At 72.8% G+C, this 230,686-nt stretch carries 133 protein-coding genes and 12 pseudogenes; 66 read left to right on the forward strand and 79 right to left on the reverse strand.

The genetic code is table 11. The features are described from left to right. The 6 genes from ACIQ6R_RS14470 to ACIQ6R_RS14495 all read right to left on the reverse strand — a co-directional run. Positions 1 to 4,075, reverse strand: a 4,075-nt coding sequence (locus ACIQ6R_RS14470) for a type I polyketide synthase (RefSeq protein ID WP_404222160.1), incomplete at its 3' end; no start/stop codon positions are given. A gap of 56 nt (positions 4,076 to 4,131) precedes the next feature. After that, positions 4,132 to 20,988: a type I polyketide synthase gene (locus tag ACIQ6R_RS14475; protein ID WP_404221386.1), complete on the reverse strand. Its 16,857-nt coding sequence runs from the start codon at positions 20,986 to 20,988 to the stop codon at positions 4,132 to 4,134. A 271-nt stretch (positions 20,989 to 21,259) separates the two neighbouring features. Next, positions 21,260 to 27,466, reverse strand: a complete 6,207-nt coding sequence (locus tag ACIQ6R_RS14480; protein WP_404221388.1) for a type I polyketide synthase — start codon at positions 27,464 to 27,466, stop codon at positions 21,260 to 21,262. 38 nt (positions 27,467 to 27,504) lie between these two features. Beyond that, a complete protein-coding gene (locus ACIQ6R_RS14485; RefSeq protein ID WP_404221390.1) occupies positions 27,505 to 33,951 on the reverse strand; it encodes an SDR family NAD(P)-dependent oxidoreductase in 6,447 nt (2,148 codons plus the stop codon). Positions 33,952 to 33,961: 10 nt separating this feature from the next. Beyond that, the gene (locus ACIQ6R_RS14490) at positions 33,962 to 62,893 is read right to left on the reverse strand and encodes a type I polyketide synthase (protein ID WP_404221392.1); all 28,932 of its coding nucleotides are present in this window, start codon (positions 62,891 to 62,893) and stop codon (positions 33,962 to 33,964) included. 431 nt (positions 62,894 to 63,324) lie between these two features. Next, positions 63,325 to 64,386, reverse strand: coding sequence for a GDP-mannose 4,6-dehydratase (locus ACIQ6R_RS14495; RefSeq protein WP_404179052.1), 1,062 nt, complete (start codon positions 64,384 to 64,386; stop codon positions 63,325 to 63,327). 519 nt (positions 64,387 to 64,905) lie between these two features. Between ACIQ6R_RS14495 and ACIQ6R_RS14500 the strand changes: the two genes are divergently transcribed. Together ACIQ6R_RS14500 and ACIQ6R_RS14505 are read left to right on the forward strand one after the other, a co-directional pair. Then, positions 64,906 to 65,139 carry a DUF5133 domain-containing protein gene (locus ACIQ6R_RS14500; RefSeq protein WP_404221394.1) on the forward strand — a complete coding sequence of 78 codons (234 nt, stop codon included), beginning with the start codon at positions 64,906 to 64,908 and terminating at the stop codon, positions 65,137 to 65,139. A gap of 51 nt (positions 65,140 to 65,190) precedes the next feature. Then, entirely contained in the window at positions 65,191 to 65,364 is a 174-nt protein-coding gene (locus ACIQ6R_RS14505) for a hypothetical protein (protein WP_404179047.1), read from the forward strand. 425 nt (positions 65,365 to 65,789) lie between these two features. Here ACIQ6R_RS14505 and ACIQ6R_RS14510 read toward each other — a convergent pair whose 3' ends face one another. Further along, the gene (locus ACIQ6R_RS14510) at positions 65,790 to 66,518 is read right to left on the reverse strand and encodes an SDR family oxidoreductase (protein WP_404221396.1); all 729 of its coding nucleotides are present in this window, start codon (positions 66,516 to 66,518) and stop codon (positions 65,790 to 65,792) included. A 76-nt stretch (positions 66,519 to 66,594) separates the two neighbouring features. Between ACIQ6R_RS14510 and ACIQ6R_RS14515 the strand changes: the two genes are divergently transcribed. After that, entirely contained in the window at positions 66,595 to 66,972 is a 378-nt protein-coding gene (locus tag ACIQ6R_RS14515; protein ID WP_404221398.1) for a MerR family transcriptional regulator, read from the forward strand. Positions 66,973 to 67,041: 69 nt separating this feature from the next. Here ACIQ6R_RS14515 and ACIQ6R_RS14520 read toward each other — a convergent pair. Both ACIQ6R_RS14520 and ACIQ6R_RS14525 read right to left on the reverse strand, forming a co-directional pair. Further along, a pseudogene (locus tag ACIQ6R_RS14520) lies at positions 67,042 to 67,206 on the reverse strand (DUF6924 domain-containing protein); the annotation flags it as partial. A 94-nt stretch (positions 67,207 to 67,300) separates the two neighbouring features. Next, entirely contained in the window at positions 67,301 to 68,047 is a 747-nt protein-coding gene (locus ACIQ6R_RS14525) for an SAM-dependent methyltransferase (RefSeq protein ID WP_404221400.1), read from the reverse strand. 167 nt (positions 68,048 to 68,214) lie between these two features. Here ACIQ6R_RS14525 and ACIQ6R_RS14530 point away from each other — a divergent pair. Beyond that, positions 68,215 to 68,471 (forward strand): annotated as a pseudogene (locus ACIQ6R_RS14530) (transposase family protein); the annotation flags it as partial. A 159-nt stretch (positions 68,472 to 68,630) separates the two neighbouring features. Here the strand turns inward: ACIQ6R_RS14530 and ACIQ6R_RS14535 are convergent. Next, positions 68,631 to 69,254: a hypothetical protein gene (locus ACIQ6R_RS14535; RefSeq protein ID WP_404221402.1), complete on the reverse strand. Its 624-nt coding sequence runs from the start codon at positions 69,252 to 69,254 to the stop codon at positions 68,631 to 68,633. A gap of 581 nt (positions 69,255 to 69,835) precedes the next feature. On the opposite strand from ACIQ6R_RS14535, the gene lanA reads away from it, so the two are divergent. From lanA to ACIQ6R_RS14550, 3 genes and pseudogenes are all read left to right on the forward strand, one after another. Next, positions 69,836 to 69,997, forward strand: coding sequence for an SCO0268 family class II lanthipeptide (lanA, locus tag ACIQ6R_RS14540; RefSeq protein WP_404179030.1), 162 nt, complete (start codon positions 69,836 to 69,838; stop codon positions 69,995 to 69,997). 150 nt (positions 69,998 to 70,147) lie between these two features. Beyond that, positions 70,148 to 73,243, forward strand: coding sequence for a lantibiotic dehydratase (locus ACIQ6R_RS14545; protein WP_404222162.1), 3,096 nt, complete (start codon positions 70,148 to 70,150; stop codon positions 73,241 to 73,243). Positions 73,244 to 73,278: 35 nt separating this feature from the next. Next, positions 73,279 to 74,678: pseudogene (locus ACIQ6R_RS14550) on the forward strand (lanthionine synthetase C family protein). 108 nt (positions 74,679 to 74,786) lie between these two features. On the opposite strand, the pseudogene ACIQ6R_RS14555 reads toward ACIQ6R_RS14550, so the two are convergent. From ACIQ6R_RS14555 to ACIQ6R_RS14575, 5 genes and pseudogenes are all read right to left on the reverse strand, one after another. Continuing rightward, positions 74,787 to 75,020: pseudogene (locus ACIQ6R_RS14555) on the reverse strand (NAD(P)/FAD-dependent oxidoreductase); the annotation flags it as partial. A 120-nt stretch (positions 75,021 to 75,140) separates the two neighbouring features. After that, the gene (locus ACIQ6R_RS14560) at positions 75,141 to 76,526 is read right to left on the reverse strand and encodes a cellulase family glycosylhydrolase (RefSeq protein WP_404221404.1); all 1,386 of its coding nucleotides are present in this window, start codon (positions 76,524 to 76,526) and stop codon (positions 75,141 to 75,143) included. Between the two features lie 394 nt (positions 76,527 to 76,920). After that, entirely contained in the window at positions 76,921 to 77,526 is a 606-nt protein-coding gene (locus tag ACIQ6R_RS14565) for a class I SAM-dependent methyltransferase (RefSeq protein WP_404221406.1), read from the reverse strand. 125 nt (positions 77,527 to 77,651) lie between these two features. Beyond that, complete coding sequence (locus ACIQ6R_RS14570; protein WP_404221409.1) at positions 77,652 to 78,056, reverse strand: STAS domain-containing protein; 405 nt, start codon at positions 78,054 to 78,056, stop codon at positions 77,652 to 77,654. Positions 78,057 to 78,141: 85 nt separating this feature from the next. Continuing rightward, positions 78,142 to 78,900: an IclR family transcriptional regulator gene (locus ACIQ6R_RS14575; RefSeq protein WP_404221411.1), complete on the reverse strand. Its 759-nt coding sequence runs from the start codon at positions 78,898 to 78,900 to the stop codon at positions 78,142 to 78,144. A gap of 531 nt (positions 78,901 to 79,431) precedes the next feature. Here ACIQ6R_RS14575 and ACIQ6R_RS14580 point away from each other — a divergent pair. Further along, positions 79,432 to 81,831 (forward strand): RICIN domain-containing protein, encoded by a 2,400-nt coding sequence (locus ACIQ6R_RS14580; protein WP_404221413.1) that lies wholly within the window; start codon positions 79,432 to 79,434, stop codon positions 81,829 to 81,831. A gap of 154 nt (positions 81,832 to 81,985) precedes the next feature. Next, a complete protein-coding gene (locus tag ACIQ6R_RS14585; RefSeq protein WP_404221415.1) occupies positions 81,986 to 85,273 on the forward strand; it encodes a LamG-like jellyroll fold domain-containing protein in 3,288 nt (1,095 codons plus the stop codon). Positions 85,274 to 85,333: 60 nt separating this feature from the next. Here ACIQ6R_RS14585 and ACIQ6R_RS14590 read toward each other — a convergent pair whose 3' ends face one another. The 6 genes and pseudogenes from ACIQ6R_RS14590 to ACIQ6R_RS14615 all read right to left on the reverse strand — a co-directional run bounded on the left by ACIQ6R_RS14590 (position 85,334) and on the right by ACIQ6R_RS14615 (position 90,624). Continuing rightward, a complete protein-coding gene (locus ACIQ6R_RS14590; RefSeq protein WP_404221417.1) occupies positions 85,334 to 86,839 on the reverse strand; it encodes a family 43 glycosylhydrolase in 1,506 nt (501 codons plus the stop codon). A gap of 126 nt (positions 86,840 to 86,965) precedes the next feature. Further along, positions 86,966 to 87,532, reverse strand: a pseudogene (locus ACIQ6R_RS14595) (ABC transporter permease); the annotation flags it as partial. Positions 87,533 to 87,945: 413 nt separating this feature from the next. Then, positions 87,946 to 88,965 (reverse strand): LacI family DNA-binding transcriptional regulator, encoded by a 1,020-nt coding sequence (locus ACIQ6R_RS14600; protein WP_404221421.1) that lies wholly within the window; start codon positions 88,963 to 88,965, stop codon positions 87,946 to 87,948. 443 nt (positions 88,966 to 89,408) lie between these two features. Further along, positions 89,409 to 89,573 carry a hypothetical protein gene (locus ACIQ6R_RS14605; RefSeq protein ID WP_404222197.1) on the reverse strand — a complete coding sequence of 55 codons (165 nt, stop codon included), beginning with the start codon at positions 89,571 to 89,573 and terminating at the stop codon, positions 89,409 to 89,411. A gap of 156 nt (positions 89,574 to 89,729) precedes the next feature. Beyond that, a pseudogene (locus ACIQ6R_RS14610) lies at positions 89,730 to 89,846 on the reverse strand (XRE family transcriptional regulator); the annotation flags it as partial. 43 nt (positions 89,847 to 89,889) lie between these two features. Beyond that, on the reverse strand, positions 89,890 to 90,624 hold the full coding sequence (locus ACIQ6R_RS14615) for a dienelactone hydrolase family protein (protein WP_404221423.1): 735 nt from the start codon (positions 90,622 to 90,624) through the stop codon (positions 89,890 to 89,892). Between the two features lie 449 nt (positions 90,625 to 91,073). On the opposite strand from ACIQ6R_RS14615, the gene ACIQ6R_RS14620 reads away from it, so the two are divergent. The 3 genes and pseudogenes from ACIQ6R_RS14620 to ACIQ6R_RS14630 all read left to right on the forward strand — a co-directional run. Continuing rightward, entirely contained in the window at positions 91,074 to 91,877 is an 804-nt protein-coding gene (locus ACIQ6R_RS14620) for an SAM-dependent methyltransferase (RefSeq protein ID WP_404221425.1), read from the forward strand. Between the two features lie 619 nt (positions 91,878 to 92,496). Further along, entirely contained in the window at positions 92,497 to 93,639 is a 1,143-nt protein-coding gene (locus ACIQ6R_RS14625) for a polyprenyl synthetase family protein (protein WP_404178991.1), read from the forward strand. After that, positions 93,638 to 94,000: pseudogene (locus ACIQ6R_RS14630) on the forward strand (DUF5914 domain-containing protein); the annotation flags it as partial. The gene ACIQ6R_RS14625 and the pseudogene ACIQ6R_RS14630, both read left to right, overlap by 2 nt. Before the next feature lie 53 nt (positions 94,001 to 94,053). On the opposite strand, the gene ACIQ6R_RS14635 reads toward ACIQ6R_RS14630, so the two are convergent. The 5 genes from ACIQ6R_RS14635 to ACIQ6R_RS14655 all read right to left on the reverse strand — a co-directional run bounded on the left by ACIQ6R_RS14635 (position 94,054) and on the right by ACIQ6R_RS14655 (position 99,613). After that, entirely contained in the window at positions 94,054 to 95,622 is a 1,569-nt protein-coding gene (locus tag ACIQ6R_RS14635) for an FAD-dependent oxidoreductase (protein WP_404221427.1), read from the reverse strand. Next, a complete protein-coding gene (locus tag ACIQ6R_RS14640) occupies positions 95,619 to 96,353 on the reverse strand; it encodes a methyltransferase domain-containing protein (RefSeq protein WP_404221429.1) in 735 nt (244 codons plus the stop codon). The genes ACIQ6R_RS14635 and ACIQ6R_RS14640 overlap by 4 nt, the downstream gene beginning before the upstream one ends. After that, positions 96,350 to 97,567 (reverse strand): lycopene cyclase family protein, encoded by a 1,218-nt coding sequence (locus ACIQ6R_RS14645; RefSeq protein WP_404178982.1) that lies wholly within the window; start codon positions 97,565 to 97,567, stop codon positions 96,350 to 96,352. Before ACIQ6R_RS14645 ends, ACIQ6R_RS14640 begins: the two co-directional genes overlap by 4 nt. Beyond that, positions 97,564 to 98,274 (reverse strand): SDR family NAD(P)-dependent oxidoreductase, encoded by a 711-nt coding sequence (locus ACIQ6R_RS14650; RefSeq protein WP_404221431.1) that lies wholly within the window; start codon positions 98,272 to 98,274, stop codon positions 97,564 to 97,566. The genes ACIQ6R_RS14645 and ACIQ6R_RS14650 overlap by 4 nt, the downstream gene beginning before the upstream one ends. Positions 98,275 to 98,605: 331 nt before the next feature. Beyond that, a complete protein-coding gene (locus tag ACIQ6R_RS14655; protein ID WP_404221433.1) occupies positions 98,606 to 99,613 on the reverse strand; it encodes a MerR family transcriptional regulator in 1,008 nt (335 codons plus the stop codon). Positions 99,614 to 99,773: 160 nt separating this feature from the next. Between ACIQ6R_RS14655 and ACIQ6R_RS14660 the strand changes: the two genes are divergently transcribed. The 3 genes from ACIQ6R_RS14660 to ACIQ6R_RS14670 all read left to right on the forward strand — a co-directional run bounded on the left by ACIQ6R_RS14660 (position 99,774) and on the right by ACIQ6R_RS14670 (position 101,960). After that, positions 99,774 to 100,382, forward strand: coding sequence for a sigma-70 family RNA polymerase sigma factor (locus ACIQ6R_RS14660; RefSeq protein ID WP_404221435.1), 609 nt, complete (start codon positions 99,774 to 99,776; stop codon positions 100,380 to 100,382). A gap of 107 nt (positions 100,383 to 100,489) precedes the next feature. Then, positions 100,490 to 101,326, forward strand: a complete 837-nt coding sequence (locus tag ACIQ6R_RS14665; RefSeq protein ID WP_404221437.1) for a DUF4397 domain-containing protein — start codon at positions 100,490 to 100,492, stop codon at positions 101,324 to 101,326. A 217-nt stretch (positions 101,327 to 101,543) separates the two neighbouring features. Continuing rightward, entirely contained in the window at positions 101,544 to 101,960 is a 417-nt protein-coding gene (locus tag ACIQ6R_RS14670) for a class F sortase (protein WP_404222165.1), read from the forward strand. Between the two features lie 852 nt (positions 101,961 to 102,812). Here ACIQ6R_RS14670 and ACIQ6R_RS14675 read toward each other — a convergent pair. Beyond that, positions 102,813 to 105,587 carry a glycosyl hydrolase gene (locus ACIQ6R_RS14675; RefSeq protein WP_404221439.1) on the reverse strand — a complete coding sequence of 925 codons (2,775 nt, stop codon included), beginning with the start codon at positions 105,585 to 105,587 and terminating at the stop codon, positions 102,813 to 102,815. 505 nt (positions 105,588 to 106,092) lie between these two features. Between ACIQ6R_RS14675 and ACIQ6R_RS14680 the strand changes: the two are divergent. Then, positions 106,093 to 106,173, forward strand: a pseudogene (locus ACIQ6R_RS14680) (deaminase); the annotation flags it as partial. A 628-nt stretch (positions 106,174 to 106,801) separates the two neighbouring features. Here the strand turns inward: ACIQ6R_RS14680 and ACIQ6R_RS14685 are convergent. Beyond that, complete coding sequence (locus ACIQ6R_RS14685; protein ID WP_404222168.1) at positions 106,802 to 108,094, reverse strand: PP2C family protein-serine/threonine phosphatase; 1,293 nt, start codon at positions 108,092 to 108,094, stop codon at positions 106,802 to 106,804. 297 nt (positions 108,095 to 108,391) lie between these two features. Then, on the reverse strand, positions 108,392 to 108,946 hold the full coding sequence (locus ACIQ6R_RS14690; protein ID WP_404221441.1) for a pyridoxamine 5'-phosphate oxidase family protein: 555 nt from the start codon (positions 108,944 to 108,946) through the stop codon (positions 108,392 to 108,394). A gap of 176 nt (positions 108,947 to 109,122) precedes the next feature. Between ACIQ6R_RS14690 and ACIQ6R_RS14695 the strand changes: the two genes are divergently transcribed. After that, a complete protein-coding gene (locus ACIQ6R_RS14695) occupies positions 109,123 to 110,856 on the forward strand; it encodes an RICIN domain-containing protein (RefSeq protein WP_404221444.1) in 1,734 nt (577 codons plus the stop codon). Between the two features lie 344 nt (positions 110,857 to 111,200). Further along, complete coding sequence (locus tag ACIQ6R_RS14700) at positions 111,201 to 112,361, forward strand: FAD-dependent oxidoreductase (protein WP_404221446.1); 1,161 nt, start codon at positions 111,201 to 111,203, stop codon at positions 112,359 to 112,361. A gap of 222 nt (positions 112,362 to 112,583) precedes the next feature. Here ACIQ6R_RS14700 and ACIQ6R_RS14705 read toward each other — a convergent pair whose 3' ends face one another. The 10 genes from ACIQ6R_RS14705 to ACIQ6R_RS14750 all read right to left on the reverse strand — a co-directional run bounded on the left by ACIQ6R_RS14705 (position 112,584) and on the right by ACIQ6R_RS14750 (position 126,442). Further along, entirely contained in the window at positions 112,584 to 113,855 is a 1,272-nt protein-coding gene (locus tag ACIQ6R_RS14705; protein ID WP_404222170.1) for a serine hydrolase domain-containing protein, read from the reverse strand. A gap of 534 nt (positions 113,856 to 114,389) precedes the next feature. Continuing rightward, entirely contained in the window at positions 114,390 to 115,589 is a 1,200-nt protein-coding gene (locus ACIQ6R_RS14710; RefSeq protein WP_404221448.1) for an FAD-dependent monooxygenase, read from the reverse strand. 100 nt (positions 115,590 to 115,689) lie between these two features. Further along, complete coding sequence (locus tag ACIQ6R_RS14715; RefSeq protein ID WP_404221451.1) at positions 115,690 to 117,153, reverse strand: MFS transporter; 1,464 nt, start codon at positions 117,151 to 117,153, stop codon at positions 115,690 to 115,692. Between the two features lie 44 nt (positions 117,154 to 117,197). Next, entirely contained in the window at positions 117,198 to 119,711 is a 2,514-nt protein-coding gene (locus ACIQ6R_RS14720) for an FtsX-like permease family protein (RefSeq protein WP_404221454.1), read from the reverse strand. Further along, positions 119,708 to 120,532 carry an ABC transporter ATP-binding protein gene (locus ACIQ6R_RS14725; RefSeq protein ID WP_404221456.1) on the reverse strand — a complete coding sequence of 275 codons (825 nt, stop codon included), beginning with the start codon at positions 120,530 to 120,532 and terminating at the stop codon, positions 119,708 to 119,710. Before ACIQ6R_RS14725 ends, ACIQ6R_RS14720 begins: the two co-directional genes overlap by 4 nt. Before the next feature lie 569 nt (positions 120,533 to 121,101). Continuing rightward, a complete protein-coding gene (locus ACIQ6R_RS14730) occupies positions 121,102 to 121,776 on the reverse strand; it encodes a response regulator (RefSeq protein WP_404221458.1) in 675 nt (224 codons plus the stop codon). Then, the gene (locus ACIQ6R_RS14735) at positions 121,773 to 123,011 is read right to left on the reverse strand and encodes a sensor histidine kinase (protein WP_404221461.1); all 1,239 of its coding nucleotides are present in this window, start codon (positions 123,009 to 123,011) and stop codon (positions 121,773 to 121,775) included. The genes ACIQ6R_RS14730 and ACIQ6R_RS14735 overlap by 4 nt, the downstream gene beginning before the upstream one ends. A gap of 73 nt (positions 123,012 to 123,084) precedes the next feature. Beyond that, positions 123,085 to 124,179, reverse strand: a complete 1,095-nt coding sequence (locus ACIQ6R_RS14740; RefSeq protein ID WP_404221463.1) for a fatty acid desaturase family protein — start codon at positions 124,177 to 124,179, stop codon at positions 123,085 to 123,087. A 77-nt stretch (positions 124,180 to 124,256) separates the two neighbouring features. After that, positions 124,257 to 125,468 (reverse strand): acyltransferase, encoded by a 1,212-nt coding sequence (locus tag ACIQ6R_RS14745; protein ID WP_404221465.1) that lies wholly within the window; start codon positions 125,466 to 125,468, stop codon positions 124,257 to 124,259. Then, a complete protein-coding gene (locus tag ACIQ6R_RS14750; protein WP_404221467.1) occupies positions 125,468 to 126,442 on the reverse strand; it encodes an alpha/beta hydrolase in 975 nt (324 codons plus the stop codon). Before ACIQ6R_RS14750 ends, ACIQ6R_RS14745 begins: the two co-directional genes overlap by 1 nt. 349 nt (positions 126,443 to 126,791) lie before the next feature. Between ACIQ6R_RS14750 and ACIQ6R_RS14755 the strand changes: the two genes are divergently transcribed. Continuing rightward, positions 126,792 to 127,337 (forward strand): GNAT family N-acetyltransferase, encoded by a 546-nt coding sequence (locus tag ACIQ6R_RS14755; protein WP_404221469.1) that lies wholly within the window; start codon positions 126,792 to 126,794, stop codon positions 127,335 to 127,337. Between the two features lie 6 nt (positions 127,338 to 127,343). Here ACIQ6R_RS14755 and ACIQ6R_RS14760 read toward each other — a convergent pair whose 3' ends face one another. After that, the gene (locus ACIQ6R_RS14760; RefSeq protein WP_404221471.1) at positions 127,344 to 127,970 is read right to left on the reverse strand and encodes a TetR/AcrR family transcriptional regulator; all 627 of its coding nucleotides are present in this window, start codon (positions 127,968 to 127,970) and stop codon (positions 127,344 to 127,346) included. 130 nt (positions 127,971 to 128,100) lie between these two features. On the opposite strand from ACIQ6R_RS14760, the gene ACIQ6R_RS14765 reads away from it, so the two are divergent. The 5 genes and pseudogenes from ACIQ6R_RS14765 to ACIQ6R_RS14785 form a co-directional block, all read left to right on the forward strand. Continuing rightward, positions 128,101 to 129,552, forward strand: a complete 1,452-nt coding sequence (locus ACIQ6R_RS14765; RefSeq protein ID WP_404221473.1) for an amidase — start codon at positions 128,101 to 128,103, stop codon at positions 129,550 to 129,552. A 309-nt stretch (positions 129,553 to 129,861) separates the two neighbouring features. Then, complete coding sequence (malX, locus tag ACIQ6R_RS14770; protein WP_404221475.1) at positions 129,862 to 131,493, forward strand: maltose/glucose-specific PTS transporter subunit IIBC; 1,632 nt, start codon at positions 129,862 to 129,864, stop codon at positions 131,491 to 131,493. Between the two features lie 2 nt (positions 131,494 to 131,495). Next, the gene (locus tag ACIQ6R_RS14775) at positions 131,496 to 132,734 is read left to right on the forward strand and encodes a MalY/PatB family protein (RefSeq protein ID WP_404221477.1); all 1,239 of its coding nucleotides are present in this window, start codon (positions 131,496 to 131,498) and stop codon (positions 132,732 to 132,734) included. Between the two features lie 11 nt (positions 132,735 to 132,745). Beyond that, positions 132,746 to 133,819 carry a P1 family peptidase gene (locus ACIQ6R_RS14780; protein WP_404221479.1) on the forward strand — a complete coding sequence of 358 codons (1,074 nt, stop codon included), beginning with the start codon at positions 132,746 to 132,748 and terminating at the stop codon, positions 133,817 to 133,819. Further along, positions 133,816 to 134,121: pseudogene (locus tag ACIQ6R_RS14785) on the forward strand (cytidine deaminase); the annotation flags it as partial. The gene ACIQ6R_RS14780 and the pseudogene ACIQ6R_RS14785, both read left to right, overlap by 4 nt. 144 nt (positions 134,122 to 134,265) lie before the next feature. On the opposite strand, the gene ACIQ6R_RS14790 reads toward ACIQ6R_RS14785, so the two are convergent. Next, positions 134,266 to 135,834 (reverse strand): amidohydrolase, encoded by a 1,569-nt coding sequence (locus ACIQ6R_RS14790; protein ID WP_404221481.1) that lies wholly within the window; start codon positions 135,832 to 135,834, stop codon positions 134,266 to 134,268. A gap of 6 nt (positions 135,835 to 135,840) precedes the next feature. After that, positions 135,841 to 136,053: an MbtH family protein gene (locus ACIQ6R_RS14795; protein ID WP_404178888.1), complete on the reverse strand. Its 213-nt coding sequence runs from the start codon at positions 136,051 to 136,053 to the stop codon at positions 135,841 to 135,843. Positions 136,054 to 136,141: 88 nt separating this feature from the next. Here ACIQ6R_RS14795 and ACIQ6R_RS14800 point away from each other — a divergent pair, with 88 nt between their 5' ends. Further along, positions 136,142 to 137,233, forward strand: a complete 1,092-nt coding sequence (locus tag ACIQ6R_RS14800; RefSeq protein ID WP_404221483.1) for an alpha/beta fold hydrolase — start codon at positions 136,142 to 136,144, stop codon at positions 137,231 to 137,233. A gap of 118 nt (positions 137,234 to 137,351) precedes the next feature. Here ACIQ6R_RS14800 and ACIQ6R_RS14805 read toward each other — a convergent pair whose 3' ends face one another. The 8 genes from ACIQ6R_RS14805 to ACIQ6R_RS14840 all read right to left on the reverse strand — a co-directional run bounded on the left by ACIQ6R_RS14805 (position 137,352) and on the right by ACIQ6R_RS14840 (position 157,487). Next, the gene (locus ACIQ6R_RS14805) at positions 137,352 to 139,052 is read right to left on the reverse strand and encodes an ABC transporter ATP-binding protein (RefSeq protein ID WP_404221485.1); all 1,701 of its coding nucleotides are present in this window, start codon (positions 139,050 to 139,052) and stop codon (positions 137,352 to 137,354) included. Beyond that, positions 139,039 to 150,072: an amino acid adenylation domain-containing protein gene (locus ACIQ6R_RS14810; RefSeq protein ID WP_404221487.1), complete on the reverse strand. Its 11,034-nt coding sequence runs from the start codon at positions 150,070 to 150,072 to the stop codon at positions 139,039 to 139,041. Before ACIQ6R_RS14810 ends, ACIQ6R_RS14805 begins: the two co-directional genes overlap by 14 nt. Before the next feature lie 57 nt (positions 150,073 to 150,129). Then, on the reverse strand, positions 150,130 to 151,917 hold the full coding sequence (locus tag ACIQ6R_RS14815) for an ABC transporter ATP-binding protein (protein ID WP_404221489.1): 1,788 nt from the start codon (positions 151,915 to 151,917) through the stop codon (positions 150,130 to 150,132). Between the two features lie 2 nt (positions 151,918 to 151,919). Further along, on the reverse strand, positions 151,920 to 152,978 hold the full coding sequence (locus tag ACIQ6R_RS14820) for an iron-siderophore ABC transporter substrate-binding protein (protein WP_404221491.1): 1,059 nt from the start codon (positions 152,976 to 152,978) through the stop codon (positions 151,920 to 151,922). A gap of 93 nt (positions 152,979 to 153,071) precedes the next feature. Continuing rightward, positions 153,072 to 153,929 carry an ABC transporter ATP-binding protein gene (locus ACIQ6R_RS14825; protein WP_404221493.1) on the reverse strand — a complete coding sequence of 286 codons (858 nt, stop codon included), beginning with the start codon at positions 153,927 to 153,929 and terminating at the stop codon, positions 153,072 to 153,074. Between the two features lie 53 nt (positions 153,930 to 153,982). Then, the gene (locus ACIQ6R_RS14830; RefSeq protein ID WP_404221495.1) at positions 153,983 to 155,065 is read right to left on the reverse strand and encodes a FecCD family ABC transporter permease; all 1,083 of its coding nucleotides are present in this window, start codon (positions 155,063 to 155,065) and stop codon (positions 153,983 to 153,985) included. Then, on the reverse strand, positions 155,062 to 156,120 hold the full coding sequence (locus ACIQ6R_RS14835; protein ID WP_404221497.1) for a FecCD family ABC transporter permease: 1,059 nt from the start codon (positions 156,118 to 156,120) through the stop codon (positions 155,062 to 155,064). Before ACIQ6R_RS14835 ends, ACIQ6R_RS14830 begins: the two co-directional genes overlap by 4 nt. Positions 156,121 to 156,131: 11 nt before the next feature. Then, entirely contained in the window at positions 156,132 to 157,487 is a 1,356-nt protein-coding gene (locus ACIQ6R_RS14840; protein WP_404178861.1) for a lysine N(6)-hydroxylase/L-ornithine N(5)-oxygenase family protein, read from the reverse strand. A 235-nt stretch (positions 157,488 to 157,722) separates the two neighbouring features. Between ACIQ6R_RS14840 and ACIQ6R_RS14845 the strand changes: the two genes are divergently transcribed. Next, a complete protein-coding gene (locus ACIQ6R_RS14845; RefSeq protein WP_404178858.1) occupies positions 157,723 to 158,670 on the forward strand; it encodes a methionyl-tRNA formyltransferase in 948 nt (315 codons plus the stop codon). Between the two features lie 25 nt (positions 158,671 to 158,695). Next, positions 158,696 to 159,214: pseudogene (locus ACIQ6R_RS14850) on the forward strand (ABC transporter permease); the annotation flags it as partial. A gap of 114 nt (positions 159,215 to 159,328) precedes the next feature. On the opposite strand, the gene ACIQ6R_RS14855 reads toward ACIQ6R_RS14850, so the two are convergent. The 3 genes from ACIQ6R_RS14855 to ACIQ6R_RS14865 all read right to left on the reverse strand — a co-directional run bounded on the left by ACIQ6R_RS14855 (position 159,329) and on the right by ACIQ6R_RS14865 (position 160,697). Beyond that, positions 159,329 to 159,571 carry a DUF5302 domain-containing protein gene (locus ACIQ6R_RS14855; protein ID WP_404222172.1) on the reverse strand — a complete coding sequence of 81 codons (243 nt, stop codon included), beginning with the start codon at positions 159,569 to 159,571 and terminating at the stop codon, positions 159,329 to 159,331. Positions 159,572 to 159,657: 86 nt separating this feature from the next. Continuing rightward, entirely contained in the window at positions 159,658 to 160,359 is a 702-nt protein-coding gene (locus ACIQ6R_RS14860; RefSeq protein WP_404221499.1) for a bleomycin resistance protein, read from the reverse strand. Between the two features lie 80 nt (positions 160,360 to 160,439). After that, positions 160,440 to 160,697, reverse strand: a complete 258-nt coding sequence (locus ACIQ6R_RS14865) for a hypothetical protein (RefSeq protein WP_404221501.1) — start codon at positions 160,695 to 160,697, stop codon at positions 160,440 to 160,442. A gap of 264 nt (positions 160,698 to 160,961) precedes the next feature. Here ACIQ6R_RS14865 and ACIQ6R_RS14870 point away from each other — a divergent pair, with 264 nt between their 5' ends. From ACIQ6R_RS14870 to nadE, 3 genes are all read left to right on the forward strand, one after another. Continuing rightward, positions 160,962 to 161,387, forward strand: coding sequence for a PGPGW domain-containing protein (locus ACIQ6R_RS14870; RefSeq protein WP_404178846.1), 426 nt, complete (start codon positions 160,962 to 160,964; stop codon positions 161,385 to 161,387). A 281-nt stretch (positions 161,388 to 161,668) separates the two neighbouring features. After that, a complete protein-coding gene (locus tag ACIQ6R_RS14875; protein WP_404221503.1) occupies positions 161,669 to 163,066 on the forward strand; it encodes a DEAD/DEAH box helicase in 1,398 nt (465 codons plus the stop codon). A gap of 83 nt (positions 163,067 to 163,149) precedes the next feature. After that, positions 163,150 to 163,989 carry an ammonia-dependent NAD(+) synthetase gene (nadE, locus tag ACIQ6R_RS14880; protein WP_404178843.1) on the forward strand — a complete coding sequence of 280 codons (840 nt, stop codon included), beginning with the start codon at positions 163,150 to 163,152 and terminating at the stop codon, positions 163,987 to 163,989. An 18-nt stretch (positions 163,990 to 164,007) separates the two neighbouring features. On the opposite strand, the pseudogene ACIQ6R_RS14885 reads toward nadE, so the two are convergent. After that, positions 164,008 to 164,244 (reverse strand): annotated as a pseudogene (locus ACIQ6R_RS14885) (short-chain dehydrogenase); the annotation flags it as partial. Between ACIQ6R_RS14885 and ACIQ6R_RS14890 the strand changes: the two are divergent. From ACIQ6R_RS14890 to ACIQ6R_RS14910, 5 genes are all read left to right on the forward strand, one after another. After that, positions 164,159 to 164,428, forward strand: coding sequence for a TetR/AcrR family transcriptional regulator (locus ACIQ6R_RS14890; RefSeq protein ID WP_404221505.1), 270 nt, complete (start codon positions 164,159 to 164,161; stop codon positions 164,426 to 164,428). The pseudogene ACIQ6R_RS14885 and the gene ACIQ6R_RS14890 overlap by 86 nt on opposite strands. Continuing rightward, a complete protein-coding gene (locus ACIQ6R_RS14895) occupies positions 164,374 to 164,526 on the forward strand; it encodes a hypothetical protein (RefSeq protein ID WP_404222199.1) in 153 nt (50 codons plus the stop codon). The genes ACIQ6R_RS14890 and ACIQ6R_RS14895 overlap by 55 nt, the downstream gene beginning before the upstream one ends. Positions 164,527 to 164,695: 169 nt before the next feature. Next, entirely contained in the window at positions 164,696 to 165,541 is an 846-nt protein-coding gene (locus tag ACIQ6R_RS14900; RefSeq protein WP_404221507.1) for an MIP/aquaporin family protein, read from the forward strand. A 24-nt stretch (positions 165,542 to 165,565) separates the two neighbouring features. Then, positions 165,566 to 167,083 (forward strand): glycerol kinase GlpK, encoded by a 1,518-nt coding sequence (glpK, locus tag ACIQ6R_RS14905; RefSeq protein WP_404221510.1) that lies wholly within the window; start codon positions 165,566 to 165,568, stop codon positions 167,081 to 167,083. A 68-nt stretch (positions 167,084 to 167,151) separates the two neighbouring features. Beyond that, positions 167,152 to 168,243, forward strand: coding sequence for an AI-2E family transporter (locus ACIQ6R_RS14910; RefSeq protein ID WP_404221512.1), 1,092 nt, complete (start codon positions 167,152 to 167,154; stop codon positions 168,241 to 168,243). Between the two features lie 318 nt (positions 168,244 to 168,561). On the opposite strand, the gene ACIQ6R_RS14915 is transcribed toward ACIQ6R_RS14910, so the two are convergent. Next, entirely contained in the window at positions 168,562 to 169,008 is a 447-nt protein-coding gene (locus tag ACIQ6R_RS14915) for an Lrp/AsnC family transcriptional regulator (protein ID WP_121745305.1), read from the reverse strand. A 75-nt stretch (positions 169,009 to 169,083) separates the two neighbouring features. Between ACIQ6R_RS14915 and ACIQ6R_RS14920 the strand changes: the two genes are divergently transcribed. Then, entirely contained in the window at positions 169,084 to 169,992 is a 909-nt protein-coding gene (locus tag ACIQ6R_RS14920) for an SMP-30/gluconolactonase/LRE family protein (protein ID WP_404221514.1), read from the forward strand. Here the strand turns inward: ACIQ6R_RS14920 and ACIQ6R_RS14925 are convergent. Next, a complete protein-coding gene (locus ACIQ6R_RS14925) occupies positions 169,989 to 170,624 on the reverse strand; it encodes a DinB family protein (RefSeq protein ID WP_404221516.1) in 636 nt (211 codons plus the stop codon). The two genes, ACIQ6R_RS14920 and ACIQ6R_RS14925, sit on opposite strands and share 4 nt — an antisense overlap. Positions 170,625 to 170,887: 263 nt before the next feature. Here ACIQ6R_RS14925 and ACIQ6R_RS14930 point away from each other — a divergent pair, with 263 nt between their 5' ends. Beyond that, positions 170,888 to 171,703 (forward strand): SAM-dependent methyltransferase, encoded by an 816-nt coding sequence (locus tag ACIQ6R_RS14930; protein WP_404221518.1) that lies wholly within the window; start codon positions 170,888 to 170,890, stop codon positions 171,701 to 171,703. A gap of 89 nt (positions 171,704 to 171,792) precedes the next feature. Next, a complete protein-coding gene (locus ACIQ6R_RS14935) occupies positions 171,793 to 172,626 on the forward strand; it encodes an alpha/beta fold hydrolase (RefSeq protein ID WP_404221520.1) in 834 nt (277 codons plus the stop codon). Between the two features lie 97 nt (positions 172,627 to 172,723). Here the strand turns inward: ACIQ6R_RS14935 and ACIQ6R_RS14940 are convergent, their stop codons facing one another. After that, entirely contained in the window at positions 172,724 to 172,927 is a 204-nt protein-coding gene (locus ACIQ6R_RS14940; RefSeq protein WP_003978336.1) for a cold-shock protein, read from the reverse strand. Between the two features lie 449 nt (positions 172,928 to 173,376). Between ACIQ6R_RS14940 and ACIQ6R_RS14945 the strand changes: the two genes are divergently transcribed. Then, on the forward strand, positions 173,377 to 174,141 hold the full coding sequence (locus tag ACIQ6R_RS14945; RefSeq protein WP_404221522.1) for a L,D-transpeptidase family protein: 765 nt from the start codon (positions 173,377 to 173,379) through the stop codon (positions 174,139 to 174,141). A 747-nt stretch (positions 174,142 to 174,888) separates the two neighbouring features. Continuing rightward, the gene (locus ACIQ6R_RS14950) at positions 174,889 to 175,974 is read left to right on the forward strand and encodes a GNAT family N-acetyltransferase (protein ID WP_404221524.1); all 1,086 of its coding nucleotides are present in this window, start codon (positions 174,889 to 174,891) and stop codon (positions 175,972 to 175,974) included. Positions 175,975 to 176,057: 83 nt separating this feature from the next. Here ACIQ6R_RS14950 and ACIQ6R_RS14955 read toward each other — a convergent pair whose 3' ends face one another. Together ACIQ6R_RS14955 and ACIQ6R_RS14960 are read right to left on the reverse strand one after the other, a co-directional pair. Then, positions 176,058 to 177,482, reverse strand: coding sequence for a Gfo/Idh/MocA family protein (locus ACIQ6R_RS14955; protein WP_404178810.1), 1,425 nt, complete (start codon positions 177,480 to 177,482; stop codon positions 176,058 to 176,060). 255 nt (positions 177,483 to 177,737) lie between these two features. After that, the gene (locus ACIQ6R_RS14960) at positions 177,738 to 178,583 is read right to left on the reverse strand and encodes a GntR family transcriptional regulator (protein WP_404178808.1); all 846 of its coding nucleotides are present in this window, start codon (positions 178,581 to 178,583) and stop codon (positions 177,738 to 177,740) included. Positions 178,584 to 178,808: 225 nt separating this feature from the next. Here ACIQ6R_RS14960 and ACIQ6R_RS14965 point away from each other — a divergent pair, with 225 nt between their 5' ends. The 5 genes from ACIQ6R_RS14965 to ACIQ6R_RS14985 all read left to right on the forward strand — a co-directional run bounded on the left by ACIQ6R_RS14965 (position 178,809) and on the right by ACIQ6R_RS14985 (position 185,113). Continuing rightward, complete coding sequence (locus ACIQ6R_RS14965; RefSeq protein WP_404221526.1) at positions 178,809 to 180,077, forward strand: extracellular solute-binding protein; 1,269 nt, start codon at positions 178,809 to 178,811, stop codon at positions 180,075 to 180,077. A 39-nt stretch (positions 180,078 to 180,116) separates the two neighbouring features. Next, on the forward strand, positions 180,117 to 181,097 hold the full coding sequence (locus ACIQ6R_RS14970) for a carbohydrate ABC transporter permease (RefSeq protein WP_404221529.1): 981 nt from the start codon (positions 180,117 to 180,119) through the stop codon (positions 181,095 to 181,097). Further along, positions 181,094 to 181,945: a carbohydrate ABC transporter permease gene (locus ACIQ6R_RS14975; protein ID WP_404178800.1), complete on the forward strand. Its 852-nt coding sequence runs from the start codon at positions 181,094 to 181,096 to the stop codon at positions 181,943 to 181,945. The genes ACIQ6R_RS14970 and ACIQ6R_RS14975 overlap by 4 nt, the downstream gene beginning before the upstream one ends. Positions 181,946 to 182,009: 64 nt before the next feature. After that, the gene (locus tag ACIQ6R_RS14980) at positions 182,010 to 183,587 is read left to right on the forward strand and encodes a beta-N-acetylhexosaminidase (RefSeq protein WP_404221531.1); all 1,578 of its coding nucleotides are present in this window, start codon (positions 182,010 to 182,012) and stop codon (positions 183,585 to 183,587) included. A gap of 98 nt (positions 183,588 to 183,685) precedes the next feature. Beyond that, positions 183,686 to 185,113 (forward strand): cellulose binding domain-containing protein, encoded by a 1,428-nt coding sequence (locus ACIQ6R_RS14985; protein WP_404178794.1) that lies wholly within the window; start codon positions 183,686 to 183,688, stop codon positions 185,111 to 185,113. 22 nt (positions 185,114 to 185,135) lie between these two features. On the opposite strand, the gene ACIQ6R_RS14990 is transcribed toward ACIQ6R_RS14985, so the two are convergent. Continuing rightward, entirely contained in the window at positions 185,136 to 185,357 is a 222-nt protein-coding gene (locus ACIQ6R_RS14990) for a hypothetical protein (protein ID WP_404178792.1), read from the reverse strand. Between the two features lie 662 nt (positions 185,358 to 186,019). On the opposite strand from ACIQ6R_RS14990, the gene ACIQ6R_RS14995 reads away from it, so the two are divergent. From ACIQ6R_RS14995 to ACIQ6R_RS15010, 4 genes are all read left to right on the forward strand, one after another. Beyond that, positions 186,020 to 187,168 carry a peptidoglycan DD-metalloendopeptidase family protein gene (locus tag ACIQ6R_RS14995; RefSeq protein WP_404221533.1) on the forward strand — a complete coding sequence of 383 codons (1,149 nt, stop codon included), beginning with the start codon at positions 186,020 to 186,022 and terminating at the stop codon, positions 187,166 to 187,168. Positions 187,169 to 187,314: 146 nt separating this feature from the next. Continuing rightward, the gene (locus ACIQ6R_RS15000) at positions 187,315 to 187,869 is read left to right on the forward strand and encodes a diguanylate cyclase (protein WP_404221535.1); all 555 of its coding nucleotides are present in this window, start codon (positions 187,315 to 187,317) and stop codon (positions 187,867 to 187,869) included. Between the two features lie 32 nt (positions 187,870 to 187,901). Then, positions 187,902 to 188,864 (forward strand): GlxA family transcriptional regulator, encoded by a 963-nt coding sequence (locus ACIQ6R_RS15005; protein WP_404221537.1) that lies wholly within the window; start codon positions 187,902 to 187,904, stop codon positions 188,862 to 188,864. 77 nt (positions 188,865 to 188,941) lie between these two features. Further along, positions 188,942 to 190,480, forward strand: a complete 1,539-nt coding sequence (locus tag ACIQ6R_RS15010; RefSeq protein ID WP_404178780.1) for a CHAD domain-containing protein — start codon at positions 188,942 to 188,944, stop codon at positions 190,478 to 190,480. Positions 190,481 to 190,558: 78 nt separating this feature from the next. On the opposite strand, the gene ppk2 is transcribed toward ACIQ6R_RS15010, so the two are convergent. From ppk2 to ACIQ6R_RS15025, 3 genes are all read right to left on the reverse strand, one after another. Next, positions 190,559 to 191,539: a polyphosphate kinase 2 gene (ppk2, locus tag ACIQ6R_RS15015; protein WP_404221539.1), complete on the reverse strand. Its 981-nt coding sequence runs from the start codon at positions 191,537 to 191,539 to the stop codon at positions 190,559 to 190,561. Positions 191,540 to 191,588: 49 nt separating this feature from the next. Beyond that, positions 191,589 to 191,837, reverse strand: coding sequence for a hypothetical protein (locus ACIQ6R_RS15020; RefSeq protein ID WP_404178774.1), 249 nt, complete (start codon positions 191,835 to 191,837; stop codon positions 191,589 to 191,591). Between the two features lie 261 nt (positions 191,838 to 192,098). After that, the gene (locus tag ACIQ6R_RS15025) at positions 192,099 to 193,157 is read right to left on the reverse strand and encodes an aldo/keto reductase (RefSeq protein ID WP_404221541.1); all 1,059 of its coding nucleotides are present in this window, start codon (positions 193,155 to 193,157) and stop codon (positions 192,099 to 192,101) included. A 144-nt stretch (positions 193,158 to 193,301) separates the two neighbouring features. Between ACIQ6R_RS15025 and ACIQ6R_RS15030 the strand changes: the two genes are divergently transcribed. From ACIQ6R_RS15030 to ACIQ6R_RS15080, 11 genes are all read left to right on the forward strand, one after another. Beyond that, a complete protein-coding gene (locus ACIQ6R_RS15030) occupies positions 193,302 to 193,913 on the forward strand; it encodes a TetR/AcrR family transcriptional regulator (protein ID WP_404178768.1) in 612 nt (203 codons plus the stop codon). Between the two features lie 284 nt (positions 193,914 to 194,197). Next, entirely contained in the window at positions 194,198 to 194,725 is a 528-nt protein-coding gene (locus ACIQ6R_RS15035; protein ID WP_404178765.1) for a hypothetical protein, read from the forward strand. Positions 194,726 to 195,180: 455 nt separating this feature from the next. Beyond that, a complete protein-coding gene (locus ACIQ6R_RS15040) occupies positions 195,181 to 197,313 on the forward strand; it encodes a hypothetical protein (RefSeq protein ID WP_404221543.1) in 2,133 nt (710 codons plus the stop codon). 70 nt (positions 197,314 to 197,383) lie between these two features. Then, complete coding sequence (gene pelF / locus ACIQ6R_RS15045) at positions 197,384 to 198,910, forward strand: GT4 family glycosyltransferase PelF (RefSeq protein WP_404178759.1); 1,527 nt, start codon at positions 197,384 to 197,386, stop codon at positions 198,908 to 198,910. Continuing rightward, positions 198,907 to 200,316 carry a hypothetical protein gene (locus ACIQ6R_RS15050; RefSeq protein WP_404221545.1) on the forward strand — a complete coding sequence of 470 codons (1,410 nt, stop codon included), beginning with the start codon at positions 198,907 to 198,909 and terminating at the stop codon, positions 200,314 to 200,316. The genes pelF and ACIQ6R_RS15050 overlap by 4 nt, the downstream gene beginning before the upstream one ends. A gap of 87 nt (positions 200,317 to 200,403) precedes the next feature. Next, entirely contained in the window at positions 200,404 to 201,405 is a 1,002-nt protein-coding gene (locus ACIQ6R_RS15055; RefSeq protein ID WP_404178753.1) for an SDR family NAD(P)-dependent oxidoreductase, read from the forward strand. A 34-nt stretch (positions 201,406 to 201,439) separates the two neighbouring features. Continuing rightward, complete coding sequence (locus tag ACIQ6R_RS15060) at positions 201,440 to 202,153, forward strand: NDP-sugar synthase (RefSeq protein WP_404178750.1); 714 nt, start codon at positions 201,440 to 201,442, stop codon at positions 202,151 to 202,153. Between the two features lie 7 nt (positions 202,154 to 202,160). Further along, positions 202,161 to 203,087, forward strand: coding sequence for an NAD-dependent epimerase/dehydratase family protein (locus tag ACIQ6R_RS15065; protein WP_404221547.1), 927 nt, complete (start codon positions 202,161 to 202,163; stop codon positions 203,085 to 203,087). Beyond that, positions 203,084 to 203,746 (forward strand): spherulation-specific family 4 protein, encoded by a 663-nt coding sequence (locus ACIQ6R_RS15070; RefSeq protein WP_404178744.1) that lies wholly within the window; start codon positions 203,084 to 203,086, stop codon positions 203,744 to 203,746. Before ACIQ6R_RS15065 ends, ACIQ6R_RS15070 begins: the two co-directional genes overlap by 4 nt. Beyond that, entirely contained in the window at positions 203,743 to 204,549 is an 807-nt protein-coding gene (locus ACIQ6R_RS15075) for an endo alpha-1,4 polygalactosaminidase (protein ID WP_404178741.1), read from the forward strand. The genes ACIQ6R_RS15070 and ACIQ6R_RS15075 overlap by 4 nt, the downstream gene beginning before the upstream one ends. A 25-nt stretch (positions 204,550 to 204,574) precedes the next feature. After that, the gene (locus tag ACIQ6R_RS15080) at positions 204,575 to 204,904 is read left to right on the forward strand and encodes an antibiotic biosynthesis monooxygenase family protein (RefSeq protein WP_404178738.1); all 330 of its coding nucleotides are present in this window, start codon (positions 204,575 to 204,577) and stop codon (positions 204,902 to 204,904) included. A gap of 48 nt (positions 204,905 to 204,952) precedes the next feature. Here ACIQ6R_RS15080 and ACIQ6R_RS15085 read toward each other — a convergent pair whose 3' ends face one another. From ACIQ6R_RS15085 to ACIQ6R_RS15105, 5 genes are all read right to left on the reverse strand, one after another. Continuing rightward, complete coding sequence (locus ACIQ6R_RS15085) at positions 204,953 to 208,327, reverse strand: pyruvate carboxylase (RefSeq protein WP_404221549.1); 3,375 nt, start codon at positions 208,325 to 208,327, stop codon at positions 204,953 to 204,955. A 115-nt stretch (positions 208,328 to 208,442) separates the two neighbouring features. After that, positions 208,443 to 208,760: a hypothetical protein gene (locus ACIQ6R_RS15090; RefSeq protein WP_404178732.1), complete on the reverse strand. Its 318-nt coding sequence runs from the start codon at positions 208,758 to 208,760 to the stop codon at positions 208,443 to 208,445. 69 nt (positions 208,761 to 208,829) lie between these two features. Continuing rightward, positions 208,830 to 209,831 carry an ACP S-malonyltransferase gene (locus ACIQ6R_RS15095; protein ID WP_404221551.1) on the reverse strand — a complete coding sequence of 334 codons (1,002 nt, stop codon included), beginning with the start codon at positions 209,829 to 209,831 and terminating at the stop codon, positions 208,830 to 208,832. Further along, a complete protein-coding gene (locus ACIQ6R_RS15100) occupies positions 209,828 to 211,114 on the reverse strand; it encodes a beta-ketoacyl-[acyl-carrier-protein] synthase family protein (protein ID WP_404221553.1) in 1,287 nt (428 codons plus the stop codon). The genes ACIQ6R_RS15095 and ACIQ6R_RS15100 overlap by 4 nt, the downstream gene beginning before the upstream one ends. Further along, positions 211,111 to 211,389 carry an acyl carrier protein gene (locus tag ACIQ6R_RS15105; protein WP_404178723.1) on the reverse strand — a complete coding sequence of 93 codons (279 nt, stop codon included), beginning with the start codon at positions 211,387 to 211,389 and terminating at the stop codon, positions 211,111 to 211,113. Before ACIQ6R_RS15105 ends, ACIQ6R_RS15100 begins: the two co-directional genes overlap by 4 nt. A gap of 463 nt (positions 211,390 to 211,852) precedes the next feature. Here ACIQ6R_RS15105 and ACIQ6R_RS15110 point away from each other — a divergent pair, with 463 nt between their 5' ends. Next, a complete protein-coding gene (locus ACIQ6R_RS15110; RefSeq protein ID WP_404221555.1) occupies positions 211,853 to 212,725 on the forward strand; it encodes a CAP domain-containing protein in 873 nt (290 codons plus the stop codon). A 6-nt stretch (positions 212,726 to 212,731) separates the two neighbouring features. Here the strand turns inward: ACIQ6R_RS15110 and ACIQ6R_RS15115 are convergent, their stop codons facing one another. The 3 genes from ACIQ6R_RS15115 to ACIQ6R_RS15125 are packed head-to-tail and all read right to left on the reverse strand — an operon-like array spanning position 212,732 to position 215,072. Next, positions 212,732 to 214,060, reverse strand: a complete 1,329-nt coding sequence (locus ACIQ6R_RS15115; RefSeq protein WP_404221558.1) for an ATP-binding protein — start codon at positions 214,058 to 214,060, stop codon at positions 212,732 to 212,734. Then, the gene (locus ACIQ6R_RS15120; RefSeq protein WP_404178715.1) at positions 214,057 to 214,746 is read right to left on the reverse strand and encodes a response regulator transcription factor; all 690 of its coding nucleotides are present in this window, start codon (positions 214,744 to 214,746) and stop codon (positions 214,057 to 214,059) included. Before ACIQ6R_RS15120 ends, ACIQ6R_RS15115 begins: the two co-directional genes overlap by 4 nt. Positions 214,747 to 214,799: 53 nt before the next feature. Then, positions 214,800 to 215,072 carry a hypothetical protein gene (locus ACIQ6R_RS15125; protein WP_404178712.1) on the reverse strand — a complete coding sequence of 91 codons (273 nt, stop codon included), beginning with the start codon at positions 215,070 to 215,072 and terminating at the stop codon, positions 214,800 to 214,802. A 58-nt stretch (positions 215,073 to 215,130) separates the two neighbouring features. Between ACIQ6R_RS15125 and ACIQ6R_RS15130 the strand changes: the two genes are divergently transcribed. Beyond that, the gene (locus ACIQ6R_RS15130) at positions 215,131 to 215,352 is read left to right on the forward strand and encodes a hypothetical protein (protein WP_404178709.1); all 222 of its coding nucleotides are present in this window, start codon (positions 215,131 to 215,133) and stop codon (positions 215,350 to 215,352) included. Positions 215,353 to 215,368: 16 nt separating this feature from the next. On the opposite strand, the gene ACIQ6R_RS15135 is transcribed toward ACIQ6R_RS15130, so the two are convergent. The 6 genes and pseudogenes from ACIQ6R_RS15135 to ACIQ6R_RS15160 all read right to left on the reverse strand — a co-directional run bounded on the left by ACIQ6R_RS15135 (position 215,369) and on the right by ACIQ6R_RS15160 (position 222,802). Further along, on the reverse strand, positions 215,369 to 217,045 hold the full coding sequence (locus tag ACIQ6R_RS15135) for a cellulase family glycosylhydrolase (RefSeq protein ID WP_404221561.1): 1,677 nt from the start codon (positions 217,043 to 217,045) through the stop codon (positions 215,369 to 215,371). Positions 217,046 to 217,215: 170 nt separating this feature from the next. Further along, positions 217,216 to 218,994, reverse strand: a complete 1,779-nt coding sequence (locus ACIQ6R_RS15140; protein ID WP_404221563.1) for a ThuA domain-containing protein — start codon at positions 218,992 to 218,994, stop codon at positions 217,216 to 217,218. 17 nt (positions 218,995 to 219,011) lie between these two features. Continuing rightward, a complete protein-coding gene (locus tag ACIQ6R_RS15145) occupies positions 219,012 to 221,888 on the reverse strand; it encodes a carbohydrate-binding protein (protein WP_404221565.1) in 2,877 nt (958 codons plus the stop codon). A 313-nt stretch (positions 221,889 to 222,201) separates the two neighbouring features. Next, positions 222,202 to 222,384: pseudogene (locus tag ACIQ6R_RS15150) on the reverse strand (2,3-diaminopropionate biosynthesis protein SbnB); the annotation flags it as partial. Then, positions 222,300 to 222,560, reverse strand: coding sequence for a hypothetical protein (locus tag ACIQ6R_RS15155; protein WP_404179112.1), 261 nt, complete (start codon positions 222,558 to 222,560; stop codon positions 222,300 to 222,302). The pseudogene ACIQ6R_RS15150 and the gene ACIQ6R_RS15155, both read right to left, overlap by 85 nt. Further along, positions 222,476 to 222,802: an acyl carrier protein gene (locus ACIQ6R_RS15160; RefSeq protein WP_404222175.1), complete on the reverse strand. Its 327-nt coding sequence runs from the start codon at positions 222,800 to 222,802 to the stop codon at positions 222,476 to 222,478. The genes ACIQ6R_RS15155 and ACIQ6R_RS15160 overlap by 85 nt, the downstream gene beginning before the upstream one ends. A 344-nt stretch (positions 222,803 to 223,146) precedes the next feature. Between ACIQ6R_RS15160 and ACIQ6R_RS15165 the strand changes: the two genes are divergently transcribed. Then, positions 223,147 to 223,716, forward strand: coding sequence for a resolvase (locus ACIQ6R_RS15165; protein ID WP_404221567.1), 570 nt, complete (start codon positions 223,147 to 223,149; stop codon positions 223,714 to 223,716). 188 nt (positions 223,717 to 223,904) lie between these two features. Here the strand turns inward: ACIQ6R_RS15165 and ACIQ6R_RS15170 are convergent, their stop codons facing one another. Further along, positions 223,905 to 225,086 (reverse strand): helix-turn-helix domain-containing protein, encoded by a 1,182-nt coding sequence (locus tag ACIQ6R_RS15170; protein WP_404221569.1) that lies wholly within the window; start codon positions 225,084 to 225,086, stop codon positions 223,905 to 223,907. Between the two features lie 81 nt (positions 225,087 to 225,167). Continuing rightward, on the reverse strand, positions 225,168 to 226,235 hold the full coding sequence (locus ACIQ6R_RS15175) for a helix-turn-helix domain-containing protein (RefSeq protein WP_404178691.1): 1,068 nt from the start codon (positions 226,233 to 226,235) through the stop codon (positions 225,168 to 225,170). A 283-nt stretch (positions 226,236 to 226,518) separates the two neighbouring features. On the opposite strand from ACIQ6R_RS15175, the gene ACIQ6R_RS15180 reads away from it, so the two are divergent. The 3 genes from ACIQ6R_RS15180 (at position 226,519) to ACIQ6R_RS15190 (ending at position 230,384) form a co-directional block, all read left to right on the forward strand. After that, a complete protein-coding gene (locus ACIQ6R_RS15180; protein WP_404221571.1) occupies positions 226,519 to 226,974 on the forward strand; it encodes a peptidoglycan-binding protein in 456 nt (151 codons plus the stop codon). 276 nt (positions 226,975 to 227,250) lie between these two features. Continuing rightward, positions 227,251 to 229,680, forward strand: a complete 2,430-nt coding sequence (locus tag ACIQ6R_RS15185) for a glycoside hydrolase domain-containing protein (RefSeq protein WP_404178685.1) — start codon at positions 227,251 to 227,253, stop codon at positions 229,678 to 229,680. Next, complete coding sequence (locus tag ACIQ6R_RS15190; RefSeq protein ID WP_404221573.1) at positions 229,677 to 230,384, forward strand: hypothetical protein; 708 nt, start codon at positions 229,677 to 229,679, stop codon at positions 230,382 to 230,384. Before ACIQ6R_RS15185 ends, ACIQ6R_RS15190 begins: the two co-directional genes overlap by 4 nt. Positions 230,385 to 230,686: the final 302 nt, after the last annotated feature.

Here is a 230,686-nt window from a genome sequence, read left to right on the forward strand (position 1 = left end):
CCCCGGCCAGATCCGAACCGTCCACGGCACCCGACGTCACGAACACCAGCCGCGAAGCGGCGAACCGCTCCTCCACCAGCCACGAACGGATCAACTCCAGCGCCCGCACCGCGGCAGCGTGGACAGCATCGGCCACACCGATATCACCGGCAGATGCACCGGCACCGGCACCGACCAGCACCGTCCCCGGCACCTCACCGCTGCCGGCCAACTCTCCCAGGCTGTCGAAGGCTCGGTACTCCTCGCCCGGCAGATGCGCGACCTCGCCCAGCACGCCGACCGGGCCGATTCCGGACCCGTCCTCCACGGCCGGGGCGGTGACCCACTCCACGTGGAAGAGCGCGTCACGGCTCGAGGTACCGGCAGCGGCCGTCCCTGCGGTGACCGCGCGCAGCACCAGGTTCTCCACGCTGGCGACGGGGGCACCGGCGGAATCGACCACGGCGACAGCCGCGGATTCGTCGCCGGTGCGGGTCATGCGGACCCGCACCGCCTGGGCGCCGGAGGCGTGCAGGCACACTCCTTCCCAGGAGAACGGAACCACGCCCCTGGCGAGGCCGCCCAGGGCGGAGATGTGCAGGGAAGCATCGAGCAGCGCCGGGTGCAGCCCGTAACCGGCAGCCTCGCGCTCGGCGCCTTCGGGCAGCGCCACCTCGGCGAAGACTTCGTCGCCGCGTCGCCAGGCGGCGCGGAGTCCCTGGAAGAGCGGGCCGTAGCGGTAACCGCCCTCGGCCATGCGCTCGTAGAGCCCTGTGAGGTCAAGGGGTTCGGCGTCGGCCGGCGGCCAGACCGTCGTGTCGAAGTCGGCGGTGTGCTCCCCCGGCGCGAGGACGCCGGTGGCGTGCTCCGTCCAGGGCATGCCCTCGGCGCCCTCGGGGCGGGATCGGGCGGTGAGCGTACGACGGCCCGCGGCGTCGGCCGGGCCGACGTGAAGGTGGAGCTGCACTCCGCCCTGCTGGGGCACGACGAGGGGGGCGGCGAGGGTGAGTTCCTCGACGCGATCGCAGTCGACCTCGTCGCCGGCCCTGACCGCCAGTTCGACGAAGGCGGTGCCGGGCAGCAGGGCGTTGCCCATGACGACGTGTTCCGCGAGCCAGGGGTGGGTGCGCAGCGACAGCCGGGTGGTGAGCAGCAGGCCGCCGGAGTCCGAAAGTTCGACGGCGGCGCTGAGCAGGGGGTGGCCGGCGGACCGCAGACCCGCCGACTCGACGTCCTCGGCGACAGGAGGAGTGGGTACGGGCCAGTAGCGCTGGTGCTGGAAGGCGTAGGTCGGCAGGTCGACGGCACGGGCGCCGGTGCCGTCGAGGACGGCGGCCCAGTCGACGCCCAGACCGGTGACGTGGAGCCGGCCGAGGGCGGTCAGTGCGGTGCTCTCCTCGTCACGGTCCTTGCGCAGCAGCGGGACCAGGACCGCGTCCTCACCCGCACGCTCCCGCGCCATCCCGCAGAGCACACCGTCCGGACCCAGTTCCACGAACCGCGAGACACCCTGCTCCACCAGAGCCCGCACACCGTCGTCGAAGCGGACCGCCTCACGCACATGACGCACCCAGTAGTCCGGACCCGCCAGCTCACCGGCCTCCGCCACCCGACCGGTCACATTGGACACCACCGGCACCCGCGGCTCACCGAACGACAGCCCCGCAACCACCTCACGGAACGCACCGAGCATCGGCTCCATCAGCGGCGAATGGAACGCGTGCGAAACCCGCAGCCGGGACGTACGCCGTCGCAGTCCGCGGAAGATCTCCGCCACCGCCTCCACCGCGTCCTCCACGCCGGAGACCACCACGGAGGCCCGCCCGTTCACCGCAGCGATCGACACACCAGCGAAATCTTCCAGGTGCTCAAGTACCTCCGCCTCGGTGGCCTCCACCGCCACCATGGAGCCACCCGCGGGAAGCGCCTGCATCAGCCGGCCGCGCGCGGCGACCAGAGCACAGGCATCCTCCAGCGAGAACACCCCGGCCACATGCGCCGCCGCCACCTCACCGATCGAATGCCCCGCCACGAACTCCGGCCGCACACCCCACGACTCCACCAGCCGGAACAACGCCACCTCGACGGCGAACAACCCGGCCTGGGCGAACTCCGTCCCGTTCAGCGACTCGGCGTCTTCGCCCCACACCACCTCACGCAGCGGACACCCCAAGTGCCCGTCCAAAACCGCACACACGGCGTCGAACGCCTCCGCGAACACCGGGAAACGCGCATACAGCTCACGTCCCATACCCAGCCGCTGCGAACCCTGCCCCGAGAACAGGAAGGCGGTGAGACCGCCGCGGACGCTGTCCTCCAGGACGGCGGGGTGGGGGTTGGCGGAGACGAGGGCGGTGAGGGCCTCCTCTGTGGCCGTGGGGCCGGCGGCCAGGACGACCGCGCGGTGCGGGAGGGCGGCGCGACTGGTGGCCAGCGAGAGCGCGATGTCGGCGGGGCGCGCGTCGGGAGTGGCGCGGAGGTGCGCCAGGAGACGGGCTGCCTGGGCGCGCAGCGCTGTCTCCGAGCGGGCGGAGAGCACCCAGGGAGTGAGGGTGGGGTCCGTGCCGGTCGGTGTCCCTGCGGTGCGGGTGCCGGCGGTCGTGCTCTCCGTCCCGTCGACACCGTCGCTCTCGGCGGGCTCGGCGGACTCGGCGGGCCCGGCGGACTCGTGGTCGGCCTGTTCGAGAACGACGTGGGCGTTGGTTCCGCTGATGCCGAAGGCGGACACGCCGGCCCGGCGGGGGTGATCGGCCTCGGGCCAGTCGAGGGCCTCGGTGAGGAGTTCGACGGTGCCGGACGACCAGTCGACGTGCGTGGTGGGGGTGTCCACGTGGAGGGTGGCGGGCAGCAGGCCGTGCCGTATCGCCATGACCATCTTGATGACGCCCGCCACGCCGGCGGCGGCCTGGGCGTGTCCGATGTTGGACTTGATGCCGCCCAGGAGCAGCGGGCGCCCGTCGGGGCGGCTGCGCCCGTACGTGGCGAGGAGGGCCTGGGCCTCGATGGGGTCGCCCAGGGTGGTGCCGGTGCCGTGGGCCTCGACGGCGTCGACCTGGTCGGCGGTGAGGCGGGCGTCGGCGAGGGCCGCTTCGATGACGCGTCGCTGGGAGGGACCGTTGGGGGCCGTGAGGCGGCTGCTGGCGCCGTCCTGGTTGACGGCGGAGCCGCGGACCACGGCGAGCACCGGGTGGCCGTTGCGGCGGGCGTCGGAGAGGCGCTCGACGAGGAGGACGCCGACGCCCTCGCCCCAGGAGGTGCCGTCGGCGGCCTCGGCGAAGGGCTTGCAGCGGCCGTCGGCGGCGAGTCCGCGCTGACGGGAGAACTCGGTGAACAGTTCGGTGGTCGGCATCATGGCGACGCCGCCGGTGAGGGCCAGGGAGCATTCACCGGCGCGCAGGGCGCGGACCGCCAGGTGGAGGGCGACGAGGGAGGAGGAGCAGGCCGTGTCGACGGTGACGGCCGGGCCCTCCAGGCCGAGGGTGTAGGAGATGCGGCCGGACAGGACGCTCATGGCGCCGCCGGTGAGATTGTGGCCCTCGGTCTCCTCGGCGGAGCGGGCGAGCGAGCCGTAGTTGGTGTCGGCGCCGCCGACGAAGACGCCGGTGTCGGTGTTGCGGAGGGCGGTGGGGCTGATGCGGGCGCGCTCGACGGCCTCCCAGGCGGTCTCCAGCAGGAGCCGCTGCTGGGGGTCCATGGCGAGGGCCTCGCGGGGGGCGATCCCGAACAGCTCGGCGTCGAAGGCGGCGGCGTCCTCCAGGAAGCCGCCTTCGCGGACGTAGCTCTTGCCGGGGGTGCCCGGGTCGGGGTCGTAGAGGGAGTCCAGGTCCCAGCCGCGGTCTTCCGGCAGGGGGCCGACGGCGTCGGTGCCGTCGGCGACCAGGCGCCACAGGTCCTCCGGGGAGCGGACGCCGCCGGGGAAGCGGCAGGCCATGCCGATGACGGCGATGGGCTCGTTGTCCCGGGCCTCGACAGACTCCAGCCGTTGCCGGGTGCGGCGCAGGTCTGCGGTGACCTTCTTGAGGTAGTCGCGGAGCTTGTCTTCGGAGCTTGCCATGGGGTGGATCCTCTGGGTTCGAGAAGGACGCGGTGACCGGATCGGGGTGCGGGGGCGCGTCCGGCGGCGTGCTCGTGGCGCGCCGGCGGACGGGGCGGCTAGGCGAGCCCCAGTTCGTTGTCGATCAGGTCGAACATCTCGTCGTCCGTGGAGGTGTCGAGGTCGGAGTCGTCGTCGCGCTCGGCGCCGTCCGGGGTGGAGTCGAGCTTCCACTGGAGGGCCTTCAGGCGCTGGGCCAGGTGGGCGCGTTCCTGGTCGTCGAGTTCTGCGCCGCCGACGGCGGCTTCGAGGTCGGCCAGTTCGGCGAAGACGGGTTGTTGCGTCTCGCCGGTGTCGGTGCCCAGTTCGGTACGCAGGTGACGTACGAGGGCTGCCGGGTCCGGGTGGTCGAAGATCAGGGTGGTGGGCAGGGAGAGGCCGGTCTCGGCGTTGAGCCGGTTGCGGAGTTCGACCGCGGTCAGCGAGGACATGCCGAGGTCGAGGAAGCCGCGGCCCGCGTCGAGGGACTCGGCGGAGGTGTGGCCGAGGACGGCGGCGACGTGGCCGATGACGATGCGGTGCAGCAGTGCCTGCTGCTGGGGGCCGGGGAGTCCGGCCAGTCGTCGGCGGAGGTCCGCCGGTCCTTCGCCGTCGGAGGTTCCGGTGCCGGTGGGGGGCGTGGTGCCGGTGGTGGCGGTGCGCCGTGGGGCCGGGCGGGCGAGGACACGCAGCAGTGGGGGCACCTCGTCGCCGCGCAGGGCGCGGGCGTCGAGGCTGATCGGGACGAGCTGGGCGGTGTCGAGGCCGGTGGCCGCGGAGAGGAGGCCGAGGCCCTGCTCCGCGGTCAGGGGGCGGATGCCGGAGCGGGCCAGGCGGGCCAGGTCGGCGCCGTCGAGGGCTCCGGTGAGTTCGCTGCGGTCCGCCCAGAAGCCCCAGGCCAGGGAGTGCGCCGTGAGGCCGCGGGCGCGCCGGTACTGGGCGAGGGCGTCCAGGAAGGCGTTGGCGGCGGCGTAGTTGGCCTGGCCGGGGCCGCCGGCGACTCCGGCGTAGGAGGAGAACATGACGAACGCGGTGAGTTCGCTGTCGCGGGTGAGTTCGTGCAGGTGCCAGGCGGCGTCGGCCTTGGGTCGCAGGACCCGGTCGACGCGGTCGGGGGTGAGGCCGTCCAGGAGGCCGTCGTCGAGGACGCCGGCCGCGTGGACCACCGCGGTCAGGGGGTGTTCGGCGGGGATGCCGGCGAGGACGCGGGCCAGGTCGTCGCGGTCGGCGGCGTCGCAGGCGACGATCTCGGTCTCGGCGCCGAGGGCGGCGAGTTCCTCGCGCAGGGCGTTCGCGCCCGGGGCGTCGGGCCCGCGCCGGCCGGTGAGCAGCAGGTGCCGTACGCCGTGGCGGGTGACCAGGTGGCGGGCGACGTGGGCGCCCAGGACGCCGGTGCCGCCGGTGATCAGGACGGTGCCGGCGCTGGTGCCGTCGCCCCACGCGCCGGTGGTGGCGGGCCGGAGGGCGCCGTCGGGGTGGACTGCGCGCACCAGGCGGGGCACGGTGACGGTGCCCGCCCGGACGGCGAACTGGGTCTCGCCGGTGCGGGCCGCCGCGGTCACGGCGCTGATCAGGGCGTCGGCCGAGGCGTCCGGGGCCTGGGGTTCCGTGTCGGTGTCAGTGGGTGAGTCGGGTCCGCCCGGGGTGGACTCGTCGCGCGCCGCCGGGTCGAGGTCGGCGAGCAGGAAACGGCCGGGGTGTTCGGTCTGCGCGGAGCGCAGCAGGCCCCAGACGGTGGCGTCGGCGAGGCCGGGGACGGTGTCGTCCGGTCCGGTGGCGACGGCTCCTTCGGTGACCACGAGCAGCCGGGTGCCGGCGTGGCGGGGGTCGCGCAGCCATTCGGTGGCCAGGGTGAGGGCCTGTCGCGCGGAGTCGTGCGCGCCGGCCGCGGCGTCGTCGCCCGCCGTGGGGCCGTGTACGGCCACGACCACGGCGGGGGGTTCGGCCGAGCCGTTGTCGAGGGCCGCGGTGAGGGCGGCGAGGTCGGTGTGGACCTGGACGGTGGCGCCGGACCGCTCGAGGGCGGCGGTCAGCCGTCCCGGGGTACCGAGGACCGCCCAGGGGCCGTCGTGGTCCGGGGTGGCGCTCCGGGGGCCGTCGGTCAGCGGGGTCCAGGCGACACGGTGCAGGGCGTCGGGGCCGGGGGGCGCCGGGAGCCGCTCCGGGCCGGCCCGCCGGGTGGTGACGGTGCCGGTCAGGACGGGGGCGCCGGTGGTGTCGTGGGCGTCGACCGTCCAGGTGTCCTCGCCGACGGGCGTCAGGGCGATCCGGAGCCGCGCGGCGCCGGTCGCGTGCACGGTGACGTTCCGCCAGGCGGCGGGGAGCACCGGGGCGGTGGCGTCGTCGGGGGTCGCAGTCAGGGTGACGGCGGTCTGCAGGAGCGCCGGGTGGAGGCGGAAGCGGGTGGCGTCCGCGTGGGCGCTCTCGGCCAGTTCGACGTCGGCGAGGAGTGTGTCGCCGGAGCGTCGCAGGGATCGTACGGTGCGGAAAGGGGCGTCCAGGTCGAGGCCGCTGCGGTGGACGAGGTCATGGGCCTGGTCGATGTCGACGGTGACGGCCGCGTCGGTGGACGGCCGGGGGCCGGGTTTCGCCGGGGCGGGGTCGGTGTGCGGGGTGAGGCTGAGGACTCCGGTCGCGTTGCGGGTCCAGGGGGTATGGCCGGCCGTGTCGTCGTCGGGGCCGAGGAGGCGTGAGTGGACGGTGAAGGTGCGGCCGCCGGCGCCTTCGGGGCAGGTTTCCGTGCCTTCGGGGCGGATGTCCGTACCTTCAGAGCCGGTGCCCGTGTCCTCGGGACCGGTGCCAGGGCCTTCAGGGCCGGTGCCCGTGCCCTCAGAGCCGGTACCCCTGCCCTCAGAGCCGGTGCCAGGGTCTTCGTGCGCGGACACGGTGAGCTGGATCTCGACGCGGCCCTCGTCGGGGACGGTGACCGGGGTGTGCTCGTCGAGTTCCACTACGTGGGGCAGGCCGGTCTCGTCACCGGCGCGCACCGCCCAGTCGAGGAGGGCGGTGGCGGGGACGACGGTGGTGCCGTGCGTGCGGTGGGCGTCCAGCCAGGGCTGAGTGGTGAGGGAGAGGGAGCCGCTGAGGAGCGCTCCGCCGTCGGCGAGCCGTACGACGGTGTCGAGGCCCGCCGGGTCGGCCTGTTCGCCGCCCGCCTCCAGCCAGTACCGCTCGCGCTGGAAGGCGTAGGTCGGCAGATCGGTGGGGTGGCCGTGGGCGACGGCGGGCCGCCAGTCGACGGGCACGCCCGCCACGTGGGCGGCGGCGAGGGCGGTCAGGAAGCGGGGGACGCCACCGTCGTCGCGGCGCAGGGAGCCCAGGGCGACGGCGTCGGCCCCGGCGGAGGCCACGGTGTCCTCGATGCCGACAGTGAGCACGGGGTGGGGGCTGCACTCCACGAACACGTCGTGGCCCTGGTCGACGAGGGCCCGCAGCGAGTCCTCCAGACGCACGGTGCTCCGCAGGTTGCGGTGCCAGTACGCCGCGTCGAGCCCGGTTCCCGGGTGCCAGTCGGCGGTGACGGTGGAGAAGAACGGGATGTCACCCTCGCGGGGTTCGACATCGGCGAGGGCGGCGGGCAGGCTCTCGGCGAGCCGGTCGACGTGCGCCGAATGGGAGGCGTAGTCGACGGGGACGCGGCGGGCGCGCATGCGCTGCTCCCGGCACCGGGCGAGGAGGGTGTCGAGTCCTTCGGGGTCTCCGGAGACGACCACGGAGGCGGGGCCGTTGACGGCGGCGACGGAGACGCCGGGCAGGTCGGCGACGAGGGCGTTCGCCTGTTCGTGGGAGACGGCGACGGCCACCATGCCGCCGTGCCCGGACAGTTCGTGGGCGATGGCGAGGCTGCGGACGGCGACGACCGCGGCGGCGTCGGCGAGGGACAGGGCGCCGCTGACGGCGGCCGCGGCGATCTCGCCCTGGGAGTGGCCGAGGACGGCGGCGGGTTCGAGGCCGTGGGCGCGCCACAGCTCGGCGAGGGAGACCATCACGGCCCACAGAGCGGGCTGGGCGACGTCGACCCGGTCGAGGGTGGGGGCGCCGTCGGCCTGGCGCAGTACCTCGGTGAGCGACCAGTCGACGTGCGGGGCGAGGGCGGCCTCGCAGGCCGCCATGGACCGGGCGAAGGCCGGTGAGGCGTCGAGGAGTTCGGCGCCCATGCCCTCCCACTGGGTGCCCTGGCCGGGGAAGACCAGGACGGTCCTGCGGTCGCGGCCGGCGCCCCGGCCGCCGCTGACGACGGAGGCGGCGGGGCTGCCCTCGGCGAGGGAGGCGAGTCCGGCGCGGAAGTCGCCCGGGGTAGTGCCGATGACGACCGCCCGCTTCTCCAGGAGGGCCCGGCGGGTCACCAGGGAGTGGGCGATGTCGGCCGGGGCGGTTCCGGGGTGTGCGTCCAGGTGGGCGAGGAGGGCCTTGGCCTGGCCGCGCAGGGCGGCCTCGCTGCGGGCGGACAGCGTCCAGGGCAGGGGCGCCGTCCCGCAGGTCGTACCGGCGTCCGCGGTGGCGTCGGCCTGCGCGGGTCCTGCCGTCGGGGCGGCCCACACGGGGACGGACGTGCCGTCGGTTCCGAGGGCGTCGGAGGCGTCCGGAACGTCGGCCGGGGCGTCGGCCGGGGCCTCCTCCAGGATGAGGTGGGCGTTGGTGCCGCTGATGCCGAAGGAGGAGACGGCGGCACGGCGCGGCCGGGGCACGGCGGGCGCGGGCCACTCGGTGGCCTCGGTCAGCAGCCGGACGCCGTCGCCCTGCCAGTCCACGTGCTCGGTGGGCGCGTCGATGTGGAGGCTCTTGGGGAGCGTGCCGTGCCGCAGCGCCAGCACCGTCTTGATGACGCCCGCCACACCGGCGGCGGCCTGGGTGTGGCCCAGGTTGGACTTGACGGAGCCGAGCAGCAGGGGGTGGGCGCCGTCCCGGTCGCGGCCGTAGGTGGCGAGCAGCGCCTGGGCCTCGATGGGGTCGCCGAGCCGGGTGCCGGTGCCGTGCGCCTCGACGGCGTCGACGTCGGCGGCGCGGACGCCCGCGTCGGCGAGCGCCTGGCGGATGACGCGCTGCTGGGCGGGGCCGTTGGGGGCGCTGAGGCCGTTGCTCGCGCCGTCCTGGTTGACGGCGGAGCCGCGGACGAGGGCCAGGACCTGGTGACCGTTGCGGCGGGCGTCGGAGAGCCGTTCGACGAGCACCAGGCCGACGCCCTCGGAGAAGCCGGTGCCGTCGGCGGCGGCGGCGAACGGCTTGCAGCGGCCGTCGGCGGCCAGGCCGCGCTGGCGGGAGAAGTCCACGATGATCTCGGGCGAGCACATCACGGTGACGCCGCCGGCCAGTGCCATGGTGCACTCGCCGCCGCGCAGCGCCTGGAGCGCCATGTGCAGGGCGACCAGGGAGGACGAGCAGGCGGTGTCGACGGTGACGGCGGGACCTTCCAGGCCGAGCGTGTAGGCGACCCGGCCGGAGACGATGCTGTTGGCGTTGCCGTTGTTGACGTATCCGGCGATCTCGTCGGGGACATGGGTGACACGCTTGAGGTAGTCGCTGGAGGACAGGCCGGCGAAGACGCCGGTGCGGCTGCCGCGTACGGAACGGGGGTCGATCCCGGCCCGTTCGAAGACCTCCCAGGAGGTCTCCAGGAGGAGGCGCTGCTGCGGGTCCATGGCCAGGGCCTCGCGCGGGGAGATGCCGAAGAAGTCGGCGTCGAAGTCGGCGGCGTCGTGCAGGAAGCCGCCCTCGCGGGTGCGGGAGCCGCCCTCATGTTCGGGTACGGCGTCGTAGAGGCCGTCGAGGTCCCAGCCCCGGTCGGCGGGGAAGGGCGCAATGGCGTCGGTGCCGTCGGTGAGCAGCCGCCAGAGGTCCTCGGGCGACCGGACGTCGCCGGGCAGCCGGCAGGCCATGCCGACGATGGCGAAGACGTCGTCGTCGCCGTGCGTGGCGGAGGCCGGGGCGGGGGCGGCGGGCAGCGTGGCGGGGGACGTGCCGGAGAGTTCGCCGTCCAGGAAGGCGGCGAGTGCGGTGACGGTCGGGTGGTCGAAGACGAGGGTGGCGGGCAGCCGCAGTCCGGTGGCGCCGTTGAGCCGGTTGCGGAGCTCGACGGCGGTCAGCGAGTCGAAGCCGAGGTCGCGGAAGGCGCGGCCCGCGTGCAGCTGGGCGGGGTCGGCGTGGCCGAGGACGGCCGCCGCACAGGTGCCGACCAGGTCGCGCAGGGTGGCGAGCCGGTCCTCGGCGGACAGGCCCGCCAGACGTGTCCGCATTCCGTCGGTGCCGGTAGGGGCGCCCGCTTCGGCGGTGCGCCGGGCGGGGGTCCGGTACAGGGAGCGCAGCAGGTGCGGCACGTCACCGCCACAGGCGCGCAGCTGTCCGGTGTCGAGGCGTACGGGCACGAGGTGGGGGCGCTGCTCGGCGAGGGCGGCGTCGAAGAGGGCGGTGCCGTCGGCGGCGGACAGCGGCAGGACGCCGGAGCGGCGCACCCGGGCGAGGTCGGTGTCGTCGAGGTGGCCGGTCAGGGAGCTGGCGTCGGCCCACAGGCCCCAGGACAGCGAGGTGGTGGGCAGGCCCTCGGCGCGGCGCCGGTGGGCGAGGGCGTCGAGGTAGGTGTTGGCGGCGGCGTAGTTGGCCTGTCCGGCGTTGCCGAAGACGCCGGCGCCCGCGGAGAACAGCACGAGATCCGCGAGGTCGAGGCCGCGGGTGAGGCGGTCCAGGTGGCGGGCGGCGTCGGCCTTCGGCGCCAGGACGGTGCGCAGCCGGTCGGGGGTGAGGTGTTCCAGGACGCCGTCGTCGAGGACGCCTGCCGCGTGCACGACCGCGGTGAGCGGGTGTTCGGCGGGTACGGCGGCGATGACCCGGGCGAGCGCGTCGGCGTCGGCGGCGTCGCAGGTGGCGAGGGTGACGTGGGCGCCCAGTTCCTCCAGTTCGGTCCGGAGTTCGGCGGCGCCCGGGGTGTCGGGGCCGCGGCGCCCGGTCAGGAGCAGGTGCCGCATGCCGTGCCGGGTGACGAGGTGGCGGGCGAGGATGCCGCCGAGGACGCCTGCGCCGCCGGTGATCAGGACGGTGCCCTCGGGGTTCCAGGCGCGCGGCAGGGTGAGGACGATCTTGCCGTAGTGCTTGGCCTGCGCCATGTGGCGGAAGGCCTCGCGGGAGTGGCGCACGTCCCAGGTGACGGTGGGCAGCGGGCGCAGGGCGCCGGAGGCGAACAGTCCGGTCAGGTCGCGGAACATCTCCCGGATACGGTCCTCGCCCGCCTCGCGCAGTTCGTACGCCTGGTAGAGGGCGACGTCCGGGTGGTCGCGGACGACCTGCTCGGGGTCGCGGACGTCGGTCTTGCCCATCTCGACCAGGCGCCCGCCGGGAGCGAGGAGCCGCAGCGAGGCGTCGACGAAGTCGCCCGCCAGGGAGTTGAGGACGACGTCGATGCCGCGCCCGTCGCCGGCGGCCCGGAATCGGGCCTCGAAGCCGAGGTTCCGCGAGGAGGCGAGGCGGGTGTCGTCCCAGCCGTCGGCGCGCAGCAGGGCGCGCTTGTGCTCGCCGGCCGTGCCGTACACCTCGGCGCCCCAGTGGCGGGCGAGCTGGACGGCGGCCATGCCGACGCCGCCGGCCGCGGCGTGCACCAGTACGGACTCCCCCGCCTCCAGGCGGGCGAGGTCGCGCAGCCCGTAGTAGGCGGTGAGGAAGGCGACGGGCACGGAGGCCGCCTGCGCCCAGGTCCAGCCGTCGGGTACGGGGGCGACCATGCGGGCGTCGGCCACGGCGTGGGTGGCGAAGCCGCCCGTGACCAGGCCCATGACGCGGTCGCCGGGGGCGAAGTCGGTGACGCCGTCGCCGACGGCGGTGACCACACCGGCGGCCTCGGCGCCCAGGAGTACGGCCGGGCCGGGGTACATGTCCAGGGTGTTGAGCACGTCGCGGAAGTTGAGTCCGGCGGCGCGTACCTCGATCAGCAGGTGTCCGGCGGCGGGGGCCTCGGTGACCTCGGGGCAGGCGACGAGGTCCAGTTTGTCGACGGAGCCCTTCCGCGGGATGTCCAGCCGCCAGGCGCCGGCACCGGGCGGCACGGTGAGCGCGTCGCCGGTGCGGGGCCGGGTCAGGCGGGGGGCGTAGAGCTCGCCCTGACGGATCGCCAGCTGCGGTTCACCGGTGGCGAGCGCGGCGGGCAGGGCCCGCCAGGAGTCGTCGTGGACGTCGAGGTCGACGAGGACGAGGCGGCCGGGGTGCTGGGTCTGGGCGGAGCGCACCAGGCCCCACACGGCGGCGCCGGGCAGGTCGTGGGCGGGGTCGCCGGGTCCGGTGGCGGCGGCGCCGCGTGTGAGGACGACCAGCGGGGTGCCGTCGGTGCGGTCGTCGGCGAGCCAGTCCTGGACGGTGGCGAGCGTTTCGTCGAGGACGGCGTCGGGGACGTCCGGGTCGTCCGCTGCCACCCGCTCACGGACGAACAGCAGGACGGCGCCGGGCGGTCGCCCGGTGGCGGCGTGGTGTTCGGTCAGCTCGGCGAGGGTGCCGAAGGCGGGCAGCGGGGTTCCGCTGCCGTCGGGCGCGTCGGCCAGGGTACCGAGGACGGCGAGGCCGGGTATGGCGGGTACGGCGGCGGGCGGGGTGACAGGGGTCCAGTCGAGCCGGAACAGCCAGTCGCGGGCGGCGCGCGCGGACGGGGCGAGGGTCTCGGCGGCGACCTCGCGGACGGCCAGCGACTCGATGACGGCGACCGGTGCGCCCGTCGGGTCGGTCATGTGGACGGTGATCGTGTCCGGTCCTGCCGGGGAGACCCGCACGCGCAGCGCGGTGGCGCCGGTCGCGTGCAGCGACACCCCGGACCAGGCGAACGGCACGACGGTGCGCTCGCCGTCGGTCGTGAGGTTGGCCGCGTGCAGGGCGGCGTCGAGAAGGGCGGGGTGGATGCCGAAGCGCGCGGCGTCGCCGCGGACCTGCTCGGGCAGGACGACCTCGGCGAACACGTCGTCGCCGCGGCTCCAGGCGGCACGCACTCCCTGGAAGACGGGGCCGAACTCGTAACCGCGGCCCGCGAGGAGGTCGTAGAAGCCCTCGGCGGCGACGGTCGCGGCCCCCCGGGGCGGCCAGACGGTGAAGTCCTCGGGCCGTTCGACGCCCGGTACGCCGGGCTCGGTGAGGGTTCCCTGGGCGCGGAGCGTCCACAGCTCCTCCGTTCCGCCGTCGGGTCCGGTGGTGCGGGTGTGGACGCTGACGGGGCGGCGCCCGGAAGGGTCGGGCTCGCCGACCGCGATCTGCACCTGGACCTCTCCGCGTTCCCGCAGGACGACGGGTGCCTGCAAGGTGAGTTCGTCGACCTGGCCGCAGCCCAGTGCGTCACCGGCGCGGATCACGGACTCCACGAGCGCGGTGCCGGGCACGATCACGGTGCCGGACACGGCGTGGTCGGAGAGCCAGGGGTGGGTGCGCAGCGACCAGCGGGCGGTGGCCACGAGGCCGCCCCCGCCCGCCAGTTCGACGGAGGCGCCGAGCAGCGGGTGGTCGGGTGAGTCGAGGCCGGCGGAGGTCACGTCACCGCCGAGGTCGGCGAAGCGCGGCCAGTAGTGCTGCCGTTGGAAGGGGTAGGTGGGGAGGTCGACGCGGTGCGGCCGGGTGCCTTCGTAGTACGTGTCCCAGTCGACGTCGGCGCCCAGCGCCCACGCCTGGCCCAGGGAGAGGGTGAACCGCTCCAGACCGCCCTCGTCACGGCGGAGCGTGCCGACCACGCCGGCGCTCGCGCCCGCGTCCTCGATGGTCTCCTGCACCCCGGTCGCGACGACCGGGTGCGCGCTCACCTCGACGAAGACGTGGAACCCGTCGGCCAGCAGCGCACGCGTCGCCGCCTCGAACTCCACCGTCCCGCGCAGATTGCGGTACCAGTAGCCGCCGTCCAGCTCGGCGGTGTCGAGCACCGACCCGGAGACGGTGGAGTAGAACGGCACCCCGCAGGACCGTCCGACGACGGGGGCCAGCAGTTCCGCGAGCTCCTCCTCGATCCGCTCGACGTGTGCCGAGTGCGAGGCGTAGTCCACGGCCACCCTGCGCGCCCGGACGCCGGTCCGCTCGCACCGGTCCAGGAACTCGTCCAGAGCGTCGGCGTCACCGGAGACGATGACCGACGACGGCCCGTTGACGGCGGCGACGCCGATGCGTCCGTCGAAGCCGGTCAGCAGCTCGCGCACCTCCCGCACGCCCCGCGCGACCGACACCATGCCGCCCAGTCCGGACAGTGCGCGCAGCGCACGCGACCGCAGCGCCACCACCCGCGCGCCGTCCTGCAAGGACAGCCCGCCGGCCACCACCGCGGCGGCGATCTCACCCTGCGAGTGCCCCAGCACCGCGGCGGGCTCCACGCCCCGGGACCGCCACACCTCGGCGAGGGACACCATCACCGCCCACAGCGCGGGCTGGACGACGTCCACGCGCTCCAGCGAGGCCGCACCCTCCGCGCCCCTCAGGACATCCGGCAGCGACCAGTCCACGAACGGCTCCAGCGCCGCCGCGCACTCAGCGACGCGCGACGCGAACACCGGTGAGGACGCCAGGAGTTCGGTCGCCATGCCGGTCCACTGCGAACCCTGGCCCGGGAAGACGAACACCACACCGCCCGAGCCCTCCCCCGCGACGCCCTCCACGACGCCGGCGGCGGCTTCGCCCGCGGCCAGCGCGTCGAGGCCCGCGAGCAGTGTCTCCGTGTCCCGGCCGACGACCACGGCACGGTGGTCCATGGCCACGCGGGTGGTCACCAGCGAGTGCGCCACGTCCAGTACCGGCGCGTCCGACGAGCGCACGACGGCGGCCAGTCGCGCTGCCTGCTCGCCCACGGCCCCGCGGGACCTGGCCGACAGCATCCACGGCCACCAGCCGTCCTCGGCGACCGGCGACGCCTCCTCGGCCGGCTTCGGATCGGGTGCCGGAGCCTCCTCCAGGATGAGGTGGCCGTTGGTGCCGCTGATGCCGAAGGAGGAGACGCCGGCTCGACGGGGACGGTCGGTCTCCGGCCAGGGCACGGCCTCGGTGACGAGGCGGACGGCGCCGCTCGACCAGTCGACGACGGGGGTCGGGTTGGTGATGTGCAGGCTCTTGGGCAGGGTGCCGTGCCGCATCGCCAGGATCATCTTCATCATGCCGGCGACGCCGGCGGCGGCCTGGGTGTGACCGATGTTCGACTTCAACGAGCCGAGGAGCAGGGGCCGCTGGGGGTCGCGGTCCTGGCCGTAGGTGGCGAGGATGGCCTGCGCTTCGATCGGGTCGCCGAGCGGGGTGCCGGTGCCGTGCGCCTCGACGGCGTCGACCTCACCGGGCGTGAGGCCCGCGTTGGCGAGGGCCTGGCGGATGACGCGCTGCTGGGAGGGGCCGTTGGGGGCGGTCAGGCCGTTGGAGGCACCGTCCTGGTTGAGGGCCGAGCCGCGGACCACCGCGAGCACGGGGTGGCCGTTGCGGCGTGCGTCGGAGAGCCGTTCGAGGAGCACCAGGCCGACGCCCTCGGCGAAGCCCATGCCGTCGGCGCCCTCGGCGAAGGCCTTGCAGCGGCCGTCGGCGGCCAGGCCGCGCTGCCGGGAGAACTCCACGTACGGCTCGGGCGTGGACATGACGGTGACGCCGCCGGCCAGTGCCATGGTGCACTCGCCGGTGCGCAGTGACTGGAGCGCCAGGTGCAGGGCCACCATCGAGGAGGAGCAGCCGGTGTCCATGGTGACGGCGGGGCCCTCGAAGCCGTACGTGTAGGAGAGACGGCCCGAGGCGATGCTGGAGGCGTTGCCGGTCATCAGGTGGCCGGCCAGCTGCTCCTGGGCGGCGGCACCGCCGAGCCGGACCTGGTAGTCGGTGGTGATGCTGCCGACGAAGACGCCGGTGGCGCTGTTGCGCAGGGTCCGCGGGTCGATGCCGGCGCGCTCGAAGGTCTCCCAGGAGGTCTCCAGGAGCAGCCGCTGCTGCGGGTCCATCGCCAATGCCTCGCGCGGCGAGATCCCGAAGAACGCCGGGTCGAATCCGGCGACGTCCCGGATGAAGCCGCCCTCGCGGCTGTACGTGGTGCCCTGCCGGTCGGGGTCCGGGTCGTAGAGGGAGTCCAGGTCCCAGCCGCGGTCCTCGGGCGGGGTGGACACGACGTCCAGCTCGGCCGCCATCAGGTCCCACAGTTCCTCGGGTGTGGTGACGCCGCCGGGGAAGCGGCAGGCCATCGCGACGACGGCCATCGGCTCGTCGGTGACGCCCGCGGACACCACCACGGGCGTGGCGGTGGTGCGGTCCTCGCCGAGGAGCAGGGTGCGCAGGTGCGCGACGACCGCCGCGGTGTTCGGGTAGTCGAAGAGGAGGGTGGTGGGGAGCTTGACGTCGGTGGCGGTGGTGATCCGGTTGCGGACCTCCACGGCGGTCAGCGAGTCGAAGCCGAGGTCCTTGAAGGCGCGATCGACGTCGACCGCTTCCGGTGAGGAGTACCGCAGGGCGGTGGCGACCTCGGCCCGGACCAGGTCGGTGAGCAGACGGTCCTGCTCGGCGGGCGCGAGGGCGCGCAGCCGGTCGCGCAGGGCGTGGGTGTCGGGCGCCGCGGCGGCGGCCGCCTCCAGGGCGCGGCGGACCTGCGGCAGGTCCCCGACGAGTGGGCTGGGCCGGGCCGCCGTCATCACGGAGGCGTACGAGCACCAGTCCACGTCGACGACGGTGGTGTGGGAGGCGCCCTCGGCGACGGCGGCGCGCAACGCGGCGACGGCGGTCTCGGGGGCCATGGGGGCGAGGCCATCGTGGCTCATCCGGTCGGCGAGCACGTCCGCGGTGGCCATGCCGGCGTCCGCCCACGGGCCCCAGGCCACGGAGGTGACGGGCAGGCCCTCGGCGCGCCGCTGTTCGGCGACGGCGTCCAGGTAGGCGTTGGCGGCGGCGTAGTTGGCCTGTCCGGCGTTGCCGAGGACGCCGACGATGGACGAGAACAGCACGAACAGGGTGACCGGGTGGTCGCGGGTCAGTTCGTGCAGGTGCGCGGTGCCGACCGTCTTCGGGCGGAGGACCGCCTCGAAACGGTCCAGGGTGAGGGAGGCGAGGACGCCGTCGTCGAGGACGCCGGCGGCGTGCACGACACCGGTGAGGGGCAGCTCGGCGGGGAGGCCGGCCAGGAGGCGGGCGAGCTGGTCGCGGTCGGCCACGTCGCAGTCGGCGACGGTGACCCGTGCTCCGAGGCCGGTCAGTTCCGCCACCAGTTCGGACACGCCGGGCGCGTCGGGACCGCGGCGGCTGGTGAGGAGGAGGTGGCGTGCGCCGTGGGCGGCCAGCGAGCGGGCGACATGGGCGCCGAGCGCGCCGGTGCCGCCGGTGATCAGGACGGTGTGGTGGTCGCCCCAGCCGCCGATCCCGTCGTCGTCGGTGGTCGCGGTCACGGCCGGCGCGTCCTCGGTGGCCGCCGTCGGTTCCGGGAGGGGCATGCGGGCCAGGCGGCGGGCGTACGCACCGGAAGTCCGTACGGCGATCTGGTCCTCGTCGCCTCCGAGGAGAGCGGCGAGCCGTGCGAGGCACCGGGCGTCGGGCTCCGCGGGGACGTCGGCGAGGCCACCCCAGGCGTCGGGCAGTTCCAGGGCGACGGCACGCCCGAATCCCCAGGTCTCGGCCTGGACCGGCGAGGTCAGCGGGTCGTGGCCGCCGACCGAGACGGCACCGCGGGTCAGGGCCCACACCCGGGCCCCGGTCCCGGACAGGGCGTGCACCAGGTCCTTGGCGGCGGCGAGGCCGCGCGGTACGGCGGGGTGGTCGGGGTGGGGGCGTTCGTCGAGGGCGAGCAGCGAGAGCACTCCGGTGGGCGCGTCGCCGCCGGTGTCGGGGTCGTCGTCCGTGCCCGTGGTGAGGAGGGCGGTGAGGGCGGCGGTGTCCTCGTCGCCGGTGAGGTCGTGGCGTTCGATGCGCAGGCCGCGGGCGGTGAGGGCTCCGAGCACGTCGGCCACCCAGGGGTCGTCGGCGTGCCCGGAGGGGACGAGCACCGGCCAGCGGCCGCCGGGCACGGTGCCGTCCGCGCCGGTCAGCGCGGTCCAGGTGACGCGGTAGCGCCAGTCGTCCAGGGTCGAACGCAGGGTACGGCGGCGGCGCCAGGACGCCAGCGCGGGCAGCAGGGTACCGAAGGCCTCGACGTCGTCCCCGGTGACTTCCAGGACGGAGGAGAGCCGGGTCACGTCGCCGCTCTCGACGGCCGACCAGAACGCGCCGTCCGCGGTGTCACCACCGGACGCGGCGGCGGCCGACTCCGCGGGTGTCAGCCAGTACCACTCGCGCCGGAAGGGGTAGGTGGGGAGGTCCACGCGGTGCGGCCGGGTGCCTTCGTAGTACGCGTCCCAGTCGACGTCGGCGCCCAGCGCCCACGCCTCACCCAGCGACAGCGTGAACCGCTCCAGCCCGCCCTCGTCACGGCGCAGCGTGCCCACCACACCGGCCCGCACATCCGCGTCCTCGAAGGTCTCCCGCACCCCGGCCGCCACCACCGGATGCGCACTCACCTCCACGAACACCCGGAAACCGTCCGCCAGCAGCGCACGCGTCGCCGCCTCGAACTCCACCGTCCCCCGAAGATTCCGGTACCAGTACGAACCGTCCAACCCGGCGGTGTCGATCGCCTCACCCGTCACCGTGGAGTAGAACGGCACCTCGCACGGCCGGGCCGTCACCGGAGCCAGCAGCTCGGCCAACTCCCCCTCGATACGCTCCACATGCACCGAGTGCGACGCGTAGTCCACCGCCACCCGACGCGCCCGCACCCCCGCCCCGTCACACTCGGCCACGAACGCGTCCAGCGCATCCGCGTCACCGGACACCACCACCGACGACGGGCCGTTGACCGCCGCCACACCGATACGGTCCTGCCAGCCCGCCAGCAGCCCGCGCACCTCATCCACGCCACGCGCCACCGACACCATGCCGCCCAGACCCGACAGCGCCCGCAACGCCCGCGAACGCAGCGCCACCACCCGCGCACCGTCCTCCAGCGACAGACCGCCCGCCACCACCGCGGCCGCGATCTCCCCCTGCGAATGCCCCACCACCGCGGCCGGCCGAACACCCCGCGAACGCCACACCTCAGCGAGGGACACCATCACCGCCCACAACGCGGGCTGCACCACATCCACCCGCTCCAGCGGCGCCGCACCCTCCACGCCACGCAGCACATCCGGCAACGACCAGTCCACGAACGGCGCCAGCGCCCCCGCGCACTCGGCGATACGGGACGCGAACACCGGCGAGGTCTCCAGCAACTCCACCGCCATCCCGGCCCACTGGGAACCCTGGCCCGGGAAGACGAACACCACGTCCCCCGAGCCCTCACCCGCAGCGCCCTCCACGACTCGGGCGCAGGGCTCTCCCACCGCCAGCGCGTCGAGGCCGGCAAGCAGATCCTCCACGTCGCGGCCGACGACCACCGCCCGCTGGTCCATCGCCACCCGCGTCACCGCGAGCGAATGCGCCACATCCAGCACGGAGGCATCCGACGCGCGCACCATCGCCGCCAGCCGCGCCGCCTGCTCCCCCACCGCCGCACCCGACTTGCCCGACACCACCCACGGGCACCACTCATCCTCGGCCGGTCCGGACTCAGAGATCTCGGGTGCGTCCTCGGCCGGTGCCTGCTCGAGCACGAGGTGGGCGTTGGTGCCGCTGACGCCGAAGGAGGACACGGCGGCGCGGCGCGGACGGCCGGTCTCCGGCCAGGCGGTGTGCTCGGTGAGCAGCTCGACTGCGCCGTCCTCCCAGTCCGCGTTCGGGGTGGGCGCGTCGATGTGGAGGCTCTTGGGCAGGACACCGTGGCGCATGGCCTGCACCATCTTGATCACGCCGGCGACGCCGGACGCGGCCTGGGTGTGACCGGTGTTGGACTTCAGCGAGCCGAGCAGCAGCGGTCGTCCGTCGCCGCGGTCCCGCCCGTAGGTGGCGAGGAGGGCCTGCGCCTCGATGGGGTCCCCGAGGGTGGTGCCGGTGCCGTGTGCCTCGACGGCGTCGACCTCGGCGGAGGTGAGGCCGGAGTCGATGAGGGCCTGCCGGATCAGCCGTTGCTGGGAGGGGCCGTTGGGGGCGGTCAGGCCGTTGGAGGCGCCGTCCTGGTTGATGGCGGAGCCGCGGATCACGGCGAGGACGGGGTGGCCGTTGCGGCGGGCATCGGACAGGCGCTCCAGCAGGATCAGACCGGCGCCCTCGGACCAGGCGGTTCCGTCGGCGGCGGCGGCGAAGGCCTTGCAGCGGCCGTCGGCGGCGAGGCCGCGCTGCCGGGCGAACTCGGTGAACATCTTCGGCGTCGACATGACCGTGGCGCCGCCGGCCAGGGCCAGGGAGCACTCCCCCTGGCGCAGGGAGCGCACGGCCAGGTGCAGCGCCACCAGCGAGGAGGAGCAGGCGGTGTCGACCGTGACGGCGGGACCCTCGAAGCCGTACGTGTAGGACAGGCGGCCGGAGGCGACGGCGACCGTGTTGCCGGTGAGGAGGTGGCCGGCGACCTCCTCCTGGCGCCCTCGTGCGGCACCGTCGTAGTCGCCGTGCCCGGTGCCGACGAAGACGCCGGTGGGGCTGCCGGCCAGTGCGTCGGGCGTGATCCCGGCGCGCTCCAGGGTCTCCCAGGAGGTTTCCAGGAGCAGCCGCTGCTGCGGGTCCATGGCGAGGGCCTCACGCGGGGAGATCCCGAAGAACGCCGGGTCGAACTCACCGGCGTCGTGCAGGAAGCCGCCTTCGCGCGCGTAGGTGGTGCCGTGGTGGGCGGGATCGGGGTGGAACAGCCGGTCGAGGTCCCAGCCGCGGTTGGTGGGGAAGGCGGAGACGGCGTCCACTCCGCCCCTGGCCAGCTCCCACAGGTCTTCGGGTGAGCGCACGCCGCCGGGGTAGCGGCAGGCCATGGCGACGACGGCGATGGGCTCGCGGTCCCGGTTCTCGGCCTCGTCGAGTTGCTGACGGGCCTCCTGAAGGTCGGCCACGGCCCGCCTGAGGTACGCGCGGAGCTTGTCCTCGTTCGACATCAGGTGCCCACCTCTCCATGAGATTCCGGAACTCGCGAAAAGCGGAGAGCGGCGATTCCCGGATTCCACGCCCCGACACTGCTGGATGTTCCGGCGGGCGCGGCGCCCGTCCGGCAGATCCGGTCCGGGGCGACAGGCCGACCCGGTCCGAGGGCCAGTCTGGCCGTCCCGGACTGCGGGTTTCCCTAAAGTGCGCCGGGGGGGCCGACCGAGCCGGAAGGCCCCGGTCCGTGGTCGGGCACGGGGCCGGGGCCTTCCGAACGGAGTGCGGTCAGCCGGCGACGGCCGTGTCCTGCCGGGCGGCGGCGTCGGAGGTGGCCGTGCACTCCAGGGCGGTGAGCCACTCCTCCATGAGTGCGGCCGCGGGGCCGGAGTCCTCGCGGATCAGGGAGAGGTGGTCGGCGTCCAGGGGGCGCACGGTGGCGTCCCGGACGACCGGCTCGTGCAGGCGCTCGGGGTCGGGAGCGGGAACGCCCTCGATGAGCGCCCGGGTGCACTTGATCTCCAGGACGGGCGCGGTGGTGGGGTGCACGTCCAGGGCGTTGAGCAGCACCATCCAGCGGCCCATGGCGGACAGCCGGGAGTTGGTGAGGCGCACCGGGGAGTCGTCCACGGCGGTGAAGTTGAACTTCATCATGCCGTTGAAGTCGACGCCCTCGTCGCTGTCGTGCCGGATGCTGAGGGTGTCGAGGAGGACGACGGCGGTGGGGCGGATGCCCCAGGTGCTCTCCAGTACGCCGGCCGCGGCGTAGGCGAGGGAGCCGCCGGAGGAGTGGCCGACGAGGACGAAGGGCTTGCCGTCGGCGGCCTGGAGCGTGCTCTCCGCGATGATCCGGGCGGCCGCTTGCGGGTGGGCGGGCAGGGCCTCGCCGGTGTTGAAGCCGATGAGGGGCAGGGCGGTGACGTCCCGCTGGCCGCGGAAGTGGCCGGACAGGGTGGCGTACTGGTGGACGCCGCCGTTGGCGGTGGGGGCGCTGACGCAGACGAGCCGGGACGGGGCGGGCCCCTCGGCGAGCGTCACCGGCCAGGGCAGGTCCTCGAGTTCGGCGGTGACCTCGAAGGAGGGGCGGAGCGCGGCCACGGTGGCGAGCATCCGCTGGGCCTCGCGAAGTTTGCCCTGGGCGAGGCCGTCGAGGAAGAGGCGTTCCATCGAGTCGTTCTCGGCGGGGCCTCCGGCGGCCCCGGTCTGCGGGACGGCGCCGCCCTGGGCGCCGAGTTCGGTACGCAGCCAGGCGGTGAGACCGCTCGGGGAGCCGCTGTCGTAGACGATGCTCGCGGGGAGCTGGAGCCCGGTGGCCTCGCTGAGTCTGCGGCGCAGCTCGATGCCGATCAGGGAGTCGAAGCCGAGTTCGAGGAAGTCGCGGTCGGGGTCGACGTCGGCGGTGTCGGTGTGTCCGAGGAGTTCCGCGGCGCACGCGACGACCAGGTCGAGGAGGGCGGTGTCCTGCTCGGCGGCGCCCAGGGAGGCGAAGTGCTCCCGGAAGGAGGCCGGTTCGGCGGCACGGGCCGGGTGCGGGGCCGTGGCCGAGGCGATGTCGCGCGGGGCTCGGACCAGGCCGCGCATGAGCGGTGGTACGTCGTCGGGGTGGACGGTACCCGGGGGCGTCGGCAGGGCGGCGGCCACCACCAGCGGTGCGTCGAGGCGCAGGGCGGTGTCGAGGAGCGCGAGGGCACGGTCGCGGGACAGGGTGTCGACGCCGCCGGAGCGGACGCGCTGCCGGTCGCTGTCGGCGAGGGGGTCTCCGGCCGTGCCGTCGTCGAGGTCCCAGGCTCCCCACGCGACGGACAGGGCGGGCAGGCCCTGTGCGGCGCGGTGCCGGGCGAGGGCGTCGAGGAAGCAGTTGGCGGCGACGTAGTCGGCCTGCCCGGGGCGGGCGGTGACGCCGGAGAGGGAGGAGTAGAGGACGAAGGCGTCGAGGCCGAGGTCCCGGGTGAGGTCGTGCAGGTGCCAGGCGGCGTCCGCCTTGGGCCGCAGGACGGCCGCGAGGCGTTCGGGCGTCAGCGCGGTGAGCACGGTCTCGTCCAGGACACCGGCGGCGTGCACGACGCCGGTGAGCGGGTGTTCGGCGGGGATGTCCGCGAGCAGCGAGGCCAGGGCGTCGCGGTCCGCGACGTCGCAGGCGGCGAGGGTGACGTGCGCGCCCAGCGCCTCCAGTTCGGTACGGAGCCCGTCGGCGCCCGGGGCGTCCGGACCCCGGCGGCCGGCCAGCAGGAGCCGGGTGACGCCGTGGCGGGTGACCAGGTGACGGGCGGTGGCCGCGCCGAGGGCGCCGGTGCCGCCGGTGACGAGGACGGTGCCGCCGCGGGCACCGCCGAAGGCGTCGGGGAGACCGGGGCCGTCCTGGAGGGCGGGCGGGGCCAGTGGGGTGAGCCGCGCGACGAGCACTCGCCCGTCACGGACGGCGGTCTGCGGTTCGCCCACGGCGAGGACGTCGTCCAGGGGAAGCCGGGCGCCGGGTTCGAGGTCGACGAGGGTGAAGGCACCTGGGTGTTCGGCCTGGGCGGTGCGGATGAGGCCCCACACGGCGGCGCCCGCGGGATCGGCGGCCGGGTCGCCCGGCAGGGCGGCTATGGCGCCGCAGGTGACGAGGACGAGGCGGGCTCCCGGGGGCCGCGGGGTGCCGAGCCACTCCTGGAGGAGCGCGAGGGCGGCCCGGGTCGCCTCGTGGGTGACGGCGACCGGATCGTCGCCGGAGCCGGCCGCCTCGGCGTCGTCACCGCCGATCAGGGGCACGAGGACGAGGGTGTCGTCCTCGGTGACCTGCGAGAGCGCGGTGAGGGTGGTGCCGGTGGCGAAGGGGTCGGTACCGAGGGCGACGCGAGGGCCGGTGGCGACAGGCACGGGCGCCGGTTCGGCGGGGGCCCACTCCAGGCCGAGCAGGGAGGCGCGGTCCGCGGCACCGGGTCCCAGGAGGCGGGCGGCGGACGAGGTCCGCAGGGCCAGCGACTCGACGGAGAGGACGGGCCGTCCCGAGGCGTCGGCGGCTGCGATGGACACGGTGTCCTCACCGGCCTTGGCGACGCGGACCCGCAGCCGGGTGGCGCCGGAGGCGTGCAGGGTGACGCCTGACCAGGAGAACGGCAGCAACCCCTGGTCGGCGTCCTTGAGGTCGACGTACTCCACCGCGTGCAGGGCGGCGGTGAGCAGCGCCGGGTGGAGGCCGAACAGGGCGGCGTCGTCGGTGCGGTCGGGCAGTTCCAGTTCGGCGAAGACCTCCTCGCCGCGCGTCCAGGCGCCGCGCAGGCCCTGGAAGAGGGGGCCGTACTCGGTGCGCTCGTAGAACCCGGTCAGGTCGACGGGGTCGGCACCGGCGGGCGGCCAGGCGGGGGTTTCGAAGGGGACGACGTGTTCGCCGGGGCTCAGTACGCCGGTGGCGTGCTGGGTCCAGGGTGCGTCGCCGTCGGCGTCGGCGGGCCGGCAGTGGATGCCGAGCGGACGTCCGCCGGAGGCGTCGGGGGGGCCGACGCGGACCTGGACGTCGACGGCGCCCTGGGGGTCCAGGCCGAGGGGGGTGGTGAGGGTGAGTTCCTGCACGCGTCCGCAGCCGACCTGGTCGCCCGCGCGGACGGCCAGTTCCAGGAAGCCGGTGGCGGGGAAGAGGACCACGCCGCCCATGGTGTGGTCGGCCAGCCAGGGGTGGGTGCGCAGACCGAGGCGTCCGGTGAGGAGGACGTCCTCGGCGCCGGCGAGGGCGACCGCGGCGCCGAGGAAGGGGTGTCCCGCCGGGGTGAGGCCGGCGCCGGGGATGTCGGCGGCGTGGGCGAGGGGACGCGGCCAGTAGCGGCGGTGCTGCCAGGCGTAGGTGGGCAGGTCGGCGCGGCGGGCTCCGGTGCCGTGGAACCAGGAGGCCCAGTCGACGCGTACACCGGCGACGTGCAGCTCGGCGAGGCCGGTCAGCAGGGCGTGCTGCTCCCCGCGCTTGGACCGCAGGGCGGGCACCGCGACGGTGTCCGTGGCACCGTCGCGGCTGTCGAGGGTCTGCCGGGTGAGGGCGGTCAGGACGCCGCCGGGGCCGATCTCCAGGAAGGCGTCGGCACCGGCATCGGCGAGCGCGCGCACGCCGTCGGCGAACCGGACAGTCGCACGGACGTGCTCCACCCAGTAGGCGGGACTGGTCAGCTGCCCCGGCTCCGCGACCGCACCCGTGACATTGGAAACGACCGGGATACGGGGTTCGGCATACGTCAGCCCCTGCGCCACCTGACGGAAGGCGTCCAGCATCGGCTCCATCAACGCCGAGTGGAAGGCGTGACTGACCGACAGCCGCTGCGTCTTGCGCCCCTCACCCGCGAACACATCCGCCAACGCGACAACTTCCGCCTCCGGACCTGCGATGACCACAGAATCCGGGCCGTTCACCGCCGCCACAGACAGACCGCCGGTGACACGGTCGGCGATCTCCGCCTCAGCCGCCCGCACGGCCACCATCGCACCACCCGCGGGCAACTCCTGCATCAGCCGGGCCCGGGCCGCCACCAGCGCACACGCATCCCCCAGCGAGAACACCCCCGCCACATACGCGGCCACGATCTCACCGACGGAATGACCCGCCACGAACCCCGGTGTGACACCCCACGACTCCACCAGCCGGAACAACGCCACCTCGACCGCGAACAACGCGGGCTGCGTATAACCAGTGGAGTCCAGAAGGGCCGCCTCCTCACTGCCCTCCTCCGCGAACAACACCTCACGCAACGGCCGACCGCACTGCGGGTCCAGCAGGACGAGAACCTCGTCGAGCGCCGCCGCGAACACCGGGAAACGGGCGTACAACTCACGCCCCATCCCCACCCGCTGCGACCCCTGACCGGAGAACAGCACCGCCAGCGAACGCTCGACGGCCCGCCCCCGCGCCACCTCCACCGGCTCCCCCACACCATCGACGGGGGCCAGCAGGACCGCGCGGTGCTCGAAGGCGGAGCGGCCGGTGGCCAGGGAGTGGCCGATGTCCAGGGCGGTGGCGGTGGTGACGGCGGCGAGCCGGGCGATCTGGGCGTCCAGGGAGTCCCGGGTCTTGGCCGACACCGCCCAGGGGACGACGGTGGGAACGGCGGCGGGCGTGGCTCCCGGCTCCTCGGCCCCGTCGTCGGTGGGCTCCTCGGCGTCGGGGGCCTGCTCGATGACGAGGTGGGCGTTGGTGCCGCTGATGCCGAAGGAGGAGACGCCCGCGCGCCGTGGCCGCCCGGTCTCCGGCCACGGGGTGGGCTCGGTGAGCAGGCGTACGTTGCCGGCTTCCCAGTCGACGTGTGTCGACGGCCGGTCGATGTGCAGGGTCTTGGGCAGGACACCGTGCCGGATGGCGAGGACGGTCTTGATGACGCCGGCGACACCGGCGGCGGCCTGGGAGTGGCCGATGTTCGACTTCACGGAGCCCAGCAGCAGGGGGCGGTCCATGGGCCGGTCCTGGCCGTAGGTGGCGAGCAGGGCCTGCGCCTCGATGGGGTCGCCGAGCGGGGTACCGGTGCCGTGCGCCTCGACCGCGTCCACGTCGGCGGCGGAGAGCCCGGCCCCGGCGAGGGCCTGGCGGATGACGCGCTGCTGGGACGGGCCGTTGGGCGCGGTGAGGCCGTTGGAGGCACCGTCCTGGTTGACGGCCGAGCCCCGGATCACGGCGAGGACCTGGTGGCCGTTGCGGCGGGCGTCGGACAGGCGCTCCAGGACGAGCACGCCGGCGCCCTCGGACCAGCCGGTGCCGTCGGCGGCGTCCGCGAAGGCCTTGCACCGGCCGCTGGTGGAGATGCCGCCCTGGCGGGTGAAGCCGGAGAAGCCCATGGGGGTGGACATCACGGTGACGCCGCCGGCGAGGGCGAGGCCGCACTCGCCGTTGCGCAGGGCCTGGGCGGCCAGGTGGATGGCGACCAGGGAGGCCGAGCAGGCGGTGTCGACGGTGACGGCGGGTCCGGCGAGGTCGAAGGCGTAGGACAGGCGGCCGGAGACGACACTGGCGGTGAGGCCGGTGGTGGCGTGTCCCTCGGCGTCCTCGCGGGAGTTCATGACGACGCCGACGTAGTCGACGCCGGCGGTGCCGACGAAGACGCCGGTACGGCTGCCGCGCAGCGAGACCGGGTCGATGCCGGCCCGCTCGACGGCCTCCCAGGAGGTCTCCAGGAGGATGCGCTGCTGGGGGTCCATGGCGACGGCCTCACGGGGCGAGATCCCGAAGAACCCGGCGTCGAAGGCGGCCGCGTCGACGAATCCGCCCTCGCCGGCGGCACTGCTGCCGGCGCCTTCGCCGTTCAGGGTGTCGAGGTCCCAGCCGCGGTCGTCGGGGAAGGGCGTGATGCCGTCACGGCCCTCGTCGAGGAGCCGCCAGTAGTCCTCGGGGGAGCTCACGCCACCGGGCAGGCGGCAGGCCATGCCGACGACGGCGATGGGTTCGCGGCGTTCCGCCTCGGTCTCCTCCAGGCGGCGCCGGGTCTTGTGCAGATCGGCCGTGACCCACTTGAGGTAGTCGACGAGCTTCTTGTCATCGGGCATGACGGCGGGAAACCTTCCTGTGGTGGATCAAGCTCGTCTCAGCGGTCGCCCAGGCGGCCGAGCTCGGTGTCGATGAACGCGAGGACCTCGTCGGCGCTGGCCGACTCGAAGTCGTCGGCGACGCCCGGGCCGGTGGGATCCGATGCGGCGCCGCGCACCTTGTCCAGCATCCGGCCCAGGCGCAGAGCCAGGCCCGCGCGGGTGATCTCGTCCGGGTCGTCCGCCGCGAGGAGCGCGTCGAGCCGGTCGAGTTCGGCGAGCAGGGGCGGCCCCTGCGGGGTGTCGTCGCCGGTCAGTTCGGAGACGAAGTGTTCGGCGAGGGCCGTGGGGGTCGGGTAGTCGAAGACCAGGGTGGCCGGGAGGCGCAGACCGGTCGCGGTGGACAGGTGGTTGCGCAGTTCCAGCGCGGTCAGCGAGTCCAGGCCGAGTTCGCGGAACTCCCGGGTGACGTCGACGGCCTTCGGCGAGGCGTGCCCGAGGACCCTGGCGGCCTGTTCGCGGATCAGGTCGGTGACGCGGCGGATTCGGTCGGCGGCGTCGAGTCCGGCGAGTTCGGCGCCCAGTGCCGCCGCGGCGCCGGCCGCGTCGGTGGCGGCAGCGGTGCGGCGGTTGCTGCGGACCATGGAGCGGAACAGGGGCGGCAGGTCCTCGGGGGCGGCACCGCGCATGGCGCCGGGGGCGAGGCCCACCAGGACGAGGAAGGTCTCGTCCGAGCCGCGGGCGATGTCGAACAGGTTCAGGCCCTGTTCGACGGCGAGCGGGGGCAGCCCGCCGGACTGCATGCGGCGCATGTCGGTGTCGGACAGGGTGCTGGTCATGCCGCCGTCGTGGGCCCACGGTCCCCAGGCGAGCGAGGTGCCGGCCAGGCCGAGTTCACGGCGGTGGCGGGTGAGCGCGTCCAGGAACGAGTTGGCCGCGGCGTAGTTGCCCTGGCCGGGGCTGCCCATGACGCCCGCGATGGACGAGAAGGGCAGGAACGCGGCGAGGTCGAGGTCGCGGGTCAGCTCGTGCAGGTGCCAGGCCGCGTCCACCTTCGGTCGCAGGACGGCCGCGAGGCGTTCGGGGGTGAGCGAGGCGATCACGCCGTCGTCGAGGACGCCCGCGGTGTGGACGACCGCGGTGAGCGGGTGCTGTGCCGGCACGGAGCCGATGAGGGCGGCGGTGGCGTCGCGGTCGGTGGTGTCGCAGGCGACGACGGTCACCTCGGCGCCCAGTTCGCGCAGTTCCGCCGCGAGGTCGGCGGCGCCGGGGGCGTCCGTGCCGCGGCGACTGGTGAGCAGCAGGTGGCGCATGCCGGCGGTGGCGAGGCGGCGGGCGAGGTGTCCGCCGAGGGCGCCTGTGCCGCCGGTGATGAGGACGGTGCCCTCGGGGTTCCAGCGGGGCGGCATGGTGAGCACGATCTTGCCCACGTGCTTGGCCTGGCTCATGAACCGGAACGCCTCGCGCGCCCTGCGCACGTCCCAGGTGCGCACCGGCAGCGGCCGGAGCGCGCCTTCGGCGAACAGGTCCAGCAGTTCGCCGAGGAGGCCCTTGTTGCGTTCGGGTCCGGCTTCGCCGAGGTCGAAGGCGCGGTAACGCACACCACCGCCCACCGACTCCGGATCACGGACATCGGTCTTGCCCATCTCCAGGAACCGGCCACCGGGCGCCGTGATCCGCAGCGAGGCGTCCACGAACTCACCCGCCAGCGCGTTCAGCACCACATCCATCCCACGGCCACCGGTGACCGCACGGAACTTCCCCTCGAAACCCACATCCCGCGAAGACGCGATGTGATCCTCGTCCAGACCCAGCCCCCGCAGAACCTCCCACTTGCCCTCACTGGCCGTCGCGAACACCTCGGCACCCAGATGACGCGCCAACTGCACCGCCGCCATCCCCACACCACCGGCACCCGCATGGATCAGCACCCGCTCCCCCGCCGACAGACCGGCCAGATCACGGAAGGCGTACAGCGCGGTGAGGAACACCAGCGGCACCGAGGCGGCGGTCTCGTCGTTCCAGCCGGCCGGGACGATGGTGAGGTAGCGCTCGTCGACGTGGACGGTGTCGGCGAGGCCGCCGGGCACCATGCCCGTCACCCGGTCGCCGACCGCGAGACCGGTCACCTCGGGACCCACGGCGGTCACGACACCGGTCGCCTCGGCGCCGAGGAGTCCGGCCTCGCCGGGGTACATGCCGAGCGCGTTCAGCACGTCACGGAAGTTCAGACCCGCGGCCCGCACCTCCAGGCGGACCTGCCTGCCCGCCGGCGCCTCCAGCACCTCGGGCGCCGGGACGAGGGCCAGGCCGTCGATGCGGCCGGGAGTGGTGCTGTCCAGGCGCCAGGGCACTCCAGGAACGGGCAGCAGGCCCGCGCCGCTGGTCAGCCGGGCGAGGCGGGGCACCAGGACGGTGTCGTCCCGTACGGCGAACTGGGTGTCGCCGTCCGCCAGCAGGGCGGGGAGCCGCGCCAAGACACCGTCGGAGGGGGCGCCGGTTCCGGCGTCCAGGTCCAGCAGGGCGAAGCGGCCGGGGTTCTCCGCCTCGGCGCCGCGGACCAGGCCGTGGGCGGCGGCCGCGGCCAGGTCCCGTACCGTGTCGTCGCTCCCGGCGGCGACGGCGCCGCGGGTGACGAACACCAGGCGTCCGGTGCCGGAGGCGTCCAGCTCCAGCCACTGCCGGACGAGTTCGAGGGCGTGGGCGGTGAGGGCGTGGGCCGCCGCGGGGGTGTCGCCGTCGGGGGTGTCCAGCGGGACGAGCACCAGGTCGGGGGCCGGGGTGAGAGCGGCGGTCCCGGCGAGGGCGGTCACCGGGCCGGGCCACGAGGCGTCGGCGCCGAGCGTGACCGGGTGTACGGCGGTGGTGGCGGTGTCTTCGGGGATGGGCAGCCACTCCAGGCGGAGCAGTCCGTCCTGTTCACTGCGGTGCAGGGCCGGGGCGTGCAGCGCCGAGGGGGCGCGCAGGCTCAGCGACTCGGCGGAGAGTACCGGGGCGCCCTCGACGTCGACGGCGGCGATGGACACCGTGTCCTCGCCGGTGCGGGCGACGCGGACCCGGACGACGGAGGCGCCGCCCGCGTGCAGGGAGACTCCGGACCAGGAGAACGGTACGAGCTTCTTGCCGTCGCCGAGGCCGGCGAAGCCGACGGACTGGACGGCGGCGTCGAGCAGCGCCGGGTGCATGCCGTAGTACTCGGCGTCGTCGACCTGCGCGGGCAGCGCGACTTCGACGAAGGCCTCGTCGGCGCGGGTCCACACGGCCCGCAGGCCCTGGAACACCGGTCCGTACTCGGTGCGCTCGTAGAAGCCTTCCAGGTCGGCGGCGACGGCGCCGCGGGGCGGCCACACTCCGGCGTCGAAGCCGGCGGTGCGCTCGCCCTGGCTGAGGAGGCCGGAGGCGTGTTCGGTCCAGCGCTGTTCGGGGTCGTCGACGGTCTGGGAGTAGACGGTGACCGGGCGGGCCCCGTTCTCGTCGGGTGCGCCGACCCAGACCTGGACGACGGCGGCCGAGTTCTCGGTGAGGACGAGGGGCTTGGCGAGGGTGAGTTCGTCGACGCGGTCGCAGCCGACCTGGTCGCCGGCGCGGACGGCGAGTTCCAGGAAGCCGGTGGCGGGGAAGGCCGCCATGCCGCCGACGGTGTGGTCCATCAGCCAGGGGTGGGTCTGGGCGGAGAGGCGTCCGGTGAACAGGACGCCGTCCGTTCCGGCCAGGGCGACGGCGGCGCCGAGCAGCGGGTGTTCGGCGGAGACCAGGCCCGCGGCGCTGACGTCGCCGGCGGCGGCCATGAGCACCGGCCAGTACCGCTCGTGCTGCCAGGCGTAGGTGGGCAGGTCGGTACGTCGGGCACCGGTGCCGTCGAAGCAGACGGCCCAGTCGACGCCGACGCCGGCCGTGTGCAGCCGCGCCAGCGCGGTGAGCAGGCAGCGCTCCTCGGCCCGGTCCTTGCGCAGCGCCGCCACGGCCACCGCGTCGCTGCCGGTGTCGGTGCCGAGGTCGAGGTTCTGCTGGGCGAGGGCGGTGAGGACGCCGTCGGGTCCCAGTTCGACGAAGGCGTCTGCTCCGGCGTCGGCGAGAGCGCGTACTCCGTCGGCGAAGCGGACGGTGGAGCGGACGTGGTCGACCCAGTACTCGGGGGTGCTGAGCCGGTGCTCGTCGGCGAGGGTGCCGGTGACGTTGGAGACGACCGGGAGGAGCGGCTCGTGGTAGGTGAGGCTCTCGGCGACGCGGCGGAACTCCGCGAGCATCGGCTCGATCAGCGGCGAGTGGAAGGCGTGACTGACCGACAGCCGCTGGGTCTTGCGGCCCTCGGCGGCGAACGCGGCGGCCAGGGACAGGACTTCCCGCTCCGCACCGGACAGGACGACGGACTCCGGTCCGTTGACCGCACCCAGGGCAACCCCCTCCGCCAGCCGCGGCGCCACCTCGGCCTCGGTCGCCTGCACGGCCACCATCGCACCGCCCGCCGGCAGCTCCCGCATCAGCCGGGCCCGGGCCGCCACCAGCGCGCACGCGTCCTCCAGCGAGAACACCCCCGCCACATGCGCGGCCGCGATCTCACCCACGGAATGCCCCGCCACGAACTCCGGTGCGACACCCCACGACTCCACCAGGCGGTAGAGGGCGACCTCGAAGGCGAACAGGGCGGGCTGGGTGTAGCCCGTGCTGTCGAGGAGGGCCGCCTCGGGGGTGCGGCGCCCGGCGAACATGACGTCGCGCAGCGGCCGGTCCAGGTGCGGGTCGAGCAGGGCGCATGCCTCGTCGAGGGCGGCCGCGAACACCGGGAAGCGGGCGTGCAGTTCGCGTCCCATGCCGGCGCGCTGGGAGCCCTGGCCGGAGAACAGCACGGCGAGGGTGCGTTCGGTGGCGTGGCCCCGGGCCGCCTCGGTGGTGGTGCCGTCGACGCCGGTGAGCAGGACGGCACGGTGCTCGAAGGTGGAGCGCCCGGTGGCCAGGGAGTGGCCGATGTCGAGGGGGGTGGCGTCGGTCAGGGCGGTGAGGCGGGCGATCTGGTCGTCGAGGGCGGCCTCGGTGCGTGCGGAGACCGGCCAGGGCACGACGGCCGGGACGAGCGCGGGCTCGGGCCCGGACGCGGCGGACGGCTCCGGTTCGGCGGCCGGTTCGGCCTCCTCCAGGACGACGTGGGCGTTGGTGCCGCTGATGCCGAAGGAGGAGACGCCGGCGCGGCGGGGCCTGTCGGTCTCGGGCCAGTCGGTGCGGTCGGTGAGCAGGCGCACGGAGCCGGAGGTCCAGTCGACGTGCCGCGAGGGGTGGTCGGCGTGCAGGGTTTTCGGCAGGACCCCGTGACGCATGGCCATGACCATCTTGATGACGCCGGCGACTCCGGCGGCGGCCTGGGAGTGGCCGATGTTCGACTTGACGGAGCCGAGCAGCAGGGGTCGCTCGGGGTCGCGGTCCTGGCCGTAGGTGGCGAGCAGGGCCTGGGCCTCGATGGGGTCGCCGAGCGGGGTGCCGGTGCCGTGCGCCTCGACGGCGTCCACGTCGGCGGGGGTCAGGGCGGCGCTGTCCAGGGCCTGGCGGATGACGCGTTGCTGCGCGGGCCCGTTGGGGGCGGTGAAGCCGTTGGAGGCGCCGTCCTGGTTGACGGCGGAGCCGCGGATCACGGCGAGGACCGGGTGGCCGTTGCGGCGGGCGTCGGACAGCTTCTCCAGCAGGAGCATGCCCACGCCCTCGGACCAGCCGGTGCCGTCGGCCTCGTCGGAGAAGGCCTTGCAGCGGCCGTCGCCGGCCAGACCGCCCTGGCGGCTGAACTCCATGAGCGAGCCGGGGGCGGACATGACGTTGACGCCGCCGGCCAGGGCCAGGGTGCACTCGCCCGCGCGCAGCGCGTGGGTGGCGGCGTGCAGGGCGACGAGCGAGGAGGAGCAGGCGGTGTCGACGGTGACCGCGGGCCCTTCCAGGCCCAGGGTGTACGACAGCCGTCCCGAGGTGGCGCTGGCGGCGATGCCGGTGCCGATGTCGCCGGTGGCGTCGCTGAGGGAACGGATCAGCAGGTAGGCGTAGTCCTGGCCGTTGGTGCCGACGAAGACGCCGGTGGGGCTGGAGCGCAGCCGCCTGGGGTCGATGCCGGCCCGTTCGATCGCCTCCCAGGAGGTCTCCAGCAGGAGCCGCTGCTGCGGGTCCATGGAGACGGCCTCGCGCGGGGAGACGCCGAAGAAGCCGGCGTCGAAGTCGGCGACCGAGTCGAGGAAGCCGCCCTGCTGGCTCACGGAGTGGCCGCGGGCGTCGGCCCCCGCGTCCCGCAGGGCGTCCAGGTCCCAGCCGCGGTCGGTGGGGAAGCCGGAGACGGCGTCGGTGCCGGAGGAGACGAGGTCCCACAGGTCCTCGGGCGAGTCGACTCCCCCGGGGTAGCGGCAGCTCATCGCGACGACGGCGATGGGTTCCGAGGCCGCGGCGGCGAGTTCGCGGTTCTGCCGCCTGAGGCGCTCGGTCTCCTTGAGCGAGGCCCGGAGAGCTTCGACTACTTTTTCGCTGGGCGTGGTCATGATGGCTCCGTCAGTCCCGCTCTTCGTCAGGGGTGGCGTTGAGTGCCGCCTGCACCAGGTCGTCGATCTCCATGGCGTCGATCGACACGTCGTAGGTGTCGTCGTCCACGGTCGTGGTGTCCCGGTGGGCGCCGGGCGCGTCCGGTGTCTGTCCGGCGAGTTCCAGCAGCCGGTCCAGGAGGCCGCTGTCGCGCAGCCGTTCCAGGGGCAGGCCGGCGAGGGCGGCGCGCACGGCGCGTTCGTCGTCGCCGGTACCGGCGGCGTTCGAGGTGCCGCCGGTGCCGCTGGGCAGGAGCTGCTGGAGGATGTGCCCGGCGAGGGCGGCGGGGGTGGGGTGGTCGAACACGAGGGTGGCGGACAGGGTCAGTCCGGTGGCGGCGTTGAGCTGGTTGCGCAGCTCGACGGCGCCGAGGGAGTCGAATCCGAGGTCGCGGAAGGCGCGGTCGGGGCCGACCTGGTCGGTGCCGGGGTGGCCGAGGACCTCGGCGGCGCGTTCGCGTACCAGGGTGAGCACGGTCGTGGCGCGGCGGCCCTCGGGGAGCCGGGCGAGCCGCTCGCGCAGGGCGGGTCCGGACTCCCGGGCGTCGCGTCCGCCGTCCGGGGCGGCGGCGAGGGCGGCGTGGGCGGGCATCTCGGCCAGCAGGCGGCTGGGCCGGACGCCGGTGAAGGCGCGCACGAACCGGTCCGGGTCGACGTCGGCGACGACGGCGACCGGGTCGGTGCCGGTGACGACCTGCCGCAGGGCCAGGACCGCGAGGTCCGGGTCGAGCGGCCGGATGCCGGTGCGGCGGGCGAGGGCGGCGGCGCGCTCGCCGCCGGCCATGCCCTCGCCGTCCCAGGCCCCGTACGCCACCGAGGTGGCCGGAAGGCCTTCGGCCCGGCGGCGTTCGGCGAGGGCGTCGAGGACCGCGTTGGCGGCGGCGTAGGTGCCCTGGCCGGGGTTGCCGACCGCGGCGGACGCGGAGGAGAACAGGGCGAACACCTCCGGTTCGTGGGCGCGGGTCAGCTCGTCGAGGAGCAGGGCGGAGGTGACCTTGGCGCGGAACACGGTGGCGAACCGCTCGGGGGCGAGGCCGTCCACCACGCCGTCGTCGAGGACGCCGGCGGCGTGGACGACGCCGGTGAGCGGCGCGTCGTCGGGCAGCTGCGCGAGGACGGCGGCCAGGGCGTCCCGGTCGGCGGTGTCGCAGGCGGTGATGACGGGTTCGGCGCCCAGTGCGCGGAGGTCGTCGGCGAGTTCGGCGGCGCCGGGTGCGTCGGGTCCGGTGCGGCTGAGCAGGAGCAGGCGGCGGGCTCCGGCCCCGGCGAGCCGGCGGGCGGTGCGGGCCCCGAGGGCGCCGGTGCCGCCGGTGATCAGGACGGTGCCGGTGGGCTGCCAGTCGCGGGGCGCCTCGAGGCGTACGGCGGCGAGGCGGCGGCCGAAGACCGCGCCGGGCCGGACGGCGAGCTGGTCCTCGCCCTCGGGGTCGGCCAGGACGGCGGCGAGCCGTTCGGCGGTGCGCCCGTCGAGGGTGACGGGCAGGTCGACGGTGCCGCCCCAGCGCTGCGGGTGTTCGAGGGCCGCGACCCGGCCGAGTCCGTGGACGGCGGCCTGGAGGGGTGCGGCCACGGTCTCGGCGGGCGAGACGGCGGCGGCGCCCCGGGTGAGGCACCACAGCGGGGCGTCGGTGCGGACGTCGCCGAGGGCCTGGACCAGGGTCGCCGTCAGGGCGGCGCCGAGCGGGGTGCCGTCGGCGGTGAGGCCCGTGCCCGCGCCGCCGCCGGGGGCGTCGCTTGCGGGGGCGTCGCCGGCGAGGGCGAGCAGGGAGACCACGCCCGTGAACGGGCCCGAGACGTCCAGGTGGTGGCGGATCGCGGCGGCGAGCGGGGCACGGCCGTGGTCGTGGGCCGGCACCTCGATCGTCACGGTCCCGGTGCCGAGGATCCGCAGGACCTGCGCGGTCCACGGATCCTCGGCGTGTCCCTCGGGCAGCACGGCGAGCCAGGTGCCGACGGGCGTGCCGGCGGCGGTCCGGTTCAGAGCCCGCCAGGCGATCCGCTGGCGCCAGCCGTCCACGGTGGCCTGGTCGCCGTGCTTGCGGCGCCAGTCGCGCAGGGCGGGCAGGACGCGGGAGAGTGCGTCGCCGTCGACGCCCAGCTCGCCGGCGAGGGAGTCGAACTTTTGGTCCTGGACGGCGGCCCAGAAGGCCTCGTCCCCGGCGCTCCCGGCGCCGCGCGGCGCTCCGGCGGCGGCCGGTGCCGCGTCGGCCCAGAACCGCTGCCGGCGGAACGGGTAGGTCGGCAGGTCCACCCGGCGGGCGCCGGTGCCGTCCAGGAGCGCCGGCCAGTCGACGGGCTGGCCGGCGGCGTGCAGCCGGGCCACCGCCGTGATCAGGGAGCTTTCCTCGTCGCGTCCGGTGCGCAGCGCCGGAACGATCGCCGGGGCGGGACGGTTCTCGTCGGCCAGGGTGTCGAGGGTGTCCTGGGCGAGGGAGCACAGGACGCCGTCGGGGCCGAGTTCGAGGTAGCGGGTGGCGCCCCGGGCCGCGAGGGTGCGGACACCGTCACCGAAGCGGACCGCGCGGCGGACGTGCTGGACCCAGTACCCGGGGTCGCACACCTGCGCGTCGGTGGCCGGTTCCCCGGTCAGGTTCGACACCAGGGGCAGCTTCGGCGGGGTGTACGACACGCTACGGGTGACCCGTTCGAAGTCCTGCAGCATGGCGTCCATGTGCAGTGAGTGAAATGCATGGCTGACCCGCAAACGCCTAGTCTTCCGGCCGAGCGCGGCGAACTCGTCGGCGAGCGCGGTCACCGCGTTCTCGTCGCCCGAGACCACCACGGCCTCCGGGCCGTTGACGGCGGCCAGGGAGAGCCGGCCGGTCAGCCGCGGGGCGACCTCGTCCTCGGTGGCGCGGACGGCCAGCATGGCGCCGCCGGCCGGGAGTGCCTGCATCAGGCGGGCGCGGGCGGCGACGACCCGGCAGGCGTCCTCGAGGGAGAACACTCCGGCGACGTGCGCGGCGGCGATCTCTCCGACGGAGTGGCCGGCCAGCAGGTCGGGCCGCACGCCCCAGGACTCGCACAGCCGGTGCAGGGCCACCCCGAGGGCGAACAGGGCGGGCTGGGTCCAGCCGGTGCTGTCCAGGAGGTCCGCCTCGGCGGTGCCTTCCTCGGCGAACATCACCTCGCGCAGCGGGCGGTCGAGTTCCTGGTCGAAGTGGGCCAGGACCTCGTCGAGGGCGGCGGCGAACACCGGGAAGCGGGCGTACAGGGCGCGTCCCGCGCCGGCGCGCTGGGAGCCCTGGCCGGGGAAGAGGAACGCGGTCCGGCCGCCGGGTGCCGCGCGGCCGCGCAGCACCGCGCGGTCGTCGCGGTCCTCGGCCAAGGTGGTGAGCGCGTCCAGGAGTTCGTCGCGTCCGGCGACGGCGAGCACCGCCCGGTGCTCGAACGCCGAGCGGGTGGTGCCCAGGGAGAGCGCCAGGTCGGCCGGGGTCGGCAGGTCCCCCGGGCCGGCGGCGAGCAGCCGGTCGCGGAGCCGGGCGGCCTGCTCGGGCAGGGCGTCCGCGGTGGCCGCGGACAGCGGCACGGGCAGGGGCCGTTCGGTCGCGGGTCCGGTGGTCCCGGCCGGGTTGCGCGGTGCGGGGGCCGGTGCGGGGGCCTGTTCCAGGACGACGTGGGCGTTGGTGCCGCTGGCGCCGAAGGCGGACACGGCCGCGCGGCGCGGGCGTCCGGTCTCGGGCCAGTCGGTGGCCTCGGTCAGCAGCCGTACCGCGTCCGGGTCCCAGGCGACGTGGCTGGAGGGCCGGTCGGCGTGGAGGGTGCGGGGCAGGGTGCCGTGCCGCATGGCGAGGACCATCTTGATGACTCCGGCGACACCGGCGGCGGCCTGGGCGTGGCCGATGTTGGACTTGACGGAACCGAGCAGCAGCGGACGCTCCGGGTGGCGCTCGCGGCCGTACGTCGCGAGCAGCGCCTGGGCTTCGATGGGATCGCCCAGGGCGGTGCCGGTGCCGTGCGCCTCCACCGCGTCGACCTCGCGGGCGGTGAGGCCCGCGGCGGCCAGCGCCTTGCGGATGACGCGCTGCTGGGAGGGGCCGTTGGGGGCGGTCAGGCCGTTGGAGGCGCCGTCCTGGTTGACGGCCGACCCGCGCAGGACGGCGAGGACCTCGTGGCCGCGACGGCGCGCCTCCGACAGGCGCTCCACGACGAGCATGCCCACTCCCTCGGCCCAGGCGGTGCCGTCGGCGGCGTCGGAGAAGGGCTTGCAGCGGCCGTCCGGGGAGAGCGCCCCCATCTCGCCGAACTCGACGAAGCCGACCGGTGTCGACATCACCGTGACGCCTCCGGCCAGGGCGAGCGTGCACTCGCCGCCGCGGATCGCCTGGGCGGCGAGGTGCAGGGCCGTCAGGGAGGACGAGCAGGCGGTGTCGACGCTGACCGAGGGCCCTTCGAGGCCCAGGGTGTAGGAGAGCCGGCCCGAGAGCAGGCTCGCCGACTGGGCGGTCTCCACGTGCCCGGTCTGGCCGATCGCGGGACGGTAGTCGCCGCTGCCGCCGCCGACGAAGACACCGGTGTCGCCGCCGCGCAGGGTGGCGGGGTCGATGCCGGCCCGCTCCAGGGCCTCCCAGGCGGCCTGGAGGACGATCCGCTGCTGCGGGTCGATGACCAGGGCCTCGCGGGGGGAGATCCCGAAGAAGGCGGGGTCGAAGTCGGCGACGTCGTAGAGGAAGCCGCCCTCGCGGCTGACGCTGCGGCCGCGGCCGTCCCGGTCGCCGTGCAGGAGCCGTTCGAGGTCCCAGCCGCGGTCGGTGGGGAAGCCCCCGATGGCGTCGGTCCCGGTGTCGAGCAGTTCCCACAGGTCCTCGGGGGAACGCACGTCGCCGGGGTAGCGGCAGCTCATGCCCACGATGACGATCGGGTCGTCCCCGTCGTCGGTGGCGGAGCGGGTCGCGGACGCGTCGGCGGTGGTGGACCGGCCCGCGTGTCCGCCGAAGAGTTCGTCGAGGAGGTGCGCGGCCAGCGCGGCGGGCGTCGGATAGTCGAAGACCAGCGTCGCGGGCAGGGTGAGGCCGGTGACGGTGGCGAGCCGGTTGCGCAGGTCGACGGCGGTCAGCGAGTCGAAGCCCAGGTCGTTGAAGGCGCTGGTGGCCGGTACGGCGCCCGCGTCGGCGTGGCCGAGCACCGTGGCGACCTCGGCGAGCACCAGGTCCAGCACGCCGCGTTCGCGGTCGGCCCGGTCCAGGGGGCGCAGCCGGTTCCGCAGGTCGGCGGTGGTGCCCGCGTCGCCGTCGGCGCCGTCCACGGCGCGCAGGGCGGCGCCGGCCTCGGGCAGTGCGCTGAACAGCCGGCTCGGGCGGGTCCGGGTGAACGCCGGGGCGAACCGGTCCCACACCACGTCCGCGACGGTCACGGAGGCGGGGGCCGCCGGTTCCTCGGCGGCCTCGCCGACCAGGGCGGCGAGCGCGGCGAGGGCGCGTCCCGGCTCCATGGCGGGCAGTCCGTTGGCGCGCAGGTGGGCGGCGAGCCCGTCGGGCCCGGCGCCCTGCCAGGCGCCCCAGGCGACGGAGAGCGCGTTGACGCCGTCCGAGCGGTGCCGCTGGACGAGGGCGTCCAGGAAGGCCCCGGCGGCGGCGCCCGGGCCCTGTCCGGTGACGCCCCAGACGGCGGAAATGGAGTTGAAGACGACGAACGCGTCCAGGGTCCGCTCCCCCACGGCGGCCGTGAGCGCGTCGTGGGCGGCGTGCACGGCGGTCGTCGAGGGCTCGTCCATGGTGCCGGTGTCGCCGGTGTGGACGACGGCGGTCAGCGGACGGTCGGCCGGCAGGGCGGCGACGGCCCGGGCGAGTGGGCCCGCGTCCGCCGGGTCGGTGTGGTGGACCGCGGTGAGGACGGCGCCGGCGGTCTCGACCTCGGTGCGCAGCGCCGTGAAGGCGTCGCCGGACGGGTCGGTGGGTCCGGCCAGCAGCACCCCGGCGGCTCCGTGGGCGGCGAGCCAGCGGGCGACGTGGCCGCCGAAGCCCTCCGGACCGCCGGTGACCAGGATGGTTCCGGCGGGGTGCCAGACGGTGTCGGGGTGCTGGGCGGTGTCCCGCGTCAGGCGCCGTCCGAAGGCGCCGGAGGCGCGCAGCGCCACCTGGTCCTCGGCGGTGCCGTCCGCCGTGCCGGAGGCCAGCACGGCGCGCAGGCGGTCGGCGGTCCGGGCGTCGGCGACGTGGTCGATGTCGACGAGCCCGCCCCAACGCTCCGGCTCCTCCAGGGCCAGGACCCGGCCGAGCCCCCAGAGAGCGGCCTGCCCGGGGTCGGCCGCCCGGTCGGTGCGGCCCACGCGGACCGCGCCGCGGGTGACGCACCACAGCGGGGCGTCGATCCCGGCCTCCCTCAGGAGGCGCAGCAGGGCGTCGGGCCGGGCGGGGCCGTCGATCGGGTCGGCGGAGTGCGCGGAACCGGTGCCGGTGCCGAGCAGGGAGAGGACACCGGCGTACGCGGTGCCGTCGGCGGCCGCGTCGAGGCGGGCGGCGGCGCCCTCGTCCTCGGCCGGGAGGAGGAGGCGTACCGCGTCCTCGCCGAGCGCCCCGGCCAGGGCCTCGGCCCACGGGTCGCCGCCGAGCGCGGCCGGGGTCAGGACGAGCCATCGGCCGGTGGCGGCGGGGGCGGTGCCGGTGAGGGGCTGCCAGGTCACGCGGTAGCGCCAGCCATCCACGAGGGCTCGCTCGGACCGGCCGCGGCGCCAGGTGGACAGGGCGGGCAGCACGCCGGAGAGGACCGCGTCGTCCAGGCCGAGGGTGGCGGACAGGGACTCCAGGTCCTCCCGCTCCACCGCCGCCCAGAACGCGGCGTCCACCGGGTCCTGCCCGGCACCCGCACCGGTGGCCGAGGCGGGTTCGGGCCAGTAGTGCCGGTGCTGCCAGGCGTAGGTGGGCAGGTCGGTGCGGCGGGCTCCGGTGCCGTGGAACCAGGCGGCCCAGTCGACGCCGACGCCGGCCGCGTGCAACCGGGCGAGCGCGGTGAGCAGGGCGCGCTCCTCGTCGCGGTCCTTGCGCAGCGCGGGTACGACCGGGCTGTCGGCCGCGTCGCGGCCGGCGCCGTCCCCCGTGTCGTCGAGCACCCGGGCGGCCATGCCGGTCAGCACGCCGCCGGGGCCGATCTCCAGGTAGGCGTCGGCACCGGCGCCGGCGAGGGCGCGTACTCCGTCGGCGAACCGGACGGTGGAGCGGACGTGCCGCACCCAGTACTCGGGGGTGGTCAGCTGCCCCGGCTCGGCGACCGCACCAGTGACGTTGGAGACGACCGGGATGCGGGGTTCGGCGTACCGCAGGGTCTCGGCGACGCGGCGGAACTGCGCGAGCATCGGCTCCATCAACGGCGAGTGGAAGGCGTGACTGACCGACAGGCGCTGGGTCTTGCGGCCCTCGCCGTCGAACTCCTCGACCAGCGACGCCAGTTCGGTCTCGGCACCGGCTACGACCACGGAGTCCGGGCCGTTGACCGCCGCCACGGACAGGCCGTCGGTGAGGCGGGACGTGACCTCGTCCTCGGTGGCCTGCACGGCCGCCATGGCGCCCCCGGCGGGCAGTTCCCGCATCAGCCGGGCCCGGGCCGCCACCAGCGTGCAGGCGTCCTCCAGGGAGAACACCCCCGCCACGTGCGCCGCCGCGATCTCACCGACGGAGTGACCGGCGACGTACTCGGGAGTCACACCCCACGACTCGACCAGGCGGAACAGCGCCACCTCGACCGCGAACAGCGCGGGCTGGGTGTATCCGGTGGTGTCCAGGAGCGCGGCCTCGGCCGTCCCCTCCGGTGCGAACAGCACCTCGCGCAGCGGACGTTCGAGATCGGCGTCGAGCCGGGCCGCCACCGCGTCCAGGGCCTCCGCGAAGGCCGGGAAGCGCGCGTACAGCTCACGCCCCGTCCCCGCCCGCTGCGAGCCCTGACCGGAGAAGAGGACGGCGAGCCTGCGTTCGGTGGCGTGGTCGCGGACGGTCTCCACGGGCTCGCCCTCGGGCGTCACCAGCAGGACCGCGCGGTGCGTGAAGGCGGAGCGGCCGACGGCCAGGCTGTAAGCGGTGTCGAGCGCCGGTACCTCGGGCCGGGTCTGCGTGAAGGAGGTCAGCCGCGCGTGCTGGGCGGTCAGGGCCGCCTCGGAGCGGGCGGAGAGCAGCCACGGTACGACGGCCGGGGCGGCCCCCGGCTCCGCCGGCGGCTCCGGCTCGGCGGCCGGGGCGGGCTGTTCCAGGATCACGTGGGCGTTGGTGCCGCTGACGCCGAAGGCGGAGACACCGGCGCGGCGCGGGCGGCCCGTCTCGGGCCAGGCCCGGTGTTCACGCAGGAGTTCGACCGTGCCGCCGGACCAGTCGACGTGCGAGGACGGGGTGTCCACGTGCAGGGTACGCGGGAGTTCTCCGCGGCCCAGGGCCAGGACGGTCTTGATGACGCCGGCGGCACCGGCGGCGGCCTGGGTGTGGCCCAGGTTGGACTTGACCGTGCCGAGCAGCAGAGGCCGTCGGGGGTCGCGTGCCTCGCCGTAGGCGGCGATCAGGGCCTGGGCCTCGATCGGGTCGCCGAGGGTGGTGCCGGTGCCGTGCGCCTCGACGGCGTCCACGTCGGCCGGGGTGAGGCGGGCGTCGGTCAGTGCTTGGCGGATGACGCGCTGCTGGGCGCGGCCGTTGGGGGCGGTCAGGCCGTTGGACGCGCCGTCCTGGTTGACGGCCGAGCCGCGCAGGACGGCGAGGACCGGGTGGCCGTTGCGGCGTGCGTCGGACAGGCGCTCCAGGACCAGGACGCCGGCGCCCTCGGACCAGGCGGTGCCGTCGGCGGAGTCGGCGAACGCCTTGCAGCGGCCGTCCGCGGCGAGGCCGCCCTGTGCGGTGAACTCGACGAAGGCGTCGGGGCTGGACATCACCGAGACGCCGCCCGCGAGGACCAGGGAGCATTCGCCGGAGCGCAGCGCGCCCGCGCCCATGTGGAGCGCGACCAGGGCGGAGGAGCAGGCGGTGTCGACGGTGACTGCCGGGCCCTCCAGGCCCAGCGTGTAGGACAGGCGGCCGGACATCACGCTGGCGGTGGTGCCGGTGGCGGCGTGGCCCTGCACGTCGGTGGTGCCGCGGCGGAGCATGGTGGCGTAGTCCTGGCCGTTGGTGCCCACGAAGACACCGGTGGCGCTGGAGCGCAGGCTCCGCGGGTCGATGCCGGCCCGCTCCAGGGCCTCCCATGCGGTTTCGAGCAGCAGCCGCTGTTGCGGGTCCATCGCCAGGGCCTCGCGCGGCGAGATGCCGAAGAAGGGGGCGTCGAAGAGTCCGGCGCCGTCGAGGAAGCCGCCCTCCAGGGTGGCGGAGCCGCCCCGGGCGAGGGATTCCAGGTCCCAGCCGCGGTCGGTGGGGAAGCCGGAGACCGCGTCGCGGCCGTCGGCCAGCAGGCGCCACAGGTCCTCGGGGGTCTCGATGCCGCCGGGGAAGCGGCAGCCCATGCCGACGACGGCCACCGGGTCGTCGTCCGTGGGCCCTTGCGCTCCCGCGCCGGCGCCGTGTGCCGCGACGGGTTCGGGCAGGTCGCCCAGGAGTTCGGCGAGGAGGTGGGCAGCCAGGTCGCGGGCGGTCGGGTGGTCGTAGACGAGGGTGGCGGGCAGCCGCAGGCCGGTGGTGGCGGTCAGAATGTTGCGCAGTTCGACGGTGGTGAGCGAGTCGAAGCCGAGGTCGGTGAAGGCACGGTCGGGTTCGACGGCGGCCGGGTCGGGGTGACCGAGCACGGCGGCGACCTGAGCGCGCAGGAAGTCGAGCAGGTACCGCTCGCGGGCGGCACCGGTCAGGGCGGCGACCTGGCGGCGCAGGACCGGCTCCGTGTCCGCGGGGGCGCCGTGCGCGCCGCCGCCGGTGCGGAGTTCGGGCAGATCGCCGACGAGGGCCCGGTTCGGGGCGAACACGGCCGCGTACCGCCGCCAGTCGATGTCGGCGACGAGGAGGGTGGTGTCGCCGTGGCCGACGGCGGTGTCGAGGGCGACGAGGGCGTCCTCGGGGTTCATCGGGGTGAAGCCGCCGCGGCGAACCCGGTCCTCGACGCCCGTGCCGTCACCGGCCATGCCGGTGCCGGACCAGGGGCCCCAGGCCACGGAGGTGGCGGGCAGGCCCTGGTCGCGCCGGTGTTCGGCCAGGGCGTCCAGGTAGGCGTTGGCCGCGGCGTAGTTGGCCTGCCCGGCGGCGCCGAGGGCGCCCGCGGTCGAGGAGAACAGCACGAAGTCGGTGAGGCCGAGGTCGCGGGTCAGCTCGTGCAGGTGGGCGGCGGACCGGGCCTTGGCGTCGAGGACGGTGGCGAACCGCTCGGGGGTGAGGGTGTCGAGGAGGCCGTCGTCGAGGACGCCCGCGGCGTGCACGACGGCGGTGAGCGGGTGTTCCTCCGGTACGGCGGACAGGGTCGCGGCGAGCGCGGCGCGGTCGGAGGTGTCGCACGCGACGACCGTCACCCGGGCGCCCGTCTCGCGCAGCTCGGCGGCGAGTTCGGCGGCGCCGGGTGCGTCCGGGCCGCGTCGGCCCGCGAGCAGCAGGTGCGGGGTGCCGCGTCCGGCGAGCAGCCGGGCGACGTGGGCGCCGAGGGCTCCGGTGCCGCCGGTGATCAGGACGGTGCCCTGGGGGGCGAACGCGCGGGGCGCCGATCCTTGGGGGGCGGGGTGGCGGGTGAGGCGCCGCGCGTAGGTGGCGGAGGCGCGGACGGCGAGCTGGTTCTCCTCGCCGGGCGTGGCGAGCAGGTGCGCGAGGCGTCGTACGACCCGCTCGTCGATGTGCTCGGGCAGGTCGACCAGGGTGAGCCGGCGCTCGGGGCGCTCCAGGGCGGCGACGCGGCCGAGGCCCCAGAGGGCGGCCTGCCCGGGGTGGGCGAGGCGGTCGGCCCGGCCGGTGCTGACCGCCTGCCGGGTGGGCAGCCAGACGGGGGCGGTGATCCCGGCGTCGTCGAGGGCGTTGAGGGCGGCGGCGGTGGGGGCGAGCGCGGCGGTGCCGGCGGGGTCGTCGCCCGTGGTGTCGGCGGCGGGCGCTTCGGTCGTGTGCGCCTCGGCGCCGGGGGTCAGGGCGAGCAGGGCGAGGACGCCGGTGAACCCGCCGTCGGGGCGGGGCAGAGCGCGCAGGGAGGCGGTGAGCGCGGTGCGGTCGGCGGTGGCCGTGGTGTCGACCGTGACGACGGTGGCGTCCGGGCCGAGCCCCTCCAGGAGTGCGGTCGCCTCGGGGACGGGGGCACCGGCCGGGCGCAGGACCAGCCAGGTGCCGGCGGGCCGGCCGGTGGGGGCGCCGTCCAGCGGCTTCCACACGATCCGGTGGCGGCGGTTGTCGGCGGCGGCCCGCTCGGTGCGGCGGCGCCGCCACGAGGACAGGGCGGGCACCAGGGCGGACAGCGTCTCCTCGTCCAGCCCGAGGTCGGCGCCGAGCGCCGGCAGGTCACCGCGCTCCACGGCCGCCCAGAAGGCGGCGTCCTCGCCGCCGCCGGTGCTTCCGTCGTGCGTGACCGGGGCGAAGGCGGTGTCGGGCCAGTAGCGGCTGCGCTGGAAGGCGTACGTCGGCAGGTCGACGCGGCGGGCGCCGGTGCCGTGCAGGGTGCCGGTCCAGTCGACGCCGGTGCCCCGCACGTACAGCCCGGCGAGGGCCGCGGTGAGGCCGGGCACTTCGTCGCGGTCGCGGCGGAGCGCGGGGACGGCGGTGACGGGTGCGGTGCCGTCTGTCCGGCCGCCGTCACTGTTGCCGTCGCCGTCACCGTCGCCGTCGAGGATCGCGCGGGTCGCGGCGGACAGGGTGCCGTCGGGGCCCAGCTCCAGGTAGGAGGTGGCGCCTCGGCGGTCCAGGGTGCGTACCGCGTCGGCGAAGCGGACGGTGGCGCGGACCTGGTGCACCCAGTACTGGGGCGTGCGCAGTTCCTCGGCGGTGGCGAGGTCGCCGGTGACGGTGGAGACCACCGGCAGGACCGGCGCCTGGTAGGTGAGGCCTCGGGCGACGCGGGCGAAGTCGTCGAGCATGGGCTCCATGCGCGGCGAGTGGAAGGCGTGGCTGACCCGCAGGGCGCGGCTGCGACGGCCGTCCGCGGCGAGGCGGGCGGCGATGCCGGCGACCTCTTCCTCGTCGCCCGCGATCACCACGGAGCGGGGGCCGTTGACGGCGGCGAGGGAGACGCGGTCCTCCAGGCCCGCCAGCAGCGGCAGCACCTCGTCCTCGGCGGCCTCGACGGCGACCATGGCGCCGCCGGCCGGGAGCGCGGCCATGAGGCGACCGCGTGCGGCGACGAGGGTGCAGGCGTCCTCCAGGGAGAACACTCCGGCGACGTGGGCGGCGGCGATCTCGCCGACGGAGTGGCCCGCCACGCCGTCGGGGGTGACGCCCCAGGACTCCACGAGCCGGTACAGGGCGACTTCGAGGGCGAACAGGGCGGGCTGGGTGTAGGCGGTGTCGTGCAGGAGGGCGGCCTCTTCGGTGCCCTCCGGTGCGAAGAGGACCTCGCGCAGCGGTCGGTCGAGCTCCTGGTCGAAGCGGGTGAGTACGGCGTCCAGGGCATCGGCGAAGACGGGGTGGCGCTGGTACAGCTCGCGTCCCATGGCGGCGCGCTGGCTGCCCTGCCCGGTGAAGAGGAAGGCCAGGCGGCCCCGCGCCGGGGCACCGGTGACCAGGGCGGGGTCGGGGCTGCCGTCGCGCAGTGCGGTCAGCGCGCGCTCCAGGCCCCGGCGGTCGTCGGTGAGGACGGCGGCCCGGTGCTCCAGGGCGGCGCGGGTGGTGGCCAGCGAGTGGGCCACGTCCGCCGGCGGCAGCTCCGGGTGGTCCGTCAGGTGGTCGAGGAGACGGGCGGCTTGGTCGCGCAGGGCGTCGGCGGTACGGGCGGACAGCACCACGGGGACGCCCGCGGGCAGGATGTCCGGGCCGGCTGCCGCGGGTGCGGGGGCCGCGGCGGGCTCGGGCTGTTCGGGGGCCTGCTCGACGATGGTGTGGACGTTGGTGCCGGACAGGCCGAAGGAGGAGATGCCCGCCCGGTACGGGCGGCCGCTCTCGGGCCAGGGCACGGTCTCGGTGGCCAGTTCGATGGCGCCGGAGGTCCAGTCGACGTGGCTGGAGGGGGTGTCCACGTGCAGGGTGCGCGGGACGGTGCCGTGCCGCATCGCCATGACCGTCTTCATGACGCCGGCGATGCCGGAGGCCATCTGGGTGTGGCCGATGTTGGACTTCACCGAGCCGAGCAGCAGCGGCCGGTCGCCGGGCCGGTCCTGGCCGTAGGTGGCGAGCAGGGCCTGGGCCTCGATGGGGTCGCCGAGAGCGGTGCCGGTGCCGTGGCCCTCGACCACGTCCACCTCGCCCGGGGTGAGTCCGGCGTCGGCGAGGGCCTGGCGGATGACGCGGGCCTGGGAGGGGCCGTTGGGGGCGGTCAGGCCGTTGGAGGCGCCGTCCTGGTTGACGGCGGAGCCGCGGATCACGGCGAGGACGGGGTGGCCGTTGCGGCGGGCGTCGGACAGGCGCTCGACCAGGACCAGTCCGACGCCCTCGGCCAGGCTCATGCCGTCGGCGCCGTCGGCGTAGGCCTTGCAGCGGCCGTCGGGGGCCATGGCACGCTGGCGGCTGAAGCCGGTGAAGGCCTGCGGGGTGGCCATGACGCTGACGCCGCCGGCCAGGGCGAGGGTGGACTCGCCGTTGCGCAGCGACTGGCAGGCCAGGTGCAGTGCCACCAGGGAGGACGAGCAGGCGGTGTCCAGGGTGACCGCCGGGCCCTCCAGTCCGAAGGTGTAGGCGAGTCGGCCGGACATCACGCTGGAGATCGTGCCGGTGATCAGGTGGCCCTCGGCACCCTCGGAGCCGGCGCCGCCGGCCGTGTAGTCCTGGTAGCTGGCGCCGATGAAGGTGCCGGTGCGGCTGGAGCGCAGGGTCGCGGGGTCGATCCCGGCGCGTTCCATGACCTCCCAGCCGGTCTCCAGGAGGAGCCGCTGCTGCGGGTCCATGGCCAGGGCCTCGCGCGGGGAGATCCCGAAGAAGCCGGCGTCGAAGTCGGCCACGTCGTGCAGGAAGCCGCCCTGCGTGGAGTACGTGGTGCCGGGCCGGTCGGGGTCGGGGTCGTACAGGGCGTCGGCGTCCCAGCCGCGGTCGGCGGGGAAGCCGGTGATGGCGTCGGCACCGGCCGCGACGAGGTCCCACAGGGCCTCGGGGGAGGTGACGCCGCCCGGGTAACGGCAGCTCATGGCGACGATGGCGATGGGTTCGTCGGCGGCGGCCGCGGTGCGGACGGGGGCGTCGGTCCCGGTGGCGGGCCCGCCGATCAGTTCGCGCAGGTGACCGACGAGGGTGAGCGGGTCCGGGTAGTCGAACACCAGGGTGCTGGGCAGGGTGAGGCCGGTGACGGTGGCGAGCCGGTTGCGCAGGTCCACGGCGGTGAGCGAGTCGAAGCCGACGTCGCGGAAGGCGCGCCGCTCGGACAGCACCTCCGGGGAGGCGTGGCCGAGGACGGTGGCGGCCTCGGAGCGCACCAGGTCGAGCAGGAGGCGGTCCTGCTCGCCTGCGGGCAGGGCGCGCAGCCGGGCGGTGAACTCGCCGCCCCCGGTGGTACGGGCCGCGCTCTCCTCGGTGATCCTGCGGACCTCGGGCACCTCCGCGAAGAGGTCGGTGGGGCGCGAGGAGGTGAAGACCGGGTGGTAGCGGTCCCAGTCGACGTCGGCGACGGCCAGCGCGCCCTCGTCACCGTCGAGGACCTGCCGCAGGGCGGTCAGGGCCAGCTGGGGGTCCATGAACTCCAGGCCGCTGCGCCGGATCTGGCCGGGGTCGACCCGGCCGAGCTTCATGTCGTCGGCCCAGATGCCCCAGGAGATGGCGGTGCCGTGGGCGCCGCGGGCGCGTCGGTGCTCGGCGAGGGCGTTGAGGTGGGCGTTGGCGGCGACGTACGCGGCGTGCCGGCCGCTGCCCCACATGCCGGCGGTGGAGGAGTACAGCACGAACGCGTCGAGCTGATCGTCGTCGAGGAGTTCGTCCAGGTGCGCGGCGCCGGCGGTCTTGGCGTGCACGACCTTGGCGAACGCGTCGAGACCGGTCTCCTCGATCGACTGCAGCTCGATGACGGCGGCGGTGTGGAAGACGCTGCGCACCGTGCGGCCCTCGGCGGCGAGCCGGTCCAGGAGGGCGGCGACGGCGTCGCGGTCGCGGACGTCGCAGGCGGCGACGGTCACGGCGCAGCCCCGCTCGGCGAGTTCGGCGACGAGCTCGGCTGCTCCGGCGGCGTCCGCGCCGCGGCGGCTGGTCAGCACCAGGTCGCGGGCGCCCTGGTCGGCGAGCCAGCGGGCCAGGTGCGGGCCGAGGGTGCCGGTGCCACCGGTGACCAGGACGGTGCCGCGCGGGGTCCAGGAGCCGGCGTCGGCGGGGGCTGGGGCTGGGACGATGCGGCGGGCGAGGACGCCGGTGGGGCGCACGGCGAGCTGATCCTCGCCGGTGGTGCCGGACAGCAGGGCGGAGAGCCGTTCGCCGGCCCGCCGGTCCGGCGTGTCGGGCAGGTCGACGGTGCCGCCCCAGCGCTCCGGGTGTTCCAGGGCGGCGGTCCAGGACAGGCCCTGGACCATGGCCTGGGCGGGCCGGGTGAGGCGGTCGGCGCGGCCGGTGGTGACGGCGCCCCGGGTGAGGGCCCACAGGGGCGCCTCGATCGCGGCGTCGCCGAGCGCCTGGACCAGGACCACGCTCAGCGCGAGGCCGGTGGTCAGCACCGGGTGGGCGGCGCCGGTGTCCTCGGCGTCGGCGAGCAGTGAGACCACGCCGGTGGGGGCGGATGGTGCGCACAGGGCACGCAGCCGGTCCGCGAGGGCGTCCCGGTCGGTGTCGGCGGCGGTGAGCGCGAGGGACAGCACCCGGGCGCCGTGCGTGGTCAGGGTGTCCGTGACGAAGTCGGCGTACGCCGGGTCGGTGCCGTCGGCGGTGACGAGCAGCCAGGTGCCGTCCAGGCGGGCGTCGGGCAGCGTGCCGAGCGGCTTCCAGGTGGCGCGGTAGCGCCAGGAGCCGGCGGTGGAGCGGTCCCGGCGCTCCTTGCGCCAGGTGGACAGGGCGGGCAGCAGCGGGGCGAGCGTGTCGCGGTCCAGGCGGAGCCGGGCGGCGAGGGAGTCCACGTCCTCCCGCTCGACCTCGGTCCAGAACTCGGCGTCCGCCGGGTCCCCCTCCCCGCCGCCGTCCGGGCGGCCGGCGAGGGCCCACAGGTGCTCGCGCTGGAAGGCGTACGTGGGCAGGGGTGTCCTGCGGGCGCCGGTGCCGGCGTACACGGCGCCCCAGTCGGCGCGTCCGCCGCGGACCCACTGCTCGGCGAGGGAGGTGAGGAAGCGGGCGGTGCCGCCCTGTTCGCGGCGCAGGGTGCCGACGGCGGCGACCGGCCGGCCGGTGTCCTCGGCGGTGGCCTGGACGGCCATGGTCAGCACCGGGTGCGGGCTGATCTCGACGAAGACGGTGTGCTCGGTGTCGAGCAGGGCGCGGACGGTCTCCTCGAAGCGGACGGTCTGCCGCAGGTTGCGGTACCAGTAGGCGGCGTCCGTGCGGGCCGTGTCGAGGAGTTCGCCGGTGACGGTGGAGCGGAAGGGCAGGCGGGGAGTGCGGGGCGTCACCGGGGCGAGCACGTCGAGGAGTTCCGCCTCGATGCGCTCGACCTGCGGTGAGTGGGAGGCGTAGTCCACGGCGATCCGGCGGGCGCGCAGGTCGCGGGCGGTGAACTCGGCCTGGAGGGCGTCCAGTGCCTCCGGCGTGCCGGCCAGGACCACCGAGCGCGGCCCGTTGACGGCGGCGACGGACACCGTGCCGTCGTAGGGGGCCAGGTACTCCTCGGCCTCGGCGGCGGACACCTGGACGGACATCATGCCGCCCCCTCCGGCCAGGACGCGGCCGATGGCCCGGGAGCGCAGGGCGACGACGCGGGCGCCGTCCTCCAGGGAGAGGGCGCCACAGACGACGGCGGCGGCTATCTCACCCTGGGAGTGGCCGATCACGGCGTCGGGGGTGACGCCGTGGGCGTGCCACAGCTCGGCGAGGGAGACCATCACGGCCCAGGTGGCGGGCTGGACGACGTCGACGCGGTCCAGGGAGGGGGCACCGTCCGCCTGGCGGATCACGTCGGTGAGGGACCAGTCGGTGTACGCGGCCAGGGCGGCGGCGCACTCGTGGAAGCGTTCGGCGAAGACGGGCGAGGTGTCGAGGAGTTCGGCGCCCATGCCGGCCCACTGGGAGCCCTGGCCGGGGAAGACGAACACGGTGCGCCCGTCGGTGTCGGCGGCGCCCTGGACGACCCGGGCGGTGGATTCACCGGCGCCGAACGCGGTGAGGGCGTCGGCGAGTTCGGTGAGGTCCGGGCCGAGGGCGACGGCCCGGTGCTCCAGGACGGAGCGGGCGGTGATCAGGGTGTGGCCGACGTCGCTGGGGTGCGGCGCGGCGTCGGTGGTGACGTGTGCGGCGAGGTTGGCGGCCTGTTCGCGCAGGGCGGCGGGGGCGGCGGCGGACAGGATCCAGGGCAGGGTGCCGCCCGCCGGGAGGGCGGGTTCGGGGGCGGTGGCGTCCTGTTGGACCGGGGGTGCCTGCTCCAGGACGGCGTGCGCGTTGGTGCCGCTGATGCCGAAGGAGGAGACGGCGCAGCGCAGTGGGCGGTCGGTCCGGCGCCACCCGGTGTTCTCGGTGAGCAGGCGGACGGTGTCGCCGGACCAGTCGATGTGGCTGGAGGGTTCCTCGGCGTGCAGGGTGCGCGGCAGCTCGCCGTGGCGCATCGCCTGGACCATCTTGATGACGCCGGCGACGCCCGCGGCCGACTGGGTGTGGCCGATGTTGGACTTCACCGAGCCGAGCAGCAGCGGGTGTTCGGGGTCACGGCCGTGACCGTAGGTGGCGAGCAGGGCCTGCGCCTCGATCGGGTCGCCGAGGGCGGTTCCGGTGCCGTGGGCCTCGACGGCGTCGACGTCGGCCGTGGTCAGGCCGGCGGCGCGCAGGGCCTGGCGGATGACGCGGACCTGGGAGGGTCCGTTGGGGGCGGTCAGGCCGTTGGAGGCGCCGTCCTGGTTGATGGCCGAGCCGCGGACGACGGCGAGGACCTCGTGGCCGTTGCGGCGGGCGTCGGAGAGCCGCTCCAGGACGAGCATGCCGATGCCCTCGGCGAGGGTCATGCCGTCGGCGCCCTCGGAGAAGGCCTTGCAGCGGCCGTCGCGGGCGAGGGCCCGCTGCCGGCTGAAGGCGATGAACGGCATCGGGTTGGTCATGACGGTGGCGCCGCCGGCCAGGGCGAGGGTGGACTCGCCGTTGCGCAGCGACTGGCAGGCCAGGTGCAGTGCCACCAGGGAGGACGAGCAGGCGGTGTCGACGGTGACCGCCGGGCCCTCCAGACCGAAGGTGTAGGCCAGGCGCCCGGACAGGACGCTGGGGCTGGAGCCGGTGACGACGTGACCCGCGGAGCCGTCGTCCATGCCGACGCCGTAGTCCTGGTAGGTGGAGCCGATGAAGGTGCCGGTGGGTGTGGAGTGCACCGAGGCGGGGTCGATGCCGGCGTGCTCGAACGCCTCCCAGGTGGTCTCCAGGAGGAGCCGCTGCTGCGGGTCCATGGCCACGGCCTCGCGCGGCGAGATGCCGAAGAACCCGGCGTCGAACTCGCCCGCGTCGTGCAGGAAGCCGCCCCGCGTGGAGTACGTGGTGCCCGGCCGGTCGGGGTCGGGGTCGTACAGGGCGTCCGCGTCCCAGCCGCGGTTGACGGGGAACTCGGAGATGGCGTCGGTGCTGTCGGCGACCAGCCGCCAGAACGCGTCGGCGGAGCGGACGCCGCCGGGGAAACGGCAGCTCATGCCGATGATGGCGATGGGCTCGTCGGTGGCGGCGGGTCCGGCGGCGGGATCGGCGGCCGGATCGGCGCCACCCAGGAGTTCGCCGCGCAGGTGGCGGGCGAGGGTGACCGGGTTCGGGTAGTCGAAGACGAGGGTGGTGGGCAGGGTGAGCCCGGTGAGGGCGGCGAGCCGCTTGCGCAGTTCCACCGCGGTCAGCGAGTCGAAGCCGGCGTCCCGGAAGGCGCGCTTGGCGGGCACGCCCTCGGCGGAGGTGTGGCCGAGGACGACGGCGGCCTCGGAGCGCACCAGGTCGAGCAGCAGCCGCTCCTGCTCCTCGGCGGTGAGGCCGCCGAGCCGGCCGGCCAGTTCGGTGGCCGTGCCGGAGGCGCCCGGGGCGCCGGGGGCGCGCAGGGCGGCGACGGTGTCGATCGCGTCGAACAGGCGGCCGGCGCGGGCGGCGGTGAAGACGGGGTGGTACTGCTCCCAGTCGACGTCGGCGACGGTGACGGCGCTCTCGCCGCGTACGACGGCGCGGCGCAGCTCGGCCATGGCGGTGTCCGGCCGCAGGAGCCGCAGTCCGGTGCGCTCGATGCCTTCGGAGACCGAGCGGTGGGCGCTGGCCATGCCGACCTCGGCCCAGGGTCCCCAGGCGATGGAGGTGGCGGTGAGGCCGCGCGAGCGGCGGTTCTCGGCGAGCGCGTCGAGGTAGGCGTTGGCGGCCGCGTAGGCGCTCTGTCCCGCGCTGCCCCACACGCCGGCGACGGAGGACACCAGGACGAAGAAGTCCAGGTCCCTGTCGCCGAGCAGGGCGTCGAGGTGGGCGGCGCCGAGGGTCTTGGCGGACATCGCCGCGCCGACCTCGTCCAGCGGTGTGGCGGCCAGCGGGGTGGCCTGGCCGACACCGGCGGCGTGCACCACGCCGGTGAGGGGCGCGTCGTCGGGTACACCGTCGAGCACCGCGGCCAGCGCGCCGCGGTCGGCGGCGTCGCAGGCGACGAGGGTGACGCGGGCGCCGAGTTCCTCCAGTTCGTCGCGGAGTTCGGCGGCGCCGGGCGCGTCGGGGCCGCGGCGGCCGGTGAGGATCAGGTGGGTGGCGCCGGACCGGGCGAGCCAGCGGGCGGCCTCGGCGCCGAGCCCGCCCGTGCCGCCGGTGACCAGGACGGTGCCGGAGGCGGTGAACTCGTCCTCGCGGGGCAGGTCGTCGCCGGGGTGGCGTACGACGCGGCGGGCGAGGGTGCCGTCGGCGCGCACGGCGACCTGGTCCTCGCCCTCTCGGGTGGCGAGCACGCTGACCAGGCGCTGGACGGCCGGGGCGTCCAGGACCGGCGGCAGGTCGACCAGGCCGCTCCACTGCTCGGGGCGCTCCAGGGCGGCTACCCGGCCCAGGCCCCAGGCGGCGGCCCGGGCAGGGTGGGTCAGGGGGTCGTCGGGGCCGGTGGTGACGGCGCCGCGGGTCACGGTCCACAGCGGGGCGGTGACGCCGGTGTCGCCAAGGGCCTGGGCGAGGACGACGCCGAGGGCGAAGCCGGTGGGCAACCCGCCTTCGGGGCGGGCCGGGTCACCGAGCGGCAGCAGGGAGAGGACGCCGCTGACGCCGGCACCGCCGTCGGCGGCCTCGGTCACGACGGCGGCGCGCAGGGTCTCGGCGAGGCGGTCGCGGTCGAGGTGGGTCTCGTCCAGGACGAGGCGCCGGAGGACGGCACCGTGGCCGCGCAGCGCGTCGAGCACCTCCGCGGCCTCGTCGGTGCGCGAGCCGGGAGCGGTGTCCGCGTCGGCGCCGGAGGCGGCCGTGGTGACGGCGAGCCAGGTGCCGTCCAGGACGGGGGCGCCCCCGCTGCCCGCCGGGTGCCAGGCGACCCGGTAGCGGGCGGCGTCCAGGACGGCCCGTTCCTGGCGGGCGCGCCGCCAGGACGACAGGGACGGCAGCAGCGCGTAGAGGGAGGCGTGCTCCTCGTCGCGCAGGCCGAGCAGCCCGGCCAGCCCGGCGGCGTCGCCGGACTCGACGGCGGTCCACAGTGCGGCGTCGGCCGGGTCGGTGGCAGGGCCGGCGGTACGGCGGGCGGTGGGCGCGGTGGTGTCCGGCCAGTACGTCTCGTGCTGGAAGGCGTACGTGGGCAGTTCGACGGTGGTGGCGCCGGTGCCCAGGTGGACGGCGGCCCAGTCGACGCGGACGCCGCGCACGTGCAGGCGGGCCAGGGCGGTGAGCGCGGACTCGTCCTCCGGACGGCCGGTGCGCAGCAGCGGGACGGCGTCGGCGTCCACGTCGTCGCCGAGGGTGTCCTGGGCGGCGGCGCACAGCGAGCCGCCGGGGCCGAGTTCGAGGTAGGTGGCGGCGCCCGCCTCGTGGGCGGCGCGCACCGCGTCGGCGAACCGGACGGTGGACCGCGCGTGCCGCACCCAGTACTCGGCGGTGCGCAGGTCGCCCCCCTCGGCCGGGCGGCCGGTGAGGTCGCAGACGACGGGCACGGTGGGCGGGTGGTAGGTCAGGCCCTCGGCGACCTCGCGGAAGGCGTCCAGCACGGCGTCCGTGCGGGGCGAGTGGAAGGCGTGGCTGACCCGCAGGCGGCGGGTGGTGCGGCCCCGTTCGGCGAAGTGGGAGGCGATACGCCCGGCGGGCTCCTCGTCGCCGGAGACGACGACGGCCGAGGGCCCGTTGACGGCGGCCAGGGAGACGTGGTCCTCCAGGCCCGCCAGGAGCGGCAGCACCTCCTCCTCGGACGCCTGGAGCGACCACATGGCGCCGCCCTCGGGGAGGGCCTGCATGAGGCGGGCGCGGGCGGCGACCAGGGCGCAGGCGTCGTCCAGGGAGAGGACGCCCGCGGCGTGGGCGGCGCTGATCCCGCCGATGGAGTGACCGAGCAGCACGCCGGGGCGCACGCCCCAGGAGCGGACGAGCCGGTACAGGGCGGTCTCCAGCGCGAACAGGGCGGGCTGGGTCCAGCCGGTCTCGTACAGGGCGGCGGCGCCGGGGGTGCCCTCCTCGGCGAACAGGACGTCCTTCAGGGAGCCGTGCGGGGCGCCGGCGTGGGCGTCGACGAGCAGCGGGTCGAGGCGGGCGACGACCTCGTCGAGCGCTTCGGCGAACACCGGGTGGCGCTCGTACAGTTCGCGGCCGGTGCCGGGGCGCTGGCTGCCCTGGCCGGTGAAGAGGAGGGCGGTGCGGCCCGCACCGCCCGTCTCGCCGAGGACCAGTGCCGGGTCGGTGCGGTCGGCGGCCAGCGCGGCCAGGGCACGGCGGGCGTCCTCGGCGGTGCCGACGACGACGGCGCGCTGCTCGAAGGCCGGGCGGGTGGTGGCCAGCGACAGGGTGACGTCGGCGGGGGCGTCGTCCGGACCGGAGCCGAGGTGGGCGAGGAGGCGGGCGGCCTGGGCGCGCAGCGCGGGGCGGGTGCGGCCGGACAGGGTCCAGGGCAGGACGGCCGCGGCGGCGGGGGCGTCGGCCTCGGTGGTCTCCGGGGCCGCCTTCGTGGGCTCGCCCTGTTCGAGGACGATGTGCGCGTTGGTACCGCTGATGCCGAAGGAGGAGACGGCGGCACGGCGCGGGCGGCCGGTTACGGGCCAGGGGGTGTTCTCGTGGACGAGGGTGACCGCGCCCGTTTCCCAGTCGACGTGCCGGGAGGGTTCACCGGCGTGCAGGGTGCGCGGCAGTTCGCCGTGCCGCATCGCCTGGATCATCTTGATGATGCCGGCGACACCGGCGGCGGCCTGGGTGTGGCCGATGTTCGACTTGACGGAGCCGAGCAGCAGCGGCCGTTCGGGGTCGCGGTCCTGGCCGTAGGTGGCGAGCAGGGCCTGGGCCTCGATGGGGTCGCCGAGCGGGGTGCCGGTGCCGTGGCCCTCGACGGCGTCCACATCGGCGGAGGTCAGCCCGGCGGCGGCCAGGGCCTGGCGGATGACGCGCTGCTGGGACGGCCCGTTGGGCGCGGTGAGACCGTTGGAGGCACCGTCCTGGTTGACGGCGGACCCCCGGACGACGGCGAGGACGCGGTGGCCGTTGCGCCGGGCGTCGGACAGTCGCTCCAGGACCAGTACGCCGACGCCCTCGGACCAGCCCACGCCGTCGGCCTCGTCGGAGAAGGCCTTGCAGCGGCCGTCGGGCGACAGACCGCGCTGGCGGGAGAACTCGATCAGGGAGGTCGGGGTGGACATCACGGTGACGCCGCCGGCCAGGGCAAGCGAGCACTCCCCCGCGCGCAGCGCCTGCATAGCGAAGTGCGTCGCGACCAGGGAGGAGGAGCAGGCGGTGTCGACGGTGACCGCCGGGCCCTCCAGGCCCAGGGCGTAGGAGACCCGGCCGGAGGCGATGCTCGGTGCGGTGCCGCTGCCCTGGTGGCCCTCGAAGCGCTCGTCGGTGAGCGTCGCCGAGTAGTCGCTGTACATGACGCCGGCGAAGACGCCCGTCCGGCTGCCGCGCAGGGACACCGGGTCGATCCCGGCGTGCTCGACGGCAGTCCAGGAGGCCTCCAGGAGCAGGCGCTGCTGGGAGTCGGTGGCGAGCGCCTCGCGCGGGCTCATGCCGAAGAAGGCGGCGTCGAACTCGCCCGCGTCGTGCAGGAAGCCTCCGTGACGGGCGTACGAGGTCCCGGGGTGGTCCGGGTCGGGGTGGTAGAGGCGGTCGAGGTCCCAGCCGCGGTTGACGGGCAGTCCGCCGATGGCGTCGGTGCCCTCGGTGACCAGACGCCACAGGTCGTCGGGGGAGGTGACGCCGCCGGGGTAGCGGCAGCTCATGCCGACGACGACGATCGGGTCGTCGGCGGTGGCGCGAGCCTGCGGGCCGGCTTCGGGTGCGGCGGGCTCGGGCGCGGTGTCGGTGAGTTCCAGCAGGAGGTGGCCGGCGAGAGCGGCGACGGTCGGGTAGTCGAAGATGACGGTCGCGGAGGTGCGCAGGCCGGTGGCCGCGGCCAGCCGGTTGCGCAGTTCGACGGCGGTCAGCGAGTCGAAGCCCAGTTCCTGGAAGGGCCGTTCGGGGTCGATGTCGTGTGCGGAGGCGTGACCGAGCACGGTGGCCGTCTGGGTGCGGACCAGGTCGACGACGGCCTCGGCGCGGGCCTCCTCGTCGAGCCGGGACAGCCGCTGGGCCAGGCCGAGGGCCGCCTCGGAGCCGGTGCGCACGGCGCGGCGGGTCCGGGTGCGGATCAGGCCGCGCAGCAGGGGCGGCACCTCGCCGGGACCGCGCAGGACGGCCAGGTCCAGACGGGCGGGGACGACGGCGGCGCGGGGCACGGTGAGGGCGGCGTCGAAGAGGGCGAGGCCCTGCTCGGCGGTGAGCGGGGGCGTGCCGGAGCGGGACATGCGCTCCAGGTCCCGCTCGGACAGCTCGCCCGTCATGCCTCCGGCGGGCACCCAGGGGCCCCAGGCCAGGGAGAGTCCGGGCAGACCCGCGTCCCGGCGCAGGCGGGCCACGGCGTCCAGGAAGGCGTTGCCCGCCGCGTAGTTGGCCTGGGCGGGGGCGCCGGTGGTGCCCGCGAGCGAGGAGAACACCACGAACGCGGCGAGGTCCAGGTCGCGGGTGGCCTGGTGCAGGTGCCACACGGCATCCGCCTTGGGCCGCAGGACGGCGGCCAGGCGCTCCTCGGTGAGGGACTCCACGAGCCCGTCGTCGAGGGTGCCCGCGGTGTGCACGACGCCGGTGACGGGGTGGTCGGCGGGCACGGAGGCGAACAGCCGCCGCGCCGCCTCAGGGTCGCTCACGTCGCAGGCCACGAGGGTCACCTCGGCCCCAGACTCCCGCAGTTCGGCGGAGAGTTCGGCGGCGCCGGGGGCATCGGGGCCGCGGCGTCCGGCGAGCAGCAGGTGCCGTACGCCGTGTGCGGCGACCAGGTGGCGGGCGAGTTCGGCGCCCAGGCCGCCGGTGCCGCCGGTGACGACGACGGTGCCCTCGGGGTTCCAGGGCACGGCGGCGTCACCGTCACCGGGGCGGACGCGGGTGAGGCGGGCGCCGAGTACCGCGCCGTCGCGGAGGGCGGTCTGCGGTTCGTCGGCGGACAGGGCGGCGGCGAGGGCGGCGGGCGCGTCGCCCACGGGCACGGCGGGGTCGAGGTCGAGCAGGCCGAAGCGGCCGGGGTGTTCGGTCTGGGCGGAGCGCACCAGGCCCCAGACGGCCGCGGCGGCGGGGTCGGTGACGCCTCCCCGGCCCGCGGGGACCGCGCCCCGGGTGACGAACACCAGGCGGGAGCCGCGGGGGGTGTCCGCGGCGAGCCATTCCTGGAGCCGGGTGAGGACGCGTGCGGTGAGCGTGTGCACCGCGGCCGGGACGTCGTCACCGGCGCCCGTCACGCAGGCGAGGACCAGCGCGGGCGTGTCGCCGCCGAGGGCGGGGTCGTCCCCGGTGAGGACATCGACCGGCGTCCCGGCGGCCGCGAGGGCGGCGCCCAGCTGGTACGGGTCGGCGCCGAGCAGGCCGACGGCGCCGGTGCGGGGCTCCCCCGCGCTGCCGGGGACCCGTACCCAGTCGACGGCGAACAGGGCGTCCCGTTCCAGGGCGGTGGCGGCGGCTCCCCGGGCGTCGGGGGCGGAACGCAGCACCAGGGAGCCGACCGAGGCGACGGGCGCGCCGGTGGTGTCGGCGAGGGCCACGGCGACGGCGTCGTCGCCGGCCGGGGTGATGCGGACCCGGGCCTCGGCGGCGCCGCTCGCGTGCAGGGTCACGTCCTGCCAGGCGAAGGGCAGCCCGCCACGGGCGTCCTCGCCCAGCGGTGCGAGCGCGGTGGCGTGCAGGGCGGCGTCGAGCAGCGCGGGGTGCAGGCCGAAGGAGGGGGCGTCGCCGGCCGGTCCGGCGTCGAGGGCGACCTCGGCGAAGGTCTCCTCGCCGCGCCGCCAGACGGCGCGCAGGCCGCGGAACGCGGGGCCGTAGGAGAACCCGGCGTCGGCCAGTCCGTCGTAGAAGCCGTCGAGTGCGACGGGCTCGGCGTCGGCGGGCGGCCAGACGGCGGCGTCGAACTCCTCCGCCTCCCCGAAGGGGTGGGCGCCGGGGGCGAGGGTGCCCTCGGCGTGCCGGGTCCAGGGCCTGTCCTCCTCACCGTCGGGGCGGGAGTACAGGTTCAGGGGCCGACGGCCGGTCTCGTCGGGGCTGCCGATCCACACCTGGAGCTGGACCCCGCCGTCCTCGGGCAGGGCCAGCGGCGCGGCCAGGGTGAGGTCCTCGACCCGCTCGCAGCCGACCTCGTCGCCGGCCCGCACGGCCAGTTCCAGGAACGCGGTGCCGGCCAGCAGCACGGTGCCGCGCACGGCGTGGTCGGCGAGCCAGGGGTGGGTGCGCGCCGACAGACGGCCGGTGAGGAGCAGGCCGTCGGAGTTGGCGAGCGTGACGGCGGCGGCCAGCAGCGGGTGGTGGGCGGCGCCGAGCCCCGCGGACCGCAGGTCGCCGGGGAGTCCGGTGATGCCCTTGGGCCAGAAGCGGCGGTGCTGGAAGGCGTAGGTGGGCAGGTCGGCGCGGGCGGCGCCGGTGCCCTCGAACCAGCCCTTCCAGCGCAGGGCGGTGCCCCGCAGGAACAGACCGGTGGCGGCCTCGGTGAGGGCGGCTGCCTCGGGGCGGTCCTTGCGCAGCGCGGGCAGCACGGCGGCCCGGTCGTGTCCCTGATCGTCCAGGACGGTACGGGTGAGGGCGGCGAGCGTGGCGTCGGGGCCGAGTTCGAGGAACTGGCCGGTGCCGTGTCCGGCGAGCCAGGAGACGCCGTCGGCGAAGCGCACCGTGTGCCGGACGTGGTCGGTCCAGTGGTCGGCGGAGGTCAGCTGCTCGAGGGTGGCGGGCGCGCCGGTCAGGTTGGTGACGACCGGGATGGTGGGGGCCTGCGGGGAGAGTCCGGCGACGACCGTCCGGAACTCCTCCAGCATGGGCTCCATGAGCGGCGAGTGGAAGGCGTGCGAGACCCGCAGTCGGCGGGTGCGGCGTCCCAGGGCGGCGATACGCGAGCTGACGTCCTCGACCGCGCCGCGCTCGCCGGCGACGACCACGGCCCGGGGACCGTTGACGGCGGCGACGGAAACCCGTCCGGGGTGTTCGGCCAGGAGCGGCGCGACCTCGTCCTCGGTGGCCTCCAGGGAGGCCATGGCACCGCCCTCGGGCAGCGCCTGCATGAGCCGGCCGCGCGCGAGGACCAGGGTGCAGGCGTCCTCCAGGGAGAACACCCCGGCCACGTGGGCGGCGGCGATCTCCCCGACGGAGTGCCCGGCGAGGTGGTCCGGGGTGACGCCGAAGGATGCGACGAGCCGGTAGAGGGCCACTTCGAGGGCGAACAGGGCGGGCTGGGCGTACTCGGTGCGATCGAGCAGGATCGCCTCGGCGCTCCCCTCCTCGGCGAACATCAGGGGGCGCAGCGGGCGGTCGAGGCCGGCGTCGAGGTGGCCCAGCACCTCGTCGAGGGCCTGCGCGAAGGCGGGGAAGCGGGCGTACAGTTCACGTCCCATGCCCGGTCGCTGGGAACCCTGGCCGGAGAAGAGCACGGCGAGCTTGGTACGGCCGCGCAGCTGGTGGGTGCTCAGGCCCGGGGTGTCCCCTCCCGCGGCCAGCGCGGTGAGGGCGGCGACGGCGGTGTCCCGGTCGGTGGCGGTGAACGCCGCCCGGTGCTCGAAGGCGGAACGGGTGGTGGCCAGGGCGTGGGACACGTCCAGGGCGCGCAGGCCCGGGCGGGCGGCCAGGTGGTCGAGGAGCCGGGTGGCCTGGGCGCGCAGTGCCTCGGGGGTGCGGCCGGAAAGCAGCCAGGGCAGCGTGCCGGCCTCGACGGCGGGCGCGGCCGTCCCCTCCTTCGCGGCGCCCTCGACGGCGGGCGCGGCCGTCCCCTCCTTCGCGGCGCCCTCGGCGGCGGGAGTGGCCGTCCCGTCCTCCGCGGCGCCCTCGGACTCGGCCGGGGCCTCCTCGACGATGGTGTGCGCGTTGGTGCCGGACAGGCCGAAGGACGAGACGCCCGCCCGGCGTGGTGCGCCCGGCCGGCGCGGCCAGGGGGCGGGCTCGGTGAGCAGCCGGACGGCGCCCTCGGTCCAGTCGACGTGGCCAGAGGGCCGGTCCACGTGCAGGGTGCGGGGCAGCAGGTCGTGGCGCATCGCCATGACCATCTTGATGATGCCGGCGATTCCGGCGGCGGCCTGGGTGTGGCTGATGTTGGACTTCACCGACCCGAGCAGCAGCGGGCGTTCGGGATCGCGTCCCTGGCCGTAGGTGGCGAGGAGGGCCTGCGCCTCGACGGGGTCACCGAGGACGGTGCCGGTGCCGTGGGCCTCGACCGCGTCGATGTCGGCGGCGGTCAGCCGGGCGTTGACCAGGGCGGCTTCGATGACGCGCCGCTGGGAGGGGCCGTTGGGGGCGGTCAGGCCGTTGGAGGCGCCGTCCTGGTTGACGGCGGAGCCGCGGACCACGGCCAGGACGTGGTGACCGTTGCGGCGGGCCTCGGAGAGCCGCTCCAGGACGAGTACGCCGACGCCCTCGGACCAGCCGGTGCCGTCGGCGGCGTCGGCGAAGGACTTGCAGCGGCCGTCGCCGGCCAGGCCGCCCTGGCGGGCGAACTCGACGAAGGTGGTGGGGCTCGCCATCACGGTGACACCGGCGGCCAGGGCGAGGGTGCACTCCCCCGCCCGCAGCGACTGGGCCGCCAGGTGCACCGCGACCAGGGAGGAGGAGCAGGCGGTGTCGACGGTCACGGCGGGGCCGACGGCGCCGAAGAAGTAGGAGAGGCGGCCGGACAGGATACTGGTGGCGTTGCCGGTGAGCTGGAAGCCCTGCACGTCGTCGTCGGGACCCACACGGTAGTCCTGCGGCATGGCGCCGACGAACATGCCGGTACGGCTGCCGCGCACCCCGGCGGGGTCGATGCCGGCCCGTTCGAACGCCTCCCAGCCGGTTTCGAGCAGGAGCCGCTGCTGCGGGTCCATGGACAGCGCCTCGCGGGGCGAGATGCCGAAGAAGTCCGGGTCGAATGCGGGCGCGTCGTGCAGGAAGCCGCCCGCGAGATCCGTCGGCCCGTCGCCGAGGGCGGCCTCCCAGCCGCGGTCGGCGGGCATGCCGGTGATGCCGTCCGCACCGGCCTCCAGCATCCGCCACAGGTCCTCGGGGCTGCTGACGCCACCCGGGTAGCGACAGCTCATCCCGACGATCGCGATGGGCTCGGTGGCCGCCGCCTCCAGCTCGCCCACCCGCTCCCGCGAGCGCTTCAGGTCGGCGCTGGCCCGGCGGAGGTAGTCCCGGAGCTTCTGTTCCTTGTCCATTTCAACGCAACCCATCTGGAAGAAGACCGGCGGACGGCTGGCGGTCCGACGTGGACGGCGGACGACCCGGGCGCCGTACGACACCGGGGTCGGGCGTACCCGAGGGAGGGAGAGCGACCGGGGACACGACCGCGGCGGCGGTCCGTCCGGCTCGGTGTCTCACGCGCCCGCGGGAGCGGGCGGAGTGCCACGTCTCGCGTGGCGGCCCCCGGTCGCCCCACCGGCGCGCGGACGTGCGGGCCGGGCCCGGACCGCTCCTGCGCGGCACACGCCCGGTGCACGTGCCGAGCACACTGTTCCGCTGACCATGGGCACAGTCTGCGGCGGCGGCCGCTCTGGAATTCCCTAGTGTGTGGGACGGCGCCCGATACGCGGCCGCAGGTACGTCAGCGAGTCCCGCCGACGGGACGGCGGGGCCCCCACGGCATGGCCTACCAGTCGCCCACGAGCCCGAGGGAACCGGAGGCGCCGGTGGCGAGCAGCCGGCTGTAGTCCCGCTCGCGGGAGGCCTGGCGCAGGTCGGACTCGACCATCATGCGCATCAGTTCCTCGAAGTCGACCTCGGGTTTCCAGCCCAGTTCCCGGCGGGCGTTGCCGGAGTCCGCGCAGAGGGTCTCCACCTCGGCGGGGCGGACCAGCCCGGGGTCGACGACCACGTGGTCCCGCCAGTCGAGGCCGACGTGTTCGAACGCGACGCGTGCCGCGTCACTGACCTTGTGCATGGTGCCGGTGCCCACCACGTAGTCCCCGGGCTCCTCCTGCTGGAGCATCAGGTGCATGGCGCGGACGTAGTCGCCCGCGAAGCCCCAGTCGCGCTCGGCGTCGAGGTTGCCGAGGCTTAGCTTGTCCAGCAGTCCCAGCTTGATCTGCGCGACCGCCAGCGAGATCTTCCGGGTCACGAACTCGGCCCCGCGTCGCGGCGACTCGTGGTTGAACAGAATGCCCGAGACGCCGTACATCCCGTACGACTCCCGGTAGTTGCGGGTGATGTAGTGGCCGAACGTCTTGGCGACTCCGTACGGGCTGCGCGGGTGCAGGAAGGTGGTCTCCCGCTGCGGGCTCTCCGCCACCTTGCCGAACATCTCGGAGGACGATGCCTGGTAGAAGCGGATCTGACCGCGGCTGGTGGCCGCGGACGACTTGTTCAGGCCCGACACCATCCGCACGGCCTCCAGCATCCGCAGCACACCGGTGCCGTTCACCTCGGTGACCAGCTCCGGCTGTTGCCAGGACATGGGGACGAACGAGATGGCGCCCAGGTTGTAGACCTCGTCGGGCTGGACCAGGTCCACGGCCGACACCAGGCTGCCCTGGTCCATGAGGTCGCCGTCGACGAACGACAGCTCGGGAATCAGCTTGGCTATCCGGTCCTTGCGAGGATTGGCCTGCCCCCGGCAGAGTCCCCACACCTGGTAACCCAGGCCGAGCAGGTGCTCCGCCAGGTACGACCCGTCCTGTCCGGTGATCCCGGTGATGAGTGCGCGCTTGGTCATCTTCCCTCTTTCCACCGCCAGGGTGCGGACACGATCGGGCGGAAGTCCGCGCCCGTGGGGCGGAGTGGTCGACACCCCGTGCGCGAGCCGTCCTCGTCGCGGCCATGCAAGCACGGGCGGAGCTAAGGAATTTGCGAGTCTTCCCGCCGATCCCATCCAGGGCGAGCAGCCGGATACCGGCATGTCCCCCTCGCACTGCCGCCGTCGCCGTCCCCGGGCGCCGCGAGTGCGCCGAGCTACGCGTCGAACGAAGTCACCGGCCGCCTCGCGGTCCGTGGCTACCGGCGCGACGGGGCCGATGTCGGCGTAGAGGGTCACACACCTGGCCGCCCGACCGGCCTCGCGCCGCAGTCGCTCGACAGGGGGTTGCCGCAGCCACACAGAGCCGGCTCCGGACGACGCTGTGTGCCTGCGTCGCGGGCGGGAGTACAGGACGGAGAACCGGGTACCGGAGTGCACGGCCCTGAGCCAGTTGGTGTTGGTGTTGGTGTTGGTTTGGTGTGGAAGGACGATTCTGTGATGCTGATGGCCCACCCTGCGGTGCTGCGGGATCTGATCGACCAGTACGAGGCCCTCGCAGCCGTGGAGGCTTCCGATGCGGACAGCGCGGGGGCGCGTCAGCGCATGGCCGATGTCGCCTACACGCTGTGCGTGTCCACCGGTACCCGCGACATCGACGCGGCCCTGATCGCCGCCCGTCACCAGCTGCCCGGTGCCCGGCCCCTGGACGACTCGCTCCTGAACGCCGACTGATCCGCTAGCCTTCTCCGCTGGCCCTGCCCCCTGAAGAAACGGACATCCGACGTGCATGCCACCGGCACCAGCGCCGCGCCCATCTACGACCTGTTGATAGCCGAACGGGGCGACGTCGTCGCCGACGCGGCGCGCGTCGCGGAGCAGACCCTGAGCGAGGCGGCCGAGACCCTCGACTTCGGCCTCCCGGGCGGCGGCGAGGATACGGACAGCGTCACCGCGTAGGACCGGCTCGGGCCGCGAACCGGGCGTCATCCGCGGCTCCGGTCGTGCGGGAGCTGTCCAGGGACGCGGCGTACCGGCCGGGGCAACGGGTGACCAGTGGTCAGTGGCGACCAGCTGCTCGGCCGCGGTGCGCAGCTTGACGCTGTCGTGCCGGGACGGCCACTCGCGCCTCCCACCTCTCACCGGTGCCGCAGTGCCGAACGCCATAACGGGCGGGCCGACCGCCACGTGAACCTCTGTACAGGGGGGCCTCCATGGTGTCGCTCTTCTCCGGGATCACGTGCCGGGGACCGCGTCGCCGCGGGTAGGCGCGGATCACGCCGTTGCTTTGATACGGCCTGCAGGACGCCCGTGCTTCCCCGCTTCCCCCAGCGGACTCCCAGGGGCGTCGGGGAGCGGGAGCACGACTACCGGATCAGGACCCCTCAGGCCGCCATCAGCGCCGCCAGGGCGCGGTCCATTGTGGCGTTGAACTCTCCCGGCGCCATCGGCAGACGGGACTTGACGTCCCGACTCCACTGGTCGGCGAGGACCTCGGCGGAGTCCGCCTCGACACCGTCGAGCGCCGCGTCGGCCAGGTCCGACGGAGCGATCTTGTCCACGGGCCAGCCCGCCGCCATGTCGGTGTCGGCCAAGCCGAGGTGTACCGCTGTGACGAGCGTGCCCTGCTCGGCGAGCTCCAGGCGGACGCCGTTGGTCATGGCCCAGGCGGCGGCCTTGGTCAGGTGGTAGGCATTGGCGCCCTTGACCCCGAACCACGACATGGCGGAGAGGACGTTGACGATCGCGCCACCGCCGTTCCCGGCGAGCGTCGGCGCGAACTCCCGGATCATTCCCAGGTGGCCGAACATGTTGGTCTCCAGCTCGTGCCGTACCGCGTCCAGCGAGCCGGTGACCAGGTCGGTCCCCGTGCTGATGCCCGCGTTGTTGATGAGTAGCGAGACGTCCGGGGCGGCGTCGGCGGCGGCCCTCACGGATGCGGGATCGGCGATGTCGAGGGGCAGCACCTCGACCCCGGACAGGTCCACGGTCTCCGGTCGGCGGGCCGTCGCGTAGACCTTGCGGGCGCCCCGTTCGAGCAGGCGTTGGGCGAAGGCGCGGCCCAGGCCGCGGTTGGCTCCGGTGACAAGGGCGACGGAGTTGTTGATGTCCATGGCCGGTACGCTAAAACCTGACGCTGGCGTCAGAGGCAAGTGCTGATCGTCAGGCCCAGGGGTGAGAGGAATCACCATGACTGTCACAGTGGCCGCGGCCGAGCGGTTGATGCGCATCGGCGAGGTGGCACGAGGTGCGGGCGTCTCCGTGCGCGCCGTGCGCTACTACGAGCAGCAAGGGCTGCTCGTGGCGGAGCGCAGCCCGTCCGGCCAGCGCCTGTACCGGCAGGACGCCATCCCCCTGGTCCGCTTCTTCCAGCAGATGTTCGCCGCCGGCCTCACCAGCCGGAGGATCACCGAACTCCTGCCATGCTGGGACTCCGGGCACACCGACGCCGAGCAACGAGCCATGCTGCGAGCTGAGCGCGAGCGCATCCAGGCCAAGATCGACGACCTGCAGGCGGCCCTGGACCACCTCGACGAGATCATCGCGATCACGGACACGCACCCATAGGCGCGGTCGGCCGGACGTCGCATCAGCGATCTCACCTCGCTGACTCGGTGGGGGCGATGCGGAGACGTCAGGGAACCACTGAGCAGGGACGCTGAACGTTCGCCCCGGCTCCTCCCAGAGGTCCAGGGCCAGGAGCGAGCGATCCGGATCCTTCATCGTGGCCGCGTCAGCCAGAAAGGTGGATGATCCGAGCCCCTTCATCCGCAGTGAGGACAACGCCCCCCAGCTCGGCATCGGAAGGCCCGACGAGCAGTCGCCGGGACGGGGGCACGGCCCGGATCGTGCGGGTCCGGGCAGCAGGCTGCCCGGACCCGCACTGCCCGCAGTGTCAGCGGCTCATCAGCGCGAAGACGCCCCAGCCAAGGTACTCACGGGTGTACTGCACGTAGCGGGCGGGCCCCTTGGCGAGCTCGGCCCGCACCTCGGCGGCCAACTCGTCACCGGGGTTCTGGTCGAGCCAGCAGCGAAGGTTGAACCACTGCGCCGCCTGATACCGGTCCCAGCTGTCCTGATCGGCCAGCACCATCTCCACAACGTCGTACCCGAGGCCGCCGAAGTGCCCGATCAGCTCCGGCAGCATCCGGAAGTCCGCTCTGCTGCCGGCGTGGCAGCCCTCGACGACGTCCTGGGTCGGCGGTGCCTGACGCCAGTACGGCTCGCCGATCAGCATGACGCCCCCTGGGCGGAGGCTTCGGCCCAGCAGCTCGACGGTGCCGGCCACGCCGCCCCCGATCCAGGTGGCGCCGACACACGCCGCGAGATCGACCAGCTCGTCGGCGACGTAGCCGGAGGCATCGCCGTGAACGAAGTCGACCCGGTCGGCGACTCCCAGTTCGGCGGCACGGGCGCGGGCCTTCTCGGTGAACACCGTGCTGATGTCCACCCCCGTCCCCGTGACACCGTGGTCACGTGCCCAGGTGCACAGCATCTCGCCCGTCCCGCTGGCGAGGTCGAGCGCCCGCGTGCCGGGTGCCGGACGGAGCGACTGGCCCAGTGCGGCGAGCTTGTCAGCGGTGATCGGGTTGTGGACGCGGTGGCTGCTCTCGCGAATGGTCCGAATGCGTGGAAGATCCACAGGAGGGATTCCTTAGTTCGATGAGGTCCTGCCGTTCCTGGAGGGCAGCCGTCCGCAGTCGGCTACCACCGCTAGAACCGTCATCAAACACACCCCGCTCGGACGTTTCGATCTTGGACCCGGGTAAACCTAGAGCTCTCGGGAAGAACGTGTCCACCGATTTCGCGGGAGACCGCCGCTGCGAGCTACCGCCGCACCGGCGTGCCCTCCTCGCCCTGGCCCACCTTCGCCGGCGCGACCCGCTCACGCGGATCGCCGCCGCCTTCGGCATATCCGTCGGCACCGCCCACGCCCACGTCACCGCCGTCGCCGGCCACTCTCCCGGCGGGCGGCCGGCCTGCTGCGTGTTCTGCCAGAGACCGGTCCGGATCACGTCCTGCTCGACGGAACGCCTGCCGAGTGCGGCCGGGTCGGCGGCAGCCGGCCGACTCGGCGAAGGGCCGGGGCGGCGGTCCCCTCGGGAGGTGCCACGGCGAATGGGGCCGAAGCACGGCGACCCCGTCCCGGGGACAACCGGTACGGGGCCGTCCTTCCGACCCCCGTGGCGGGAGGACGGCCCCGGGCCTTTCCGGTGGCCGTCCGGTCAGTACAGCTTGTTGACGGCCGTGCTCGTGGTCCTCTTGAAGGCGGCCACGGGCGCGTCCCCGAAGTCGCCCATCTGTCCCCACTTCACGACGGTGACGGTCCTGCCGTCCCGGCCGACCGACAGCAGGGCGATGTCGGTGGCGCCCCAGGACGTCTCGGTGTGCAGGCCGCGGACGCGGGCGCCCTCCTCGACCGGCACCCTGCCGTAGTCCCGGCCCTCGGCCTCGATGTCGGGCGAGGACTCCTCGATGCGGTCGGCGCAGGTGCGGATCAGGTCGTCGTAGTGCTTCGCCAGGGCCTTGGCCAGGGCGGCTGAGTCCGTCACGACGGTCAACTGCACGGCGCCGGTGTCCAGATCGGTCCGGAACTCCCGGTACCGGTAGTCGTAGGAGGGCACGCCCTCCGTGCTCACGCAGAACCCGAGTTCCTCCGGGAAGCCCTCGGTGACCGGCCCGGCGGTCCAGGACGACGTCGGGTGCGGCGGCAGCTGGGACGCCGACAGGAACTTGGGTGCGGCGGCCTTCGGCGCGGCGCCGGCGGCCGGTGCCGTGAGGACCGTACCCGCCGCGAGGGCGGCGACGGTGAGTGCGGTGAGGGCGCTCGTTCGGATGCGCAGGGACATGGGTCAGGCAGCCGGGGAGGCGAGCCCCCGCGCATGGGGCGCGTCGACGGGTACCGATGGGCTGTCACCAGCACGCGGCCGCCAACCGGCCGCCGACGCCGCGCACATCCCACGCGGCGTCGGACAGAGGGGCGCTCACCGCGCCTGTGTCGGTGCGCGACTGCCTCGACGACCCGCCGCCGACCGGGTCCCGGCCGGCGGATCAGTACGAACTGGCGCACGAGCACCGTGCCTTCACGGACCTTGATCCGGCCGAGCCGGCACGGCAGCCGCCGCGGACGTCGGCCGGGCCGCGGGACGTGCGGGCCAAGCTGCTCACGGGGATGGTCGACTGGCTGACTCGCGCTCCCTGACCTGAGCGGATGTGCGCGTCGCCCGGGCGATTCAGGCGGCGCCACCGCCTTTCACATGCGAGGGAGACCCTTCTCGCGCCCCTCCCCCGGCAGTGACCGACCCCTTGATCAATGGCTCGTTTTCGTCTACCGACTGTCAGTGGCGTGAGCAATGGTTGCGCATGTCCGGGCCCACAACCGGGGCCCTGGACGTTCGATTCCGTGCACCCCACCACCCAAGGGAGAAGCATGCGTACCGAGATCCTCCTGTCCCAGGATGCCCCCGAGCTGGACCTCGACCTGGATCTGCGCGTCTCCGATCTCCCGGAGCAGGCCGAGTCGTTCGGCCAGGGCAGCTTCACCTCGCCGAGCAGCTACGCGATCGGCACGCGCTGCCCCATCTGTTGCTGACGGGCTGAGGCCCCCTCGGGGCTCTTCCGAGCGGGGCGGGCCCGGTCCGCCCCGCTCTTCCGTACGACGGCGAGGAGCACACACGTGGCGGAGTCCGAAGCCCACCAGGCATCTGCGGCATTCGAGGTACGGGAGCCCGTGCTCGTCCGGATGGCGAGCCGGCCGCGCGGCGCCGCACTGGCCACGGTCGACGCCGCCGAGCCGGTTTCCGGGGCGCGGCAGCTCGCCTCCGATCCCCTGCTCGGCCAGGCGGTCCGGGTCGCCAGCGGCTCGCTGGCCCACAGTCTGGCCGGTCTGACCAGTGACGAAGGCGTGACCGCGCTGGGCCGCAAGCGGACCCTGAGCGCCGCGCGGACCCTGACGCGGTACGCCCGCCGCGCCGGGGCGCGCCCGACACCGTTCGGCCTGTTCGCGGGAGTCGGTACCGCCCGGTTCGGTTCCGCGGCCAAGGCGGAGCCAGGCACCGGTGAGGTCGCGGTCCGGCTCGACGGGGCGTGGCTGCGCCGCCGGGTACTGGCCTGGCTCGCCGAGCCCTCCGTTCGCCGGCGCGTGGACGTTGTACTCAATGACCTGTGCTTCCTGCGGGACGGGCGGTTGTATCTGCGTACCGGCGGTCAGGAGCAGTCGGTGCGTGACAACGCTCTGGTGAGCGCCGTGCGCGAGCGGGCGAGGACCCCGGTGCCGTATGCCGGCCTGCTCGTCTCGCTGGCGGAACGCTTTCCGTCGCTGGACGCCGAACGGATCGACCGTCAGCTGGCCGGGCTCCTTCAGCACGGCTTCCTGCTCACCTCGATCACCCCGCACCGCATCGACGCCGCGCTGCTCGACGGCATCGAGGCGGTCCTGCAAGCGGCGCTTCCCGACGACGCGCGGGCGCTGCGGGACATCCGGACGGCCTGTGCCCGGCATCAGGAGGACCCCCCAGGGCTGGGCGGCGACTCCTGGCAGCGGCTCCTGGACGAGGTCCGCCGCCTCGACGTCCCCGGCACGGACAGCGACGCGCACGCCCGGCCGCCGCTGCACGTGGATCTGCACATACCCGGCGAGTTCGTCGTACCGGAGGCGGTCGGGCGGGAAGTGTGCCGGTACGCGGCCGCGATCTGGGCGATCACACCGGAGTGGACCACGCTCGCGTACATGCGGGACTATCGCGAGCGCTTCATCGAGCGCTACGGCACCGCCTGCGCCGTGCCGTTGGGCGAGCTGGTCGACCCGCACCGCGGACTCGGCCTGCCCCCCGAGTACGGCGCGGAGCCCGCGTACGCACGCGGCGGCCCAGGCGACGAGGCGGACGGCCCCAGGCGCGCGATGATCGGCGAGCTGCTTCAGGAGGCCGTCCTGTCCGGCGGCGACCTGGTGCTGACCGACGACGTCGTGCGGCGTCTCGCCGAAGTCGCCGGGCACGATCCCGCGGCCGTGCCACCGCGCAGCCTCGAACTCTGCTTCCAGGTGCTCTCCGAGAGCACCGCCGCACTGGACCGCGGCGACTTCCGGCTGCTCGGCAGCCCGCACATCGGCGCCTGGACGGCGGGCGCCACTGCGGGCCGGTTCGCGGCGGCGGCCGGCCTCACCGGCCAACTCGCCCGGCTGGCCGCCGACACCGCCGACACCGCCGACGCCGCCGACACCGCCGACACCGCCGACGACGCGGTGATCGCGGCGCAGGTCGAGTTGATGCCCCGCGAGCCGCGCGGCCTCAACATCGTCCAGGTGCCCCGGCTGCTGCCGTACCGGATCCCCGTCGGTGTACCCGACGACCGGGACGACCCCTGCTGCCTGGACTGGCGCTCGCTGCTCGTCGCCGCCGGCTCCGACGGGCTGCGGCTGCTGCACCCGGAGAGCGGCCGTCCGGTCCGCCCGGTGCTGCCGCACATGCTGGCCCTGGACACCCAGGCTCCGCCGGTGGCCCGGTTCCTCATGGATCTCGCGACGGCGCGGCCCCGGGTGTGGTCCGGCTGGGACTGGGCGGGACATGATGCCCTGCCGTATCTGCCGCGCGTCCGCCACGGGCGGGTGGTGGTGATGCCCAAGCGCTGGCTGCCGGGCCGTCGGCTGCGCGACGCGGCCCGGTCACCGGGGGCCGAGGGGTGGGAGCGGGGCCTCGACGCCTGGCGTCGGCGCCTTGCCGTACCGGACCGGCTGCAGGTCGCGCGCAACGACCAGATGTACCCCGTCGACCTGCGCGACCGCTGGGACCGGGACCTGCTGCGTGCCGAACTGACGGCCGCGCATCCCCAGTTCGTCCTGTATGAGGACCTGACGGCCGACGGTGCGGGGCTCGGCTGGAACGGCGGGCACAGCACGGAGATCGTGGTGCCCCTCGCGGGCGCGCGGCGGCCCGCCCGGCGTACGGCGCCGGAAGGCGCCGAGCCGGCACGGACCGCCCCGCCGGTCCGGCCTGCCCCCGCACGGTTCCATCTGCCGGGCGAGGAATGGCTGTTCGCCAAGTGGTACGCGGAGCCGTCGGCCCACGAGGCTCTGCTCGCCGAGCATCTGCCGGCCCTGCTCACCGAGGTCGAGGACGAGGTCGACCGCTGGTTCTTCCTGCGCTACCAGGACCCCGAGCCGCATCTGCGGCTTCGTTTCCACGGCGATCCCGGGGCGCTCAACGGCCGGGTGCTGCCCGTGATCAGCCGGGTGTCACGGGCCCTCGTCGAGAGCGGGGCCCTGCGCACGATGACCCTCGACGCGTACCGGCCCGAGAGCGACCGGTACGGAGGCGAGGCCCTGCAGGAGGCAGCCGAGCGCTTCTTCCGCACGGACAGCCTGTCGGCGCTCGTGCAGGTGCGCGCTCTGCGGGGCGCCGCGCGGGCCGTCCCCGCCGCCGTGCTCGCCGGGCTCGGGCACGCGGTGCTCCTGGAGTCCCTCGGGGACTGGGACTGGTGCGGCTGGGTCGACCGGATGTTCACGAAGACCGCGGAGCACGAGGTCTACCAACGGCACCGCGCCGTCGCCGACCGGCTGATCAGACCGGGGAGCACGGTGTCGTCGGCTGCGGACGCACTCGGGGCGCCGTCGCTCGTCGCGCTGTGGTCGGAGTCGCCCGAGCCACGGGCATACGGGCAGTCGATCCTGTCCGCTCCGGAGGCCGACCGCGACGAGGCCCTGCTGTCGCTGCTGCACATGCGGAACAACCGTCTGTTCGGCATCGACCGGGCGGCCGAGGCCCGCGGGTACGCGGTGCTGCGGGGCGCGGTGCGGACCCATGTCGGCCGACGGCAGCACGAGAGCGGGAGCGGACGTTGACCGGGACGACCGAGGGCGGGACACGGGAGCACTCGATGAGCTGGACCACCGAGGGCGGCACGCGGGAGCAATCGATGAACGGGACCACCGAGGGCGGCACGCGGGGGCGCCCGGCCGGCCGGCGTGCTCAGGACCTCCGGGAGCGTGCTGCCGCCGTATCCGCCGAGATCCTGGACCGGCTCGCGGACCCCACCGCCACGATGGCGGCCACGCGCATCCCCGCCCAGGCCGCGGACGACGGGGTCGCCGAGCCGGTCTGGGCCGAGCTCACCCTCGGCAGCGGTAGTCCCGGGCTCGCGCTCGCGTTCACGGGAGTCGCCCGGGATGCGGCCCGGCAGGTGCCGCGCGCCCACGCGTATCTCACGGCAGGCACCCGCGCCCTCTCGGGCCGGCCCGCCGCCGCGGGCGGGATCTTCAAGGGGCCGGGGGCGCTGGCGTTCGCCGTGCTGCTCGCTCACCGCACCACCGGGGGCTACGTCTCCGCGCTCCAGCGCTTCGACGCCTACCAGCACGATCTCGTACGGACTGTCCTGCCACCCGTCGAGGACCGGCCGCTGCCCACCATCGGGCACTACGAGGTCGTCCGTGGCCTGACGGGTGTCGGCCGCTATCTGCTGGCCCGGCCGGAGAGCTGTGAGCAGCCGCTGACGGCGGTCCTCGACTACCTCGTACGCCTGTCGCTCGGCACCGTGGAGCACCAAGGCGCGGTCGTGCCGCGCTGGTGGGCCCTGGACGCACCCCGGACCGGCTCCGAAGCGGCGTTCCCCGGCGGCCACCTCAACCTGGGCCTCTCGCACGGCGTCGCCGGTCCGCTCGCCCTGCTGGCCCTGGCCTGGGAGCAAGGCGTGCGGGTGCCGGGGCAGCAGGAGGCCATGGAGGCGACGGCCGAACTGCTGCGGACCTGGGCGGTGTCGGACCGGTACGGTGTGTTCTGGCCCGGCTACCTGTCCTTCGCCCAGTGGCAACGGGGTCCTGCCGCCTACGACGGAAACGCGAAGTGGCCGGCCTGGTGCTACGGGGCTCCGGGGTCTCCCGCGCCCTGCAGCTGGCCGGGCGGGCGCTCGGCCGGCCGGACTTCTCGGAGCTCGCCCGCGCCTCGGTGGACCGGCTGCTCGCCCTTCCCCGGTCGGCCTGGGGCATCGACGACCACGCGCTGTGCCACGGTTGGGCCGGGGCCCTGCACCAGCTCGGCCGGCTCGACGAACAGTGGCGGGACCCCCGGCTGGTCGAGCTGCGGGACGACATCGCCGCCGAACTCGTCTCCGCCTTCGACCCGGCGCTGCCATTCGGGCTGCGTTTCACGATGACGAAGGTGCCGTTCGGCTCCGATGTCTCCGGCTACCTCGACGGGGCCGCCGGCGTCGCGCTCGCCCTGGACTCGTACGCGGTGGACGGCACACCGGCCGACTGGGACATGCCCTTGCTGCTGGCTTAGCCGAATCGACCACGAGCGTTGTTGACGGTGGGCGGGGTGGTTCGGTCTCTCACTTCCGGCTGCGGCCCGGCTCTTGCGCGGTCAGCCGACGGAGGCGGCCTCAGCGGGGTCTGTCTCGTCCGCTGACCGCGCAAGGTCCTCGGTCAGCCGGCGGAACAGGAGCGCGTGGTGGACGGAGGCCGCTGCGGTGGCGAGGACGCCGATGGGCTTGTCGCGCACCTCCCAGCCGTGGCAGTACGGGCAGTGCACGACACTGCGTCCCCAGTGCTCTGCCAGTCCAGGCACCTTGGGCAGTACATCTTCCAGGCCGGTGGCCACCAGGACCCGGCGCGCACTGATGCTTCCGCACGACGCTGAGCGACTCGGTCGAGGAGGCCGAGTACGGCCCAGAGACTCCCTCGATGGCGGGAGCGCTCCCAACCGGTGACAGGGCTGCGGGCGTGCCCGGAGCCCTGTCGGGGATCAGCTGGTCGGGAAATTGTCGGTGGTGCTGATACGGCTCTTGATCAGCGCTCCCGACTCGGTCAGTACACCGCTGCTGCTGTAGTCGCTGCCGTTGCAGGTGCCCGGCTTGAACGCCGCGCTGCCCTCGTTGGCGTCCGAGTACGTCCAGTTCGCGTAGCTGATCTTCAACTGGTCGAGGAGGTCAAGCCACGCGACGCTGCTCGTGCGGTCCATCGCACCACCGCCGGTGGCGCTCACTGTGCCGAACTCGGATACGAACAGGGGCAGTCGCGAGGCCGCTCGGCTCACTGCGGCGCGGTAGTTGTCCTTGTGGCTCGCGGCGTAGAAGTGGAACGCGTACATGATGTTGGTCGCGTTCACGGGGTTGTTGACCACCTCGCTCTCGTTGGAGCCGTCGGAGACACCCAGTGAGGACCAGCCGCGGGTGCCGACGATGATGACGGCGTCAGGATCGGCGGCCCGAATGACCGGAATGACCTGCTCGGCGTAGTTCTTGATGGCCGTCCAGCTCACGCCGTTGGGCTCGTTGGCGATTTCGTAGATCACGTTCTTCTTGCTCGCGTTGCGGGCGGCCACGGACGAGAAGAACGTCCTGGCGCGGTCGAGGTTGTAGTTCGGGTCGCCCGGCGTCAGCGTGTGGAAGTCGATCACCGCATACATGCCGCGGGCCTCGGCCATGTCGACCATGCTGTTCACACGGCTGGTGAAGCCTGCCGGGTCGGTCTCATAGCCCTGCTCCTGCACGTACATGGCGACGCGGAACAGGTCCGACTTCCAGTCCTCGGCAAGGGCGTCCAGGGAGGCGTCGTTGTAGCACTTGGCGAACCACTGGATGCCGTGTGTGCTCATGCCGCGCAGTTGTATGGGGCGGTTGTACTGGTTGCACAGGTTCACGCCGCAGACGTGCAGTTGGCCGTTCGTGGCCACCGGAGTACCGGTCGCGGGCGGGTCGGTCGGAGGGTCCGTCGGCGGTTCGGTGACGGAGCCCGTGCAGGTCACGCCGTTGAGCGTGAAGGACGTGGGCTTCGGGTTGGCCCCCGTGAAGGACCCCACGAATCCCAGGTCGGCCGACGCGCCGGTGGGCAGCGCGCCGTTCCAGTCGGCACCGGCGGCGGTGACCACGGAGCCGGACTGCGACCAGGTCGCGTTCCAGCCCTGAACGACCTTCTGCCCGGCGTCCGCCATGGTGAACTTGAGGTTCCACCCGCTGACGGGCTCCCCCAGGTTCGTGATCTTCACGCCGGCCTGGAAGCCGCCCTGCCACTGGCTGGTGATCGTGTAGTCGACCTTGCAGCCGGTGGCCGCCTGCGCCGAGGGCCCGACGAGCGTCGTGAGGCCGACGGCCGTAGCGCCGGCCGCCAGTAAGGCCAAAAGGCGTTTCAATGCGTTCCTCCTCGTACGAAGCGGACACAGCTGGATGGGAGCGCTCCCAAAACCCATCGGCCCGAGAACGTACACCCGCGCGCGGTTGCGCGATAGGTGTCGGACCGCCGAAATACCGATGCCGTCCCGGAGACACGGACAGAGCTACCGCAGGGTTGCTCGGTGAGCGCGAACTCGATCCGGTTTGAGCTTGGCGTCGACGTCCGGTCCGGTTCCGGGTCCGGGCTCCGGGTCCGGGCTCCGGGGCCGGCTCCGGCTCCGGCTCCGGCTCCGGAGATTCTGGCCGCCGGAATCCGACGGGCCTGACTGGCTCGGGTTCCGGCGGCAGCGGGAGCATGCCGGGTTTCACACCCGGCCGCGTTGCTCTCCGAGCGGGTGAGACCGCGGGGCGGTATCAGCGGCGATGGACACTCACCGCGTAGCCGCCGCCGTCGTACGGGTCCGCGTCCCAGGTGGCGAAGCGGTCGGTGAGGGTGAGGCCGGCTGCGGTGCAGTAGGCGTCGTACTGCGTCAGGGTGAGGCCGGGCGGTACGGGAAGGTGGTCCTGGTCCAGGCCGAAGCCCGCGACGAGCAGGCCGCCCGGGCGCAGCACGCGGGCCAGCGTCGCCGCGACGTCCGCTTCGGTGCCCGGAGCGAGGAGGGGAAAGACGTTGCCCGCGGCGACGACGAGATCGAAGCCGGGGGTGATGCCCGCGGCGGCCGGGTCGAAGTCGGACAGGTCGGCTTCCAGCCAGGTCAGTCGCGGCGCACTGCTGCGGGCCACGCTCAGCATGGAAGCGTCGCTGTCGACGCCGACGCCGTCGTATCCGAGTCGGGCGAGCTGGATCAGGACCCGGCCGGTGCCGCAGCCCGCGTCCAACACTCGTGCCCCGCGGGGCACCAACGTGGCGCACAGTCGCGCCTCACCGTGTACGTCCTGTCCGTGTTCCGCGAGTGCCGCGAAACGAGCGGCGTACTCCTCACCGGACGTACCTCCGGTCAGCTGCTCCCATCGGTTCATACCGGCGAGTCTAGTTCCGCCATCGCCTGGCCGTTCCGGGAGCCATGCCCTCACCATCACGGGGACGCCACGCCTCGGCGGCGATTCGCTCGCCGTGGCCCGGCGCGGAGCGGGCGCCGCGTACGTCAGCGCCGTACGTGCGGCCAGTCGGCGAGTTCCTCGCCGTCGGCGGGCTGAGCGGCGGCCTGCTCCACGGAGTCGTGGAACGAGTAGACGGGACGCAGCCCGCCGAGGGAGAAGACGCGGAGCAGACGCTCGTCGTCGCAGGCGATCCGCAGCGAGCCGTGGTGGGCCTGGATGTGCTTGGTGACCGCGACGATCATGCCGAGCCCCGCCGAGTCCAGGAACGGGGCGCCGCAGAGGTCCAGAACGAAATGCCGGTGACCGTCGGCCACGAGCCGGAACACCTCGGCTCGCACGACGGGCGCGAAGGCGATGTCGATCTCACCCGTGGCGTCGACGACGGTCCAATCGTTGATCACACGGTAACCGACCGACCCCTGCGGTCCTGCCAGGCTTTGATCACTCACGTATCCATCCCTCGGATCGCCGACCGTTTTATCCCTTCTCATCCAGGAGACGGGAACGGCACAGCTGGTCACAAGGGCCCGGTTTTCAGATGGTGAGCGAGAGTCCCCGCGACACACGCTCCGCGGTGACGACCAGCCGCGCCACGGCATCTTCGAGGGAGGCGGCACGGCTGACGCTCAGGGAGATCCCGAGCGCGCCGATCGTGTCGCCCTGGCGGACGGGCACCGCCACGCACGCGGTGCCGAGCGCGTACTCCTCGACATCGGTCACGGCGGGCACCTGAGCCGCGGCGTCGAGGCGTCGCAGGAGTTCGCTGCGGTAGGTGATGGTGCGAGGGGTGAGATCGTTCAGCGTGTGACGGGAGAGGTAGTCGGCGCGAGCCTCCTGGTCCAGTTCGCGCAGCACGCACTTGCCCAGCGCCGTGGCGTGTCCCGCGTCCTCGAAACCGACCCACAGATCCACCCGCGGGGCCTTCGGACCGTCCACGATCTCCGCGACCCGGATCTCGCCGTCCTCGTAGAACGTCAGGTAGGCCGCGGCCGACAGGCCGTCGCGCAACTCCGTGAGCGTCGGACGAACCCGGCTGAGTGCCGCCTGATCGCGGCTTCCTCCGTGCAGCGCGCCCAGCTTCTCGCCGAGGATGAAGGTGCCGTCGTCGAGTTTGCGCACGTAGCCGTCGTGCACCATCGTGCGCAAGAGGTGGTAGGTGGTGGCCAGGGCCAACCCTGTCTCACGAGCCAGCTGCTTGGCCGGGACGCCGCCCTCGTGCGCGCCGACGGCCTCCATCAGCCGGAAGGCTCGCTGCACCGACGATATGAGTGTGGGGCCGTCCTTTCCACCCATCTCTCCACGGTGCTCGCCGACGCCGGTCCACGCAAGTCCGCGGACCGCCCTCGGCAGGCCGTGTCGAGGGCCGTACCCCGACGGGTGCGAGGGGGCGAGCGTGCCACCGTGGTGGACGGCGTGGAGGATGGCCTCCCGCGGCGTGACACCCCGCGTCCGCTTCGTTCCTCTTCGCCACGGTGGCTCGTCAAGGGCTGCGCCTGACGGTGCTCCGGCCCGTTCGGGGTTCCTCACGCCGGGAGCCCCGGGCGGTAGGGCAGGGCCCGAGCGGCGCCGACATCGCCCCCCTCCGTGCCGGTCCGGTCCGCTGCCGGCGGCCGTTAGCCGGAAGCGCTCGCCCGGCCGGATCGGGCTCGTCACAGCTCTGGACGGTCGTCCCGGGGTGTGCTCTCATCCTCAGTGCGCTCTTGCCTTCCAACGATGTACAACGCCGCGACCTCGTACGCGCGTCGGCACGGAGCCCTCCCTCCGTGCGGCCCGCGGTGGGACCGGCGGCACCGAAGCATCCGAGTCCACAGTCAGGAGACCCGCATGTCCGTCAGCAGACGCGCCCTCCTCGGCACCGGCGCCCTGGCCCTCGGCACGGCGGCGCTGGGCGGCCCGCTGAGCACCTCCGCGACCGCCGCCACGTCGAAAGCGGCCGGTGCGCTCGCGCCCGAGGCCTTCCGCAGACTGCCGGCGGGCAGCGTCACCGCGCGGGGCTGGCTCGCCGGTCAGCTCAGGCTGCAACTCGACGGGCTGTGCGGCCGGTTCGAGAGCCTGTCGCACTTCCTCGACTTCTCGGCCACCGGCTGGGTGCACCCGGAGCGCGGGGCGTGGGAGGAAGTGCCGTACTGGCTGCGCGGATACGTGCCGATGGCGGTCGCCACCGGGGACCGGGAGGCACTCGCACGCTCGGGCACCTGGATCGAGGCGATCCTGGCCACGCAGCAGAGCGACGGCTTCTTCGGACCGCGCGCACTGCGTACGTCGCTGAACGGCGGTCCGGACTTCTGGCCGTTCCTGCCGCTCCTCCAGGCGCTGCGCACGTACGAGGAGTACACGCGGGACGAGCGTATCGTCCCCTTCCTCACCCGGTTCCTGCGCTTCATGCAAGCCCAGGGCCCCGGCGCCTTCAACACCGGCTGGATCTCCTACCGTTGGGGCGACGGCCTCGACGTCGCCCTGTGGCTGCACCGTCGCACCGGCGCGGCGTTCCTGCTGGACCTGGCCACCAAGATGCACACCCTGGGCGCCGACTGGACGGGTCCTACGCCCTCCCGGCACAACGTCAACATCGCCCAGGGCTTCCGTGAGCCCGCGCAGTACGCGCTGGTGACCGGTGACGAGGAGCTGATCCGGGCCACGTACCGGGCCTACGACCAGGTCATGGACGAGTACGGGCAGTTCCCCGGCGGCGGCATGGCCGGGGACGAGAACTGTCGGCCCGGCTTCACCGACCCGCGGCAGGGCTTCGAGACCTGCGGGATCGTCGAGTTCATGGCCAGCCACGAGCTGCTCACCAGGATCACCGGCGACCCGGTCTGGGCCGACCGGTGCGAGGACCTGGCCTTCAACATGCTGCCCGCCTCCCTCGACCCGCAGGGCAGGGCCATCCACTACGTCACCAGTGCCAACGGCGTCGATCTGGACGACCGGCCGAAGACGCAGGGGCAGTTCCAGAACGGCTTCGCCATGCAGGCCTTCCAGCCCGGCGTCGACCAGTACCGCTGCTGCCCGCACAACTACGGCATGGGCTGGCCGTACTTCACCGAGGAGCTGTGGCTGGCCACCCCGGACGGCGGACTGGCGGCGGCGATGTACGCCCCGAGCCGGGTCCGCGCGCAGGTCGCCGGGGGCACGGTGGTCACCGTCACCGAGGACACCGGCTATCCGTTCACCGAGACCGTCACGCTGACCGTGTCCACGCCCGGCCCGGTCGCCTTCCCCCTGCGGATGCGGGTGCCGGGCTGGTGCGACGGGCCGGAGGTCCGCGTCAACGGCCGCTCCGTGCCCGCGCCGGGCGGACCCGATTGGGTCACCGTACGGCGGACCTGGCGCAGCGGCGACAAGGTGTCCCTGCGTCTCCCCCAGCGGACCACGCTGCGCCATTGGCCCGACCAGCACGACGCCGTCAGCGTCCAGCACGGCCCCCTCACCTACTCCCTGCGGATCGGCGAACGGTACGAGCGCTACGCGGGCGACGACGCCTTCCCCGAGTACGCGGTGCACGCCACCTCCGCGTGGAACTACGGTCTCGCCGCGTCGCCCCGACTGGACTTCGCCCCGGCGCGGGGTCCGGTGCCCGACAACCCCTTCACCCACGAGACGGTTCCGGTCCGCATCACCGCCGAGGCCCGTCGCATCGACGAGTGGATCGCGGACGACGAGCACGTGGTCGCACCCCTCCAGGCCGGGCCGGCACGCAGTGACTCCCCCGCGGAGACGGTCACCCTGGTCCCCATGGGAGCCGCGCGGCTGCGCATCACCGCGTTCCCCGTGGCCGCGCCCGACGGCAGGGCCTGGACGCCGGAACCGCCCTACCGGCGCGTCCGGAACAAGCACAGCGGCAAGGTCCTCGCCGTGGACGGCATGTCCCTGGAGAACAGTGCGCGTGTCGTGCAGTTCGACAACACCGGTACGAGTGACCACGCCTGGCAGCTCGTGGACCGGGGCGAGGGCTGGTACCTGATCCGGAACGGCAACAGCGGCAAGGTCCTCGGCGTCGACGGCATGTCCACCGCGAACAGCGCCCGCGTGGTCCAGTACGAGGACAACGGCACCCCCGACCACCTGTGGACGCTGGTGGGCGACGGGGACGGCTGGTACCGCATCCGGAACCGGCACAGCGGCAAGGTCCTCGGTGTCGACGGGATGTCGACCGGCAACAGCGCGCAGGTCGTCCAGTTCGACGACAACGGCACCGCCGACCACCTCTGGAAGTTCGTGTGACGCGTCGGGAGTGGACCGAGCCTTCGCCGCACCTGGATTGACGATGGATCAGCGCAGTGGTGCGCGAGGTCTGGACAGGTGCGGAAGGGCGTGTTGTCATTCCGCTGACACCAGCTTTCCAACGTTGCAAAGAGCGCTTCCGAGGAAGGGTCCCATGACGAGACCACACACCCGCCCACGAGCCAGAGTGTGGGCACTTCTGACAGCGGCGGCCCTGGTGCTGCCCACGAGCGGCCTCACGGCCTCCGCCACGGCCGCGGAGGCGGCCACCGGCACGTCCGCGCGCTCCGCCGAGAAGGACGGCAGGTCCGCCGTCGAGGTACAGGGCCTGAAGGGCGAGTACTTCAGGATGTCCGCGCCGGGGGCGAGGGACTTCGCCGAACTCGGCGGCACCGTGCTCGACCCACAGGTCAACTTCTCCGGACTGACCAGCACCTTCCAGGAGCTGACCGGCAGGACGGAGCACACGACCGCCCGCTGGACCGGGCAGATCGCGGCGCCGGCCACCGGCGACTACACCTTCCACGCCATCGGCGACAACGGCTTCCGGCTCTTCATCGACGGCGAGCCGGTCATCGACCACTGGCAGCCGGACTGGGACAACGAGCAGACGAGCGCCGCCGTCCACCTGGAGGCGGGTGAGCAGCACGAATTCCGGCTGGAGATGTTCCAGGACACCGGCGGCGCCAACATGTTCCTGCGCTGGTCCACGCCGACGATGGCCAGGCACGTCGTGCCGATGTCGGCGTTCACCCCGCCGGACGACTTCGAGGTCTACCCGCTGGAGCTGAACGTCGGCGAGGACGGCCGGCAGGTGCGGGCCCGCTTCGAGGGCAGGGTCGGCGACGTCGGGGGGCTTGCCGAGCACCTGAAGGTCGAGGCCGACACGACCGCGATGCCCGTCGAGTCGGTGCGGGTGGCGCCCGGGAACCGCAGGTCACTCCTCATCAGGCTCGCGGCACCGATCCAGAAGAACCAGCAGGTCAAGTTCTCCTACGACGGCGAGGGCGGCCTCACCGACGGCGGCGAGGCGGTACCCCGGGTCGTCCGGTACGCACAGAACGCGTCCACCCACCGGCTCACCACCCCGTGGGGCGACCGGCTCGACGAGAGGAACCCGCTGCCCGAGTATCCGCGCCCCCAGCAGGTACGGTCGAAGTGGAAGAACCTCAACGGGCCGTGGCAGTTCAGCGCCGCCGAGGCCGGCGAGCAGCCGGTGTTCGGCAAGAACCTCGACGAGAAGATCATCGTGCCGTTCCCGGTCGAGTCGCAACTCTCCGGGCTGGAGCGGCACGAGGACCACATGTTCTACCGCAAGCTCGTCGAGGTGCCGAAGAGCTGGAAGGTCGGCAAGCGCGACCGGCCCGGCAACCGCCTCAGGCTCAACTTCGGTGCCGTCGACTACCAGGCACGCGTCTTCGTCAACGGCAGGAAGGTCGCGGAGCACACCGGCGGGTACAACGCCTTCAGCGCCGACGTCACCGACGCGCTCAAGGGCAAGGGACCGCAGGAGGTCGTCGTCGCGGTCACCGACACCGGCGGCGCCAACCAGCCGACGGGCAAGCAGTCCCGCAACCCGGGCGGCATCTTCTACACCCAGTCGTCCGGTATCTGGCAGACGGTGTGGATGGAACCTGTCGCCCGCACGTCCGTTGACAACGTAGTCACCACCCCGGACATCGACACCAGCAGCCTCGCGGTGACCGTCGAGTCCGACGACGCCTCTGACAAGGCCCGGGTCGAGGCCGTCGCGCGTGACAAGCGCGGCAAGGTGGTCGGCCGGGTCAGCGGGCCGGCCAACGAGAAGCTGCGGCTGCCCGTCGCCGAGCAGCACCTGTGGAGCCCCGACGACCCGTACCTCTACGACCTCGACGTGAAGCTCGTCGACGGCGGGTCGACCGACCGGGTCGGCGGCTACTTCGGCATGCGGAAGATCAGCGTCGAGAAGGTCGGCGGGTTCCCGAAGCTGGTGCTGAACGGGAAGCCCGTCTTCTCGCTCGCCACCCTCGACCAGGGCTTCTGGCCGGACGGGCTGTACACGGCACCGAGCGACGACGCCCTCGCCTTCGACCTGGAGGCCCACAAGAAGCTGGGCTTCAACGCCGTACGCAAGCACATCAAGGTGGAGTCACCGCGCTGGTTCTACCACGCGGACCGGCTCGGGCTGCTGGTGTGGCAGGACTTCGTCTCCGGGAACTTCCCCGACGAGTCCGGGCAGCAGGCGTTCGTCGACCAGGGCACGGAGATGATGCGGCAGCACCACAACTCGCCGTCCATCATCGGCTGGATCGTCTTCAACGAGGGCTGGGGCGAGTGGAACCGGGAGGCCACCGGCCGTCTCGCCGAGTCCGTGAAGGCCGCCGACCCGTCCCGGATCGTCAACGCCCACAGCGGGGTCAACTGCTGCAATTCCAAGGGCGATTCGGGCAAGGGCGACATCATCGACCACCACGACTACAACAACGAGGATCCGCCCTTCCCCGACGGGACCAGGGCGGCCATGGACGGCGAGCACGGCGGCTTCACCCTGCGCACACCGGGACACATGTGGCCGGGCGCTCCGACGGTGATCTACAGCGGTGTGGCCGACAAGGAGGCGCTGACCGACAAGTACGTGGCGAATACCGTGGAGTTCTACCTGGCCCAGGCCGGCGCGGAGCTGTCCGGCTCGGTGTACACGCAGATCACCGACCTGGAGAACGAGCTCAACGGTCTGTACACGTACGACCGCCGGGAGATCAAGGTCGATCCGGTCCGGGTCCGTGAGGTCAACCGCAAGGTCATCGCGGCCGGTGCGGCGGCGGGCGAGCGGGAGCCGCTGACGGGCGGTGGCAGCTGGTCCCTCGACGAGGGCTCCGGCACCACCGCGAAGGACGGCGGACCGAACGGCCGGGACCTCACCCTCGCCGCGGGCGCGACCTGGACCCCGGGCGTCAGCGGCAGCGCACTGAAGTTCGACGGTCAGGGCCAGTCCGCGCAGACGGACGGGCCGGTGCTCGACACCACCGGCAGCTATTCGGTCTCCGCCTGGGTACGGCTGGACGCGCTCCCCGGCAACTACGCCACCGCGGTCAGCCAGGACACGCGGCGCCAGGCCAGCCCGTTCTACCTCCAGTACGGTCAGGGCGCGTTCGCCTTCAGCACGCCCGGCGAGAACCGGGCCCGCGTGACGACCACTCCGGAGACGGGCCGCTGGTACCACCTCGTCGGCGTGCGGGACGGCGCGGACAACCGGCTCAGCCTGTACGTCGACGGTGAGCCGGCCGCCACGGCGACCGCCGGGCCGGCGTATCCGAGCACCGGGCCGCTGGCCGTGGGGCGCGCCCAGTGGGACGGCGTCGCGACGGACTTCTGGAACGGGGCGGTCGACCAGGTCCACGCCTACGACAAGGCCCTCACCGCCGAGGAGGTGAAGGGCCTGTACACCGAGGAGAGGCCGTAGCCACCGAGCCTCCTCCCATTCCGGCGGGAAGCGGGTTCGCCCCGCTTCCCGCCGGGCGGTTCAACGGACCGGGCCGACGGCCACGTTGTCGAAGGAGGCATCGGTGTCGAAGACGCGGACGCCGTTGGCCCCGCTGCGGTACGTGCCGTCGGTGACGGAGATCCTCGGGGTCGACATGTCGTCCACGTACACCTTGATGGATGAGCCGACGGCCGTGACCCTCATCCGGTGGGTGGTCCCGGGGTCGAGGTACGCGGGCGAGGTCGCCAGCGGTGTCCAGGAGTCGGCGGCCCGGCCGAGCACGACCCGGCCGTCCCGGCGGATGCCCGCGTAGTACCCGGTGTAGCCGTCCACGCCGACCGACGGCCGGGTCACCCGGAAGGCCAGGCCCGCGTCGCCGCCGCCCGATCCCAGGCGCACGTCGGCGTCGTAGGTGAAGTCGGCGAAGTCGGTGTCGAGAAGTGCCTTGCCGCCCAGCGAGTGTCCCGCCCGGTAGCGTCCGCCGCCGGCCGACCAGGAGCCGCCGTAGGTACGCCAGCCGAGCGCGTTGCCGTCGGCGAAGTTGTCCTTCACGCCCATCTGGACGCGCCGAATGGTGCCGTCGGCGTTGAAGTGCAGCCGGTCGTAGGCGAGTTGGCGGTGGTTGCCGTCGGTCTCGCTGAGCGGACGGCGGTGGTAGACGATGTACCAGATGTCGGTGCCCGGCACGTTGATCACGGAGTTGTGCCCGGATCCCCTGGCGACCGCGGGGTCCTGGGCGAGCACTCTGTCGATCTTCTCGAAGGGGCCGGTCGGTGAGTCGGAGATCGCGTAGGACACCGAGTAGTCGGGTCCGGTCCAGCCGCCCTCGGACCACATCAGGTAGTACTTGCCGCCCCGTTTGAACATCTGGGGCCCCTCGACGTAGTCCGCCGGCGTGATCTCCTTGTACGTCGACCCGTCGGCGAAGGTGCCCAGGCTGGTCATGTCCCGGTTGAGCTTCACGACGTTGGCATGTCCCCAGCCTCCGTAGTACATGTACGCCTGTCCGTCGTCGTCGATGAAGACGTCCTGGTCGATGGGCTGGGCACCGTTGTGGAACCGGGAGACGAGCGGGCGCCCGATGGCGTCCTTGTACGGCCCTTCCGGACGGTCCGCGACGGCCACGCCGATGCCGCCGAGCTGCGAGTCGTTCTGGATGTCGTTGGCGGCGAAGTACAGGTAGTACTTGCCGTCGCGCTCGACGGGTGCCGGCGCCCAGAGGGCGTACTTCGCCCAGGAGACGTCGGCCGTCTTCAGGACCTCGCTGTGCTTGGTCCAGTGGACCAGGTCCGTCGAGGAGAACGCGTCGAGGTAGGTCTGCTCGGCGTAGCTCTTGGAGGTCGTCGGGAAGACCCAGTAGCGCCCGTCGTAGCGCGCGGTGTCGGGGTCGGCGTACCACCCGTCGACGAACGGGTTTCCGGCTTCGGAGGTCGAGTACTCGGGGGCGGCGACGGCGGCGGACGGCGAGAGCATCGCGATCAGTCCGCCGACGAGTACCGAGGCGCAGGACTTGGCGACGAGGCCGGTCGCTTTGACGGTGGTCATGGCTGGGCCACTCCTGTCGGTCGGTGGTGGGGGGTGCACCGGCCGGCGGATAGGTGTGGCACCGGCCGTGGGGACCGGACGCGGTGGCCGGGGCGATCGAGGCACGGCTGCCGCGTCCGGGGCTTGTCACATCAGTCGGCGTCTGCGCCCGAGCCAGGTCTGGGCGATGACGACGAGGGCCAGGAAGGCGCCGCTGACGACGAGTTGGTAGGAGGAGTCGAGGGAGCCGATCTGGTTGATGACGTTCTGGATGGCCTTGAGCAGCAGGACGCCGACCAGCGAACCGCTGACGTAGCCGAGGCCGCCGGTGAGCAGGGTGCCGCCGATGACGACGGCGGAGATGGCGTCCAGCTCCATGCCGTTGCCGGTCACACCGGAGGCCAGCCAGGCGGCGTTGAGGGCGCCGGCCAGTCCCGCCAGCAGCCCGGACAGGGTGTAGCCGAGGATCTTGGTGCGGGCGACCGGCGCCCCCATCAGCGCCGCCGCGTCCTCGTTGCCGCCGACCGCGTACACGTGCTGGCCGAAGCGGGTGCGGCGCAGGACCGCGGCGCCCGCGGCGAACAGGGCGAGCGTGATCCACACCGGGTTGCCGAGGCCGAGCGTGCTGCCCTGGCCCAGTTCGGCGAGGAAGGAGCCCTTGGCGATGAGGTAGGTGTTCGCGCCCTCGTCGGTGATGGCCAGCATCAGGCCGCGGGGAGGAGGTGCGGACGGTGAGTGGTGCACTGCATGGTGACCCCGATCCGGGTGGAGCTGAAAGGGAATTGGGGAGCCGGGCTACGAGCGACGGCTGACTGCTTCTCCCCCGGCGGAGGACCTTGTCCGGCCCGCCGCACAGAGGTTTTACATCGTTGCAATGGTGCTGTAAACCCCCCGTGCGCGACCTGGCGGCCGGAGCGTGCGGGGCGAACTCGCGCTTCACGCGGCCCCCTTCACCGAACCCCGACGAACACGCGGCCGGCCTCTTGACTTGCTGCCGCCGTACCGCCGACACTGAGTCATCGAGCCGTGTGACAACGATGTCAACTCGACCAGCGCCTACGTCACATGCCCCACCGACCAGCACCTACGCCATACAGCCCACCCCTGACGCAAGTCGGTGCGTGTACTCAGACGCTCTCGGCGCCGCGGCCCAGCGTGCTCTCCCGCTCCGCGAGCCGGTGGTCGGCCCAGAAGCGGCGGGGCTCGGCGGGTTGGCCGCCCAGCCTGGCCAGGACCGACTCCACCGCCAGCCGGCCGATGGCCTCCTTGTCCGGCGACACCGAGGTGAGCGTCACCGCGCCGAACCGGCCCTCGACGACGTCGTCGAATCCGACGACCGCGATGTCCTCGGGCACCCGCAGTCCTCGCGCGTGCAGGACGCGCATCGCCCCGATGGCCACGAGGTCGTTGTAGGCGAAGACCGCGTCGGGCCGCCGGCCGGCCTCCAGGATCCGGGCCATGGCGGCCGCGCCGTCCGCGTGTCCCCAGCCGTCGGTGGCGGCGACGAGTCCGTCGTCGGCCGGGAGCCCGGCGGCGGCCAGTTCCTCGCGCCAGCCGCGCACACGCAGCTGGGCGGGTTCGCTGCGCCCGCGCCGGTCCCCGATGAACGCCACCTCACGGCGGCCGAGGCCGATCAGGTGGCGCACCGCGGTGCGGGCCGCCGCGACGTTGTCGATGGCGATGTGGTCGTACGGCAGGTCGTAGTCCCGTTCACCGAGCAGCACCAGCGGCACGTTCTCGGTGCGGTCGCGCAGGTCCTCCTCCTCCAGCTCGATGGGACTGAGGATGAGCCCGTCGATCACCCGGGCCCGAAATCCCTGGCTGACCAGGATCTCCTGCTCCCGCCGCCCGCCGGTGTGGTCGAGGAGCACGGTGTAGTCGTGCGCGGCGGCGGCGTCGATGACGGCCGCGGCCAGCTCGGCGAAATAGGGGTTCCCCAGCTCGGGCAGGGCGAGCGCGATGATGCCGGTGCGCCCCTTGCGCAGGTGCCGGGCGGTCAGGTTCGGCCGGTACCCCAGCTCGTCGATGGAGCGTTGGACGCGCTCCCGCATTCCGGCGGTGACGTAGGGGTAGTCGTTCACCACGTTGGAGACCGTCTTGACGGAGACCCCCGCGTGCGCGGCGACGTCCTTGAGGCTGACCCGCACGTCGAATCCCTCCGAAGCGTCCCCACTCGGCGTTCGGTGCGGGGCGGGTGCCCCCACGGTGAGCCGGACCCCAAGCCCTTGGGCACTCGTTTACAACGTTATACAGCTCGTCTCCCGGCGCTGACAAGCATGGTGAACCGCTCGCCGGGACCACTCCGAGATGCTCGCACACACCTCCGGGAGCGGACCGCACGGGCGTTCTGACTCGAAGCGGCCGAGGCTCGGTGTCGTTGTCGGGGCCGGGGCGTTGGCGCGGCTTTCAGGACCGGTCCATCAGCTCGGTCATGGCCTGCTGGAAGGCACGGCGCCACTGGATCGGCCCGCAGGGGCGAGGGATGCCTCGCACCGTCGTCCATCACCCGGAGACCCCTTCATGGCGGGTATGGCCGACTGCGGCGCTCAGGTGGTACATCATCGGCCGCTCGTACTGAGGCAGTGGCCTCTCACCCGATGACGACGGTGCAGGTCGCCTGGTTCCCGTACTTCTCGGCCTCCGACCGGCGCTCCTCCTCGTTGGCCTCGGTGCTGCGGCTCATCATCCAGAGAACCGCGGCGAAGGTCGCCAGCACGACCAGGCCGACGAGGATCCCCGCCACGACGTCCTTCATGTTCTTGGCCACCTCCGTAGAAGTCGCACCACGCCACGCCCATGATAGAAGAGCTCGTCGGGAGCGGTCCCCGAACTCTGGGAAGAGCAGTTCGCCAGGTGTCGCGCTCAGTCGCCCACGTCCGGGCCTCACGTCCGTTCGGGCAGAGAACTGAAGGTCCTGATCCGTGGACCCGATCGGCACGGTGCAGCCCATGCGGGCGCGGGTGTCGATGACGATGCCGCCCGTGGCCGCCGCCTTCGCCTTGGCCTTCGCCCGGACCTGTGGCTGCCGGCGCTCCACCGTGCACTTCAGGTTCGGATTCCGGGCCGGAGCCTCAGCAGTTGGCCAGACTGCGGCCGAGGAGGGGGAGCAGGTGGCCCCAGTGAAGCCGCAGTGCGGCGGGGTCGAAAGCGTCCGTGTCGGCCATGGTGAAGCCGTGGACGGTGTCGGGGTAGATCTCAGAGGTGTAGTCGACACCTGCGGCATCCAGAGCCTGGTTGAGTTCGGCGAGGGCCTCGGGCGTCAGGTCGGTTTCGGCGTGGCCGAAGTGGACCTGGGCGGTGAGGCGGCGCAGGCTGTCGGGCCCGGCGGCGCCGACGGGGGCATGGAATCCGGCGACGGCGGCCACCTGGCCGGGGTGGGCCGCGGCGGTGCGCACCGCCAGGAGGCCGCCGATGCAGTAACCGGTCACAGCGACGGGGCCGCCGCTGGCCTCGGGCTGGGTGGCGAGGAATTCGAGGTAGGCGTCGGCGTCGCGCAGGGTCCGTTCGATGGTGTGTGCCTCGATCAGGGGCATCAGCCGACGCAGGACCGCGGTCCGGGCCTCTTCTCCGATGTGCTCGGGAAGTTCGACCACAGGTGCCGGGCCGTGCCGGTAGAAGAAGTTGGGAAGGAGCACGTAGTAGCCGTGGTCGGCCAGTTCGCGGGCCATCTCCCGCAGCACGGGCCTGATACCGAAGCCGTCCGCGTACATCAGCACCCCTGGGTGCCGCTCGCCGTCGTCGGGGAAGGCGGCGAAGGCATCGGCCTGGCCGTCCGCGGTGGGAATCTGCAGCATCTTGGTGGGCATGAACTCTCCTGTCGTGGTTGATGTGTCCTGTGATCAACACGACGGAGGCGGAGCCCGCGCGGCAGCGCAGGATCCTCGATCGAGCAGCGGGCCCGCACTCGCCCGTACGGTGCTCAGGAGAGCACCGGGTCACCGATCCGTGTGTGGCGCAAGGCCGTCCCGGTAGTCATCGCCACAACCTAGTTCACCGGACGAAGCCGACGCCAGCCCCCTCCCGTTCAATGGCGTCGGGCTTCCTCCCCCTTTTCTTGAGGGCCGTTTCAGGGTCTGCTGCGTGCGCAGGGTGGAGATGGACGCCGCGCGTGGTCATGGACGCCCAGCGGTGCCCCGGACGACCGGGGGGATCTCGTCAGCGACCGGCCCCCGGTCGGTCGACAGCGCGGATCGATCTCTGCCTGCCATCAGGTCAGTTGGCATGCGGTGGCCTGGCCATGTGTGAAGCTTTCCTCATGACTCACCCGCGTGAAGAAGTCAGGGCCAGGCTGCAGACCGATCGCCCGCACTCCGCCCGTGTCTGGAACTACCTGCTGGGAGGCAAGGACAACTACCCCGTCGACAGCGAGGCCGGTGAGGTCATCCTCAAGACGTTCCCGGAGTTCGCCGCCGTCGCGCGGTTGCAGCGCAGGTTCCTCGCGCGCGCCGTGCGCTTCCTCGCCGGCGAGGCAGGTGTCCGTCAGTTCCTCGACATCGGCACCGGCCTGCCCACCGCCGACAACACGCACGAACTGGCTCAGCGCATCGCGCCGGAGAGCCGCATCGTGTACGTCGACAACGACCCCCTCGTCCTGGTGCACGCGCAGGCGCTGCTCACGAGCAGCGCCGAGGGCGACTGCGCCTACGTGGACGCCGACGTGAGGGATCCCGAGCGGATCCTCGCCGAGGCCGCCAAGACCTTGGACTTCAGCCGCCCGGTCGCCCTGACCATGCTGGGGATCATGGGGCAGATCTCCGACGCCGAACGCCCCGCGGACCTGGTGAGCGCCCTGATGTCGGCCCTGCCGCCGGGCAGCTACCTGGCTCTGAGCGACGGCACGAACACCAACGAGGCGCTCAACACCGCGGTCGGGGTGTACAACGGGCAGTCGGCCAACACCTACCACCTGCGTTCGCCGCAAGAGATCGCGTCCTTCTTCACCGGTCTGGATCTGGTGGAGCCGGGGGTCGTGTCCACGGCCACCTGGCGCCCGGACGCCGGCCAGGCCGAGGAGGGCACGGCCGACGTCTCCGTGTGCGGTGTAGCGGTCAAGAGGTGACCTGCCCTGCCGTTCGGTACGCCCACGGAGACGCGCCCTGACTCGGGCGTTGGGCGTGGCTGAAGCGGAACGGGCCGGTGGAGGCGGAGGCCTCGGCGGGCAGGTGGGCGGAGCGGAACCGGCGAGTGAGACGACCGTCCGGCCAGCGGGTTGTCCGGCGTGGACGAGCGGGCGCGGCGCTCCCAGGCGCTGCCCACCGTGCTGGACAGCCCGGTGGGCAGCGGGGGCCTCGTCTTCTCGCCGTGGTCTGTGAAGCGGCACCGCCGATCACGCTCGCGGTCGGTGCCACCGTCCGGTCGCTCCTCATAGGTGGCGAGTGCGTGTGACCGTACGCGGCCGGCTACTGGGCGTTTATCGACCGGCGCCGCGCACGGCTGGCGGGCAACCACCGCGTCGCCCAGCCCTTGCGGGGATTCGACCGGCTCGACGATCTCGGGGACGTACGCGATCAGGCATACGCGCGCGGGGTGACACACCGCCATCAGAGCCGCGTCGACGGGCCGCTGGCGTGGGTCCGCCCGGCACCGGCGCCAGGTCGGGCAGGAATCAGCGCATCCATAAGAGGGCACTCGGCGGAAGCACTGACGTGCGGATGACCGAGAGTGATAAGGGGTTGTGCATGCTTGGAATGCCGCCGGTGGTGGCCGGACCGGCCGAACTCGTCGACGACCCTCTCACCGCGCACGACGCCACGACCGCCGTCGGCACCGTCCTCAAGCGGGTGCTCGACGTCCGACTACGTCATTCCCGTGCCGTCGATCCCGTCTTCGCCCAGGAGCTGGCCGACCGCCTGGCCGCGCTGACCGAGCGGGGCGGCAAGCGGCTGCGCACGGCGTTCGTCCACTGCGGCTGGCGGGCCGCGGGCGGCTCGGACGACGCCACCGCGGTGCTGCACACCGGAGCCGCCCTCGAACTGCTCCAGGCGTGTGCTCTCGTGCACGACGACGTGATGGACGGGTCCGTGCAGCGCAGGGGAGCCCCGGCGATGCACGTGGAACTCGCCCGGAGGCACTGGGCAGCGGGTATGCACGGCTCCGCGGAGTCGTTCGGGACGTCCGCCGCCGTGCTCGCCGGTGACTTGGCGCTGGCGTGGGCGGACGACCTGCTGACGGAGACGGCGCTGGGTACGCCGTACGGTCGGCGCCTGCACGAGGAGTGGCGGGCGATGCGTACCGAGATGGTCGCCGGGCAGTACCGCGACCTGCACGCTCAGGCCGCTCGCTCGTCCGGTGCCGACGAGGCGCTGGCCATCGCCACCTTGAAGAGTGCCCTGTACACCGTCGCCCGGCCCCTGGCGATGGGCGCGTCGCTGGCCGGAGCCGACGATGAGGTGCTGGACGCGATGCGGGCGGCCGGCCGGTGCGCCGGTCTCGCGTTCCAGCTCCGTGACGACCTCCTGGGGGCCTTCGGCGATCCGGCGCTGACCGGCAAACCGGCCGACGACGACTTGCGGTCGCGCAAGCTCACCTACCTGCTCGCCGTCGCCCTACGACTCGCCGACGCCGCCGGCGATCACCAGGCCGCCGCGACGCTGGCTCCGGACGCGGACCCCAGGTCCGGGCACGCCGTCGAGCGGATGCGGACGGCACTGAAGCGCACCGGAGCCCGGGACCTGGTGGAGGCCAAGATCGCGGAGCTGACGGACCTGAGTCTCGGGCACTTCGAGCGCACCGGCGCACCCCCCGCCGTACGGCACGAGTTCGCCACGCTCGTCCGGCGCGCGACGGGCGTGCCCCAGCGGTGTGCGGAGGAGGTCGCGTGAGCAGGGACCCCTCGTCGTCGACGTCTCCTTCCGGGTGACCGGGCGCCTGTGGTCCGATTACGGGCGGAGTTCACCGCGCCGGAGCCGCGCACGGCCGTCAGCGCGTCATCGACGGTGAGGGAGCGACGTCCGTCGTCGAGACGCACGCGACGCCACTTGCCGGGCCGGACCACGAACGGCCACGCACCGCCGTGGTCGAGGCGGTGGTCGCCGCCTCGGACCGGCCCGGCTTCGCCCCCGCCCGCGCCGCCGCCCCGGTGCTGCGGCCGCTGATGCGCCGTTCGGCCGGGCGACTGGGGCCCGACGACCTGGCCTGTCCGAACGACGCTGGACACTGCGGAACACCGGGCGGTTCCCCGGAGGAGCGAGCACCGGTGGCCTGGCCCCTGGCCCGGGCGGGCCGGAGGCCACCGGTCAGGGGGACGGACGGCGTCCCGCGACAGCCCCGAGCGCCCGAAGCAAGCGTGAACGGCCCGACCGGGGAACCGTCCACAGCACTTGTCCGCGTACGCCCCAGTCGGCGAGCAGGGCGTTCGCGGCCAGGAAGCCGGTGGTGGCGGCTCGTTCCATCAGGGCGACGGGCAGATCGCAGCGGATCGCGTCACCGGCCAGGGTCAGCCATGAGTGCGGGGTGCGCACGGTGGGGCGCAGGCGGTGGGTGCCGACCTCGAAGAGCGGGCAGTCCGAGCGCCACTCGTGCCGGGCGTCGACGAGGTGCGCCTCGCGGGTCTCCGGATACACCTGGTGCAGCCGGTCGACGAGCGTGTCCTGCACCTTTTTCGGTTCCGCCGCGGGATCGACGGCGTAGGCGTGCAGTTCCACGACGGAGCCGCCGGTTCGCGCGGCCCAGCGGGCGGCCTCGCCCTCGTAGCGCTCCAGGACGCTGATGTTGTCCAGCCCGCCGTAGCCGCTGGTGCCGAGGAACCCGGGCCGGTCGGCGTGGACCGGCCGGTCGAGCCAGAGCCGGGAGACGAGGAACGGCGGTGCGGTGCGCAGGGCGGCGATGGCGTCGCGCCATCCGGAGGTGCCCAGGCCGGGTGACGCGGCGACGGTCCGACGCAGTCCCCCGGTGTCGAGGGCGAGCACCACGGCCTGGTGGCGGTCGGTACCGGCGTCGGTGCGCACCCTTGCTCCTTGGCCGTCCTGGGGCAGGACCTCGTGCACGGCGGTGCCGGTGCGCACCTCCACCCCGAGGCGCTGGAGGTAGTCGCCGAGCGGATCCCAGAGCGCCTGGGGGAACGGCTCGGTCGGTACGTCGAAGAGCAGGCCTTCGGCCGATCCGAGGAAGTAGATGTGGAACATCAGCAGCAGTTCGGCGGCGGACAGTTCGCGCGGGTCGGCGAAGAAGCTGCGGGAGAACACCTCGAAGGCCAGATGATGGGCGGCTTCCGGGAAGCGCACGCATTCCAGGAAACCGGTGGCGGTGACATCGTCGAAGCGGTCGTACACCTCGGGTACGCGCACGTCGAGGAGCGGGAGTGCCGCCCGGGCGTCCATGGCGGCGAGGTCCCGCCACCCGAAGGTGGGGCTGAGGGCGACGAATCCGAGTGCGCTGAGGGGTGGGGTCCTCGGGACACGGGCGAAGCTGTCGGTCAGGCCGCCACTGTGCCGCAGGGGGTAGTCGGGCAGCGGCGTGAGTCGCGCGAGGGCGGGGTCGGTACGGCGGAGCAGGCCGCGCAGGTTGTAGTACTGGCGGAAGAAGGCGTGGAACCCGCGGGTCATGGTGACCGGAGAGCCGTCCGCGAGGGTGGTGGGCCGGCCGGAGAGCCGGCCGCCGAGTGAGTCCTCCTTCTCGTACAGGGTCACGCGGGCGCCGCGTTCGGCCAGCAGGGTGGCCGCGGCCAGACCGGCGATTCCGCCACCGATGACCGCGACGGACGGCTCGTCCCCGCAGCGGAAACGCTCCGCGCCGGGTACCGGCAGCAGCGTCTGTGCCTTGCGGTCGCGGCCCCGTCGGGCGGCGACGGTGCGGTGGGCGGTCACTGGGCCCGCTCCTTCGCCGTGGTCGGGGCGGGGTTGCGGGCGAGGAAGGTGTGCACGATGCCCGTCTGCCATCCGGCGACGGGGGCGACCCGCACCGAGGTCAGGCCGGCCCGCGCCAGCCGGGCTGCGAAGGCGGGGGCGGTGTCGAAGGCGATGACGCTGTGCCACAGATGGCGGTACAGGGCGCGGTCGCCGGTGAGCGTGCCCGCCGGGACGACGAGGCCGCGGCACACCGCCGTCCACAGCGCCCGGCGCGCCCGGGAGCCGCTGAGGCTGTACTCGTGGGCGGCGAAACGCCCGCCGGGCCGCAGCAGGGTCCGCACGGTCTCCAGGACCGCGTCCGGATCGGTGACGTTCCGGAACAGGTAGGCGGCGAAGACCGCGTCGTAGGGGCCTTCACCGGCCGTCGCGAGTTCCTCGGCGGTCAGGTGGAGGAAGCGCACGCGTGCGGGCCACGGCTTGGCCAGCGCGCGGCGCAGCATGCCCGCGGAGGCGTCCACGGCGGTGATCCGGGCCCGGGGCGCGGCCCTGAGCAGGGCCCGGGTGGAGGCGCCGGTACCGCATCCGAGGTCGAGAAGGTGCAGTCCTACTCCGTCGTCGGGGAGCCGCAGACGGCGGGCCGAGCGCAGGAGGTCGGTGCGGTAGCCGGGGTTGAGGGAGGTGAGGCGGTCGTAGGTGTGGGAGGCGTGGTCGAAGGCGCGGGCCAGGTCGTGGTCGCGCAGGAGGCTCATCGGTGGCTCTCTCCGATTCTTGCGGTGGGCCGGGACCGGCGGGGCAGGAAGGGCAGTTCGGCCGCCGTGCGCAGCATCGGCCGGACAGGGGTGCGCAGCCCGATGCCCCACTCCTCGCGGAGCGAGGTCGTGCCGTCGAGGAAGCGCAGCAGGCGCTCGGCCGGGACGCGGCGGAACAGGTCGGTGAAGAAGTCCGGGCCGTTGACCCTTCCGGTGTCCAGGGCGCGCAGCAGTATCGCGTCCATGGCCAGCGCCCGGCGTCCGTGGGGGGCGGGCGGGACGGTCCCGCGCCCGTCGCGCAGCGCGGCGGCGATGGCTCTGCTCTGCCGTTGCGCCGCGGCGAAGGTGTAGCCGGTGGCCGGCCGGGTGGCACCGCCCGCGGCTCCGATGCGGAACACGGCGGAACCGGCGCGCCGCGGAAAGCGGGCGTCGGTCATGGGGATGACCCCTTGCTCCGTCCGCTCCACGGTGAGTGCGCCGAGTCCGAGGATGTCGCGGCAGTAGTGGCCGAGTGCCGACTCGTACGCCTCGGTGGTCAGCGTGGCGCCGGAGAACTCGGTGTACTCCACGAGTGCCCGGTCCGGCGCCAGCGGCAGGACGTAGCCGAAGGCGAGCCCGTGCGCCGGCTGGGGAACCCGGAAGTCCATCAGGTCCGCGACCGCGGGGTCGAAGCGGTCGGTGTCGGTGCGCACGAACCAGCCGCGGAAGTGCTGCAACAACCGCGTCCGGGCCGGCGGCAGGGCGGGCAGCGGCCGCGAGTCGAACACGCGCCGGGCGCGCAGGGTCAGGGACCAGCCCCCGGGGAGTGTGCACCGGACCTCCGCGCCGCCGGGCACGTCGCGCACCGTTTCCGCCGTCGCGCGCAGGACCCGCCCGCCGTCCGAGCGGGCCAGCCGACCGTGGACCAGCCGTTCGAAGGCGGTGGAGCGCACCATGCGGTAGGTGAACGGGGCCGGGTCGACGGTGACCGGCCGGCCGTCGGCGCCGTGCAGGCGCAGCACGGGCCAGGAGGCGCTGACGACCTCTTCGAGGCTGTCGACACCCTGGTCCCAGTAGCACCAGGTCCGCTCCGCCGGGCGCAGCGGGCCGTCCGGCGGTTCGATCAGGACCACGGTGGCGGAGCCGGTCTCCGTCAGCCGGTGCGCGAGGCCGAGACCGGCCGCGCCGCCACCGATGACGACCACGTCGGAGCTTTCGGTGCGGCGGGGTGTCATCGGGCCCGCCGTTCCACGACGGGCGTTCCGTCCGGGCCCGAACGCAGCAGCTCGGCGTCCGCCTCCAGCGCGTCCGCGACGGCGCCGGCCAGCCGGCGCGGGTCGCCTCCCCTGGGCAGCGGCGGGGCCGTTCCCGCCACCGGACGACGGGCGAAGCCGGTGTCGAGGTGCCCCGGCCGGATATCCAGTACCGCGACACCGTTGTTCCGCGCTTCGCGGCGTACGGCGTCCAGCCAGGCGCTCAGCGCGGCTTTGGAGGCGCTGTAGTCGGCCATCCGGGGCTGCGGTCGCTCGGCCACCACGCCGGTGACGGCGGCGATCGCCGAACCGGGGCGCAGGATGGTGAGCGCGGCGCGGAAGAACGCGGCGGGAGCGAGGTGGTTGACCGCCGTCAGGTGCTCCGCGACCTCGTCACCGACCTCCTCCGCCGCGCCGAAGGCCACCGCCCCGAAGGCGACGACGACGGCGTCCAGCCCTCCGAGGGCGGCCGTCGTGTCCCGCACGGCGCGAGCGCACGATTCGGGGTCGTAGGCGTCGAACCGAACGGTCGGAGCGCCCGGACACGCCTGTGCGGCGTGGGCGAGGCGGCCCGGGTCGCGTCCGGCGAGAGCCACTCGCGCACCCCGGCCGGCCAGTTCGGCGGTGATCGCACCGCCCAGCACTCCGGTGGCTCCGGCCACCAGGACACGGGCACCGCTCAGTTCCACGCTTCACTCCTGGGTGACGAACCGACGAGTCCATCAGGTCGGTCACTGCTTCGGGGCCTGGGCCCGCTTTGGATGCGGTCGGTGGTCGGTCACTGCTTCGGGGCCTGGGCCCGCCATGGATGCGGTCGGTCCTTTCCGGCCCCCCTGCGTCATCCCTGCCGTCCCGGGTCGGCCAGTACCTCCCGTGCGGCGCGTGCACCCGATGCCAGGACGCCGGCCACGGCCGCCAGGCGTCCACGGCGAACGGCGCGATCACGACCGCCACGTCAGCGGACCATGTTCCTCCGGCCGATGCCAGGCGCCACGACCGAATGTCCGGGACGACGACACGTCACGAGGACACCGACGCCTCCACGGCGGTGACGGCCTCGGCAAGCCCCGACGGGCGCGCCAGGCCGGCCACCGTCTGCCCCGCCCACCCGGGTCCGAGGGTCAGGACGACCGGCCCGCGACGGGCGCCCCGCACCCCCCACTCCATCGCCGCCACGTGCTGGGCCAACGGCCTGCTGGCGGTGGTACGGGACTGCGCCCACAGCCCCACCGCGGCCGGCCCGGTCCTGCGCACCGCCGCGACGAGCGACTCGACGGGCAGGGCGCCACCGAACATGCGTACCGGAACGCCTCGCTCCGTCAGCGCCGCGGACAGCACTTCCAGGGGAAGTGTGTGGTTCTCCCCCGGCACGCAGGCGAGCAGCGCGGTGGCGCCGGGTCGGTCCGCGACCGTGTTGGGCGTGGTGCGCCGTAGCGCGCCGGAGACGTGCCAGGACAGGAAGTGCTCGACCTCGACGTACTTCTCGCCCGATGTCTCCCACTTGCGGCCGACGGCCTGGAGCGTCGGCACGATCACCTCGGTCCAGGCGGCGACCAGTCCGTGCTCGGCGATCGCGGCGAGCAGCAGCTCGTCCAGGGTGGCGGCGTCGAGACGCAGGGCGGCGCGGGCGATCCCCTTGCATTCCAGCCGCACGTCACCCAGCTGCAACCCGCTCCCCGCCCGGCTGCGGACCCGGGTCGCGGGCCGCCCCGCCCCGACGGCCGTCCGCGCGGGCCGGGCCGCGGCCGGTGGCTCCTCGCTGCGCGCCAGCCGCGCCGCCTCGGCCGGTGGCAGCCCGGTCGCGGTCAACGCGCACATCCGCTCAAGTCTCGCGACGTCCTCCGGAGTCCAGCGCCGGTGCCGGCCACCTGTGCGCCCGACGGGGCCGAGCCCGTACCGGCGGTCCCACGTACGGACCGTGGTGGGAGCCACTCCCAGGCGCCGGGCGACCTCGCCGGTGGTCAGCCCGCCGCCCGGCGGACCGGCCTCGTCACCCCGGTCCTCACCGTTTCCCGTAAGCGCGCTCATACACCCACTCTACGACGCACAAACGACGCATGTTGTCTGCGTCGTTCGTGCGTCCAAGACTGGAAGCACGCGCACGGCGGCCGGCACGCCGGTCCGGCGGGCTTGCCGCTCGGCGGACGGCCTTCCGTCCCGTAGCACGCACGGCAGGAGGAAGCAGGCCATGAACACAAACACGGGATCGACCACGGCCCTCGTCCCGCCCGAGGAGGAGACGCGGTACGAGGAGGACCTGGCGCGTGGCCTGGTCGCTGCGGACGAGGCGGCGTTCGCGGCCATCTACCGGCACTGGGGCTCGCTCGTGCACACCATGGCCGCCCGGTCCCTCGGCGACGTCCACGAGGCCGACGACGTGACGCAGCAGGTCTTCATCGGCGCCTGGCGCGGGCGGCACGGCTTCCGACCGGAGCGGGGCGCACTCGGCGCCTGGCTGGTCGGCATCACACGCCGCAAGATCGTCGACGCGCTGGCCGCCAGGACGAGGCGTCTCGCCCTCGTCGAATCGGCCACCCACGCGGCCGCGCCCGCCCTGCTCGTCCAGACAGCACCGGACGAAGTACTCGACCGCGTGCTGCTCGTCGACGCCCTGGCCCGGCTGCCGCACGCTCAGCGAGAGGTGTTGTGCATGGCCTTCTACGAGGACCTGACCCAGGTCCAGATCGCGGAACGCACCGGCGTGCCCCTGGGAACGGTCAAGAGCCACGCCCGCCGCGGTCTGCACCGGCTGCGCCTGGTGATCGACCAGGGCCGCGCGCACGGCACGACCGACTGACCGAACCGAAGAAGCAGGGCCGCGGACGCGTCCGTGGCGACGCGGAACAGCGAAACACGACCGAGACTCCGCAGCAGGTGGAGACTCCGCTCGAAGGGATGATCCCCATGACCTCCCGGACCCCCATCGCCGTCGCCGCCTCGGCCGGCGCCTGCGCCCTGGCCCTCGGCGCGACCGCACCCGCCATGGCGGCGCCTGCCCAGGCACAGGACAAGGCCATGGTCTCCGTCTTCCACGGCATACCGGGAATGACGGTCGACGTCTACGCCAACGGCGACGAGTTGCTCGGCGACTTCAAGCCCGGCACGGTGACCGACCCGCAGTCCCTCGACGCGGGAACCTACGACATCCAGGTCTTCGAAGCGGGCCAGGGCCCCGACGGCACACCGGCCCTGGAGAAGCAGGTGAAGGTGCCCGAAGGCGGCAACGCCACGCTCGCCGCACACCTCTCCGCCGACGGCAAGCCCCAGCTGACGGCGTTCACCGACGACGTCTCGAAGGTGGACGCCGGCAAGGCGCGCCTGACGGTCCGCCATGTCGCGGCCGCGCCCGCCGTGGACGTACGGGCCGGCGGGCAGCCCGTCTTCACCGGCCTGACGAACCCCGACGAGGACACCGCGGCCGTGGACGCGGGCACCGTGAACGCCGACGTCGTCCTCGCCGGCACGGACACCGTGGCGGCAGGGCCGGCCGACCTGGACCTCGAGGAAGGGACGAGCAACGTCGTCTACGCCTGGGGCAGCGCCCAGGACAAGAATCTGGCCCTGGCAACCCAGACGTTCAGCGGCATCGAATCGATGCCCAGCGGAGTGCACGCGGGCGGCAGCGGGGCCGCCGTCGCCCCGAACTCCCCAGACCAGTGGCTGGCCTGGGCCGCCGCGGCCGGAGCGATCACGCTCACGGGCGTCCTGGTGGCCCGCCGAGTCGCGGGCCGACATGGCTGACGCGGCGCGACGGTTGACCGGAATGACGATGGCGGCTGCCGCGCTGGCAGCCGTCCTCGGCGCTTCGGGGCAGCCGTCCGGACCGGATCCGGGGCCGCCCGACTTCGGATCCGCGCCGTCGGAACAGAGGGCGGCGACGGCCCCGTCGACCGGCCGCCCGGCGTCACGGGCCGACACGGCCCCGGGCGCGCCACCCGAGCGGGTTCAGCTCCCCGACGTGGGCCTCGACGCCCGTGTACGACCGGTCGGCGTGACCGAACGGGGGGCCATGGTGGTCCCCGAGGACCCGTCCGTGGCCGGCTGGTACCGCTACGGCCCGGCCCCGGGAAGTTCGCGGGGATCGGCCGTACTCGTCGGACACGTCGACAGCGACACCGGCACCCTCGGAGAGTTCGCGGCGCTCTACGAGGTACGGCGCGGCGATCGCGTCGAGGTACGGCGAGCGGAGGCGGCACCGGCGGTCTACCGCGTCGTCTCGCGCGCCACCGTGCCGAAGGACGAACTGCCGGCCGCCGTGTTCCGCCGGACCGGCACACCGGCCCTCACCCTGATCACGTGTGCGCCGCCGTTCGTGCCCGAGCGGGGCGGCTACCTCGCCAACCTCGTCGTCACGGCCGAGCCGGTGCGGGATTGACGGCCTTCGGTCACACGCAATCGGCGCGTACGCGGGGACAACGGAGCCCGAGACACAGGAGAGGCACAGTGGGTCACGTCGAACCGTCGCACCTGGTGGAGCTGGCACTCGGTCACGCGAGCACCGACGAGGACGCCGGTGCCCTGCGGCACGTCGCGTCATGCCGTCGCTGCCGCGAAGAACTGAGGCTGATGACCCGCGTGGTGACCGCCGCGCGTGACGCGCACGCGTCGGACCTGCTGCCGGCCGTGCCGCCCGAGCGCGTCTGGCAGCGCATCAACCAGGAACTGTCCCTTGAGGCCACCGGGCTCCCTCACCCCAGGAAACGCCCCGTCCATCGGTCCTCCCCGAAGTCGGCCCGCGGAGCCCGACTCAGGCGGACAGCCGGTGTCGGGACGCGTGCGGGCATCCTCGCACTCGCTCTGGTCACCGCCTTCGTTCTCGTCCAGTGGTCGCGCGTCAGGGCTGGTCGCGGGCCTGTTCGGCCGGCCGGCCGACGGCGCCGGTCTCCGTGGCGGCGCCGACGTCCACACCACAGCACGCGCCGCTGATGCCGACGGATCCGGTCCGCCGGCGGCGACGGGACCGACCACTGCCACCCCTTGAGGCCATGGTGTGGATGTACCGCACCGACTCGCCCCGGCGGGATCCAGGACGCTGTCCGTCGTACCTCGGTCGGGCCGGCGCGCAGCGCGCTGACGGACGTTCCAGACCCGTCCGCCGGGGGTGTGCGGGCGGCCGGAGCATGCGCGTCACCGCGCCGTCCGCGCACGATGAGCGGGTCGGTGGACGGCGGGCGCGGGGCCGGCGCCCCACACCCGCCGCGTCGCCGGCCGGAGGCCGCCGCGTGCGTCACTCGTAGGGAATGACCACCATGGACGTGTCGCTGCCGGTGCGCAGCAGCGCGCTCGCGTTGCCGATCGCGCTCCAGACCTCCAGCCGCACCGTCCCCCCGTTCAGGTTTCCGAGGGAGCCGGTCGCGGCCTTCAGGCCGCGGGTCTGGTTGTACTCCTCCCAGCCCGAAACCGGGTCGGTGGCGAAGTACTGGTACGTCTCGGTCCGGTCGAAGGTGCCGTCGCCGGTGAGGTCGTAGCTGATGCGGGCCTGCTGGCCGAGGCCGACCGCGGTACCCGCGTCCACCGGGAGGCGGAACGTGGTGGAGGCACCCGCCTTGAGGGTGGCGTCGACGCCCTTGGCCTCGTAGACGAGGGGCCTGTTCGGGGTGCCGTCGTGGTTGCGGCCCTCGGCCGACGGGATGGTGTCGCTGCCGGCCGTGCCACCGGTGGCCGTGGTGAGGGCGCCGCCCGAGCGGAGCCGGAAGGTATTGCCGGTGGACGGATCGGGGTCCTCACCGCCGGAGTCCGTACCGGTTCCGGTCGCGGTGGAACGCGCGGGCACGGTGAGCTTCTTGCCGTCGGAGAAGGTGACCGTGTGCGCCGTGGAACCGTGGTTGTGGGCGGCGTAGGTGCGGGTGCCGTTCTTGGTGAACACCGCGGACGTCGGCAGGTCGCCGGTCACCGAGGGGTCGGGCGCGCCGAGCGCGTCCAGGGTGGTGATCCAGTGGTACGTGTGCGCCTTGGACTCGCCCTGCTCCGGGGTGTATCCGGCGTGTCCCGCGTCCCACTTCGCCTTGGCGAAGGCCGGGTCGGCCAGCGACTGGAACTCCCAGAGGATGTCGCGCCATTCCACGGCGGGCCCGCCGTTCTCGCGCTCCAGCTCCGCGAGGTTGCGCCGGATCGCGTCCTTGTGCCCGGCCAGGTGCGGGGAGCCGCCCGCGGTCACGGGCAGGACGTTGATGCCGTGGATCTCCTCGGGGTTGGCGGTCCACCAGGTGGAGTACGCCCCGCCGCTGCCCCACACCATGCCGACCGTGTCGTGGGTGAAGGAGCCGGGGAAGACCTGCTGGTCGGCGTCGAACCAGTACTGGGCGATCGCCTCGCTCTCGGTGGCGAGCAGGTAGCTGCCGAGGTCGCGCAGCTCGCTGTTGCCGGTGGCGGAGCCCCAGAGCACCAGGGCCGCGCTGAGGTTGGTGGACTCCGAGGAGGACTCCTGGTTGTTGCCGGCGGCGAACCCCTGGTGGCCGGAGGCCCAACTGTGCCCGGCGTAGACGTCGAAGCCGCGCAGGAACGGGAAGGCGCTGTCGGTGCGGCTCGGGTTGGCGGTGTCGCGGACCAGGGTCTTGACCATGCCGCCCCAGGCGGACTCCGCGGCCCAGGCAGCGTCGTACTGGGCGACGATCGCGGCGGCGTACACGTAGTAGCCGTAGTGGAAGTGGTGGTCGTTGAGTTCGGCGTCGCTGCCGTAGGAGGCGGGGTAGCCGGTCAGGGTCTTCCAGTCCTTGTCGTAGGAGAACTCGCTCGCCCCGCCCGCGGTGAACCACTCCTGCAGACGGCCCTTGAGCAGGCCGACGAGTCTGTCGCGCACCGCGGTCTCACCGATCTGGTCGGCGAGCGGCACCAGTTGGGCGAGCTTGCCCAGCGCCTTGCCGGTCCAGTAGGTGTCCGTGGCCCCGGAGAACGGGTCGGAGGAGCCTGCCACCTCGGTCAGGTAGCTGCGCAGCCGGGACGTGTCGACCGCGCTGGTCTTCGGCAGCGCGGGCAGGACCGGGGCGGCCTTCTGGCGGGTGGTGAAGGAGGCGCTCTCCCGGACCTTCATGGTGCCGCGGGGAGAGACGTAGGTGTACGGGGTGAGGGTGTCGGTGGTGTTCAGCCACTGGTGGCGGTAGAGGGCCTGGAGGGTGCCGCGTTCGGTGCCCTCCTTGGCCTCGGTGGTGAGCTTGTACGTGGCTCCGACCGTGCCGCCGGAGGCGTTCCAGTCGACCTGCGATCCGGTGACGAAGCTGAACGCGTACTTGCGGAAGGTCGCGAGCGCGCCGGTGGAGGGCAGCACGGCGACGGAGAAGTAGTCCTTGCCGCCGAGACCGGCGGTGATCGTGGTGCCGGAGATGTTCCAGTCGCTGCCGGTCGGCGCGAAGAGGGCGTAGTGGTGGCCGCCGACCGTGATGCCGACGACGTTGCCCTGGTCGGAGAAGACGGCCGGCGTGGCCGCGGTGGTGATCTGGGCGTTGCCGCCGGAGCCCTGGGCGTAGACGAAGGGCATCCCGTGGCCGATGGTGGTCCGCAGGGTTCGGGTGCCGTCGGACCAGTACGGGGTGACCGTCCAGTCGGACCAGGCATCGGCCTTGGTGTCGGGCGAGTTGAGTCCGCTCAGGCCGAGGGTGAGGTCGCGCTTGTGCGCGTACTCGTACTGGCGGCCCTCGCCCACGATTGCGGGACTGGTCGGATAGCCGACCTCCAGTCCGCCGGAGACGGCCTGGTACGTGAGCGGGTGGCCGTACATGGGCGTGGAGTGCGGGTTGTCGCCATAGCGCTGGAAGGCGAGGGAGGACCACCAGTCGTTGGTGGGCACGGGCTTGCCCTTGGCCGCCTGCGTGACCTTCGGAGTGACCGGCGCGCCGGTGTTGGTCGTGGGACCGGTCGTGCCGGGCGGCCGGGTGTCGGAGTAACTCCCGGATCCTACGGGGACGGTGGCGGCCGCGGCCGGAGTCGCGGCCGGGCCGAGGCCCACGGCCGCCAGCGCGGCGGCCAGTACCACCGCCGCGGCCGGCCGTGATCGACGAGTTCGCATGGGGTGCACCTCGTGTCGTCGAGAGGGACGGGCTCGTCGGCGGCCGCGACAACCCCGGGGCGGATGCCCTGAGGCCGCGGCGGAACCGTGGTGGGGAGAGGGGAAGAGCCCGGCTGAGAGCGCTCTCAGATGGCGGAAAAGTAAGACTCCTGAAATCAGTTGTCAATACATCGCGCAATTCGCGTTACCCGTAAGGACAGTTGGGAGAGTTTTCCGAGGCTCGGCTTCGCCATCGCTTCAAGTCTTGACGGGAGGAGGATGGTGACGGGCGCGCCGCCTCCATGGCATGAGAGCGTCCCTCAGCTCCCGACACGCTGCACCCGCGGCGCACGGTCCGCCGCCCCCGGCGTCGGAAACCACGCTGAGCAGCCTGCCGGCAACGGCGGCAGCGCCCTCCTGTGCATCGGCGTGCTTCCCGGCGGACCGGACGTGCCCTCCACTGCGGGGGCGGTCCCCGGATCAGCGCGCTTCGGCCGGGGTCCGACGGTTGGCGGAACTGGTCAGCGGCGTGCGCCTTGATCTCGAGCTGGTCGAGGAGCGTGCCTTCGACAGCGGACTGATCTACGCGCGCTACCGGACCCGCTGAGCCGCACCCGAGCCGCAGCGCGGAGGGGGGCCAGTGCGTCGGCGTCCCCCCGCACCGCGCTCAGGGCGGTCGCCGCTCACCGGACGGCTGACCGCTCAGCCCGCCCGAACGACGACGTACGGGTCGGGGGTGTCCGCTCAGGGTTCCCGAACGGCCTCGGCTCCCTCGGCGGCGGTGCGGCCGGCGGTGCCGACGCACTGGCCTGGGTTTTCCGGGCCGGTCAGAGCACCGCTGTTCCCCTGTCCGGGACCACGGACTGGCGGCCACCCACTCCCCCGGGCGGGGGCGCGACGGTGGGCGGTCGGCTCAGGTGGCGGCGGTGGCACGCCCTGCCGCCACCTGAGCCGACCGCGCGGAACGAGGACGGCGGCGATCACGGTCAGCTTCCGTGGACGGTGAGCCGGCTCGGCCGCCCTGCGCAACGCCATGGACGAGGCACCGCGCGAGCACGGGCCGGCCGTCCGGCAGTACTCCTGCCTGGAATCTCTCGATCAACAGCCCGGCTTGTCCAGCGCCGACCTCGACGCCATGACCGAAGCACTCGGCGACAGGGTTGTCCAGGTCACGGGTCCGGTCCTCGCCGAAGGTGCGCTGGATGATCCGGGCGGCCTGGTGGCGAGTCGCAGCGTCAGCCGTGCACGGGCCGCGGGCCCGCCCCATGTCCCGTCCGGGAGGACCGAGGAGTCGGTATGCCGATGTGGTCCGCTGCCTGGACGGTTGCCTCGGATGCGGGGCCGAGCCATTCGCACAGCAAGATGGTGGCGTCGTCCTGAAGACGACCGTCGTGGTGGTCCAGTACGGCGCGGGTGAGGCGGCGCAGTGTCTCGGGGACGGGCAGGCCGTCGGCGTGGTGGCGCAGGATGAAGTCGGTGAAGTGCTCCAGGCCGAACTCGGTACCGCCTGCTGTGCGGGCTTCGGTGATGCCGTCCGTGTACAGCACGATCCGGTCCCCGGGCTGCAGTTGCTCCTGGCACACGGTGACCTTGAGGCCGAGACCGGTGCCCATGGGGTGCGCGGGGCGGCAGGAGAGGGTGGTGTGCCCGCGGTTGCCGCGGATCAGGATCGGCGGGTGATGGCCGCGGTTGACCCAGGACAGTACACCGGTGGAGGTGTCGAGGTCGGCTTGGATACCGGTGACATAGCGCCGGTAGCCGTACTGCTCGATGAGGGCTTCCTCGATTCTCTCGGTGATCTCCACCAGGTCGGCGCCCTGGCGGCGGGTGTTGCGGCAGGTGGCCATGGCCAGGTTGGCGCTCAGTCCGGCGGCCGTGTCATGCCCCATGGCGTCGAAGATCGCCAAGTGCACGACGTCACCGGCGGTGGAATAGTCGAAGGCGTCCCCACTGGTCTGGTAGGCGGGTTCCATCGAGGCGGAGATCACGACCCGCCCGTCCGCGTACGAGTGCGGCGGCATCAGGTGCCACTGCATCTCGGCGGCGATGTTCATCGGCCCAGTGCGGGTCAGGCGGGCGAAGGAGTCACTGCTGCTGTGCTTGCTGTGCACGATCAGCGCCACCAGTGACGCGAGACGGCTCATGTCCTCCTGGGCCCGCTCGTCATCCACCACGGTGGTGACGCGCAGCACGCCCAGGCGCTCGGCGCCGTTCAGCAGCGGCACCCACCAGTGTCTGGCCCCCGCGTTTCCTGGGCCCGGCGCCACCGGGGGTCCCGGCACGATACGTCCGAACTGGCACGCCCGTCCCGCGAGGGTCCCGTCCATGCTCAGTTCGCCTTCTTCGCCGCCCGCTCCCTGGCCGGCGTCCAGGCCCTTGCCGGTCAGGAGCCGCAGCCACCTGCGCTGCAGATCTCCCAGGTAGATCAGCACCTGGGAGAAACCCGCCGCCCGCGCGTGCTCGGCCGCCTGCTCCGGCAGCAGCTCCAGTGGCATCAGATGACTGGCGTCCAGCAGCCCGGCCAGCATCCGCCGCCCACCGGCGTCTCGATCCGCGTCATTCACCACAGCACCCCTTCCCACCTCGTCCGTACCGGCGCGCTCGCGCGCACAGGGTCCGTTTGCCCCCAGATGGTCATCTCCCGCATCCCACGTTGGCCGTACCACCTCTTCGTGGATGTGACTTCGACGTGAGCCCGGTGTCCGCCACCCGGCAGGACGCAGTGATCAAGGTCCTTGGGCATGGATGCCACTCGGATGGCGCACAGGGCGGAGGCGAGGCGGGCGCCCGCGGCCGGCAACGGCCCGATCAGCGAACGGGCTTCCTCAGAGGTCACCGAAGGTGTAGCGGGTGTGGATGAACACCTGACCGTCGTGGCCGAAGCCGTACGCCGTGCCGGGTGCCACCGCGAACAGCAGGTCGTTGCCGTTGCGGATGCTGTCGCCGAAGCCGTAGAAGGTCCCCTCCGGCGAGACGATGTGGTCCCCGTACTGCGCCTCGAACGCGGCGACAACCTCGTCCCGCCGTGCCGGGTCCGTCACCCGCTCCGCCGTGCCCTCGATCACGATGTCGACGCCCTCGGTGAGCGAATTCCGCCCTGTGGTGAGGGCGCAGTGGGCATGGGCGGCCAGGTTCTTCGCCTTCTGCTCGCCCGGTCCGGTGCTGAAGTACAGCGCCCCGTCGTGCCAGGCGGCGATCAGGGGGGTGACGTGGAGGCGGCCGTCCGGCCGCACCGTGGTGATCCAGAAGATCTCGGAGGCCCGCAGTCTGCGCTGGGCCTCGGCCCAGTCGATGGCGGTGACGTTCTCCGCGCCCGGGCGCGGATTGAGCGCGGAGCTGTAGCGGGCGTCGAGCTCGGTCGTGGGCTGCTTCGGCGTCATGCCAGAGCTCCTTTCCCTCGTCCTGTGACCAAGGCTACGCAGCCCGGCCCGGCGGCGCTCAGGACTGGCGTCGAGAGAGATCGATGAGCACGACGATCCCCCGGCGATCCCATTTACATCGATGTACAACCGCTCTAGCCTGGCGCGGATTCGTTCCCGCAGGAAGGAAGACCGCGATGCTCCTCCGCCTGTCACACTCCCTCAGACGCCGTGGCGGCTCATGCGTACGGGTCGCACTTCTGGCCCTGACCGGCCTGTTGGCCCTGGGGCTCGCCGCCCCGGCCACGGCGAGCGCCCCGCCGGCGCCCCTCTCGTCCCCGGCCCCCGACCCGTCATCAACCACCGTCGCGACCTCTGACAGCCCCGGCCTCTCCCGCGCGGCCACGGGCACACCGTTGCGCGACGGCACGGGCCTGTACCCGCGTGCCATCAGGCTCGCACACAGCGGTGCGGCGAACGGACGCGTCCTCGCCAGTGTCGTCACCTTCGACGGCGACAACGGCGTAGGCGCCATTCACGAGAGCACCGATTCCGGGGCGTCCTTCCGCGAGGTCGGAAGGGTGGCCGATCCGGATTCCGCAGCGGGCCAAGGGCTGTGCTGCGCCACGCTGTTCGAGCTGCCCCGGCAGGTGGGCGCGATGCCGGCCGGCACCCTGCTCTGGGCCTCCTCCGCCGGTCAGGACGAACAGGACCGGCGGATGGCACTGCGGGTCTGGCGCAGCGACGACGTGGGACGCACCTGGTCCTACCTGTCCTCGTGCGCCGTCGCGAGTGGCACCGGAGGCCTGTGGGAACCGGAGTTCTCGGTGGCCGAGGACGGCGCGCTGGTCTGCCACTACGCCGATGAGACGGACCCCGGACACAGCCAGAAGCTCGTCGCGGCGCGCAGCTACGACGGGGTGCACTGGGCGGGGCACCACGACACCGTGGCGAGTGGCTGGTCGGCCGACCGACCGGGCATGCCGGTGGTGCGGAAGCTGCCGAACGGCACCTACTTCATGAGCTACGAGATCTGCAACCCCGGCGGCCAGTACCAATGCGCGGTGCACTTCCGGACCTCCGCCGACGGCTGGGACTGGGGCGATCCCACGTCGCTCGGGTTCCGCCCGGAGACCGTCGACGGCAAGTACTTCCGCGCCGCACCGACCATCGCCTGGGCTCCGTCGCCGGACGGCGCTCCGAACGGACGGCTGCTGCTGGTCGGGCAACGGCTTCTCGACCGCGACGGCACTCCCGCGGTGGACAGCGGCCGGACGATCCTCGTCAACACGGAGAACGGCAGCGGCCCCTGGTACGAGATCGAGTCCCCGGTGAGCGTGCCGAACCCGGAAGTGAACTACTGCCAGAACTACAGCTCGCCGCTGCTTCCGTCGGCCGACGGGCGCCGGGTCCTGCAGATCGCCACCGACTTCGACGGCACGGTGTGCCGGGCCTACTACGGGACCGGCGGCCTCACCGGCAGCGGAGACGCGGCCGGGATCGCCGACGGCGCGCTCTACCGACTGGTGAACGCCAACAGCGGGCACTGCCTCGACGTCGCCGGTGACTCCCGCTCGGCCGGCGGCAACGTCCAGCAGTGGAGTTGCAACGGCATGGGTCCGCAGGACTGGAGGCTGCGCGCCCGGGACGGCGGCCACTTCACGCTGACCGGCCGCAACAGCGGTCACTGCCTGGATGTGGAGAACGGCTCCGCGGTGCCGGGTACGAACGTCCGGCAGTGGTACTGCAACGGTTTCCCCGCGCAGGACTGGAGGCTGGAGAATGTGGGCCGGGATTACTACCGGCTGGTCGCCCGCTCCAGCGGCCAGTGCCTGGACGTGGCGCAGGGGTCGCGGGAGCCCGGCGGCGACGTGCGGCAGTGGACGTGCAATGGTCTGCAGCCGCAGATCTGGAGGCTGCGACGGGCCTGACCCGTACGGTCCGGCGATACGCAGCCGAGCCGACGGAACGCCTCCCCGGTCAGAGCCGGGGAGGCACTTCCCTGCCCGCGCTTGCGCTCCCGCACCCGTCCGCCGCCCCGCCCCGTCAACCGGGTTCGGCATGCTCGCTGCCGGATGCCAGGTCGCGCCGGCCTCGATCTTCATCAGACCGGCACGGCCGTTCGATGCCTGTGCGGCTGGGTGCCCGCGGGGGCGGGCGTGGCGCGTTCCCCGACACCCGCGGCCGCGAGCACGGTGCCGCCGCGAGTTGCCTCTTCTATCGACAATCGATAGGTTCCTATCGTAGGTCGATTGGAAACCACGAGGGGCAGACTGTGAAGAACGCCGACCGAGGCAGCGGCCCCGAGGCCACCGTGCACACCGACGTCCTGGTGGTCGGCGCCGGTCTTGCCGGCCTGCACACCGCGACTCTCCTGGCCCGGCAAGGCCATGACGTACTCCTCGTCGAACGGCGAGCCAGTCTCGCCGGCGCGATTCGCACCACGGGCATCTTCGTCCGGAAGACCCTCGATGACTTCCCGCTGCCCTCCGAGCACCTCGGACCACCGATTCGACGCGTGGTGCTCTATCCCCCAGGCATGCGCGATCCGGTGAGCCTGGTCAGCGCCCGCGACGAGTTCCGCGTGGGTGACATGGCCCCGCTCTACGAAGCGGCGGCCGCGGTCGCGCGGGAGGCCGGGGTACGGATGGCGCTGGGCACGCGCTACGCGGGCCGCCAGGGCGACACCTACCAACTGCTCGGCAGAGAGGCGCGTACGGCGGTCCGCGCGCGCTTCGTCGTCGGCGCCGACGGTGCCCGGTCCGCCGTCGCCCGCGACCTCGCCCTGGATCGCAACCGACGACTGCTGATCGGTGCCGAGGAGGTCTTCGAACTGTCCGGGAGCCACGAGCCGCCGACGTTCCACTGTGTACTCGATCCTTCCGTCGCCCCCGGCTACCTCGCCTGGGTAGTCAACGACGGTCGGCACGCGCATGTCGGCGTCGCCGGCTACGCAGAGCGCTTTCCGGACGGTCTGCGCCGAGCCATGGAGCGTTTCGCCGCCTCCGCGCCCGGACTGGCCGACGGGGACCGCCCCGCAGCGGTGGAACGGCGAGGAGGCCCCATACCCGTGGGTGGCGTACTGCGTCGGATCAGTTGCCCGGACGGGCTTCTCGTGGGGGACGCCGCCGGCGCCGTTTCTCCGCTCACCGCGGGCGGCCTGGATCCGTGCCTCAGGCTGTCGCAGCACGCGGCCGAAGTACTCGACGCCGCGCTGCGGACAGGAAAAAGAGACGTGTTGACCTCCTACGACGGAGCCGCGTTGCGCGCCGACTTCCGCGGGAGACTCACACTGCGCAGTGGGTTGGCCCAGGTACGGACACCGGCCGCGGCGAGGGCGGCATTCACGTTGCTGCGCACGCCGCTCGGCCGTGCCGCGGCCGGCAGAGTGCTCTTCGGCGACCGGTCGTTCCCCGAACCCGCACGGCGACCGTGAGCGGAAGTCGAGTGTCCGTGAGACCGGCTTCTTCCGCGTACTCGCAAACGATCAGCCGAGCGGTGTGCGGCCGGCCGTCGGGCGGGGTCCAGCGAGGAGGGAGGGTCTTGCAGTCCAGGTGAAAGCGGAGTTCCGACGACATGAGCCGGCCCGCCCACCAGCGACGCTCTCTTTCTGCGTGGGGGCGTGCCCCACTGTCATACGCCGCAGACGGTATCGAGCTCAGTGGCGCTCGGGCAGGTCGCGCTCGGCGGGCGGGGCCACGGAGGGGGTGGGCGCGGCGGCGGTGCGTGCGGACCGTTGAGGCGTCGGCTTCTTCCCGCAGAACGCGGCTTCCAGTGTGCCGCCGAGTGCCGTGTTGGCCTCGCCGCGGTTGGACGTGTTCGCCATCGCCGACAGGCTGCGCCGGCCGTCGCGGGTCGAGAAGGCGTACGTGTAGTAGCCCTGCACCGTACCGGTGTGGCCGTAGATCTGCGTACCGCAGGAAAGATCGTATCGGCGCAGACCAAGCCCGTAGAAGCGGGTGTTGGCCGCGTCTGTCGGCGTCACCGTCGTCATGGCTTTCATCATGGCCGGGGACAGGAGCCGACTGCGCATGAGTGCGCTGGTGAAGGTGTTCAGGTCGCCGGGGCTCGAGATGAGGGCGCCGGCGGTCTGCGCCCAGGACACGGTCTGTTCGGTGGAATCCACGAGCGGCGCGCCGGCCTCGTCGGGATGCAGGTAGCCGCGGGCGTGCACACCCTTGATCCGCGTGTTCGGATGCACGTACGACGTCTGGCGCAGGCGCAACGGCTCGATGATGCGATGCTGGTACGCGGCACGCACCGAGCGGCCCGTCAGCTTCTCGATGAGCATCCCGACCACCACGAAGTTGGCGTTCGAGTACATGTAGGCAGCGCCCGGCTCGGTGGTGCGGGGCTCGGCGAGGGACAGGTCGACAAGCTCCTGGTAGCTGAACACCCGGTTGCGTACGGCTTCGAAGCCGGGCACGGTTTCGTTGAACATGGCCTCGGTGTAGTCGGCCAAGCCGCTGCGGTGGGTGAGCAGGTGACGGACCGTGATGCGGTCGTCGGGCAACAGGCCGGGCAGGTACCGATCGACCGGACGGTCCAGCTCCAGCCTGCCCTCTTCCACCATCTGGAGAAGCACGACCGTGGAGAAGGTCTTGCTGACGCTCCCGATGCGAAACCGGGCTGAGACATCCATCGGCGCCCCGGAGACCCGGTCGCGAACACCGACGGCCCGGCTCGTCACCCCGCCCGGCCCGGAGTAGCGCGCCATGGCGCCGGGAGCGCCCTCGGCCGCTGCGGCGTTCAGTGCCGCTTCCACTCCGTCCATGTCGGGCGCGGGGGACGTAGGCGCGCCGGCGGAGGCGGGGACGCCGCTGGGTGACACGGGAGTGGCCGACGCGCTCGCGAGGGGAGCGAGGCCCCCGGCGAATGCGGCGATCGCGGTGACGCTTACGGCCAGACGTCGGCGCGGCGACAAGGACACGGTGACACCTCGGTTTCTTCCTCGGCTGGTTCGGCACGGCGCGGTGGCGGCGGGCCGCGGGGGCTCATGGACCATGAGTGCCGCGAAGCGCGCGCGGTTCCCCGCGCCTGCCGCGAGTTGACCCACCGGTGACAGCATCTCCCGCCTGAACCGCTTGGACGGTCAGGCGCGCGCCGGAACGGGCGTCAGCGTGTCTCGCCGTATGGCACGTGCCGTGGTCGGCACCCGGGAGCAGGGCTCCGCACGCTCATCTGTCCGCACCGGTGCGCACCGGCGGGCTCCGGTCGGGGAAGATGGTCGAGTCCACCCTTTCCCGCCAGCGAGGAGAGTCCGCGCGGATGGCCGCTTCCGCTCCCGGCCCGAAACAGCCGACGATCGCCGACGTCGCACGCGTCGCCGGGGTTTCACGAAGGCGGACGACGGACCGAGGCCCCGGGGCAGGTCCGCCGCCCCACCAGGAGCGCGGGCGCGGCTGGTCAGCGGCTCGGCCGGCTCCCGCGAGAACGCCGCGCCGGGGTGTCGACCGTTCCTGGGTCAGTCCCCGATGTGTTCGGGCAACGCGAGGGCTGTGTGGGCCGGGCGGCCTGTTGCCGGCGGCAAGGCGGTGAGGCCGCGCAGTCTGCTGTTGCGTCGTTCCAGGGCTTCGGCGGTGGTGGGGAAGAGTGCCGCGTCGCCGGTACCGGACTGCGCCTGGTTCAGTTCGACGAATCCGCGGATGTCGCGCTCGTAGGCTGCGAAGGCCGCGGTGTGGTCGCGATGGGCGGCCAGCGAGCAGGCGAGCATGTAGGCGCCGACGAGGGCGAGGCTGGACCCTTGCCCGGTCAGGAACGACGGGGCGTAGGCGGCGTCGCCGACGAGCGCGACCCGGCCGCTGGACCAGCGTGGCATGCGGATCTGGCTCACGGTGTCGAAGAACGGATCGTTCGCCTGGCGCATGGCGGCGACCATGGCCGGGATTTCCCATCCGTCGCCGGCGAACGTGGTGGCGACGAGTTCGCGTTGCGCCTCGGGGCCGCGGAAGACCTCGCCCGGTGGTTCGGGGTGAGCGAAGTTGAGGAACGCGTGCAGCTCGTTGCTTTCTCCGACCGCGTAGAGCGCGGCGGCCCGTCCCGGAGTGTTCCAGACGATCACTTCATGGGAGAGTCCGAGGGTGTTGGGCATGGTGAATATGGCGAAGCAGTACCCCAGATAGCGGTGGAATCGCCGCTCGGGGCCGAACACGAGGTCCCGGGTACGCGAGTGCAGCCCGTCCGCGCCCAGGACCAGGTCGAAGCCGCGCTGGACGCCGCTGCGGAAGGTGACGTCGACGCCGTGCTCGTGTTCCGTGAGCGCATCGATGGAGTCGTCGAACAGGAACTCCACGTCGTCACGGACGGTCCCGTACAGGAGGTCCGCCAAACTTCCGCGAGGCACCTCGACGTCGCGACCCTCGACCCCGCCGGCCACCGCCTGCGGATGCACCACCGCCGCCTCGCTGCCATCGGCGTTGAGGAAGGTCGCCCGGCGCGAATCGATGTGCGCTTCCTGGAGCCGCGGCAGGATTCCCATCCGGCGCGCCACCTCCACCGCGGTGCCCCGCACGTCGATCGGGTACCCACCGCCCCGCAGTGCGCTGGACTTCTCCACCACCGTCACCGTGAATCCGTACCGGTGCAGCCAGAACGCCACGGCGGGACCCGCGATGCTCGCGCCGGAAACCAGGACCGTACCTTTCGACGCACTTCTCATGTTCATTCGTCAACTCCCGATCTGTTGTGAGGCATTCGGAGACCGAAATCGGATTGTCTTGCGCGCGAGGAAGCTGTCGGCTGCCGTCGACCTCCTCAGAGGTCCGTCACACCGCGTCGCGCTCCAGGTCGGGCGACGGCGATTCGCGGCCGGCGCGCGTGCCGCGGACGAGCATGACGACCAGCACCGTGGCCAGCGCGAACGCGCCGGAAGCGATCGCGATATAGCTGAACACGCCCGTGGCCGAGTTCATCGTCTCGCCGTCGACGACCACGGCGGTCGACTTGAGCACGGCTGCGCCCACGAAGTTCAGTACCACCGACCCGATCGAGACCATGACCATGACCAGGCTGGACACGATGCCCTGCCGTTCGGCGGACGCCAGGCTGCCCGCCATGTTGAACCCGGATGTCCCGAGCGCTCCTACCGTGACGCCCAGCAGGAATGCGGAGCAGAGCGCGGCGGGAAGCCGCGACGCTCCCAGGAACATCCCGATGGTCACCACGGTTCCGAGCATGACTGCCCCGGCCAATGTCGAGGCCGGTCCGACGCGTGCGGCGAGCCACCCGGCCACCGGTCCTCCGAGCATGACTCCGAGTCCCGGCGCCGCGAGCAGCAGGGCCACTGATCCCTGGTCGGCCAGTCCGTATCCGAGTCGCGCATCCGCCGACACGTCACCGATGAGAGGGATGAGCTGAAGCATGCTCTGGTACGAACCGGCTCCGAGGAAGACGACGAGAAGCATGAGCACCAAGGGCCCATCGAGGTTCCTCACGTCGATCAGCGGGTCGGGCTTCCGACTCGAGACCAGGAACCACCTGGCCAGTGCCGAGACACCCCCGACCAGGAGAGTCAGCGGGCCGGCCGTGAGCCAGCCGAGGTCCGCGCCCAGACTGACGTAGCCGAGTACCCCGCCGAGACCTCCGCCGAGGAGGAGGGCGCCGCCGACGTCGATCTTGCCCGGTGCCTTGACCAGGGATTCGGGAATGACGAGGTGCACGCAGAGCGCCATCCCGGCCGCTACGAAGGCCGACAGGAGGAACAGGACCTGGAAGCCGAACTCCACGGCCAGCTCCTCGATGAGGAAACGGGACGCGATGTTGAGCACCGCGGAGCTGGAGGTGACGATGCCCACGGTGATCATCGCGATGCGGGGTGCGCAGACACCGCGCACGATCGCGACGGAGAGGAACACGGCGGCCAGTGCCGCTCCCTGAAGCATGCGACCGGGCACGAACACCCAGATGTTGGGAGCCACGGCACACACGAGGGCGCCCGCGCAGCTGAGGAGCAACGTCACCACGAGCACCCTGCGCTTGCCGTGGATGTCGGCGCTCTTGCCGAGCAGGGGTGCCCACATCACCCCCGCCAGCATCGCGGTGGCGTTGAGCCACGCCGCCTGGTCGGTACCGAAGTGGTCGAGCATCTCCGGGAGGACGACCAACGGTGCGGTGATGGCCGAGTCGACCACGAAGTTCACCAGGGCCAGGACAGCCACCAGGCCGATGAGCCGCCCGTTCCCTCTCGTGTGCGGTGCGGCGTCCGTGCTTCCGGTCTCGCTCTGCTGCATTGAGGACTCCTTACTGCGGGCCCGCGACGGTCCCGGCACGGCTGTCAGACCTTCCGCTCGCGCAGTGCCGCGCGGGCCGGGAGGGTCACGGCGACGAGAGCGAGGGATGCCGCGGACGCGGCGAAAGTGGCGTACAGCAGTGGGGGGATGTGCGGGGGCTCGCCCGTCAGGCCGCGCATCATCGGGGTCAGTGTGATCAGCGCGATGGCTGTGCCCAGGGCCACGCCCGCTGCCGATACCAGCAGGCTCTCCCAGCGGAGCATGCGCAGCACCTGCCGGCGGGTGGAGCCGACGAGGCGGAGCGTGGCCAGTTCGCGCCGACGGTCCAGGACCGTCATCACCAGGGTGTTGACCGCGGCGACGGCGGCGAAGCCGCCCAGGACGGCGGCCATCACGTAGTTGGCCCAGGCGCCGAGTTCGCGGTCCACGTTCTGCTCCACGGCGTAGCCCGAGGCGTCGGTGACGTCGCCGAGTGCGGCGAGCGGCTTCGCGTCGCCGCCGCGTACCAGCAGCGTGCTGTCGAAGCCCGACGTCACGTGGCCGGCCAGGGACGCGCGGTCCATGGTCACCGCCGCCAGGCCCAGTCCGCGACCGTAGACCGTGACGACTTCCGGGCGGGCCTCGACACCGTCGGGGAGGTGGAGCGGCAGCTTGTCGCCGACCTCGACCCGCGCCGCGGTGGCGAGGGTCTTGTCGATGGCGATACGGCCCGCGCCCACGCGATCCAGGCTGCCGCCGCGTACGTCCAGGTCCTGCACCTCGGCGAGCTGGGCGCCGGAGCCCGAGATGCCCTGGGTCGCCCATCCTTGCAGCGATGTCTCGCCGCCGGAGTCGACGGGCACCAGTACCTGCGTGTCGAGCAGGCTCACGGCCGCGTCGACGCCGGGAGCGCGGGCGGCCCGGGCTGCGGCGTCGGCGGGCAGGCCCACCGGGTTGGTGACGACGTGGTCCGCCGTGATGCCGTCGCGGAGCTGTTCCGCGGCGACATGGCTCTCGCTCGTGTGCATGAAGACGAGCGTCGAGGCGAAGGCCATCGCCAGCACGATGGGGGTGATCGCGGAGGCCAACCGGCGTGCGTTGGCTCGGGAGTTGGCGGCGGCCAGCGACGCCGATGCACCACCGCCGCGCAGCAGCAGGCCGAAGAGCGCCGCGCACAGCCGGGCCACCAGGGGCCCGAGCAGGCCTACGGCGAGCATGAAGAGCATGACGACGCCGAGGGAGGCGTTGGCCGCGTCGGCACCGGCGGCGGAGGCCGCGACGCCGACGAGGACCGCGCCTCCGACGAGGGCGCCCAGCCCGAGGACGGTACGGATGACGCCCGGCCGCAGCCGCTCCACCGAGGCTTCGGTGAGTGCCTGCCCCGGCTTGATCTTCGCGGGCCTGCGCCCGGCCAGCCGGCCGGCGCCGAGCGCTGTGAGGAGCCCGGTCCCGACGGCGACGAGCAGCGGGATCCATGAGACGTGCAGATCGACCGCCTCCGGGATGGCTCCCCGGTCCTTCAGTTGCCCGAACCACCAGCTCGCCAGCGCGATCCCCGGCAGGCACCCGACCAGCCCGGCGACGGGCGCCACGAGCAGCGCCTCCGCGGCGACCGCGCGGCGGATCTGCCGCGGGGTGGCGCCGACGGCGCGCAGCAGCGCGAACTCGCGCATGCGCTGACCGACGGACAGGGCCACCGTGCCGGCCGCGGTGAAGACGGCGACCAGGGTGGCGATCCCGCCGAAGGAGCCGCCGAGTGCGGTGAGCGTCTCCTTGGCGTACGCCAGGCCGCGCTCCTCGACTTCGCCGCGGCCGTCACCGGTGTGCACCTGCGCGCCGGAACCGGCGAGTGACTTCTCGACGGCGGCGGCGAGGGCGTTGGGGTCGGTGCCGTCCGCGGCCAGCACGACGATGGCGTCCGCCTTGCCGGGGTGCCCGGCCAGCGCGGGCGCCTCGGCGTCGGCGAACCAGGCCGTGGCCTTGCCGGCTGCCGCGCCCGCCGCCGCGGTGTCACCGGCCCCGGCCTCGGCCAGCCCGGACACCCGGAAGTCGGCGCGGCCGGCGGCCGTTTCGAGCGCGACGGTGTCGCCGACGCCGGCCTTCGCCGTACGGGCCGCGACGGCGTCGAGCACGACCTCGCCCGTACGCGGCTCGGCGCCCTCGGACAGCGCGGTGCCGGTGAAGGCGTGAGAGCCCCAGCCGTGGCCGGTGAGCCCTCCGTCGCCCTGCCGCACCGGGAACGTGAAGTCCGGCACCGCGGCGGCGGCACCCGGCGCCCGTGCCGCCTTCGCCGCGAGCCCCGCGTCCACGCGGGCGGTGTCCGGCAGCGGGTACGCGGTTTCCTCGGGACCGTCGATGGTGTCGGAGACGAGACGGGCGGACTGGTCGGCCGCCGCGACGACCGGCGCCGTCGCGTACCGCTCCGCCGGCACCGAGGCGCGGATGCCCGTCTCCAGCAGGATGCCGCAGGCCGCGACGATCAGCGCCGACATCATCAGCGCGACGAACGTGCCCGCGAACGAGGCGGGTTTGAAGCGTATGGCCGCGCGAGCGAGGCCGTTCGGGGCGAAGCTCCTCATGCCGCGGCCACCCCGGCCATCACGTCCGTGCGGCCGGCCAGCCGGGCCATCCGGGCCGCGATCTGCTCCGCCGAGCCGCGCTCCAGACCGCCGGCGAAGGTGCCGTCGGCGAGGAACAGCACGCGGTCGGCCCAGGCGGCCGCGGCCGGGTCGTGGGTGACCATGACGACAGTGGCGCCGAGGGTGTCCACCGCCTGCCGGAGCAGACCGAGAACCTCGGTGGCGGTGCCGGTGTCGAGGGCGCCGGTGGGCTCGTCCGCGAAGACCACGTCGGGGCTGGTGACCAGGGCGCGGGCGACGGCCACGCGCTGCTGCTGGCCACCGGAGAGCTCGCCGGGCCGGCGCCGTGCCTTGTCGGCGAGTCCGACCTGCGCGAGCGTCGCGGCGGCCCGGCGGCGGTCCTGGCGCTGCCCGGCGAGGCGCATGGGCAGCAGTACGTTCTGCTCGACGGTCAGCGACGGGAGCAGGTTGAACGCCTGGAAGACGAAGCCGAGGTGGCTTCGGCGCAGCTCGGTGAGCTCGTTCTCGTTCATACCGGTGATCTCCGTACCGCCGAGGCGCACGGATCCCGCCGACGGCCGGTCGAGGCCGGCGGCGCACTGCAGGAACGTGGACTTGCCGGATCCGGACGGGCCCATGACCGCGGTGAACGTGCCGCGTGGGAGGGCGAGGTCGACGCCCGCGAGGGCGTGCACGGTCCCCGCGCCGCGACCGTACTGCCGTCGGACACCGCGCAGTTCGACGGCGAGACCGGGTGCGGCGGCCGGGGCCTCCTCCGGTCGGTCGTCCGCCCTCTGCCGCCTGCTGCTGCGTAGCCTCATGTTCCGCCCTCTCGCGTTCTTCTCGTGCTGACGGGGTGGAGTGTGCGGGGGCGGCTGCGCGCCGGGCGTCATACCCGGGAGCCAAGGTGGGGGTACTACCGCGGTAGGGGGTGGAGGAGGCAGGGACAGACCCTGCCTTCCGCCCGCGGGCTACCGCCCAGGGGGCCTGGCGGCGAAGCCCCGGCCTGCGCGCTGGAGGCGCCCGGAGGCGTCTGAGGCGCGTCTGAGGGCTGGGTGCGCCGGATTCGAGGGATGCGTCTGAGACGTCTGACGCGTCTGACGCGTCAGACGCGGGTCGGCCTGGGGGAGCCGCTTGGCCGGGGGGGGACGGGGGGACGAGGGGGTGGCGCTTGCGCCGTCCGAGGTCGTGGAGCGAGCCGCCCCAACGTAGACCCCGACGTGCCCGACGCGGCTCACAGACGCCGGCGTCGGCACCGCGCGAGCATCCGAGGCCGCGCAGGCCCCCCGGCCTCTGCCCGACCCGGCCCGGCCCGCGCCCACGTCGGCGCCCGCGATGGCGATGGCGAGGTGCCCGTGCCCCCGGTGCGCGGCCCCGGGGAGGGCCCGTCCTACTCGCCCGGGGCCACCAGCCCCGATTCGTACGCGAAGACCACCGCCTGGGCGCGGTCACGCAGGTCGAGCTTGGTGAGGACACGGCTCACGTGCGTCTTCACTGTCTGCTCGGCCAGCACCAGAGTCTCCGCGATCTCGACGTTGGACCGGCCGCGGGCCACCAGGGTGAGGACCTCGGTTTCGCGTTCCGTCAGGCCCTTGAGCCGCAGCGCGGGCTTGCCTCGGGCGGCGGGACGTTGCCGGGCGAAGTCCGCGATGAGGCGGCGCGTCACCGAGGGGGCGAGCAGCGCGTCGCCCGAGGCCACGACGCGTACCGCCGCGATGAGGTCGGCCGGCGGCGCGTCCTTGAGCAGGAAGCCGCTCGCGCCCGCCCGCAGTGCCTCGTAGACGTAGTCGTCGACGTCGAACGTGGTGAGCATCAGGACGCGCGGCCGGTGGGTCACGCCGGGCGGGGGCGTGAGGAGGCGGCGCGCGGCCTCGAGGCCGTCCATCTCGGGCATGCGGACGTCCATCAGCACGACGTCGGGATGCGTACGCCGGCTCAGCTCGACGCCCTGCGCACCGTCGGGGGCCTCGCCCACCACGTCGATATCGCTCTGGGCGGCCAGCAGCGCGGCGAAGCCGGCCCGCACCATGGCCTGGTCGTCGACGATGATGACGCGCGTTGTCACGTGAGGTCCCTTTCGTTCAGGGGTAGTTGGGCGACCACGCGGAAGCCGCCGTCCGGCAGGGGTCCCGCCTCGAGGGTGCCGCCGGCGATCCGTACCCGTTCGCGCATGCCGACGAGTCCGTGGCCGGTGCCGCCCTCCTCGAGCGGCGCGGCGGGCGGCTCGGGCGGCGGTCCGTTGACGACGAGGACGGTGAGACGCGCGCTGTCCCGCGAACCGGACTCCGGCACCGACACCGACACCCGCGTCGGAGCACCCGGCGCGTGCCGCACGACGTTGGCGAGGGCCTCCTGGACGATGCGGTACGCGGAGAGGCCCACCGCCTCGGGCACGTCGGCGTCGCACGGGGTGAAGTCCACCGGCACGCCCGCTCTCACCGTCGCCTCCACCATCTGCCCGATCCGCGTCAGGCCCGGCTGGGGCGCGAGCTCGCCGTGCGCCTCCTCGTTCCTCAGCACGCCGAGGAGCCGTCGCATCTCGCCGAGCGACTCGCGCGCGGTCGCCGCGATGGACGAGAACTCCTCCTGCACGTGCGGTGGCAGCCCGTCGATGCGGTACGCCGCGGTGTCCGCCTGCACCGTGATGACGGACATGTGGTGCGCCACCACGTCGTGGAGCTCGCGCGCGATGCGGGCGCGTTCCTCCAGCAGCGTCCGCCGGCCGCGCTCGGCCTCGCTGATCGTCTCCTGCTCGGCCAGCCTGCGCTGCGCCTCGTACCGCTCGCGGAGCGCGGCGGCGAGCAGGAGCGTGACGCCGCTGAGGATGGTCAGCAGCAGGCTCATGGCGTCGGTGCCGTGGGGTGCGACGAACCCGAGGCCGACGTTCGCGCCCGCCGTCGCCAGCCATACCAGCAGCAGCGTCCGGCGCCGCTCGCGCAGGCCGAGGGCGATGCAGAGGCCGACGTACCCGACGATCTCCATGGGCGGGAAGGGCCACAGGAGCCGCTCTTCGAAGTCGACGCCGAGCAGGGCGAGCGCTCCGGCCACGTCCGCGGCGAAGATCACGTACCAGGACTGCAGCGGGCGGACGACGGCGAGCAGCAGCGGTGCCGTCTGCGCGATGGCCAGCCCGCTGGCGATGCCGCCGTTCAGGCCGTAGTCGACGCTGAGGACCTGGATGGTGGTGGGCAGCAGGGCGACGCACAGCACGAACGCCACAGCCCACGGCAGCGGCCGTACCCACCGGCGCGAGGCCCCGGCGAGCAGCGCGCGCGGGCGTTCCTCCTCCACTGAGGTCATGGGCCCCAGCTTATGTGCGGCGGGACGGCGTCAGGGGACGCGCAGCCGTCCGGCGGGCTCGTCGCGGCCGCGGTCATCGGTTCCGCCGGCGGCGGGGTTCGCCGGTGTCGGCACGCAGCGGTGCTCCCACTTCGTGCATGTGCCGCAGGGCCTGACGATAGGAGTCGATGAGGCCGGTCTCCGCGTAGGGGATGCCGAGGTCCCGGCAGTGGGCCTTCACCATGGACCGGGCGAGCCTCAGGTGGGGGCGGGGCATGCTGGGGAACAGGTGGTGCTCGATCTGGTAGTTGAGACCGCCGAGGAACCAGTCGGTGAGGACGCCGCCCCTGATGTTGCGGGACGTGAGGACCTGGCGTCGCAGGTGTCCCCACTTCTCGCCTTCGGGGTCGGGCATGTCCATCCCCTTGTGGTTGGGGGCGAAGGCCATGCCCAGGTGCAACCCGAACAGGGCTTGATGGAGCGCGGCGAAGGCGAGCGCGTGCGCGAGCGGCATGGTCGCCAGGAGCAGGATGACGTACCCGGCGATGTGGGCGACGAGGAGCGCGCCCTCCACCAGGCGCCCGCGGCCGGTCTGGCGGCGCAGATCCCGGAAGCCGTAGAGCTTCAGGGCGAGGCCTTCGAGAAGGGTGAGGGGGAAGAAGAGCCATGCCTGGTGGCGGGTGAGCCGGGCGCGGAAACCCGTGCGGGTGGCGGCCTGCTCGCTGGTGAAGACGAGGACGTCGGCGGCGACGTCGGGGTCCTTGTCGATGTGATTGGGGTTGGCGTGGTGGCGGTTGTGCTTGTCGTTCCACCACGCGTAGCTCATGCCGAGGAGCAGGTTGCCGTGGACGAGCCCGACGCGGCGGTTCGTGGTGCGGCTGCCGCTGATCTGCGCGTGGCCCGCGTCGTGGCCGATGAACGCCGTGCGGGCACTCAGTACGGCGAGGACGGGAGCGAGAGCGAGCACCCACCACGAAGTGCCGATGAGTGCCATGCCGGTGACGACGGCGGCCAGGCTGAGCGCGTTGGTCACTATGGTCCGTGCGTACCAGCCGGTGCGCCGATCGAGCAGCTCCTGTCCTTTGACGTCGCGCAGCAGGGGCGTGAACTCGCTGTTCGTGTCCGGTGGGGATAGCCTCGCGGTGGCCTTCTCGGGGTGCGGCAGAGCGGTTTCGCCGGCCAAGGACATGGGTGTACTCCGGTGTTCGGTGGAGGATGTCGACGGGGCGGGTGGCTCGGCGGCCGGCCTGGAAGGACGTACGTCGCTCACGCCGCGAGCGCGAAGTAGGCGAAGCCGGCCGCGAGCACGCCCGCCGCCACCCGGCGGGCCGTGCCGGTGCGGTCCCACGGGGTCTCCAGGGGCCGCGCGAACTTCGCGATCGCCACCAGCAGTCCCGCGAAGAGCGGCATCCAGGCCAGCCGTGCCAGGATCCATCCGGCCGTGTCCGGCGCGGTGGTCAGGCCGGCGATGTCGCCGATGTACGAGGCGGGGACCGCGGCGGCGAGCATCGCCGTCTGGTGCCAGCACAGGATCGTCATCGCAGACAGGTTGATGATCACCACCGGGGCCCACAGGGCGGGGCGCCGGAGCAGCCGGGCCAACCGGTCGCGCAGCAGGATCGCCGCGCCGGACTGGGCGGCCGCGAGCGCCGGCACCAGCAGGGACGGCGGGTGGGAGTTGGTACGGGACGTGCCGGGCACGCCCACCATCGACGCCGGGTAGTGGAAGGCGAGCAGCAGGGTGGCGAACAGGGCCGCGCCACCCGCGAGGAGCAGCCACGCCTCGCGGCGGCCCAGCCGCCTGTCCGCCCAGGAGACGCCCAGCTGGTAGGCGAACATCCAGCCCGGAAGCAGATTGAGCAGACTCACCCAGGCCGGCATCGCGTCCGCGTACGGCCCGTAACGCAGGAAGTCGACCACCGCGACCGAGCCGAGCAGCGGGGCCGCGGCCCAGAAGCCGAGACGTCGCGAGGCGCGGAGGCAGTACGGCGTGAGGGCCGTGATCACGGCGTAGACGCCGACGAACCACAAGGGCTGGACGACCAGTGTCGACGCGGTGTGCAGGGTGGCGGTCGGCACGCCGAGGCCGTAGTGGAGGGTGGGAAGCAGCAGTGCCCAAACGGCGGTGACGCCGAGCACCGGGCGGCCCAGGCGGGTGAGCCGGCCGGTGATCCACTCGCGGGCGGAGCCCTTGTGGCGCCGGTAGGAGAGGTACGAGGAGTAGCCGCCGACCAGGAAGAAGATGCCGAGCATCTGGAGGATCCAGCCGGCCGGGGCCAGCGCGCCGAACGTGGCCAGCGGGCTGGCGTTGTGCAGGCCGCCACCGGTGTCGAGGGTGAAGCCACCGAGCAGCCAGTGGCCGGTCGGGACGGCCAGGAGCGCCAGCGCGCGCAGGCCGTCGATGACGCGGTCGCGGTGGGCGGGGGTCCGGTCGTCGATCTCGGCGGAGAGCTTCGCGAGCTTCGTGGGGGTCTTCATCACAGGTCTCCGCCGGCGATCGCCGCGAACGCGACCAGGGTGGAGGTGCCGGTAGTGAAGTACGCGTCGTGCGCGGGGACGTCGTCGGCGGGCAGGACGGTCGCGCCGAAGCCGGGCGAGGTGGGGTCCGCGCCGTGGCCCAGGCCCAGGAACTCGACGTTGGGGACGCGGTCGATCCAGTCGTCCGGGGACTTCGCCGCCCAGACGTGGGCATCGGTGTCGAGTGCGGTGACGTTGTCGGCGCGCATGCCGGGCGAGCCCATGACGACGATGTCGCTCGCGTCGGTGTCGGGGGCGGCGAGGCCGCAGACCACCGACCCGTAGCTGTGGCAGAAGAGGGAGGGGTCGGGGAGGCCCACCGCGTCCAGGCCGTCGGTGAAACGGGTGAGGCGTCCGGCGCCGGTCTCGGCGAGCCGGCCCGTCGCCAGGTCGGGGCCGATGCCGGAGGGGGTGGTGTAGCCGGCCCATGCGATGACGGCCGTGTCGCGGCTCGCCTCCGCCTGGAGGTCGGCGGCCCACTGTGCCGTACGGTCGAACGTCGAGATGTCGATGTCCGAGCCGGGGACGATCACCGAGACGTGGGTGGCGTTTTCCAGGTCTCCCGTGACCCGCGCGATCAGGCCGCGGCCGCGCGGGTCGTACGCCAGGACCTGGTCGCCTGCCGGGGCGTTGGCCTCGTAACGCAGGTGCACGGGCGCGCCGTCGAGGTTGCCCACCACGGTGGGGTGGACCTCGACGAGTCGCCGCTGCTGAGTGCCGGTCAGGTCGGCGAAGAAGGCCGCTACTTCGGACGGGGTGGCCGTGGTGGGGTCCGGTAGCTCCTTGCCCAGGGAGTCGTCCGCCAGCCAGGCGGCGGTGCCGGGGAGCGGACCGCTCGGCGCGCTCTGGCTGCTCGCCGAGGCCCCGCCTGCCGTGCTGCCGACCAGCAGGAGGGTCAGTACGGCAGTGGTCAGGGTCTTCTTGAAGCGGCGCATCCGTCCGTCTCCCTCTGTCTCGTCCGTGGTGACGGAGAGGAAGGTAGGAAGGCGGCGGCGGGCGGGGCGTCACACTGGGGAGCCAAGTCGGGGGCGATACCCCGGTAGGGGGTGGTCCGGGTGCCTGCCCCCGGGGGCGGGCGGGGGTTTCCCGCAGGACCGGAGGAGCGCAGGACCGGAGGAGCGCAGGACCGCAGGACCGCAGGACCGCAGGACCGGAGGCAGGGAAGGGGATCGAGGAGCGGGTCTTGATCACCGGAAGGTAGGTTCTGGCCATGACTGGTGACCGGCGGACGGACCGAGTCGCCGAAAACTCACTCGCGTCACGCCCGGCGGCACGTGAGGATCGGTGACGGGTGTCCAACGCGCACGGGAGGGAACCAACGTGGTGGTCGGCCGGGTGGAACTGCGGCAGGTGGACGAGGTGAGTCTCGAGGGACTTCTCGCCGTGGCCGTCGAGGACGCCGAGCCCGAGGAGGTCATGCCTCCTGTGGCCGGCCCGCCAGGGTGGACGGCGCTACGGCAGGAAGCCTTCCGGGCGTGGCACCGCGCTCGGTTCCCCGGCCTCGCCGGCCCGCTCCGGGAAGCCACCTTCGCGATCGCCCACGAGGGGAGAACAGTGGGGTCGGCCCGGCTGGCTGTCCGGGGTAGTCAGGAAGTCCTGGAAACGGGCATGTGGCTCGCCCGTTCCCAACGCGGCCGCGGGACAGGAAGCGCCGCACTCCGCATCCTCCTCGGCGAAGCCGCCAGGGCCGGGGCGCGGACCGTGGTCGCGGACACCACGGTGCTCAACACCGCCGCACTCGCGGTGTTGCGCGGCAACGGCGCGACGCTCACCCCGGGTCAGGGCGCCGCCGACGTCCACGCCGAGTTGCGGCCGGGAACGCCGATGTGAGGGTGGTCAGTCAGCGGTCGTCCGGGATGTGCCGCAGGCGGACCGGTGCCGACCGATGATCCCCTCGACGATTCTCATCAGCCGGTCCCCCGCCTGATCGATGCTCCCGTTCTGTGTGCTGACCTGAGCGCCTTCGAGTACGAAAGTGATCTCGGCCGCGGTCTGTTCGGGGTCGGGCAGCCCGGCGTCGGCGCACAGGCCGACGAGTCTCCGGGTCTGACGGGCCTTATGCTCCTCGATCACTTGCCGAGCGGGATGGGAGCGGTCGGGCAGTTCGGCGATGGAGTTGATGAACGGGCAGCCCCGGTGCGAGATCCCCGGCAGTCCTTCGGCGATGAAGCGGGCCAGGGCCAGGATCTGGTCTCCGGGCTGGCCGGGGTGTTCGGCCTCGGCCCGGTCGAAGGCCGTCTGGTAGTCGGCGGCCACGATCCGCAACCACTCGGCGACCAGCGCGTCCTTGGTTTCGAAGTGCCGGTAGATCGCCATCTTGGTGGTCTCGGCCCGCTCGGCGATCGCCTGGACGCCCACCCGCCGGATGCCCTCGCTCTGGAAGAGCTCTTCCGCCGCGTCGAGGATGCGCTCCCGGGGCGGCAGTTTCGCCACCCTGCTCGGCCTTCTGCCGGTCGATGCCATGACCACTCCGTGACGTCCCGTCGGTCGCGGGCTCCCCATTCACTGCTACGGTACCAGTCCGTTCCATGCGATACCGATGGGTATCATCAGGTACTCAACGGTATCGTTCCTCGTTCCACCGGGAGTGGCAGTGAGAGTTGCCGAGTACGTGAATTTCGACGCGGTCGGGCTCGCGAAGCTTGTGACCAGAGGCGAGGTGACCCCCGCCGAACTGGCAGCGGCCGCGCTCGATGCGGCGCTGACGGTCAACGGCCGGATCAACGCCATCGTGGAGACATGGCCGGCCGACGACCAGCCCCGACCGGGCAGTTCCCCGCTGGCCGGAGTCCCCTTCCTGATCAAGGACATCGGAGTGTCCATGGCCGGGAGGCGAACGGAGCTGGGCAGCCGTCTCGCGGCCGGGAACATCGCCCGCACCGACTCCTCCCTGATGCTGCGCTTCCGTCACGCCGGGCTCGTGACGTTCGGGCGTACCGGGACTCCGGAGCTGGCCTACAGCATCACGACGGAACCGGAGCTGTACGGCCCGACCCGCAATCCGTGGAACTTGGAGCGGAGCGCGGGCGGATCCAGCGGAGGCTCGGGCGCGGCTGTCGCTGCCGGAGTGGTCCCGGTCGCACACGCCACCGACGCGGCCGGCTCGCTCCGCATACCCGCCGCCTACAACGGCCTCTTCGGACTGAAGCCCACCCGGGGCCGGGTCTCGATGGGTCCCGGCGCCGACGAGGTCTTCAACGGCCTCGCCGTGCACGGCAGCGTCAGCCGAACCGTGCGCGACGGTGCGGCACTGCTCGACCAGATCCGCGGCCCCGAACCGGGTGATCCCTACTTCGCCCAGCAGCCGTCCCGGCCCTACGCGGAGGAAGTCACCCGCGACCCGGGCTCGCTGCGGATCGGTGTCCTCACCCAGGCATGGGGTGGACGCCGCACCACCGCACCAGTGGCCGACGCACTCGCTCGCACCGTTCGCCTGCTGGAAGCTCTCGGCCACCGGGTGGAAGAGGTGGAGGTCGGCCTCGGGGCCGGGTGGGAGGAGTTCGTCCTGGCCAACGCCCGTCTGCTGGCGGCGAATCTCGCGGCCTCGGTCGATGAACTGGCTGCCGCCTTCGACCGCCCCATCGACTCCTCCACCCTCGAACCGGTGACTCTTGCCGGCTACCACTACGGGCAGCGGGTCAGTGGCGCCCAGTTCGTCACCGCTCTCACGATGCGGAACCGGGTCGCTCGCAGCCTGGCACGGTACTTCACCACGCACGACATACTGCTCACCCCGACCTTGCCGGAACTTCCCGTGCCCTTGGGCGCCTATGCCGAGGGCACGGAGGCCCTGGACGGCCTCGGCTGGATCGACCGCCTCCACGACCGCTCGCCGTTCACCATGCCGTTCAATGTGGCCGGCACGCCCGCCATGTCCGTGCCGGTGACGGCCGACGCCGAGACCGGACTCCCGATCGGCATGCAGTTCGCCGCCGGTTACGGGCTCGAAGGCCGCCTCTTCCGCCTCGCCGGACAACTCGAACGGGCAGCCCCGTGGTCGGGCCGAACCCCCACCGTGTGGGCGGGGAACCGCACGGGCCACTGAGGAGCACTCCTGAAGCCGCCGTGAAGATCGCTCCCGCGGCCTTCGCGGCACAGGCCGACGTACGGCCCTGACCAGCCGACGGCTCGGGGTCGGCACCTCGGCCTCCATGGACAGTCGCCGACCCGCTGTGATGTGATCCCTCCGGCGGAACGGCCCTGCTGGGCGTGGTCACCGGGCGACCCCCATGTCCACCGCGCGAGGACGGCCGACCCCCGCGTGATGTCTTCCGCCGCTCGATCCGCCCCTGGGCCCCGCGTCGCCACGGCGAGCGTCGAGGCCCGTCCCCCCAGGCTCGAAAGTTCCGTACACATGCAGAAGACCAAGGCCGCACTCTGGGAATTCCTCCAGGGACTCGGCAAGACGTTCATGCTGCCGGTGGCCCTGCTCGCGTTCTGCGGCATCATGCTGGGCATCGGCTCCTCGCTCTCCAGCGAGGCCGTCACTGACAACGTTGCCTTCCTGAAGGGCGAGGGCTGGCACCTCGTCTTCACGTGGATGGCCAACACGGGTCTGGTCGCCTTCACGTTCCTGCCCGTCCTCTTCGCGATGGCGATCCCGCTCGGGCTCGCCCGTGAGGACAAGGGGGTCGCCGCCTTCTCGGGTTTCGTCGGCTTCGCCGCCATGAACCTCGCGGTGAACTTCTACCTCACCGCCAAGGGCGTCGACTTCGAGGACGAGAAGGCGATCAAGCACTACGGCATAGCCGACGTGCTGGGTGTGCGGTCCATCGACACGGGCCTGCTCGGCGCCGTGGCCGTTGGCATCGTTGTCAGTCTTCTCCACCGGCGCTTTCGCACCCAACGGATGCCTGACGCGCTGGCCTTCTTCGGCGGGCTCCGCTTCGTCCCGATCATCTCGGCCCTGGTCCTCAGCGTGCTCGGCCTGCTCATCCCGCTGGTCTGGCCGACCTTCAACGGCTGGATCACCGCCGTGGGCCGCGGCATCGGGCACACCGGGGTGTTCGGACCGTTCTTCTTCGGCATGGGAGAGGTGCTGCTGCGGCCCATCGGGCTGCACCACATTCTCGTGGCGATGTTCCGCTTCACGGACGTCGGCGGTTCCGGAACCGTGTGCGGCGACCAGGTCTCCGGCGCCCTGAACATGTTCTACGCCCAACTGGACTGCTCGGCCGCCCCCAACACCGCGGTCACCGATGCCACGCACTTCCTCTCGCAGGGCAAGATGGCGTCCTACCTGGGCGGTCTCCCGGGCGCCGCGCTCGCGATGTACCACTGCGCGAACCGGCGGGTGCGCCCGGAGATCAAGGCCCTGCTCGTGTCCGGTGTCGTGGCCTGTGTGGTGGGCGGCATCACGGAGCCGCTGGAGTTCCTGTTCCTCTTCGTCGCCCCGTGGCTCTACGCCGTCCACGCGGTTCTCGTCGGACTCGGGTTCCTCACGGCGGCCGTGCTCGGCGTGTTCATCGGGAACACCGACGGCAACGTCATCGACTGGCTCGTCTTCGGAGTACTCCAGGGTTCGACGACCAAGTGGTATCTGGTGCCGGTGATCGCGGCAGTGTGGTTCACGGTGTACTACTTCCTGTTCCGCTGGGCGATCACCCGCTTCGATCTCAAGACCCCTGGCCGCGAGGAGGTCTCGCCACCGGATGAGAAGGAGAAGAGCGAGGAAGAAGAGGAAGGAGACGACAACGCCGCCCCGGACCAGGCGGCGGAGCCCCGGCGTGAGCTGATCGCGGGGAAGTACGACGCCGTCGCCATCCTCGACGCGATCGGCGGTGCCGACAACATCCGGTCGCTGGACAACTGCATCACCCGTCTGCGCATGACGGTCCAGGACGCCGAACAGGTCGACGAGACACGGCTGAAGAAGCTCGGGGCCGTCGGGGTCATCAAGCTCGACGGCCACAACGTGCAGGTCGTCATCGGCCCGCAGGTCCAGTCGGTGAAGGACGCCATCGCCACGTTGATCCCGGTGGGCTGACCATGACGCTCTACGACTTCGACACCCCGGTGGACCGGCAGGGCACCTGGTGCACGCAGTGGGACTACGTACAGGACCGCTTCGGCGTGCCGGATCTGCTGCCCTTCACGATCTCCGACATGGACTTCGAGACCGCCCCGGAGATCGTGGCGGCGCTCCGCGAGCGCCTGGAGCACGGGGTCCTCGGCTACTCGCGCTGGCGCCAGGACGACTTCCTCTCCGCGATCGTCCACTGGTACGCGTCGCGGCACGCCACGGACGTGGCTCCCGAGTCGGTCGTCTACGGGCCCTCCGTCGTCTACCAGATCTCGCAGTTGCTGCGCCTGTGGTCGCGCCCCGGTGACGGCGTTGTCGCCCACACGCCCATGTACGACGCGTTCCCCAAGACGGTGGCGGCCCACGGACGCCGGCTCCTGGGGTGCCCGCTTCACGACTGGGTGGAGTTCGAGCGGCTCCTGGCGCTCCCCGACACGGCCGTGCTGCTGCTGTGCTCGCCGCACAATCCCACGGGCCGGGTGTGGTCCGCGAGCGAGCTGGACCGGATGGCCCGGTTGTGCGCGCGGTACGACGTGGCGGTGATCAGCGACGAGATCCACTCCGACCTGGCGTACGCCCCGCACGTCCACCGTCCCTGGGCCCGGCACGGCGGCGACGGTCGCTGGGCCGTGCTCACCTCGGCCTCCAAGTCGTTCAACATCCCTGCTCTCACGGGCAGTTACGGGATCATCGACGATCCCGCGTCACGTGACGCCTACCTGCGGCGGCTCAAGGACGCGGACGGTCTCTCCTCCCCCGCGGTGCTGTCGCTGGTCGGCCACATCGCCGCGTACCGCAAGGGAGCGCGCTGGCTGGACGCCCTGCGCACCTACCTCGCGGACAATCTCGCGATGGTCGCCGACCGACTCCACGACGCGTTTCCGCAGCTCGGCTGGGAACCCCCACAGGCCGGGTACCTGGCCTGGATCGACCTGCGGCCCCTCGGCGTCGACGACGACACGCTTCAGCGCGAACTCGTGGAGGTGGAGAAGGTGGCCATCATGCCGGGAGCCACGTACGGCTCACCGGGGCGGGTACGGCTCAACGTCGGGTGCCCTCGATCCAAGGCGGAGGCGGGTGTCGATGCCCTCGTGCGGGCGCTGCGCCGGATCCGTCGGGCGGAGCGGGGTACCACGAACTCATCGAGGGCTGCCGACGCAGCCGGGCGCCAGGCAGCCCGCTCCTCCCGCCGACCGAACGCGTAACGTCCGGCCGCATGGAACCACTGCCTCACCCACAGCCACCTCCCGGCACCGCCCGACGCCGCGCCCGTGACCTCGGCATCATCATCGGCCCCACCGCCACCGGGCCTTTCGACGCGATCACCGACGTGCCGGGGGTCCGCGTCGGGCACACCACGGTTCGCCGCCCGCCAGACGTGCACAGCGGTGTCACAGCCATCGTGCCCGACCTCGCCGGCCCGCACGCTCCCGTGCCGGCCGGGGTGTTCACCGGCAACGGCTACGGCAAACTCCTCGGCACCACTCAGCTCTCCGAACTGGGCACGCTGGAGACCCCGGTCCTGCTCACCTCCACGCTGTCGGCCTTCCGCGTCGCCGACGCCCTCGTCGGCTGGATGCTCCAGCGGCCCGGATGCGAGGGGGTGCAGAGCCTCAACCCCGTGGTGGGCGAGTGCAACGACGGCCTCCTCTCCGACATTCGCGCCCGGCCCGTCCACGAGGAGCACGTCCGGGCGGCCCTCGATGCGGCGTCCGGCGGGCCGGTGGCCGAGGGCTGCGTCGGCGCGGGCACCGGCACCGTCGCACTGGGGTTCAAGGCCGGTATCGGAACCGCCTCACGCACCCCGGAACTGGCCGACGGAGGCTGCACGGTCGGCGTCCTGGTGCAGGCGAACTTCGGCGGCACGCTGCGGGTGCTCGGCCGCACCCTCACCCCGCGATCCGCGGGCGTCGGAGCCCCGGCCCCGGCCGCGGACACCGGCTCGTGCATGATCGTGGTGGCCACGGACGCCCGGCTCGACGCCCGGCAGCTCACCCGCGTCGCACGGCGCGCGGTGTTCGCCCTGGCCCGCACAGGCGCGGCGTACAGCCACGGCAGCGGCGACTACGCCATCGCGTTCGGTACGCGAGCGGGCGGTGCTCCTGTGGCGGACGCCGCACTCGGGCCGCTGTTCGAAGCCGTCCTCGACGCGGTCGAGGAAGCGGTGCTCAACTCCTTGCTCGCGGCGACCACGACCACCGGCTTCGGCGGTCGGACGGTACCCGCGCTCCCGGCGGACCTCCTGCTCGCCGCCGCCGGCCGAGCACATCGGGAAAGACCGGGAAGTTGACCACGCCGACTCACCACGTCCACCACGGACTCGTCCAGGCGGCGGCCCGCCTCGCGCGTACGCGCTGCCGGGCGACAACCGCACCACGGCGGCCGCGACCCGCGCCCGGGACGGTCGGAGCGTCGCCGTCGCCGTCGGTGACCGCGACCGGGGGGCCGCCCTGTGGCCGGCGCCGGCAGGTTCCTCTCGACCGCTTCCCCGCTCTCGAGGCCATCGTCGGTGACGGCGGCAGCCTCCGCACCGCGCTCGTCACCGGGTTGCTGCCCGAAAGCCACGTCTGGGCCGACCACCAGCTCGACGCCGAGGCTCCGCCCTGTCGCCCCTCCTCCGCCTTGCAGCTGCACGCACCCGACCCCGCTCGGCCCCGCCGCGAGAGGTCGGAGGCGGAGCACCTGGGAGTTCACCGGTGCCGCACGACCCGGCGACCGCCGGCTGCCGCTGCCCGGTCACGAGACCGGTGTTCGGCCGTCGACGTACGTCGCCACCACCTCGATGTCTCCGATGCGCGAGGAGTCGACGCGCCGGGGGTCGTCGCCGAGCACGACGAGGTCGGCGCGTTTGCCCGGGGTGAGGCTGCCCAGGTCGTCCTCCCAGTGGCAGGCGAAGGCACCGGCGACCGTGTAGGCGCGCAGGGCCTCCTCGACGGTGATGCCCTCGTCGGGGCCGATCGCCCGACCCGACCCGGAGGAGCGCTCGACCATGAACTGGACGGCCCGCAGCGGGGATCCGTCCGTGACGGGGCGGTCGGAGCTGCCCACCAGCGTGATGCCGTGGTCCAGGAACGCCCTGCCCCGGTAGAGCCACGCCGCCCGGGTCTCGCCCATGATCGCCGCGTAGTCGTCGCCGAAGTAGCGCAGGAAGTTGGGCTGTACGACCGCGCTGACGCCGAGCTGCGCGAAGCGCGGGAGCTGGTCGGGGCGGATCAGGCCGGCGTGCTCGATGCGGTGCCGGGCGCCGGGGCGCGGCAGGAGTCGCTGGGCCCGTTCCAGGGCGTCCAGGGCGACGTCGGCCGCGCGGTCGCCGATCGCGTGGACGGCGAGCTGCCACCCGGCGAGATGGCCGTCCACGATCGTGTCCGCGAGCACGTCCGGGTCGTCCTGCAACTGGCCGGCGTGGTCCAGTCCTTCGTACGGACTGCTGAGCGCGGCGGTCCGGGCCATCATGCCGCCGTCGGTGAAGACCTTCAGCGCGCCCACGGACAGCCGGTCGTCGCCGAACCCGGTGCGCAGACCGAGGTCGAGGGCTCTGGGAATGCCGTCGGCTTCGTGGGCGGCGACGGGATGCAGCCGGTCCGCGGACACCATGAGCTGCACGCGCAGCGGCAACAGGGTTTTCTCGCGGGCCAGTTGGTACGCGCCCAGCTCGACGGGGCTGTGGCCCAGAAGGGTGCCGCCGATACCGGCTTCGGCGCAGGCGGTGACCCCCTCGGCCAGGCAGGTGCGGGCGGCCCGTCCGATCGCCTGGGCCAACCCCTCCTGGGAGTACGGCAGGCGCAGTGCGCGGGCCGCGCCCATGGCGCCCTCGGCGAGGAAGCCGTTGTCGTGCGGGATGTCGGTGGGCAGCAGGTCGAGGACGGCGGAGTTGACGACGCAGCCGTGCCCGGAGTCGTGCGTCACGTACAACTTGTGTCCGTGGCTGACCTTGTCCAGGTCGGCGGCGGTCAGGTGGCGTCCCAGGGCCCGCTGGTCGTAACCGGCGATGCTCACCCAGGCGCCGGGCGAGCCCTTCCGGGTGACGACCTGTTCCACGACGGCGAGCACGTCGTCGATCCGCGTGCGGCCCGCGATGCTCGGGGTGTTCTGTTTGAGCCCGGTCCAGGCCAGGTGGACGTGGGCGTCGATGAACCCGGGCAGCACGGTGGCGCCCTGGAGGTCGACCACCTCACGCGCGGGCAGGGAGGTCACGGCCTCGTCCAGGCCGACGATCCGCCCCCGCCAGACGCCCAGGTCGTGGGCGACGGGATGGTCGGGGTCCATGGTGAGGAAGCTGGCGTTCGTCAGTCTGGCGCAGAGCATCGCGCGTCAGGCACCCATGGACTCGACGAGGGAACGGGGGCGCAGGTCCTTCCAGTTGGCCTCGACGAACGCCAGGCAGGCATCCCGGCTGTTCTCCTCGAAGGCGATCGTCCACCCTCCGGGCACCTCCGCGAAGGACGGCCAGAGCGAGTGCTGGCCCTCGTCGTTCACGAGGACGAGGAAACGGCCGTCGGCGTCGTCGAAGGGATTGGTGCTCATCTGCGGTGCCTCCCGATGAATTAGGTTAGGCTCGCCTAATGGGAAAGGAGCTTAGCCTTCTCGCTTTCCGCTCCACAAGGAGACGTTGATGAGGTCGGTGGGGGAAGAGACCTTCGCCGCGTTCGGACTGTCCGGCGAGCCCGGCTCCGACGCGTTCTGGGCCAGTGCGGGGACACCCGCGTCGGTGGCCGACGGCGACGGCTGGGTGACCCTGTTCCTGCGGCGCGGGTCCGAGGCGGCGAGCATCGGGTTCGAGAGCTGGTCGGAGCCGGTACCCCTGCGCCGGTGGGGCGACACCGACTGCTGGTACGCCGAGGTGCGGATGCCCGCGCGGCTGCGGGTCACGTACCGGTTCCTGGTCGGCGACGCGGCGTACGCCGACCCGTTCAACCCGGTCGGTGCGGGCGGTGACCGGTCCATCGCCGCGACCCCGGACGCGCCGGCCCAGCCGCACTGGCCGGCGGTCGCCGCCTCCGACGTACTGCCCCTCCCCCGCACCCGGCTGCGCTGGGCCGGGGGGCGGCTCGGCGGGCGGCGTACCGTGCGCGTCCACCCGGCGGGCGGCGGTGGGCCCGTGGTCCTGCTGCTCGACGGGGACGACTGGCTGTACCTGCACCCCGCGGCGACCGCGTTCGACTCGGCCGTCGCCGGTGGCGAGCTGCCGCCGGTCACACTCGTCTTCCTTCCGGTCAGGGACAGGGCGGGCGAGTTCGGGTGCCGGCCCGAACTGTGGGAAGCGGTCCGGGACGAGCTGCTGCCGCTGGTCGCGGAGTCGGGCGTGCCCGCCGACCCTGACCGGCTGGTGGTCGCGGGGCAGAGCCTCGGCGGGCTGAGCGCGCTGTACGCGGCGCTGGAGTTCCCGGACCTGGTGTCCCGCGTCGCCTGCCAGTCGGCGTCGCTGTGGTGGACGCCCGGCGCACACGATCTGGCGGACCCGTTGAGCGGTCCGGTCGGCGGTGCCGTCGCCGCGCGCCTGCGGGGGCGGCCCGACCTGTCCGGTCTGCGGGTCGCGTTCGACGTGGGGGAACACGAGACGCGGATGCTCCCCCACTGCGCCCTGGTGGAGACGCTGACCGAACAGGCCGGTGCGACCGTACGGGTCTCGCGGTCGGCGTCGCACCACGACCGGGCGGGCTGGCGGCACGCCCTGCTCCGCGATGTCGCCTGGGCTCTCGCCTAGGGCCTGCCGTTTGGATCAGGCCGCGGACGCGGGGTCTGGCCCGCCTGCGCGGCTCAGGCACCGCCACTTTCCCGGGGCCTGATCCGCCGAGCGGGCTCCCGGGGCACGGTCGGCCGGATCACCGGGCCACGGCCTTGCAGTAGTCCTCGTCGGTGGCGAGGAGGTTGCGATGCGTGTCCTCGGCGGTGATGACGCCGTCGTCCAGGACGAGGACGCGGTCGGCGGCGTCCAGGAGGGCGGGGCTGCTGGTGATCACGACGGTGGTGCGGCCCCGGCGCAGCTTCGCGACGTTGCGCGCGATGAGCTGCTCCGTGACCGCGTCGACGGCCGTCGTCGGGTCGCGCAGCACGAGGACCTCGGTGTCCGCGGCGAGCGCGCGGGCCAGGGAGAGCCGTTGGCGCTGCCCGCCGGAGAGGTTCGCGCCGCGGTCGCGGACGGGATAGTCGAGCCCTTCGCGGTGCAGGGCGACGACGTCGGTCAGCATGGACGCCTCCACGGCTTCGGGGACCGTCCGGCTGGTGCCCGACGGGTCGATGTTCGTGCGGAGCGTGCCCGCGAAGATCTCCCCGTCGTACGGGTTCACCAGCATGTGCTCACGGACCGCCTCGGTCGACAGGTCAGCGAGGTCCCGGCCGCCGACCCGCACCGCTCCCTCGTACGCGTCGGGCGGGACGTGCAGGGCCAGGATCGACGCGAGGTCGGCCGCCGCGCGCGGCTGGTAGGCGGCGACGGCCACGAACTCGCCGGCCGCCACCTGGAACCTCACCTTGCGCAGGACTCCGTGGCGCACGCAGTCCACTTCGAGGTCCCGGCCCGCCGCCGGGCGTTCCGCCCCCGGGGTCGTCACCGCAGGCGCGGCCAGGACCAGCGCCATCCGCTCGGCCGACGCTCGCGCGATCATCACGTACTTCGGCATCTCCGAGAACAGCTTGAGCGGTTCCATGATGAACTGCGCGAGCCCCACGGCCATGACGAGTTCGCCGATGTTGATCCGGCCCTCGAACGCCAGCCAGCCCGCCGTGAGGGTCACGGCGGTGGCGAGGACCGCGTTGAGGGCCAGTGCGGTGCCCGCGTACGCGCCGTTCACCCTGGCGACGGTGATCGCCTGGTGCTTCGCCTCCGTACTGACCTTCCGATAGGACCGGAACGCGGCGTGGTTGCCGCCGAAGCCGTGCAGCGGACGCAGGCCGATGATCAGGTCTGCGACCTTCGCGCCCGCCCTTGCCACCCGGGCCTGCTGTTCGCGGGTGCTGGAGCCGATCCGTCTGGACATCACGCTCAGGATCGACAGGATCGCGACGGTTCCCACGATCACCAGCAGCCCGAGCCGGAGGTCGGCCAGGCCCAGCGCGACGGCCGCGATCACCACCGCGACCAGTGAGCTGATCAGCAGCGGCACCACCTCGATGATGTCGGCGGTCTGGTCGGCGTCCTCCGTGGCGATGGTCAGTACCTCGCCGGACTTGAGGTCGACGTCCCTGGCCACCGGCTGGAGTCCGCAGGCCGCGACCCGTACCCGCCAGCGGTGCGCCTCGGTCGTGTTGGCCTTCTGCAGGACGCGCATCCCGAACCGCCAGGACAGCGACACGGTCGTGATGATCACGGCGAGCGCGCCGATCGAGACGCCGAGCGAGCCGAGGCTCCGGTCCCGCATCGTGTGCTCGACGATCAGGCCGAGGGCGATCGGGAAGGCGGTCTCACCGGCCTGGTACAGGCCCATGAGGACGGTGCCCCAGGTCATGGCGCCGACGTTGCGGCGCAGCGCGGTGCGCAGGATGTCGGACCCCGGGCGGGGCCGCTGCGTGTCAGGAGTTGTCATCGAGGTGGCGGGCAATCGCTTCCGGGGTTCGCAGGGTGAACAGATCGCGGATCGTGATCACAGGACCGTACTCCCGGCGGAGCAGCCCGGTCAGCCGCACCGCCAGCATGGAGTGCCCTCCGAGGGAGACGAAGTCGCTCACCGCGCTCACCTCGTCGTCGTCCAGGTCCAGTGCCTCGGCGAAGTACTCGCAGACCGTGATCTCGGTTTCGGTCTCCGGACTCCGCTCCCCCGCCGTGGACAGCGCGCCCAGCGGCTTGGCCTCCGGCAAGGCCTTGGTGTCGGCCTTCCCGTTCACGGTCAGCGGGATGCCGTCGACCTGGGCGTAGTGCGTCGGGCGCAGGAAGTCCGGCAGTCCGGCGCCCACTTCGGCGGCGACCTCCGCCAGGTCGGAGCCGTCCAGCACGAGATAGGCGGCCAGCCGGTACGCGCCGTCGACCTGCGGGTCGGGCTGGGCGACCGCGGCGACGAACCGCACCGCCGGGTGCGCCGCGAACGCGGCCTCGACCTCGCCCGGTTCGACCCGGTGCCCCCGGATCTTGACCTGCTGGTCGGTGCGGCCCAGGTACATCAGGTTTCCGTCGGGACGCCGGACGACCAGGTCCCCGGTGCGGTACATGCGCTCGCCGGGTTCCCCGAACGGGCACGCGACGAAGCGGTGCGCGGTCTGCGCGGGCTGCCCGAGATAGCCCCGCGCGATGCCGACGCCCGACACGTACAGCTCTCCGGGAACGCCGTCCGGCAGCGGCCGCAGCCACGGGTCCAGGACGTACACGTCCGTGTTGTCGATCGCCACCCCGACCACCGGGTCCTGGCACTCGAAGGTGCCGACGCCGAGGGTGTTGATGGTGTACTCGGTGGGTCCGTACAGGTTGTAGCCGACAGTTCCCTCGGTCTCGGCGAGCCGCTGCCACAGCCCCGGGGTGACGGCTTCGCCGCCCAGCAGCACGAGCGCGGGCCGGCGTTCCGGGTTGTCGAGCAGGCCCTCGGCCACCAGTTGCTGCGCGTAGGTCGGGGTCACGTTGATCACGTCGATCCCGTGCTGGAGGCAGTACTCGACCAGCCTGGGCGCGTCACGGCGCAGTTCCTCGTCGCAGATGTGCACCTCGTGGCCGTCGGCGAGCCACAGCAGCTCCTCCCACGACATGTCGAACGCGAACGACACGGTGTGGGCGATCCGGAAGACCCGGTGCCCGTGTGCCGACAGCACCGGTTCGAAGATCCGGCGCTGGTGGTTGATCAGCATGTTGGTGAGTCCGGCGTACTCGGTCACCACACCCTTGGGCCGCCCGGTCGATCCGGAGGTGTAGATCGTGTAGGCGGGGTGCCGGAGCCGGTTCGGATCGTCCGGCGCGAACGTCACGAACGGCTCGGCCGCCGGCAGCGGACGGTCCAGCTCGATCAGATCGCCGGTCAGCCGGGGCGACACGGCGCTCACGGTGAGGGTCAGGTCCGGGCGGGCGTCCGCGACGATCGCGGCGATCCGCTCGTCCGGGTGGTCCAGTTCCAGCGGCACGTACGCGGCGCCGACGCGCAGTACGGCGAACAGCGCCACGATCGAGTCGAGGGAGCGCGGGATCGCGATGCCCACGGTCGCCTCGGGGCCGATGCCGCGACGGGCCAGCACACCCGCCACCGCGCGGCTGCGGTCCCGTAGTTCGGCGAAGGTCATGTGCGAGCCGTGGGCGACGAGCGCGACGCGTCGCGGGTCGCGGTCCGCGGCACGGTCGAACCGGTCGACGACGGTGTCCGTGCCGACGTCGGTGCGCGCCGCGGACTCGGGTTCCGGTCCGGGGCCGCGCAGCGCTCCGACCGGCCCGGTCGACCGGGCCAGGTCGTCGAGTACGCGCAGGTAGTCGTCGAGGAGCCGACGGGCGTTGCTCGTGTCGTCGTCGCGGTACTCCAGCTTGACGGTGAGCCGGTCGCCGGGGGTGACGACCCAGGTGAACGGATAGTGGGTGGAGTCGTCGGCCCTCACCGAGGTGATGCCGTGCCTGGCGTTCATGTCGGCGAAGGCGTCCATGTCCAGGAAGTTCTGGAGTACGAACAGGTTGTCGAAGAGGGTGTCGTGGCCGCCGGCCCGCTGGATCTCGCCGAGGCCGAGGTGCTCGTGCTCCATGGCCTCGACCCTGGCGGCCTGTACGGCCGTCAGGTAGTCCCGGACCGACTGGTCCGGCCGTGCTCGCGTCCACATGGGCACGGTGTTGAGCAGTACGCCGACGATGTCGGAGAGTCCCTCGCCCTCCCGGCCGGAGACGGTCACGCCGAACACGGCGTCGCCACGGCCGGTGTGCGCGCCGAGGAGGAGGCCGAAGGCGCCGGTGAGCACCGAGTTCAGGGTGACACCGTGTGCCCTGGCGGTTTCCCTCAACAGGTCCGACTGGTCGGTGGAGAGCGTGTGCACGAGCGCGCGCGGCGGGTCGTCGGAGAGGGTCGGCGCCGGTCCGGCGAGCAGGGTCGGGCCGGGGAGGCCGGCCAGGTGTTCGGCCCAGAAGCGTTCCGAGGCGGCCGGGTCCTTGGCGTCGAGCGCTCGGGCGTGGTCCTCGAAGCTCGGCGTGGCCGGAACCGCCGTCGGTGGCTCTCCCGCCAGGACGGCCTGATAGGCGTCGAAGAGGTCCCGCAGCACGATCTCGCGGGACCAGCCGTCCCAGAGCAGCAGGTGGTAGCTGAGGAGCAGGCCGTCGCGGTCACCGGGCAGACGCACCGCGGTCAGTCGGATCAGGGGTGGCTCGCCCGGGTCGAATCCCGTGTTCCGGTCCCGGGCCCGCACGGCTTCGATCTCCGCGTCGGTCGCCGCTTCGACCGTGCGGACGTCGACTCGTCGGCCCGCCGCGAGGACCTGGACGGGGTTTCCCTCGTCGTCGGTGGTGAAGCCTGCGCCCACGACCGGGTGGCGCGCGATCACGTATGCCATCGCCTCGGCCAGCGCGTCGGTGTCCAGGCGGCGGTCGAAGGTGAAGTAGCTCTGCGCGACGTACTGTCCGGCCGAGCCCGCCATCTGGGCCTGGAAGTACAGGCCTCGCTGGAGCGGGGTCACCGGTGCGGTGCGCTCGGCCGTCGCGGCGGCGTCCGCGATGTGTTCCAGTGCGCTGAGCCAGTGCCCGGTGATGTCGTCGGGGACGCCCTCGGCGAGGGTGAAGGCCGCGTGCAGGCCGCCGGTGGCCGCGTCGGTCCACGCGTTGACCTCGACGGCGTACGGGCTGCCCTGGTCGCCGCCGGTGAGGTGCGGGGCCTGGGACTCGCTGCCCCGGCCGAGGTAGTTGAACAGCACCTGCGGGCGGGCGGTCAGCAGCGGGGCCGTCTGCGGGTTGAGATACCTGAGTTGTCCGTAGGCGACGTGCGCGCGCTCGTCCGGCTGCCGCTGCGCCAGCTCGCGCGCGGCGGCGAGCGGGTCGGTGTGCGCCGTGAGCCGTACCGGCGCGATGGAGGTGAACCAGCCGACCGTACGGCTGTAGTCGTGGTGTTCGAGGGCCGGCACCCGGCCGTGCCGCTCCAGATCGATCGCGAGGTCGGTGGGCGACGGCTGGATGCGGGTCAGCGCGGCACGCAGCGCGCCGCACAGCAGCTCGGTGAGACCGGCGCCGAGTGCGGCGGGCGCGGTGCGCGTCACGAGGTCGCTCGCCTCGGGTGCGAGTACGACCGTGGTCTGGCGTGCCCCCTTCGCCGCGGGCAGCGGCGCGGGCGCCCGGAGGGTGGTGATCCAGTGATCCAGGCCGTCGGTCGCATGGGTGGCCTGGAGCGTCAGCGCTTCGGCGTACTCGGCGTAGGGCGTGGTCGGGGGTGCCAGGGGCGCTCCGCGCATCGCGGTGGCCAGGTCGTCCAGCAGGATCAGCCAGGAGACGGAGTCGACGGCGAGGTGGTGCACGGTGACCACCAGGGTCCGGCTCTGCTCCAGCCACGTGAACGCGACGACCTCTCCGGCCTCGGGATCGAGGCGCCCGGCGGCTTCGTCGGCCGCGGTCGTCGCGTCGGTGGCGGCCGTGGTGTCCGTGGCGTCCGTGGCGTCCGTCCGGGTGACGGTGACCTCGCGCGCGGGTTCGGTGCGCAGCGACCACACCCCGTGCTCGACGCTCAAGCGCAGGCGCAGGGCCGGGTGCGCGGCCACGACGGCGTGCGCGGCGCGTTCGGCGTCGGCGAAGCCGGTGCCCTCGGGGGCCACCAGTGTCCTGGCCTGGGCGAACCGGGCGAGTGAGCCGCCCAGTTCCCGCTGCCGCAGGACGATCGGCGGCAGCGGCAGCGGACCGTCGGCGCGGTGGGCGGGCGCGGACACCGGGGTCCGCGGAGTGCTCGTCCCCAGGTGCTCCGCGAGGGCGCGCGGAGTCCTGAGCAGGAACACGTCCCGTGGCGTGATCGGCAGTCCGAGTGCCCTCGCCCGGTTGATCACGGTGATGGCGACGATGCTGTCGCCTCCGGCGCGGAAGAAGTCGGTGCCTGGGTCGACGTCATGGCCAGGGAGCGTGTCGGCGAAGATCGTGACGAGGGCGGCGAGCGCGGGATCACCGGTGGCGTCGTCGTCGGCGGACCGGGGGTGGCCGGTCGGGCCCGGCTGCGGGGCCGCGGATCGACACGTCCCCGCGTCACTCAGCGGCGCACCCGCTCGCTCGGTCAGTGCCCTGCGGTCCAGCTTGCCGTTGACCGTCAGCGGCAGGACGTCCAGCGGCAGCACGCGGCCCGGCACCATGTGCGCGGGCAGCTTCGTGGACAGCCGCTCGCCGAGGTCTCCGGGCGCCCGGCCCACGACGTGCGCCACCAGGTGGTCGCCACTCTCCGCGACCGTGACGGCCGCGTCGGTCACCCCGTCGAGTTCCCTGATCGCGGACTCCACCTCGCCCAGCTCGATACGGAAGCCCTTGAGCTGCACCTGGTCGTCGGCACGGCCGGTGAACTCCAGCTCGCCGTCGAGCGTGCGGCGGGCGAGGTCGCCCGTGTGGTACATGCGGGAGCCGTCGCCCGCGAACGGGTCCGCCACGAACCGGCCGGCGGTCAGCCCGGGCCGGCCCAGGTACCCGAGCGCCACCTGGTCGCCGGCGACGTAGATGGCGCCCTCCCTGCCCGGCGGCACGGGCCGGAGCCGGTCGTCGAGCAGGTAGGTGGTCAGACCGGGGAGCGGACCGCCGATCGGGCTGGCGTCGCCGCCGGGCCCGAAGTCCTCGTCGGTCAGCACCCGGTGGGTGACGTGAACGGTGGTCTCGGTGATGCCGTACATGTTGACCAGCTCGGGCGAGGCCGTGCCGTGCCGCTCGACCCAGCCGCGCAGCCGCCCGAGGTCCAGCGCCTCGCCTCCGAAGATGATCCTCCGCAGGGCCGGCAGCGGTTCGCCGGCCTGCCGGTCGGCCTCGGTGAACTGGTGGAACGCCGACGGGGTCTGGTTGAGCACGGTCACTCCGCGCTCGCGGACCAGCCGGTGGAAGTCGACCGGGGAACGGGTCAGCCCGTACTCCGGGACCAGCAGCTCACCGCCGTGCGCCAGTGCCCCCCACAGCTCCCAGACCGCGAAGTCGAAGGAGAAGGAGTGGAACTGGACCCATACGTCGTGCGGACCGAAGCCCATGTCGGACCGGGTGTTCGCGAGCAGCGTCACCACGCTGGAGTGCGGGACGACGACACCCTTGGGTCTGCCGGTCGATCCGGATGTGTAGATCACGTACGCGGGGTCGGCCCAACCGGCCCCGGGCCCCGGCTCGGTGGTCGCCGGGGGCGGTACCTGTACCTCCCCCTGCACGAGCACGCGGGCCGGCCCGCCCGCCCGGGCCAGCAGCCGCGTGAAGCGCTCGCGCTGCTCCGGGTCCACGAAGACGACCTGCGGAGCGGAGTCGGCGAGGATGTACTCCAGTCGCTCGTCCGGGTACGCCAGGTCCAGCGGCACGTACGCGCCCCCCGCACTGGCGATCGCGACCAGGGCGACGACCTGCTCGACGGAGCGCGGGACCGCGACGGCGACCCGCTTGCCCGGTCCGACGCCGGACGCGCGCAGCGCCGAGGCCAGCGCGTCCTTCGCGTCCGCCAGTTCGCCGTAGGTGAGGGACCGGGTCCCGCCGTCGAGACCGCACTGGGTGACGGCGGTGGCGGCCGGGTCCCGGCGCGCGGCGGCGTCGAACAGACCGGCCAGCGTCGTCGGGGTGATCGGCTCCGTACGCCGCCGGGTCCCCTCGGACGTCAGATCGTCGACCAGGGCGTCCGGCCGGGAGAGCAGGCCGGTGAGGGTCCGGGTGAAGGTGTGCAGGATCTCCCGGGCGCCCGCCTCCCGCAGGAGCTCGGCGTCGTGGATCAGGTTGAAGCGCGGGCGGCCGCCGGACGTGCGCTCCACGACCAGGGTCAACGGGTAGTGGGGAGCGCCCTCGTTCACGATGCCGGTGATGACCAGTGTGTCGTCGGGTCGCCGCAGACCGGCCACGTCGGTCGGCACGTCGAACACCACCAGGGTGTCGAACAGTGAGACGGTGCCCGTCCGGCGGGCGACCCCCGCCAGCGAGACGTGCTGGTGCGGCAGCACCGCGCTCTGGTGTGCCCTGACCGAGTCGAGCAGGTCGCGTGCGGTGCTGGTACGGGTCCATCGGGCGCGCAGGGGGATCGTGTTGATCAGCAGACCGACCATGTCCTCGATGCCGGGCACGTCCGCGTCGCGCCCGGACACCGTGGAACCGAAGACCACGTCCCTGCCGTGCAGGATGCCGCCCAGCGTCACCGCCCAGGCGCTGTGCACGGCCACGCTCAGCGGTACGCCGGCCGACCGGACGGCGGCGTCGATGTCGTCGTCGGCCTCCACGGCGGTGTCCGCGAACCGGTCCGACGGGGTGTGCCCCTCGGCGACCAGCGAGGGGCCGGGCAGCCCGGCGAGCTGCTCGCGCCAGACCCGGTCGCTCGCGTCGTCGTCGCGCCCGGCGAGCCGGCGGACGTGGTCGGGGAAGCCGCCGAGCACGTACACGCTTCCCGGCGCGTGGTACTCGGCCAGCAGTGTGCGCAGCATGGGCGGCACCGACCAGCCGTCGGCGATGATGTGGTGCACCGTCTGCACCAGGACGTTCCGGCCGAAGCCGCCGCGGATGAGCGTGTACCGCATCAGCGGGCCGGTGGCCAGGTCGAAGCCTGCGCGGCGGTCCCGCTCGGCGTGGTCGCGGATCTCGTCGTCGGTGATGCCGGGGCGGTCCAGCGTGGTGAAGGGCGCCTCGACACCGCTCTCCAGCACCGACACCACACGGCCGTCGGCGAGGGCGACGAACCGCGCCGCCAGGTTCGGGTGGAGCGTGAGCAGGCGGGTGGCCGCCGCCGCGAGCCGATCGGCGTCCACCTCGCCGTCCAGTGTCAGCAGTTGCTGTTCGACGTAGCTGCCCGTCGAGTCGTCGTCGTAGACCGAGTGGAAGTACAGGCCTTCCTGCAACGGGGTCAACGGCAGGATGTCCCGCAGCGCCGGACCGTCCAGCGCGTCGACGTCGGCCTGGGTGAGCGGCACCGGAGCGAAGTCGCTGGGCGAGTGGCCGCCCCGGTCGAGCGCGGCCAGCCCGGTCAGGGCCTCCCGGAAGTACTCGCCGAGCGTCGCGACGTCCTCGTCGGTGAACATCCCGTCGGGCCAGGAGATGGTGGTGACCAGCTCGTACTCGCCGGTCGACGCGGGTTCCGCGATCGCGTTGAACTCCAGGGCGCGAGGCAGCCGCATCCTCGGATCGCGCTTCTCCCCCAACTGCCCCGTGGCCCGGGCGAGTTGCCAGTCGCCCGCCGCGCCGGCGTCGAAGCGGCCCAGGTAGTTGAACAGCACCTGGGGTGCGGGCGCGTCGAACTCGGTACGGGCCAGGTACCGCAGCGCACCGTAGGAGATGCCGTTGTCCGGTACCCGGGCAAGGTCTTCCTTGACGGCCTTGAGGGCGGCGGTCAGGTACTCGGGTGCGGTGAAGTCGGGGGCCGCGCCGGGGTCGACGGTCACCGGGAACAGGGTGGTGAACCAGCCCACGGTCCGGGACAGCTCCGGCTCGAAGCCGGCCGACGGCGCGACGAACCGTCCCTCCCGGCCGTGGCCCTCCAGCTCGATGTGCGCGAACGTCTGGTCCTGGCCGAGGTCGCGGCGCCGGCGGGCGAGGGTGACGGCGAGCGCGGTCAGCAGCACGTCGTTGACGCCGGCGTGGAACTTCGCGGGTATCTCGCTCAGCAGCGCGGCCGTGGCCTCGGCGCCCACGGAGACGGTGCGCACCCGCTCCCGTGCGACGGTGTCCGACTCGGTCAGGGCCCGCCTGCCCAGTGGTGCGTCCGCTCCCGGCAGGGCGCGGCGGAAGCAGGCGCTGTCCGCGTCGAACGCCGCGCGCTCCAGCAGCTGCGTCCAACGCCGGAACGACGTGCCGGCCGGGGGCAACTCGACCGGATCGCCCGCGGCGAGCTGCCGCCATGCCGTGGCCAGGTCGTCCATCAGGATGCGCCAGGACACGCCGTCGATCACGACGTGGTGGGCCACCAGCACCAGTTGCCGTGCCTCGCGGCGCCAGACGGCGCGCAGCATCACGCCGCCGGTGGGGTCCAGCCCGTCGGTGGCGAGCGCGACGCACTCGTCGAGCGGCCGGTCGCTCTCCTGCCACCGCGCGTGCGCCCGGCCCGCCTGGTCCGCCCGGTCCGCCCGGTCCGCCTGCTCCGGCCGGTCCGGGTCCGGGATGTCGAAGCTCCAGCGGTCGCCGCGCACCAGCTTGGCCCGCAGCATGTCGTGCCGCCCGACCACGGCGGCGAGGATCTCGTCGAGGTCGTCGGCGGTCAGGCCGGCCGGGGTGTTCAGCACCACCGACTGCACGAAGCCGTCGATCGCGTCGGTGGTCTCGCCGAGCCACTGCACCACGGGCGATCCCACGACGGGGCCGGTCGCGACGTCGCGGTGGTCCACGGTGGAGGTGTCCTCACGGCTCGCCACCGCCGCCAGTGCTCCCACGGTGCTGTGGGTGAAGATCTGCCGTGCCGTGACGTGGAGTCCCGCGTCACGCAGCGCGCTCAGCAGCGAGATGGCCAGGATGCTGTCTCCGCCGAGCTGGAAGAAGTCCTGGTCGACGCCGACCTCGTCCAGTTGCAGCAGCGTCGCGACCGCCGCGCACACCGCGCGCTCGTTCTCGGTGGCGGGCGGGACGACCGGGGCGTGCCGGGCCGCGGGCTCGGGCAGCGCGTGCCGGTCCAGCTTGCCGTTCGCGGTGAGCGGGAACTCCTTCATCGCGACGATGTGGGCGGGCACCATGTACTCCACCATGTGCTCGCCGGCCCACGCCTTGACGTCGTCCGCCCGCAGGCCGTCGTGCCCGGCGGCCGGGATCACGTACCCCACCAGGTAGGTGCCGCCCGCCGCGTTCTTCTTCGCGACGACGCAGGTGTGCCGGACCCCGGGGTGCTCGGCGAGGCCGGCCTCGACGTCCTCGATCTCCAGCCGCATGCCGCGGATCTTGATCTGGTTGTCGGCCCGGCCGAGGAAGTCCAGCGAGCCGTCGGGGGCGAAGCGCGCGAGGTCACCGGTCCGGTACAGCCGGGATCCGTCATCGGCGAAGGGGTTCGCCACGAACCGGGACGCGGTCAGGCCGGGCGCTCCCACGTACCCGCGCCCCAGGAGGAGCCCTCCCACGTACAGTTCACCGCCGACGCCGACCGGGACCGGGCGCAGGGCGTCGTCCAGTACGTAGAGACGGGTGTTGGGGTTGGCCTTGCCGATCGACGTCGACAGGCGTTCCGCCGCGCCCCGGTAGATGACGTGCGAGACACCGATCGTCGTCTCGGCGGGGCCGTAGCCGTGGTACATGGGGATGTCGAGGCGGGTGCGGAACCGCTCGTACAGCTCGGGGGTCAGCACCTCGCCGCCGCACCAGACGTGCCGCAGACTGTCGAGCCGTCCGGAGTCGCCCGACATCTCCAGCAGCACGTCCAGCATGGAGGACACCAGGTAGGTGAAGGTGACGCGCTGTTCGGCGATCACGCTCAGCAGATGGTGCGGGTCGCGTTCGCCGCCGGGTCGCAGGACCACCAGCCGGGCACCGGACACCAGCGGCAGGAAGATCTCGTTGACGGAGATGTCGAAGGACAGCGGTGCCTTGAACAGGGACGCGTCGTCGTGGCCGAAGCCCAGGATCTCGTGGACCTGCCACAGCAGGCGTTCACTGATCGCCTCGTGCCGGATCATCGCGCCCTTGGGCCGCCCGGTCGAACCGGACGTGAAGATCACATAGGCCAGGGAGTCGCCATGGACGCCGACCGCGGTGCCCTCGGCGGGGTGGGAGGCGTATCGCCAGTCTCCGAGGTCCACGGCGACGGCTTCCGGTTCGCCCGCGGGGTGCTCGCCCGAGGCGTTGAGCTGCACCGCGACCCGGGCGTCCTCGATGACGACGGCCCGGCGCGCGGCGGGCCAGTGCGGATCGAGGGGCACGAAGGCGCAGCCCGCCTGGAGCACGCCGAGCAGCCCGATCACCATGTCGGCGGAGCGCTCCAGGGAGATGCCGACGACCTGCTCCGCGGTGAGCCCGCGTTCGGTCAGGTGGTGCGCCAGCTGGGTGGCCAGCGCGGCCGCCTCACGGTACGTCAGCGTCCGGTGCTCGTCGACGACGGCCACGGCGTCCGGCCGGTTCCGCGCCTGTTCGCGGAACATCTCCACCAGGGTGGGGCGGCTCCGGTCGGCGTCGGTGTCGTTCCACTCGGCGAGCTCCTTCAGCCGCGCCTCCCTGCTGGAGGGGCGGATGGTGCCGATGGGCCGGTCCGGGAAGTCGGCCAGGTCGTCGAGGGCGAGCTGCGCGTCGTCCGGTTCGACGCCTTCGGGGAGAAAGATGCTCCGTACGTCCGCTCCGACGTCCCAACCGCGGGGTGTCGACCCGCCGTTGGCGACCCATCCGAGGACGTCGGCGAACAGGGTGCCGGGGACGAGGTCGATGCCGTCGGGGCTGCCGCCCGTCGCCCAGTACGACAGCCCGATGGCGCACGCTTCGGCGATGTTCCTGTCGGAGAAGTCGCCGGTGCGGCGGCGTATGTCGGTCAGGTGCCTGGGAGAAAGCTGTACGAGACGAGCGGTCGGTTCCATCATCGAAGACTCAACGCCCCTTCCAAGGAATCAAGGCAGGCTAACCTAACTTAGGCATCCCTAACTACCTTCTCGCCAGGCCCGCCACAGCCGTGCGTACCGGCCGCCCAGAGCCACCAGCTCCTCGTGGGTGCCCTCCTCCACGACGCGCCCCGCGTCCAGCACGGCGATCCGGTCCGCCGCCATCGCCTGGGTCAGCCGGTGCGCCACGAACAGCGTGGTCCGGCCCGCGCAGGCGGCCAGCACGGCCCGTTCCAGCTCGGCGGCGCCCTCGCTGCCCGCCTCCGCGGTCGACTCGTCCAGCACCACCACCGGCGAGCGGCTCAACACCAGCCGGGCCAGGGCGATCTGGGCGACCTTGGTGACGTCGAGGCGTTCGCCGCCTTCGCCGACCAGGGTCTGCAGCCCGTCGGGCAGCGCGTCGACCCACGCGTCGGCGCCGACCGTGCGCAGGGCGGCCATGAGTTCGGCGTCGCTCGCCTCCGGCGCCGCCAGCCGCAGGTCGTCGGCGAGCGGCCCGGAGAACACGTGCGTCTCCTGCGTCAGGATGCTCACCAGGGCCCGTGCCCCCGCCTCGTCCAGGCCGGCCAGATCGGTCGGCCCGACTCGCACCGACCCGGATTGCGGTGTCCCGATGCCCGCGATCAGCGCGGCCAGGGTCGTCTTGCCGGCGCCCGTCGCCCCCACCAGGGCGAGCGAGCCACCCGCCGGAATCGTCAGGTCGACGTCCCTGAGGACCGGCTCCTCGGTGCCGGGGTAGGCGAACGTCAGCCCCTGAACCGTCACCGGATACGGCGCGGACTCCGCCACCGCCACCGACGCGTCGCCCACCAGCCGGTCTTCCGCGTCCTCCGCCAGCACCCCGACCAGCCGGGTCAGACTCGCGCCCGACTTCTGCGCCTCGTCGAAGGTGAACATGATGGCGCCCAGCGGGGTGAACAGCCGGTGGAACAGCAGCGGGGCCGCCGACACCTCGCCCAGGCTGGCGGCGTCGGCCTCCAGCAGGGCGTACCCGACCACGATGATCAGGGTCAGCCCGATGAACTCGGCACGGTTCTCCCTGCCGACGAACCGGCCGAAGAACCGGAACACCTCGATACCGAGATCGCGCACTCTCCAGGACTCGGTGGTGACCTTCTCGCGGAAGGCGCCTTCGAGGCGGTACGCCCGGACCGTGTCGATACCGTTCAGACCGCTGATCAGGGCCTGCGCGCGGTCGGCCTGCGCCATCCGCTGCTTCCGGTAGAGCGGCGCGGACCGCGGCAGGTACCAGCGCAGGGCCAGCGCGTACGCGGGCAGCGCGCCGGCGCCCGCGAGACCGAGCCGCCAGTCCAGCCCGAACATGCCTGCCGTGGCGATGACGACCAGGACCCCCGCGGAGAACACCGTGGGGACGGCCGTCCGGATGCCCTTGGAGATCACGGCGACGTCGTCGCCGACCCTGGAGAGCACGTCTCCCCGTCCGACCTGCTCGATCCGCGTGCTGGGCATCCCCAGCACCGCCCGGACGGCGCCTTCCCGCAGCCGCGCGAGAAGGTCGGCGCCCAGCCGTCCGATGAGGTAGGTCGACACCGCGGTGGCCACCGCGCCGAGCAGCGCGGCGGCCACCATCAGGGCCCCGATGGTGACCAGGACCGATCTCGACTCGCCCTCGACCACCCCGTCGACCACCCGGCCGAGCAGCAGCACCGGGAGCACCTGGAGCGCCGCGCCGGCCACCGTGGTGAGCACGGTGGTGACCGTCAGCCAGGGCACCTCGCGGCAGTGCGCCGCGATCCATCGGCCGGCCTCGCGTCCGGTCGCCGTGCGCAGGATGGCCGGGGCGACGCGTGTGTCTGTGCTGCTCACACCTACCCGACCGACTTGACGAGTTCGTCGATCGCGTACGGCATGGACAGCAGGGTGCCCTGGGAGATGGCCGCGCCGACCGCCGGGCCCTCACTGTCCAGCAGGTACGACACCTTGCCGTTCTTGACGGCGTCCAGGTTGGTGAACAGCTTGAACTTCTTCAGCTTGTCCTGGTCCGCCTTGTCGTTGATGACGAAGATACGGTCGACGTCGACGAGGTCGACACGCTCCGGGGAGAGCTTGGTGTAGAAGTTGCCGTCCGCGACCTTGTCGATCTCGGTCTGGTACTTGAAGCCGATGCCCGTCACCAGCCGTCCGCGCACGTCGGTGGAGGTGAACGGCGCCACCGAGTCCTCGTACCAGGACAGGACGACGGCGGTCTGGCTCGCCAGCCCGGGGTGCGCCTTCTTGGCCGCGTCGAGCTTGCCCTGGATGTCCGCGACCTTCTTCTCGCCCTCCTCGGCCTTGCCGAGCGCCTTGGCGATGTGGAGGGCGTTGTCCTGCCACGGAGCGCTGAAGGGCTCCTTCTCGGCCTTGGTGCGTCCCACCGTCGGGGCGATCTTGGAGAGCTTGTCGTAGGCGGCCTGGTCGATCTCGGAGTAGACCGCGACGATCAGGTCGGGCCGCAGGGCGGCGATCTTCTCGAAGTTGGGGCCGGAGTCGCCGTTCTTCATGACGACCTCGGGCTTGGTGTCGCCCCACTCGTCCTTCACCCAGGGCCACTGGGTGTTGATGTCGGGGCTCTGACCCGCGGGGTTCGGGTACTGGTCGACCATGCCGACCGGCTTGATGCCGAACGCCAGGATGGTCTGGTCGTCGGTGTAGCCGACGGAGACGACCCGCTTGGGAGCCTCGGTGACCTCGGTGGTTCCGAACGCGTGCTCCACGGTGACCGGGAAGGCGCCGGAGGCGGCGGTCGAGGTGTCGGCGCCCGCCTTGTCCGCCGAGTCGTTCGAGTCGGAACCGCAGCCCGCGAGGAGGCCGGCGCCGAGGGCGGCCGCGGACAGTACCGCCGCCAACCGCTGCCGGGACTTCATACGCGTCGTTCTGTGGAGGAGCATCCGGAGTTCCCTTGCTGTCGCACTGTCCACTGCGCCCCCGTCTAAGGGCAGCAAACCTTACCGCGATCGAGTGAGGTTAGCCTACCCTCACCACTACAACTCTGTTACGGCCTGGTCGAGTTCGACGTGGGTCCGTCCGATCGGGACGATGAGGGGGCGGTCGCCCACCGGATCGTCGATCACCTTGGCGCGCAGCCCGAACGCCTCGTGCAGCAGTTCGGCGGTTATCACGTCGCGCGGGTGTCCCTGTGCCAGGACCGCCCCCTCCCGCATCACGACGAGGTTGTCGCTGTAGCGCGTGGCCAGATTGAGGTCGTGGAGCACCATGACCACCGTGCACCCCGACTCGTGCAGGTCGTCCACCAGATCGAGCACGTCGATCGCGTGCGCCAGATCCAGGTACGTGGTCGGCTCGTCCAGCAGCAGCAGGTCGGTGCCCTGGGCCAGGGTCATCGAGATCCAGACGCGCTGACGCTGGCCGCCGGACAACGAGTCGACCGGGCGGTCGGCGAGGTCGGACACCCCGGTCATGGCCAGCGCGCGCTCCACGACGGCGGCGTCGTCCGACGACCACTGCCGCAGCCAGCCCTGGTGCGGGTGGCGGCCCCTGGCGACCAGGTCGGACACCGTCAGCCCCTCCGGTGCGACCGGTGCCTGCGGCAGCAGACCGAGCTTCTTCGCCACGTCCCTGGTCCTGAGCGTGACGATGTCCTCGCCGTCCAGCACGACCGTCCCCCTGGTCGGCTTGAGCAACCGCGACAGCGTCCGCAGCAGGGTGGACTTCCCGCAGCCGTTGGGCCCGATGATCGTGGTGATCACCCCGGGCGGGATCGCCACGTCGAGTTCGTCGATGACGGTCCGGGCGCCGTAGCCGACCGAGACACCCCTGGCTGCCAGCCGTGAGGCGCCGTCGACTGCGGACTTGGCCGCGGTGATGGACTGAACGACCACAAGGCCCCCTTGTTTAGGCTCGCCTTACTTTGTACCAGCTGTCCGCGTACCGGCTATCGGCGGTTCGCCCGCACCAGCAGATAGACGAGGAAGGGGCCGCCGACTGCGGCGGTGACGACACCGACCGGGAGGGAGACCGGCAGGGCCGTCCGCGCGATCAGGTCCGAGCCGATCAACAGCAGCGCTCCCACCATGCCGGAGGCCACCAACGGCGGTGTGGGGCACCTCGCCAGACGCATCGCCACCTGCGGCGCCACCAGCGCCACGAACGGGACCGGGCCCGCCGCGCTCACCGCGACGCCGGCCAGCAGCACCGCGCACAGCAGCAGGACCGCCCGCACCATCGCGTACCGGACGCCGAGGCCCGCGGCGACCTCGTCACCGAAGTGCATGGGCTTGAACTGGAACGCGACACAGGACACGACGACCAGCAGGACGAGCGTGCCCCACAGCGCCACCCAGACCTCGTTCCACCCCCGGTTGTCCAGCGAACCGACCAGCCACGCCTGGGCCCGGGCCACGTCCCTGATGTCGGCCGTGACCAGCAGCCAGGTCGTGATCGCCTGCATCACGGCGTTGACCGAGATGCCGATGAGGATGAGCCGGAAGCCGTCGATGCCCCGCCGCCACGCCAGGAAGTACACCAGCAGGCCGGTGCCGAGACCGCCCGCGAGCGCCGCCGCGGACAGGCCCACCGCGCTGACGATCGCGGCGGCGGTGCCGCCCGATACGGTCACCAGGAACACGGCGACGGCGCTGGCGCCGCTGGTGATGCCGAGGATGTCCGGGCTCGCCAGCGGGTTGCGCGCGATGGACTGCGTGAGCGCGCCGGACACCCCCAGCGCGATCCCCACGACGAGGCCGGCGAGAGCACGCGGCATCCGCAGGTCCATGATCACGAACTCGTCGACCGACTCGCCCCGGCCGAAGAGGGTGGCGACCACCCGAGGCAGGCTGATCGGGAAGTCCCCGACCCCGATCGACAGACAGAACACCAGGAAGACCGCCGCCGCCAGCAGCAGCGTCACGCACGCCGTCCAGGGCCGCCATACGAACGACACGCGTCCGAGCCGCACGCCGGGCGTCAGTGGTGGCCGCACGTCGGCCTGGTTCACCTTCACATCCGCCCCGTTCACGCGTTCTTGAACTTTCCGCGCCACACCAGGGCCGCGAAGAACGGCGCGCCGAGGAGCGCCACGAGGACACCCGCGTCCAGCTCCCCCGGCCGCACCACCAAGCGTCCCACGATGTCGCAGACCAGCAGCACGACGGCGCCCAGCAGCCCCGCGTACGGCACCAGCCAGCGATAGTCCGGCCCGGTCAGATACCTGGCCACGTGAGCCACCATGAGGCCGATGAACGCGATGGGGCCGCAAGCCGCCGTCGCCGCGCCCGCCAGCAGCGTGATGGCGACGATGCCGACGGTCCGGCTCAGCGCGATGTTCACACCCAGCCCCCGCGCCACGTCGTCACCGAGGTTGAGCAGGTTGATGGCGGGCAGCGTGGTCAGCGCCAGCACCAGCCCGACCGCGATGAACCCGGTCACCGGCCAGATGACGTCGAACCCGACACCGGCCACCGAGCCCGCGTTCCAGAACCGCAGCGCGTTCAGCGAGGCCTGGTCCGTCAGCGCGACCGCCGTGGTCATCGCCGCGAGGAACACGGTGACGCCCTGCCCGGCCAGTGCGAGCGTCAACGGGTTGCCCGCGCCCCGGCCGATGCTCGACAGCCCGAACACGACGACACCCGCGACCGCCGCGCCCAGGAAGGCGAACCAGACGTACTGGAACGGGTCGGTGAACCCGAACAGGGCGATCCCCGACACCACGGCGAACGAGGCACCCGAGTTCACCCCGAGCAGGCCCGTGTCGGCGATCGGATTGCGCGTGTAGCCCTGGATCAGTGCCCCGCCGATCCCCAGGGCGATGCCCGCGACGATCCCCAGCACCGTGCGGGGCACCCGCACGGTCCGCACGATGAGCCTGATCTCGGTGAGCCGCTGATCGGAGTCGGGCGCCGCGAAGAGCCCGTGCCACACCTCGGCGGGACTCAACGCGCGCGCGCCCACGGCCAGCGACGCCGCTGCCGCGACCACGAGTATCACCGCGAGCGCGCCCAATCCCGCGACCCGCCTTCGGCGGGCCTCCGTCGTGCCCCTGGGCAGGGGGCGCTCAACCGCAGTCGTGGTCATGGCGACGTACACTAACGGGCGGCGGTGCCGGTTCCGTCGGCGACCGTCCGGGCCTCGTCGGATGTGGACTTGAGGCCCCGGGCGAGGAGCGATTCCAGGATCTCCCCGACCCTGATGGCGGTGTTGGACAGCAGGGACGACGTGATGCCGTGGGTGTGCTCCGTGCCGCCCTGGAGGTAGATGCCGCAGCGCAGGTCGGGGTCGGTCGCGACGCGGTAGTCACGCTCGACCCGGACGAGACCCTCCTCGTCCCGCAGGCAGCGGTCCGCGACCTCGCCGAGCAGGCCGAGGGGGTCGGCCGGACTGTAGCCGGTGGCGAGGACCACGACGTCCGCGTCCAGGAGAGTCTCCTCGCCGGTGACGAGGGACGTGACGGTGGCACGGACCCTGTCGGGCGTCTCCTTGACCTCGGTGAGCCGGGACACGTTGAGGAAGCGCAACCGCTCGGTGCCGAGGACCTTCTCCCGGTACATCTGCCGGTACAGGTCGTCGATCAGGTCGATGTCCACCACGGAGTAGTTGGTGTTGCCGTGGTAGTCCATCAGCCGGCGTTTGACGCTGCCGGGCGCGGCGAAGTACTCGTCCACCGCCGAGGGGTCGAAGATCCGGTTGGCGAACCCACTGTCGTCGGCGGGGCTGTAGCCGTAACGGGTGAAGACCGCGCAGACCTCGGCCTCGGGGAAGCGGCGGTGCAGGTAGGCGACGTTCTCGGCGGCGCTCTGACCGGCGCCGACGACGACGAACCGCGACGGCGAGGTGCCCTCCAACCCGTCGGCCTTCGCCAGCAGTTCGGAGTTGTGCCAGACGCGGTCGCCGCGCTCGATTCCGTCCGGCACGAGGGGGCGCAGCCCGGTTCCGATGACGAGGTTGCGCGCCCGGTGGACCTCGAGCCCCTCCCCCGAACGGACCGTCACCTCCAGGTGGTCCACGCCTCCGTCACGGGCGACTGGCGCGACGCCGACGACCTCGTGACCGTAGGAGACCATGTCGTCGACCTTGGCCGCGGCCCACTCGAAGTAGTCGTGGAACTCCACCCGCAGCGGGAAGAGGTTCTTGTGGTTGATGAAGTCGATCAGCCGTCCCTTGCTCTGCAGGTAGCAGAGGAAGCTGAACTCGCTGGCCGGGTTCCGGAGTGTCACCAGGTCCTTGAGGAAGGACACCTGCATGGTCGCGTCGTCGATCAGCATGCCGCGGTGCCAGCCGAAGCGCGGCTGCTGCTCGAAGAAGCGAGCGCTGACCGCCTCCTGCTCGCCGGCGCCTGCGTTGTGCTCGCCGATCGCGATCGCCATGGCGACATTGGACGGTCCGAAGCCGATGCCAATGAGGTCGTGGACCAGTGTTGCGTCATCAGGAAGAACCTGTGACATGTCACTCCCATCGTGCGGGACAGTCACCTGTCGGGCGTGGGGGATTGCCGAAATGGGACATGCCGGCGGAGCGGCCGCCGGAAACTTAGGTGAGCCTAAGCTAATGCTGTGCCGCTGTCGATAGGGCGATCCGGTGGCAAGATCCTTCAACTGACGGTCCGCACGCAGCCGTTGCGGACCAAGGTAAGGCTTGCTTTACTTGCCCGGGCCATCCCCTGCCTCGAGGAGGAACCCCATGCGGGTCGTCATGTTCGGTTACCAGACCTGGGGGCACCGCACCCTCCAAGCCCTCCTGGACTCCGAACACGACGTGGTGCTGGTCGTGACGCACCCCAAGAGCGAGCACGCCTACGAGAAGATCTGGAGCGACTCCGTCGCCGACCTCGCCGAGGAGCACGGCGTGCCGGTGCTGATCCGCAACCGCCCCGACGACGACGAGCTGTTCGAACGCCTCAAGGAGGCCGACCCGGACGTCATCGTGGCCAACAACTGGCGGACGTGGATCCCCCCGCACATCTTCAGCCTCCCGCGCCACGGCACGCTCAACGTCCACGACTCGCTACTGCCGAAGTACGCCGGCTTCTCCCCGCTGATCTGGGCCCTGATCAACGGAGAGACCGAAGTGGGCGTCACCGCGCACATGATGGACGACGAACTGGACGCCGGGGACATCGTCCGGCAGGAGGCGGTGCCGGTCGGACCGGCGGACACCGCCACCGACCTCTTCCACAAGACGGTCGACCTCATCGCTCCGGTCACCATCGGCGCCCTCGGCCTCATCGCCGCGGGCCGGACGGAGTTCACCAAGCAGGACCGGTCCAAGGCGAGCTTCTTCCACAAGCGCTCCGCCGAGGACATCCGCATCGACTGGTCCTGGCCCGCCGAGGACCTGGAACGCCTGGTGCGCGCCCAGTCCGATCCCTACCCCAGCGCCTTCACCTTCCACCGGGGCAGGCGACTGGAGGTCCTCGCCGCCGTCGTGTCCCAGGGCCGCTACGGCGGTACGCCCGGCCGCGTCTTCTACCGCGAGGGGGACGGCGTGGTGATCGTCGCCGGGGCCGACGCGCGCACCGGGCGCAACCGGGGCCTCGCCATCACGCGCGTACGCACCGAGGACGGGCGGGAGTTGTCCGCGACGGAGTACTTCACCTCCATGGGCGGCTACTTGACCAGCCGGCCCTGAAGGGTCCCCGCCTCAGGGTGGAGCTGTGATCACGTCGGCCTCGACCCTGCTCCCGGTGAACCCGGCGCTCGGCGTCGCACTCGCCCTGCTGCTCGTCGTCGCGGCGGGGGTGGCCGCGTCGGCCCGGCTCGGCCACACCCGCGCGATCGTCACCGCCGGACTCCGGGCGACCGTCCAGCTGGCCGCCGTAGCGGCCGTCGTCCGGTGGGCGTTCGGCTCGCGCGCGCTGCTCTTCACCTTCGTCGCCATGATGTTCGCGGTGGCGACATGGACGGCCGGCCGCCGCATCACCGGCCATCACACCTGGTGGTGGGCCGCCGTACCGATCGGTGTCGCCGTGTTCCCGGTCGTCCTGCTGCTCGTGGCCATCGGGCTGCTGCCGGTCAGGGGCATCGCGCTGATCCCCGTCACCGGGATCCTGATCGGGGGCGCGCTGACCGCGACGGTGCTCGCGGGACGGCGTGCCCTGGAGGAGCTGGAGACACGGCACGGCGAGGTCGAGGCGGCGTTGTCGCTCGGACTGCCGGACCGGGAGGCACGGCTTCGGAAAATGACACGTTCTCCGGGCCCGGCCGAGCGGTCGCCTCTCCGGACGGCGCCGCGGGGCCCCGGCCGGAGAGGCCCGGTCACGCCGGCCGCCCAGCGGCCGGCCGCGCGATCAGCCGCCGCTCTTGCGCCGGAACGACCGCTGACTGGCAGCCGGACCATGGGCGCCGCGGATCTTCGACGCCTCGGTGTGCGCGGCGAGAGCCGCGGCCTCCGCCTGCTTGCCGCGTTTGCGTTCCAGAGCCTCCCGGAACTTGCCCTTCAGGTCGTACTGGCCGTTCTTGTCGGGCGCCACGGAAGGGCTCTCGACGTCAGCCGACTCCGAACCTGCTCGCGATGAAGACTCTGCAGTCATGGTGACCTCCTGGGTTCGGACAACAGGGCCCCAGCTTGTCATGCCGACCACCGCCCGGGGTACCGCACTCATGCCGCGAGCGGACCTCAGTCACGCAGCTCTTCGAGACGCCTGAGGTCGTCCTGGACCGATTCCCGCTCTTCGGCGGTGAGTCGGACCGCGGCGGCACCGGCGAGTGCGGTCGTCGCGGTCTCCTCGTCGCCGAGACGCCCGGCGACGTCCGCTCGCAGCACGAGGAGGCGGAACAGCCGCACAGACGTGGGCCGCTCCCCCGGGAGGCGAAGCACCCGGTCGATGACCTTCGCCGCGCCTGCGGGGTCCTCCTTCGAGTCCGCCAGGAGCGAGGCGTGGTGCAGGGCGCGGGCGAAGGTCTCCTCGGGAGCGGGCCCGTGACGCGGGTCCTCGCCGGTCGGCTGCCCGACGCGGATGCAGTTGCCGCCCGGATCGGTCATGAGGAACTGCCTCACGCCGTACGACATGTCCTTGAGCTGTCCGATACGCGGCAGCCCTCGCGTGGGAACCCTCCCGTACGCCGCCTTGAGCCCCGCCCGGAACGCGGCGTGCAGCCCGTCGACGTCGTCGGTCAGGACGTAGCAGGTGCTGATCGACTCGGCCGGCTCGTACTGCCTCAGGCCGAAGAACTGCAGCTCGATGCCACCGCGCTCTACGACCGCGTACGGATTGGGGCTCCGCTGCTGGAACGCCACCTCGAACCCGAGGGCGGTGTAGAAGTCGAGAACGGGCTGAAGGGTACGGCACGGCAGGATCGGGATCGTCTTCTCAACCATGCACCCACTCTAGCCAAATTTGACTAGAGGTGCCCCCCGTAGGCGTTGCGCCGACTGCCCAGCCCGCGGCCGTCAGCACCTCACGGGCGATGTCCACAACCACCCGCCCGACCGTCCTCGCTCTGCGCGACGGCGGTCCCGGTGAGGTCGTCGCCGAGCTCGGCCACACCACCCGAACCACCCAGCCGCGGGGCGCGGGAGATGTGACTGACGGCGAGGAACTCGGCGGACGCGCCGCCCTTGTCCGGCTTCCGGACCTCCGCCAGGTCCGCCGCGCTGCCCTTCCGGACGGCCCGAAGCGCGGTCGTCGACGCGCACATGCCGCCGACCCGGTCCACCGGTTCCTCGGACGGCGGCTGCGCCGGTGCGGGCGCGGCCGACCGCCTGGCCGGCTCTTCGGCGCTCTCGTCCGCGCCGCCCTCGCACTCCGCGTGACCGGCGTCCGCACCGTGGGTCCCGTTCAGTGCGGGCCGGACTGTTCAGCCATCGGCCGGCAGCGGTGAACAACGTCCGATGGAATTCGCCTGCGTCACGATGCCTGCCTAAGGTTGGGCAGGCCGAAGGGAACCGGAGTTCTGCCGACCGCGGGAAGGCGTGGCGACATGGCGCGCAGTGTCGAATCGATCCGGCGAGCCGCCCTGGGCGCCCTCGGCGCCGTGCTGGTGGTGATCGGAATCGCCCTGCTGGTACTGCCCGGGCCGGGCCTGCTGCTCGTGTTCGCCGGGGTGGTGCTGCTGTCGCGTGCCGTCCCGGCACTGGACCGGTTCGTCGCTCCGGTCCGCGGGCAGGCGATGCGTGCGGCCGAGGAGAGCGTCTCCTCACCGTGGCGTATCGCCGGCTCGGTCCTGGTCGGACTCTTCCTCGTCGGTGCGGGCGTGGTGTGGGGACTCGTCCCGCAGGTGCCGTACTCCGGATGGGCCACCGGGGCGAGCCTGATCATCTCCGGCTTCATTCTGCTCGCCCTGCTCGCCTGGAGCCACCGCCGCGTCCAAGCGGCGCATCACCGCTCACCGTCGACCTCGGGATGACCGCGGGCGCCGAGCCGACAACCGGACCGGACCCGCTCGGAAGGGTCGGAACCAAGTAGGCGGGCGAGGCACCGGGGCCGGCGTCGCCGGCTGCGGGAGCCGCCTCCGTGTGCTCCCGGGACGCGGAGCAGGTGCCCGTCGCGAGCGCCGCGGGGTCTGCCCGGACCGCCGGGCCTCAGGGTGCCCGCTGGTAAAGTGGAGGCACGCTTTGAGGCGCCCGGGTCCGTACCGAGGGGTACGGACCCGGTGGCGTTCCGGGCGCCTGATCAGGGAGGTCCCCCATGAACGCGAAGCCGTCGTCGGCCACCGGAGCCTCCGGGGCCGGCGCATCCCAGCGAACGACAGCGCCGTCGGAGTCGGCGGACCGGCCGGCCGTCGCGTCTTTCGACGCCCTCGGCCTTCCGCCTGCGCTGCGGGAGACGATGACCGGCCTGGGGGTGACGACGCCCTTCCCGATCCAGGCGGCGACCCTGCCCGACGCGCTGGCCGGCCGCGATGTCCTCGGTCGCGCGCGGACCGGCTCCGGCAAGACGCTGGCTTTCGGCCTCGCCCTGCTCGTCCGGACCGCCGGTCGCCGGGCGGAGTCGAAGCGTCCGCTCGCGCTGGTCCTGGTGTCGACGCGGGAACTCGCCCAACAGGTGAGCGACGCGCTCACCCCGTACGCGCAGGCGCTGAACGTACGACTGGCGACCGTGGTCGGCGGGCTGGCGATCAACCGACAGGCGACGCAGCTGCGCGACGGCGCCGAGGTGGTCGTCGCGACGCCGGGACGACTGGCCGACCTGGTGTCCCGTCGTGACTGCCACCTGAACCACGTGCGGATCACGGTGCTGGACGAGGCGGACCAGATGTGCGACCTGGGCTTCCTGCCGCAGGTCTCGGGAATCCTGGACCAGGTGCCCGCCGACGGGCAGCGGCTGCTGTTCTCCGCCACGCTCGACCGCGACGTCGACCAGCTGGTGCGAAGCCATCTGCACGACCCGGTCCTCGCCTCGGTCGACCCGGCGTCGGCCTCGGTCACCACGATGGAACACCACGTACTGACCATCCACCCCGCCGACAAGTACGCGACCGCCACCGAGATCGCCGCACGCGACGGCCGGGTGCTGATGTTCCTGGACACCAAGGCCGCGGTCGACCGGTTCACCCGTCACCTGCGGGCCAGCGGCGTGCGGGCCGCCGCCCTGCACAGCGGCAAGTCGCAGCCGCAGCGCACGCACACGCTCGCCCAGTTCGTGGAGGGCAAGGTCACCGTGCTGGTGGCCACCAACGTCGCGGCGCGGGGCATCCACGTCGACGCGCTCGACCTCGTCGTCAACGTCGATCCGCCGGCCGACGCCAAGGACTACCTGCACCGCGGCGGGCGTACGGCGCGCGCCGGACAGTCCGGGAGCGTGGTCACGCTGGTCACTCCCGACGAGCGGCGCGAGGTGAACCGGATGATGTCCGAGGCCGGAATCCGGCCGACCGTCACCCCGGTGCGCTCCGGCGAACAGAAGCTGACCACCATCACCGGTGCGAAACGCCCGCCGACCGGGCCGCGGACCAGCGGCGGCAACGCCCCCTTCCGCGGCCTCGGCGCCCGTTCGGGCCGTCCCGCGAAGGAGTCCCGCAAGACCACCGAGGCCCGCAAGGCCGCGGAAGCCCGCGCGGCGGCCAGGGTACGCAAGGGCCGCTGACCCGGGACGGTCCCGCCGGAGCGGCTGCGCGTCTCGTGGGTAGGGTGAGTGGGAAACCCCAGGGAATCGAACGAGGAGCGGAATTGAGCGAGTCGGCGTCCATCGCCCTGCAACTGGAGATCGCCCGGGAACTGGAGGTCGCGGAGACCTTCGATGCCGAACGGGAGATCGAACGCCGGGTGGCCTTCCTTGCCGAGCGGCTGACCTCCACCGGTCTGCGCTCTCTCGTCCTCGGCATCAGCGGCGGTGTCGACTCGACCACCGCGGGCCGACTGTGCCAGCTCGCCGTCGAGCGGGCGCGCGCCGAGGGACACGAGGCGGCCTTCTACGCGATGCGGCTGCCGCACGGGGTCCAGGCCGACGAGCACGATGCCCAGCTCGCGCTCTCCTTCATCAAGGCCGACCACGTGCTGACGGTGGACATCAAGCCCGCGAGCGACGCCGCGCTCGAGGCGCTGATCGCCGGCGGTGTGACCTTCCGCGACGCCCGGCACCAGGACTTCGTGCAGGGCAACGTCAAGGCCAGGCAGCGCATGATCGCCCAGTACGCCGTGGCCGGCGCGCACGACGGACTGGTCGTCGGCACCGACCACGCGGCCGAGGCCGTGTCCGGCTTCTTCACCAAGTTCGGTGACGGCGCCGCCGACCTGGTTCCGCTGACCGGCCTGACCAAGCGCCGTGTGCGCGCGGTCGCGGACGCGCTGGGCGCGCCCGCCGAGCTGGTGCGGAAGGTCCCCACGGCCGACCTGGAGACCCTCGACCCCGGCAAGGCCGACGAGGACGCTCTCGGAGTCACGTACCAGGACATCGACGACTTCCTGGAGGGCAAGCCGGTGGACGAGCAGGCCTTCGAGAAGATCGTCACCCGCTACCGGCTGACCGACCACAAGCGCCGGCTGCCCATCGGTCCGGATCACCTCTGACCCAGGCCGAGGTCGAGTTCAGTCGGGCACGGGCGGGAGCGGGAAGCGCACATCGGTCAGCCGCTCCGACAACTCCCACAGGCGTCGGCCGGTCTCGGCGTCCGCCGCCGCGGGTGCCAGCCGTACCCGTGCCGGCCCGCCGCGCAGCTCCGCCGGACCGTCCGGCCCGATGAACTCGCCGCTGCGCGCACTCGGGTCGGTCGCCGCGTGCAACTGCGGCAGCGCGCCCCGGCCCGGGGACTGGGCGAGCGGGAAGGGTGTCGACGCGGTCAGCATCGACGAGATCGCCACCACCGCCGAAGTGTCCAAGCGGAGGTTCTTCCGGTACTTCGCGTCCAAGGAGGACGTGGTCGTTCAGTTCCTGACCGACATGGGCAAGCGTGCGTGCAGGGCGGGAGTGCGCAGGTCCGCCGTCAGGCCGTCACGCCACTGCTCCTGACGCTCCAGGAACTGGCGCGTGGCCCGGGACTCACCCCCGACGCCGACCTCTGTCCGCAACTGGCCGCCGGGACGGCACTGACCGCCCCCTCGAACTGACCGGCCGCGCCTTCGCCGTGATCGCCCCCGCCCTTGACCGCACCGGCTGACGGCGAGCGATCAGGCAAACGGCCGTACTTCATGTGCGGCTTGCCGCTTACGACCCTAATCTGCCGAAAGAGAGGTTCGGACAGTCGATGCCGGTTCAGCCGGCGGAAGGTGAGCTTCCATGGCTGAACGGCTCAAAAGGTCCGGCTTGATCGGTGAACTGTCGGCCGAATTCGCCGGCACGATGATCCTCATCCTCTTCGGCTGCGGTGTGGTGGCCCAAGTGGCCGCGGGCGGGGCCCTCACGGATCCGGAAGGCGGCCTCGGGGACCACGACAGCATCTCCTGGGCGTGGGGCCTCGGTGTCACCCTGGGCGTCTACGTGGCGGCGAGGCTGAGCGGCGCCCACATCAACCCGGCGGTGACCGTCGCGCTCGCGGTGTTCAAGGGCTTCCCGTGGCGCAAGGTGGCGCCCTACGCGCTGGCCCAGACGGCCGGTGCCTTCGTCGCCGCTCTCCTCGTCCGCTGGAACTACACCGAAGCGCTGGCGAAGGCCGACCCCGGCCACACCATCAAGACGCAGACCGTGTTCTCCACGCTGCCCGCCAACGGCAACACCGCTCTCCCGGTCCACGAGTGGGGCGCCTTCCGCGACCAGGTCATCGGCACCGCCATCCTGCTGCTGCTCATCATGGCCATCACGGACCTGCTGAACACACCGCCGGGCGCGAACCTGGCCCCGTTCGTCATCGGCCTGGTCGTGGTCGCGATCGGCATGGCCTTCGGCACCAACGCGGGATACGCCATCAACCCGGCCCGCGACTTCGGTCCCCGGCTGGCCAGCTTCCTCACCGGGTACGGCGGAGCATGGCGAGATCAGTACGGGAACCTCTACTTCTGGGTACCGATCCTCGGCCCGCTGATCGGCGGCGTGCTCGGCGCGGGTCTGTACAAGGTTTTCATCGGCCGGTTCCTGCCTACGGCGGAGCCGGAGCCCACGGGGCGCGTACCGGCGCCGGAGGACTGACACCGGCCGGAGAGGCGGCACAGCATGGCGGACTTCATCGGCGCGGTGGACCAGGGGACCACCAGCACCCGTTTCATGATCTTCGACCACGGCGGCAACGAGGTGGCGAAGCACCAGTTGGAGCACGAGCAGATCCTCCCCCGCTCCGGGTGGGTGGAGCACGACCCGGTGGAGATCTGGGAGCGCACCAACTCGGTGATGCAGAACGCCCTGCGCCACAGCGGGCTGTCGGGGACCGACCTGGCCGCCATCGGCATCACCAACCAGCGGGAGACCACGGTGGTCTGGGACCGGCGCAACGGCCGCCCCTACTACAACGCCATCGTGTGGCAGGACACCCGCACCGACGCCATCGCCGCGAACCTCGACCGTTCGGGCCGGGGCGACGTCATCCGCCGCAAGGCCGGACTGCCGCCGGCGACCTACTTCTCCGCCGGAAAGATCCAGTGGATCCTGGAGAACGTCGACGGCGTCCGCGAGGCGGCGGAAGCGGGCCACGCCCTCTTCGGCAACACGGACGCCTGGGTCCTGTGGAACCTGACCGGAGGTCCCGACGGCGGCATCCACGCCACCGACGTGACCAACGCGAGCCGGACCATGCTGATGGACCTGGAGACACTCGACTGGCACGACGAACTGCTGGGCTTCTTCGGCATCCCCCGGTCGATGCTCCCCACCATCAACCCCTCGTCGCACGCGGAGGCCTACGGCACGACCCGGACCTCCCGGCCGCTGCGCGCCGCCGTTCCCATCGGCGGGGTCCTCGGCGACCAGCAGGCGGCCACCGTGGGTCAGGTCTGCTTCGCGCCCGGTGAGGCCAAGAACACGTACGGCACCGGCAACTTCCTGGTGCTCAACACCGGCACGGAACTGGTCCGCTCCCAGCACGGTCTTCTGACCACCGTGGCCTACCAGTTCGGCGACAGCCCGGTGGTCTACGCGCTCGAGGGCTCCATCGCGGTGACGGGGTCGGCCGTGCAGTGGCTGCGCGACCAGATGAAGATCATCAAGACGGCGGCGGAGAGCGAGGAGCTCGCCCGGACCGTCGACGACAACGGCGGCATGTACTTCGTCCCCGCCTTCTCGGGCCTGTTCGCCCCCTACTGGCGTTCCGACGCCCGGGGGGCGATCGTCGGACTCGCCCGCTACAACGACAACGCGCACCTGGCGCGGGCGACTCTGGAAGCCATCTGCTACCAGAGCCGCGACGTCGTCGAGGCCATGGAACAGGACTCCGGTGTCCACCTCGACGTGCTCAAGGTCGACGGAGGTGTGACCGCCAACGACCTCTGCATGCAGATCCAGGCAGACGTCCTCGGCGTACCGGTCAGCCGTCCCGTCATCGCGGAGACCACCGCACTCGGCGCGGCCTACGCGGCGGGACTGGCCACGGGGTTCTGGCGGGACACCGATGAACTGCGCACTCACTGGCACGAGTCCAGGCGCTGGGAACCGCGGTGGCCGGAGGACCGGCGCGCGCAAGGGTACGCCGGCTGGAAGATGGCGGTGGAGCGCACGCTCGACTGGGTCAAGGTCTCCTGAACCGGCTCTCGCCCGCGAAGGAAGGACTCGGGCGCGGAGGGCAACTGGCGTCGCCATAGGGTGACCCCATGTCTGCCAGATTGAGTTCCGCGAGGACCCGTGCCGCGCTCCGTACCACCGCGCGCACCTCTGCCGAGTTGCTGCTGATACTTGTCATGCTCGCGGTGGCCCTGTGGATCCTCGGCCGCATGTGGCCGATCGTGTGGCCGCTGATAGTCGGTCTGCTCCTGACCACGCTGACCTGGCCCTCGGCCCGATTCCTGCGGCGGCACGGGTGGCGTCCCGCACTGGCCGCCGCGGTGGTGACCGTGGCGTTCCTCCTGGCCGTCGCGGGCATCGTGGCGCTGATCGCGGTGCCGATGTCCTCCGAGACCGACGAGTTGACCGCCGGCGTGGTCGAAGGCATCGCCCGGCTGCGCGACTGGGCCGCGGGGCCGCCGCTGAACGTCGACGACAGCCAGATCACCAGTGCGCTCGACTCCGCGATGGCGCGCGTCCAGGACAGCATCGGCAGTGTGGTCACCACGGTGGCCACCGGCCTGAGCACCGTGGTCAACGGTCTGATCACCGCCGTCCTGGGCGTCTTCCTGATGTTCTTCTTCCTCAAGGACGGGCCGCGGTTCCTGCCGTGGCTCAGCCGCCAGCTGCCCGGCCGGCTCGCCACCGACGTCCCGGCCGTCGCCCTGCGCAGCTGGGAGACGCTGGGTTCCTTCGTCCGCTCGCAGGCGCTCGTGGGTCTGCTCGACGCCGTCTTCATCGGCCTCGGCCTGTGGATCCTGGGCGTGCCGCTCGTACTGCCCCTCGCGGTGCTGACGTTCGTGTCCGCGTTCGTGCCCATCGTGGGTGCCCTGTTCGCGGGCTTCGTCGCGGTGCTCATCGCCCTGGTGTCGAACGGCCTGACGGACGCGCTGATCGTGCTGGCGATCATCGTCGTGGTGCAGCAGTTGGAGGGCAACGTGTTCCAGCCCATCATCCAGAGCCGAGGGCTCGGTCTGCACGCGGCGGTGATCCTGCTGGCGGTGACACTCGGCGGCAGCCTGGCCGGGATCATCGGCAGCCTGCTCGCCGTGCCGGTCGCCGCGCTGATCGCGGTGGTCTGGAACTACGTCCGCGAGCAGCTCAGCGACCCGCCGGAGGAACCCGCGCCGGCCGACGCCTGAGGGGCGGTTCGGTGCACCCGGTCCGAGTACCGCTTCGCGGTCCCGGGTGATATCGGTCGCAGCCGAACGGTCGGCGCTGCCGGCTTGCGGCCCTGGATCTCTTCCCCGGCTCCTGGACGGCGCTGCGCACCGCGGTCGCCGAAGTCGTTGCCGATCGGCACGGGCCGGCGTGCTCCGACCGAGGCGGAGGAGACGGCACTGTCCGAGCCGGTCGCGATGCTCCCCTTCTCGCCCGGCTGACCGGAACACCCGGTTCCCGGGGGGGCCTGACGTTCCCGGCTCCCCGCGAAAGCCGTCGGCGTCCAGCCGCGCAGGCCGCTAACCGGCGTCCAGCGGCCGTTCGAAGAACGTCTCCAGGACCACCGTCGCCTGGGTACCGCTGACGCCGTCGATCGCGTAGAGGCGGCGCAGCACGTCCTGGAGCCGCTCGGTGGTGGCCGTGCGCACCTTGACCAGGACGGCCGCGCTGCCGGCGATGACGTGCGCCTCCTGGATCTCCGGCACGGCGGCGAAGTCCTCCGCCCGGTCCCCCATCCACGCCGTGGAGTCCACCAGCACGAAGGCGAGGACTCCGCGGTCGAGGGCCTCGGGGTCGACGTCGACCGTGGTGGCCCTGATGACGCCCTGTTCGCGCAGCTTGCGGACACGCTCATGGGCGGCGCCCGCCGACAGGCCGACCTCCTTGCCCAGAGCGGCGTACGGCCGGGTGGCGTTCCGCTGGAGCAACGCGATCAGCCGACGGTCAATCTCATCTACCGACTTCATACAAGAACAGTATCTGATTCGGCAATCTGCGTGTTACGTTGAATGACATTCCGATCATTCCGCTGAGAGGACGCCATGTCCACCGACGGCCCGTACGAGATCCTGGATGACCGCTTCCGCACCGGACGCTGCGCGAACGGCGACAGCAGACTGGAGGTCCTGCACGACGGCTGCCGCTGGGCCGAGGGCCCGCTGTACCTCCCCGCCTGGCGCCAGCTGATCTGGAGCGACATTCCCAACGACCGCCTCCTGCGCTGGGACGAGGCCACCGGCACGGTCGGTGTCTTCCGCACTCCGGCCGGCCACAGCAACGGGAACACCCTCGACCGGCAGGGCCGCCTGGTCACCTGCGAACAGGGCAACCGCCGCGTCACCCGCACCGAACCCGACGGCACGGTGACCGTCCTCGCCGAGCGCTACGACGGCAAGCGGCTCAACAGCCCGAACGACTCCGTCGTACGCTCCGACGGCACGGTCTGGTTCTCCGACCCGGACTTCGGCATCACCAGCGACTACGAGGGCCACCGCGCCGAGTCCGAGATCGGCGCGTGCAACGTGTACCGGATCGACCCGGCGTCGGGGGACGTGCGGCTCGCCGCCGACGGATTCGACGGGCCCAACGGCGTCATCCTGTCCCCGGACGAGAAGCGGCTGTTCGTCTCCGACTCCCGGGCCGCCCGGATCCACGCGTTCGACGTCCGCGAGGACGGCACGCTCTCCGAAGGGAAGGTCTTCGCCGAGGGCCGCGGGGACGTGCACTTCGACAACATCCGCTTCGACGACGAGGGCCGCCTGTGGGCCGCCGCCCTGGACGACGGCGTCCACTGCTACGACCCCGACGGCACCCTCATCGGCCGGCTGCGCGTGCCCGAGCCCGTCTCCAACATCACCTTCGGCGGACCGAAGAACAACCGCCTGTTCATCACGGCCACCACGTCTCTGTACTCACTGGTGATGTCGGTGACGGGCGCGCCGCGCCTCTAGGACCTGGCAGGGCCGGACGACGTCCCGGCACGGTACAGGTCGCGCACCAGGCCGATCTCCGCTCCGTGGTGCAGTACTTCCTGGTTGACCCACCAGACGATGTCGATGAAGGGCTCCTCGGCGTCGCTGCCATGGGGGTACGTGCACCGGCCGACGGTGTCCAGCCCGGCGTCGTCGATGTGCGGCAGCGCGTTCCGCCAGGCGGTGGCGGCCGTGTCGAAGGCCGCGACCGCTTCCGCCGCGCTTCCGCTGACGGCATAGTCGTCGCGGGTGAGCCTGTGGGTGCCCACCGTGTGATCGGCCCGCAGGAGGAGCATCTCGCTGAGGTGGCTCAGCCGCCATGCGAGGGTCGTGAAGGGCGGCGGCGAGGGATGCGGGTGGGGTGCGGCGTCCCGGCCCCAGTCACCGGCGCCGGCCAGAGAGGTCGCGTGCCGTCCCGGACCGTCGGCCCGCCGCCGTACCGACCAGCAGCCCGGCACCGGCTCCCAGAAATACTCCTCGTCCGTCATGGGAATCACCCCGGTCTCCGACCCGTCCCCGCTGTCCATGACCGGCCCGGCCATACGGCCGGTGAGACGCTCGTACGCCCAGTCGAACTGCTCCAGCAACGGAACCAGACGAGACGGTGTCATCGGACACTCCTGCCACGAGCGGGACGAGCCCCGGAGGGCAGACGGCTTACCGACCGGCCACCCTGGCACAACCGCCGGCATTCCGCGCCCCGATTTCCGCCGGGCCCCCGTGACCGCGCCCGGACGGGTCGCGGCAGATGACCGAAGCTGACCACGGACGGCCTAGCCGGCCACGGAGAAGTGAACCGGTGTACAGGAAAAGGCCGTTGCGACGTAGGTTATGGGGAAGCATCCACGCCTCGGCTGAAAGACGGACCGTACCCATGAGCGACCCCGTGACGACACCCGACCACGCAGCGCGCCAGAAGATCGACACCTCGGTGCCGCACTCGGCCCGGATCTGGAACTACTGGCTGGGCGGGAAGGACAACTACCCGGTCGACGAGGAGGCCGGCGACGCGTACACCGCCGTCTTTCCCGGCATCGTCACCATCGCCCGCAGCAGCCGTGCCTTCCTGCGCCGCAACATCACGTACCTGGTCGCCGAGGCGGGTGTCCGGCAGTTCCTCGACATCGGGACCGGTCTGCCGACCGCCGACAACACCCATGAGGTCGCCCAGCGCATCGCCCCGGAGACCCGGATCGTCTACGTCGACAACGACCCGATGGTCCTCGCCCACGCCCGCGCGCTGCTCTACTCCACCCCCGAGGGCGCGACCGCCTACATCGACTCCGACGTGCTCGACCCCGACAGCGTCCTGAGGGAAGCCGCCAAGACGCTGGACTTCGACCGGCCCGTCGCCCTCATCCTCAGCAACATCCTGGGGCACGTGGCGGACTACGACCAGGCGCGTTCCATCGTCACCCGGCTGATGGACGCGCTTCCGTCCGGCAGCTACCTCTCCGTCAACGACGGCTCCCGGGGCATCGATCCCGAGTTCGACCGGGCCCAGGACGCCTACAACGAGAGCGGCGCCGCTCCCTACATCCTGCGTACCGTCGACCAGATCACGGCGTTCTTCGACGGCCTGGACCTCGTGGACCCCGGGGTCGTCCCGGTCACCCACTGGCGTCCGGAAGCCGGCTCCGCGACCCCGGAGCTCATCGGCGAACACGGCGGCCTCGCCCGCAAGCCGTGACACCCGTGCGCGGGCGCCCCTGAAAGGACCGGGCCGGTGCGCCGCCGCGCACCGGCGCTCGACCGACGCTACCGAGAGGAGCGGCACCCATGGCCGAATGGCCGTTGCCCGAGACGTTCCCCAGCGGTTCCGGGACCGTCCGCTGGAACCGGCTGGGCGGAGCGGACCGGCCACCGCTGGTCCTGCTGCACGGCACGCCGTTCTCCTCCTACGTCTGGCGTGCGGTGGCCCGTTCGCTGGCACGTGATCATCAGGTGTTCGTCTGGGACATGCCCGGTTACGGGATGTCCGAGAAGTCCGCGGGCCAGGACGTGTCCCTGGCCGCCCAGGGCCGGGTCTTCACCGAGCTGCTGGGCCACTGGGGCCTCGAGGATCCTCTCGTGGTCGCCCACGACTTCGGCGGCGCCGTCGCCTTGCGGGCCCACCTGCTGCACGGCGTCGGCTACCGGGCCCTCGCCCTGGTCGATCCGGTCGCGCTGGCGCCCTGGGGGTCGCCGTTCTTCCGGCTGGTCCGCGACCACGCGGAGGTCTTCGAGGAGCTGCCGCCGGCGCTCCATCGGGCTCTCGTCCGTGAGTACGTCGCCTCCACCGGCGGCCCGGGGCTGCATCCCACGGTGCTGGACCGGCTCGTCGAGCCCTGGCTCGGCGCTTCGGGGCAGCCGGCCTTCTACCGGCAGATCGCCCAGGCCGACCAGCGCTACACCGACGAGATCCAGGACCGTTACTCCGGGATCGAGGTCCCGACGCTGATCTGCTGGGGCGAGGACGACGCGTGGATCCCCGTGGCGAAGGGACGCGAACTCGCCGCCGCCGTCCCGGGCGCCCGATGGGAGCCGATCGCCCACGCGGGCCATCTCGTCCAGGAGGACGCGCCCTCCGAACTGACGGCCGCGCTGCTCGACTTCCTGCGTCACCTTCACTGAAGGCCGCGGCGCGTGGGGGCGTCGTGACAGACACGGACACGGTGCCCGGGAACCGACCGGTTCCCGGGCACCGTGTCGTGTTCGGCGCTCTCCCGGGTCAGGCGGGGGTGATGTTCTCCGCCTGCGGGCCCTTCTGGCCCTGGGTGATGTCGAAGGTGACGGCCTGGCCTTCCTGCAGCTCGCGGTAGCCCTGGGCGTTGATGTTGGAGTAGTGCGCGAAGACGTCGGGACCGCCGCCGTCCTGCGCGATGAAGCCGAAGCCCTTTTCAGAGTTGAACCACTTGACGGTTCCGCTGGCCATGCCTTTGCCTTTCAGCCGATATCGGATCCGCACCGTGCGAACCCGGAGGTGGTCGTCCTGGTCCTCCGGCATTGCACAGCAAACCGCCCGCACTCCGGCGCGGGCGGTCTGGGCGAACCACGACATCTGCTACAGACGCTACACGGCATGTCCGAGCCCCACCAGTGAGTAAGGGGTGTGAGCGGCAACGATGTTGCGAAACGGGGCCGGCGACGGCGTGCCGGAACGACGTCACATCCCGGTCATCAGCCGCAGATGGCGCGGGAGGCCCCCCGCTGCGGCCGAAGGCCGAGGAAAGGATGTCGGGGCGGCCGCCGCGCAGTGATCCGCGGGGGCGGCCGCGTCCTCGCTTCCCTGCGCCAAACGGGGGAGACGGCGAGGCGGCCGTGCCACCGGGTTCCGTAAGTGGTCTAGCAATGAGTAGTCCACACACGGAGTCGGAGATCGATATGACCGTCAGGAAAGCGCTGGCCCTGGTGATCGGCGCTGTCATGTGCACCGGCGTGCTGGTGACCGGCTGTGCCGAGCAGCAGTCGGGCGCCTCCCCCCGGGACGCGCGGACGCCCGGCAGATCCGCGTCCCAGCCGGCGTCCCCGCAGCCCGCTCCCCCGCGCTCCTTCCCCCGCCCTCTTCCCGGGCTCGGACCGACGACGCGGGCCCGGGTCCCCGACGCCTCCCGGCAGGCCCTGGTGGTCACGGGCGCCACGGAGAGTTCGTACGAGGCGCAGGCGGTGCTCTACGAGCAGTACCCCGCACAGGGCTGGCGCGCCGTGGCCGGTCCCTGGCCCGCCCACAACGGTCTGCGCGGCTGGACCGACGACCACGAGGCGGGCGACCTGCACACGCCCATCGGCGTCTTCCGGCTCAGCGACGCCGGGGGCCGGCTGCCCGACCCGGGGACCCTGCTCCCCTACGACCAGGACCCCGAGTTCGCCGTGTCGGGCACCGGGCATCTCGGCGAGCCGCTGGAGGGTTCCTTCGACTACGTGATCGCCATCGACTACAACCGGGTGCCCGGCACCACCCCGCTGGACAAGACCCGCCCACTGGGTGAGGACAAGGGCGGCGGCGTCTGGATCCACGTGGACCACGACGGGCCGACCAACGCCTGCGTGTCCCTGAGCGAGGAGCACATGCGCGCGTTGCTCAACGCCCTGGACCCGGACAAGGAGCCGGTCGTCGTCATGGGCCCGGAGCCGGTCCTGACGCGGTAGCGCGAGCCCGGCGGGCGTCCAACCGCCGTAGACGCCCGGTGCGAAGCGGCAACGGAGCACAGCGTCCCCGGGGCCCGGCCAGGCGTACCGGTTCGTGTCACGCGGCCTTGACGGGGCGGGCCGCGCTCGGCCTACTGGAGGCACGACTGGGCGAATTCGGGGGACTGGCCCAGTGTCCGCCCGTATGTCAGCCCCCCGGCCGGGACGCAGGTCAGGAGTGCGACAGTGCGGCGTCGACGGGCAGCGGCGGCAGTTCTGCTGGCATGGGCGCTGCTGTACCTCGTAGCCGCTCGGCCGCCGGGGCCGGCGGAACCGGGTCCGGGCCGGGGCGCCGCGGGGATGTCGGCAGAGGTGACGGCGACCACGATGGTGACGGTCGAAGAGGCCGGGGAGCCGGGCCCGCGCGAAGGGGATCCGGTGCTCCGCCCTGTCGCCGTCCGCTCGCCGAGGACGGCGAACGCGGTCGGGGCCGACGACGGCGCCGCCGCCCGCGCCCCGGCTCCGGCCCGCGCCGCGTGGCAGGGCGGCACGGGCCCTCGCCCGACGGGACCGGCGGGCCGGCCAGGAGCGGGCGGGCCGGAAGCGGGCGGGGGCGCCCGGGGCGCACCCGAGATGCAGACGTTTCGCTGCTGAGCGACGGCAGTACCGACAAGGCCTGCGCCGCGCGGCCTGAGTACTGCCGGCCGGGACGCGGTGTCCAGCAGGCCTTCGTGTGTCCGGAGTTCCGATGACGCAGGAGGCAGGCGAATGTCCGATAAGCGCATAGACGTGGTCGGGCCGGCAGAGCTCGGCGCGGACGACCGGAAGATCTGGCGGGAGATCAGGGCCGCCTCCGGGGCCCCGGCGAATCCGTTCCTGGACCCGGCGTTCACCGCGGCGGTCGGGCTGGTCAGGCCGCGGGCCGGGGTCGCGGTGCTGCGGGAGGGCGGGTTCCCGGTCGGGTTCTTTCCGCACGAGCGGGGCTTCGCCGGGCGCGGGCGGGCCATCGGGCTCGGGGTGTCGGACAGCCAGGGGGCGGTCCTGCGCCACGGCATCCGTCTCGACGCCCGCGCGCTGCTGCGGGCCTGTGCCCTGTCGTCCTGGGAGTTCGACAATCTGGAGGCCGGGCAGGACCTGTTCCTGCCCCACGCGACCGAGGAACTGGCTTCCCCCGTCGTCGACCTCGGTGACGGATTCGAGCGGTACACGGCGAGCCTGCGCCGGAACTCGCCGGGTTTCCTCAAGCAGACCCTGGCCAAGGAGCGGAGACTCGCCCGTCAGGTCGGCGAGGTGCGCTTCGTGTACGACGAGCCGGATCCCGGGGCGCTGCGGGCACTCATGCGGTGGAAGTCCGCCCAGTACCGGCGGACGGGCCGACGGGACCGGTTCGCGCAGGCGTGGATCACCCGGCTGGTGGAGCTGCTCGCCCGGAGCGAGGACCCCGAGTGCCGAGGGGTGCTGTCGGTGCTCTACGCCGCCGGCCGGCCCGTGGCCGCCCACTTCGGGCTGCGCTCGCGAACGGTCCTGTCCTGGTGGTTCCCGGCGTACGACCGCGCCTACGGCAAGTACTCCCCCGGGCTCCTGCTGCTGTCCCGGATGCTGGAGGCGGCCGCCGCCGACGGGATCGAGCTGGTCGACCTGGGCAGCGGGCCGGCGCGTTACAAGGAGTCGTTCAAGACGCGTGACCTGAGGGTGCACGCCGGCGCCGTGGTGCGCCCGGGACCGGGCGGTGCCCCCTACCGGCTGGGCCGGGAGCCGGTGCGGGCCGCCCGTCGGTTCGTGCACAACCGGCCGGGGCTGGCCCGCACCGCGTCCCGGACGCTGGAGGAGCTGGGGCGGCTGCGGGAGCGTTGACTCCGCGTACGGCCGGCGCGCGCCCTCCGGACGTCCCGCCACGGCTGCTCGCCGTGCCGTGGCGGGTACCGTCCCTCTCGTGGTCAGCCGACGGGCGGCATGTCGGTGGGCGTCGAGTCGAGTCCGGGTCTGCGCTCACGCCAGGCGCCACGGGTGAAGTCGGGGATCTCGACGGGGCGGCCGTCCCTGGCCAGCGAGGTGACGCTCAGCGGGACGGGCGCGCACCAGGCGGCGGAATCGTAGACGTCGATGTCCGGCACGAGACCCGCCCGCATCAGCTGGACGGTGCGCCACTGCAGGACGTAGTCCATGCCGCCGTGGCCGCCGTTGTTGGCGGCGTCGTCGCCGACCTTCTGCCACAGCCAGTGGTCGTACTCCTTGCGATAGCCCTCGAAGTCGCGCCAGGAGTGGCCGCTGTGGTCGGGTTCGACGTAGATCCGGGCACCGGTCGGGGAGGGCCCAGCGTAGTCCTCGACGATTCCGCGGCTGCCGGCGAGGGTGTTGATCCGGCTGTACGGCCGGGGTGAACTCACGTCGTGCTCCGCCCGGATCGTCCGGCCCTTCTCCGTTTCGATCATGCAGGTGACCAGGTCACCGTTGATGTAGGTCTCTTTCCAGGAGGGGTGGTCCCTCGGCACGAAGCGCGCGCGGTAGTCGGCCAGTCCCTTCGGGGCGGTCGCGGTCGCGCGCAGCGTGGTCATGCGGTCGCCGCGGTTGATGTCCATGGCCGCCGCGATCGGGGCCAGTCCGTGCATGGGGTAGAAGGAGGCGGTGCTGCGGGTGTGCCAGAGCCGCCGCCAGGAGTCGGTGTAGTAGGTGTCGGAGAAGAGGAGTTCGCGCAGGTCGTGCAGGTAGCCGCCGTGGCCGTTGGTGATGTCCCCGAACAGGCCGTCGTGCGCTCCCCTGAGCATGGCCAGTTCGTTGCGGCCGTAGCTGCAGTTCTCGGACAGGAGCAGGTGCCTGCGGGTGCGCTCGGAGGTGTCGACGAGGTCCCACAGCTGACGCAGTTCCGTCGCGATGGGCAGCTCCACCAGGGCGTGCTTGCCGCTGAGCAGCGCCGCCCTGCCGTGTTCGTAGTGGAACTCCCACGGTGTGGCGATGTACACCAGGTCGATGTCGTCCCGCCGGAGCATCCGGGCGTAGGAGTCGGCGGAGCCGCCGTACTCGGCGGGGCGGGGGTTGCCCTTGCTCTCCAGGCGGTCCGCGGCGCGTTTCGCACGGTCGGCGCGGATGTCGCAGACGGCGGTCACGGTGCAACCGGGGACGGCCGCCCAGCCGGTGATCATGCCGCCGCCCCGGTTGCCGAGGCCGATGACACCGACACGGACGGTTCTGCGGGCGTCGAAGGGCACCCCGATCATCGACTTCTGGCCGGGCCTGCGACGGGGCGCCGGTGCGGCCGCCGCCGACGCGGACGGGGCCGCCCCGGTCATCCCGGCCGCGACCGCACCGGTGGCGACGGCCGAGCCCAGAAGCAGTCGGCGTGAGACAGCGGGCGTTTCGGACATGACGGCAACACTCCTCGTGGGCGGTCGGCATCACGGGCGGGGCACGGTCGGGCGTTGTCGAGCACGGTGAAGCGCGGCGGAGCGCGACGAAGCTCGGTCGGGCCCGGTCGGGCCCGGTCGGGCCCGGTCGGGCCCGGTCGGGCCCGGTCCGGCTGCAGAGCGCTTTCGGGGCAAGACTCTGCGGGCTCAGCCGTTGCATGTCAATACGTGCTCGATACATAGCCGTTCCGAGCATCTCCGCGCACCGAAGGGGCGCTACATTCCGTCCTGCACGACTCCGCGCGTCGAGAGCGTGACCGGGTCTCCGTTCGTGAAGTCACCTGGCGGGATGCCCGGGTGGTGCCCCTCGCGCGAGGGTGGGGCCTGGTCGCGCGGGCCCAGGGTGAGCCGGGAGACGATGCGGTAGCGGTCGCCGCGGTAGAGGGAGTGCACGTACTCGACCGGACGGCCGCGGGTGTCGGTGGTCAGGCGCTCGAAGAGCAGCGCCGGGGACAGTTCCGGCACGTCGAGCAGGTCCGCCTCCGCGCGGGTCACCACGGTGGGTTCGATCGACTGCACGGCCTCGTCGACCCGGACGGCGTGCCGCTCGTTCAGGTGCTCGTACAGGTCGCCCTGCTCCAGTTCCTCACTGGTCAGGTCCGAGACGAGGTCGGCCGGGACGTGCAGGTACTCGATGGCCATGGGCGAGCCGTCGACCAGCCGCAGCCGGGCCACGTAGTGGATCCGCGCGGCCGGCGACATGCGCAGCTTGCGGCCCACCCGGGCACCCGCGGGCAGGGTGCGGACCTCCAGCAGCCTGCTGGTCCAGGCGCCCGCCGCCTGCGGCAGACTGAAGGCCCGCCGGTCGGAGACCAGTTCCTGGGTGATCTTCTCGGCGGCGACGAACATGCCCCGGCCGTGCTCGCGCACCAGCAGACCGGCGACCACCAGTTCGTCGACCGCGGCGCGCAAGGTCGGCCGGGACACGCCCAGTTCGGCACACAGGGTGCGCTCGGAGGGGATCGCGTCACCCGGGCACCGTTCCTCGATGAGTTCCAGGATCGCGTCCCGGACACGCTCGCGCTTGAGCACCGCACCGGAGGCGGAGGCGTCGATCTCCATGCAGTACTCCCGTAACTGGTCTGCTGGTCAGCCGAGTTTACCTGTCCACATCGGTCGTGAACCAGCCACACATCGCGCCGCTCGGCCGAAACACCCTTCATACGCGAGGGGTTGACGCCCTCATTGGTCCATGCCACCTTCGACCAACGCCGACTGGTAAGCCGCGCACCCCTTACTGGTCAAGTGTGGGTGCTTCGTCCCTTCCAGCTCTCCCAGAGGTGAACCGTGAGGTACCGCCCGCTCGCCCTGTTCTCCACGCTGGTGCTCAGCGCCGGGCTCGCCGCCTGCTCCTCGTCCGGCGACGCGTCGGACGGCGCCGGCGGCGGCAGGACCGCCCTCGACGTGTGGCTCATGCGCGACAGCGTCTCGGCCGACTTCCAGAAGCAGTTCGAGACGGGCTTCGAGAAGTCCCATCCCGACATCGACCTGAAGATCCAGATCCAGGAGTGGGAGGGCATCGGCGAGAAGGTCACCGCGGCGCTGGCCAGCAACGACGCGCCCGATGTCATCGAAGTGGGCAACACCCAGGTCGCCCAGTACGCCCAGAGCGGCGGCCTGACCGACCTCTCGGACCGGGTGGACGAGCTCGGCGGGAGCGACTGGCTCAAGGGTCTCGCCGAGCCCGGTTCGTACGACGGCAAGCAGTACGGCATCCCGTACTACGCCGCCAACCGGGTCGTGATCCACCGCACCGACCTGTTCGAGAAGGCCGGTGTGGACGCCGCCGGGATCAAGACCCGGGACCAGTGGATCGCCGCCACCGGCAAGCTCGACAAGGGCGGCACGCAGGGCATCTACCTGCCCGGCCAGAACTGGTACGTCCTGTCCGGCTTCGTCTGGGACGAGGGCGGCGACCTCGCCGTGGAGTCCGGCGGCGAGTGGAAGGGCGGCCTCGACAGTCCCGAGGCGCTGCGGGCCATGGACTTCTACCAGCGCCTCCAGGCCCTCGGGAAGGGCCCCAAGGACTCGGACGAGGCCCAGCCGCCGCAGGCGGAGGTGATGGCGAAGGGGCAGGTGGCCCAGATCATCGCCGTCCCCGGCGGCGCCAAGGTCATCGAGGAGAAGAACCCCGAACTCAAGGGCAAGCTGGGCTTCTTCCCGATCCCGGGCAAGACCGCCGACCGTCCGGGCGCCGTCTTCACCGGCGGTTCCGACCTGATTGTCCCGGCCGTCGCCGCACACCAGGAGGAGGCGTTCACCTTCATCCGGGAACTGACCGGAGACGCCTGGCAGAAGAAGCTCGCGGTCGCCATGAGCTACGTACCGAACAAGACCACGCTCGCGGGCGCCGTCTCCGCCGACCCCGGCACCGCCGCCATGACGGCCGGCGCCGTGAACGGGCACGCCACCCCCAACACCCCGCAGTGGGCGGCGGTCGAGGCGAAGAACCCGATCAAGGAGTACATGACGGCCGTACTCACCGGCCGTGACGCCGAGTCCGAGGCCGCCGAGGCGTCCCGGACGATCACCGACACGCTCAACAGCGGCTCCTGACAGCAGCCGACTCCGACACCCCGAGGACCAGGAGGCGCCGTGTCGACCGTCCGTGAGCGGAGTGGGCCGCACCGGGTCAGCCGCCCGCCGCGTGCCGCCCCCGGACGCCCGGGCAGGCGTGGCGCGGCCCGTCCGGGATCCCTATGGCCGTACCTGCTGATCGCGCCCGCCGTGCTGGGCATGCTCTACCTGCTGATCTATCCGCTGGCCCGCGCCGTCCTCATCTCCTTCCAGGACTTCCGGCTGCGTCAGCTGATCCTCGGCGACGCCGACTTCGTCGGGCTGCGCAACTACCGGACGCTGCTGAGCGATCCGCAGTTCTGGGAGGTGGTGCGCCGGACCTTCGTGTTCATGGCCGTCAACGTGGTCGCGATCATGGTGCTGTCCACGCTGGTCGCGCTGATGGCCGAGCGGCTCGGCAGGGCGGCCAGGACCGTGGTCCTCAGTTCCCTGGTGCTGGTGTGGGCCGTGCCCGTGGTGGCGGCCACCACGGTCTTCCAGTGGCTCTTCCACTCCGAGTTCGGCATCGTCAACGAGACCCTCACCGGTCTCGGCCTCTCCTCGTACGAGGGTTACACCTGGTTCGCGCACGGCGGCACCGCGTTCGCCATCGTCGTGGTCCTGATCGTCTGGCAGTCGGTGCCGTTCGCCGCGATCACGCTCTACTCGGCCCTGGTCACGGTGCCGGCCGAACTGTACGAGTCGGCGCGGATGGACGGCGCGGGCGGCGCGCGCGTCTTCCGCTCCGTGACGTTCCCGCTGATCCGGCCGATCTTCATGCTGGTCCTGTCCCTCGAAGTGATCTGGACGTTCAAGGCGTTCGTGCAGATCTGGGTCATGACCCGCGGCGGGCCGGGCGAGGCCACCACGATCCTGCCGGTGTACGCCGTGCAGACCGCGCTCGCCGGCCAGCGCTACGACCTGGGCTCCGCCGCCTCGATGCTCACGGTCCTGCTGATGAGCGGCGTCCTCATCCTCTACTTCCGTCAACTGTTCCGTCAGGAGGGTGAGCGGCTGTGAGCACCTCGCACCCCTCGGCCCGACGCGCGCTGCGCCGCCTCCCGCTCAACGCCGCCGCAGCGCTCACCGTGGTCGTCTGCCTGTTCCCCGTGTACTGGATGGTCACGACCGCGTTCAAACCGTCCACGGACATCCAGTCCTACGATCCCCGGCTGGTCCCCCGCGCCTGGACCTTCGACCACTTCCAACGGGCGGTCGGCGCCGACGGCTTCGCCCTGTTCTGGCGCAACAGCATCCTGGTCACCCTCAGCGCCGTACTGCTGGCCCTGGTCGTGGCGCTCGGTGCCGCGTACGCCGTGGCGCGGCTGCGCTGGCGCGGGCGGCGGCAGTTCGTGCTCGCGGTGTTCATCGCCCAGATGGCGCCCTGGGAGTCGCTGATCATCCCGATCTACATCATCTCCCGCGACACCGGCATGCTCGACCGGCTCCCGACACTGACGCTGATCTACTTCATGATCACGCTGCCGTTCACGGTGGTCGTGCTGCGCGGCTTCATCGCCGGCATCCCGCCCGAACTGGAGGAGGCCGCGCAGGTCGACGGCTGCACCCGGGCCGGTGCCTTCCGCAAGGTCGCCTTCCCGCTGCTGGCACCCGGTCTCATGGCCACCTCCCTGTTCGGCTTCATCACCGCGTGGAACGAGTTCACCTACGCCAACTTCCTCATCATCAAGCAGCAGGACAGCCGCACGCTGCCGGTGTGGCTCTCCTCGTTCCAGTCGACCTTCGGCACCGACTGGGGGGCCACGATGGCGGCCTCCACCCTCTTCGCCCTGCCCGCGCTCGTCATCTTCCTCGCCCTGCAGCGCCATGTGACGGCCGGGCTGGCCTCGGGAGGCGTCAAGGGCTGACCGCGTACGCCGCTCCCGCCCTCCTCCCCGCCCGTCGTGCACCGCCGACCACCGGAGCCGTCCCGTGGAACTGCCACGCCCCGAACTGGCCCTCGTGCCCCGCCCCCGCCGCATCTCCACCCGCTCCGGCCGTTTCCGGCTCGACGGCACGACCCGGCTGCGGGTCACGCCGGGAGCCGAAGCGGCCGCGGAGCTGCTCCGCACCCTCCTCGCCCCGGCCACCGGACTGCGACTGGAGGCAGCCGCCGACGGCGCCTTCGTCCTCGCGCTCGACCCCGCCCTCACCGGCCTCGGCGACGAGGGCTACGGCCTGACCGTGAGCCCCAAGGGCGCCCTGCTGCGCGCCGCCCGCCCGGCCGGACTCCTGCGCGGAGTGCAGACGGTACGGCAACTCCTGCCCTACGACGCCCTGTCCGAACGGCCGGTGCGCGGCGTCCCGTGGGAGCTGCCCGCCGTGGAGATCACCGACGTACCGCGCCATCCCTGGCGCGGCTCCATGCTCGACGTGGCCCGGCACTTCCAGCCGGTGTCCTACCTGCGGCGCTACGTCGACCTGTTGGCGCTGCACAAGCTCAACGTCTTCCACCTCCATCTCACCGACGACCAGGGCTGGCGGATGCCGGTGGCCGCCTATCCGAGGCTCACCGAGGTGGGTGGCCGGCGGTCGGAGTCGATGGCCGGCCCCGCCGGCAGCGACCGCTTCGACGGCGTACCGCACGGCGGCTCGTACACCCGCGCCGAACTTCGGCAGCTGGTCGCGTACGCGGCCGAGCGCGGGGTGACCGTGCTCCCGGAGACCGGCGTACCGGGACATGTCCGCGCCGCCCTGGCCGCCCACCCCGAGCTGGGCACCGACCCCGCGCGCCGCCTGGACGTGTGGACGCACTGGGGCGTGTGCGAGAACGTCCTCGGCACCGACGACCACGTCCTGGACTTCTTCCGCACCGTGCTGGACGAGGTGATGGACGTCTTCCCCTCGCCGTACGTCCACATCGGCGGCGACGAGTGCCCCACCACCGAGTGGGAGCGGAGTCCGGCGGCGCGGGCCCGCGCCGCCCGAGAAGGGCTGCCGGGTCCCCGCGCGCTGCACCCCTGGTTCATCGCCCGCATGGCCGGGCACCTCGTGCGGGCAGGCCGTCATCCGGTCGTCTGGGCCGAGAACGGCGTCACCCTCCCCCTGGAGTGCACGGTGATGAGCTGGCGCGAACCCGGGCACGGCCACGCGGCGGCCGAGCGCGGGCACCAGGTCGTGCGCACCGACCACCGCGCCACCTACTTCGACTACGCGCGCGGTCACGGCACCGAGGAACCCCCCGGCCAGCCCGGCACCGTCGTCGACCTGCGCGCGGTGTACGACGTGGATCTCGCGCCGCCGACGCCGGACCCGCGGGTCGCCTCCCGCGTGCTGGGCGCCCAGGGGCAGTTGTGGACCGAGTTCGTCCCGACGCCCGAGCACATCGAGTACCTCACCTATCCCCGGCTGTGCGCCCTCGCCGAACGGGTCTGGGACGGCACGTCGGGCTGGCGGGACTTCACCGCCCGGCTGGCCGGGCACCGGGCCCGACTGGACGCGCTGAACGTCCCGCACGCCGACCCGCCGGCCACCGCACCGGTGCCGCCGCGGGTGGGCGGCGTCCGCTGAGCGCCGGTGCCGGCCGGTGCACCGTCGTATCCCCCCCTCGCCACGCACCACCCACCGAGGTTTCCGCGCAGGCGGGAGCCATGCCGAAAGGATCCCGGATGAGAACCCGACCCCCCGTCAGCCGCGCCCGCCTGGCGCTCGCCCTGGCGGCTCTCCTGGGCGGCGGCGCCCTGACCGCCCTCCCCGCACAGGCAGCGCCCGAGGCAGCCGGCCTCACCGTCCAGTACCGCACCAGCGCGGGCGGAGCCACCGCCGACCAGACGGAACCCTGGCTCAAGGTGCGCAACACCGGCACCTCCCCCGTGCAGCTCAGCCAGGTGAAGGTCCGCTACTACTTCAAGGCCGACTCGCCGAACGCCTCCTACCGCTTCGCCTGCTCCTGGGCGGTGCGGGGTTGTTCCGCCGTCACCGGCACGTTCGGCACGCTGGCCAACCCCACCGCGACGGCCGACCGCTACCTGGAGATCGGCTTCACCCCGGCGGCCGGCAGCCTGGCACCCGGCGCGGACACCGGTGACATGCAGCTGCGCTTCCACCAGAGCAGTTGGCAGACGGTCCGGCAGAGCGACGACTACTCGTTCAACGGCGCCCAGACCTCGTACGCCGACTGGGACAAGGTCACCGCCCAGCTCGCCGGCGCCACCGTGTGGGGCACGGCTCCCGAGGGCAACGACACGGACCCGACCGATCCGCCCGACCCGACGGACCCGCCCGGCGGCGGACAGACCCTGTTCGACGACTTCGACTACAGCTCGCACACCGACCCGGACATCTCCGCGCACGGCTGGAGCGTGCGCGCCAACTCCGGCGGTCCCGGTGTCCCCGGCGCCACCTGGGACCCGTCCAAGGTCACCTTCGTCTCCGCCGGCGGCAACTCCGTGATGAACCTGGAGACCTCCACCGCGGGCACCGGCGCGTCCACCACGCACACGGAGGTCCTCACCAAGGACATGAAGTTCAAGAACGGCACGTACGCGGCCCGGGTGAAGTTCTCCGACGCGCCCAGGTCGGGGCCGGACGGGGACCACCTGGTGCAGACGTTCTTCACCATCAACGACCTCAAGGCCCCCATGGCCGACGACTACGCCGAGTACGACTTCGAGTACCTGCCGAACGGAGGGTGGGGCGAGCCGTCGAACATCCTCTACACGACCTCCTGGGAAACCTACAACCCCGATCCCTGGCAGGCCGTCAACCAGCACTCGGAGCAGCGCGTGAGCTACGCGGGCTGGCACGACCTCGTCGTCACCATCGACGACAGCGCCATCACGTACTACGTGGACGGGCAGCACTTCGGCACGCATGACGCGCGGTACCTGCCCGAACGGCCGATGTCGATCAACTTCAACCAGTGGCTGATCGACCTGAACGGGCAGACGTCGACGACCCCGCGCGCCTACGACCAGCAGGTCGACTACGTCCTGCACGTCAAGGACCAGGTGCTCACCCCGGCACAGGTCGCCGCGAAGGTCGCCGGATTCCGCACCGCCGGTACGGACTTCGTGGACGAGGTGCCCGCGTCCTGACCTGATCCCTGGGCGGGGACGGTCAGAACAGCCGCTCCTGGGCGGGTGAGGGCCGTCCCCGCCGGTTGCGGCGCGGGGCGCTCGGTGCGGGCGCCGTGTCCCCGAACAGGGGTGCCGTGCCGTACTCGTCCGGCTCGGCCGGGACGGTGGAGGGCCCGGTGCCCACGTTGAGGACCAATGGGGCGTCCAGGTCGAAGTCGCCCGGCGTCATCGCCACCCACTCACGGTCCTGCCGCTCACCCACGCACCGACACCTCTCTCGCGCCGCCCGCCGCGACCACGCGACGCTACCAGCTCTGCGGCACCTCGGTGATCAGGGCTCCTGCCGGGCGGCTGGGGTGCCGGCGGACACACGTGACGAGCGGCGTCGGTGGCCGGCGGGCCGGGGCATCGCGGACTGGTGCGGCCCCGCGTACGGGGGAGAACGCGGGGCCGCACGAGCAAGCTATCGGAGTAATCCCCCGCCTGCCAGACCCGGCCGCACCGGGACGGCACGGGCGGCGGCGGGCAAGTCCTGCTCCAGTGTCCGGCCGGGGGTCAGCCAGTGTGCGGTGCTGCCGCGCGGTGGCGGCGGGCTCGGGCGGGCGGAACTCGGCCAGGCGCCGGGCGGCCCGGGTGAGGCGGCCGGTGCGGCCCAGCAGGACGGCGGCCTCGGGGCGGGGCCGGCGCACCATGCCCTGCGGCGGATGACTGTGGACCGTGCGACCGGTTCAGCAGACGCCCATGCCGGGGAGCCTGTGCCAAGCCGGTGGGCCGTGGTCCGGGCGGGGCCGCGGCCGATCTGCCCGTCGAACCACCACCGCCCTGCCCATGCGGACATCTCCCTCTGCCTCAGGGTCTCCTGACGCTTGCGGAACGGGGCGTTACCTTCGGCCTCGTGAGCATCAGGTCCCGGCGAGCGCCCAGGTGAACGACGAACGGCTGACCGTGTCGGAGGCGGCCGTGGACACGGACCCGCGACAGCCGGAACAACCAGCACGACCCGAGCAGCCGGGTCGACCGGAACAGGCCGGGAAGCGGAAGCGCCGCGGTCCGGGACTCTTCACGCTGCTGCTGTTACCGGGTCTGGTGACCGTCACCGGCGTGGCCGCGTTCCTCGCGCTGACGGGCGGTCTGCCGTCGCCGTGGCCCGAGGACTCCGACACGAACCGGGCCGCGACGGCCGACATCGACCCCTCCTACGTCCCGTGGCTGCGCAAGGCGGCCTCGGCCTGCACGATCCTCGAACCGTCCCTGCTCGCCGCCCAGATCGACCAGCTCTCCGGCTGGAGCGACGACACGGACGCGCTCTCCGGCCAGAAGGGCATCGCCGCCTTCACCGACACCGAGTGGCGGACCTGGGGCAGGGACGACGACGGCAACGGGCACTCCTCGCCCCGCGATCCGGCGGACGCCATCATGGCCCTCGGCCGGCAGGACTGCTCGCTCGCCGGGAAGGTGACCGAACTGCGCACCGAGGGCCGGGTCAACGGGGACCTCGTGGACCTGACCCTCGCCGCGTACTCGTCGGGAACGGACGCCGTGACCGAGGCGGGGCGCGTGCCGCCGACGGCCAGGACCTACCTCGCCGAGGTCGAGGCCCTGCTCCCGCGGTACGAGGCGCTCGACCGGGCCGAGTCCGGCGGCGGCGCGGGTGGGGCGGCCGGCGCTCTCCTGACCGCTCCGGTGAGCCCGCTGACCATCACCTCGCCCTACGGGTCGCGGGAGCACCCGCTGACCGGGGTGACCAAGTTGCACACCGGCGTGGACTTCGCCGCGCCCCAGGGAGCGCGGGTCGTCGCCGCCCGGCAGGGCCGTGTCGTGTTCGCCGCGCCGACCAGCGCGTACGGCAACCGCATCGTGATCGACCACGGGACCATCGAGGGCAAACGCCTGGAGACCACCTACAGTCACCTGTCGGCCCTGGAGGCCGCCGTGGGACAGACCGTGGAGGCCGGCACCCCGATCGGCCGGGTCGGCTCCACCGGCCTGTCCACCGGCCCCCACCTGCACTTCGAAGTCGTACTGGACGGGTACTACACGGACCCGCGCCCCTGGCTCGTCACTGGCGGATAGGTCTCCGGCGGACAGGTGTATCGACCCGCCGCATGTCCGGATCCGTGGGTCATACGGCCGGACGGCCATGGCGTCGCCCTCCCGCGCCGCCCAGACTGGACACGGCTGCCGGAGACGCCGGCGGACCGATGAGCAGGCGGTTGGCGATGACGAACGACCCTTCCAGGACCGGTGCCCCTCACACGACCGGTGACTTCTCCGCGGCCGGGGTGCGCGTCCCGGACACGAAGCCGGCCCGGGAGGCGACCGAGCTGGTGCGGGACAGCACGAGCGAGCTGATCTACCACCACTCGCGCCGGGTGTACTTCTTCGGCGCCCTCCAGGGGCGCCGCTTCCTGCGCGCGCACGACGTGCCCGAGGACGGCATCCGGCGGGTGTGGACCGCGATCGCCCTGCACACCACCCCCGGCATCCCGGAGTTCATGGAACCGGAGGTGGCGCTGGTGACCGCGGGCGTGGAGTACGACGTCCTCGGCATCGGCTACCACGACCTCCCCGAGGCCGACCGGGCCGCGGTCGTCGCCCTGCATCCGCGTCCCGACTTCAAGCGCCGCATCCTGGGGGCGTTCACCGACGGAGTGCGGACCAAGCCGGACACCACGTTCGGCAACGTCAAGGCGGACGTGCTCGCGCACCACGTGCCGGGCTTCGAGCGCGGGGACTTCGTGCGCACCGTCCTCGACTCCCCGTGGGCGGAGTAGGCCCGGCCGCGTCCGCGCGGCGTGTGGTGGCGGTGACGGCCTTCGACGGGGTGCAACTGCTCGACGTCACCGGTCCCGCCGAGGTCTTCACCACGGCCAACCTCTTCGGCGCCCGCTACGACGTACGGGTCGTCTCCCCGTCCGGCACGGACGTACGGACGTCCTCCGGGGTCAGGGTGGGCGTGGAGAGCGGGCCGGCCGGGCTGCCCGGCCGGCTGGACACCCTGGTGGTGACCGGGAGGCGCGAGTGGCGGCAGGCCGTCGCCGAGCCGGGTGTGATGGCGCTCGTGACCGGACTGGCCGGCCGCTCGCGCCGCGTCACCTCCGTGTGCTCCGGAGCGTTCCTGCTGGCGCGGGCCGGACTGCTCGACGGCCGGCGGGCCGCGACGCACTGGCGGCTCGCCGGGCAGCTGGCCGCCGCCTACCCGCGGGTGACGGTCGAACCGGACCCGGTGTTCGTCCGGGACGGCCCGGTCACGACGTCCGCGGGCGTCACCGCGGGCATCGACCTGGCCCTGTCCCTGGTCGAGGACGACCACGGCGGGGACCTGGCCCGAGAGGTGGCCCGCGAACTCGTCGTCTTCATGGCCCGGCCGGGCGGTCAGTCGCAGTTCAGCGCGCGCCTGACCCCGCGCGAGGCACGGCACCCGGTGGTGCGCGCCGTGATGGACGCCGTGACCGCCGATCCGTCCGCTCCGCACGGCCTGGAGTCCCTGGCCCGTGCCGCGGGGGTCAGCGCCCGGCACCTGCGGCGGCTCTTCCGCGCCGAGACGGGGATGACGACCGGCCAGTACCTGGAATCCGTGCGGCTGGAGAGCGCGCAGGCCCTCCTCGAAGGGGGCAACGACCACATCGAGGCGGTGGCGGGCCGGTCGGGCTTCGGTTCCTCGGAGACGATGCGCCGTGTCTTCCAGAGCGCTCTGGGCGTCACGCCCACGGCCTACCGGGCACGTTTCCGCTCGACCGCGGGGTACCCGGCGCGGCGTGAGACCTGAGCCGGCTCCCGCGGCCTGCCGTGAACAAGAGCCCGCACCTCGCGTTTGATCCGCCGTATCGCGTCGAAGGACACAATATGACCCAGTCGAAGCGCGAGACAGAGCGTAAGTACGAGCCGTCCTCCCCGGGTGCCGATGGGCTGCCGGATCTCACCGGCGTCGGTCCCGTCGCCTCGGTCACCGAGGCGGCGGCCGAGGAGCTGGACGCGGTGTACCACGACACCGTGGATCTGCGGCTGGCCGGCACGTCGGCCACCTTGCGCCGCCGGACGGGCGGCTCGGACGCCGGATGGCATCTGAAGCTCCCGCTCGCCGGGGACAGCCGGGAGGAGGTGCGGGCCGCGTTGTCGGACGACGTACCGGAGGCGCTGCGCGAGCTCGTCCTGTCCCGCACGCGGGGCGCGGAGCTGCGTCCCGTCGTACGCGTCAGGTCCACCCGCTCGGTGCGGCACCTCCGCGACGCCGAGGGCACGGTGCTCGCCGAGCTCAGCCTCGACGAGGTCCGTGCCGACTCGCTGTCGGGCGGCGGTGGCCGTGCCGAGTGGAGCGAGCTGGAGGTCGAGCTCGCCGAAGGCGCCCCGGCCGGGCTGCTGGACACCGTGGAGCGCAAGCTGCGCAAGAAGGGGATCGCGCGGTCGGACAGTCCTTCCAAGCTCGCCCGGGCGTTGCGGGAGACCGGCGCCGCGGCGGACGTGGGGCCGTCGCGGCGGGCCTCGGACGAGGTGGTGCCCGGGTCTCCGGGCGCGTACGTGCAGGCGTACGTGCGCGAACAGGTCGGCATCCTGGTGGCGCTGGATCCGGCGGTCCGCCGGGACCTGCCCGACGGCGTGCACAAGATGCGTGTCACCTGCCGGCGGCTGCGCGGCTGCCTGCGCTCGTACCGGTCGGTTCTCGACCGGCGGGTCACCGATCCCCTTCGCGCCGAGCTCAAGTGGCTGGCGGGTGAGCTGGGGGTCGAGCGGGACCAGGAGGTGCTGCGCGAACGGCTCAGCGGTGCGGTCGCCGGGCTGCCCGACGACCTGGTGCTCGGCCCGGTCGCCGCACGGCTGCGGGTGTGGGACGTGTCGCGCGGCGACGAGAGCCGGACGCGCACGCGGGAGGCCCTGGCCTCGGCCCGCTATCTGCGGCTGCTGGACGCGTTGGACGGGCTGGTCCGGCGGCCGCCGCTGCGCGCCAGGGCGGCCCGCAAACCGGCTCCGGTCATGGCCAAGGCGGTCCTCAAGGAGTACGACCGCCTCGCCGGACGCATGGACCACGCGCTGGAGCAGCCGCCCGGGCAGGCCCGGGACGCGGCGCTGCACCAGGCGCGCAAGGCGGCCAAGAAGGTCCGCTACGCGGCCGAGGTGGCGCGTCCGGCGCTCGGCAAGCCCGTCGCCCGGCTCGGCAAGCGTGCCAAGGCGGTGCAGAAGCTGCTCGGCGAGCACCAGGACGCCGTCGTCGCCCAGGACACGCTGCGGGAACTGGCGGTGGCGGCCCACGGCGCGGGCGAGACGGCGTTCACGTGGGGCTTGCTCCACGGTCAGGAACGGGCGGGAGCCCGCGCACGGCAGGAGGAACTCCCGTCGGTGTGGCGGGAGGCGTCGGACCCCGCGCTCCGGGCGGCCCTGAACCACTGAGCCGCGCCGCGGCCCGCGTGGACGCGCGCCATCCGGGTGTCCCCGGTCTTCCAGGTCTCCGAGGCGGACGGCCGGGGGTCAGTCCCCCCGGCCCGGGTGGGTCCCCGGCCCGTCGCCGTGTCCGGCCAGCGGTGTCGGCGAGAGGTCGGCGGATTCCTCCCCGGCTTCGAGCAGGGTGTCGGCGGCGCCCACGATCAGCGGGTCGGGGCTGCCCACGGCCTTGTCGTCCTTCGACGGATAGTCGCAGCGGTCCAGCAGGCTGCGCATGGCCTCCAGGCGGCCCCGGCGCTTGTCGTTGTTCTTGACCACCGTCCACGGTGCGTGAGCCGTGTCGGTGGCCCGGAACATGTCGACCTTGGCCGCGGTGTAGTCGTCCCAGCGGTCCAGTGAGGAGAGGTCCGTCGGCGAGAGCTTCCAGCGGCGGACCGGGTCGACCTGGCGGATCGCGAAACGGGTCCGCTGCTCGGCCCGGGAGACGGAGAACCAGAACTTCACCAGCGTGATGCCGTCGTCGGTGAGCAGCCGTTCGAACAACGGCGCCTGCTGGAGGAACTGTCGGTACTCGGGCTCCGTGCAGAAGCCCATCACGCGCTCGACGCCCGCCCGGTTGTACCAGGACCGGTCGAAGAAGACGATCTCGCCGCGGGCGGGCAGGTGGGCCACGTAGCGCTGGAAGTACCACTGTCCCGCCTCCCTCTCGGTCGGCTTGTCCAGGGCCACCACACGGGCGCCGCGAGGGTTCAGGCGCTCGGTGAAGCGCTGGATGGTGCCGCCCTTGCCCGCCGCGTCGCGGCCCTCGCAGAGGACGACGATGCGCTGACCGGTCTCCTTGGCCCAGCGCTGCATCTTGAGCAGCTCGATCTGCAGGACCCGCTTCTGCCGTTCGTAGTCGGACCTGCGCACCTTGCGGTCGTACGGATGGTTCTCCCGCCAGGTGTCGATGGGGCTCCCCTCCGCGTTGAGCAGGATCGGCTTCTCCGGCCTGCGCTCGTCGATCCGCAGACCGTCGAGGAGATCCTCCTCGGATGCGTCCGCACCGGCGTCGTGTGCCTTCGCCATCCCCGCCTCCTCGCTCTCCGGCTTCACAGGGCCTCTCCCGTCTGTGTGCTCACGCCGCGTACGCCCGGCCCCGCACGGCGCGAACGGACCCGGCCGAGGTGCGGGCGGCCGTGACCCGGTAGGTGGTCCTGGCCGGGTCGGCCAGCGGCTCGCCCAGTGTGATGCGGCCGGCGGCGTGCAGCCGGTCACACTCGGCGGTGGGCAGTGCCGCGTAGCAGCCGCCCCTGCCCGTGGCCGAGTCCAGCGGCCGCCAGTAGCTGTATCTGCGTCGCCCGCCCTCGCGCACGGTGACGAACACGGGGGTACGCGCATCGGCGACTATCCGCAGGATGTCGGCCCCGGCATGGCTGAGCGGTGCGCACGGGCGGGACCCGCGGCTACCGGTCGCGCGGGATTCGGCGGGCTGCGCGTGGACGACGGTAAGCGGCATCGGCTGTGGCCTTTCCGGGACAGGGGACTCGAGACCGCGTACCCGCTCCGGCCGGTGTTGATCTCGCTTGCCCGCATTCTTGTGCACGGCACTGACAATGCCGTTCCCATGCCGCCGGGACACGGCAGGTCAGCCCTGGGGCAGGCCCGCGCGCCGCAAGGGGTGGGGGTTGAGACGGGCGAAGCCCTCCTGACGTTCGTAGGGGAAATAGGGGTAGGGAGCCGTCGTGGCGCTCGCGGCGTCGAGCCTGGCCACCTGGTCCTCGCTCAGCGACCACCCGACGGCGCCGAGGTTCTGCCGCAGCTGCTCCTCGTTGCGGGCGCCGATGATGACCGAGGAGACGGTCGGGCGCCGCAGCAGCCAGTTGATCGCGATCTGGGGCACGGTCCGGCCGGTCTCCTCCGCGACGGCCTCCAGCGCGTCGACCACCCGGAACAGCAGCTCGTCCGCCACGGGCGGCCCGTAGTCGGCCGTGGCGTGCAGTCGGCTGTCGGCCGGGAGCGGCCGGCCCCGGCGGATCCGGCCGGTGAGGCGACCCCACCCCAGTGGGCTCCACACGATGGCTCCGACACCCTGGTCGAGGGCCAGCGGCATGAGTTCCCACTCGTAGTCCCGGCCGACGAGGGAGTAGTAGACCTGGTGCGCCGCGTAGCGCTGGTGCCCGTGGGCGTCCGCGTCGGCCAGCGACTTCATCAGCTGCCATCCGCTGAAGTTGGAGACCCCGGTGTAGCGGAGCTTTCCGGCTCGTACGAGGTCGTCGAGCGTGGAGAGCACCTCCCGCACGGGGGTTCCGGCGTCGAAGGCGTGCAGTTGGAAGAGGTCGATGTAGTCCGTGCCCAGCCGGCGCAGGGCCTGGTCGACCGCCGTGATCAGACGTGCCCGCGAGGTGCCCGCGTCCGCCGGCCCGTCGCCCATCGGCAGCCCGGCCTTGGTGGAGAGGATCACCTGGTCGCGCCGCCCCTTCACGGCGGCGCCGAGCACCTCTTCCGACGCGCCGCCGGAGTAGACGTCGGCGGTGTCGAACATGGTCACCCCCGCCTCCAGGCAGATGTCCACCAGTCGGCGCGCCTCCGCCTCGTCCGTGCTGCCCCAGGCACCGAAGAGTTCCCCCCGCCCGCCGAAGGTGCCCGCGCCGAAGCTCAGTGCCGGGACCATGAGCCCGGACGCGCCCAGTCTCCTGTACTCCACAACCGCATCCCTTCGTCCGGCCGTCCGTCGCGTCGTCGTGGTGTACGACGCGCAGGCACAGCCACCCATTAACGGGACTCCTGTTCCGTTAAGATGTCCGCAGGTTAACAGGAATCCAGTCACTAATGGAACCGGAGTACCGTTATGACTTCCGAAGGCGTGGGACCCGGCACCGTCCGCCCGGGCGGACGCACCGCCCGCGTACGGTCCGCCGTCCTCCGGGCCGCCGGCGACGCCCTTGCCGAGCACGGTCTGGCCGGCCTCGACCTCGCGGACGTGGCCCGCCGGGCCGAGGTCGGGAAGACCACGGTCTACCGGCGCTGGGGAACCCCGGCCAACCTGGTCGCCGACCTGCTCACGGACATGGCCGAGCAGTCGCTCCCCCGCACCGAGACCGGCACGCTCCTCGGCGACCTGCGCGCGAACGCCCGGCTCGTGCGGCGCACACTGGCGGACCCGCGCCAAGGCGCGCTCTTCAGGGCGATGATCGCCGCCGCGACCTGCGACGAGCAGACGGCCGCCGCCCTCCACCGGTTCTACGACGTCCGCGTCACGGAGTGGGAGCCCTGCGCACGCCAGGCCGTCGAACGCGGGGAGTTGCCCGAGGGCACCGACACGCGCGAGGTGATCCGCGCCGTCTCCGCCCCCCTCTACTACCGCCTGCTGACCACCGACGAGCCGCTGGACGAGGCGGCGGCGGACCGTGCCGCGGAAGCCGCGGCCGCGGCCGCGCGCGCGGGAGTCTTCACCCCGTAGCGATCGGCCCGCGACACCCCGGGCGAGGCCGCCGTCACGGACGCGCGGGCCGCGCTCGACGGGCACCCGGAATCCGCCATTGCCACCGTGACCCACGACCGGCGATCCGGCGCCGGCGCATCCGAGGCGCGCCCTCACGCTGTCGTGCACGAACACCGGCCACCACGGGGTGTGACGGCACCCTCACGAACCCTTCACCGAACGCACACTTCCGGCCGAGTCCCGTTCCCCGTGCTCCTGGCGGTGCAGACGGTGCGCCGGGGCCGTGCCTAATCTCCCGGGCCATGCGATCCACACGAACGAGACGCTTCGGTCTCGCCACGATCATCGCCCTCGCCCTGGCCCTCTTCGGCCTGGCGCCCTCCGCGAGCGCCGCCGACCCCGCCCCGGCCGAGCTGACGTTCACCACCGACGCGGCGACCACTCAGCCGGGCGGCACGGTGAACCTGTCGATGACGATCAAGAACAACAAGACGTACGACATCTGGTTCGTCTACCAGACGATCGACCCCACCTGGCTGACCACCCAGCGGCCCGACCTCAAGTACAGCTTCACCGGATGCAGTCTGGCCTCGGAGGCCGGCGCCGTCCCGTGCACCGGGACCGGACCGGCCAACCTGGGCACCAACTACGGCGCCACCATCCCGCCCGGCCAGAGCCGCACCGTCACCCTGACCCTGCAGGTCGCCGCCGACTCCGGCTGCAACGGCAACATCGGTTTCTACTCGTACTACTACGCGGAGTTCAGCGACAGCGCGAGCGTCAACGGCGGCCCGGTCTACACGCCGGAGACCCGCGTCCTGTGCGCGTGACCGCACGTTCCCGCGCACACTGAGCGCCGTCGGCGGCCGGCCCGCGACGAACCGGCCGCCGACGGCGCGAGCAACATCACGGTTGACCTGATCTCGCTCCACGCCCGGTCAGCGCACTGGTCGAGACCACTGACACCCACGCTCCACGGAGTCCGGGATTCCGCACCCACCGCTTCGCGGCCCGCAGCAGTACACGGGTCTGCCGGGTGGTCCGCCGCGCGGAGTCCGGCGTTCGCCGACCGCTCACGCCGGCGCCCGTTCCGGGTAAACGGACACATACGCTTTTCCGTCAAGTTCCGCAGCAGGCACACAAAAACTCCACACGCGCCTCACTATGTGACGCGACGGAAACGTCGACGACCGGCGTCTCAGGGGGGCGACGGCGTGGTCGCGGGGTGGGGCGTGCTCCGGCAGGAGCGTGCCCCCACCCCTGCCCGGGGAGGGAATCTCACCGCATGAAGCGGACCATTCGTACTACGGCGCTCGCAGTGGGCGCGCTGATCGCGTCGCTCGGCCTACCGGCCGGCCCGGTCCACGCCGACACCCCGGCCCCGCGCGTCGACCTGCGCGTGCTGGTCGTCAGCGACGGAGGACCGGCCACCGACGCCATCGCCGCCGAACTGGAGACCGCGGGCACGCCGTACACGGAGGTCGACCTCCAGGACGCCGGCCGGCCCGTGATCGACGCCGGCTTCCTGGCGGACACCGTGGAGGGACGACCGCGGGCCAAGTTCCAGGCCGTCGTCCTCCCCAACGACAACCCCTTCCCGGCGGACTCCGCCGAGATGGCGGCGCTCGCGTCCTACGAGCGGACCCACGCGATCCCGCAGGTCGACGCCTACACCTACGCGCGCCCCGAGGTCGGGCTCCGGTACGCGGTCGGCACCGGGTACGCCGGCAGCGTCGACGGCGTCCGCGCGGAGGTGACCCAGGCCGGGCTGGCCGGACCCTTCGGATACCTGGAGGGGGCGGTTCCGTTCGAGGACAACTCCCCCACCGTGGGCGAGTCCTACGCCTACCTCTCGACACCCGCGCCGGGCGCCGACTTCGTGCCGTACGTGCAGGCCGCGATACCCGGGCGGGCGACGAAGGGCTCCCTGGTGGGCGAGTACCGGCACGACGGGCGGCGCGAACTCGTCGTCACGTTCGTCTACAACCAGCACCAGCGGCAGTTCCGGCTGCTCGCCCGGGGCATCGTGGAGTGGATGACCGGCGGAGTCCACCTCGGCGCCGACCGCAACTACTTCGCCGTGCACGTCGACGACGTCTTCGCGGCCGACGACCGCTGGGACACCGAACTCAACTGCACGCCCGGCGACGTGGACTGCCCCCCGGGCGAGGGCACACCGAACCCCATCCGCATGGTCCCGGCCGACGTCGACCACGCCACCGCCTGGCAGGACAGCCGCGACTTCACGCTCGACCTCGCCTACAACGGCTCGGGCAGCGTCGACCACCGCCAGGACAACAACGGCGCCGACCCGCTCGCGGACCAGCTGATCGCCGACCGGGGCCGGTTCCGCTGGATCAACCACACCTACACGCACGCCTTCCTGGGCTGCCGGCAGGACGTCAGCGCCGTCCCGTGGAAGTGCGCGACCAACCCCGACGGCAGCACCCAGTGGGTGAGCCGGAACGAGATCGCCGACGAGATCGCCACCAACCGCGTCTGGGGTGAGACGGCCGGCCTCCCGCTGCAGAACGGCGAGTTGGTGACCGGCGAGCACTCGGGCCTCAGGGTCGCCCCGCAGCAGCCCGAGGACAACCCGAACCTCGGACCGGCCCTCGCGGACACCGGCATCGCCTGGCTCGCCTCGGACAACTCGCGCGACCCCGTCCAGCGGCGGGTCGGCAGCGCCACCACGGTCTCCCGCTATCCGATGAACGTCTTCTACAACGCCGGACGGGCGGCCGAGCAGGTCGACGAGTACAACTGGATCTACACCAGCCGCGCCCAGGGCGGCAGCGGCATCTGCGAGGACAACCCCGCCACCTCCACCTGTCTCGCCGCCCCGCTGGACACGGCCACGGGCTACGCCGACCACATCGTGCCGCTGGAGACGCGCATCGCGCTCGGGCACGTCCTGTCCAACGACCCCAAGCCGCACTTCATCCACCAGTCGAACCTCGCCGAGGACCGCATCGCGTACCCCGTTCTCGACGGCGTACTGGAGGGCTACGACGCCCTGTTCGCCGACAGCACCCCTGTGGTGAACCTCCGCATGGAGGACATCGGCGTCGAGATGCGGCGCCGCGCCACCTGGCGGAGTGCGGTCGACGCCGGCCAGGTCACCGGCTACCGCGTCGGTGAGACCGTGACCGTCAAGGCACCGGACGGCGTGTCCGTGACGGCGACGATGCCCGCGGGCACCCTGAGCGGGGGCACGGGCTTCGGGGACGCCTACGCCGGCGCGCTCTCCGGCTGGACCCCGACGGCCGACGGGACGCTCTCCCTCACCCTGCCGCCGTCGGCCACCGCGCCCTCCACCGTCGAACCCGGCGCCCCGGCCGCCGCGACGCGCACCGCGCCCCGCACCCGCGTACCGGCCGGCGTGACCGAGCCGGTGCCGTACGGCGCGGAGCGCTGAGCGCCGGGCCACCACCGCAGGTCCGGACAGCCCGCACGATCAGCCCACACCTCGGCCGTGGAGCACATCCATGCACGTTCCCCACGGCGCGCGGCGCTCCGGCGCGTCGCGCGTCACCCTGCTCACCGAAGGCACCTACCCGCACAGTCACGGCGGCGTGAGCGTCTGGTGCGACCAGCTCGTCACCGGCATGCCCGACCTCGACTTCGACGTCATCGCCGTCACCGGCACGGGGCGCGAACCGCTCGCCTGGGACATCCCCGGGCACGTCTCCCGGGTCGTCTCCGTCCCCATGTGGGGGCCCGCACCGGAGGGACGTCCGCCTCGCGGGCGGCAGCGCAACCGGCTCGCCGACGCCTACGAGCGGTTCGTGACCGCGCTGCTCGACCCGCGCGCCGAGGACGGGTTCGGCCCCGCCCTGTACCGGCTGGCGCGGGCCGCCGCGGACGGCCGGCTCAGCCCGTTCCTGCGCGGGGACCGGGCGATCGGCATCCTGACCGCGGTCTGGAACCGGCCGGGACTGGCCGTGCGCGAGGCCCGGCCCACCCTGCACGACGCGGTGACCGCGACCGCGCTGCTGGAGCACGCCCTGCGTCCGCTGGCCGCGCCGTACCCGGAAGGCGGCGTGGCGCACGCGGTCAGCGGCGGTGTCGCGGTCCTGCCCGGCCTGGCCGGACTCGAGCGGCACGGCGTGCCGTTGCTGCTGACGGAACACGGCGTCTACCTGCGCGAGCGCTACCTCGGCTACCGCACCGCCCCCTACCGGTGGCCGGTGAAGGCACTGCTGCTGGGCTTCTTCCGGCTGCTGGCCGAGGAGACCTACCGCAGGGCCTCCCTGATCACTCCGGGCAACCGCTACAACCGGCTGTGGGAGGAGCGGGGCGGGGCGGCCCCGGAGTCCATACGCACGGTCTACAACGGCGTGGACCCGGCAGCGTTCCCGCCCGCCGGCCCCGAGCCCGCGCAACCCGTACTCAGCTGGGCCGGACGGGTCGATCCGATCAAGGACCTGGAGACCCTGATCCGCGCCTTCGCCCTCGTCCGGGCCGAACTGCCCGCCGCTCGGCTGCGGTTGTTCGGCGGCACACCGCGCGGCGGCGAGGCCTACCGGGAGCGCTGCGAGGCGCTGGCGGCGGAGCTGGGGCACGGTGACGCGGTCACCTTCGAGGGCCGGGTCGAGGACATCAAGGACGCGTACGCCGCCGGAAACGTCGTGATGCTCTCCAGCATCAGTGAGGGTTTCCCCTTCACCCTGATCGAGGCCATGTCGTGCGGCCGGGCGACCGTCTCCACGGACGTGGGCGGCGTCCGGGAGGCCGTCGGCGGCACCGGTCTCGTGGTGCCGCCCCGCGATCCGGCCGCCATGGCGGCCGCCGCGCTGGAGCTGCTGGGCGACGCCGAGCGGCGCCGGGCGATGGGCGAGGCGGCCCGGCTGAGGGTGATCGAGCAGTTCACGCTCCGCCAGACCATCGACACCTTCCGGTCCATCTACCTGGAGCTGTCGGCGTTCGGCACCGCGGCCGCACACGCCGCCGCCGTCGAGGAGGAGGCCTTCGCGACGGTGGTCGGTACGTCGGTGAGGAGTGCGACCGGATGAGCGGACCCATGGCCCTGGAACCGGGTGGCGCGGAGCAGGACACGCTGGCACTGCGCCTCGCCGACGACCGCACCCTCGCCCTGCGCGCGGCCGACCGGCACACGCTCGCCCTGGCGCGTCCCGGGCACGGCGCCCGGCGCGACGCGGTCGACGGGCTGGCCGCCGAACTGGCCGACCGCATCGCACCCGCCGTCCATCCCTACGAGGTGGCCGCGCTGCTGGAGTCGGAGGGGCTGACCGGCGAGGCGATCCGGGAACGGTACGGGCACGCCGACCTGTTCTCCCTCGCCACGGCGCTGTACGAGCGCGTACCGCGCACCTTCCCGGACCCGCCGCGCCCCGCCGACCCCTGGCGGCCCGACCACGTGCGGTGCGCGCTGCGGGGCGCGTTGTTCGCACTGCCCGGTCTCGCCTACGCCCTCGCGGGCCGCCTGCTGCCCCAGGACGGCGCGGTGCGGGCGCTGGTGGTGGCGGGGCTCCTCTCCTGGGCCTGGAACCAGGCGCTGGGCCACCGGGCGTATCTGCGGCTGGCGACCGGGCGGCGGGAGGCGGGGCGCACTCTCCTCAAGGGGGCGCCGCTGGGCGCCGTGGTGGCGACCGGCGCCGGGACGACCCTCGCCGGGTCGGGCGCCACCGCGCTGACCGTGACGGCCCAGTCGGGCTATCTCGCGGCGGCCGGTGTGCTGCTCGTACTGGGCCGGGAGCGGCTGCTGCTGGCCGCGCTCACGCCGGTGATCGCCGGCGCGGCGGCGTTGCCGTGGTGGGAGCCCGGGACCGTTCCGCGGGCGGGGCTGCCGCTGCTGTCCCTCCTGGGGGCGGCCGCCGCGGCCGGCTGGGCGCTGCGCGGCACCCTGGCGACCGCGCCGGTACCGGACACCGCCCGCCCGGGCCTGCTGCGCTCGCTGCCGTACGGCCTGTTCGGGCTGGCCGCCGGGGCGCTGGTGTTCCTGGCGGGCCGCGATCACCCGTGGGCGGTGATCGTGCTGACGCTGAGCATGGGGCCCGCGGAATGGCTGCTGTACCGCTACCGCGGGCTGTCGGTGGCGGCGTTGCGGGCCACCGGCACCCCGGCGGGTTTCCGGCTGCGCTCGGCCGCCGTGCTCGCGGGCTGCCTGCTGGTCTACCTCGGTCCGCTGGTGCCCGCGGCGCTGTTCGTCGACGCCGACGCCGTCACGCTGCTGCTGCTCGCGGCGGCCCTGTGGACCTCCCTGCTGCTCCAGGCCTTCGGCGTGGCCTGGCCGCCGGCCGCCCTGTGTCTCGCTGCGGCCGCCGGCGCCGGGGCGGTCGCCCTGGCCGGACTGCCGCCGGGCGCCTCGATCGCCCTGCCGGTGTGCTGCGGTGCCGCCGCGCTCTGTCTCACGGTGTGCGCGCTGCGGCTGCTGGGCCGGCCGGCGGCCCATGCGTGAGGCCGCGGCGGGACCGCCGTACGACTGCCGGGCCCGCACGGGCCGGCACCTCGCCACCCACCGATTCACCGACCGGAAGGACCTCGCGTGACCGCCACACCGCTCGCCGCCGTCACCGGAGCCGAGGGATTCATCGGTTCCCACCTCACCGAGGCGCTCGTCGCCTCCGGGCACCGGGTGAGGGCCATGGCGCAGTACAACTCCTTCTCCTCCTACGGCTGGCTGGAGACCCTCTCCCCCGACGTCCTCGACCAGGTCGAGATCGTCCTCGGCGACGTCCGTGACCCCGGTTCGGTCCGGCACCTCGTCGAGGGCGCCGACCGCGTCTACCACCTGGCCGCCCTCATCGCCATCCCGTACTCCTACCGGGCACCGCACAGCTACGTGGACACCAATGTCACCGGCACGCTGAACGTGCTGGAGGCGGTCCGCGCCGAGGGCACGCCCCGGCTGGTGCACACCTCCACCAGCGAGACGTACGGCACCGCGCGGACCGTGCCGATCACCGAGGACCATCCCATCAACACCCAGTCGCCGTACGCCGCGTCCAAGGCGGGCGGTGACCGGCTGGCGGACAGCTACCACGCCAGCTTCGACACTCCGGTGGTGACGCTGCGGCCCTTCAACACCTACGGTCCCCGGCAGTCCATGCGGGCGGTGATCCCCACCGTCATCGGCCAGGTCGCGGCCGGCGAGCGCGTCATCACCCTCGGCGACCTGCGTCCCACCCGGGACTTCACCTTCGTCAAGGACACCGCGCAGGCGTTCCTCGCGGTCGGCTCCGCGCCCGCCGAGCGGGTCGTGGGCCGTACCTTCAACGCCGGAACCGGCGGCGAGATCTCCGTCGGCGACCTGGTGGCGCTCATCGGCAAGGTGATGGACACCGCCCTGGAGGTGCGGGAGGACGCGCAGCGGCTGCGACCCGCGAACTCCGAGGTGATGCGGCTGGTCGCCGACGCGAACCGGCTGCGGGCGGCGACCGGCTGGAGCCCCGGCCACGACCTGGAGCAGGGCCTCGCGCACACCGTGGAGTTCTTCCGCGACCCGGCCAACCTCGCCCGCTACAAGACCGGCATCTACAACGTCTGACCACGCCCGGCACGTCAACCGAGGGGGGAACCTCATGCACGCAGTGATCCTGGCCGGAGGCAAGGGCGTCCGGCTGAGGCCCTACACGACCGCCCTGCCCAAGCCGCTCGTGCCCATCGGCGACCAGCACGCCATCCTGGAGATCGTCCTCCGCCAGCTCGCCGCGGCCGGGTTCACCGGCTGCACGATCGCCATAGGCCACCTCGGCGAGATCATCCGCGCCTACGTCGGCGACGGCTCGCAGTGGGGCCTGACCGTCGACTACGCCACCGAGGAGAGCCCCCTGGGGACCATGGGGCCGCTGCTCACCATGCGTGAGCGGCTGCCGGAGCACTTCCTGGTCATGAACGGCGACATCCTCACCGACCTCGACTACGCCGACGTCCTGCGCCGGCACAGCACGTCCGGTGCCCCGCTGACCATCGCCACGTATGCCAGGAAGGTGCACATCGACTTCGGTGTCCTGACCACCGACGCGAGCAGGGTCGTCGCGTTCACCGAGAAGCCCAGCATGGACTACCGCGTCTCCATGGGCGTGTACGGGCTGTCCCGCGCGACACTCGACGGCTACACGGCCGGACTGCCCCTGGGCTTCGACGAGTTGGTCCTCGACCTGCTGCGTGCCGACGACCCGCCGCACGCCTACGACTTCGACGGCTACTGGCTCGACATCGGCCGCCCCGACGACTACGACCGGGCCAACGCCGAGTTCACCAGCCGCAAGTCCCTGCTGCTCAAGGGAGCCTGAGCACCGCATGCGCATCCTCGTCCTGGGTTTCACCGGCTATCTGGGCGCCCACGTCGCCGAGCGGCTGCGCGCCCTGCCCGGCGCGCGGGTCCTCGGCGGCGGCCGCTCCCCCGCGGCCGACGTGCCCGTCGACCTCGCCACCGACCCTGTCGACGGGCTGGCCGAAGCTCTGGCGTCGGCGGCCGTCGACACCGTCGTCAACTGCGCGGGCGCGACGGGTGGCGACCCGGTGGCGCTCGCCGAGCTCAACGCCCGCGGCCCCGCCGTCCTCTGCGCGGCGCTGCGCCGGGCCCGCCGCACGGCCCGTCTGGTCCACCTGGGTTCGGCCGCCGAGTACGGGCCGGGGGCCGAGCGGGTCAGGGTCCCGGAGTCGGCGCCCACCCGGCCCCTCACCGCCTACGGCGCCACCAAGCTGGCCGGCACCGTCACCGTCGCCACCTCGGAACTGGACGCGGTGGTCCTGCGGGTCGGTAACCCGGTGGGGCCCGGCGCACCGCCCTCCGGCCTGCCCGGCAGGGTCGGCGGACTGCTGCGTACGGCGGGCGCGGACCCGGACGCGGTGCTCCGGCTGGGCGACCTGTCGGCGTACCGGGACTTCGTGGACGTCCGGGACGTCGCGCGGGCGGTCGAACGGGCGGTCACCGCGACCGGGCCGTTGCCGCGCGTGCTCAACATCGGCGGCGGCGACGCCGTCCCGGTGCGCCGGCTGGTACGGACGCTCGCGGACACCGCCGGCTTCCGCGGCCGGATCGAGGAACAGGGCGCCGGTTCCGCCCGTTCGGACCAGGTGTCCTGGCAGTGCTCCGACATCACCGCCGCCCGGACCGCGCTCGACTGGCGGCCCTCGTACTCGCTCGACGAGTCACTGGCCGCGCTCTGGTCGGCCGGCGCCCGTCCACCGTCCCTCACCCCGGAAGGCGACCGCCCGTCGTGAGCCTGCTGATCCCGCTGTACGTCCATCCGGCCGAGGACCCGGGCTCCTGGCACCGGCTCATCACGGCGGCCGACCGCACGTACGGGGTCGTCATCAACCCCGCCAACGGCCCCGGCCGTGCGCCCGATCCCGCCTTCGCCTCGGCGGCCGGCGCGCTGCGGGCGGCGGGCGCCCGTCTGCTGGGCTACGTCGACACGGACTACGGCACACGTCCGGCGGCCGACGTAGTCGAGGACGCCCGGCTGCACCGGGAGTGGTACGGGGCGGACGGGTGCTTCCTCGACCGGGTGAGTTCGGCCGGGTCCGAACTGTCCGCCTACAGGGCGCTGGTGCGCGGTCTGCGCCGGCGGGGCTCGACCCCGCTCGTGCTGAACCCGGGGGTCCACCCGGCACCGGGCTACGCGCGTCTCGCCGATCTCGTCGTCACGTTCGAGGGGTCCTGGTCGGCCTATGTGTCCGCGTTCAGCCGACCGGACTGGACCCTGCGGCACCCGCCCGAGCGCTTCTGCCACCTGGTGTACGGGGTGCCCGAGGCGCTCGCACCGCTCGCCGTACGCACCGCGCGCGAACGCGGCGCCGCGGTCTACGGGCCCGTCACGGGAGAGCCGCCCAACCCGTGGGCCCGCCTGACTCCCGTACTGACCGGGGCGGAGCGATGAGGAGGGTACGGGCGTGCGCCGCGCTGCCGGCGGCGATCGTCCTCTCGGTGGTGGCCGGGTGTTCGGGTGCGGACGGCACCCCGCCGCCGGGCCCGTCCGCCAAGGCGGTGTGGCAGCCCCGGCCCGGGCTGGCCTGGCAGTGGCAGCTCGACGGGAAGGTCGACCCGTCGGCCGACGTGCCGGTCTACGACATCGACGGCTTCGAGAACGACGCGGCCGACGTGGACCGGCTGCACCGCGCCGGCCGCAAGGTGATCTGCTACGTCAACGTGGGTGCCTGGGAGGACTTCCGGCCCGACCGGGACGACTTCCCCCGTGCGGTGCTGGGCGAGCCCAACGGCTGGCGGGGCGAACGCTGGCTCGACATCCGCCGGATCTCCGTCCTTCGGCCGATCATGGAGCGGCGGTTCGACATGTGCCGCGACAAGGGGTTCGACGCGGTGGAACCCGACCTGGTGGAGGGATACGCGGACGATACGGGCTTCCCGCTCACCGCCCGGGACCAGCTGGCGTACAACCGCGTGATCGCCGACATCGCCCACGAACGCGGCCTCGCGGTGGGTCTCAAGAACGATTTGCCGCAGATCCCGCAATTGGTGGACGACTTCGACTTCGCGGTCAACGAGCAGTGCGCCGAGTACGGCGAGTGCGCCCGGCTCAGGCCGTTCGTCGAGGCCGGCAAGGCGGTCTTCCACGTGGAGTACAGCGAGCCCCGCCGCGGTTTCTGCCCCGAGTCACGGCGGCTCGGGCTGTCCTCGATGCTGAAGAGACCGGAGCTCGGGGTCTGGCGCGATCCCTGCTGACCGCGGCATGCGGCAGGATGGGCCCATGAGCGTAGTCAAGATCAACGTACTGACCGTTCCCGCCGAGCAGCGCGAGACGCTGGAGAAGCGCTTCGCCTCGCGGGCCCATGCCGTGGAGAGTTCCGACGGGTTCGAGTGGTTCGAGCTGCTGCGGCCCGTGGAGGGCACCGACGACTACCTCGTCTACACGCGCTGGCGCGACGAGGAGTCCTTCCGGGCCTGGATGGAGGGGCCGATGAAGCAGGCGCACCAGGGCGGTGGCGCGGAGGGCGGCGAGCGTCCGAAGCCCGCGGCGAGCGGGTCCACGGTGTGGTCCTTCGAGGTGGTGCAGCAGGCGGCTCCCAAGGGGGCGTGACGTCGGTGGCGGCCACGGTCCGGCGTCGGGCCGTGGCCGCCGTCCGTCTCAGCCGAGCTGGACGAGGAGGTCTCCGCCCTCGACCTGCTGGATGCGGTTGATGGCGAGCCTGCTCACCGTGCCGGACTTCGGTGCGGTGATCGTGGCCTCCATCTTCATCGCCTCGATGGTGGCCACCGTGGCGCCGGCCTCGATCTCGTCGCCCTCGGCGACGGCGAGGGTCACCACGCCCGCGAAGGGCGCCGCGACATGGCCGGGGTTCGACCGGTCGGCCTTCTCCGTGACGGGGACGTCGGAGGCCGCCGAGCGGTCGCGGACCTGGATCGGGCGGAGCTGGCCGTTCAGGGAGGACATCACGGTGCGCATGCCGCGTTCGTCGGCGTCGCCGATCGCCTGCAGTTCGATGAGCAGACGGACGCCGGGGTCGAGGTCGACCGTGTACTCCTTGCCGGGGCGCAGCCCGTAGAAGAAGTCCTTGCTGTCCAGGACGCTGGTGTCGCCGAACGACGCGCGGTGGGTGTCGAACTCGCGGGCCGGTCCGGGGAACAGCAGCCGGTTGAGCGTGGCCCGGCGGTCCTTGGCCAGTCCGGTGCGGTCGTCGCCGCTCAGCTCCGCCACCGGCCCGGCCTCGGCGCGGCCCCGCAGCGCCTTGGTGCGGAACGGCTCGGGCCAGCCGCCGGGCGGGGTGCCCAGCTCGCCGCGCAGGAAGCCGATGACGGAGTCGGGGATGTCGAACCGGTCGGGTTCCGCCTCGAAGTCCGCCGGGGAGACGCCGGCGCCCACCAGGTGCAGCGCCAGGTCGCCGACCACCTTGGAGGAGGGCGTGACCTTCACCAGGCGGCCCAGCATCCGGTCGGCGGCGGCGTACATCGCCTCGATGTCCTCGAAGCGGTCGCCGAGGCCGAGCGCGATGGCCTGGGTACGCAGGTTGGAGAGCTGCCCGCCGGGGATCTCGTGGTGGTAGACGCGGCCGGTCGGTGCGGCCAGGCCCGCCTCGAAGGGGGCGTAGACCTTGCGGACGCTCTCCCAGTACGGCTCCAGGTCGCCGACGGCCTGGAGGTCGAGGCCGGTGGGCCGCTCGGTGTGGTCGGTGGCGGCGACGATCGCCGACAGGGAGGGCTGCGAGGTGGTGCCCGCCATGGACGCCACCGCCCCGTCGACGGCGTCGGCGCCGGCCTGGATCGCGGCGAGGTAGGTGGCGAGCTGGCCGCCGGTGGTGTCGTGGGTGTGCAGGTGCACCGGCAGGTCGAACTCGCGGCGCAGCGCGGACACCAGAGTCGCGGCGGCCGGTGCCCGCAGCAGGCCGGCCATGTCCTTGACGGCCAGGACGTGGGCGCCCGCGTTCACGATCCTCTCGGCGAGCCGCAGGTAGTAGTCGAGCGTGTAGAGCCGTTCGGACGGGTCGGACAGGTCGGCGGTGTAGCACAGGGCCACTTCGGCGACGGAGGTGCCGGTCTGCCGGACGGCGTCGATGGCGGGCCGCATCTGGTCGACGTCGTTGAGGGCGTCGAAGATGCGGAAGACGTCGATGCCGGTGGCGGCGGCCTCCTGGACGAAGGCGTCGGTCACCTCGGTCGGGTACGGGGTGTAGCCCACGGTGTTGCGGCCGCGCAGCAGCATCTGGAGGCAGATGTTGGGTACGGCCTCGCGCAGGGCGGCCAGCCGCTCCCACGGGTCCTCGGCGAGGAAGCGCAGGGCGACGTCGTAGGTGGCGCCGCCCCAGCACTCCAGGGACAGCAGCTGGGGCAGGGAGTGCGCGACCTGCGGGGCGACGGCGAGCATGTCCTTGGTGCGGACCCGGGTGGCGAGCAGCGACTGGTGGGCGTCGCGGAACGTGGTGTCGGTGACGCCGATGGTGGGCGAGTCGCGCAGCCAGCGGGCGAAGCCCTCCGGGCCCAGTTCGGCGAGCCGCTGCCGGGAACCGGCCGGGGGCTCACCGGCGGCGCGCGGCGGCAGCTTGGTCAGCGGGTCGGCGAGTTCGGGCCGCTCGCCGTGCGGCTTGTTCACCGTGACGTCGGCGAGGTAGGTCAGCAGCTTCGTGCCGCGGTCGGCGGAATGACGGGCCGTCAGCAGGTGCGGGCGCTGCTCGATGAAGGACGTGGTGACCCGGCCGGCCTGGAAGTCGGGGTCGTCCAGCACCGCCTGCAGGAAGGGGATGTTGGTGGCGACGCCGCGGATGCGGAACTCGGCGACGGCACGCCGGGCGCGGCCCACGGCGGTGGCGAAGTCCCGGCCCCGGCAGGAGAGTTTGACCAGCATCGAGTCGAAGTGGGCGCTGATCTCCGTACCGGCGTGGGTGGTGCCGCCGTCGAGGCGGATGCCCGAGCCGCCGGGCGAGCGGTAGGCGCTGATCTGCCCGGTGTCGGGGCGGAACCCGTTGGCCGGGTCCTCGGTGGTGATGCGGCACTGCAGCGCGGCGCCGCGCAGGGTGATGTTCTCCTGGGCGAGTCCGAGGTCGGCGAGTGTCTCACCGGCGGCGATGCGCAGCTGGGACTGGACGAGGTCGACGTCGGTGACCTCTTCGGTCACGGTGTGCTCGACCTGGATCCGCGGGTTCATCTCGATGAAGACGTGGTTGCCGTCGCGGTCGACGAGGAACTCCACGGTGCCGGCGTTGCGGTAGCCGATCTGCCGGGCGAAGTTCACGGCGTCGGAGCAGATCCGCTCGCGCAGTGCCGGGTCGAGGTTCGGGGCGGGCGCCAGCTCGATGACCTTCTGGTGGCGGCGCTGCACCGAGCAGTCCCGCTCGAAGAGGTGGATGACGTTGCCCCGGCCGTCGGCGAGGATCTGGACCTCGATGTGGCGGGGTTCGACGACGGCTTTCTCCAGGAACACCGTGGAGTCGCCGAAGGCGGAGGCCGCCTCCCGGGACGCGGCCTCGATGGCCTCGCGCAGTTGGGCGGGGTCCTCGACGCGGCGCATACCGCGACCGCCGCCGCCCGCGACCGCCTTGACGAACACGGGGAAGCCGACGTCGTCGGCGGCGCGGACGAGTTCGTCCACGTCGTCGGAGGGCGCCGAGGAGCCGAGGACGGGCACGCCGGCCTCGCGTGCGGCGGCGACGGCCCGGGCCTTGTTGCCGGTCAGTTCGAGGATCTGGGCGCTCGGTCCGACGAACGTGATGCCGGCCTCTTCGCACGCGCGGGAGAGTTCGGGGTTCTCGGACAGGAACCCGTAGCCCGGGTAGACGGCGTCGGCTCCCGCCCGGCGGGCCGCTCGGACGATCTCCTCCACGGAGAGATACGCGCGCACCGGATGTCCCGGCTCCCCGATCTCGTAGGCCTCGTCGGCCTTCAGTCGGTGCAGCGAGTTGCGGTCCTCGTGCGGGAAGACGGCGACGGTGCGCGCGCCGAGCTCGTAGCCCGCGCGGAACGCCCGGATCGCGATCTCACCGCGGTTGGCGACCAGCACCTTGCGGAACATTGTTGATCCCTTCAGCCTGCCGGGTGACGAGACCATGGTGTCGGCGCCGCCTCCGGTACGCCATGTGAGCCGGGCCACTCATGGCCCTGTCATGGCTCTGTCGCGTCGCGGTCGGTCAGACGTCGGAGTCGATGCCGGTGACCGCGGACGGCCCGAGGGGTGCGCTGCCCCCGTCCAGGCCGACCGCGCGCAGGGCGGAGTCCGCGATCTCGTGGGCGCGGTCCTCCGCGTGGGCGGCGGTGTCCGCCTCGACGGTGAGGCGGATGGTGAAGGTGCCGTCCCCGTTGACCGAGAGGGCGTCCAAGTCCTCCTCGTCCCCCAGGTGGGTGCGGTGCGGATCCGCGGGGCGCAGAGCCCGGGCGAGCTCGTCCTTCGTGGCGTCCTGGACGGTGCCGGTGAACGTCCCCGGCACCGAGATGACGTACGTCGTCATGTGCACTCCTCCTTCGGATCCCCTCCGCCTACCCCGATACGGCCACGGGATCCGGGCGGGAGCAGGTCGTCACCGCAGGGCCGCGGTGAGGCGGTGGCGCAGGCGCTCGACGTCGACCGGTGTGCGGCAGGGAGCGGCGGTGGCGCAGCCCGGCAGGACCGCTTTGGCCAGGGTGCTCAGCAGGGCCCGGGGACCGCTGTCGAGGTAGGTGGTGAAGCCTGCGCGGCGCATCACGCGCAGGGTGTGGTGGAAGGCCACGGGCTCGGTGAGGTGGGCGGCCGCCGCCGTGCGCAGCTGGGCCGGGGTGAGTGCGGGTCGGGCCTCGGTGGCGGTGTACACGGTGAGCGTGGGCGGCGCGACGGGCTGGGCCCGCAGGAGGCGGCGGAAGGCCCGGTGCACCTCGGTGAGCAGCGGGTGGTGGTAGGCGGTGCGGCTGGCCAGCCCGGTGGTGCGATGGCCGAGCGCCCGGGCGGTTCGCAGAGCGGCGGCCAACTGGTCGTCGGGGCCGGCCAGGACGGTCTGGGCGGGGGCGTTGCGGGCGGCGATCCGTACCTGCGGCAGGCCACCGGTGCGCAGGAGGTCCGCTGCCTGGCCGGCGGTCATGTCGGTGGCCAGCAGGCCCGCGGCCGGCAGCACGGCGTCCCGCAGCAGCCGGTCGCGGACGTGCAGCAGCCGCACGCCCTGCTCCAGGGTGATGGCTCCGGCCACGGTGAGCGCCGCGAGGTCGCCCACGCTGTGGCCGAGGACCGCGTGGACGGGCGGGGCCGCGAGGTCGAGCAGGACGGTCGCGGAGGCGACCACCGCGGCATAGGTGGCCAGGTCGAAGGCGAGGGGGTCGGCGAGCAGGAGTTGGTCGGGGGCGGGCGCCCCGACGCCCGTGAGGAGGCGGGTGACGGGTGTCCCGGTGCCGCCGAGTGCGGTGCTGTGGGCATCCACCCTCCGCAACGTCCCTGAGACGGACGGGACGTCGCGCAGGTGGCGCAGCGCGCCCGGGAGGTAGGCCCCCTGGCCGGGGCACATCAGCACGGTGCGCGGTGTGCCGCCGGTGGGGTCCGGGGCCGTGGGTCTCATGAGGCGTCGGCGAAGGTGAGCGCGACGTTGTGCCCGCCGAAACCCATGCTCGTGGTGACGGCCGCGAGGGGCCCGGAGGGCAGTGCCGCCGGGCTGCGGCCCACGACGTTCAGGCCGATCTCGGGGTCCACTCGTTCGAGACTGCACGCGGGCGGTGCGGTTCTGTCCCGCAGGGCGAGCACGGTGAGGACGGCCTCGATGGCGCCTGCGGCGCCCAGCGTGTGTCCGAACGCGCCCTTGGTCGCGCTGACCGCCACGTCGTCCAGTCCCCCGGCGAAGACCTTGTGCAGCGCCTGCGCCTCGCCGAGGTCGCCGAGCGGTGTCGAGGTGGCGTGGGCGTTGATGTGCCGGACCTGCTCCGGAAGGAGCCCGGCGTCGCGCAGCGCGGCGTCGACGGCGGCTGCGCAGCCCGTTCCGCCGGGCGCGGGCTGGGCCACGTGGTGACTGTCGTTGGTGATGCCCGAGCCGGTCAGCCGGCCGTGGACGCGGGCCCCGCGGGCGGCGGCGTGCTCGGCGCTCTCCACGACGAGCATGCCGGCGCCCTCGCCCATCACGAAGCCGTCCCGGTCGGCGTCGAAGGGCCTGGACGCCCTCTTGGGGTCGTCCAGGCGCCGGGAGAGCGCCTGCAGCCGCGCGAACCCGGCCAGGGTGAGCGGGTGCAGCGCGGCCTCGGTGCCACCCGCGACCACGATGTCGGCGCGGCCTTCCCGGATCATGCCGAGTGCCTGGGTGAGGGCCTCGGCGCCCGCGGCGCAGGCGCTGACCGGGGCGTGGACCCCGGCCTTGGCGCCCACCATCAGCCCCACCTCGGCGGCCGGGTGGTTGGGCAGCATGACCGGGATGGTGCGCGGGCTCACCCGTCCCGCGCCGCGGGTCTCCAGGCGGCGGTTCTGCTCCAGGACGCTGGTGATCCCGCCCAGTCCCACCCCGACGACCACGGCCACCCGTGAGCCGCCCGCGGCGAGTGACGACGCGTCCGGGAGCCCTGCGTCGCGAAGGGCCTCCCGGGCGGCGACGAGGGCGAACTGCGCCGAGCGGTCGCAGTGCGCCGCCTTGGCGGAGGACAGGACCGTCTTGGGGTCGACCGCCGCCGGCGCCGCGAGATAGGTCTGCGCCGGGCCTTTTGGCGCCTCGAAGTCGACGCGTTCGACGCCGCACACGCCGTCCAGCAGGGCCCGCCAGGTGGACGGGACGTCGCCGCCCAGCGCGGTCGTCAGTCCCAGTCCGGTGATGACGGCGGCGCGCTCCTCGCGGGGCGGGTCGGCCGCGTGCCGTGGGCTCACGCGGTGCCGCCCGCGGGGGCGGCGACGGTTTCGGCGAGGTGGGCGGCGATCTGCCGCACGGTCGTGAGCCGGTCCGCCTGTTCCTGCGGCACCTCGATCTGCCAGCGGTCCTCGATGGCGGCGACCAGCTCCAGCATGGCCAGCGAGTCGACGCCCAGGTCGTCCTTCAGGGACGAGTCCGGTCCGACCTCCTCCACTGACAGGTCCTCGACCGTCGCGGCCAGCAGTTCCCGCAGTTCTTCGAGCAGCTGTCGTTCGTCAGCGATGGACGGCATGTCCGGTTCCTCCCTCTGTTGCGCGGCGCACTCTCGGTGGACGGGAGGGCCTGGCCTCCGGGAGTGCGCCGACGGTGTACCGGCGACCTGCCGGACACGCCGACAGACTGTCCGGCCGTCCGCCGCGGCAAGCGCCCCGTACGGGAGGACGGCGGGGCATCGGGGGCACTCGAGGGGCTCCTGTGGACGCCCGTGTCCTCTCTTCACGTTGAAGCGCCCCGCGGCGGGCTGAGGGTGGGGGGCGGCGGGTGCGTAACGCCCCCGGCCCCGTCGAGGCGGCGACGCGTTTCCTCAGCGGACTTTGGCGGCTCTTTTAAGGCTTTCTGAAGATGACCTTCGAACGGCCGTTTCCACACGGGACGCGTCCTAGGCTCTCGAACACCCCCCACAGTCCCGGTGGGCGCGGTCGCGTCCACCGGGTAGGGGCTCCGTCAGCCGACAGACAAGCCGAGGTGTCCTGCGTATGGGTTCCCGCCGAGCCGCTCGCCCGTCCCGTACCCACGCCCGCCCGCGCGGCGGGCTCAGGACCCGCGGTACCGCGTTGGCGCTCGGCGTGGTCACCGTGACGGCGGGCGTCGGGATCACGCTGGCCGTCGCCGGGGGTGAGGACGGCCCGGCCGCGGACCGGGTCGCCACGAGCGCCGCCGGTGAGGCACCGGCCACCGAGGACGCGGCGGGCGGCGCGGCACCACTGGCGTCCGCATCGGCGAGCCCGAGCGCCACGGCGAGCAGCTCGCCGAGCGGGAGCGCCGAGCCCGAGGAGAAGCCGAAGAAGACGGCGAGCCCGGCCGGCACCCCGTCGAAGACGGCCGAGCCCGCCTCCGAGCCACCCGTGAGGACGACGGCGAAGAGCGGCGGCGGCCGGTCGGCGGGCGGCGGCGACACGGGGTCGGGCAGCACCGGGTCGGGTGCGGACCCGGGATCGGGATCGGACGCCGGTTCCGGCGGGGGCGGCGGGCCCGAGGCGCAGGTGCTCGCGCTCGTGAACGAGGAGCGGGCGTCGGCGGGCTGCTCGCCGGTCACGGCGAACGACCGGCTGACCCGTGCCGCCGACGACTACAGCGACGTCATGGCGAGCAGCGGCGTGATGTCCCACACGGGCCCCGACGGCTCCACGATGACGACCCGGGTCGAGGCCGCCGGTTACCAGTGGTCCACGCTGGGCGAGAACATAGCCCGGGGTCAGGCGGACGCCGCCTCGGTGATGGACTCCTGGATGAACAGCCCCGGCCACCGCGCGAACATACTCAACTGCTCCTTCAAGGAGCTGGGCGTCGGCGTCCACTTCGGCGACGGCGGCCCCTGGTGGACGCAGAACTTCGGCGCCGGCCGCTGACGCCGGTCACCGCACCCCGCCCGCGGCGCCGCTCGCGCCGGCGAGTACGAACGACACCCGCACCCGCGCGCCTCCCAGCGGCGCGCGGGTGATCGTCAGTTCGCCGTCCGCCGCGCGCGCCGCCCGGGCCACGATGTCCAGGCCCAGGCCGGTGGAGCCGCCGACGCTGACGCCCCGGGTGAGCGCGGCCTCGGGGTCCGCCACGCCCGGGCCGGCGTCGTCGACCGTGAGGAACACGTGCCGCTCCGCCCGCTCCACCCGGACGGCGAAGGCGGTGCCCTGCGGGGTGTGCCGGAAGACGTTGCCGATCAGGGCGTCGACGACGGCCGCGAGGTCGTCCTCGGGGAAGGCGACCGGCGCCGGGCGCGGGGTCAGGGAGCGCTCGCACGGACGGCCCTGCTGGGTGGCGAGGACCGACCAGAAGTCCAGGCGCATGGCGACCACCTCGGCGACGTCGCACGGCTTCGCCCGGCCCGCCCCGGCACCGCCGTGCTGCGCAGCGGCCAGGGGTGTGCGCGCGGCCGCGATGATCGAGTCGAGCTCGCTCTCCAGCTGGCCGGCCGCTTCGGTGACCCGCCGGGCGCTCGGGGTCGCGCCCATCCGGTCGGCCTCCAGATAGAGGGCGGTCAGCGGGGTGCGCAGCCGGTGCGAGAGGTCGGCGACCAGCTCACGTTCGACGGCGAGCAGGTCGACGACCCGGTCGGCCATGGTGTTGAAGGCCACACCGGCCTCCTGGAGCTCGGGCGGGCCGTCCGGTTCGACCCGTACGTCCAGATCACCGGAGCCGAGGGCGAGCGAAGCGCTCTTGAGGCCTCGGGAGGAGCGGACGACGCGGGCGCCGAGCCGGTCGGCGACCAGCACCGAGCCGCCGACCAGGCCCAGCGCGAGCAGGGCCATCACGCCCCACGACGCGGCCACGCCCCGGGTGAGGTCCGCGGCGGGCACGTAGGCCTCCACGACCGCGACCCGGTCGCCCCGCAGGACGACGGGCTGGAGGTAGACCCAGCCGTCCGCGGTGTCGACGGCGAGTGTCTCGCGTCCCCGCACGGCCCGGTCGAGTGCGTCCTCGGGCGCGTGCGGCCGCCCGACGAAGCCGCCGTCGGGCAGCCGCACCACGAGCTGGTCGGACGAGCCGAGTTCGGCGACGGCCTGCTGTACGTCGGCGCGCCGGGTGGTGAGGGCGAGCACCGGGGAGAGGGCCGAGGCACGCTGCTCGGCGGCGGTGGTGACCCGGTCCCGGGCCTGTTCGCGGACGAGGAGGGCGAGCGGGATGAGGAACGACAGCGCCACCATGGAGGTGACGGCCAGGGCGATCCCGGCGAGGGCGCGTCTCATGGCGAGCTGACCAACTTGATGCCGATACCGCGGACCGTGTGGAGATAGCGGGGCTTTCGCGCCTTCTCCCCCATTTTGCGGCGCAGTGCGGACAGATGGACGTCCACCGTCTGGTCCTCCACGTACGGCTGCTGCCAGACCTCGGCGAGTATCCGCTGCCTGGATATGACCTGGTCGGCGTTGGCGGCCAGGTAGGCGAGCAGGTCGAACTCGCGGCGGGTGAGGGGCAGTTCCCGGCCGGCGAGGTGTGCGGTGCGCCCGGTGAGGTCGATGCGCAGGTCGGCGACCTGGACGACGGGCCGCCGCGCGGCGCGGACGTCGGCGGGGACGGAACGGCGCAGCACGGCGCCGAGCCGGGCGGCGAGCTGCCCGCCGGAGAAGGGCTTGACCATGTAGTCGTCGGCCCCGGCGTTGAGCAGCCGGATGATCTCCGTGTCGTCGTCGCGGGCGGTGGCGACCAGCACCGGGACGCGGGAGATACCCCGGATCATCCGCAGCACGTCGAGACCGTCGAGGTCGGGCAGCCCGAGGTCGAGCACCACGATGTCCGGCGGGCTCTGGGTGATCTCGCGCAGCGCCTCGAAACCCTGGTGTGCGGTCTTCACCGCGTAGCCGTGTCCGGTCAGGACCTCGATCAGCGCGGCCCGGATCACAGGGTCGTCCTCGACGACAAGTACGGAGGCCATGGGCAGGCACGTTAGCCGGTCCGTCACTATGGTGTCGTGTCCCGCCTTCTGCGCTACCTGATCATCTGGCTGTCGTGCACGGCAGCCAGTGTCACGGCTGTCATCATCACGATCCACTTCGTGGTGGGCTCGACCCGGCCGACCGCGCCGGTCGCGCAGTCGGCGCCGAAGGACCTCCCGGCGTCCCCCCGGCCCGCACCGTCCGAGAGCGCGAAGCCCTCCCCCAGCCCGTCGGCGACCAGCCAAAAGCCCAGCCCGACACCGTCCCGTACGAGTGAGAAGCCGCCCGAGCCGAGGCCGACGCCGACACCGACCGCCCGCACCACGCCCCCGCCCTCTCCGAGGGGCGGGGGCGACCCGGGGTGCGAGGAGGGCGGGGCAGGTGTGTACACGGTGCCGTCCGAGGGCGGCAAGGCGACCGTGCGGTTCGGCGACAGCGGGGTGTGCCTGGTCTCGGCGGTGCCGAACCGGGGCTTCACGGTGAGTACGGAGCAGAGCGAGCCGCAGACGCTGACGGTGACCTTCTCGGCGAGCCGTCACCGGTCGGAGGTCACCGCGACGACGCGGCCGCGGAGCCGGGCCGACGTCCGCGAGGTGTCGTGGTGAGGTCCCTCACTCCGTTTCACTTCGTGGTGGTGCAGGCGGCCCCGTCGAGGCTGAACCGGGTCGGAGCGGTGTTGGTGCCGCCCTTCCCCCCGGTGAACCCGAGGGTGACCGTGCCGCCGGCGGGGATGGTGGAGGTGTAGGAGGCGGGGACGACGCGTACCGCGCCGGCCTCCTGGGTCGCGGTGCCTCCCCACATGTTCGTGATCGTCTGGCCGTCGGTGAAGGCGAAGGCGAGCGTCCACGGGCTGATGGGCGCGGTGCCGGTGTTGCGGACGACGATCTCGCCCTGGAAGCCGCCGGGCCACTCGCCCACGACGCGGTATCCGACGGAGCACGAGGCGCCGGGGGTGCTGCCGCCGTCGCCGGTGGTGACGTCCACGGTGGCGGAACGGGCCGAGCGGTTGCCCGCCGCGTCGCGGGCGTAGACGGCGAAGGTGTAGGTGGTGTCGGCGGTGAGGCCCGTCACGGTGGCGGTGTTGGTGAGGGCGGCGGCGATCTCGGTCTCGGCGCCGTCACCGACCCGGACGACGTCGTACCCGGTGACGCCCACGTTGTCGGTGGCGGCGGTCCAGCCGAGGGTGACGGAGGTGTCCGTGGTGGCGGTGGCGGTCGGGGTGCCGGGTGCCGTCGGGGCCTGGGTGTCGTCCGGGTCGCCACTGCCGTAGACCGTGGCTTCCTTCGAGGTGCTGGCGATGCCGTCGGTGCCGTGGAAGACGCGCTCGCCCCAGGAGCTGAGCCGGCTGGGGTCGAAGTCGACGGCGAGGTCGAGGACCGGGTCGGTGTTGCCGCTCCAGGACCAGGCCAGATAGCCCAGGCCGAGTTGTTCGGCGGCGGCCATCATGGTGTCCTCGTCCGGGTCGCCCCACTGGTCGGCGGGGCCGCCGAACTCGCCGATGAGGAGGGGCAGTCCGGCGTCGACGAAGGCGTTCAGGTAGTCGGTGATCTCCTGGGCGGTGTCGTAGACGCTGTACATGTGGATCGAGAAGATCAGGTCGCCCGTGGGGTCGGCGTCGTACACGGACTGCGCGTCGGCCCGCATGACCCCCTGCCAGTCCTGACCCCAGTTGGGCGCGTCCACCATGATCGTGTGCTGGAAGCCGGCGGCGCGGAGCTTCTTGACCGCCGCGATCGTCGGCTCCGTCCAGCCGGCGGGGTCGGTGTTGCCCCAGGGCTCGTTGCCGATGTTGACGACGACGTAGTCCTCCTCGCCGGCCAGCACGTCCTTGAGACCGATCCAGTAGTCGGCGGCGTGGTCGAGCGTGCCCGCGGCGGCTTCCTCGCCGTAGCCGGTGGTGTCGTGCACCTCCAGTACGCAGATCAGCCGGTTCGCCTTGCACCGGTCGACGACGGCGGCCACGTCCTCGGGGCCGTTCTCGCTCCAGCGGTGACCGTCGGACAGGACGACCCGGACGGTGTTGGCGCCCAGCGCCTTGACGTCGGCCAGGGACTGCGTCTCGCCGGGGTACCAGGTGTGGGCGTGGTTGACCCCGCGCATGACGAAGTCGTTGCCGTTGCCCTCCAGCAGCCGGCCGTCGCTGATGTGCAGGCCGGTCGCGGCCCGGGCACCGAGCGGCTGGGCCAGGGCCACGGCCGGGGAGAGGGCGCCGAGGACGGCCAGACCGATCAGGGCGGCCAGCGCGGTGAGCAGGCGGGTCACGAGGCGCTGCCGGGGTTCGCGTGGTGTCGTGCGCACGGTGCCTCCAGTCGGTGGGGGGGAAGCGCTTGCTGCATGGGAGCGCTCCCATGAACCCATGACGCCGCGTACACGTCAAGATGGGGGACGGGATCGGATCTCGCGGGAAACGGGTACGTCCCGCTCACGGATGAGCGGGACGTACCGGGTCTGCTGCCCTGCGGACTCGGTCAGGGCAGGTTCCACTTCTGGTTGGGGCCGGTGTGACAGGTCCACAGATGGACCGGCGTCCCGTCGTTCCAGGTGCCACCGGACGCGTCCAGGCACTTGCCCGACTGCGGATTGCGCACGGTGCCGTCCGGCTGGGCCGCCCACTTCTGCGCGCCGGTGCCGTTGCAGGTCCACAGCTGGATCCGCGTACCGTCCGCGCTGCCGCCACCGGAGACGTCCAGACACTTGCCCAGCGCCTTCAACGTGCCGTCACCGCCGACCGTCCAGTGCTGCGCCGCGCTCCCGTTGCACGTCCAGAGCTGCACCTTCGTACCGTCGGCCGTGCCCGCGTTGTCCACGTCCAGGCACTTGCCGTTGACGCCCTTCACCGGGCCCGAACGCGGGCCGGTCGGCGGCGTCCCGTCCCGCTTGACGCGGATGTCGCGGAAGGCCACCTCGTCGCCGTCTCCGTGGTTCTGGAGCCCGATGTGTCCTTGCCGCAGGCTCCGTGCCGGGTCGGTGTTGGTGAAGTCGTTGATCTTCACGCCGTTGAGGAAGATCTCCAGCCGCTCTCCGGTGACGCGGAGTTCGTACGTGTTCCACTCCCCCGGCGGGTTCAGCGCGGCGTCGCGAGCGGGGAGGTCCGCCGACTTGAAGCCGTAGACGGCGCCCGTGGTGCGGTCGGCCGCGTCCGTGGCGTCGATCTGGATCTCGTAGCCGTTGTCCACCGCGGACCAGGGGTCGCTGGATGCCGGGAAGCCCACGAAGACACCGGAGTTGTCGTCCCCGGACGCCTTCCAGTCCAGCTTGAGGGAGTAGTCGCCGGTGAACTCCTCGGCCGAGTACCAGAACAGGCCCAGTCCGCCGTGGGAGGTGAGGGTGCCGTCGGCAAGGATGAACCCGCCGGGGCCGGCCTGCTGCCAGCCGGTGGTGCCGGAGCCGTCGAAGAGGGGCGTGTAGCCGCTCTCCGGGCGGCAGTCGGCGTTGGTCATCCCGGCCGCCCAGCGGACACCGCCGAGCAGGTGCCGGCGGAAGGCCGGGTCGGTGTAGGACTCGTCGGTGTGGCCGCCGCCGGTGTAGAAGGCCCGGCCGCCCTCGTAGTCCTTGCACCAGGCGATCGGGTGGTCGCCGTTCATGTTCCCGCCCGCGTAGCTGGACTCGTCGAGCGAGGCCAGGACATGGGCGGTGGTGCGCGGGTTGGTGCGGTAGTTGTACCACTCGTCGGTCCGCTGCCAGGTGCCGCCCAGGTGCGCGGTGGCGTCGTGCGCCCGGTCCTCGATCTCGACGGTGGCGGGCTGGATGGCCGGGTGGGAGTGGAAGAGGGCGCCGGCCAGTCCCTCGTAGAAGGGCCAGTCGTACTCCGTGTCGGCGGCCGCGTGGATGCCGACGTATCCGCCGCCGTCGTTGACGTAGCTCTCGAACGCCGTCTGCTGGGCGTCACCCAGCACGTCGCCCGTCGTCGACAGGAAGACGACCGCCTTGTACTGGGCGAGATTCCCGGTGGTGAAGGTCCCCGGGTCCTCGGTGGCGTCCACGGTGAAGTTGTTCGCCGTGCCGAGGTCCCGCAGGGCCGCGACGCCGTCGTCGATCGAGGAGTGACGGAAGCCCGCCGTCCTGGAGAAGACGAGGATCTTGTACGCCGGGTCCGCCGCGACCCGTGCCGCGGTGTCCGGGCCCGCCTGGGCGGTGGTGCGAACGGTGTCGCCGGCGGCGGCACCGGGGAAGGCCGTGGCCTGCGGGGCCACGCACAGCATGGCGCCGGCGAACAGGCCGAGGGCCGCTTTCAGATGGTTGCGCATGTACGGTCGCCTCCTCTCTACGGCAGGTTCCACTTCTGGTTGGGGCCGGTGTGGCAGGTCCACAGATGGACCGGCGTCCCGTCGTTCCAGGTACCGCCCGACGCGTCCAGGCACTTGCCCGACTGCGGATTGCGCACGGTGCCGTCCGGCTGGGCCGCCCACTTCTGCGCGCCCGTGCCGTTGCAGGTCCACAGCTGGATCCGCGTACCGTCCGCGCTGCCGCCACCGGAGACGTCCAGACACTTGCCCAGCGCCTTCAACGTGCCGTCACCGCCGACCGTCCACTCCTGCGCCGCGCTCCCGTTGCACGTCCAGAGCTGCACCTTCGTACCGTCGGCCGTGCCCGCGTTGTCCACGTCCAGGCACTTGCCGGCGACGCCCGTGGCCGGGCCCGTGCGGGTGCCGCCTCCCGTCGTGCCGAACGAGAACTCGTCCACGTCGAACAGCGATCCGGCGCCGCCCTTGAAGACGAGATGGAGGGTGGTGGAGCCGGCCGGCTGGTCGCTCAGTGCGGCCGTCACGTCCTGGAAGGTCTCCCAGCCGCCGGTCACCGGCACGGTCGCCGTGCCGAGCAGGGTGCCGGTCGGGGACCCGGCGCGCACCTCGATCGTCCCGCCGGTGCCTCCCGAGGAGACCCGGGCGGTGAAGGCCGTGGTGTTGTCGAGGGCGTACGGCCTGAAGGAGATCCAGTCGCCGTTCTCGATGTGGCCGACCGTCCTGCCGCCGTGCGCGGGGGCGTGGGTGACCACCTGGACGCCCGAGGAGTCGCCGTAGTGCTCGGCCTGCCGGTGGCTGGGCTGGGTGATGTGCTGGTCGTGGGTGGTGAGGGCGGGCTGGCCGTTCGCGCCCCGGTCGGTGTACTCGGCGTCGATGACGCCGAAGATGTTGGCGTTGGGATCGTGTTCGCCGTCCGCCAGTGTGTGGAGGGTGCCGGTGCAGCCGGTGGCCGAGGTCTGCGGGTGTCCGTGGCTGTCGTGACCGATGATGAAGGTGACCTTCACCTTGGCGCAGTCCACGGCGCCGTCCTCGGGGTCGGTCACCGTCACCTTGAACGGGATCGCGGCGCCGAAGTCGTAGACCCGTCCGTCGGTGGGCAGGTCGATCCGCACGGTGGGCGCGGTGTTGCCGACGGTGATCCGCACGGAGGCGGTGGCGGACTTGCCGGTCGTGTCCGTGACCTTGAGCGTGGCCGTGTACTGGCCGTTGGCGGTGTACGTGTGGGAGGGGTCGGCAGCGGTGGAGGTGGCGCCGTCGCCGAAGTCCCAGGCGTGGGTGAGGGCGTCGCCGTCCGCGTCGGAGCTGCCGGCGGAGGAGAAGGCCACCGCGAGGGGCGCCGTGCCGGAGGTCTTGTTCGCCTTGGCCTGGGCGACCGGGGCGTGGCCGCCGGTGACGTGCTCGATGCGGTACAGGGCGGAGTTGGCGTCGCCGTTGAAGTAGCCGGTGCCGTAGTCGAGGACGTAGAGGGCGCCGTCCGGGCCGAAGGCCATGTCCATCACCTGGGTGCCGCTCCAGGGGAAGGCGTTGATGGACTGCACGGTTCCGTCGCCGCCGGTCTCGATGCGCTTGATCCAGCGGCGGCCGAACTCGCCGGCGAAGAAGTCGCCGTCGTACGCCTCGGGGAACTTCACGTCGGAGGTGGAGTTCGCGTCGTAGCGGTAGACGGGGCCGCCCATGGGGGACTCGGAGCCGCCCCCGAACTCGGGTACGGAGCCACCGTCGTAGGGAATCCAGGCGGGCTGGGCCGGCGGCAGTTCGGTCAGGCCGGTGTTGCGCGGCGAGGTGTTCCTGGGCGCGGCGCAGTCGAACGCGGCGCCCGTGCCGCCGGTGGCGAAGTCATGGTCGACGTAGGCGTCGCTGTCACCGGTGCAGTACGGCCAGCCGAAGTTGCCGGCCTGGGTGATCCGGTTGAACTCGACCTGCCCGGCGGGGCCCCGGGAGGTGTTGGCGGTGCCCGCGTCGGGGCCGTAGTCACCGACGTAGACGGTACCGGTGGCCTTGTCGACGCTCATCCGGAAGGGGTTGCGGAAGCCCATGGCGTAGATCTCGGGGCGGGTCTTCGCGGTGCCGGGCGCGAAGAGGTTGCCCGACGGGACACCGTACGTCCCGTCGGCGTTCACCTTGATGCGCAGGATCTTGCCGCGCAGGTCGTTGGTGTTGCCGGACGAACGCTGGGCGTCGTAGGCGGGGTTGCGCGAGGCGCGCTCGTCGATGGGGGTGTAGCCGTCCGAGGCGAAGGGGTTGGTGTCGTCGCCCGTGGACAGGTACAGGTTGCCCGCCGCGTCGAAGTCGATGTCGCCGCCGACGTGGCAGCACAGACCGCGGGAGGCGGGCACGTCGAGGATCTTCTTCTCGCTGCCCGGGTCCAGGGTGCCGTCGGCCTTCAGGACGAACCGCGACAGGCGGTTGACCCCGTCGAACGGAGCGAAGTCGGACGCCGACCCGTCCGCCGGAGCGTCGCCGGCCGGCGTGCCGAGCTTGGGAGCGTAGTAGAGGTACACGAACCGGTTGGCGGAGAAGCCCGGGTCCGCGGCTACGCCCTGCAGTCCCTCCTCGTCGTGGCTGTAGACGTCGAGCTTGCCCGCCACCTTGGTGGTGCCCGCCGCGTCGGTCAGCCGGAGGGTCCCGTCGCGCGAGGTGTGCAGCACCGCGCGGTCGGGCAGCACCGCCATCGTCATGGGCTCGCCCGTCTCGGCCACGCCTTTGGCGAGGGTGACCTGTTGGAACTCCTCGGCGGCCGCGGCCTCGGCCCCGCCGCCCGGGTCGGCCGGGACGGCGGCGGCCTGGTCCGCCGGTGCGGCGGCGGCCGGGCTCATCGGCAGCGCCAGGGCGATGGCGCATGCCAGGGCCGGCAGTAAGGAGCGGACACGTCTGTGTCCGAGCGGTCTCGTGCGCACAGAGTTCTCCCGAGGAGTGTGGGGTGGCGGCAGGCGTGCGAGGCCTGCCGTGAGGGAGTACGGGCGCGCGCCGTCGCGCCGTCGAGCCCGGTCCAGAGAGGTCTATGACCGGTTCATTTCAAGGAAGTTAGCGGCATTGGTCCGCACCTGTAACCCCTTTCGCGCAAGATCTCGATTCTTTTTCCGCCGGGGGGACAAAGTGTCGTATGCATCGGATCGGCCGGCGCGGGTGGCGTGCCGCGCGCGCGAGCGCTGGGGGCCGGGCATCTGCCCGGCCTCCAGCGCCTCATGACGGAACGCGCACCAGTGGCGGCCGGAAGCCGGCCGAGCTGTCGGCGGACCCGTCGTGCACGCCGATGGCGTCGAACGCCCAGCCGGTGCCTTCGAGATAGGTGTGGAGGTAACGGGCGATCAGCCCCGCATCGACGAAGCCCAGCCGGGCGTGCCGCGGTCGCCCCCTGCTGAGCCGGTCGGCGGCGGACGCCGCGGTCCTGGCCGCGCGCCGTCCGGTTGCCAGGACCAGTCGATGGCGCTCGCGCGGCAGCACGCCTCGACGGCGCCCCGGTCCTCGGTGCCGAACGACTGGGTCAGCGTGGCGCCGATCTCGTTGTGGTAGGTACGGGAGAGCAGCCAGCCCTCCCGCTCGAAACGGCGGACCAGTGCGGACAGCATGGGTTTCTCCTCAGGAGGTGGTCTTCGGGGCTCGGCCGGGGGCGGGGTGGTGCCGTGCCGGTGCCGGTGCCGGTCCGGGTGTCGAGCAGCAGGGCCGGTTCGGCGAGTGCCGGATGGCCGGTGAGGTCGCGCAGGGAGATCGCCCGGTCCAGCCGGACCGCGAGCCGTACGGCCGACAGGGAGGCGGCGCCCAGCCCGAAGAAGTCGGCGCCCCGGCCGATCCGTTCGGGCGGTACGCCCAGTACCGCCCCCCATGCCGCCGTGAGCCGCCGCTCGGTCGGGGCCCGCGGGGGCCGGTGCTCCTCCTGGCCGTCTTCGGCCGTGCCGAACTCGTCGGCGAGCCCTCCGGGCCGGTCACCACGACCGCGCCGTCGCGGACGCCGTCCACCCGCAGCAGCGCGTTCTCGACCTCACCGATCTCGATGCGGAACCCGTGGATCTCGACCTGAGTGTCCTCGCGACCGAGGAACTCCAACTTCCCGTCCGGCAGCCGGCGACCGAAGTCGCCGCCCCGGTAGAGCCGCCTGCCCGACCGGTACGAGTCGGTCCGCTAGGCGACCGGCGAGTTGCGTCCACCGTGAAGTTCATGGTGCGGACCCTCGCCGCCGCCGCCGGCGAACTCCAGCGCAACCTCCAGCGCGAGCTCACCTACGACGGGCTGCGCGCCGCCGAGGCCAAGGGCAGCAAGGGCGGACGCCGCCCCGCCGTGACGGCCGACAAGAGCGTCGACGTGCGCACCACGTACCTGGAGGACCGCTCGATCGCGGTCCTCGCCCGCGACCACGGCGTCAGCCGCGGCGCGATCCGCACAACCGTCGCCGACCTCTTGCCCGACCACATCGCCGTCGAGGAGGACGCCTCTGCCCCGGAGTTGCCGGTTGCCCTCCACATGCCGGGCAAGGTCGCCGACTTCCTCCACACCGCCGAGCCGGAGCCCGCCGAGCGAGCGGCGCTCGACCAGGGGGTGACCGTGCGGCGTGGCCAGGGCTACACCCTGCGCGTCACCGCCGTGCACCGTCAGCTTCTTGACCGCTGCCAGCCGCTCGACGGCGGCCAGGGCATCCTGGTGTTCCGGCCCAGCGCAAGGCCCGTCGCGAGGACGAGAACCGCGTCAGCACGCTCGCACCGATCGGACCGTGATCGTTCCCGCCGATAACCGCTGTACCGATGTTCCCCGAGGCCGGTGACCGACAGAGCGGAACTTTCCCGCCTTCCGCGCCGCGTGGCCGGGGGCGGAGCGGAAGGCGGCCATGCCGCCTCCGGCCCGGACCCGCCTGGCCTTCCCCGGAACGGGACCCTCGCGCAGGACCGAACGGCAGCAGTCGGCTGCCGGGAGCGCGGTCGTCAGGGTGTGGCGGTGTGGGGTTGTGGTGTTGCTTTGCGGGCTGCGGCCAGGCAGTTCGGCCAGTCCTCGAAGGTCTTGTGCTGGGCCCAGAGCCGGTGTGCCGCTTCGATGTTCCATTCCGGGTCCAAGGCGTCGAAGGGGGTGCCGCGCAGATCGCGGAGCCTGGCGTCGGATATCTGGAAGACGCCCCAGTTCCGGCTGCTGTCGGTGTTGGGGAGGACGTGGAGGGGGTCCAGGAACGACTGGCAGTCGGCGATGCGAACGGCGAGGTCCGGTGCCTCGGTGAAGACCTGTCGGATGCGTTCGGTGACCCGCTGCGGGGTCCAGGTGGTCATGGTGACGTCGGAGGTATAGAGGGCCTCCTTCGTCCGGGGGCCTACCAGTCCGTCGGCGTCCAGGCCTGCGAGTACTTGGAAAGCTGTCACCCGGCGGAGCGTTTCCGGGCCGAACTGTCCGTCGACGGCCACCTTCGCGCCGTGGTCGACGAGGAGTTCCTGGACCTCGACCACGCAGTCGTCGTGCTGCCCCATGGTGATCTGACTGCCGCACTCGGGGCCGAACAGCTTTCGGCCGGACCCGGGACGAGCGGTGGCGGAGGCCGCGGCGGAGGGCGGTGCGGCCCGCTGCTCTCCGGCGTCGACCATCCCTCGGACGTTCCAGGTGATCACGGCGGTGAGCAGTACGGCCACGGCCAGACCCGCCGAGATCCAGGGGCCTCGGCGCCACGGCTCCATGACCGGGGGAGAGGCGGCCGGCAGAGGCTGCTCCTCCTCGGCGGTGAGGAGCGGAGCGGTCGGGGCTGCGCCGGTGGGCGCGTCGGCGCGTGGCTCCTGACTGTAGGGCTCCTGTTCGTGGGACTGCGCCGCCTCGTCTGTGGTGGCGGGGCCTGCCCGTCCTTGTGCCGCGGGGTCCTTGATGTCCGGCTGGCTCTCTCTGGCCAGGTCCCACTTGCGGTACAGCTCGGAGATCTCCCGGTCCTGGGCCTCCGCCTGTCTCGCCAGGAGTTCGATGACCTGGAAATCGGGCGGTACGGCCCTCCCGGTGCAGTAGCGGTGCAGTGCGGAACGGCTGACGTTCAGTCGGGAGGCGAGTGTGTCGTAGCTGTGCGGTGTGCGTTCCTTGAGCTCTCGCAGTGCCTCTGCCAGAGCATGCACAGGATCGTCGACTCGCTTGCCGGACATCTCATTTCCTCCCCGATCAGTCCGTCGTACGGACGTTCGGGGAACCCTACCCCGCGTGGGTGCCCGCCTTTCCTGTGGCAGTCAGGGGATGGACACCAGGCAATCCGGCCATGCGGAGAAGTCCCGCGTTCTCGACCAGATGCGTCGGGCCGCTTCGATGTTCCAGGCGGGGTTCATGGCCTGCGCGGGCGTGCCGCCGAGCTGACCGATCTGTTCCTCGGTCAGCTGGAAGACCCCCCACGTGCGGGACGCGCTCCCGTCGGACATCACGTACAGGGGATCGAGGAGCGACCGGCAGTCGGCGATCCGTACGGCTTGCTCCGGTTCTTCGGGGAAGGTCGTTCGGATGTGCCGGACGACCTGGTCGGGGCTCCATGTGGCCAGGGAGACGCCGCCCCGGTAGAGGGCTCGGGCGGTGGCTTCCTCCACCACGCCGTTGGGCGGCACACCGGCGAGAGCCTGGAAGGCCAGGACCCGGCGGCGGACGTCGTGCGTGTAGCGACCGTGGGTTTCGGTGCCGGCGGCGCCGGCAGACCGCAGGAGGCGCTGGACCTCCTTGACGCACTCGCTCTGCTGGCCCAGCCCGACCGAGCTCGGACAGGTTTCGGAGAGCAGCAGACCCCGCTCGGCGGTGTTCAGGGATGAGAGCAGCGGCGCCGTGATCAGCGTCGTGACGGTCAGGAGCGCGGCGAGGGACGTGGCCGTCCTGCGGAACCGTCGTCGTTCGGCCGGTGAGGAGAGGGGCGGCTCCGGTGCCGAGGCAGGGGACGCGGCCGGAACGGGGGACTCTGGTACGTGGGCCAGGGGATGGGCTTCCCTGTCGGTTCCCACCGTCGGTGGCGGAACGGGAGCAGAGGCGGCGGTCGGATCGGGGACCGGAACCGGGTCGGTCGCCCGTGACGGCTCTTCGGTCGCGCACACCCAGATGGTGTGCAGGGCCAGCAACCGCTGCCGGTCGGCGCCGCAGACCTTGGCGATGCGCTCCACCACGGCGAACTCCGTGGGTACGGCCGCGCCTGTGCAGTACCGGTGGAGTGAGGAGCGGCTGACGCCGGTACGGGCCGCGAGGGCTTCGAAGGTGAGCCTCGAACCGTTCTTCAGCGCGCCCAGTTCGCGGGCCAGCTCTCCTCCCTGGCCGTCGCCCCCCACCCGTCTCCGTCCTCCCGTACCGCTCCGCACCTCCCGGCAGATGTTACCGGGGACGATAACGGGCCGTCGTGTCCATCCCCATCCCACCCCCGTCCCATCACGCCGGATCGTCGCAGGTCGGAGCAAGTCTCGCGTCTCCGTGTCCCGTTGACCTTCAGGGACGTTGACCTGCCTGTCGTGCGGCTGGGAGAACTGCCCCCGGCTTGCCTCCCTCCAGGGGCGAGGGCTGCCTCGCTCGGTTTCCGGGCGAGGCCGACGACGGACGCGACAGGACGAGGCGACGATGAAGATCCAGCGCATGCTCCGCACCAGAGCGGCTCTCGCCGTGGGGGTGACCCTGCTGTCCGGCGCGGCCGTGGCCGGCACCGCCGGGCCGGCCACGGCCGCGAGTGGCTGCAATTCGACGTACATCAGCTCCAAGAGCTTCATCGAGTGGCGTGGGGAGGCGCGCATCCCCGCCTGGAGCGATGGCACGTACCTGAGTCTCAACTGTTCGATGCAGCTGGGTTCCTCCGGCGCCGGAGTGAGGGCTCTGCAGACATCACTCAACGAGTGCTATGACGAATCGCTCGATGTGGACGGGCAATTCGGGCCGCGGACTCGGGACGCGCTCAAGCGGGCCCAGGCCGAGGAGGACATCTCGGTGGACGGCGGTTACGGACCACAGACGCGCAACGCCCTCGCCTGGTACTACAAGCCCGTCACACCCATGGGCTCTGACGAATGCAGTCGGCTCTGACACGCCGGCGCTCCGTGCGCGGCGATGACCGCGCACGCCAGGGGCGGGCTCGGAACGGGTGAACCCCTTCAGCGCCGCCGTGAACGGGCGTGCAGCGTCGCTGCGGTCGAAGGACCGCGTCCCCTCACGGGCTCCCGTGCCGCGAAGGCCGGAGGCCGGCCCGTTCCCGACCCCGCCGAAGCCGCAGCCGAGCCACAGCCGGACCGCTCCCCGCGCTTCCCCACCGGCACACCGCCCATCGCGCTGGGCGACGGACTTGAACCATGGAGGATGTACATGTCAGAGGACCCCGACATTCTAGCCGCCCAGCAGTGGGTCAACGCGACCTACGCGAACGCACCCGGCTACGTGCCGTGCGAGCCGAACGGCAAAACGGGCTGGGCAACGGTGGATTGCCTCACCCAGGCACTCCAGCACGAACTGGGGATCTCCCCCACCGTAAAGAACTTCGGGCCGGGCACCGTTGCGGCGGTGAGACAGCGCCACCTGTTCCCCGACCAGGAGACCAACCAGAACATCATCCGCATCTACAGCGCCGCCTTGTGGTGCAAGGGCTACTACGGCCCGGCGCATCCCGCCATATGGGACTTGAGAGCCAGGACCTCCCTCGCCGAGCTCTACAACGACATCGGTATCGACTATCGCGAGCCCCTCGACGCAGACCTGTGGGCCCGCGTCACCCGTTCCCTGTTGCGCATGGACCAGTTCCGAACCGTGCCCGGAGGCAACAGCACCACCAAGCTCATCCAGCAGCACCTCAACCGGCGCTACGTCCAGCAGATCCGCATCCCCGCCATGAACCTGGTGCCGACCGACGGCATCTACTCGCGCGATGTGCAGCAGGGGCTGATGCTGGCCGTCCAGTACGAGCTCGGTCTGGACAAGGCCACCATCAACGGCAATTTCGGCGACGGTACCAAGCAGGCCCTGCGGACCAAGGGCACCGGCGACGACCTGCCCTACTACCTGCGAGTGCTGTTCCATGCCGCCTGCTGGTTCAACTCCCCCACCTGGGACAGCAATGGCAGCGCCGTCCACTTCCACCCAGAGAACGTGCTCGGGGACACCCTCTGGTCCGTCATCGAGGACTGGGTGCACACCTTCCAGAGGTTCTCCCAAATCCCGACCGACGCCGAGAACTACAACTTCCAGACCTGGGCCCAGCTGCTCGTCTCCTGCGGAGACACCATGCGCGATGCCTTCGGCTGCGACACCGCCGCGTACACAAGCATGGAACGCGCCCAAGCCCTCCGGAACAGTCGCTACCTGATCATCGGCCGGTACCTGGACGAGCACCTCGACCCCGACGACGAGCACTACCTCGGCAAGGCGCTCAAGCCCGGCGAGGCGCAGGACATCATCAACGGCGGGCTCCGGCTGTTCCCGCTGTTCCAGTACAACGGCACCCAGCTGTTCAACTTCAACAAGGCAAAGGGGTACGACCAGGGGCTCAAGGCCGATGCCAAGGCCAGGGAGCACGGCATCCCGCACGGCACTTGCATCTACTTCGCCGTGGACTACGACGCCCAGGACCACGAGATCACCTCGAACGTTGTCCCCTATTTCCACGGCGTACGCACAGCCCTCGAGAGGAGCGGCGCCCGCTACGTCTTCGGCGTGTACGGCACCCGCAATGTCTGCGAGCGCGTCTCCCGCGAGGCCGGTGCCCGCTGGTCGTTCGTCTCGGGCATGTCGTGGGGATACTCCGGGAACCTCGGCTACCCGATGCCGCACAACTGGTCGTTCAACCAGATCCGCGAGTACGACTTCCAGGCCGGCTACGGCCTCGACGCCAACGTCTGGCGGTGGGCAGGCGACCAAGGGGCGTCCAGACTCGACTCCGCAGGCCAGCGGGATCAGAGTCTGCGGGGGTACATCGACTTCGTGAAGAGCGTCGAGGGCGTCATCTCCACCATGGGCTCCGGTCCTCCCCGGGGTTCGGTGATCGACGCGACGCTCGCCTTCCTGCGGTCCGCCGAACCGAACTACCGCGAGCGAATATGGGCGGCCGTCCTGGGCGCCATCTGGCAGGAGGTCACGGATGCCTGCGCGGCCGAGGGCATAAGGCCGGAAGACAGGCTCACCTACTACGACCCGCGGGCGAACCACAACATCACCATCGCGCACTTCGGCGCCGCCGCCGAGGGCCACTACGCCCACCCCGGCAGCGGCACCGACGTGACGATAGGAGAAGGCTGCGGATGGGCGGGGGACATCCTCAACGCCTACACGCAGTGGCGTGAGAACCACCGCTCGATGTCCGGCGAGGACTTCTGCGTCCAGGTCGTCGGATCCGCCACGGTCGAATCCCGGTTCGGCAGTGACAACCTCATCGCCGACGTCGACGCCCACAACATCTCCCAGATCCTGTTCGGCACTGACGGCGAGCCCGGTGGCGGGGACGACCGGCTGCTGTCCGACGCCCTGTTCACGTATCACTTCTGGGATGGACCGAACCGCTCGGCGAAGCGGTTCACCCACTTCTACGAGAGCCGGTTCGGCGGCAGCGCCGCCACGTTCCGGGCGGCGGTGCGAAATGTGCTGCTGGATTTCGAGCCCTGGTCCTTCTTCGACTTGGCCAAGTGGAAGTTCCTGCCCGCCGACGAAGACCAGCATCCGGACAGGATCCCCTCGGACCAGATCGACTCGTTCGTCGAGGGAATGCACACCGTCATCACCCGACGTATGGAAGGGGAATCGGCGTGAGTCGCACCTTCACGCGGCGGAGCGTCCTCGCCGCCGGCGCAGGTACCGTCGCCGCCGCCTGGATCGGCCAGACCGCATCGGCCGCCGCCGCGCCGGACGCGTCGTCCGGGAAGCGGGCCCCGTGGACCGGGCAGCGATCCGCGAACGGCTGGAGCATCGATCCCGGTGCCGTCAGTCGGCATCAGGTGGAGGGGGCGTCGGCCGCCGTGATGCTGCGGGACGGTCCCGCGGCCGCCGTGCTGCTGCACGTCGCGCGGCGCTGGCACTACGAGATCGCACCGCTCGACACGGGCGAAGGCGGGGGCGCCAGCGGGCATACGACCAGTCGGGCCGTCGCCGCGGCGTACGAGTCGAACTATCTCTCGGGGACCGCCCTCTGCCTCCATCCCGCCGCGTATCCGCTCGGCGGGTCCGAAGGGCTGTGGCCGCATCACGAGTTGATCGTGCGGGACATCCTCCTGGACTGCGAAGGCACGGTCGTCTGGGGCGGCGACCTCTCCCCCGTGAAGCCGTCGCACTTCCACATCGCGGCGGGGCCGGACAACCATGCCCTCGCCGACATCGCCGAGCGGCTCTCCCCGCCCCCCGGCGCCGCGCGGACCCCTGTGGCGGGCGCCGGCGAAGACCCCGCCCACCCCGCCCGGCGCGTCAAGGCCCGCCGTCTCGAACGTGTCCAGAGAAGTGCGGTCTCGACGCGACACTGAGGCGCCCTCACGTACGCATAAGAGGGCCGAGACACAACCCTGAAACGTTCCGAACTCCCTTCCGGACTCCCTTACGAAAGGTTGTTCACATCAAACTCCGCAGACTCTTCTCGACGGTCGCTGCCTTCGCGGGGTTGGTCATGCTCTTCTCCACCGAAACGGCTCAGGCGTACGCCGGGGACCCTGAGGTGTACGACCTGGCGCAGAAGACCGACAACTGTCCCGATGCTGCGCGTGCCGTAGGACCACAACGGCCGGGGCCGTTTGGACGGGGCGGGACGGCCGACGCTGTTTCGTGCCGC

This window comes from Streptomyces sp. NPDC096048 (genome assembly GCF_044763415.1).
In the GTDB taxonomy this organism is placed as follows: Bacteria; Actinomycetota; Actinomycetes; order Streptomycetales; family Streptomycetaceae; genus Streptomyces.

Bases quoted from the DNA above. Each gene is read 5' to 3' on its own strand.
- ACIQ6R_RS14475 (WP_404221386.1), bottom strand. From the start codon at position 20,988: ATGTCGAACGAGGACAAGCTCCGCGCGTACCTCAGGCGGGCCGTGGCC.
- ACIQ6R_RS14480 (WP_404221388.1), bottom strand. From the start codon at position 27,466: ATGCCCGATGACAAGAAGCTCGTCGACTACCTCAAGTGGGTCACGGCC.
- ACIQ6R_RS14485 (WP_404221390.1), bottom strand. From the start codon at position 33,951: ATGACCACGCCCAGCGAAAAAGTAGTCGAAGCTCTCCGGGCCTCGCTC.
- ACIQ6R_RS14490 (WP_404221392.1), bottom strand. From the start codon at position 62,893: ATGGACAAGGAACAGAAGCTCCGGGACTACCTCCGCCGGGCCAGCGCC.
- ACIQ6R_RS14495 (WP_404179052.1), bottom strand. From the start codon at position 64,386: ATGACCAAGCGCGCACTCATCACCGGGATCACCGGACAGGACGGGTCG.
- ACIQ6R_RS14500 (WP_404221394.1), top strand. From the start codon at position 64,906: ATGCTGATGGCCCACCCTGCGGTGCTGCGGGATCTGATCGACCAGTAC.
- ACIQ6R_RS14510 (WP_404221396.1), bottom strand. From the start codon at position 66,518: ATGGACATCAACAACTCCGTCGCCCTTGTCACCGGAGCCAACCGCGGC.
- ACIQ6R_RS14515 (WP_404221398.1), top strand. From the start codon at position 66,595: ATGACTGTCACAGTGGCCGCGGCCGAGCGGTTGATGCGCATCGGCGAG.
- ACIQ6R_RS14535 (WP_404221402.1), bottom strand. From the start codon at position 69,254: ATGTCCCTGCGCATCCGAACGAGCGCCCTCACCGCACTCACCGTCGCC.
- lanA (WP_404179030.1), top strand. From the start codon at position 69,836: ATGCGTACCGAGATCCTCCTGTCCCAGGATGCCCCCGAGCTGGACCTC.
- ACIQ6R_RS14545 (WP_404222162.1), top strand. From the start codon at position 70,148: ATGGCGAGCCGGCCGCGCGGCGCCGCACTGGCCACGGTCGACGCCGCC.
- ACIQ6R_RS14565 (WP_404221406.1), bottom strand. From the start codon at position 77,526: ATGAACCGATGGGAGCAGCTGACCGGAGGTACGTCCGGTGAGGAGTAC.
- ACIQ6R_RS14575 (WP_404221411.1), bottom strand. From the start codon at position 78,900: ATGGGTGGAAAGGACGGCCCCACACTCATATCGTCGGTGCAGCGAGCC.
- ACIQ6R_RS14580 (WP_404221413.1), top strand. From the start codon at position 79,432: ATGTCCGTCAGCAGACGCGCCCTCCTCGGCACCGGCGCCCTGGCCCTC.
- ACIQ6R_RS14585 (WP_404221415.1), top strand. From the start codon at position 81,986: ATGACGAGACCACACACCCGCCCACGAGCCAGAGTGTGGGCACTTCTG.
- ACIQ6R_RS14590 (WP_404221417.1), bottom strand. From the start codon at position 86,839: ATGACCACCGTCAAAGCGACCGGCCTCGTCGCCAAGTCCTGCGCCTCG.
- ACIQ6R_RS14605 (WP_404222197.1), bottom strand. From the start codon at position 89,573: ATGAAGGACGTCGTGGCGGGGATCCTCGTCGGCCTGGTCGTGCTGGCG.
- ACIQ6R_RS14615 (WP_404221423.1), bottom strand. From the start codon at position 90,624: ATGCCCACCAAGATGCTGCAGATTCCCACCGCGGACGGCCAGGCCGAT.
- ACIQ6R_RS14620 (WP_404221425.1), top strand. From the start codon at position 91,074: ATGACTCACCCGCGTGAAGAAGTCAGGGCCAGGCTGCAGACCGATCGC.
- ACIQ6R_RS14625 (WP_404178991.1), top strand. From the start codon at position 92,497: ATGCTTGGAATGCCGCCGGTGGTGGCCGGACCGGCCGAACTCGTCGAC.
- ACIQ6R_RS14640 (WP_404221429.1), bottom strand. From the start codon at position 96,353: ATGAGCCTCCTGCGCGACCACGACCTGGCCCGCGCCTTCGACCACGCC.
- ACIQ6R_RS14645 (WP_404178982.1), bottom strand. From the start codon at position 97,567: ATGACACCCCGCCGCACCGAAAGCTCCGACGTGGTCGTCATCGGTGGC.
- ACIQ6R_RS14655 (WP_404221433.1), bottom strand. From the start codon at position 99,613: ATGAGCGCGCTTACGGGAAACGGTGAGGACCGGGGTGACGAGGCCGGT.
- ACIQ6R_RS14660 (WP_404221435.1), top strand. From the start codon at position 99,774: ATGAACACAAACACGGGATCGACCACGGCCCTCGTCCCGCCCGAGGAG.
- ACIQ6R_RS14665 (WP_404221437.1), top strand. From the start codon at position 100,490: ATGACCTCCCGGACCCCCATCGCCGTCGCCGCCTCGGCCGGCGCCTGC.
- ACIQ6R_RS14675 (WP_404221439.1), bottom strand. From the start codon at position 105,587: ATGCGAACTCGTCGATCACGGCCGGCCGCGGCGGTGGTACTGGCCGCC.
- ACIQ6R_RS14685 (WP_404222168.1), bottom strand. From the start codon at position 108,094: ATGCTGGCCGGGCTGCTGGACGCCAGTCATCTGATGCCACTGGAGCTG.
- ACIQ6R_RS14690 (WP_404221441.1), bottom strand. From the start codon at position 108,946: ATGACGCCGAAGCAGCCCACGACCGAGCTCGACGCCCGCTACAGCTCC.
- ACIQ6R_RS14695 (WP_404221444.1), top strand. From the start codon at position 109,123: ATGCTCCTCCGCCTGTCACACTCCCTCAGACGCCGTGGCGGCTCATGC.
- ACIQ6R_RS14710 (WP_404221448.1), bottom strand. From the start codon at position 115,589: ATGAACATGAGAAGTGCGTCGAAAGGTACGGTCCTGGTTTCCGGCGCG.
- ACIQ6R_RS14715 (WP_404221451.1), bottom strand. From the start codon at position 117,153: ATGCAGCAGAGCGAGACCGGAAGCACGGACGCCGCACCGCACACGAGA.
- ACIQ6R_RS14720 (WP_404221454.1), bottom strand. From the start codon at position 119,711: ATGAGGAGCTTCGCCCCGAACGGCCTCGCTCGCGCGGCCATACGCTTC.
- ACIQ6R_RS14725 (WP_404221456.1), bottom strand. From the start codon at position 120,532: ATGAGGCTACGCAGCAGCAGGCGGCAGAGGGCGGACGACCGACCGGAG.
- ACIQ6R_RS14735 (WP_404221461.1), bottom strand. From the start codon at position 123,011: ATGACCTCAGTGGAGGAGGAACGCCCGCGCGCGCTGCTCGCCGGGGCC.
- ACIQ6R_RS14740 (WP_404221463.1), bottom strand. From the start codon at position 124,179: ATGTCCTTGGCCGGCGAAACCGCTCTGCCGCACCCCGAGAAGGCCACC.
- ACIQ6R_RS14745 (WP_404221465.1), bottom strand. From the start codon at position 125,468: ATGAAGACCCCCACGAAGCTCGCGAAGCTCTCCGCCGAGATCGACGAC.
- ACIQ6R_RS14750 (WP_404221467.1), bottom strand. From the start codon at position 126,442: ATGCGCCGCTTCAAGAAGACCCTGACCACTGCCGTACTGACCCTCCTG.
- ACIQ6R_RS14760 (WP_404221471.1), bottom strand. From the start codon at position 127,970: ATGGCATCGACCGGCAGAAGGCCGAGCAGGGTGGCGAAACTGCCGCCC.
- malX (WP_404221475.1), top strand. From the start codon at position 129,862: ATGCAGAAGACCAAGGCCGCACTCTGGGAATTCCTCCAGGGACTCGGC.
- ACIQ6R_RS14775 (WP_404221477.1), top strand. From the start codon at position 131,496: ATGACGCTCTACGACTTCGACACCCCGGTGGACCGGCAGGGCACCTGG.
- ACIQ6R_RS14780 (WP_404221479.1), top strand. From the start codon at position 132,746: ATGGAACCACTGCCTCACCCACAGCCACCTCCCGGCACCGCCCGACGC.
- ACIQ6R_RS14790 (WP_404221481.1), bottom strand. From the start codon at position 135,834: ATGCTCTGCGCCAGACTGACGAACGCCAGCTTCCTCACCATGGACCCC.
- ACIQ6R_RS14795 (WP_404178888.1), bottom strand. From the start codon at position 136,053: ATGAGCACCAATCCCTTCGACGACGCCGACGGCCGTTTCCTCGTCCTC.
- ACIQ6R_RS14800 (WP_404221483.1), top strand. From the start codon at position 136,142: ATGAGGTCGGTGGGGGAAGAGACCTTCGCCGCGTTCGGACTGTCCGGC.
- ACIQ6R_RS14805 (WP_404221485.1), bottom strand. From the start codon at position 139,052: ATGACAACTCCTGACACGCAGCGGCCCCGCCCGGGGTCCGACATCCTG.
- ACIQ6R_RS14810 (WP_404221487.1), bottom strand. From the start codon at position 150,072: ATGATGGAACCGACCGCTCGTCTCGTACAGCTTTCTCCCAGGCACCTG.
- ACIQ6R_RS14820 (WP_404221491.1), bottom strand. From the start codon at position 152,978: ATGCTCCTCCACAGAACGACGCGTATGAAGTCCCGGCAGCGGTTGGCG.
- ACIQ6R_RS14835 (WP_404221497.1), bottom strand. From the start codon at position 156,120: ATGACCACGACTGCGGTTGAGCGCCCCCTGCCCAGGGGCACGACGGAG.
- ACIQ6R_RS14840 (WP_404178861.1), bottom strand. From the start codon at position 157,487: ATGTCACAGGTTCTTCCTGATGACGCAACACTGGTCCACGACCTCATT.
- ACIQ6R_RS14845 (WP_404178858.1), top strand. From the start codon at position 157,723: ATGCGGGTCGTCATGTTCGGTTACCAGACCTGGGGGCACCGCACCCTC.
- ACIQ6R_RS14855 (WP_404222172.1), bottom strand. From the start codon at position 159,571: ATGACTGCAGAGTCTTCATCGCGAGCAGGTTCGGAGTCGGCTGACGTC.
- ACIQ6R_RS14860 (WP_404221499.1), bottom strand. From the start codon at position 160,359: ATGGTTGAGAAGACGATCCCGATCCTGCCGTGCCGTACCCTTCAGCCC.
- ACIQ6R_RS14870 (WP_404178846.1), top strand. From the start codon at position 160,962: ATGGCGCGCAGTGTCGAATCGATCCGGCGAGCCGCCCTGGGCGCCCTC.
- ACIQ6R_RS14875 (WP_404221503.1), top strand. From the start codon at position 161,669: ATGAACGCGAAGCCGTCGTCGGCCACCGGAGCCTCCGGGGCCGGCGCA.
- ACIQ6R_RS14890 (WP_404221505.1), top strand. From the start codon at position 164,159: ATGAACTCGCCGCTGCGCGCACTCGGGTCGGTCGCCGCGTGCAACTGC.
- ACIQ6R_RS14900 (WP_404221507.1), top strand. From the start codon at position 164,696: ATGGCTGAACGGCTCAAAAGGTCCGGCTTGATCGGTGAACTGTCGGCC.
- glpK (WP_404221510.1), top strand. From the start codon at position 165,566: ATGGCGGACTTCATCGGCGCGGTGGACCAGGGGACCACCAGCACCCGT.
- ACIQ6R_RS14910 (WP_404221512.1), top strand. From the start codon at position 167,152: ATGTCTGCCAGATTGAGTTCCGCGAGGACCCGTGCCGCGCTCCGTACC.
- ACIQ6R_RS14915 (WP_121745305.1), bottom strand. From the start codon at position 169,008: ATGAAGTCGGTAGATGAGATTGACCGTCGGCTGATCGCGTTGCTCCAG.
- ACIQ6R_RS14920 (WP_404221514.1), top strand. From the start codon at position 169,084: ATGTCCACCGACGGCCCGTACGAGATCCTGGATGACCGCTTCCGCACC.
- ACIQ6R_RS14925 (WP_404221516.1), bottom strand. From the start codon at position 170,624: ATGACACCGTCTCGTCTGGTTCCGTTGCTGGAGCAGTTCGACTGGGCG.
- ACIQ6R_RS14930 (WP_404221518.1), top strand. From the start codon at position 170,888: ATGAGCGACCCCGTGACGACACCCGACCACGCAGCGCGCCAGAAGATC.
- ACIQ6R_RS14935 (WP_404221520.1), top strand. From the start codon at position 171,793: ATGGCCGAATGGCCGTTGCCCGAGACGTTCCCCAGCGGTTCCGGGACC.
- ACIQ6R_RS14940 (WP_003978336.1), bottom strand. From the start codon at position 172,927: ATGGCCAGCGGAACCGTCAAGTGGTTCAACTCTGAAAAGGGCTTCGGC.
- ACIQ6R_RS14945 (WP_404221522.1), top strand. From the start codon at position 173,377: ATGACCGTCAGGAAAGCGCTGGCCCTGGTGATCGGCGCTGTCATGTGC.
- ACIQ6R_RS14950 (WP_404221524.1), top strand. From the start codon at position 174,889: ATGTCCGATAAGCGCATAGACGTGGTCGGGCCGGCAGAGCTCGGCGCG.
- ACIQ6R_RS14955 (WP_404178810.1), bottom strand. From the start codon at position 177,482: ATGTCCGAAACGCCCGCTGTCTCACGCCGACTGCTTCTGGGCTCGGCC.
- ACIQ6R_RS14960 (WP_404178808.1), bottom strand. From the start codon at position 178,583: ATGGAGATCGACGCCTCCGCCTCCGGTGCGGTGCTCAAGCGCGAGCGT.
- ACIQ6R_RS14985 (WP_404178794.1), top strand. From the start codon at position 183,686: ATGAGAACCCGACCCCCCGTCAGCCGCGCCCGCCTGGCGCTCGCCCTG.
- ACIQ6R_RS15000 (WP_404221535.1), top strand. From the start codon at position 187,315: ATGACGAACGACCCTTCCAGGACCGGTGCCCCTCACACGACCGGTGAC.
- ACIQ6R_RS15010 (WP_404178780.1), top strand. From the start codon at position 188,942: ATGACCCAGTCGAAGCGCGAGACAGAGCGTAAGTACGAGCCGTCCTCC.
- ppk2 (WP_404221539.1), bottom strand. From the start codon at position 191,539: ATGGCGAAGGCACACGACGCCGGTGCGGACGCATCCGAGGAGGATCTC.
- ACIQ6R_RS15030 (WP_404178768.1), top strand. From the start codon at position 193,302: ATGACTTCCGAAGGCGTGGGACCCGGCACCGTCCGCCCGGGCGGACGC.
- ACIQ6R_RS15035 (WP_404178765.1), top strand. From the start codon at position 194,198: ATGCGATCCACACGAACGAGACGCTTCGGTCTCGCCACGATCATCGCC.
- ACIQ6R_RS15040 (WP_404221543.1), top strand. From the start codon at position 195,181: ATGAAGCGGACCATTCGTACTACGGCGCTCGCAGTGGGCGCGCTGATC.
- pelF (WP_404178759.1), top strand. From the start codon at position 197,384: ATGCACGTTCCCCACGGCGCGCGGCGCTCCGGCGCGTCGCGCGTCACC.
- ACIQ6R_RS15050 (WP_404221545.1), top strand. From the start codon at position 198,907: ATGAGCGGACCCATGGCCCTGGAACCGGGTGGCGCGGAGCAGGACACG.
- ACIQ6R_RS15060 (WP_404178750.1), top strand. From the start codon at position 201,440: ATGCACGCAGTGATCCTGGCCGGAGGCAAGGGCGTCCGGCTGAGGCCC.
- ACIQ6R_RS15065 (WP_404221547.1), top strand. From the start codon at position 202,161: ATGCGCATCCTCGTCCTGGGTTTCACCGGCTATCTGGGCGCCCACGTC.
- ACIQ6R_RS15075 (WP_404178741.1), top strand. From the start codon at position 203,743: ATGAGGAGGGTACGGGCGTGCGCCGCGCTGCCGGCGGCGATCGTCCTC.
- ACIQ6R_RS15080 (WP_404178738.1), top strand. From the start codon at position 204,575: ATGAGCGTAGTCAAGATCAACGTACTGACCGTTCCCGCCGAGCAGCGC.
- ACIQ6R_RS15085 (WP_404221549.1), bottom strand. From the start codon at position 208,327: ATGTTCCGCAAGGTGCTGGTCGCCAACCGCGGTGAGATCGCGATCCGG.
- ACIQ6R_RS15090 (WP_404178732.1), bottom strand. From the start codon at position 208,760: ATGACGACGTACGTCATCTCGGTGCCGGGGACGTTCACCGGCACCGTC.
- ACIQ6R_RS15095 (WP_404221551.1), bottom strand. From the start codon at position 209,831: ATGAGACCCACGGCCCCGGACCCCACCGGCGGCACACCGCGCACCGTG.
- ACIQ6R_RS15105 (WP_404178723.1), bottom strand. From the start codon at position 211,389: ATGCCGTCCATCGCTGACGAACGACAGCTGCTCGAAGAACTGCGGGAA.
- ACIQ6R_RS15110 (WP_404221555.1), top strand. From the start codon at position 211,853: ATGGGTTCCCGCCGAGCCGCTCGCCCGTCCCGTACCCACGCCCGCCCG.
- ACIQ6R_RS15115 (WP_404221558.1), bottom strand. From the start codon at position 214,060: ATGAGACGCGCCCTCGCCGGGATCGCCCTGGCCGTCACCTCCATGGTG.
- ACIQ6R_RS15120 (WP_404178715.1), bottom strand. From the start codon at position 214,746: ATGGCCTCCGTACTTGTCGTCGAGGACGACCCTGTGATCCGGGCCGCG.
- ACIQ6R_RS15140 (WP_404221563.1), bottom strand. From the start codon at position 218,994: ATGCGCAACCATCTGAAAGCGGCCCTCGGCCTGTTCGCCGGCGCCATG.
- ACIQ6R_RS15155 (WP_404179112.1), bottom strand. From the start codon at position 222,560: ATGCTGTCCGCACTGGTCCGCCGTTTCGAGCGGGAGGGCTGGCTGCTC.
- ACIQ6R_RS15165 (WP_404221567.1), top strand. From the start codon at position 223,147: ATGGTGCGGACCCTCGCCGCCGCCGCCGGCGAACTCCAGCGCAACCTC.
- ACIQ6R_RS15170 (WP_404221569.1), bottom strand. From the start codon at position 225,086: ATGTCCGGCAAGCGAGTCGACGATCCTGTGCATGCTCTGGCAGAGGCA.
- ACIQ6R_RS15180 (WP_404221571.1), top strand. From the start codon at position 226,519: ATGAAGATCCAGCGCATGCTCCGCACCAGAGCGGCTCTCGCCGTGGGG.
- ACIQ6R_RS15185 (WP_404178685.1), top strand. From the start codon at position 227,251: ATGTCAGAGGACCCCGACATTCTAGCCGCCCAGCAGTGGGTCAACGCG.